The organism is Vibrio sp. B1REV9 (assembly GCF_905175395.2).
Taxonomy (GTDB): Bacteria; Pseudomonadota; Gammaproteobacteria; order Enterobacterales; family Vibrionaceae; genus Vibrio; species Vibrio alfacsensis.
In genome coordinates this window covers 1,268,774-1,499,459 of sequence record NZ_HG992746.1, presented here as the reverse complement: position 1 = coordinate 1,499,459, position 230,686 = coordinate 1,268,774, and the positions used below count along the sequence as shown (strand labels likewise).

At 43.6% G+C, this 230,686-nt stretch carries 187 protein-coding genes, 13 pseudogenes and 2 riboswitches (2 of these 202 cut by a window edge); of the genes and pseudogenes, 97 read left to right on the top strand and 103 right to left on the bottom strand.

Annotated features, from left to right (window positions below):
- The 4 genes from KHN78_RS20730 to tyrS form a co-directional block, all read left to right on the top strand.
- Positions 1 to 549, top strand: partial view of a molecular chaperone TorD family protein gene (locus KHN78_RS20730; RefSeq protein WP_211918790.1) — the 3' portion only. 36 nt of this gene lie to the left of the window's left edge; 549 of the gene's 585 nt are visible here — the last part of the coding sequence; the start codon falls outside the window, past its left edge; it ends in the stop codon at positions 547 to 549.
- Entirely contained in the window at positions 549 to 1,085 is a 537-nt protein-coding gene (locus KHN78_RS20725) for a 4Fe-4S binding protein (protein WP_211918774.1), read from the top strand. Before KHN78_RS20730 ends, KHN78_RS20725 begins: the two co-directional genes overlap by 1 nt.
- A 97-nt stretch (positions 1,086 to 1,182) precedes the next feature.
- A complete protein-coding gene (locus tag KHN78_RS20720; RefSeq protein ID WP_211918772.1) occupies positions 1,183 to 2,004 on the top strand; it encodes a response regulator transcription factor in 822 nt (273 codons plus the stop codon).
- Between the two features lie 82 nt (positions 2,005 to 2,086).
- Entirely contained in the window at positions 2,087 to 3,343 is a 1,257-nt protein-coding gene (gene tyrS / locus KHN78_RS20715) for a tyrosine--tRNA ligase (RefSeq protein WP_211918770.1), read from the top strand.
- A 51-nt stretch (positions 3,344 to 3,394) separates the two neighbouring features.
- Here the strand turns inward: tyrS and KHN78_RS20710 are convergent, their stop codons facing one another.
- The 7 genes from KHN78_RS20710 to KHN78_RS20680 all read right to left on the bottom strand — a co-directional run bounded on the left by KHN78_RS20710 (position 3,395) and on the right by KHN78_RS20680 (position 11,522).
- Positions 3,395 to 4,657 (bottom strand): hypothetical protein, encoded by a 1,263-nt coding sequence (locus tag KHN78_RS20710; protein WP_211918768.1) that lies wholly within the window; start codon positions 4,655 to 4,657, stop codon positions 3,395 to 3,397.
- 73 nt (positions 4,658 to 4,730) lie between these two features.
- A complete protein-coding gene (locus KHN78_RS20705) occupies positions 4,731 to 5,666 on the bottom strand; it encodes an alpha/beta hydrolase (protein WP_211918766.1) in 936 nt (311 codons plus the stop codon).
- A gap of 9 nt (positions 5,667 to 5,675) precedes the next feature.
- Positions 5,676 to 6,881 (bottom strand): MFS transporter, encoded by a 1,206-nt coding sequence (locus tag KHN78_RS20700; protein WP_211918763.1) that lies wholly within the window; start codon positions 6,879 to 6,881, stop codon positions 5,676 to 5,678.
- 197 nt (positions 6,882 to 7,078) lie between these two features.
- Complete coding sequence (fabV, locus tag KHN78_RS20695; RefSeq protein WP_211918755.1) at positions 7,079 to 8,281, bottom strand: enoyl-ACP reductase FabV; 1,203 nt, start codon at positions 8,279 to 8,281, stop codon at positions 7,079 to 7,081.
- Between the two features lie 12 nt (positions 8,282 to 8,293).
- On the bottom strand, positions 8,294 to 8,716 hold the full coding sequence (locus KHN78_RS20690; protein WP_211918753.1) for a MaoC family dehydratase: 423 nt from the start codon (positions 8,714 to 8,716) through the stop codon (positions 8,294 to 8,296).
- 116 nt (positions 8,717 to 8,832) lie between these two features.
- Positions 8,833 to 10,425, bottom strand: coding sequence for an acyl CoA:acetate/3-ketoacid CoA transferase (locus KHN78_RS20685; protein WP_211918751.1), 1,593 nt, complete (start codon positions 10,423 to 10,425; stop codon positions 8,833 to 8,835).
- 188 nt (positions 10,426 to 10,613) lie between these two features.
- Positions 10,614 to 11,522, bottom strand: coding sequence for a LysR family transcriptional regulator (locus tag KHN78_RS20680; protein WP_211918749.1), 909 nt, complete (start codon positions 11,520 to 11,522; stop codon positions 10,614 to 10,616).
- Positions 11,523 to 11,828: 306 nt separating this feature from the next.
- Here KHN78_RS20680 and KHN78_RS20675 point away from each other — a divergent pair, with 306 nt between their 5' ends.
- The 4 genes from KHN78_RS20675 to KHN78_RS20660 all read left to right on the top strand — a co-directional run bounded on the left by KHN78_RS20675 (position 11,829) and on the right by KHN78_RS20660 (position 16,068).
- Entirely contained in the window at positions 11,829 to 12,563 is a 735-nt protein-coding gene (locus KHN78_RS20675) for a beta-ketoacyl-ACP reductase (RefSeq protein WP_211918739.1), read from the top strand.
- A gap of 1 nt (position 12,564) precedes the next feature.
- Complete coding sequence (locus KHN78_RS20670; RefSeq protein WP_211918737.1) at positions 12,565 to 13,770, top strand: acetyl-CoA C-acetyltransferase; 1,206 nt, start codon at positions 12,565 to 12,567, stop codon at positions 13,768 to 13,770.
- A gap of 621 nt (positions 13,771 to 14,391) precedes the next feature.
- A complete protein-coding gene (gene gltS, locus KHN78_RS20665; RefSeq protein ID WP_211918728.1) occupies positions 14,392 to 15,618 on the top strand; it encodes a sodium/glutamate symporter in 1,227 nt (408 codons plus the stop codon).
- Between the two features lie 192 nt (positions 15,619 to 15,810).
- Complete coding sequence (locus tag KHN78_RS20660; RefSeq protein ID WP_211918726.1) at positions 15,811 to 16,068, top strand: hypothetical protein; 258 nt, start codon at positions 15,811 to 15,813, stop codon at positions 16,066 to 16,068.
- 141 nt (positions 16,069 to 16,209) lie between these two features.
- On the opposite strand, the gene KHN78_RS20655 is transcribed toward KHN78_RS20660, so the two are convergent.
- On the bottom strand, positions 16,210 to 18,621 hold the full coding sequence (locus tag KHN78_RS20655; RefSeq protein ID WP_211918724.1) for a beta-mannosidase: 2,412 nt from the start codon (positions 18,619 to 18,621) through the stop codon (positions 16,210 to 16,212).
- Between the two features lie 293 nt (positions 18,622 to 18,914).
- Here KHN78_RS20655 and KHN78_RS20650 point away from each other — a divergent pair, with 293 nt between their 5' ends.
- The 4 genes from KHN78_RS20650 (at position 18,915) to KHN78_RS20635 (ending at position 25,903) form a co-directional block, all read left to right on the top strand.
- A complete protein-coding gene (locus KHN78_RS20650) occupies positions 18,915 to 20,498 on the top strand; it encodes a BCCT family transporter (RefSeq protein ID WP_211918722.1) in 1,584 nt (527 codons plus the stop codon).
- A gap of 335 nt (positions 20,499 to 20,833) precedes the next feature.
- Positions 20,834 to 21,490: a TetR/AcrR family transcriptional regulator gene (locus tag KHN78_RS20645; RefSeq protein WP_211918720.1), complete on the top strand. Its 657-nt coding sequence runs from the start codon at positions 20,834 to 20,836 to the stop codon at positions 21,488 to 21,490.
- On the top strand, positions 21,477 to 22,805 hold the full coding sequence (locus KHN78_RS20640; protein WP_211918718.1) for an efflux RND transporter periplasmic adaptor subunit: 1,329 nt from the start codon (positions 21,477 to 21,479) through the stop codon (positions 22,803 to 22,805). The genes KHN78_RS20645 and KHN78_RS20640 overlap by 14 nt, the downstream gene beginning before the upstream one ends.
- Positions 22,802 to 25,903, top strand: a complete 3,102-nt coding sequence (locus KHN78_RS20635; protein ID WP_211918716.1) for an efflux RND transporter permease subunit — start codon at positions 22,802 to 22,804, stop codon at positions 25,901 to 25,903. The genes KHN78_RS20640 and KHN78_RS20635 overlap by 4 nt, the downstream gene beginning before the upstream one ends.
- 762 nt (positions 25,904 to 26,665) lie before the next feature.
- On the opposite strand, the gene KHN78_RS20630 is transcribed toward KHN78_RS20635, so the two are convergent.
- From KHN78_RS20630 to KHN78_RS20620, 3 genes and pseudogenes are all read right to left on the bottom strand, one after another.
- Complete coding sequence (locus KHN78_RS20630) at positions 26,666 to 26,932, bottom strand: hypothetical protein (RefSeq protein WP_211918714.1); 267 nt, start codon at positions 26,930 to 26,932, stop codon at positions 26,666 to 26,668.
- Positions 26,933 to 27,232: 300 nt separating this feature from the next.
- Positions 27,233 to 30,390: pseudogene (locus KHN78_RS20625) on the bottom strand (efflux RND transporter permease subunit).
- A 13-nt stretch (positions 30,391 to 30,403) separates the two neighbouring features.
- Positions 30,404 to 31,561: an efflux RND transporter periplasmic adaptor subunit gene (locus tag KHN78_RS20620; protein ID WP_211918712.1), complete on the bottom strand. Its 1,158-nt coding sequence runs from the start codon at positions 31,559 to 31,561 to the stop codon at positions 30,404 to 30,406.
- A gap of 598 nt (positions 31,562 to 32,159) precedes the next feature.
- Here KHN78_RS20620 and KHN78_RS20615 point away from each other — a divergent pair.
- Positions 32,160 to 33,671: a phospholipase D family protein gene (locus tag KHN78_RS20615; RefSeq protein ID WP_211918710.1), complete on the top strand. Its 1,512-nt coding sequence runs from the start codon at positions 32,160 to 32,162 to the stop codon at positions 33,669 to 33,671.
- Positions 33,672 to 33,753: 82 nt separating this feature from the next.
- Here KHN78_RS20615 and KHN78_RS20610 read toward each other — a convergent pair whose 3' ends face one another.
- The 5 genes from KHN78_RS20610 to KHN78_RS20590 form a co-directional block, all read right to left on the bottom strand.
- The gene (locus KHN78_RS20610; RefSeq protein WP_211918709.1) at positions 33,754 to 34,434 is read right to left on the bottom strand and encodes a hypothetical protein; all 681 of its coding nucleotides are present in this window, start codon (positions 34,432 to 34,434) and stop codon (positions 33,754 to 33,756) included.
- 9 nt (positions 34,435 to 34,443) lie between these two features.
- The gene (locus tag KHN78_RS20605; protein WP_211918707.1) at positions 34,444 to 35,670 is read right to left on the bottom strand and encodes an MFS transporter; all 1,227 of its coding nucleotides are present in this window, start codon (positions 35,668 to 35,670) and stop codon (positions 34,444 to 34,446) included.
- Between the two features lie 41 nt (positions 35,671 to 35,711).
- Positions 35,712 to 37,457, bottom strand: coding sequence for an amidohydrolase (locus tag KHN78_RS20600; protein ID WP_211918705.1), 1,746 nt, complete (start codon positions 37,455 to 37,457; stop codon positions 35,712 to 35,714).
- A gap of 98 nt (positions 37,458 to 37,555) precedes the next feature.
- The gene (locus tag KHN78_RS20595) at positions 37,556 to 39,166 is read right to left on the bottom strand and encodes an MFS transporter (RefSeq protein ID WP_211918703.1); all 1,611 of its coding nucleotides are present in this window, start codon (positions 39,164 to 39,166) and stop codon (positions 37,556 to 37,558) included.
- 20 nt (positions 39,167 to 39,186) lie between these two features.
- Positions 39,187 to 40,251, bottom strand: a complete 1,065-nt coding sequence (locus KHN78_RS20590) for a porin (protein WP_211918701.1) — start codon at positions 40,249 to 40,251, stop codon at positions 39,187 to 39,189.
- A 305-nt stretch (positions 40,252 to 40,556) separates the two neighbouring features.
- Between KHN78_RS20590 and KHN78_RS20585 the strand changes: the two genes are divergently transcribed.
- The 4 genes from KHN78_RS20585 to KHN78_RS20570 all read left to right on the top strand — a co-directional run bounded on the left by KHN78_RS20585 (position 40,557) and on the right by KHN78_RS20570 (position 44,237).
- Complete coding sequence (locus KHN78_RS20585; RefSeq protein WP_211918699.1) at positions 40,557 to 41,186, top strand: transcriptional regulator; 630 nt, start codon at positions 40,557 to 40,559, stop codon at positions 41,184 to 41,186.
- A complete protein-coding gene (locus KHN78_RS20580) occupies positions 41,168 to 41,647 on the top strand; it encodes a hypothetical protein (protein WP_211918697.1) in 480 nt (159 codons plus the stop codon). Before KHN78_RS20585 ends, KHN78_RS20580 begins: the two co-directional genes overlap by 19 nt.
- 66 nt (positions 41,648 to 41,713) lie before the next feature.
- Positions 41,714 to 43,078 (top strand): winged helix-turn-helix domain-containing protein, encoded by a 1,365-nt coding sequence (locus KHN78_RS20575; protein WP_223917834.1) that lies wholly within the window; start codon positions 41,714 to 41,716, stop codon positions 43,076 to 43,078.
- Positions 43,079 to 43,349: 271 nt separating this feature from the next.
- Entirely contained in the window at positions 43,350 to 44,237 is an 888-nt protein-coding gene (locus tag KHN78_RS20570; protein WP_211918681.1) for a tetratricopeptide repeat protein, read from the top strand.
- A 32-nt stretch (positions 44,238 to 44,269) separates the two neighbouring features.
- Here the strand turns inward: KHN78_RS20570 and soxR are convergent, their stop codons facing one another.
- Positions 44,270 to 44,707, bottom strand: coding sequence for a redox-sensitive transcriptional activator SoxR (gene soxR, locus KHN78_RS20565; protein ID WP_211918679.1), 438 nt, complete (start codon positions 44,705 to 44,707; stop codon positions 44,270 to 44,272).
- 383 nt (positions 44,708 to 45,090) lie between these two features.
- On the opposite strand from soxR, the gene fusA reads away from it, so the two are divergent.
- The gene (gene fusA, locus KHN78_RS20560) at positions 45,091 to 47,115 is read left to right on the top strand and encodes an elongation factor G (RefSeq protein WP_211918677.1); all 2,025 of its coding nucleotides are present in this window, start codon (positions 45,091 to 45,093) and stop codon (positions 47,113 to 47,115) included.
- 72 nt (positions 47,116 to 47,187) lie between these two features.
- On the opposite strand, the gene KHN78_RS20555 is transcribed toward fusA, so the two are convergent.
- The 4 genes from KHN78_RS20555 to KHN78_RS20540 all read right to left on the bottom strand — a co-directional run bounded on the left by KHN78_RS20555 (position 47,188) and on the right by KHN78_RS20540 (position 48,491).
- Positions 47,188 to 47,382 carry a hypothetical protein gene (locus KHN78_RS20555; RefSeq protein ID WP_128813323.1) on the bottom strand — a complete coding sequence of 65 codons (195 nt, stop codon included), beginning with the start codon at positions 47,380 to 47,382 and terminating at the stop codon, positions 47,188 to 47,190.
- A 114-nt stretch (positions 47,383 to 47,496) separates the two neighbouring features.
- A complete protein-coding gene (gene nqrM, locus KHN78_RS20550; RefSeq protein ID WP_211918675.1) occupies positions 47,497 to 47,712 on the bottom strand; it encodes a (Na+)-NQR maturation NqrM in 216 nt (71 codons plus the stop codon).
- Positions 47,713 to 47,721: 9 nt separating this feature from the next.
- Positions 47,722 to 48,204, bottom strand: coding sequence for a NifB/NifX family molybdenum-iron cluster-binding protein (locus KHN78_RS20545; RefSeq protein WP_211918673.1), 483 nt, complete (start codon positions 48,202 to 48,204; stop codon positions 47,722 to 47,724).
- Positions 48,201 to 48,491 (bottom strand): DUF134 domain-containing protein, encoded by a 291-nt coding sequence (locus KHN78_RS20540; protein WP_211918671.1) that lies wholly within the window; start codon positions 48,489 to 48,491, stop codon positions 48,201 to 48,203. Before KHN78_RS20540 ends, KHN78_RS20545 begins: the two co-directional genes overlap by 4 nt.
- Positions 48,492 to 48,950: 459 nt before the next feature.
- On the opposite strand from KHN78_RS20540, the gene KHN78_RS20535 reads away from it, so the two are divergent.
- The 4 genes from KHN78_RS20535 to KHN78_RS20520 all read left to right on the top strand — a co-directional run bounded on the left by KHN78_RS20535 (position 48,951) and on the right by KHN78_RS20520 (position 52,934).
- Positions 48,951 to 49,940: an ABC transporter substrate-binding protein gene (locus KHN78_RS20535; RefSeq protein WP_211918668.1), complete on the top strand. Its 990-nt coding sequence runs from the start codon at positions 48,951 to 48,953 to the stop codon at positions 49,938 to 49,940.
- An 86-nt stretch (positions 49,941 to 50,026) separates the two neighbouring features.
- Positions 50,027 to 50,926, top strand: coding sequence for an ABC transporter permease (locus tag KHN78_RS20530; RefSeq protein WP_128813327.1), 900 nt, complete (start codon positions 50,027 to 50,029; stop codon positions 50,924 to 50,926).
- Positions 50,919 to 52,160, top strand: a complete 1,242-nt coding sequence (locus tag KHN78_RS20525; RefSeq protein ID WP_211918666.1) for a glycine betaine/L-proline ABC transporter ATP-binding protein — start codon at positions 50,919 to 50,921, stop codon at positions 52,158 to 52,160. The genes KHN78_RS20530 and KHN78_RS20525 overlap by 8 nt, the downstream gene beginning before the upstream one ends.
- Before the next feature lie 264 nt (positions 52,161 to 52,424).
- The gene (locus tag KHN78_RS20520) at positions 52,425 to 52,934 is read left to right on the top strand and encodes a copper resistance protein NlpE (RefSeq protein WP_211918664.1); all 510 of its coding nucleotides are present in this window, start codon (positions 52,425 to 52,427) and stop codon (positions 52,932 to 52,934) included.
- Between the two features lie 181 nt (positions 52,935 to 53,115).
- Here KHN78_RS20520 and KHN78_RS20515 read toward each other — a convergent pair whose 3' ends face one another.
- On the bottom strand, positions 53,116 to 54,000 hold the full coding sequence (locus KHN78_RS20515) for a LysR family transcriptional regulator (RefSeq protein WP_211918662.1): 885 nt from the start codon (positions 53,998 to 54,000) through the stop codon (positions 53,116 to 53,118).
- Positions 54,001 to 54,093: 93 nt separating this feature from the next.
- Here KHN78_RS20515 and KHN78_RS20510 point away from each other — a divergent pair, with 93 nt between their 5' ends.
- Together KHN78_RS20510 and KHN78_RS20505 are read left to right on the top strand one after the other, a co-directional pair.
- Positions 54,094 to 54,993 (top strand): DMT family transporter, encoded by a 900-nt coding sequence (locus KHN78_RS20510; RefSeq protein WP_211918660.1) that lies wholly within the window; start codon positions 54,094 to 54,096, stop codon positions 54,991 to 54,993.
- Between the two features lie 222 nt (positions 54,994 to 55,215).
- Positions 55,216 to 56,307, top strand: coding sequence for a transporter substrate-binding domain-containing protein (locus KHN78_RS20505; RefSeq protein ID WP_211918658.1), 1,092 nt, complete (start codon positions 55,216 to 55,218; stop codon positions 56,305 to 56,307).
- A 102-nt stretch (positions 56,308 to 56,409) separates the two neighbouring features.
- On the opposite strand, the gene KHN78_RS20500 is transcribed toward KHN78_RS20505, so the two are convergent.
- From KHN78_RS20500 to pncB, 4 genes are all read right to left on the bottom strand, one after another.
- Complete coding sequence (locus KHN78_RS20500) at positions 56,410 to 56,928, bottom strand: glycine zipper 2TM domain-containing protein (RefSeq protein ID WP_128813332.1); 519 nt, start codon at positions 56,926 to 56,928, stop codon at positions 56,410 to 56,412.
- A 221-nt stretch (positions 56,929 to 57,149) separates the two neighbouring features.
- Entirely contained in the window at positions 57,150 to 57,497 is a 348-nt protein-coding gene (locus KHN78_RS20495; RefSeq protein ID WP_211918642.1) for a GlpM family protein, read from the bottom strand.
- 4 nt (positions 57,498 to 57,501) lie between these two features.
- Positions 57,502 to 57,861 carry an acyl-CoA synthetase gene (locus KHN78_RS20490; protein WP_211918974.1) on the bottom strand — a complete coding sequence of 120 codons (360 nt, stop codon included), beginning with the start codon at positions 57,859 to 57,861 and terminating at the stop codon, positions 57,502 to 57,504.
- Positions 57,862 to 58,028: 167 nt separating this feature from the next.
- Positions 58,029 to 59,339: a nicotinate phosphoribosyltransferase gene (gene pncB / locus KHN78_RS20485; protein ID WP_211918640.1), complete on the bottom strand. Its 1,311-nt coding sequence runs from the start codon at positions 59,337 to 59,339 to the stop codon at positions 58,029 to 58,031.
- A gap of 390 nt (positions 59,340 to 59,729) precedes the next feature.
- Here pncB and KHN78_RS20480 point away from each other — a divergent pair, with 390 nt between their 5' ends.
- Entirely contained in the window at positions 59,730 to 60,455 is a 726-nt protein-coding gene (locus tag KHN78_RS20480) for an NUDIX domain-containing protein (RefSeq protein WP_211918638.1), read from the top strand.
- 31 nt (positions 60,456 to 60,486) lie between these two features.
- Positions 60,487 to 61,140 (top strand): isochorismatase family protein, encoded by a 654-nt coding sequence (locus KHN78_RS20475; protein ID WP_211918635.1) that lies wholly within the window; start codon positions 60,487 to 60,489, stop codon positions 61,138 to 61,140.
- Between the two features lie 88 nt (positions 61,141 to 61,228).
- Here KHN78_RS20475 and sodC read toward each other — a convergent pair whose 3' ends face one another.
- Entirely contained in the window at positions 61,229 to 61,741 is a 513-nt protein-coding gene (gene sodC, locus KHN78_RS20470) for a superoxide dismutase family protein (RefSeq protein ID WP_211918632.1), read from the bottom strand.
- 402 nt (positions 61,742 to 62,143) lie between these two features.
- Here sodC and KHN78_RS20465 point away from each other — a divergent pair, with 402 nt between their 5' ends.
- From KHN78_RS20465 to KHN78_RS20440, 6 genes are all read left to right on the top strand, one after another.
- Positions 62,144 to 62,944 carry an alpha/beta hydrolase gene (locus tag KHN78_RS20465; protein WP_211918629.1) on the top strand — a complete coding sequence of 267 codons (801 nt, stop codon included), beginning with the start codon at positions 62,144 to 62,146 and terminating at the stop codon, positions 62,942 to 62,944.
- A 116-nt stretch (positions 62,945 to 63,060) separates the two neighbouring features.
- Positions 63,061 to 63,546, top strand: coding sequence for a peptide-methionine (S)-S-oxide reductase (locus KHN78_RS20460; RefSeq protein WP_211918965.1), 486 nt, complete (start codon positions 63,061 to 63,063; stop codon positions 63,544 to 63,546).
- 380 nt (positions 63,547 to 63,926) lie between these two features.
- Positions 63,927 to 64,367, top strand: coding sequence for a PTS sugar transporter subunit IIA (locus KHN78_RS20455; RefSeq protein ID WP_211918625.1), 441 nt, complete (start codon positions 63,927 to 63,929; stop codon positions 64,365 to 64,367).
- A gap of 11 nt (positions 64,368 to 64,378) precedes the next feature.
- Positions 64,379 to 65,779: a fructose-specific PTS transporter subunit EIIC gene (locus KHN78_RS20450; protein WP_211918621.1), complete on the top strand. Its 1,401-nt coding sequence runs from the start codon at positions 64,379 to 64,381 to the stop codon at positions 65,777 to 65,779.
- 122 nt (positions 65,780 to 65,901) lie between these two features.
- Positions 65,902 to 66,069: a hypothetical protein gene (locus KHN78_RS20445; RefSeq protein WP_211918620.1), complete on the top strand. Its 168-nt coding sequence runs from the start codon at positions 65,902 to 65,904 to the stop codon at positions 66,067 to 66,069.
- 94 nt (positions 66,070 to 66,163) lie between these two features.
- On the top strand, positions 66,164 to 66,487 hold the full coding sequence (locus KHN78_RS20440; RefSeq protein WP_223917833.1) for a rhodanese-like domain-containing protein: 324 nt from the start codon (positions 66,164 to 66,166) through the stop codon (positions 66,485 to 66,487).
- A gap of 65 nt (positions 66,488 to 66,552) precedes the next feature.
- Here KHN78_RS20440 and KHN78_RS20435 read toward each other — a convergent pair whose 3' ends face one another.
- Positions 66,553 to 67,422 carry an SDR family oxidoreductase gene (locus KHN78_RS20435; protein ID WP_211918618.1) on the bottom strand — a complete coding sequence of 290 codons (870 nt, stop codon included), beginning with the start codon at positions 67,420 to 67,422 and terminating at the stop codon, positions 66,553 to 66,555.
- A gap of 11 nt (positions 67,423 to 67,433) precedes the next feature.
- Positions 67,434 to 67,736, bottom strand: a pseudogene (locus KHN78_RS20430) (hypothetical protein); the annotation flags it as partial.
- A gap of 452 nt (positions 67,737 to 68,188) precedes the next feature.
- On the opposite strand from KHN78_RS20430, the gene KHN78_RS20425 reads away from it, so the two are divergent.
- Positions 68,189 to 68,404: a hypothetical protein gene (locus KHN78_RS20425; protein ID WP_223917802.1), complete on the top strand. Its 216-nt coding sequence runs from the start codon at positions 68,189 to 68,191 to the stop codon at positions 68,402 to 68,404.
- Positions 68,405 to 68,488: 84 nt separating this feature from the next.
- Here the strand turns inward: KHN78_RS20425 and KHN78_RS20420 are convergent.
- Positions 68,489 to 68,944, bottom strand: a pseudogene (locus tag KHN78_RS20420) (LysR substrate-binding domain-containing protein); the annotation flags it as partial.
- Between KHN78_RS20420 and KHN78_RS20415 the strand changes: the two are divergent.
- Positions 68,937 to 69,191: pseudogene (locus KHN78_RS20415) on the top strand (enoyl-CoA hydratase/isomerase family protein); the annotation flags it as partial. The pseudogenes KHN78_RS20420 and KHN78_RS20415 sit on opposite strands and share 8 nt — an antisense overlap.
- A gap of 383 nt (positions 69,192 to 69,574) precedes the next feature.
- On the opposite strand, the gene KHN78_RS20410 reads toward KHN78_RS20415, so the two are convergent.
- Together KHN78_RS20410 and KHN78_RS20405 are read right to left on the bottom strand one after the other, a co-directional pair.
- On the bottom strand, positions 69,575 to 70,006 hold the full coding sequence (locus tag KHN78_RS20410) for a VF530 family DNA-binding protein (RefSeq protein WP_128813532.1): 432 nt from the start codon (positions 70,004 to 70,006) through the stop codon (positions 69,575 to 69,577).
- Between the two features lie 199 nt (positions 70,007 to 70,205).
- Complete coding sequence (locus tag KHN78_RS20405) at positions 70,206 to 71,810, bottom strand: ABC-F family ATPase (RefSeq protein WP_211918613.1); 1,605 nt, start codon at positions 71,808 to 71,810, stop codon at positions 70,206 to 70,208.
- Between the two features lie 428 nt (positions 71,811 to 72,238).
- Between KHN78_RS20405 and KHN78_RS20400 the strand changes: the two genes are divergently transcribed.
- The 8 genes from KHN78_RS20400 to KHN78_RS20365 all read left to right on the top strand — a co-directional run bounded on the left by KHN78_RS20400 (position 72,239) and on the right by KHN78_RS20365 (position 83,083).
- Complete coding sequence (locus KHN78_RS20400; protein WP_211918612.1) at positions 72,239 to 74,797, top strand: YncE family protein; 2,559 nt, start codon at positions 72,239 to 72,241, stop codon at positions 74,795 to 74,797.
- A gap of 520 nt (positions 74,798 to 75,317) precedes the next feature.
- Positions 75,318 to 77,519 carry an FUSC family protein gene (locus KHN78_RS20395; RefSeq protein WP_211918610.1) on the top strand — a complete coding sequence of 734 codons (2,202 nt, stop codon included), beginning with the start codon at positions 75,318 to 75,320 and terminating at the stop codon, positions 77,517 to 77,519.
- Positions 77,520 to 77,529: 10 nt separating this feature from the next.
- The gene (locus KHN78_RS20390) at positions 77,530 to 79,215 is read left to right on the top strand and encodes a TolC family protein (RefSeq protein WP_211918609.1); all 1,686 of its coding nucleotides are present in this window, start codon (positions 77,530 to 77,532) and stop codon (positions 79,213 to 79,215) included.
- The gene (locus KHN78_RS20385) at positions 79,215 to 79,418 is read left to right on the top strand and encodes a DUF1656 domain-containing protein (protein ID WP_128813346.1); all 204 of its coding nucleotides are present in this window, start codon (positions 79,215 to 79,217) and stop codon (positions 79,416 to 79,418) included. Before KHN78_RS20390 ends, KHN78_RS20385 begins: the two co-directional genes overlap by 1 nt.
- A gap of 12 nt (positions 79,419 to 79,430) precedes the next feature.
- Complete coding sequence (locus KHN78_RS20380) at positions 79,431 to 80,318, top strand: HlyD family secretion protein (RefSeq protein WP_211918607.1); 888 nt, start codon at positions 79,431 to 79,433, stop codon at positions 80,316 to 80,318.
- 14 nt (positions 80,319 to 80,332) lie between these two features.
- The gene (locus KHN78_RS20375) at positions 80,333 to 81,019 is read left to right on the top strand and encodes a potassium channel family protein (protein ID WP_211918605.1); all 687 of its coding nucleotides are present in this window, start codon (positions 80,333 to 80,335) and stop codon (positions 81,017 to 81,019) included.
- Positions 81,012 to 82,157: an AI-2E family transporter gene (locus KHN78_RS20370; protein ID WP_211918603.1), complete on the top strand. Its 1,146-nt coding sequence runs from the start codon at positions 81,012 to 81,014 to the stop codon at positions 82,155 to 82,157. The genes KHN78_RS20375 and KHN78_RS20370 overlap by 8 nt, the downstream gene beginning before the upstream one ends.
- A gap of 254 nt (positions 82,158 to 82,411) precedes the next feature.
- Positions 82,412 to 83,083 (top strand): DUF2057 domain-containing protein, encoded by a 672-nt coding sequence (locus KHN78_RS20365; protein WP_211918601.1) that lies wholly within the window; start codon positions 82,412 to 82,414, stop codon positions 83,081 to 83,083.
- A 185-nt stretch (positions 83,084 to 83,268) separates the two neighbouring features.
- Here KHN78_RS20365 and KHN78_RS20360 read toward each other — a convergent pair whose 3' ends face one another.
- Positions 83,269 to 84,105 carry a DUF481 domain-containing protein gene (locus KHN78_RS20360; RefSeq protein ID WP_211918599.1) on the bottom strand — a complete coding sequence of 279 codons (837 nt, stop codon included), beginning with the start codon at positions 84,103 to 84,105 and terminating at the stop codon, positions 83,269 to 83,271.
- A gap of 267 nt (positions 84,106 to 84,372) precedes the next feature.
- On the bottom strand, positions 84,373 to 85,137 hold the full coding sequence (locus tag KHN78_RS20355) for a ferredoxin--NADP reductase (protein ID WP_211918596.1): 765 nt from the start codon (positions 85,135 to 85,137) through the stop codon (positions 84,373 to 84,375).
- Positions 85,138 to 85,328: 191 nt separating this feature from the next.
- On the opposite strand from KHN78_RS20355, the gene KHN78_RS20350 reads away from it, so the two are divergent.
- Positions 85,329 to 85,781 carry an acyl-CoA thioesterase gene (locus KHN78_RS20350; RefSeq protein ID WP_211918594.1) on the top strand — a complete coding sequence of 151 codons (453 nt, stop codon included), beginning with the start codon at positions 85,329 to 85,331 and terminating at the stop codon, positions 85,779 to 85,781.
- Between the two features lie 175 nt (positions 85,782 to 85,956).
- Here the strand turns inward: KHN78_RS20350 and KHN78_RS20345 are convergent.
- Positions 85,957 to 86,174, bottom strand: a pseudogene (locus tag KHN78_RS20345) (VF530 family DNA-binding protein).
- A 133-nt stretch (positions 86,175 to 86,307) separates the two neighbouring features.
- Here KHN78_RS20345 and KHN78_RS20340 point away from each other — a divergent pair.
- The gene (locus KHN78_RS20340; protein WP_211918592.1) at positions 86,308 to 87,237 is read left to right on the top strand and encodes a LysR family transcriptional regulator; all 930 of its coding nucleotides are present in this window, start codon (positions 86,308 to 86,310) and stop codon (positions 87,235 to 87,237) included.
- A 69-nt stretch (positions 87,238 to 87,306) separates the two neighbouring features.
- Here KHN78_RS20340 and KHN78_RS20335 read toward each other — a convergent pair whose 3' ends face one another.
- Together KHN78_RS20335 and KHN78_RS20330 are read right to left on the bottom strand one after the other, a co-directional pair.
- Positions 87,307 to 87,597 carry a putative quinol monooxygenase gene (locus KHN78_RS20335; RefSeq protein ID WP_211918590.1) on the bottom strand — a complete coding sequence of 97 codons (291 nt, stop codon included), beginning with the start codon at positions 87,595 to 87,597 and terminating at the stop codon, positions 87,307 to 87,309.
- A gap of 151 nt (positions 87,598 to 87,748) precedes the next feature.
- Positions 87,749 to 88,915: a D-alanyl-D-alanine carboxypeptidase family protein gene (locus tag KHN78_RS20330; RefSeq protein WP_211918577.1), complete on the bottom strand. Its 1,167-nt coding sequence runs from the start codon at positions 88,913 to 88,915 to the stop codon at positions 87,749 to 87,751.
- A 215-nt stretch (positions 88,916 to 89,130) separates the two neighbouring features.
- Between KHN78_RS20330 and KHN78_RS20325 the strand changes: the two genes are divergently transcribed.
- The gene (locus KHN78_RS20325) at positions 89,131 to 90,426 is read left to right on the top strand and encodes an alpha/beta fold hydrolase (protein WP_211918575.1); all 1,296 of its coding nucleotides are present in this window, start codon (positions 89,131 to 89,133) and stop codon (positions 90,424 to 90,426) included.
- A gap of 106 nt (positions 90,427 to 90,532) precedes the next feature.
- Here KHN78_RS20325 and KHN78_RS20320 read toward each other — a convergent pair whose 3' ends face one another.
- Positions 90,533 to 91,021 carry a GNAT family N-acetyltransferase gene (locus tag KHN78_RS20320; protein ID WP_128813363.1) on the bottom strand — a complete coding sequence of 163 codons (489 nt, stop codon included), beginning with the start codon at positions 91,019 to 91,021 and terminating at the stop codon, positions 90,533 to 90,535.
- A 289-nt stretch (positions 91,022 to 91,310) separates the two neighbouring features.
- Here KHN78_RS20320 and KHN78_RS20315 point away from each other — a divergent pair.
- Together KHN78_RS20315 and gbpA are read left to right on the top strand one after the other, a co-directional pair.
- Positions 91,311 to 91,514: pseudogene (locus KHN78_RS20315) on the top strand (fasciclin domain-containing protein); the annotation flags it as partial.
- A 325-nt stretch (positions 91,515 to 91,839) separates the two neighbouring features.
- Positions 91,840 to 91,945: riboswitch (cyclic di-GMP riboswitch) on the top strand.
- A gap of 112 nt (positions 91,946 to 92,057) precedes the next feature.
- Positions 92,058 to 93,518: an N-acetylglucosamine-binding protein GbpA gene (gbpA, locus tag KHN78_RS20310; protein WP_211918567.1), complete on the top strand. Its 1,461-nt coding sequence runs from the start codon at positions 92,058 to 92,060 to the stop codon at positions 93,516 to 93,518.
- Between the two features lie 91 nt (positions 93,519 to 93,609).
- On the opposite strand, the gene KHN78_RS20305 is transcribed toward gbpA, so the two are convergent.
- Positions 93,610 to 94,779, bottom strand: coding sequence for a DUF1501 domain-containing protein (locus KHN78_RS20305; RefSeq protein WP_211918565.1), 1,170 nt, complete (start codon positions 94,777 to 94,779; stop codon positions 93,610 to 93,612).
- Positions 94,780 to 94,787: 8 nt separating this feature from the next.
- A complete protein-coding gene (locus KHN78_RS20300) occupies positions 94,788 to 96,176 on the bottom strand; it encodes a DUF1800 family protein (protein ID WP_211918563.1) in 1,389 nt (462 codons plus the stop codon).
- A gap of 369 nt (positions 96,177 to 96,545) precedes the next feature.
- Between KHN78_RS20300 and KHN78_RS20295 the strand changes: the two genes are divergently transcribed.
- Positions 96,546 to 98,360 (top strand): methyl-accepting chemotaxis protein, encoded by a 1,815-nt coding sequence (locus KHN78_RS20295; protein WP_211918561.1) that lies wholly within the window; start codon positions 96,546 to 96,548, stop codon positions 98,358 to 98,360.
- Positions 98,361 to 98,406: 46 nt separating this feature from the next.
- Here KHN78_RS20295 and KHN78_RS20290 read toward each other — a convergent pair whose 3' ends face one another.
- The 10 genes from KHN78_RS20290 to rlmC all read right to left on the bottom strand — a co-directional run bounded on the left by KHN78_RS20290 (position 98,407) and on the right by rlmC (position 109,213).
- A complete protein-coding gene (locus KHN78_RS20290) occupies positions 98,407 to 99,279 on the bottom strand; it encodes a patatin family protein (protein ID WP_211918553.1) in 873 nt (290 codons plus the stop codon).
- A gap of 186 nt (positions 99,280 to 99,465) precedes the next feature.
- Positions 99,466 to 100,614, bottom strand: coding sequence for a lactaldehyde reductase (gene fucO, locus KHN78_RS20285; protein ID WP_211918551.1), 1,149 nt, complete (start codon positions 100,612 to 100,614; stop codon positions 99,466 to 99,468).
- A 14-nt stretch (positions 100,615 to 100,628) separates the two neighbouring features.
- Positions 100,629 to 101,276 carry an L-fuculose-phosphate aldolase gene (gene fucA, locus KHN78_RS20280; RefSeq protein ID WP_211918549.1) on the bottom strand — a complete coding sequence of 216 codons (648 nt, stop codon included), beginning with the start codon at positions 101,274 to 101,276 and terminating at the stop codon, positions 100,629 to 100,631.
- A gap of 27 nt (positions 101,277 to 101,303) precedes the next feature.
- Complete coding sequence (gene fucU / locus KHN78_RS20275) at positions 101,304 to 101,735, bottom strand: L-fucose mutarotase (protein WP_211918546.1); 432 nt, start codon at positions 101,733 to 101,735, stop codon at positions 101,304 to 101,306.
- On the bottom strand, positions 101,728 to 103,173 hold the full coding sequence (gene fucK, locus KHN78_RS20270; protein ID WP_211918543.1) for an L-fuculokinase: 1,446 nt from the start codon (positions 103,171 to 103,173) through the stop codon (positions 101,728 to 101,730). Before fucK ends, fucU begins: the two co-directional genes overlap by 8 nt.
- 41 nt (positions 103,174 to 103,214) lie before the next feature.
- Positions 103,215 to 104,963, bottom strand: a complete 1,749-nt coding sequence (fucI, locus tag KHN78_RS20265; RefSeq protein WP_211918540.1) for an L-fucose isomerase — start codon at positions 104,961 to 104,963, stop codon at positions 103,215 to 103,217.
- Positions 104,964 to 104,994: 31 nt separating this feature from the next.
- A complete protein-coding gene (fucP, locus tag KHN78_RS20260; RefSeq protein WP_211918537.1) occupies positions 104,995 to 106,305 on the bottom strand; it encodes an L-fucose:H+ symporter permease in 1,311 nt (436 codons plus the stop codon).
- An 85-nt stretch (positions 106,306 to 106,390) separates the two neighbouring features.
- Positions 106,391 to 107,101 (bottom strand): DeoR/GlpR family DNA-binding transcription regulator, encoded by a 711-nt coding sequence (locus KHN78_RS20255; RefSeq protein ID WP_211918518.1) that lies wholly within the window; start codon positions 107,099 to 107,101, stop codon positions 106,391 to 106,393.
- A gap of 225 nt (positions 107,102 to 107,326) precedes the next feature.
- Positions 107,327 to 107,968, bottom strand: a complete 642-nt coding sequence (locus KHN78_RS20250; RefSeq protein ID WP_211918516.1) for a MarC family protein — start codon at positions 107,966 to 107,968, stop codon at positions 107,327 to 107,329.
- A 114-nt stretch (positions 107,969 to 108,082) separates the two neighbouring features.
- Positions 108,083 to 109,213: a 23S rRNA (uracil(747)-C(5))-methyltransferase RlmC gene (gene rlmC / locus KHN78_RS20245; RefSeq protein ID WP_211918514.1), complete on the bottom strand. Its 1,131-nt coding sequence runs from the start codon at positions 109,211 to 109,213 to the stop codon at positions 108,083 to 108,085.
- A gap of 145 nt (positions 109,214 to 109,358) precedes the next feature.
- Between rlmC and nfsA the strand changes: the two genes are divergently transcribed.
- Positions 109,359 to 110,081 (top strand): oxygen-insensitive NADPH nitroreductase, encoded by a 723-nt coding sequence (nfsA, locus tag KHN78_RS20240; protein WP_211918512.1) that lies wholly within the window; start codon positions 109,359 to 109,361, stop codon positions 110,079 to 110,081.
- 37 nt (positions 110,082 to 110,118) lie between these two features.
- On the opposite strand, the gene KHN78_RS20235 is transcribed toward nfsA, so the two are convergent.
- Complete coding sequence (locus tag KHN78_RS20235; protein ID WP_211918510.1) at positions 110,119 to 110,490, bottom strand: hypothetical protein; 372 nt, start codon at positions 110,488 to 110,490, stop codon at positions 110,119 to 110,121.
- Between the two features lie 4 nt (positions 110,491 to 110,494).
- Positions 110,495 to 110,803 (bottom strand): monooxygenase, encoded by a 309-nt coding sequence (locus KHN78_RS20230; RefSeq protein ID WP_211918508.1) that lies wholly within the window; start codon positions 110,801 to 110,803, stop codon positions 110,495 to 110,497.
- A 108-nt stretch (positions 110,804 to 110,911) separates the two neighbouring features.
- Here KHN78_RS20230 and KHN78_RS20225 point away from each other — a divergent pair, with 108 nt between their 5' ends.
- A complete protein-coding gene (locus KHN78_RS20225; RefSeq protein ID WP_211918506.1) occupies positions 110,912 to 111,808 on the top strand; it encodes a LysR family transcriptional regulator in 897 nt (298 codons plus the stop codon).
- A gap of 73 nt (positions 111,809 to 111,881) precedes the next feature.
- On the opposite strand, the gene KHN78_RS20220 is transcribed toward KHN78_RS20225, so the two are convergent.
- Complete coding sequence (locus KHN78_RS20220; RefSeq protein WP_211918504.1) at positions 111,882 to 112,481, bottom strand: TetR/AcrR family transcriptional regulator; 600 nt, start codon at positions 112,479 to 112,481, stop codon at positions 111,882 to 111,884.
- A gap of 261 nt (positions 112,482 to 112,742) precedes the next feature.
- Here KHN78_RS20220 and KHN78_RS20215 point away from each other — a divergent pair, with 261 nt between their 5' ends.
- From KHN78_RS20215 to KHN78_RS20200, 4 genes and pseudogenes are all read left to right on the top strand, one after another.
- On the top strand, positions 112,743 to 113,558 hold the full coding sequence (locus KHN78_RS20215; protein WP_211918502.1) for a TonB-dependent receptor: 816 nt from the start codon (positions 112,743 to 112,745) through the stop codon (positions 113,556 to 113,558).
- Positions 113,559 to 113,570: 12 nt separating this feature from the next.
- Complete coding sequence (locus KHN78_RS20210) at positions 113,571 to 114,692, top strand: BamA/TamA family outer membrane protein (RefSeq protein ID WP_211918500.1); 1,122 nt, start codon at positions 113,571 to 113,573, stop codon at positions 114,690 to 114,692.
- Positions 114,693 to 114,701: 9 nt separating this feature from the next.
- Positions 114,702 to 115,767, top strand: a pseudogene (locus KHN78_RS20205) (DUF4056 domain-containing protein).
- A 317-nt stretch (positions 115,768 to 116,084) separates the two neighbouring features.
- Complete coding sequence (locus tag KHN78_RS20200) at positions 116,085 to 117,395, top strand: dicarboxylate/amino acid:cation symporter (protein WP_211918498.1); 1,311 nt, start codon at positions 116,085 to 116,087, stop codon at positions 117,393 to 117,395.
- A 192-nt stretch (positions 117,396 to 117,587) separates the two neighbouring features.
- Here KHN78_RS20200 and KHN78_RS20195 read toward each other — a convergent pair whose 3' ends face one another.
- The 9 genes from KHN78_RS20195 to KHN78_RS20155 form a co-directional block, all read right to left on the bottom strand.
- Entirely contained in the window at positions 117,588 to 117,962 is a 375-nt protein-coding gene (locus tag KHN78_RS20195; RefSeq protein WP_211918497.1) for a YkvA family protein, read from the bottom strand.
- A gap of 214 nt (positions 117,963 to 118,176) precedes the next feature.
- Positions 118,177 to 119,301: a M20 family metallopeptidase gene (locus KHN78_RS20190; RefSeq protein WP_211918495.1), complete on the bottom strand. Its 1,125-nt coding sequence runs from the start codon at positions 119,299 to 119,301 to the stop codon at positions 118,177 to 118,179.
- Positions 119,302 to 119,310: 9 nt separating this feature from the next.
- Positions 119,311 to 119,778: a YjiG family protein gene (locus KHN78_RS20185; protein ID WP_005374849.1), complete on the bottom strand. Its 468-nt coding sequence runs from the start codon at positions 119,776 to 119,778 to the stop codon at positions 119,311 to 119,313.
- Positions 119,778 to 120,518, bottom strand: coding sequence for a nucleoside recognition domain-containing protein (locus tag KHN78_RS20180; RefSeq protein ID WP_128813384.1), 741 nt, complete (start codon positions 120,516 to 120,518; stop codon positions 119,778 to 119,780). Before KHN78_RS20180 ends, KHN78_RS20185 begins: the two co-directional genes overlap by 1 nt.
- 491 nt (positions 120,519 to 121,009) lie before the next feature.
- Complete coding sequence (locus KHN78_RS20175) at positions 121,010 to 123,070, bottom strand: alpha-amylase (protein WP_211918493.1); 2,061 nt, start codon at positions 123,068 to 123,070, stop codon at positions 121,010 to 121,012.
- A 219-nt stretch (positions 123,071 to 123,289) separates the two neighbouring features.
- Positions 123,290 to 123,964 (bottom strand): monofunctional biosynthetic peptidoglycan transglycosylase, encoded by a 675-nt coding sequence (mtgA, locus tag KHN78_RS20170; protein ID WP_211918492.1) that lies wholly within the window; start codon positions 123,962 to 123,964, stop codon positions 123,290 to 123,292.
- Between the two features lie 143 nt (positions 123,965 to 124,107).
- Complete coding sequence (gene glgB / locus KHN78_RS20165) at positions 124,108 to 126,336, bottom strand: 1,4-alpha-glucan branching protein GlgB (protein WP_211918490.1); 2,229 nt, start codon at positions 126,334 to 126,336, stop codon at positions 124,108 to 124,110.
- A gap of 219 nt (positions 126,337 to 126,555) precedes the next feature.
- On the bottom strand, positions 126,556 to 128,736 hold the full coding sequence (malQ, locus tag KHN78_RS20160; protein WP_211918488.1) for a 4-alpha-glucanotransferase: 2,181 nt from the start codon (positions 128,734 to 128,736) through the stop codon (positions 126,556 to 126,558).
- A gap of 117 nt (positions 128,737 to 128,853) precedes the next feature.
- Entirely contained in the window at positions 128,854 to 131,307 is a 2,454-nt protein-coding gene (locus KHN78_RS20155; RefSeq protein ID WP_211918486.1) for a glycogen/starch/alpha-glucan phosphorylase, read from the bottom strand.
- Between the two features lie 568 nt (positions 131,308 to 131,875).
- On the opposite strand from KHN78_RS20155, the pseudogene malT reads away from it, so the two are divergent.
- The 8 genes and pseudogenes from malT to sstT all read left to right on the top strand — a co-directional run bounded on the left by malT (position 131,876) and on the right by sstT (position 141,333).
- A pseudogene (gene malT, locus KHN78_RS20150) lies at positions 131,876 to 134,583 on the top strand (HTH-type transcriptional regulator MalT).
- Positions 134,584 to 135,255: 672 nt separating this feature from the next.
- A complete protein-coding gene (locus tag KHN78_RS20145; RefSeq protein ID WP_211918484.1) occupies positions 135,256 to 136,173 on the top strand; it encodes a DUF368 domain-containing protein in 918 nt (305 codons plus the stop codon).
- A 164-nt stretch (positions 136,174 to 136,337) separates the two neighbouring features.
- Complete coding sequence (locus KHN78_RS20140) at positions 136,338 to 136,763, top strand: hypothetical protein (RefSeq protein ID WP_211918482.1); 426 nt, start codon at positions 136,338 to 136,340, stop codon at positions 136,761 to 136,763.
- A 9-nt stretch (positions 136,764 to 136,772) separates the two neighbouring features.
- Positions 136,773 to 137,387, top strand: a complete 615-nt coding sequence (locus KHN78_RS20135; protein ID WP_211918480.1) for an SCO family protein — start codon at positions 136,773 to 136,775, stop codon at positions 137,385 to 137,387.
- Entirely contained in the window at positions 137,374 to 137,841 is a 468-nt protein-coding gene (locus tag KHN78_RS20130) for a copper chaperone PCu(A)C (protein ID WP_211918478.1), read from the top strand. Before KHN78_RS20135 ends, KHN78_RS20130 begins: the two co-directional genes overlap by 14 nt.
- Positions 137,842 to 137,962: 121 nt before the next feature.
- On the top strand, positions 137,963 to 138,277 hold the full coding sequence (locus KHN78_RS20125; protein ID WP_211918476.1) for a glucose PTS transporter subunit EIIB: 315 nt from the start codon (positions 137,963 to 137,965) through the stop codon (positions 138,275 to 138,277).
- 243 nt (positions 138,278 to 138,520) lie between these two features.
- Positions 138,521 to 139,597, top strand: a pseudogene (gene rsgA / locus KHN78_RS20120) (ribosome small subunit-dependent GTPase A).
- Positions 139,598 to 140,112: 515 nt separating this feature from the next.
- The gene (gene sstT / locus KHN78_RS20115) at positions 140,113 to 141,333 is read left to right on the top strand and encodes a serine/threonine transporter SstT (RefSeq protein ID WP_211918474.1); all 1,221 of its coding nucleotides are present in this window, start codon (positions 140,113 to 140,115) and stop codon (positions 141,331 to 141,333) included.
- Between the two features lie 103 nt (positions 141,334 to 141,436).
- Here the strand turns inward: sstT and KHN78_RS20110 are convergent, their stop codons facing one another.
- Positions 141,437 to 142,288, bottom strand: a complete 852-nt coding sequence (locus KHN78_RS20110; protein WP_211918472.1) for a helix-turn-helix domain-containing protein — start codon at positions 142,286 to 142,288, stop codon at positions 141,437 to 141,439.
- 214 nt (positions 142,289 to 142,502) lie between these two features.
- On the opposite strand from KHN78_RS20110, the gene KHN78_RS20105 reads away from it, so the two are divergent.
- From KHN78_RS20105 to KHN78_RS22190, 3 genes and pseudogenes are all read left to right on the top strand, one after another.
- Complete coding sequence (locus KHN78_RS20105; protein ID WP_211918471.1) at positions 142,503 to 143,273, top strand: TfoX/Sxy family DNA transformation protein; 771 nt, start codon at positions 142,503 to 142,505, stop codon at positions 143,271 to 143,273.
- A 117-nt stretch (positions 143,274 to 143,390) separates the two neighbouring features.
- Entirely contained in the window at positions 143,391 to 144,239 is an 849-nt protein-coding gene (locus KHN78_RS20100) for a helix-turn-helix domain-containing protein (RefSeq protein WP_211918469.1), read from the top strand.
- A 600-nt stretch (positions 144,240 to 144,839) separates the two neighbouring features.
- Positions 144,840 to 145,017: pseudogene (locus tag KHN78_RS22190) on the top strand (transposase); the annotation flags it as partial.
- A gap of 222 nt (positions 145,018 to 145,239) precedes the next feature.
- On the opposite strand, the gene KHN78_RS22005 reads toward KHN78_RS22190, so the two are convergent.
- From KHN78_RS22005 to KHN78_RS20055, 8 genes are all read right to left on the bottom strand, one after another.
- On the bottom strand, positions 145,240 to 147,621 hold the full coding sequence (locus KHN78_RS22005; RefSeq protein WP_211918467.1) for a hypothetical protein: 2,382 nt from the start codon (positions 147,619 to 147,621) through the stop codon (positions 145,240 to 145,242).
- A 728-nt stretch (positions 147,622 to 148,349) separates the two neighbouring features.
- The gene (locus KHN78_RS20085; protein WP_211918464.1) at positions 148,350 to 148,682 is read right to left on the bottom strand and encodes a hypothetical protein; all 333 of its coding nucleotides are present in this window, start codon (positions 148,680 to 148,682) and stop codon (positions 148,350 to 148,352) included.
- A gap of 216 nt (positions 148,683 to 148,898) precedes the next feature.
- Positions 148,899 to 149,675 (bottom strand): hypothetical protein, encoded by a 777-nt coding sequence (locus KHN78_RS20080; RefSeq protein WP_211918462.1) that lies wholly within the window; start codon positions 149,673 to 149,675, stop codon positions 148,899 to 148,901.
- A gap of 48 nt (positions 149,676 to 149,723) precedes the next feature.
- On the bottom strand, positions 149,724 to 150,557 hold the full coding sequence (locus tag KHN78_RS20075; protein WP_211918460.1) for a hypothetical protein: 834 nt from the start codon (positions 150,555 to 150,557) through the stop codon (positions 149,724 to 149,726).
- 69 nt (positions 150,558 to 150,626) lie between these two features.
- Complete coding sequence (locus tag KHN78_RS20070) at positions 150,627 to 151,127, bottom strand: DUF5462 family protein (RefSeq protein WP_211918458.1); 501 nt, start codon at positions 151,125 to 151,127, stop codon at positions 150,627 to 150,629.
- A gap of 18 nt (positions 151,128 to 151,145) precedes the next feature.
- Positions 151,146 to 151,832 (bottom strand): fimbria/pilus periplasmic chaperone, encoded by a 687-nt coding sequence (locus KHN78_RS20065; protein WP_211918456.1) that lies wholly within the window; start codon positions 151,830 to 151,832, stop codon positions 151,146 to 151,148.
- The gene (locus tag KHN78_RS20060) at positions 151,825 to 154,191 is read right to left on the bottom strand and encodes a fimbria/pilus outer membrane usher protein (protein WP_211918454.1); all 2,367 of its coding nucleotides are present in this window, start codon (positions 154,189 to 154,191) and stop codon (positions 151,825 to 151,827) included. The genes KHN78_RS20065 and KHN78_RS20060 overlap by 8 nt, the downstream gene beginning before the upstream one ends.
- An 11-nt stretch (positions 154,192 to 154,202) precedes the next feature.
- Positions 154,203 to 154,772, bottom strand: a complete 570-nt coding sequence (locus tag KHN78_RS20055) for a type 1 fimbrial protein (protein WP_211918452.1) — start codon at positions 154,770 to 154,772, stop codon at positions 154,203 to 154,205.
- 327 nt (positions 154,773 to 155,099) lie between these two features.
- Between KHN78_RS20055 and KHN78_RS20050 the strand changes: the two genes are divergently transcribed.
- Complete coding sequence (locus KHN78_RS20050) at positions 155,100 to 157,769, top strand: Ig-like domain-containing protein (RefSeq protein WP_211918450.1); 2,670 nt, start codon at positions 155,100 to 155,102, stop codon at positions 157,767 to 157,769.
- Between the two features lie 53 nt (positions 157,770 to 157,822).
- Here the strand turns inward: KHN78_RS20050 and pdxY are convergent, their stop codons facing one another.
- The 6 genes from pdxY to KHN78_RS20020 form a co-directional block, all read right to left on the bottom strand.
- Positions 157,823 to 158,692: a pyridoxal kinase PdxY gene (gene pdxY / locus KHN78_RS20045; RefSeq protein WP_211918448.1), complete on the bottom strand. Its 870-nt coding sequence runs from the start codon at positions 158,690 to 158,692 to the stop codon at positions 157,823 to 157,825.
- A gap of 107 nt (positions 158,693 to 158,799) precedes the next feature.
- Positions 158,800 to 158,982, bottom strand: a complete 183-nt coding sequence (locus KHN78_RS20040) for an AbrB/MazE/SpoVT family DNA-binding domain-containing protein (RefSeq protein WP_128813396.1) — start codon at positions 158,980 to 158,982, stop codon at positions 158,800 to 158,802.
- Positions 158,983 to 159,106: 124 nt separating this feature from the next.
- Positions 159,107 to 160,417 carry a putrescine-ornithine antiporter gene (gene potE / locus KHN78_RS20035; RefSeq protein ID WP_128813397.1) on the bottom strand — a complete coding sequence of 437 codons (1,311 nt, stop codon included), beginning with the start codon at positions 160,415 to 160,417 and terminating at the stop codon, positions 159,107 to 159,109.
- Positions 160,418 to 160,480: 63 nt separating this feature from the next.
- Entirely contained in the window at positions 160,481 to 162,661 is a 2,181-nt protein-coding gene (gene speF / locus KHN78_RS20030; RefSeq protein WP_211918446.1) for an ornithine decarboxylase SpeF, read from the bottom strand.
- Positions 162,662 to 163,094: 433 nt separating this feature from the next.
- Positions 163,095 to 163,541, bottom strand: a complete 447-nt coding sequence (locus tag KHN78_RS20025; protein WP_128813399.1) for a helix-turn-helix domain-containing protein — start codon at positions 163,539 to 163,541, stop codon at positions 163,095 to 163,097.
- Between the two features lie 709 nt (positions 163,542 to 164,250).
- Entirely contained in the window at positions 164,251 to 165,372 is a 1,122-nt protein-coding gene (locus tag KHN78_RS20020; RefSeq protein ID WP_211918444.1) for a tetratricopeptide repeat protein, read from the bottom strand.
- A 520-nt stretch (positions 165,373 to 165,892) separates the two neighbouring features.
- On the opposite strand from KHN78_RS20020, the gene pulA reads away from it, so the two are divergent.
- Positions 165,893 to 169,882, top strand: a complete 3,990-nt coding sequence (pulA, locus tag KHN78_RS20015; RefSeq protein ID WP_211918442.1) for a pullulanase-type alpha-1,6-glucosidase — start codon at positions 165,893 to 165,895, stop codon at positions 169,880 to 169,882.
- A 198-nt stretch (positions 169,883 to 170,080) separates the two neighbouring features.
- Here pulA and KHN78_RS20010 read toward each other — a convergent pair whose 3' ends face one another.
- The 3 genes from KHN78_RS20010 to lamB all read right to left on the bottom strand — a co-directional run bounded on the left by KHN78_RS20010 (position 170,081) and on the right by lamB (position 174,140).
- Positions 170,081 to 171,703, bottom strand: a complete 1,623-nt coding sequence (locus KHN78_RS20010; protein ID WP_211918440.1) for an alpha-amylase family glycosyl hydrolase — start codon at positions 171,701 to 171,703, stop codon at positions 170,081 to 170,083.
- A gap of 225 nt (positions 171,704 to 171,928) precedes the next feature.
- Positions 171,929 to 172,762, bottom strand: a complete 834-nt coding sequence (locus KHN78_RS20005; protein WP_211918438.1) for a MalM family protein — start codon at positions 172,760 to 172,762, stop codon at positions 171,929 to 171,931.
- A gap of 157 nt (positions 172,763 to 172,919) precedes the next feature.
- Positions 172,920 to 174,140, bottom strand: coding sequence for a maltoporin LamB (lamB, locus tag KHN78_RS20000; protein WP_211918436.1), 1,221 nt, complete (start codon positions 174,138 to 174,140; stop codon positions 172,920 to 172,922).
- Positions 174,141 to 174,584: 444 nt separating this feature from the next.
- Here lamB and glgX point away from each other — a divergent pair, with 444 nt between their 5' ends.
- The 4 genes from glgX to KHN78_RS19980 all read left to right on the top strand — a co-directional run bounded on the left by glgX (position 174,585) and on the right by KHN78_RS19980 (position 180,617).
- Entirely contained in the window at positions 174,585 to 176,540 is a 1,956-nt protein-coding gene (glgX, locus tag KHN78_RS19995; RefSeq protein WP_211918434.1) for a glycogen debranching protein GlgX, read from the top strand.
- Between the two features lie 174 nt (positions 176,541 to 176,714).
- Positions 176,715 to 178,493 carry a diguanylate cyclase domain-containing protein gene (locus KHN78_RS19990; RefSeq protein ID WP_211918432.1) on the top strand — a complete coding sequence of 593 codons (1,779 nt, stop codon included), beginning with the start codon at positions 176,715 to 176,717 and terminating at the stop codon, positions 178,491 to 178,493.
- 313 nt (positions 178,494 to 178,806) lie between these two features.
- On the top strand, positions 178,807 to 179,436 hold the full coding sequence (locus KHN78_RS19985; protein ID WP_211918430.1) for a recombinase family protein: 630 nt from the start codon (positions 178,807 to 178,809) through the stop codon (positions 179,434 to 179,436).
- Positions 179,433 to 180,617 carry a multidrug effflux MFS transporter gene (locus tag KHN78_RS19980; RefSeq protein ID WP_211918428.1) on the top strand — a complete coding sequence of 395 codons (1,185 nt, stop codon included), beginning with the start codon at positions 179,433 to 179,435 and terminating at the stop codon, positions 180,615 to 180,617. The genes KHN78_RS19985 and KHN78_RS19980 overlap by 4 nt, the downstream gene beginning before the upstream one ends.
- A gap of 79 nt (positions 180,618 to 180,696) precedes the next feature.
- On the opposite strand, the gene KHN78_RS19975 is transcribed toward KHN78_RS19980, so the two are convergent.
- Both KHN78_RS19975 and KHN78_RS19970 read right to left on the bottom strand, forming a co-directional pair.
- Entirely contained in the window at positions 180,697 to 182,727 is a 2,031-nt protein-coding gene (locus KHN78_RS19975) for a TonB-dependent receptor domain-containing protein (protein ID WP_211918426.1), read from the bottom strand.
- 137 nt (positions 182,728 to 182,864) lie between these two features.
- The gene (locus tag KHN78_RS19970; RefSeq protein ID WP_211918424.1) at positions 182,865 to 183,803 is read right to left on the bottom strand and encodes a LysR family transcriptional regulator; all 939 of its coding nucleotides are present in this window, start codon (positions 183,801 to 183,803) and stop codon (positions 182,865 to 182,867) included.
- Positions 183,804 to 184,037: 234 nt separating this feature from the next.
- Here KHN78_RS19970 and KHN78_RS19965 point away from each other — a divergent pair, with 234 nt between their 5' ends.
- The 5 genes from KHN78_RS19965 (at position 184,038) to KHN78_RS19945 (ending at position 188,505) form a co-directional block, all read left to right on the top strand.
- On the top strand, positions 184,038 to 184,958 hold the full coding sequence (locus KHN78_RS19965; protein WP_211918422.1) for a siderophore ABC transporter substrate-binding protein: 921 nt from the start codon (positions 184,038 to 184,040) through the stop codon (positions 184,956 to 184,958).
- A 91-nt stretch (positions 184,959 to 185,049) separates the two neighbouring features.
- Entirely contained in the window at positions 185,050 to 186,006 is a 957-nt protein-coding gene (locus KHN78_RS19960) for an ABC transporter permease (protein ID WP_211918420.1), read from the top strand.
- On the top strand, positions 185,999 to 186,949 hold the full coding sequence (locus KHN78_RS19955) for an iron chelate uptake ABC transporter family permease subunit (RefSeq protein WP_211918418.1): 951 nt from the start codon (positions 185,999 to 186,001) through the stop codon (positions 186,947 to 186,949). The genes KHN78_RS19960 and KHN78_RS19955 overlap by 8 nt, the downstream gene beginning before the upstream one ends.
- An 11-nt stretch (positions 186,950 to 186,960) precedes the next feature.
- The gene (locus tag KHN78_RS19950) at positions 186,961 to 187,722 is read left to right on the top strand and encodes an ABC transporter ATP-binding protein (protein ID WP_211918415.1); all 762 of its coding nucleotides are present in this window, start codon (positions 186,961 to 186,963) and stop codon (positions 187,720 to 187,722) included.
- Between the two features lie 180 nt (positions 187,723 to 187,902).
- Positions 187,903 to 188,505: a TetR/AcrR family transcriptional regulator gene (locus tag KHN78_RS19945; RefSeq protein WP_211918413.1), complete on the top strand. Its 603-nt coding sequence runs from the start codon at positions 187,903 to 187,905 to the stop codon at positions 188,503 to 188,505.
- Positions 188,506 to 188,600: 95 nt separating this feature from the next.
- Here the strand turns inward: KHN78_RS19945 and KHN78_RS19940 are convergent, their stop codons facing one another.
- Together KHN78_RS19940 and KHN78_RS19935 are read right to left on the bottom strand one after the other, a co-directional pair.
- Positions 188,601 to 190,133 carry an MFS transporter gene (locus KHN78_RS19940; RefSeq protein WP_211918412.1) on the bottom strand — a complete coding sequence of 511 codons (1,533 nt, stop codon included), beginning with the start codon at positions 190,131 to 190,133 and terminating at the stop codon, positions 188,601 to 188,603.
- A gap of 5 nt (positions 190,134 to 190,138) precedes the next feature.
- The gene (locus KHN78_RS19935) at positions 190,139 to 191,152 is read right to left on the bottom strand and encodes an HlyD family secretion protein (protein WP_211918411.1); all 1,014 of its coding nucleotides are present in this window, start codon (positions 191,150 to 191,152) and stop codon (positions 190,139 to 190,141) included.
- A gap of 333 nt (positions 191,153 to 191,485) precedes the next feature.
- Between KHN78_RS19935 and KHN78_RS19930 the strand changes: the two genes are divergently transcribed.
- The gene (locus KHN78_RS19930; RefSeq protein WP_128813418.1) at positions 191,486 to 191,872 is read left to right on the top strand and encodes a DUF2541 family protein; all 387 of its coding nucleotides are present in this window, start codon (positions 191,486 to 191,488) and stop codon (positions 191,870 to 191,872) included.
- A gap of 129 nt (positions 191,873 to 192,001) precedes the next feature.
- Here the strand turns inward: KHN78_RS19930 and KHN78_RS19925 are convergent.
- Positions 192,002 to 192,149 (bottom strand): annotated as a pseudogene (locus tag KHN78_RS19925) (IS5/IS1182 family transposase); the annotation flags it as partial.
- A 245-nt stretch (positions 192,150 to 192,394) separates the two neighbouring features.
- On the opposite strand from KHN78_RS19925, the gene KHN78_RS19920 reads away from it, so the two are divergent.
- Positions 192,395 to 193,903, top strand: a complete 1,509-nt coding sequence (locus tag KHN78_RS19920) for a DUF3360 domain-containing protein (protein WP_211918410.1) — start codon at positions 192,395 to 192,397, stop codon at positions 193,901 to 193,903.
- A 251-nt stretch (positions 193,904 to 194,154) separates the two neighbouring features.
- On the opposite strand, the gene KHN78_RS19915 is transcribed toward KHN78_RS19920, so the two are convergent.
- From KHN78_RS19915 to KHN78_RS19905, 3 genes are all read right to left on the bottom strand, one after another.
- Positions 194,155 to 195,615, bottom strand: a complete 1,461-nt coding sequence (locus KHN78_RS19915) for a hypothetical protein (RefSeq protein WP_211918408.1) — start codon at positions 195,613 to 195,615, stop codon at positions 194,155 to 194,157.
- Positions 195,616 to 195,676: 61 nt separating this feature from the next.
- Positions 195,677 to 197,008 (bottom strand): hypothetical protein, encoded by a 1,332-nt coding sequence (locus KHN78_RS19910; protein ID WP_211918406.1) that lies wholly within the window; start codon positions 197,006 to 197,008, stop codon positions 195,677 to 195,679.
- A 1-nt stretch (position 197,009) separates the two neighbouring features.
- Positions 197,010 to 197,399 carry a TerB family tellurite resistance protein gene (locus KHN78_RS19905; RefSeq protein ID WP_211918404.1) on the bottom strand — a complete coding sequence of 130 codons (390 nt, stop codon included), beginning with the start codon at positions 197,397 to 197,399 and terminating at the stop codon, positions 197,010 to 197,012.
- A 637-nt stretch (positions 197,400 to 198,036) separates the two neighbouring features.
- On the opposite strand from KHN78_RS19905, the gene KHN78_RS19900 reads away from it, so the two are divergent.
- The 3 genes from KHN78_RS19900 (at position 198,037) to KHN78_RS19890 (ending at position 200,569) form a co-directional block, all read left to right on the top strand.
- The gene (locus tag KHN78_RS19900) at positions 198,037 to 198,216 is read left to right on the top strand and encodes a hypothetical protein (protein WP_211918401.1); all 180 of its coding nucleotides are present in this window, start codon (positions 198,037 to 198,039) and stop codon (positions 198,214 to 198,216) included.
- A 4-nt stretch (positions 198,217 to 198,220) separates the two neighbouring features.
- A complete protein-coding gene (locus KHN78_RS19895; protein ID WP_211918399.1) occupies positions 198,221 to 199,399 on the top strand; it encodes a radical SAM protein in 1,179 nt (392 codons plus the stop codon).
- 261 nt (positions 199,400 to 199,660) lie between these two features.
- A complete protein-coding gene (locus KHN78_RS19890) occupies positions 199,661 to 200,569 on the top strand; it encodes a radical SAM protein (protein WP_263422525.1) in 909 nt (302 codons plus the stop codon).
- A 197-nt stretch (positions 200,570 to 200,766) separates the two neighbouring features.
- On the opposite strand, the pseudogene KHN78_RS19885 reads toward KHN78_RS19890, so the two are convergent.
- Both KHN78_RS19885 and KHN78_RS19880 read right to left on the bottom strand, forming a co-directional pair.
- A pseudogene (locus KHN78_RS19885) lies at positions 200,767 to 200,940 on the bottom strand (integrase core domain-containing protein); the annotation flags it as partial.
- Positions 200,941 to 201,191: 251 nt separating this feature from the next.
- Complete coding sequence (locus KHN78_RS19880; RefSeq protein ID WP_211918395.1) at positions 201,192 to 201,638, bottom strand: DUF302 domain-containing protein; 447 nt, start codon at positions 201,636 to 201,638, stop codon at positions 201,192 to 201,194.
- Between the two features lie 156 nt (positions 201,639 to 201,794).
- Here KHN78_RS19880 and KHN78_RS19875 point away from each other — a divergent pair, with 156 nt between their 5' ends.
- From KHN78_RS19875 to ahpF, 9 genes are all read left to right on the top strand, one after another.
- On the top strand, positions 201,795 to 203,786 hold the full coding sequence (locus KHN78_RS19875) for a peptidase U32 family protein (protein ID WP_211918393.1): 1,992 nt from the start codon (positions 201,795 to 201,797) through the stop codon (positions 203,784 to 203,786).
- Positions 203,787 to 203,830: 44 nt separating this feature from the next.
- A complete protein-coding gene (locus KHN78_RS19870; RefSeq protein ID WP_211918391.1) occupies positions 203,831 to 204,217 on the top strand; it encodes a hypothetical protein in 387 nt (128 codons plus the stop codon).
- 121 nt (positions 204,218 to 204,338) lie between these two features.
- Positions 204,339 to 204,584 carry a DUF3297 family protein gene (locus KHN78_RS19865; protein WP_128813426.1) on the top strand — a complete coding sequence of 82 codons (246 nt, stop codon included), beginning with the start codon at positions 204,339 to 204,341 and terminating at the stop codon, positions 204,582 to 204,584.
- 316 nt (positions 204,585 to 204,900) lie between these two features.
- Positions 204,901 to 205,665 carry an ABC transporter ATP-binding protein gene (locus KHN78_RS19860; protein ID WP_211918390.1) on the top strand — a complete coding sequence of 255 codons (765 nt, stop codon included), beginning with the start codon at positions 204,901 to 204,903 and terminating at the stop codon, positions 205,663 to 205,665.
- Positions 205,652 to 208,183 carry an ABC transporter permease gene (locus tag KHN78_RS19855; protein ID WP_211918388.1) on the top strand — a complete coding sequence of 844 codons (2,532 nt, stop codon included), beginning with the start codon at positions 205,652 to 205,654 and terminating at the stop codon, positions 208,181 to 208,183. The genes KHN78_RS19860 and KHN78_RS19855 overlap by 14 nt, the downstream gene beginning before the upstream one ends.
- Complete coding sequence (locus tag KHN78_RS19850) at positions 208,183 to 209,322, top strand: lipocalin-like domain-containing protein (protein WP_211918386.1); 1,140 nt, start codon at positions 208,183 to 208,185, stop codon at positions 209,320 to 209,322. Before KHN78_RS19855 ends, KHN78_RS19850 begins: the two co-directional genes overlap by 1 nt.
- An 84-nt stretch (positions 209,323 to 209,406) precedes the next feature.
- Complete coding sequence (locus tag KHN78_RS19845) at positions 209,407 to 209,673, top strand: DUF2999 family protein (RefSeq protein WP_211918384.1); 267 nt, start codon at positions 209,407 to 209,409, stop codon at positions 209,671 to 209,673.
- Positions 209,674 to 209,949: 276 nt separating this feature from the next.
- The gene (ahpC, locus tag KHN78_RS19840; protein ID WP_211918382.1) at positions 209,950 to 210,507 is read left to right on the top strand and encodes an alkyl hydroperoxide reductase subunit C; all 558 of its coding nucleotides are present in this window, start codon (positions 209,950 to 209,952) and stop codon (positions 210,505 to 210,507) included.
- 171 nt (positions 210,508 to 210,678) lie between these two features.
- Entirely contained in the window at positions 210,679 to 212,247 is a 1,569-nt protein-coding gene (gene ahpF, locus KHN78_RS19835) for an alkyl hydroperoxide reductase subunit F (RefSeq protein WP_211918380.1), read from the top strand.
- 537 nt (positions 212,248 to 212,784) lie between these two features.
- Here ahpF and KHN78_RS19830 read toward each other — a convergent pair.
- The 6 genes from KHN78_RS19830 to KHN78_RS19805 all read right to left on the bottom strand — a co-directional run bounded on the left by KHN78_RS19830 (position 212,785) and on the right by KHN78_RS19805 (position 218,828).
- Positions 212,785 to 212,997: a cold-shock protein gene (locus KHN78_RS19830; protein WP_128813435.1), complete on the bottom strand. Its 213-nt coding sequence runs from the start codon at positions 212,995 to 212,997 to the stop codon at positions 212,785 to 212,787.
- Between the two features lie 451 nt (positions 212,998 to 213,448).
- Positions 213,449 to 214,855: an aspartate aminotransferase family protein gene (locus tag KHN78_RS19825; protein WP_211918378.1), complete on the bottom strand. Its 1,407-nt coding sequence runs from the start codon at positions 214,853 to 214,855 to the stop codon at positions 213,449 to 213,451.
- Positions 214,856 to 215,101: 246 nt separating this feature from the next.
- Positions 215,102 to 215,590: an Lrp/AsnC family transcriptional regulator gene (locus KHN78_RS19820; RefSeq protein ID WP_211918376.1), complete on the bottom strand. Its 489-nt coding sequence runs from the start codon at positions 215,588 to 215,590 to the stop codon at positions 215,102 to 215,104.
- A 61-nt stretch (positions 215,591 to 215,651) separates the two neighbouring features.
- Positions 215,652 to 216,839 (bottom strand): ectoine hydrolase DoeA, encoded by a 1,188-nt coding sequence (gene doeA, locus KHN78_RS19815; RefSeq protein WP_211918374.1) that lies wholly within the window; start codon positions 216,837 to 216,839, stop codon positions 215,652 to 215,654.
- Between the two features lie 403 nt (positions 216,840 to 217,242).
- Entirely contained in the window at positions 217,243 to 217,917 is a 675-nt protein-coding gene (locus KHN78_RS19810; RefSeq protein WP_211918372.1) for a tRNA (adenine(22)-N(1))-methyltransferase, read from the bottom strand.
- Between the two features lie 158 nt (positions 217,918 to 218,075).
- A complete protein-coding gene (locus KHN78_RS19805) occupies positions 218,076 to 218,828 on the bottom strand; it encodes a PEP-CTERM sorting domain-containing protein (protein ID WP_211918370.1) in 753 nt (250 codons plus the stop codon).
- 325 nt (positions 218,829 to 219,153) lie between these two features.
- Here KHN78_RS19805 and KHN78_RS19800 point away from each other — a divergent pair, with 325 nt between their 5' ends.
- The 3 genes from KHN78_RS19800 (at position 219,154) to KHN78_RS22180 (ending at position 220,167) form a co-directional block, all read left to right on the top strand.
- Positions 219,154 to 219,381 carry a hypothetical protein gene (locus tag KHN78_RS19800; protein ID WP_211918368.1) on the top strand — a complete coding sequence of 76 codons (228 nt, stop codon included), beginning with the start codon at positions 219,154 to 219,156 and terminating at the stop codon, positions 219,379 to 219,381.
- A gap of 413 nt (positions 219,382 to 219,794) precedes the next feature.
- Entirely contained in the window at positions 219,795 to 220,112 is a 318-nt protein-coding gene (locus KHN78_RS22185; RefSeq protein ID WP_211918366.1) for an IS3 family transposase, read from the top strand.
- On the top strand, positions 220,090 to 220,167 hold the full coding sequence (locus KHN78_RS22180; protein ID WP_211918963.1) for a hypothetical protein: 78 nt from the start codon (positions 220,090 to 220,092) through the stop codon (positions 220,165 to 220,167). Before KHN78_RS22185 ends, KHN78_RS22180 begins: the two co-directional genes overlap by 23 nt.
- A 136-nt stretch (positions 220,168 to 220,303) precedes the next feature.
- On the opposite strand, the gene KHN78_RS19785 is transcribed toward KHN78_RS22180, so the two are convergent.
- Complete coding sequence (locus KHN78_RS19785; protein ID WP_211918364.1) at positions 220,304 to 222,454, bottom strand: DUF5011 domain-containing protein; 2,151 nt, start codon at positions 222,452 to 222,454, stop codon at positions 220,304 to 220,306.
- A gap of 89 nt (positions 222,455 to 222,543) precedes the next feature.
- Positions 222,544 to 222,623: riboswitch (cyclic di-GMP riboswitch) on the bottom strand.
- A gap of 172 nt (positions 222,624 to 222,795) precedes the next feature.
- Here KHN78_RS19785 and KHN78_RS19780 point away from each other — a divergent pair.
- Both KHN78_RS19780 and KHN78_RS19775 read left to right on the top strand, forming a co-directional pair.
- Positions 222,796 to 223,017: pseudogene (locus KHN78_RS19780) on the top strand (GNAT family N-acetyltransferase); the annotation flags it as partial.
- On the top strand, positions 223,016 to 223,246 hold the full coding sequence (locus tag KHN78_RS19775) for a hypothetical protein (protein WP_211918361.1): 231 nt from the start codon (positions 223,016 to 223,018) through the stop codon (positions 223,244 to 223,246). The pseudogene KHN78_RS19780 and the gene KHN78_RS19775, both read left to right, overlap by 2 nt.
- Here KHN78_RS19775 and KHN78_RS19770 read toward each other — a convergent pair.
- From KHN78_RS19770 to KHN78_RS19760, 3 genes are all read right to left on the bottom strand, one after another.
- Positions 223,243 to 224,469 (bottom strand): DEAD/DEAH box helicase, encoded by a 1,227-nt coding sequence (locus KHN78_RS19770; RefSeq protein WP_211918359.1) that lies wholly within the window; start codon positions 224,467 to 224,469, stop codon positions 223,243 to 223,245. The two genes, KHN78_RS19775 and KHN78_RS19770, sit on opposite strands and share 4 nt — an antisense overlap.
- 155 nt (positions 224,470 to 224,624) lie before the next feature.
- Entirely contained in the window at positions 224,625 to 225,167 is a 543-nt protein-coding gene (locus KHN78_RS19765; RefSeq protein WP_128813447.1) for a peroxiredoxin-like family protein, read from the bottom strand.
- 103 nt (positions 225,168 to 225,270) lie between these two features.
- On the bottom strand, positions 225,271 to 225,804 hold the full coding sequence (locus KHN78_RS19760; RefSeq protein WP_211918357.1) for a nuclear transport factor 2 family protein: 534 nt from the start codon (positions 225,802 to 225,804) through the stop codon (positions 225,271 to 225,273).
- Positions 225,805 to 225,953: 149 nt separating this feature from the next.
- Between KHN78_RS19760 and KHN78_RS19755 the strand changes: the two genes are divergently transcribed.
- Positions 225,954 to 226,844 carry a LysR family transcriptional regulator gene (locus KHN78_RS19755; RefSeq protein ID WP_211918355.1) on the top strand — a complete coding sequence of 297 codons (891 nt, stop codon included), beginning with the start codon at positions 225,954 to 225,956 and terminating at the stop codon, positions 226,842 to 226,844.
- Between the two features lie 62 nt (positions 226,845 to 226,906).
- Here the strand turns inward: KHN78_RS19755 and uxuA are convergent, their stop codons facing one another.
- The 3 genes from uxuA to KHN78_RS19740 form a co-directional block, all read right to left on the bottom strand.
- Positions 226,907 to 228,094 carry a mannonate dehydratase gene (gene uxuA, locus KHN78_RS19750; RefSeq protein WP_211918353.1) on the bottom strand — a complete coding sequence of 396 codons (1,188 nt, stop codon included), beginning with the start codon at positions 228,092 to 228,094 and terminating at the stop codon, positions 226,907 to 226,909.
- Between the two features lie 129 nt (positions 228,095 to 228,223).
- Positions 228,224 to 229,015: an FCD domain-containing protein gene (locus KHN78_RS19745; protein ID WP_211918351.1), complete on the bottom strand. Its 792-nt coding sequence runs from the start codon at positions 229,013 to 229,015 to the stop codon at positions 228,224 to 228,226.
- 107 nt (positions 229,016 to 229,122) lie between these two features.
- Positions 229,123 to 230,106 carry a TRAP transporter substrate-binding protein gene (locus tag KHN78_RS19740; protein WP_211918348.1) on the bottom strand — a complete coding sequence of 328 codons (984 nt, stop codon included), beginning with the start codon at positions 230,104 to 230,106 and terminating at the stop codon, positions 229,123 to 229,125.
- A gap of 322 nt (positions 230,107 to 230,428) precedes the next feature.
- On the opposite strand from KHN78_RS19740, the gene KHN78_RS19735 reads away from it, so the two are divergent.
- Positions 230,429 to 230,686 carry the beginning of a TRAP transporter small permease gene (locus KHN78_RS19735; protein WP_173399869.1) on the top strand. The gene runs 258 nt beyond the window's last position, so 258 of the gene's 516 nt are visible here — the first part of the coding sequence; its start codon is at positions 230,429 to 230,431; the stop codon falls past the right edge of the window.

The following is a 230,686-nucleotide window of genomic DNA, read 5'->3' as shown; positions in this document are numbered from 1 at the left end:
GGCCTATGCTACTACTCTCCAAATTCTGAAAGTGGTCAACAGATCTTAAGTGCATTTGCGACACAAGATGACGAATTGTTAACAAACCTCTCGACTCTGGCGCAAAGCATCGAAAGTGATACTCTCGAAGCCGACTACTTCAATTTACTGCAAGGCAGCGGAGATATGCCATGCCCACCTTGGGGCTCGGTTTATTTAGACAGAGAAAATGCTCTATTCGGATCTTCTACGATTGAATATCGTGAATTTACGCGCCAACTTGGAATGGAATGCGATACCGGACTGCGTGAACCGGAAGATCATATTGGCTTAATGCTGATGCTGGTTTCATTACTGCTTGAGCAAGACAATGTCGAGCAAGCCAAGCAACTTATCAGCCAACATTTAATGCCATTCGCCCCAATCATGCTTGAAAGCATGCAGCAACACGCTGAAACCGAGTTCTATCGCCAACTTGCAGCTTTTGTCCTTGCTTGGCTTAACTTCTACTGTGAAGAGCATCAATTGCAAATCGTTGCGCGCCGTAACTACTGGCAAGAGACAGAATAATGAAACCAGACAGTATCGAATTAGCGATTGAGCTTAATGAAATGAACAGCAGTCGTCGTGGCTTCTTTCGTGCTGTCTCGAGAGGCGTTACCCAGTCTATTGAAGAACCAATGGCGGTCATTAACGCTTCTCGACCTCTCGGTGCTGTTGAGGAAGAGTTGTTTAATCGCTTATGTACTCAATGTGGTGACTGCGTCACTGCTTGCCCGCAAAGTGTATTAAGCATGCAAGCTAATGGACCTTGCATGGATCTCAGCCTCAACCACTGTAACTTTTGCCATCAGTGTATTACAGTTTGCCCAACGCAAGCTCTAAACATACTCAATACGACAGATACCGGCTGGCGACCAACATTCAGCCAGAGTTGCAACGCTCGTCTGTTTGGCAACTGCCAAGAGTGTGTTGATGATTGTCCTAAGCAAGCTCTAACGCTGCCCGATGACGCTACACCTGCCCTAAATGAGAACTGCAATGGTTGTGGTGAGTGCCTATCTAGCTGTTATATTGGCGCAATCACACTGATGGAAAAGAGTTAACCCCTCACGTTTAAGAGTCAGGGTGTAGCTGATAACTTTGGGATAACACCCTATTGCGTTATGCTTGTTCCCATTCATATCAAACTGTCTAATCAACATGCCAAACGACGCATTCAATACACAACTTGCAGAAGCGATTTCTGCACTAAACTCTCCAAGTTTCACGCCCAAACTGATGCGTCTAATTAGTTCATTATTGAGTTTTGATTGCGCGGTAATCCTTGGCTATCGCGAGGGCAAGCACCCCATCTATCTTTACGATTCGCTTGAGAATGAACGTGAACTGTTGTTCCAGCGTTATCTGACCACGTCATTCCAAAATGACCCGTTTTATCAAAAACTCAACGCAAATAAAGAACAAGGTATCTTCACGCTCAAAGACATGGTAGGTAAAAACGTTGCAAGCAAAGATCTCGACTACCAAGCCTACTGCGAACAGTTTTATAATCAAACGGGTTGGAAAGACGAACTGAGCATACTCATTGAAATAGAACCTACACGTTGGGTCATGCTCTATTTCGGCTTTATGCAAGACGACAAACGCTTCACCAAACCGCAAATTGCAAAGCTAACGTCTTACTTTTCCATCATTCAGTCCTTGTGCCAGCAACACTGGAAGCAAACCGAATTCACGCTTTCTGAGCCGGTCTTCAACCCAACCTTGCACTCCGGGCAAATGCGTGACGCCATTGAGAAGGCATTGGCCTCATTTGGTCAAACCATATTGACCAAACGAGAACAAGAAATTGCCTCTTTAATCACCCAAGGTTTTGATAGTAAAGAGATAGCAATAAAGCTCAAAGTCACGGAAGGCACCGTCAAAAACCACCGAAAACGGATCTACGCTCAATTAAAAGTCGCATCACTGAGTGAACTTTTCCAACTGTTTCTCAATCACCTCATCACACAATCAAGATAACAAACCATCCCTTTAGGGATATATCTAGATTGTGCATCGGCCCTTACTCTAAATGCATTGAAATGACATTGAAGATAAAACGATGACACTGATTGAAGATTTACAAGCTCGCGGTCTAATTGCTCAAGCGAGTGATTTAGAACAAGTTCAACAACTGCTATCCGAGCCACAAACGCTTTACTGTGGCTTCGATCCAACGGCTGGCAGCCTGCATATTGGTCACCTTGTACCACTTATTATGCTAAAACGCTTTCAAGATGCAGGGCACCAAGCCATCGCTTTGATTGGCGGCGCAACCGGAATGATTGGTGATCCAAGCTTTAAAGCGACCGAGCGCAGCTTAAACTCAGAAGACGTTGTCACCGGTTGGGTGCAAGACCTTTCCAATCAAATCCAACATCTGATGAATAACCAAGTCAGCAAGCCAATAATCATGGTGAACAACGCAGATTGGGTGAAACAGATTAACGTGATCGACTTCTTCCGTGACGTAGGTAAGCATTTCTCTGTGAATACCATGATCAGCCGTGAATCAGTAAAGCAACGCTTGCAACGCCCAGACCAAGGCATCTCGTTTACCGAGTTCAGTTACGCATTGCTTCAATCTTACGACTTTGCTGAACTGAACCGCCAATACGGCTGTCGCTTGCAAATCGGTGGTAACGACCAATGGGGCAACATCGTCAGTGGTATTGATCTCACTCGCCGCCAAAACGGTGAGCAAGTATTTGGTCTAACACTGCCTTTGATCACCAAATCCGACGGCACCAAATTTGGTAAAACGGAAGGCGGTGCAGTGTGGCTTGACCCAACAAAAACTTCGCCTTATGCGTTCTACCAATTCTGGTTATCAGCTGAAGATGCGGATGTATACCACTTCCTACGCTACTACACGCTCTTGAGCTGTGATGAGATCTCAACCATTGAGGCACAAGACAAAGAGAGCAAAGGAAAACCGCAAGCACAGCGTATTTTAGCAGAGCAAATGACGCGTTTTGTACACGGTGACGAGGGCTTAGCAAGTGCAGAGCGAATCACTCAAGCACTATTTAGTGGCAATGTGCAGCAACTCAGTTTGAGCGAACTAAAACAGTTGGAACTCGATGGCTTGCCAAGCATTCAAAGTGCGCAGCAAGATTTGGTTGAACTGCTGATTGAATCAAATTTGGCAAACTCAAAACGCATTGCTCGCGAACTGATTGGCAACAATGCCATTAGCGTAAACGGTGAGAAAGTTGATGCCGAAAACCCAAGTTTAAACTTCCCCCTGTTCGATCAATACTGGTTATTACAACGCGGTAAAAAGCACTTCTGCTTAGTCAAGCGTCTGGAAAAATAGCTTAAGCAAAAAAGCGAGGCCATCAAAGACCTCGCTTTTTGCTCTCTAACATTAATCGTACTTAATATTGATCAACGCCATCACAGCTAAATCATCAATATCTTCATCCGCCCAACTAACTTGCAATGAAAGATCAGTGTATTGACTCCATTGATACTGTGTTTTGAGATCCAAGAATTTCGCTTCAAGATCTTGCCCACCACCCAGCGCGTTATCAATCGTCATTTGGCCACCAGCGAATTTAACGTTCACATCATCCATCACTTGCCAATCAACTCTTGCCGCATAAAGTTGACCATCATTATTTTCGTGGCCTAAACCACCAAAGAACTGACGTGAAATCGGGCTTGGGTTGTTGCGATCACTGTTGTTAATTAACCCTGAGTAAGTATCAAAACCGCGTCCGACTAAACCACCATCAACATATCCCATGCCGTGAACTTGTAGTTTCACTTGAGGCGTAATGGCATAACTCGCTTCTAAAAATCCTGCAAAACCATCGTGCCCCCAAGTCGTGTGGTAGCCTCTTTCTTGCGTAGAATCCGACAGAATCACGTTAGCCGCACCTTTTAGGGCAAACTTATCTAGCTGAACCGTAAAATATGGCGAGATATTGTGGAAATAATCAATGCCATAACCTTGCTGAGGAATCCCCTCTTCGCTATTGCCTATGTTCTCATTCCCCCCCTCAAAATACGCCCAAAGCATACCCCAATCGAAGGGGCCGTGGCTGCCTACTGCTGCCAACGCATACATATGAACATCATCATACACATCAAACTCAGAAGAATGTTCACTTTCAGCAAAGCGTAGATCATAAATTCCGAGCACACTGACATTGTTTGAAGATGCATATTGATATGACTTCATTGCTAATACGCGGTCTCTACGGTCATTTTGAATGTTAAATCCATACGCCCAATCTGCTCGCTGACGTCCTGCTCTAAACAACAATCCCTTGTCTGCATATTGAACAAAACCTAAGTCGATCGAGAGCCCATCGGCATTGCTGCCATCAGTAAAGTTCGTCCCTGCACCCCCACTATGACGGCGATCACCCGCCCAGTCGTAGTAACCTTGCCAACGAGTGTTGATCGACCAACCATCATCTAACATCAAGTTCGCTTTCACTCTAAAGCGGCTTGAATATCCATTTTCCGTATCACCACCCGATGGTTCAATAACATGTGCACGAACATACGCATCCATGCCCCAATCCAATTTGATGTTTTCGTTCAACTCAACCACTGATGAGTGCGCGGCAAAAGACGAGCAAATCCCCGCTACCGCTAGACATAACGTATGCGCTTTCATTTTTTTATCCGTGTAATGCGGTGCCCGGATCTTTTGTTTTAAACGTCAGACCGAAGCACCGAGCAAGGGTGTGTTAGCGGTTCAAAAACTCGCTAATTTTTTGATATGTGGTTTCACACTCTTCTTTCACTAGGTCTTCCATGTTTAAGAATGTATGAATCATGTCATTAAAGTGATAATGCTCAACCGTTGCACCGACACTTTTGGCCATTTCACAGTAAGCAAGACCTTCGTCTCTTAGCGGACAGAACTCTGCGGTAAACAACAACGTCTCTGGCATTTTATCCGTCATTGGTTGGAATAATGGTGATGCTTGCTTACGGTCTTCACCTTGTGAGAAGTAATTATCGAAGTACCACTCGATCTTGCCTTTCTGCAGCAAGTAACCCGTTGCGTTCTCTTCCATAGACTGGCTATCCATGGTGTAGTCCAAACTTGGGTACACCATGACTTGCTTCGCGATGGCCACATTTACATCAAACTGAGCCTTTGCACTGACGCTTGCCACTAATGCGCCACCACCTGAGTCACCCGCAATAGATAAGGTTGGCAAGTAGTTAAGATGACGTCCATCCAGTGTCGCCCATAGATTTTGGACCACAGAGTACGCGTCGTTTAAGCCTGCAGGGTAAGGGCACTCTGGCGCAAGTCGGTAATCGACCGACACCACAATGTGCTTGGTTGCTAAGGCCAGTTTACGACAAATTGGGTCATAAACGGTCACGCTGCCCGCCATATGGCCACCACCATGGTAGTAGACAAGCACAGGTAGCGCTTCTTCCGGTGCAGGATGGTAGATACGCACTGGCACTGCATATTCGCCGCCCACCACCAAATCATCTTGAATCCATGCCACCGCTGGTACTTCGGTTAACAAGTTTTTGGTTAGGTTGGCTAGCCCTTCTCTTGCGTTTGTCGCTGTTGGTTTGAAGCCACCTTCAATCAACTGGTTTACTAATACGTTAAAATTGTCTAACCAAGCTTCTAATTTAGGACTTACTTTACGCATAATGGCTCCTTAAGCACTTTTGGCTGTGGTAGTAGTGGTAACAGTTTCTGGCTTCTTGCCCGTTTCTGGTAGGAAGAAGCTCGCCAAGAAGAACGTAGAAGAGCAGATCACTGCAAACGATGCTGCGTAACCGATATTGCCAGTGGTATCGGCTAACACGCCTGCAAAGTACATCAATACCGTTTCGATCATGTATGAGATTGACCAGAACATGCCGAAGATTACCGTGATACGACCAGGCGTCATGTTTGGTAGCTCTTGAGGTAGCGTAACGAGAGAAGTCATAGGCATAAACATGAAGAAACCAGCCATAAACGCGGCAATGTAGGCAACAGTCGCACTACCTGTGGTAATCATCAGTGCCGCGAACAACGTCATCGCTAGACCACAGTAACGAATCACTGGAACACGCAGTGGGTAACGTTTCGCGACAATGATACCTGCGATCGTGCCGACCATGCCCGCGCCAATCATGATAGAGGAGAGGTATTTCGCTTCTGCCGCAAAGGTTGGTACCAATGGGAATAATGCAAATACTGAGATGTAGCAGAAGAGTAGACCAGAGTAAGCAATTGGTAGCCACCAGTTCACAGACTCTTTCATCCCATCTTTTAAGGTATAAGCCGCTTGCTCTTTGTTATCGGCCGTACTTGATAGCGAGAAATCGTCGCTGACAAACCACCACACAATCAAAATGGCCAGGCTGACGGCCGAAATAGCTAAAATAACGTTCTGCCAATTTCCCAATGTCGCCAGTAGTGAGCCTGTAAAAAGAATCGCTAACAAGTTACCCATGTTAAACGCCGCAGCGTTAATACCATTAATCAATGGACGCTCTTCTGCGCTAAAGTACTTAATAACAATTGGGTTGAAGTAAACAATCGCAAATGCGCCACCAAAGCCCATCACTAAGCGCGAGAATACATACAGTGGGTAATTAGAAGCGAATGCGCCAATCGCACCAGCAACGATTAATAGGGACGCAGCAGCAAAGGCTTTCTTTGGTCCCATCTTCACAAGTAGCCAAGCCGCAGCTAAGTTACCAATAATTTTTGCAATCGTGATGGCGTTCGTCATCCAAGTCGCAGCAGCCATGCCATCAATATCGTAAAAAGACATGATATCTTTGGTCATCATTGAGCCAGCAACCCAGGACATTGCGAACAACGCGTAAGTGAGAAATATCGTTATCTCAATAAGATGTTTCTTGTTCATTTTATTTACCTGTAGGGTGATATTAGATTTATTCTTCGAGTTAATAATAACCCCATTTAAAGCAGGTGATTATCCTTAATTTGCAATAATGAATTGTGTGATGCCTGTGGCGAAAAACACTTAAATCACATTAAATCAGACACATAAAAAGAAGCCCTACTCAATAGCAGGGCTTTAATAAAACGTTAATATACTGTTTACGGTTGCAATAGGGTCAATTCTTCCATGTTGACTGGAGAGTCATAATTCACCTCGCTAAAACCAAATCCATTAAGTTGCATAAAGTCCGATTTGTAACCAGCGTAATCACCCACTTGACGGAAATTATCCACCGTCATTTGACTCATTAGTCGCTTCACCTCCTGTTGAGTTTCTGGTTCCAGCTCCCAGTCATCCATTCGAATCAGCCTTGCACCATCAACTGGCACCCATGGCTTATCACTGTATAGACGCTGGGCAAACAATCGTTGCATCTGCTCAATACAGCCTTCATGAGTCCCTTTCTCTTTCATCACTTTAAATAGAGAGAGAATGTAAGGTGAAAATGCAGGAATAAATACACTCGCCTTAGTCACCAGTGCTTTACAAACAGAAACATATGCTTCACCACCAAAAACTTGCATTTTCTGGTTTAATTCGTCAGCAGTATCATGAAGATGAGCTTTGGCTCTACCCAAGGTGCCGTGATGATAAATTGGGTAAGTCACTTCAGGCCCTACGTACGAGTAAGCAACCGTTTTGCAACCACATGCCAAGACTCCCGATTCATACAGGTAATCAATCCAGCCTTGCCAGTCTTCCCCGCCCATTACCTTGATCGTTGCTTCCATCTCGTCTGATGTCGCCGTACCTACTTCCATCGACTCTAAGCTATCATGTTCGATATTGATGGTTGGCCCGATAACAGGAGCACCCGATGTTTTTATAGAAGATCGCCATAGCTCACCCGTCTCTGGGTTTGGCCTAACACCCGTTGCTAAGCTATAAACGACTAAATCAACCGAGCCTCCAAATTCATGTTTGATATAGTCGACCACTTGCTCACGTGTCGTCGCTGAGAACGCATCACCAACAAAATTTTTCGCAACCAATCCCTCTTTCTCTGCCTCTTGACGGAAATAGATATTGTTATACCAACCCGCCGTACCTACGCCTTTTTCAGATGGCCCACGCTCAAATGAGACACCGATGGTATCGGCTTTTGCACCGCCAAACGCCAGACTAATTCGTGAAGCCAAACCAAAGCCAGAAGACGCCCCCAGGACTAATACTTTCTTCGGCCCATTCGCCACTTGCGGTGCACTTTTAACATAGTTGATTTGATTAAGAACGGCTTGATGACAACCAAGTGGATGAGCGGTACGAGCAACAACACCTTGAATATTAGGCAAAATGATCATGGAAAACCTCTTTTAAACGATAGATTTAGGAGGCATAACCGTTGCTATGCCTTGAATAACGATTTGGTTGTCTTGGTTAACACTACGAGTCGCTAGTTTGACGATATTTTTCTCTTTATTAATATCAATCACTTCAACTTCAGCCCGTATCGTATCCCCAATAAAAACCGGAGCGGTGAATTTCAGCTCTTGACCTAGATATATCGTACCTGGCCCAGGCAACTTCATACCGAGCACGGCGGACGTAAGACCAGACACCAAAATGCCATGCGCAACTCGGTTGCCAAAAATACTGCTTTGACCTGCAATCTTACTGACGTGAACAGGGTTAATATCACCACTAATACCGCAAAACATTTGAATATCAGACTCACTGATCGTCTTTTCAAAGTGTGCACTTTGCCCTACCACAAGCTGTTCGATGGTATAACTCATAATAATTTTCTCTCGGAAATGAATGTGGTGGTTTTACCAATAAGAAGTAAAACCCTCTCCCCTCAGAAAAAGGGGGAGAGTAAGCCCAAATAACTTCAAGATACTTGGGTATGGAATTAAGCTGCTTCGCTTTCGCCTTGTTTGGTTTCCACTTTTTCAGGGAAAGTCAGTCCCATTGGCTTCTCGTGGAAAATACGGGAATCCATCAATTTCAGCTCATGACTAATTATGGGTTTAAATGACATCTTGCTTAAAATGTCTTTCTCTAAGTCAACACCAGGAGCAATCTCTATCAACTCTAGCGTATCGGCGCCAAGCTTAAACACCGCGCGCTCTGTAATATAAAGCACCGGTTTACCATTGCGCCTTGCAACATCTGCTGAGAAAGTAATTTGCTGCACTTCACCAATCAGCTTTTGGATATGACCATCATTGACAATCGACAGCGTACCGTCGCCCGTCTCGATTTCGAGTTTGCCCGCCGTGAATGTGCCGCAAAAGAATACCTGCTTAGCGTTTTGGGTAATATTAATAAAGCCGCCACAACCTGCGATTTTGCTACCAAATTTGGACACATTTAAGTTTCCGTGTTGATCACACTCAGCCAGCCCTAAGAACGCCTGATCGATGCCGCCACCATCATAAAAATCAAACATTTGATCTTGGGTAATGACCGCTTCAGGGAACGCGGATGCTCCAAAGCTTAGGCCACCGGCGGGTGTACCACCAATCGCGCCAGGCTCGACGGTCGCGATCATCTGATCGGTAATGCCCTCTTCATCTGTCACCTGAGCGATCACCTCTGGAACACCGATGCCATAGTTAAGGATGGCGCCTTGTTTCAGTTCCAAGGCGGCACGACGTGCGATGATTTTCTTGGCGTCCAATGGGCGAACCAAAACCGATTTATCGGCTACCACTCCACGTCCGCAATAAGCCGGGTTCATCGCTTCCGCGAACGTCTGCATATGGTCCTCTTCGTTTGCAATCACTATCGCGTCAACGAAGATACCCGGAATTCGCACTTGTTGAGGATCCAACTCACCACACTTCACCATGTGCTTAACCTGAACAATCACGGTTCCACCCATATTCGTCACAAGTTGCGCTGCAGCTAAGTTCTCTAGGAACAAACATTCGTCTTCCATGGTGACGTTTCCATGTTCATCAGCAGTTGTACCACGCAGCAGAGCAACGTTTGGGTTAATTCGCTTGTAGAACAGGTACTCTTCACCATCAATGCTCATCACTGACACACGATCTTCGGTGGTGACTTGGTTAATTTTGCCACCGCCCAAACGCGGGTCAACAAATGTACCTAAACCAACGTGTGATAATGTTCCGGGCTTGCCCGCTGCAGAGTCTCTGAGTAGCTGAGCAATCACACCTTGAGGGAAGTTGTAACCTTGGATCTGATCACTGTTTGCCAACTGTTGCAGCTTAGGGATCAATCCCCAATGGCCACCACACGCTTTACTCACCATGCCTGGGTGAGATAAATGGTTGGTTGCTTTGTCCACGCCATTGCCCTGCCCTGCGGTAAAAAAAAGTTCAAGTTTATTTGGGTGCCCAGTTTCTAAATAGCGTTCACCAACCGCTTTTTCTATCGCTTCTGGCACAACCGCACCAATAAACCCACCGAGAACGACTCGGTCACCATCATTAATTAACTGAGCAGCTTGTAGGGCTGTTAACACTTTTTTCTTCATTATTGGTTTTCCTTCGGGAAAATTATTGTTGCCTAAGCCGTGGCTTTGAACTGATAGAAAAAGTGTATTGCTTTCTAATTAATGAAAAAATAGACAATAAAAGAAATGATAATTGCGAATACGGGATAATCCTTTATCCCGTGAGACTTGAATTTTGTGGGGGATAGACCGCTTCGTCTTGGCTCTGATTATTCTGCTTCAGAGATTTCACGCACTCGTCGGATCAAATAGTCCTTAAAATTGACGCATCGTGCAGGCATTTGACGTCGTGGACGGTAGTACAGACTAAACTCAAATTCACTATTGGTATAATTTCTTAGCACTTGCACTAAAGAACCACTGTCTAATTCTTCTTCAATTAAACGGACAGGTAAGTAACCAATACCACCACCATTAAGTGCAACCGTTTTAATAAATTGGCTGTCTTCAACTTCCACGGTTTGCGAAATACTCACTGTTGTCATCTCTTTATTACGCTCAAACACCCACTTACTTCCACCTACTAGCGTCGATGCATATAAACAATTGTGGCGGCGCAAATCATCAGGTACTTCAGGCTCACCAAACTTTTGAATGTATTCTGGAGAACAGCAGGCCATTAGAGGGTATTTCAGCAGAGAGCGTTTAACCAACAGGCTATCTTTTTCTTGAAAGCCCTGATAAATAGCACTCGCACGAATCGCAAAATCAATTTCATCCAAGTGGTCCACATCAAAAGCCGTCTCCATAATACGGAAAGTCACATGTGGATGGTCCTGCAAATATTCCCCCACAATTGTGCCAAGAAAATCTCGAGCAAAAAGCGGTGTAGACGCTATGCGGATGATGCCTCTATCATCGTTGCCAAGGTTCTGAATCTCAGTAAAAATGTCATCAATCTCGCTATTAACACGACTAAAGCGTTCATAAAGCTTTAACCCTGCTTGAGTCGGTACCACCTTTCGGGTTGAACGCTTCAATAAACTTACACCCATACTCTCTTCTAGCTCGATGATCCAACGACTACCTGCTGAAGCCGATATACCGTATTGCTTCGCAGCCACACTAAAAGATCCAGTACGAACCACATGTAAAAAATAGACGATTTTATCGAGCATTTTAAAAACCTTGATTATTGCAATAAATGGGTAATCAGCGTTATAGCTCAACTTCTCCCCGTCGCAAACGCCAATCTCTTTGTTTCGCTATGTCGGTCATATATTCTAGCTCCTACGATATTTCAAGCTTTTATCAATCAATAAAACTTCGTTTTTCAACTCTCAACTATCCCGTTTTTGCAATAGTGTTTTGATTCAGAATCCATCTACAAATTGGCTCTAAGTCCCTAGAATGATTTCACCTACTGCGAATAGTCACTATGCCAAGACATAGCATCGCACCCATCCTTTACAAGGTGAAACACTATGCTTACCAATAAAATCTGTATCGTAACTGGCGGCGCCCAAGGCATTGGCCGCTGTATTGTCGAAACATTCGCACAGCAAAACGCAACCATGGTTTATGCATGCGATATGAACGCCCAAGTCGCAGAAGAGCTTAAAGCGCAATACCCTAACGTTGAAGTTAAAACGCTAAACGTCTGTGATCGTGCAGCGATTCATCACTTTATTGAAGAGGTCAAAGCAAAACACGGCAAGATCGACGTTTTAGTCAATAATGCGGGCATCACAAGAGATAACCTGCTTGATCGTATGAGTGAAGATGATTGGGATCTTGTGATCAATGTGAACCTCAAGGGCGTGTTTAACATGACACAGGCCGTTGCTCCAATGATGATTGAACAGGGTGTGGGCTCAATAATTACGATGTCTTCTGTTGTGGGGACTGATGGCAACATCGGTCAAAGTAATTACGGTGCAACCAAAGGCGGTGTGATCACCATGACAAAAGGTTGGGCAAAAGAGTTTTCTCGTAAAGGTGCTCAAGTTCGCGCGAACTGCGTGGCCCCTGGCTTTATTGAGACTCCTATGACGATTGATCTGCCAGAAAAAGTGCTGGATCACATGAAGTCTAAAACACCACTAGGTCGCATGGGTAAACCTCAAGACATTGCCGATGGTGTTACATTCCTAGCCAGTGACAAAGCAAGCTTCATCACTGGTCAAACGCTTAAGATCGATGGCGGTTTGGTGATTTAAGATGAAAAAAGTTTACATTGTTGGTGCAAAACGCACCGCTCTCGGCAGTTTTGGCGGTACGCTATCACTGGTTCCTGCATTTGAACTGGGCGGACACGCTATTCGTGCAGCCTTACAGCAAGCTAATCTCTCACCAGAGCACCTGGATGAAGTTATCGTCGGTAACGTACTGAGCGCAGGCCAAGGTATGGGCCCAGGCCGTCAAGCCGCTCGATTTGCTGACGTGCCAGATTCCGTTCCTGCGTTCACGTTGAATATGATTTGCGGTAGTGGCATGAAAACCGTCATGGAAGCCGCAAGTAAAATCAAAGCAGGCGATGCAGACTTAATTGTCGCAGCGGGCATGGAAAACATGTCGAGCACGCCATACCTTGTGAGTGCTAAAAACCGTTTTGGCAGTAAAATGGGCAACCAGCAACTGGTTGATACTATGATCCATGACGGTTTAACCGATGCGTTTAACCAATACCACATGGGTATGACGGCTGAAAATGTGGCAGAGAAATACAATATCTCTCGTGAAGAGCAAGATGCCTTTGCCCTACGTAGCCAACAGCGCGCAGTGGAAGCAATTCAACAAGGTCGTTTTACTGATGAGATCGTACCGGTGGAAGTGCAACAACGTCGTACAACCATCAGCTTCTCGGAAGATGAATACCCTCGTGCCGATGCTTCTATTGAAAGCTTATCTAAGCTAAACCCTGCATTCAAAAAAGATGGTAGCGTTACAGCAGGTAATGCATCTGGCATTAACGACGGCGGTGTGGCATTTGTGGTCGCTTCTGAGGCTGCGGTAGAAAAACATGGCCTAACGCCTCTCGCTGAAATCGTAAGTTATGGTCAAGGTGGTCTTGACCCAGCTTACATGGGGCTTGGCCCCGTTCCTGCGATTGAGCAAGCATTGCAACGTGCAGAAATGACTCTGTCTGACATGCAACTTCTTGAGCTCAATGAGGCATTCGCTGCACAAGCACTCGGCGTAATGCACGGTTTGAGTGAGAAATACGGTTTACCACTTAGCTCGTTTGACAACAACACTAACGTTAATGGTGGTGCAATCGCACTAGGGCATCCTTTGGGTGCATCAGGTGGCCGAATTCTTACCACGCTCATCTATGAAATGGAAAAGCGTGAACTGCAATATGGCTTGGCCTCTCTATGTATTGGTGGCGGTATGGGTACTGCTATTGTGATCAAGAAGCTCTAGCCCCATTTAGGCTCGCATAAGGATGTGCGGGCCTTTACAACGACATATTCTTAAGTAAATCCATATCATCATCCATTCATCCGCCTTTCCAGCCACCAGAGCCCAATAGATTTAGTACATCTTGTGCGGTGTATTAGCAGGCTTGATCGACCACTTATCAGTCCTTGATGCACAACGTCAGCAACGCAAGACCGTCAGCTTGCAGCCAAATTACAAACGGCCCAAGTTACGGTGGCATTGTACAAATCACTTGGTGGAAATTGGGCTCTAGAACCAAACCCCAAAGTAGAAAACATGTGAGCTTGTTACCTATAGCTATACCGATATAACCATATAACCATATAACCTCAAGATATTGATCACGAAATGTCTTGGTATTCGAGCCGTTATATTCTTGGGTAAACGAATCTAGCGGCTCATTTTCAACTGCGCATAACCTTTGAACAACAACCGGACTTAGTTCAAATTCACCAATATGAAACTGGATGTTATTTAGACAAGTCAGTATGGTTACTCATTCAGCATACGGTTTATGCACATTACAAAGGACATTGCCTCACATTACTTCAACAGGACACAAACGAACACAATTAGGCAGAGCAAGACACAACAGGAGCAGTTATGGATTTCATTGATGGTGTATTGCACATCGAATCATTTTTGGCCGTCACCCTAGGCATCGTCGTGCTGTTTTTGGGAAAACGCCTTACCCAGGCCAGTCACTTTTTGAGAGAGTTCAGCATTCCCGAACCGGTTTCAGGTGGCATATTAGTGTCTATTCTTTTTGCTGTGATTCACTATGTGACCCACATTGATGTTCAGTTTAATCTCGCGACTCGCGATCTACTGTTGGTGTATTTTTTTACCACAATTGGTATCAATGCCAGCCTGCAAGATCTATTCAAAGGAGGGAAACCTCTCATCATTCTACTCTCGGTCACCATCGGCTACATGCTGATACAAAACCTAACCGGAATTGGCATTGCGACCATGCTTGGTCAACCTGAAGCGGTAGGCTTACTTAGTGGCACCGTCTCTTTAATTGGTGGTCATGGAACCGCAATTGCTTGGTCGCCAAGGATCGCTGAAATATTTGATCTCGATACCGCCATGGAAATCGGAATCGCCAGTGCGACGTTTGGTTTAATTCTCGCCAGTCTAATGGGGGGGCCAATCGCGAAATACCTGATCAACAAGCACAACCTCAAGCCTGCGACAGTGGAAGAAATGGACGTCGGTACAGCCCAAGATGAACCGCAACCCTCTATCAACGCTTATGATTTCTTGGATGCGATGTTGGCTATTCATGTTTGTATCATTCTTGGTGCAGTGCTAAACGAGGGAGTCAGTAGCCTTGGTCTAGAACTGCCTCTATTTGTGACATGTCTTTTTGCGGGTATTCTCATTTCAAACCTGATTCCTGCGTCTTATCCTCGTTTAACAGGGACACGCTGGCCTGCAAGAAAACCCGCTATCGCGCTGATTGCTGACATGGCATTAGGTGCTTTTCTCGCCATGTCTTTGATGAGTATGCAGTTATGGGCGTTAGTCGATTTAGCTGGCCCTATCTTCATCATCCTTGGGGCACAATTTTTGGTGGCAGTGTGTATCGCGGTCTTTGTTGTATTTCCACTCATGGGCAAAAACTATGACGCTGCGGTGGTGTGTTCTGGTTTTGGTGGTATCTCATTGGGCTCAACCCCAACCGCGATGGCAAACATGTCTGCCGTTGCACAAAAATACGGGAATTCACACCAAGCATTTATCATTGTGCCGTTAGTGTGCGCTTTCTTTATCGATTTAGCTAACGCGTTGATCATTCCATATTTTATTGGCTGGATCAGTTAGTCTTACTCAGAAAAACTCTGTTTGCCAAAAACGACGAATACCGTGACTTTACTGAGACTCATAGATAGAGAGGCCATATGTTAGCCTCTCTATAATTTATTAAAATAGTGCTAACACTTTGTACCACTCTCAGTAGTATAATGTGCTTCCTGAAATATTTTGTTACGTAGTTGGTAACCTTTGAGAAGAAGCATGAATAACAGCAGATGGGCAGGTATGTTCGTCGGCACAATCTTTTTAATTAGTACGTTAGTTCTATTTGGTTCTACCGTTCATTCTGCTTGGTACAAGATTCCACTTGAAGCCGTAAATGGTATTGCTTTTACGCTCGCTTTTGGTCTTGGTCTAAATCACATTCTTGCTTATGTCGCTGCGTTTATTACATTGATTGCGTTGTTCTACCTCGGTTATGTTTTGGGGTATCGAATCCATCATAAGCTTAGGCGCTAAAACAAGCTTAAATTATTGAAAAACAAAAAAGGAGCGAACCGTCGCTCCTTTTTTATGGATTTAAAACCATATACCCAAGTGACGTCAAGGTGCAGGATTCAGAGCGGGCTGAACCTAGCATCTCAAGGTTACTTAGGCATATTATGACTGCATCAAATGGTAGACTCGCAACGACCTTGCCATCGCGTTCAAATCACTGCCTAAAAACTCAATTGTTGCCGGTTTATTGGCCAACAACGTCAAACTAGAATCACTAAACTTGCCATCTTTATCGCACTCCAAGTGAACAAAGAACGCAGGCTTATCTGCAACGAGCGTGACTTTGTTGGCTTCAATTGTTACTTCAATATTCGCTCTTTCCATTGGTAACGTTTTTAGTTCATGAGTACTAAACCAAGTGTTGGTGATTTTATCTTGAGCCACTTGCGCTTCTACATAGAAGAACCCCGATTTCAATTCAGACGAATCAAAAGATTCATCCAACTGCCAGATGACGGTATTACTGTCACTAGAAACCGAGTGTTCTAGTGGCCAAGTCTGCTTCACTTCACCCTGCCAATTCACCCAATGCAATTGTGCACTTACATCAACTGAATCTCTGGCGTCATTAAGTAAATGCAGGCTCAACTGGCCAGTATGCTCTGAAAACACCAAGTACTGAGGCGCAAAGAAGCGCTTAGCATGATAATGCAATTGCTTCCAACGACCGCTGTATTCGAGACTCGACCAAGAACTTACTGGCCAGTTATCGTTAAGTTGCCAATACAGCATGCCTCTGCATACCGGAGAGATTGCACGCCAATGATCACAAGCCGTTTTTATGGCCACAGCCTGCTGCACTTGGCTGAGGTATAGCATCTGTTCAAAACCAGAAGGGAAACGGAAGTAACGAGTGAACATCTCGGTGATAATACTATTACCTCGAGGGTTCTTCTGATGCTGTTCAAACGTTGGAGAAGTAACGTTCCAATCTTGCTCTGGCACAAACTGTTTCGTCTCTGCAAACGAGGGCCAGGATTGAAAACCGAATTCGGAACAAAAACGCGGATTAATGTTTAAATAAGCATTAAACGATTTTCCTGAGTGCCACACATCCCAAAAATGCATGTCACCTTTGCTATCGTCATGCCATGCGTCGCCAAAGTCTAGCTCGCCATTACAAGGAGAACTCGGCCAAAAACGACGTGAATCATCTTGCTGTCCAATTACTTGTTCTACCATCCGATTCAAGCGATCGTAGTTCACTGTGTATTTCACTTTGTTGTGCTTTGATTCGTCATACCAACCAATCGCACCAATGACCTCATTATCACCACACCACAAGGCAATCGACGGATGCTCTTTCAAACGAGGGATCTGAAAACGCAGTTCTTGCTCCACATCTTTAAGAAACGCATCGTCAGATGGGTAAAGCGAACATGCGAACATCATGTCCTGCCACACAAGTAGGCCTAATTCGTCGCACAAGTTATAGAACGTTTCACTCTCATACTGGCCGCCGCCCCATACACGAATCATGTTCATATTGGCATCGACAGCACTTTGTAGCAGATTGCGATAACGGCCATCACACTCACGCCCTGGCATCGCATCCACGGGGATCCAGTTCGCCCCTTTGGCATTAATAGGAATGCCATTCACGACAAACTCCATTGCAGAGCCATGCTCATCGGCCTGATTATTCAAACTCAATTGACGCAAACCAAGCTTACGAGACAGTTTCTGTTCACCACATGAAACCGATATCTTGTACAGGTTAGCTTCACCATAGCCTACAGGCCACCAACGCAGAGGCTCGAGAATATGGCATTGAAAGTGATAGTGACCACTTCCCTCAGTATGAATCGATTGAGTCATACCATCTAGCTCAATGATGACCTTATGGCTCTGGTTATCGGTATCTATCTCCACCAGTACATCGACGATAACACTGCCATCGGCTTGCCAGTTTTGATCTGTTGAAAAGCCTTTTAGCCACAATTCGTTGACGACATCAATTTGGATTGGGTCATAAATACCCGACACCATCAAACAAATGCCCCAATCCCAACCAGAATGACATTGCGTTTTACGAATCAAGTTCATATGAGGAATTTGGTTGTTCCCCATCGCGGATGGTATTGGAAACGGTAGATTTTTCGCACGCTCCTCCCCCTCTAAATCAACCCGTGCGAATTCAACACGAATGGTATTCGTCCCTTGTGTTAAATACGGTTTAATGTCGACTCGTTGCTGAGCAAACATGTTGCTGCAAGTCAGTGCTTGCTCACCGTTAATGTAGAAAGTAGCAAGAGTGTCGACGCGCGTTAATGTCATCCACACTTGCTTGGAGGACAACACCGAGGCTTCCACTTCGAATTGACGAGAAATGTGCCAATCACATTGTTCAACCCAACGAACTTTCGCTTCATTATCCGCAAAGTATGGATCGGGAATGAGCTCTGCCTGCAATAACGCCGAAACGTTATCACCAGGCAGTGTCATCACAACATTGATGTCTGGCCGTTGCGGCGAGGTAAGTTGCCACAATCCATTGAGTTCAAAATGAGCCATAGGGTAAGACCTTTAGTTTTTATTAGAACAGGTTGGCTCAATGTAATCTTGAGGTGTCCCTACAAGAATAAGGGGAATGTGATTTACACAATAAATGCGGCGTACTTCACGCAATAGTTTTCACATTTAGAATCAACGCGTCATTTTAAGTCATCACAATTAATCCCGATCTGCGGTTATATTGCTCGGCCCAACGTGCTAGTATTAGCGGCTTTTTGATCATCCTCACACTTTTATACTCAATTGTGTTGAGGGAAATACACGGCTTCCGAGCCCTAAAAAGCGAAGTAATTATGTCGAATATGACGAATGCCGCCTCCCATGCACCCATTCAGGAGGCAGACTATTCCGCCATCCATCCCCCGTCCCTGATCAAGCGTCTTGAACTCACTAACCCAGTCTTTTGGTTAAGTGGAAGCTTCCTTTCTGTTTTCGTTCTACTTGCTCTGACAGATGCAAAATCACTGACTCACATGGTCAATGCAGGCTTTGGCCTTGCAACTCAATACTTCGGAGCCTTTTGGCAAGTATTGCTGCTCCTCAATTTTCTTATTGGCTTGGCCATTGCTCTTGGCCGTACTGGTTACGTACGCTTAGGTGGCATCGCGAGGCCTGAAATCGACACATTCAAATGGCTGTCGATTGTACTTTGTACCCTACTTGCTGGGGGCGGCGTTTTCTGGGCAGCCGCAGAACCTATCGCCCACTTTGTTTCTGCTCCGCCTCTGTATGGCGAAGCCTCTCCTAAAGCTTCTGCCATTAATGCGCTCTCTCAGTCTTTTATGCATTGGGGCTTCCTTGCTTGGGCGATTCTAGGTTGCCTTTCTTCTGTAGTTTTAATGCATCTGCATTACGATAAAGGGCTACCACTAAAACCGCGCACTCTGCTCTATCCTGTATTTGGTGACAGAGCCATTAATGGTTGGATTGGCGATATTGCCGATGCTTGTAGCATCATTGCGGTTGCAGCGGGCACAATTGGCCCTATTGGCTTCTTAGGTCTTCAAATCAGTTATGCGTTGAATTCACTGTTTGGTTTACCCGATACCTTTGTGACACAAACGTTGGTGATTGTGGCCGCTATTCTCATGTATACCTTATCTGCGCTAAGTGGCGTGAGCAAAGGGATTCAAATTATTAGTCGCTATAACATCGTGCTATCTGCGGCGCTTATTGGCTACATTTTGCTCTTTGGCCCAACGAGCTTTATTGTTGATGGTTACGTACAAGGCGTTGGACGAATGGTGGACAACTTTTTCCCAATGGCCTTATATCGTGGTGACACCGAATGGCTAAGTTGGTGGACCGTCTTCTTCTGGGGATGGTTTATCGGCTATGGTCCAATGATGGCGATTTTCATTGCACGTATCTCACGTGGTCGTACTATTCGTCAATTGATTCTCTCTATTAGCGTTGCAGCACCGCTCATCACCTGCTTCTGGTTTAGCATTGTTGGCGGCAGTGGCCTTGCGTTCGAGTTAGAGAATCCAGGCTTAATTTCTTCAGCTTTCGAGGGCTTCAACTTACCCGCCGTTCTGTTAGCGATAACATCAGAGTTGCCATTCCCTATGGTGATTTCAATTCTGTTCTTAATCCTTACCACAACATTTATTGTCACCACTGGTGATTCCATGACCTACACCATCAGCGTCGTGATGACGGGTTCAACCGAACCAAAAGCGATTATTCGTGCCTTTTGGGGCGTGATCATGGGGGCAGTCGCAATCACATTGATATCAATGGGGTCTGGCGGAATTTCAGCCTTGCAATCTTTCATTGTGATCACGGCGGTTCCTGTCTCATTTATTCTATTGCCAAGCATTTGGAAAGCGCCAAGCATCGCCAACCATATGGCAAAAGAGCAAGGGTTGATTTAAGCCCCCGTTTACAATATCCACAGAGCCCTTGATTGGGCTCTTTCTTACCCAGAACAAATCCTCAAATCCAACTATTTGAATATCTGACACCATTTATTAATCTTGTAAACACAACAATAGTGCCCCGTTTAAGGTCTCTACTTTCGCCAAGAAAAATGGGCGATAACACACAAATTCTTAATAAATGTAAATCCATAATAAGCCACATCACCTTAGTGAGTTTTTCTCTCGTCACAAATTAATCGTTTGATTAAATATTGATTAATTTTTCGCATGTCGCATAAGAAATCAGCGGCTTATAATTAATCAAATGTTTAATATTTAGTGAGGCAGTAGTGACGGAAGCTAATCGGCGAGCAGGTAGGCCTACCCAAAAAATCGATGCGCGAGAAAGCCTAATTTTCCAAGCTCGAGAACTTTTCACCATTCTGGCTTATGACAAGGTCTCGACACGTTTGATCGCACAAAAAGCCGGCATTAATGTCGCGATGATTCGCTACTACTTTGGCAATAAGGAAGGACTATTTGAAACCATGTTGAGAGAAACACTCTCTCCCATGCAAAAGCAGATGCAAGCATTGGTTGCAGACAGCTCAGAGAAAAATTTCCTCGATCTAATGCGAACCTACTATCGTGAGATGATCAAAGTCCCCCAATTCCCGCGCTTGATTTCTCAAGTCATGCATATGCCCCCATCCAAAACTCAACGCAAACTGCTAGAAAAAGTCTTTGCAGATATCAGTCAACCGATGCAAGGCATTATTTTCGATAAGTTGGTTGATAGCGGTGTATTGCGAAAAGGAGCAGATCCTAAACTTTGCCGAGTTTCATATATCAGCTTAATGGTGTTTCCATTTATGGCACCACCAGCTCTACTTTCGATGCATGGCATTGAACTTAATGAAGATTTTTTAAACCGCTTATTCGAACACAACATACAACTGATGAAACATGGATTTCTAGACTCGGGCAATCAATATGAAAATGAATAAAAAACTGCTGTTCTTCCCTGCTCTCGCGGTCGGGGTCGTCATTCTATTCTTAGCAATAGCGCTAAAGCCCGACTTGCCGACCAAACCAGCAGGCGATCGTGCGCGTTTAGTCGAAACCATTCCGTTAGAACTAAAAGCCATTGCACCTGAAGCGATCGGATTTGGAAAAATCACGCCAAAAGTAGAATGGAAAGCCATTGCCGAAGTGACAGGCAAAGTCGTCTTTCGTCACCCGCAACTAGAAAAAGGCCAAGTGCTTCAAGCAGGGAGTGAAATCTTACGAATTGATCCTCTCGATTACGAACTGAAACTGGTGCAAGCGCAAGCCGACTTAAAATCTGCTCAAACCTCTTTGGCTAAGCTAACTCAAGAAGAAACCAACTTAAAAAGCACTCTCAAGATTGAAGCTAACCGCTTGGTTATTGCCAATAAAGAGTTGGCGCGCAAACAGAATCTACGCAAAAAAGGCTTAACTTCCCAATCCGATGTGGATCAACAAGAACAAAGTGCCCTTTCTCAGCAAAAGTTGGTACTGGATATCGAAAACCAAATTGGTTTAATGCCCGATGAAAAACGCGTTGCGGAAGCTCTCGTCAAAGTCAACGCATCTAAAGTCGATGAAGCTAAGCGTTCACTCGCCAAAACCATCATCACATTGCCGTATGACTTGCGCATATCCGAGGTCGATATTGAGCAAAACCAAGTGGTCAATCTACAGCAAACCATGATCACCGCACATGGCATTGATGTCATGGAAGTTGAAGCACAATTGTCTATCCACGACATGCAAACTCTCGCGGCAAGCATTGGTGAGTTTGCTCGGGATGAATCAGGCATCCCACAGCCAGATATGAACACTATTCATGCTAGCATCGAGCTAAACAGTGGTAATTTATCTGCTCGCTGGCCTGCCAAACTAGCGCGCATCAGTGAAACAGTCGACCCTAGCCAAGCTACCGCAGGGGTCATTCTAGAAATAGAACAAGACTATCGAATGTTAAACCCAACCTCTAACCCCCCATTGGTTAATGGCATGTTTGTACGTGCACGTATTGAGGGCCAAGCGAATCCAAGTTGGGTTATCCCTGAGCGCGCGTTGCATGGTGACAAGATCTACTTAATGGGAGAAGATAATCGACTCAGCGTGATCAAGGTTGAAGTACTCTATCGACGTGATAACCAAGTGGTCGTTGATGGCGAACTCGAGCAAGGGCAAAAGCTGATCCTTAACGATTTACTGCCCGCAATCAATGGCATGTTATTAAAAGAAGCGTCTCCAGACATGGACAAATCTGACGAGGGGTCTGAATCATGATTCGATTCTTTGCAAAGCACCCTACTGCAGCCAATTTGCTCATGCTGACTTTGCTTATTTTGGGCATATCGTCGCTGTCGACGATTAAGCGTGAGACGTTTCCCGAATTTGATCCTCCTTATATTTTAGCGGGAGTCGTTTATCCGGGTGCCTCACCACAAGAAGTTGAAGAAAGCATTTGTGTGCGTATGGAGGATGCCGTCGATGGCCTAGCAAACATTGAGGAAACACAATGTGAGGCAATCGAGGGGTCAGCCCGACTAATACTAAAACTCAATGAAGACGCCGATATTGGCCGGATGTTGGTCGATGTTCAAACCCAAATTAATGCCATCAACGACTTTCCTCAAGAAATCGAATCACCAATGGTGCAAGAGCTTGATTGGAACGAACCCGTGGTTGATGTCGCCATTACCGCTGATACCACTTGGCCAGAGCTCAAAGCGTATGCAGAACAGCTTAAGCGAACGTTAAAGTTAGATTACGGCGTGTCATTGGTCGACGTTGCTGGTTTTTCTGATCATCAATACCGCATTGAGCTGGATATCCAAGCTATTCGGCAATTAGGGCTTAGCGTTGGTGATATTGCCGAGCAAATTGGACGCCAAAATGTAAAACTGCCGAGCGGTAACGTAGAAACACCGGATAAAAACTTCTTAATTCGATTTGATGAGCGTCGAATCACACCAGAAGAATTGGAGACCATTGTTGTCGGTTCTGGCCCGAATGGCTCGATTATTCGGTTGCGTGACATTGCAACTATTACCGACCGCTTTGAACTCGATGAGCAAAAAGTCTTATTCGACGGTCACCCATCCGCTTTATTGAAAGTGAGCAAAAACAAAGAAGATGATGCCCTACGTATAAAAGAACGTGTCAGCCAATTTGTTCAAGATCAGCAAGCCATCGCTCCAGATGGTGTGATGTTGCAAATGACAAATGACCTATCCTCCGTTCTCTGGGATCGCCTCACCATGATGGTAAAAAATGGTTGGCAAGGTATCGTTCTCGTCTTTGCAACCATGTGGCTATTCTTCAGTTTTCGGTATTCATTCTGGGTTGCAGCTGGCCTGCCTGTCGCATTTTTAGGCGGCTTATTTCTGATGGCTCAACTAGGGCTTTCGATCAACATTATGTCACTCGTCGGTTTGCTCATGGCTATCGGTATTATGATGGACGACGCGATCGTGATTGCAGAATCCATCGCGTCACATCTAGACCGCGGCGAAGAAATCGATGATGCAGTTGTTAAAGGCGTGAAGAAAGTGCTGCCGGGGGTTATTTCTTCCTTTCTTACCACCGTCTGTATTTTTGGTAGTTTACTATTTCTACAAGGTGAAATGGGCGCGGTGCTTAAAGCGGTACCCCAAGTGCTGATTTTGGTGCTTACCCTAAGTTTGGTCGAGGCGTTTTTGATCTTACCCAACCACCTCTCGCACTCTTTGCACAAGCAAAAACAAGATAAACCGACCGCTAAATTTAAACAAAAATTATTAGATTCATTCGAGAACTTTCGCAATACCACGTTGGTGAATGCGGTCGACAAAGTTGTAGAATATCGTTACGCGTTTATCGGCGGAGTGATCGCGCTACTGCTCATTTCAGCGGCAACGCTTGTTGGGGGAATGCTCAAATTCCAGCCTTTCCCTGAATTAGATGGCGACATTGCCGAGGCGCGGATCATTCTTCCACCCGGTTCTTCTTTGTCTCAAACAGAAGCCGTGGTCGACAAAATTGTTGCTTCAGCGCAAAAGCTTGATAAAGCATGGTCTGAGAATGAAGAAAATGGGCAGCCACTCATACACCACATCACCAGTCAGTTTAACGCGAATGCAGATGCGAATGAATCAGGCCCACACATTGCCACAGTTCGCCTAGATTTATTAGGCGCAGAAAGCCGTAATACGCTAATTGATGATTTTATTGCAGCATGGCGTGATGATGTTGGGGAATTAGCTGACCCTATATCCTTAGTCTTTAAACAACCAACCATGGGACCAGGAGGCCGAGCGATTGAGATCCGTGCTAAACATGACGATCTTGATGCACTGAAAGCCGCATCCATCGATATTCAACAATATCTTAATGAATTTGATGGCGTTCACGGCATATTAGATGACATGCGCATGGGTAAAGAAGAAGTGTTGGTCAAACTACGTCCCGGAGCAGAAGCCTATGGTATCAACGGCCAACTGATCGCTAACCAACTTCGCGCGGCGTTCTTTGGTCAAACAGCTGATGAAATTCAAGTCGGGGTAGAGAACATTTCAATTGAAGTGCGTCTCAACAAAGTGCAAGCCGGGGATTTACAACAATTGGCAAATTTCCCAATCATTTTGTCCGATGGGAGCCAAATTCCCCTTGCAACGGTTGCGACTCTCGACTTCCAACGTAACTACGTTCGTATTCAACGCATTGATGGACTCCGCACAATCAGTGTATTTGGGGATATCGATAATACCAAAGCGAACTCCACTGCCATCATTCGACAATTTCAAAAAGATGAAGCGCCAAAACTTATCCAGAAATATCCTGGGCTGCGTTTTGACTTTGAAGGTGAAGCCAAAGATACCGCGGAAACAGGGGCATCAATGGGTAAAGGATTCTTACTTGGATTGTTTGGCGTATTTGCCATTTTAAGTTATCAATTCCGCAGTTATCTGGAACCCTTTGTGGTCATGCTTGCTATTCCACTCGCTTTTATTGGTGTGGTTTGGGGACATATTTTGCTTGGGCACTCGCTAAGTATGCCAAGCATGATGGGCTTTGTTTCATTGGCGGGAATCGTCGTGAATGACTCCATTCTCTTAGTGCAATATATTCGTCATCACGTAGATGAAGGGGACAGCGTTCACGACTCGGTAGTTAAAGCTAGCCGCGAGCGCTTTCGGGCTGTATTCCTTACTTCCATGACGACCGCTGCTGGCTTGTTGCCTCTGCTGACGGAAACCAGCTTACAAGCTCAAGTTATTCAGCCACTGGTTATCTCCATTGTGTTCGGTATTTTTGCATCAACATTGCTCGTGTTATTTATGATCCCCGCAGCCTACGCCATTTTGGCCGATTTTGGCTTAGTTCATAAACATGAAACCATTTAATTTATCCGCAGAATTCTGCCTTAAATAATTGGATAATCGAAATGTAAAGAGAGTGGCAAACGTCGCTCTCTTTTTCGTTAGCCTCAGCTAGGGATAATCTAGACTTGCTTATCCCAAGTTGAGGTTATTTAATCTTTACTCACAAAACACACAAACCAGCAACATTTAACGCCAATTCGCGTCAATTTACACTTAAATATGAAAATTCATTAATGGAGTGGTGGGAAATTTTCATAACAAAACTGGATGCAAAGATAGAAATTATTCAACTTATCGAATTAAATGCCTGTTTTTGAGCAGTAAAAAACACACCTAACCAACACATTTTTAATCATACACAACAAAAATGAAATCATTAATTCGACAATTAACATTTCAACAATGATTTCAACAATGTTAACTTTAACCTCGTTGGTCGCACTGGTGGTATGCCCCTCACCAAGCCTATTATCAGTTTGATATGGACGTTCGACCATCTCCAAAATGAATAGACACCTAAGTTGGTGCCCTTTTTCGCCCGTGAAGGTTTTCTTTGCGGGCTTTTTTCTATCTATTGCATCCCTATACCTAAGTGACTTCAAGGCACTGAATCCACAGCTTTATCATTGACTCGAGGGGCTTGGGTATACACACAAAAAAGCCAAGCGATAAAGCTTGGCAAACAGAGCAACAAGTTCAATGTCGACTGCTAACTAACATTGAGCTCGTATGAGAGTCACTCTTGGTTATCACTCATTCTAGTGACAAACCGTCTGTCAGAAACTAAGACTTACTCGCTTCCGTTTTCTGGCATTTGATTTTAACCAATTGGGCTTGTTGTTCTTTGATATGTTTAACGATACGTTCGTCACGTTCATCAATGGCGTCCATATTCATTTGTTCTATGTCAGCGACGGCTTCATGCTTCATCGTTGTAAATTCTTGACGTAAATCTGCACTCCACTCTTCTTTATCTAAAGTGTTAGCAGCAGTGATTGGCGATGACATTACAGCAATAAGACCTAGAGTAGAAAGAAATACGCTATGCATAATAAGCTCCTTTAGGATTAGCAGTTCATTGGTTTACAATTTATACATTGCACATAGAATGCCAACTTTTTAAAGCCTTAATATCAACAACTTAGGTTTAATTAAATAATTCCCGCTTTTACTTAATGGCGAAATTCACACACTGAGGGTTAAATTAACCAACGCTATTTTTGAATAACTAACCATTCACTCTATTTATAGTATAACCTAGTCGAGTTAAGATGCGGTTACCCCCCAAAAAACGACGCACAAAAAAAAGCAGCTCAAGAGCTGCTTTAGTTAGCGTTTCAAAACGATGAATTAACTTTGCGTACTTTGATCGCCAAGTTGGGTTTGCTTATCTTTTCTGAGTCTACCAAATATGCGCCCAAAAAATCGCTTAACCGCTCGGAAGATATCTTTAATATCCTCTAACATGAGGTACAAACACGGCACCAAAATGAGCGTTAGGACGGTTGCAAATAGAACAGCAAAGCCAAGCGCGACCGCCATTGGAATGACAAAGCGTGCCTGTAGGCTCGTTTCAAACATAATTGGTAGTACGCCCGCAAAGGTCGTGATAGACGTCAGTGTAATGGCTCGAAAACGCGCGCACCCCGCCTCAACAACCGCTTGCTTAATGCTCATCCCTTTTTCACGCACTTGGTTGACGTAATCGGTCATCACTAATGAATCATTAATTACTACACCAGCCGCCGCGATCAATCCAAAGGTAGACATCATGCTTATGTCCATATCCAACCAAAAATGCCCCCAAATAGCCCCCGTTAAGCTAAACGGAATCACTGACATCACGATTAATGGTTGGGTATAACTCTTTAATGGCACAGCAAGCAGGATGTAAACGATGATCATACCGGCAATGAAGAACATGATCTGTTCATTACGTTGCGCGACTTGTTCTTCGATATCACCACCAAGCTCCGTTTTAACACTTGGGAACTCACTCTGTAAGTCTGGCAAAATAGTGTCGTCAATGATCTTCACCACTTCTTGTGGTTCCACCAGTTCTTCATCGATTGAGCCGTAGACATAAACCGTTTGGTATCCGCCCTCGCGTCGAATCGTACTCACCCCAGGCTGCTCACTGATATTAACCACATCGCCCAACATCACTTTTTTGCCTGCCGGTGTTGTGATCACGGCATAACGCAATGATGAGAACGCTTCACGAGTCAGTTGAGGGTAACGAACCATGACTTTAATTTCTTCGCCATCTCGAATGATGCGCTGTGCTTCACCACCGTAGAAGCTCCCACCAACTTGCTCAGCAACCATTGTCAGATCTAAGCCAAGGTCATAAGCCACTGGCGCTAAAGACAGCAGGACCTCTTTACTGCCTGAATCGATGGATGACGACACATCATACAGCCCCTCTTCTTGCTGTAGGCGACCAATCAGATAACGGCCCGCTTCGTTAAGCTCATTGATATCTGAACCAAACAGCAAATAGCCGAATTCATCACGATCACCACCACCAGCACTTTGCTCACGAATCTTAAAGCTCTTCATACCAGGAATTGTTGGCATAGCTTCTCGCCAACGTCGTGCTAATTCAAACGTGTTGAAAGGACGCAGTTCTTCATCAACAAGCGGCACTAAAATACGCCCTTCAGTGCGACTTCGATTGTAAGACAGGACATCTCTAATCATCCCTTGTCCGTGCTCATCAATGGTTTGATTCTCAATTTTCTGCATCACCCCTTCAATGGTTTTCAGCGCATTGATGGTTTGTTCACTCGAAACGGTATCATTCATTTCGATCGTCACCGCAGGGTAATCTGTCGGTACTTTAGGATTTGGAATCACTCGAACGTAATTTGAATTGACGAGTGCCGCACTGATAACAAGTAAACCACAAAAACCGCAAACACCGTCCAACGCCAATGCGTACAAGTGGAAACAAAGCGTCGATAAGGCCCGTTCACGAAACCGAAAAAGCGTTGGTTAAAGCGATCTCGCCAACTCCCTGGCTTAATCGGAGTGAAATTGGTATGTGCTAAGTGCGCTGGCAGGATGAGCTTTGATTCAATCAAACTAAAAATCAAACACAAGATCACGACACCGGCGATACCGTAGAAGAAAGCACTGTCTATTCCGCTTGATAATAAGAATGGAGCGAAGACGGCAATTGTCGTCAGAACCCCAAACGTCGCAGGCGTTGCCACACGTTTAACGCCACGAACAACATTATCTACGCCCCCACCTTTTTCTTCAATTTCACTATAGGCGCTTTCTCCAGTGACGATGGCATCATCAACGACAATCCCGAGTACCATAATAAAAGCAAACAATGAAATGACGTTTACCGTGATACCAAACATCGGCATCAGCATTACCGCCCCTAAGAAACAAACGGGTAAGCCAACCATAACCCACATCGCGAGTCGGAAACGTAAGAAAATCGACAACATGATGGCGACCAAAGCGGCGCCTTGAAGTAGGTTTTTCAACATCATGTCCAATCGGCCATTCAGATAGTACGTCATATCGACAAGCACTTTTAACTGAACATCATCAGGCAACGTTTTATTCTTAGCCTCTATGTACTTACGAACCGACTCCGCTACAGGAATGATGTTTTGGTCACGAGTCGCTTGTACCGCCATATAGACGGCATTTTGACCAGAATATTCGAAATAACGGTCTTCTTCGGTAAAGCCATCTTTAATGGTCGCAATATCTTGCAGCAACACTTTTGCACCATTTGCGCCTAATTTTACCGGAATATTGCGAAACTCATCGCCATGATAGTATTGGTTTTCAATACGTACCGCGATCATGCCTGCGTTTGTCTTTACTTCACCGGCCGAAAAGTTAGCGGAATAACGACGAATCGCGTTACTCACATCATTCAAGGTGAGGTCGTATTTGCGCAGAACCAGAGGGTCTACTTCAATAGCGATCTCTTCTTCTGGAGCACTGAGATCAACCAACATGATGTTTTTCAGTTGTAGAAGTTCATCTTCAACTTGCTTAGCAATAGGTTTAAGCTCTTCAAGAGGACGGTCCCCTACCAAGCCCATTTCTATCACCTCTTGGCGCCATTCAACCTGATAAACGTTGATGGGTTCCATGCCTGCCGGTAGATTAGATAAAGTATCCGTCCGCTGCTTTACATCGTCCAAAACGCGCTTAATATCTGCATTTACATCCACTTCAATCGAGACATGCGCACTGCCTCTAGACGCCCGTGCAACGGTTTTCTTGATGCCGGTAACGTCCTTGACCGACTCCTCTATTTTAACAAGGATACTCTCTTCAATTTCTTGTGGAGAGGCCCCAGGGTAAGCCGCACGAATATTGATGTAGTTCACTTCAACGTTCGGGAACATCTGGCGTTGGATAAATATGAAGCTCACGATCCCCATAATGATAATAAACATCATCATTAGATTCGCGGCGACAGAATTATTGGCAAAATAGGCGATTAAGCCTTTTTGTTGTTTCTCTTCCATGATGGACTCCTACTTACTGCACGACGGTTTCGGAGTCGTTATTCTTTTTTGCCACTTGGACTGTCATGCCTTTTTGCGGATATTCTGGTAGTGTTAACACCAGCTTATCTGATTGCTCTAAGCCCTCGCCCACAAGCAAAAATTCACCTTCGGCACGCAAAACATTCACCGTACGTGGCTGCAGTTCATTTTCTTCATTCACCACCCAAACTGTGCGGTTTTTTACCAATTCTTGAGGAAGACGATAAATATGCTTCAACTCTTTACCGGTGAAGCTCACTTCCACGTAAGAACCAAATTTGATTGGTGGCTTTTTATTATCTAAGCCATATGGGTCTCGGACCTGTATAACCATGTTGATCATGCGAGTTGCGCTATCAATCATACCAAGATCGCGAACCACTACCCCCTCTCGAGTCGTAGACAAAATACCTTGCTGCGTGACGGTTGCTCTTAACTCAGAAACCGACTCTGGGAGAAATGCACTGTCAAACCCAGCAATCGGGACATGAATTTCTGCAACTTCAATATTGTTTAACGTTGCCACTCGTGACCCTGATGATACAAACTGACCTACGCCAATTTCACGTTCAACCACTAGCGCATCGTAAGGAGCAACGACTTTGCAGTTTTCCAGATCTCGCTTAGCACGCTTCAACGCCGCTTGCGCTGATTTAACTTGAGCTTGGGCGCTTAATACATGAGGCTTACGCAAGTACAAATCCGTAACTTGCTTATCGCTGAGCTTTCTTGCTTGTCGCTTCGCCACTTCGGCTTTTGCTTCTTCTTCAATTAAGGTGGCGCGCGCACTTGCTAGCCCGGCTTCTGCTTGTAAAACTGCCGCTTCATAGTTATCGCTTTCTATCGTAAACAGCACTTCTCCGCGTTTTACTATGCCTCCTGTGACAAAATTAGGGTGCCAGCTGATCACCTCACCACTCACTTGAGCCGCTAAGTGGGTTTTCTCAAACGGCACCATTTCGCCGTGACTTGTGATCACCACTTTATGGTCTGTAGGGAACAAGGAAGAGGTATGGACGGTCGGATCACCGATCGCTGTTTTTGTTGGTTCTTTCTCTGGGGCCGTTGCGGCAATAGCGGCATAGCCCGCATAAGAGCCACCCACGACAACGAAAGGCAGTAGCCAACGGAAGATTGGTTTTGCTAACATCAAAAATCCTTTTTTATTGTAGTAATCACCGATTCACCCCTAAGACTCTCGTCTTTCCACTATGTTAAAATCATATTGATCAATAACTTAGATTTTCACTCCCCAAGGGTAAATGGTGAGATATTCGCATCTGAAATAGACAGCTTTGTAATGAGGTAGCGAGCACATAGGTTATGTTCTTCCGCCACAAAATCACTTTCCATAGAAAGTTAATAAAATTAACAAAAAGTTAACCACTTGTGCAAGTCATGCTCCATTACACCTAATCTTTATACGCAATCCATATGCCAAAAGTTTACTTATTAATATTCAACAACTTAGAGTATTTGGGAGATTTTCTTTAGCGCAGTATTGGCAATTACCACCAATTATTAGTGATATTAACCATTTGAGTACGAAACATAATGAAAAAACATAATATTGTCCGTCTGGAAAATAGAGAAGAAAAAGCAAAACTGCGACTCAATGACACTTCGACAGATTACCTGCTGTTATTCCTTGATATATAATCAAAGTAATCTCAATAAATGGAATTCACAGCGTTATCATTGATTCTAATTCAAAGAAAATAACGCAATGGCAAACAAGGAAGTGTGCATTGCCCCATTCTCTCTCTAAAGTACTTTTGAGCTCTATTTTAATTTTGCTTTCAGCTTGCTCATCGATACAGCCTCGAGACCCAAGTGAAAAATCGACGAGCTTTCACTTCGGCTACCAACAAGATTCTCCTTTGGCCGCTTTTTTCGAAGACTATGAACAAGATTCGACCACCGCTTTTGTTCCTTTACACCAAGGTGATGAGGCCCTGTTAGCAAGAATTGCCTTAATCGAATCTGCCGAAAAAAGCCTCGATTTACAGTACTACATCTATCGAAGTGATGAGACCAGTCAATTGATGACATGGCGTTTGTATGAAGCGGCACAACGGGGCGTTCGCGTTCGCCTTTTGCTCGATGATATGCAAAAACGCAATGATTTAGGTATGGCAGAGCTCAATGCGCACCCTAATATCGAAATACGTCTGTTCAACCCTCATCAATATCGTGATGCTCGCGTCTTAGCATTGGCGAGTGACTTCACCCGCCTAAATCGACGTATGCACAATAAATCCCTTATTGCTGACAGTGTTTCGGCGATCGTTGGCGGCAGAAACATCGGTAATGAGTATTTCTCTTTTGAATCCAGTGTCGAGTTTGGTGACTTCGATGTCATGCTATTTGGTGAAGCCGTCACTCAAACGGCGGATCAATTTGATCTCTATTGGAACAGCCTCTACTCCGTGCCAATGGAATGGATCATTCCTGAGTCAGACAAAGTCGCAGATGAAGTGATTCAAACACAGGTGAAAAAACTACGCTTGGAAGAAAAGTTCTCTTCCGGTAATTATAACTTTCGAAAACTCGATCTATATGAAGATCTGGAGCAAGGCACACTCAACCTCTATTGGGGCCCAGCCCAAGTTTGGTTTGACCTTCCGGATAAAATCGCCACGCAAGAGAGCCAATTGATCCACAACTTAAGTGAGCTGCTTGCAAGCGTAGAGTCTTCCTTTGTTTTGATTTCACCGTATTTTGTTCCGACGGAGTCCGGTACTCAAGCGTTAGTCGACGCAACCAAACGTGGTGTGGATATCACTATTGTTACCAACAGCCTAGCATCCAACGATGTATTTGCCGTGCACGGTTGGTATGCAAAATATCGTCAGGACTTAGTGGCAGCGGGAATCAAGCTTTGGGAAGTGAAAGCCAGCGCTGAAGTAAAAAGCAAATGGAGTTTAACAGGCAGCAGTCGCTCTAGTTTGCACGCCAAAGCAATGATGATTGATGGTACGACCTTATTTGTTGGTTCAATGAACTGGGATCCTCGCTCTGCCGAACTCAATACTGAAATGGCAGTAGTGATAGAGCAATCAGAATACGTACAAGAATCTTTGGCGAGATTACCAGCACAACTCAAACAAAACGCTTACCAAGTTGTGGTTCGCGATGGTGACATTGCATGGATTGATGCTACAACGGGCGAAACTTTCGATTCAGAGCCTGAAGCCAGCATTTGGCGAAGACTTGGCGCATGGTTTTCCGGAATCTTACCCATCGAAGATCAGCTATAACCTGTCATCATGATGACACTCGTCCATTTAGTGTTGCTAAATAGCCATTGATGATAAGGCCTCGTGAGTGAGGCCTTACTTTTTATGCCGGTTGTTCAGTCGGCGTTACTTTAGGTTTTCCACTTGCGAGCGCTAAAATAACCCCTAGCGCAACACCTAGGCTAGCCGCAAACACAACTTGAAATGCCGGCGGCAATAAGAAAGTAATCGTATGAGCCGGAATCCAAAATAGCGGAATGGTCTTTTTAAACACAAATCCATATTGCACATTCCAATCAATTTGGCTGAACTTTTGAGTCATATTGATGGGTTTAATCAGTGCCGAAATCGAACCGTTGTAATCGGCGATATGCAAGTCTGTGATTTTATGTAAAGTCATAAAAATTGGTGCAAAAATCAAATTAAGGCCAAGGCTGATAGACAGCGCGGTCAGCACAGGACCTGCCTCAGGTAAGAACTTGTTCAACACAACAGGATCGCCAACCGCAAACACAACAAACGCCGCTTTGATCACAACACCTAATACGTACCAGACGATCATCTTCGGGATTACGCCAAAGCCTTTTATTGACCATGAACCAGTGCGAATTCGCTGCCCTAGCACCTCGCCAAAGGTTGCTAAAATGGCAAATTTAACCCCCGACATCGCAAAACCATGCTGGTCGGTAATGGTAATAAAAGCCTGATAAACAGAGTCAAAAATAAAAAATGGGCTAAGAAAAGCCAGCACTCCTAAAAGGACTGCTTTATCCATAGTCTTCATAATGTTTCCTTAAGGGTAATGTTTCGGTTGGTCAATGTGTTGGTCATGCCTAAGCTCGCGGTACTTGTTGCCAAACAGTAAAACAACACCTACCGAAGCCGTCATCGCCGCCACTAAAGGGATATGATTCATGCCTAGAGACGCCGTTACTAACGAGTTAACCACGCCTGAGAGAAAGTTACCGATTCCAGCAATAGCCATAAAAATCGTCAGCGCCATTGATTTGGAGCACTCACCAGAAAGTTGCGCTGCTTGAATTTGAGAGCTGGCCATCATAAACGGCCAAGTACAGCGATTAACGAAAACCATGCAGAGCACAACAAACATCAACTCTGGTTGGTAATAAAACGCACAATATGCTAGTACAATGAACACCATCGCTTTGACTGCGCTCGAAGAAATGAGCACGTTGTCCGCACCAAATCGCTCAGTGAGCTTTCCTACTATAGGATAGAAGCTAAGCGCGATAATGCCGCTGATACTGACCACGGAACTTGAGTGCTCTGGGGCAATTTGAAATACTTCTCGCATCAACACAGGGAACGGCAAAAATAGAATTTGGGCAGCAAAACAGAGCAGCCCCCAGCCAAGTGCCATTATGCCAAAAGGAGATAACACCAGCTTTCTCACTTGTTGCGATTGCTGCTCCGGACTGCGTTTTCGAATAAAAGATTTGTTAAAGTCTGGTACCAATACTAAGGCAAGTAGACTGGTGACGATCATCACCATGCTTGCTCCCACAAAACCGACCGCAGGAGCATCGATTCTTCCGGCGATACCAAAACCGATCACTTCTCCAATTATAAAAGCAGCAATCAGCATGCCTGTTCGTCCATGCCATTCTTTTTCTTCATAGCGTCGAACAATCAGCAAATTGAGAATAGAGTACCCTATCGCATAGATAAGCCCCTGCACGAACATATTGATGAACAAGCTCATGACACTTTGTGAGTACTGAACAACAAACGCTAAGCAGGCATTAATAAGAAATAAACCCGACAGCCAAATTTTAGGCGTGCCCCATTTATCAATGTATTTTGAAAACCAAGGACCAATCAAAGGCCCAGCAGTCCAAGCGGACATGATCAAACCAATCTTAGCTAGCCCAGAGTCGAAAGAGGCCACAACAAATTGTGGAACCAACATAATGCAGAACCCGACGTTAAATGCGCCAAGAACCACCATAAAAAGATACCAAGGTTCAATCTGTCGCCATGATGCTCGTAATGTATCCATAACGTAAAACGGGAAAGCATTTCGCCTTCCCGCCCCCTACATTAGTTCAAGAAAATGTCATCACCACCAATAACGGTTCCGACAATACGAATATCTTTCAGGGTTTCACGTTTCTCTTCTGTTGCTTCTTCTGCCAAGATGGTGAAATCGGCCCACTTACCTACTTCGATTGAGCCACGAACGTCTTCTTGGTGTGCAAGCCACGCGTGGTTGTAAGTGATTACGCGCATTGCTTCCGCAACTGTCAAACATTGATCTTCGCCGTATACTTTGCCGCTAAGAGAGCGACGGTTGACCGCACACCAAGCCGAGAACAAAGGGCTCACTTCCGTCACCATGTCATCCGAATGCACACCATGCATTAAGCCATGATTTGTTGCAGAACGGCATGCATCCATACGTCTCACGCCATGTTCACCGACAGTGTATTTCGCGTGCACATCCCCCCAGTAATACAAGTGGTTAGTAAATAGGTTTGGCGTAATACCCACTTGCTTCATGCGGTAAAACTGGTTTTCTGTCGCTAACTGGCAGTGCTCTAATGAGTGACGGAATCCAAGATTTGGCTTGGTTTTACGAAGTTCTTCAATTGCTTGAATCGCGACTTCCGTGGCACCGTTACCGTTGGTATGAATAGAACAAGACATGCCGTGAGATTCACCGATAGAAATCTGTTCAATCAACTTATCTTTGGACATCAATAGATGACCATTTGGCTTACCCTCTGTGACGTAATTTTGTCCAGGAAGTAAGTGCGCGGTAAATCCTTGAATTGAGCCATCGGTTAACATTTTAAAGTTGCCAACGGATAGGTACGGGTTTTTCTCATCACGGATTGCATGCACCGCATCCCAGCCTTGTTTGTCACCGTAAACCCAGCGATCAATTGAAGCAAACCAAGGTTCCATATTGACGCGAGTATACAAACGACCTTGCTCTTGTGCTTTTAACCACCCCTCTGCTGCCACATTGCCCGGAGTCAACGGGAAGTTCGTGCCTTTATCTGTCACGCTTGTACAACCGTTGATGCGCGCCACTTTGGTTGCTAACTCACCCGCATGAATGATGCCCTCTTCAGAGAAGTCCATTCTTGCTGCGCCTTTAGCAAACGCGAACTGCATCATCGCAGGCTCCGCAACCGTGCCGTTCACTTGACCATTTTCATAACGGAATAGGTTTGGGTCTTCTTCCATATTCTCGTAACCACATAGCTCAATCGCGACAGAGTTAATATTGATGACATGACCAGACGCATGCCCTAAACAGATTGGAAACTCTTTGCTCACTTCATCCAACACATTGCGAGTCACGTCAGCGCCAGCGAGCAACAATGGGTCAAAGCCCCAACAGTTTAACCACTGTTCACTATCTGATTCCAAACGGGCACGGTCTTTTTCAATCAACGTTTTTAGGTGTTCTGTCAGTTGCTCAACCGATTGAATACCTTTCATGACTGAGCCATCTGCCGCTTTACGATCCACATAACCCACGTAGTGTGAATCTTTAAGGTAGGCGCCTAACACATGTGGATGCATATGGTGTTCTGCAAAGCCTGCATAAATGTAGTTTTGCTCGAACGTATCGTTGAATGTTGCTTCGATACGATGGGCAGCTAGCAATGAACGAATCGTTTCAATTTCACCGACACCGACAATCACACCATTTTGAACCGCAACCGCTTCTGCTTCTGGTTGGTCAGGGTTCATCGTAATCACTTTCTGTGCTGTAAATACGGTCACTGGTTGTTTTGCATCAATTAGGCGCATGCATAGAGCTTGATAGTTCATAAAAATGTCTCTTCTTATTAATTTGTAGGGTGCGTCCTGCGCTCACTTTGAGAAGTGGGATAGCAAGTAAGTGCAGGACATTTCATTTGAATTTCGTTTTATGGTTTTTGGGTCCAACCTTGGGTCGGGATACCCATAAAGCCTGGAATGTGAAGCAGAACGAATAATGTCAGTGCCCAGAACGCATACTGTGCCGAATCAATACGTCCTTCTTTGTAGATAGACAGCGCCGCTTCTGCTTGAGGCATATCCGCACCCGCTTGTGTTAGCTTATCGAGAAGCACTTGATTGGACATAAAGCCATGAACCGGAGTCTCTGCAACATAGGCTTTCACCACTGGTGCAACATCACTTTGTTCAATGTTGGATTTGTATAGTGATGTCGAGCTGAATAGCAGCACCGCACCAATAATCGCAACACCAGCGGCCTGCCAAACGTTACGAGTTGAACACTGAATACCACCCGACTGCGCAGCATCGCGAGGGTTAAGTGCTGAAGCCACAATCATTGCTGATTGAGAAGCGTAACCACCTTGACCACAGCCAAGCAGTAGCAAACCGGCATACATAAACATTGGGTTGAAACCATCGGCTTGAAGCGAGTACGCCATTGAAAGTGCGCCAAGGCAAACCGCTGCTGATGACGCCAGTACCACCATACGAGGAGACCAATGGCTGTATTTTTTAGGAATACCAAGAGAGAAAATAATCATTGGTGCAGCCATGGTTGCCATTGCGACACCCGTTGCGGCGCCACCAAGGCCTGCAACCACCATGATCCACGACAGCGTCACGAAAAATGCTGCGCCAAATACCGCAAAGATAAGGCCCGTTACATACAAACCATTACGAACTTGGCGAGTTTTGATAAACGATTCTGGAATAAGCGCTGCGCCATGTTTTTGCTCAATTTGTTTTTCTACCATCATAGTCACAATCATGATCGCGATACCCAAGATAGCAAGTGGTAGTGCTGGAGAAATACCCATCACAGTAAACGGTGCCGACATTGGTTCAATTAGGCCCCATTCAGACACTTTTGAACAACCAATGATGAATGCAAGCAAACCTAACGACGCCATTACCGTGCCCACATAATCCACTCGCATTTGTGCTGGTTTGATGTCTGGAATGATTTTCCACGCCGCTAAAAAAACAAGTACAAACCAACCTGACATGGTAGAAAACGCAGCTTGATAACCCGATACATCCATGATGATGCCAGCACCAATCGGCATCACAACCGCCGCAACACCCGTAGCTGCACCGACACCGCCAAACGCCACGGCTCGTTCTTTACCCTCATAGAGAGAGACAATGATGCCCAGTACCGATGGAATCATTAACGCAGCACCAAAGCCCGTTAGAGAGCGAGCACCCCAAATAAGTACATCCATATTTGGTGAAACAACCGCTAGCGCTTCACCAGCCGCACACAACGCTGCGCCGGCCATAAACACCTGTTTAAAACCCTTAGCGATACCTAACATACCGCCAAATACCATCAACGCACCCGCAAGTAGGCTGTACACGATATTGGCCAACTGAACTTGGTTCATCGTTGCATTCAGTTGCGAGATAAACTCATTGGTTGACATTGAAAGCACCGAGTTATCACCCGATGTTCCGACCTGTGCGACACAGACCACAAGCAAAGGGAACCACATGGCCATTCCCGATTTATTTTGGTTTTTAATTGCTACATCCATAATTTTTTCCTTCTAGCAATCTAGAAATATTGAGGGTATTCAGAGAAGAAGTAGATAATGCCGATTGACCAAGCATCGCCATGGAACAAGCTGTTCTTGGTTGAGTCATGATCAATTCGATATTCAGAATAGAGGGCGAGCTTTTTATCAAAGTTTTTTACTACGCCAACATTAGAGAATTCTGTCGTGTATGCGTCCGTTTCAGTCGTTAAACGGTTGTAGCCAACAAACGCTTTCCAGCTATCAGAAAAGCGATAGTGTCCAAAAAATTCGATTCCATCGGAATCAACGAGTTCTGAGGCAACGGGTGCGACGCCAAATTCTTTTTGATTGTTGTTGCCAAATGTATAGTTTCCACCCAGCATCCATTTTTCATTGTTGTAGAATGCTCCAACAATGGTCGCACTGATGGCATCTTCACCCTTTGCTAACCCATCCGCATTCGCGACTTGGTGAGCGACACCAAATTGAAAGCCACCTTGCGCATAACGTAGAGAACCACCATAAGTCGTACCAACGGTGACCGTATCAGTAATGGCTTGGTCACTTTGATCGCCCGCAATCAAACCTACGAGTATCTTGCCATCCCCAACCCCAAATTGGTGATAGTACTTAACCGAATTGTCAGCTCGACCAAAACCACCCACTTCTGATGCAGGCGCAAAGAATGCCCCGGTTGCGGTATCTTTATTGCTGAATACGGTGTCTGAATACATAGCGATGTCATAAAAAGGAGACCAGACTTTACCCGCTTCAATCGAACCATATTTTGTTCGCATGCCGATGTAACCAAGACGCGTATTAAACTCGTTATCGGTCACATCACTAAACGCTAAGGCATATTCCAATTTTCCAAATGCGGTGATGTCGTCATTGATTTTGTTCTCACCCGCAAAGAACAAGCGAGAGGCATTAGAGTTAAAGCCTAAATCATAGGGACTATCATCAAAATTGTGGCTGTACTCAGCAGCAATCCAGCCACCAAATTCCAGTGTTGCCGTATCATGTTTGGCTATCTCAATAGCTATCGCAGGAGAAGCTAACAAGAAAGCACTAGCAGTAAGCAAAAAGCGATTTGTTTTCATTTTCTATCTCCGAAAACAACAAGGTCGTTGGGTACATGCAGCAACTCAACGATGTAAATGGCATCAAGCCGATGGAGATAGAATGCGATTTCAGTGAATAATAGACCTCAAAAAAACCTCAATTTGATGTTTTTATTCTTTCAAATGCCATCATATTGGTGAATATATCTAGATGAGAAAGGTATAAATTCTGCTTTTTATCAAAAATACCTCAAGGCAAAAGTTATTGTGAAGTTTAACAACATAACTAAATCCGTTAGCTCTTAGAATGGCGGGATGCGTAAATTAGATAGGTTGGGCAACGAGTGAATTTAGTTCTGCACAGCGATCATTATCAATTTGACGGCTTTTGTTATTCTCCGACAGAGGGCGTGATAATAACCAAAGACAAAAGAATCATCTTAAAAGCTCGTGAAAACGAATTACTGCACATTTTAATTAAACAACACCCGTTACCAGCAACACGAGATGCCATTCAACAAGCGCTATGGAGCAACTCCTATGCAACCGACTCAACCATTAACCAAGCCATAAAAACATTAAGAGACGATCTCATCGACAGCGATCGCACGTTAATAAGAACCATCCCCAAAACAGGATACATATTGGGTGCTAGTCCTAAATTTGTTCGATACCAAATGGGGGCCATATCTAAACAAAAGGGGACTCATACCCAATATTTGCCCACTTTTATTTTTGGGCTGATCTTAGGTTTATTTTTTCTTGTTACTGGTTATCAATTTGGCACACCAGAAGTCATCGGCATTACAGCAAATAACAATCAAACTCATTACCTTTTTGAGCCCGACAACATCGAACTTGCTCGATTTAATTCACCCCATTCAGATAAAGAAGCATTTATTGAAAGAACCGAGCTGGGATATAGACTTTGTGAAATAAATCAGGGAGTAATGTTATGCAAAAACATCATGTAATTACGAGCATCACATTATTTATCATTGCCTTCGTATTTTTCTGGGCTGGGTATGAGCTACATAATAAAATGAACTCACCATTGCGAAGTATCGCTGGTGTTTGGACCGGACATTCAAAATTAGAAACAAAAACAGGTCCGATAAATTACGAAGTCAATGCTCTTATTCAGGCAGAATCTATCACCCTATCGCTCGTAGCGCAGGCACAGGATAACGCCAAATTTGCATTTCGACTGGATCTCAAATACGTGGAACACACAGGAAGTGAGTATCTGTTTAGCGTCAGAGATCGCACAACAACTTGGCTAGAGCAAATTCGTTCGCAAGAAAAATTGGATATCCCCGTCATTGGGCATTTTCTCTCTACAACGTTAGTAAAGAAAAATGAGCACCAAGTTTTCTTTGTATTTGATCTAGGAAAAGAATATGCATTCGGCACATTGTTTGAAAAAGGGATTTAGTTGGTTCTAGGGGGAAGCTAGACATTCAAGCAATACACGAGTTGCAGTAAGGAATAGCACGTGTACATGATTAATGGCATCTGTTTTAACAGTGCAGAACAGACCATAAGCTTTAATGAAAAAAGTATTCTACTGAATCCTAAAGCCAATCAGTTATTACTGTTTATGGCACAAAACCCAAACAAAACACTCTCAAGAGAAGAAATTTTAACCTCAGTTTGGAGCCGTGATTTTGTAAGCGATCACTCACTAACACAAGCGGTAAGCGACTTAAGAAAAGCCTTAGCGGAACTCAGCGCTGAACACAAAAGAGTCATTATCACTCGGCCGAAAGCAGGCTATGTATTAGAGGCCGATGTCAAATTATGTGACCTTACCTCATCACTAAGTAATGACTTACCAACGGCGAAAACTCACATCCTCAAACAGTCAAAAATCATGCTTGGCCTCTTAGTGATAACGTTAATCTCCGCTATTTCTATCGCGGTTTGGTCACTCCCCAAAGGCCTTTCAACGCCAAATGTCACAATCGACCCCTATAACATGGTTTTTGTCACTTTTGAGTCCGAACCTAAATATCAACACTTTGCGTTCAGTCTAAGTGATCTCATCAATTATCGAGTCAACCAACAAGGTCGCTACCGTTCATCCTTATTATATGAACAAAGTAGTGAGCTTTCTGAACGCGCCGCTCTCGTCATGTCAGGATTTATTGAAGAACAAGACAACCTACCCGTTTTGACTTTCTACATCTATGACAACTTGTCGAATAACAAAGTGTTCGAAAAACAATACTCGTTACACGATGATGTGATTTCAACCGTCCCTAAAATCATTCTTTCTGATATAGAATCTGCACTAGAAGCGCCTTTTGACCATGAAATTATCAGTAAGCTAGACCGACAATACCCGCAAGATGCCGCTACATTTAACTTAATACACAAAGCTCATTATGCGTCCAATATTATTACCGTGCGCTCACTCTATTCAGCGATCAAACTTTATGATCAAGTGCTAGCCATTGACCCAACATTAGAGATTGCGGCTGCCGAACGTTTTATTTCAGCGTCCATTCTCAACTCCATTCAGCCAAACGCCATTTCAACAACGGAAATGGAAGTCTTGTTCAATAGCTTAATGGATATTGATGATGAGCTTCACGCCCCAATTTATTATGAAGCGCTAGCGATTCACTCTTTTTCACTCGATGATCCAAAGCAAGCGAAAGAGCACCTATCTCAAGCGCTTTCAGTGAGAGAGTCATGGACCAGTAATATCCTCGCAGGGAAAATATCTCAAGCTGAGGGAAAGGATTATCAAGCGGCAACGTCATACAAGCGTGCCTATTCAATGAAGCCAGATGAATCAACGCTACGGGTAGTCAATACCTTATTATTCACCACCAATTTAACAGAGTTTGGTGTGCCATAGGTTCACCCATTTGAGTGCTCGCTAAGCCCTTTATCCTATCCCCATATATGGCAAGGGCTTAGTTGTATTAACGCCTAGTCATTAAAATCAATCATTAAAACCAATAGCCAAAAATAATACCAAAACCAATCCATGTAAAAGCCAACAAAGCTCTCTCACCACTTCCATTCATCATAAAAATATTGGTAAGACTTTTGTCGTTAAACACTTTATAAAACAACCATTTTTCGTGCTATTTTTGCTAAACCACGTCTCAATTTGCTATGGTTTCATGGATCCATCCCAAAAATCGACGCAAAAGGACGTTTTATGCGCACAGCTATCGCCATTTTTTTTCGCCGCCCTCCTCTCTTTCCAAACTTTCGCGTCAGAAGAGAAATACTCCGAATCTGAATTATTAGACCGCCCACTCATGGAGCGTTACATACTCGATGAGTTAAAATCACTGCGACAAGAGCAGCAAGATTTAGAACGCAGAATGATTGTCGAAATCACTGACCGCGAGTTAACCGTCGCCGATAAATCCTTGAACTATGCGAACGTCACCGTGACGTATTTCTTTTACATCATCGCCGGTGTTGCTTCTTTGATTGCGTTCGTTGGCTGGCAGTCATTGAGAGAATTCAAAAACAACACGACAGAGATGGCCGACAAACGCCTGGAAAAAATCGCGCAAGAATACGAGAAAAAATTCGTGGCTCTTGAGCGTGATTTAAAACGTAAGACACGCATCATTAGTGAAAACAACAAAGAAATCGAAAAGATCAACGAAATCCATAACTTGTGGTTGCGCGCGCAAAGCTCTCAAACGCCCGAGCAGCGCATTGATATTTACGATGAGATTTTGCTGGTTCGTCCGGGTGATTTAGAAGCGCTCACCTACAAAGCCGATGCCGCGATGGAGATAAAAGAGTACCACTGGGCACTCAGTCTATGTAATCGCGTCCTGGAAGTGGACGATACAAATGGCCCAGCACTGTATCAGCGAGCCTGTGCTTATTCTCGATTGGGTATCGAAGAGCAAGCTATCGAAGATTTAGAACGTGCAATCGACACCAGTCCGTCCATTCGAGATTTGTTGGCTGATGAACAAGATCTTGAGCTTCTACACGGTCATGAGCGATTTGAGCGCTTACTTTATTCCGCCGCCGATCAATAAAAACACAAGATACACAGTACGAAAAGGGCAATCTAGCCCTTTTCATCCTGTGACAAGTTGGACCCTGAGTGCTCTTTACCTAGTACATCATCAGGATTTCTCAATGCGCAACTTTCAAGAGAAAGACACCCACAGCCTATGCAACCGCCCAAGTCGTTTTGTAATGCTTTAAGCTTTTGGATTTTCAGATCGAGTTGCTGATGCCAATGGCTCGCCATGCTTTCCCACTGTACTTTATTGGGAGCCCCATGTTGTGGCAGTTCATCCAACGCTTGCTTGATTTCCTCCAAAGATAGCCCGACTTGCTGAGCAGCTTTTATCACCGCCACACGACGCAATACACTGCGGTGATAACGACGTTGATTACCTGCATTGCGCCAACTCGATATCAATCCTTTCTGCTCATAAAAGTGCAGCGCTGACACTTTTACTCCAGAGCGTCTTGCGACCTCCCCAACGCTGATTTCCATTACTTACTCCTTGTTTCTTGTTTCCTACTTAACCTCAAGAATACTTGAGGTTTAACACGATAATGAACATAGAGTAAAGATACGGTGTTACGCACTTAGGTATGTTCTGCATTGGATCACTCATGTTCATTGATGATGAATTCATGACCTAGATTAAAATTCAATCGCTTTCATCATGAAATAAATCACATATTTTTTGTGGATATTGGGCCATGCTTATGACTATGACCTCTATGCAAGGTGATTATATGTTTCGAGTCATCCGAAAAATGACGTGGAAGACGAGGTGGCGGTAAACCCGCCGACTCTAACGCAGTTCATAACCTAACTTCAGGTTAGTCCAAGAACTTCACGGTTCTTCACGTCATTTGCAAGGAGGCTCTATGCCTATCAACAAGATCCGCAACATCGCCTTTGTCGGCCAAACGGGGACTGGCAAAACTACGTTGATTGAAAAACTGCTTTATACCTGCCAAGCCACCAGCCATCTCGGGTGTGTAGAAAAAGGCGATACCGTTACCGATTTCGATTCCCAGTCCATCCAATATCAACACAGTATTGAGGCGACACCAGTCAGTTTGAGTTGGAATAACCATCGACTGAATATCATTGACACCCCTGGGCAAAGTGAGTTGCTTGGGCGAACCATCAGCATCTTTCCTGCTGTCGAAACATCCGCGCTAGTCATTGATCCTCAGGCCCCAATCAACCAAACCTCAGACCGACTCTTTGCTTTTGCTAAAGAGCAGAAAAAGTGCCAAATGATCATCATCAATAAGTTGGATGATCACGGCAATCAACTCGAAACCGTTCTTGATAATATTTTTGAGCATTTTGGCGACAACTGCTTGCCAATCAACTTACCGTCTTCCGATGGAAAATCTGTCGTCGATTGTTATTTTGAGCCGAATACGTCTATCGAAACCCTCATATCCAATGTTGAAGATACGCACGAAACCTTGATAGACCAAGTCATCGAAGTCGATGAAGAACTTATGGAGCTCTACTTAGAACAAGGCTCAGAACTCACGGCAGAACAACTTCATGATCCCTTTGAAGAAGCATTACGGACGGGCCATGTTATCCCGATCTGTTTCGTATCATCAGAAACCGGTGCAGGTATAGATCTGCTATTAAGAACCTTAGCGGAAATCATGCCAATGCCGAATGAGGGCAACCCTCCAATGCTCGAAAAGAACGGTAAGAGAGTTAAAGTCAACTGTGAAACGTTAGAGCATACCGTGGCACACGTATATAAAGTGAGCGTCGATCCCTACATGGGAAAACTCGCCTATTTACGTGTCTATCAAGGTGAAATTACTGCCGGTAGCCAACTCTTTGTCGGAGAAAATAATAAAGCATTTAAAGTGGGTCATTTGTATCAACTACAAGGTAAAGATCGAACAGAAATACCACGAGCACTGGCGGGAGATTTCTGTGTATTAGCAAAAGTAGATGATCTCGAGTTCGACTCGATCGTGCATGATTCGCATCAAGAGGATGGTGTGCAACTTAAAACACTCAATTTCCCTGACTCTATGTATTCTTTATGCTTGAAGCCGGTAAAACGAGGCGATGAACAAAAGCTTGGTGACGTCCTCAATAAGATTTCAAGCGAAGATCCATCACTCAGAGTAGAACATCGTGCCAGAACCAATGAGACCATTATCAGTGGCCAGGGAGAATTTCATCTAAAAGTTGCACTTGAGAAAATGCTGAGTGTTTACAAGCTCGATGTTGAAACCTGTCAGCCAAGCGTCGAATACTTCGAAACCATTACTAAGCCAGCTGAGGGGCACTATCGTCATAAGAAACAAAGTGGTGGCGCAGGTCAATTTGGTGAAGTTCAACTAAGAGTTCGGCCTCTTGAGCGTGGCGCAGGCTTTCAGTTCATCAACAAAGTTGTTGGTGGATCCATTCCTACTGCGCTGATTCCTGCGGTAGAAAAAGGGATTGTTCAAGCCTTAGAAGAGGGCGCGATTTCTGGGAACCCAATTAAAGATGTCGAAGTCACCGTATACGATGGTAAATATCACTCGGTAGACTCGAAAGAAATTGCGTTCGTCATTGCGGGGAAAAAAGCATTCTTAGATGCCATTAACAATGCCGATCCAATCGTGCTAGAACCGATTGTACAGATGGAGTTGCACATCCCCACCGCCAACGTCGGTGACGTATCAGGAGATCTTTCGGGCAATCGAGGATTAATCGAGGGCACAGAACCCATTGACAGTCACTTCACCATATTAAGAGCAAAATCCCCAGTGAATGAACTTCAAGATTACTCGCGGCGTCTGCGCTCAATCACTGGTGGTGAGGGCAGTTTTAATATGACTCTAAGCCATTACGAGCCCGCTCCTCCAGCGGTACAAAAGCAAGTTTGCCAAAGCGACGCCCAACAAAATTAGCACTAACTTTCTGATAAATATCAACCAAAACGCCCTTAAGCAAGAGGGCGTTTTTATTGGCATACAAATTATTTATTTGTCTAACGAAAGTCCAATCTGATCGAGTTTGTCTTCAAAGGCAGCAATACTCTCGGCTTTATACGTTGGTGAGCCATTAAAGTAACGCGGTTTCTCTGGAAGCATCGCGTTTTTTAGCTCAACTTCTTGCTCAGCATTATCATGATAAACCGTTACTCGATTTGGAATATCCTGTTTCATCAAAGCCATCTTGATTCTCCTATGTAAAGACGAATCATAAGCGTAGAACTCAACCAGCAATATGCAAAAGTACTTATAAAGAAATCAGACGGAATCGACAGTTTGACAAACTATCTACAACACTTAAGAAGACGATAAATTGCCTGAGTTAGGCTCCTGAATTTGATAAAGTCGACGTTCACTTTCCGCGCACGTTGTTTCACAATTGCAGACCTTATCAACACCTACATTGTTCAATCCACCACAACTGCCCTGAATCCGTTTTTTATGGAAGATGACACCAAGCGACATCAACAATATCACCGCTAAAAAGCCTAAGAACGTAAATAACCAAACCATCGTCATTCCTTACTTAGAGATGTGTTGTATCAGTATAGTTGGCCGAATGGAACCAGAAACCTTTTCCTTATTCGCTCTTGGATTAAGCAGTAATGATGGTGCCGAGGATTTACTACCACAGCCACCACAACCACCTTTCTTCATGTGATGAGTAGAGGGCCGACCTTGACTCGCTTCAACAAGAGCAATACGGGGAACAGCAAGCACGTCATCCAATGAACTGCGCGTCGATAGTTTGAATACCTGTTTACCGCTTTTCAACAGTTTATTTAAAGCTCGCTCGCCAATGTTTCTCACTAAAACTGCATCCACTTGATACTCTTTTAACGACTGAATAAGCTGTGATTTCGCGTTACAGCCAGCTTGAGGCATCGCCGCAATGTTCGCTAAGTTCTTGAGCATACCTTTGGTATCGGAAAAAATAGCAATGTATGGCGCTTTAACAAAATGGTTAGCGACTCGCTCACCATCATTTGGAATAGCATAAATCATGAGTTTGACTCCTCGTCTGGAAAAACCAATGCACAACCCTCAACTAGACTCTTTGCGACTTTGTAACGCGCCCTCTTCACCGTATTACCAAAAGTTTGGCGAGAAATCCCCATTTGTTCGGCAGCTTCTTGTTGACTCAATCGTTCTAAATCAGCCAAACGCAACGCTTCTAGCTCTTCAGGTAATATGTCTATTTTATCGAGCTGGCTGTATGGAACCCCGTTGGGCTTAAAACAATGATGTGCCGCTCTTCCACAAATACGCCGTTCTATTTTTGGTCTCGCCACAGATCCTCCTTTGGTTAACTTGTTCAGATTACGCCCATAACTGGCATATGCCAATAACGGTTTTTGTCATATGCCAATAACTTAGTTTGCAAAAATAACGTAGTTTGCAAAAATAGCGTGGCTTGCACAAATAACTTAGCTTGCACAAATAACTTAGCTTGCAGAAATAACCTAGCTAGCAAAATGGCCCCCAATCGAACGCTATTTTTTTGACCAATGACAGAATGCCAATGTTGATTAGACATCTAACAAAAGCATTGACTGATAAACCAAATTCCATACCAATACAAAACTATCACCAAATAAAAAACTTTGTTTATTAGGCGATTAACGTAGAGCTTTTCAACTAGCAATAATAAAAATTAACAAATAATTTCACCGTATGGTCACCTTATTAGTTTGAACACTAATGATTATTTAGTTAACATTATTGAGACAATTAGAGAAAGGAAACTCAACATGAATTATAAAACACCGTTACTATTCGCGATTGGTGCGCTAACGGCCAATGCAAATGCAAGCGAGTGTGGATCGGTCACAATTGCAGATATGAACTGGAATTCAGCCACGCTGATTGCTAACGTGGACCGCTTTATTCTTGAGCACGGCTATGGATGTGACGCCGAGCTTATACCGGGTGATACTATGCCTACAGGTACATCCATGATCGAAAAAGGCCAACCGGATGTTGCACCAGAGCTTTGGAGCAATAGCCTGAAAGATGCGTTAGACAAAGGGGTTGAGGAAAAACGCCTACGCTACGCAGGCAAAGCGTTAGTAGACGGTGGTGAAGAGGGCTTTTGGGTTCCGGCTTATCTAGTAAAGCAATACCCAGAAATAAAAACCATTGAGGGCATTAAAAAGCACGCGAAGCTGTTTTCTCACCCTGAAGATGACAGCAAATCGGCATTCTATAGCTGCCCTGCCGGTTGGAACTGTCAAATCAGTGCTGGTAACCTTTTTAGAGCAATGAACCTTGAAGCAGCAGGCTTTGACATCATCGACCCAGGCTCTAGCGCAGGTTTATCGGGCTCTATCGCCAAAGCGTATGAGCGTGAACAAGCTTGGTTTGGTTACTACTGGGCTCCAACGGCGGTACTTGGTAAATACGACATGGCAAAAGTCGATTTTGGTAGTGGCGTTAATGTCGATGAATTCGTCAATTGTACCACTCAAACCGAGTGTGATGCCCCTAAAGTCACTATGTACCCACCATCACCGGTACACACCATCACTACTGAAGAATTTGCGTCACGCTCTCCAGCGGCGTACGACTATTTCACCAAACGTGGTTTCACAAACGCGGATATGAACCGATTATTAGCGTGGATGGAAGACAACCAAGCGGATGGTGAAGAAACCATGTTCCACTTCTTAGAAAACTACCCACAAATCTGGACGACATGGGTTCCACAAGATGTCGCCAAAAAAGTGCAAGGTGCACTGTAATAGCAACGACACATCAATGGCATAGGAATGCCTTATTTGCAGTATGCCGAGGCTGGTTTCAGCCTCGGTAAAAAAAGGAAGTAAACATGTCTGACTCGACTTGGCTCAGCGAATTCCCAGAAATGGATCGCTCAGACCTCAGAACAATTCGTAAAACTCTTGATGGTGCCTACCGCGATTTCTCTCGTGAGTATGGCGACTTAATTGAATCATTCTTCGACCCTCTCCTCACCTTTCTTGTTTGGTTTGAAAAGCTCCTCATTTCCACTCCTTGGGTCATTATTCTCGGCGTTTGTACCGCTTTAGTCTACGCGGCAAGTCGTTCTTGGAAGCTTGCTGTCGCCTGTTTCGGATCGTTGATATTAATAGGTTACTTTGGCATGTGGGAAGACACGATGCGGACTCTCAGTATTATTACTGTTTGTACTATGCTCGCCATCGTACTCGGTATCCCGATTGGTATCGCTATGGCTCGCTCTAATCGTATTCAGTCTATTGTTACGCCGCTGCTCGACGTGATGCAAACCATGCCTGCGTTTGTTTACCTTATCCCTGTGGTGATGTTGCTTGGCATTGGTAAAATTCCGGGCTTGATCGCCGTTGTAATCTACGCCATTCCTCCCGTCATTCGTCTCACCAACCTTGGTATTCGCCTAGTTGATAAAGAAGTACTGGAAGCGGCAACCGCTTTTGGTGCGAGCAAAAAACAACGTCTACTAGGAGTACAATTACCTTTGGCGATGCCAACCATTATGGCCGGTATTAACCAAACCATTATGATGGCTCTTTCTATGGTCGTCATCGCATCAATGATTGGCGTAAAAGGCTTAGGTCAACCTGTTCTGAAATCCATCACCAATCAATACTTCACTCTTGGCCTATTAAACGGTTTGGCTATTGTTGCCCTTGCGATTTTGTTCGATCGAGCATCGCAAGCCTACGCAAAACGCACTCAAGCTCACTTAGGAGATCTAAAACATGACTAAGCCTCTTATTGAAATCAGTGGCCTATACAAGATCTTCGGTCCTAAGCCAGGCTCAGTGATAGACAAAGTAAAATCAGGTCAGAGCAAAGATCAAATCTTGGCTGAAACAGGGCACACCGTCGGTTTAAAAGACATCAACCTTAAGATAAACAAAGGGGAGATTTTCGTCATCATGGGATTATCCGGCTCCGGAAAATCCACCATGATCCGACACTTCAATCGTCTCATCGACCCGACAATGGGCCAGATTTTGGTCGAGGGCATTGATGTCATGAAACTATCAACGAGTGAACTTGAACAATTTCGTCGACATAAAATGTCAATGGTGTTTCAGCGCTTTGGTTTATTGCCTCATCGTACGGTGATTGACAACGTGGCTTATGGTTTAGAAATTCAGGGTATCAAGAAAGAGGACCGCTTAATCAAAGCGAATGAATGGCTAGATACTGTTGGTCTAACCGGTTATGGAAATCAATATCCGGCGCAGCTTTCTGGTGGACAACAACAGCGTGTCGGCCTTGCTCGAGCACTCGCGACCGATGCGGAAATTCTGCTCATGGACGAAGCGTTTTCGGCTCTTGACCCACTGATCCGCAGTGAAATGCAAGATCAACTGATTGACCTGCAAGAAAAGCTGCATAAAACCATTATCTTCATTACTCACGATTTAGATGAAGCGCTGCGCCTAGGCGATCAAATTGCAATTTTGAAAGATGGGGAGTTAGTGCAACAAGGGACACCAGATGAAATCTTGCTTCACCCTGCTGATGACTACGTGGAAGCCTTTGTTAAAGACGTCAATCGTGCGCGAGCATTAACCGTTGAAACTGTGATGAAGCCACCGGCATACCGAATAACGGCCACCACGATTGAAGAAGCGTTGGTAGAAATGAAGCGAGTGAAACAGGACTACGCTTATCATGTCACCGATGATGGCTTCCAAGGCGTACTAACACGAGAAAGCCTCCTTGACGCAGCCAAAGACAGTGCAACGCAAACTTTCGACAAAGAGATCTATGAAGAGGTGCCGGTGATTTCGCCTGATTCAGTGATTGAGCATGTACTTCCTGACACCATGTCTTGTGATTACTCACTACCAGTCGTAGACGATGAGGGCAACTTGCAAGGAGAACTCGAGCGAAGTGCTGTCGCAGAAATCTTCTCTGATGAATCAGCAGATAGCACCGCAGAGAAAGCTTCAAAAAAGCCTCCGATAATGGATAAGGCGTCATAACCTCTCCGATGTACAGCAAAGGCTCATAGGGATGAGCCTTTCTTATGCCTGCCCCTCCCAGCGATTTAAGCCCGAACATCAAATAAGCATCCATGACTTTGCCGCTTACTGACGGTTCACTCAAATCTCTGACAAAAAAGCGATAATGACTTACGTAATATTGACTCAGTTTCGTAATAGCGGACTATTATTTTAATATTATTTGCTAAACCAAGCATCCCTAGGTGGCAGAACATGTACACCGTTTATTCAAAGAGGACTGAAATGAAAAAGACATTGTTAGCATTGACCAGTGCTGTATTTATTTTGGCTGGCTGTCAGGACGAAAAACCAACTGACACCACTATAATTGATGCTCCTCAAGCTACTGAAACACAAGAAAGTGTGGATGTCACTCCGATAGAAGATGAGCAAGTGATCACAACAGAAACGTTTGTGGATACGGCACATAATTCAAAGAATGCTCTCGATTGGAATGGTACTTATCAAGGCCTGTTACCTTGTGCTGATTGTGAGGGAATTGAAACGACCCTGACATTAAACACTGATGGCAGTTACACGCTTAAACAAGTTTATAAAGGCAAAGAAGATGGCGAATTTTCATCAAACGGCCAATTTACATGGAACGCTGCAGGAAGCACCATCACGCTTGTTGATGAGTCGGCCCCCAACCAATACTTTGTTGGTGAAAACATTCTGATGAAACTTGATATGAATGGAGAAAAGGCCACGGGTGATTTGGCTTCATTCTATAACTTGAGCAAACAGCAATAGCTAACAGCTAATAGCTAATAACTAATAACTAACAGTTAACTGTTAATAAGTAATAGCTAATAAGCCCCGTCTCCTGGTAACGAAAAATCCGAGCATCCCCTAGCTCGGATTTTATTTGCAACCCTGCTTGTCTTATAAAAATCCTTGTTTATTGCTATAAATGAGATTCTAAGCCTTTTGCTTACAAGCACTGCTGTTTCAACCAGTTAGTCAACTTGATGATCTCGGGTTGCCTTACTCGATTCTTTTTATGGACAAAGTAAAAGCTATCCCCTGTTTCTAAGCCATGGGATGGAATGTAAACCAAGTCCTGGGCTTTATCGCGCTCATTCAACATAAAGTCATTGGCAAAGGTAATACCCTGATCGTATCTCGCAGCCTCGATCGCCAATAACATATGACTAAAGTGTTGCATGTCTACATCCTTTGGTAATTCATACCCCCCCACTTCACACCATTGTGACCAGTCTTTTCCTCGTTCTCTATAAATTGAGTCGGTAGACAAAATTGGATATCGCCAAAAAACATCCGGTATGGGTTGCTCTTGTATCTCTTTCCAAAGGTTAAGGCTGCAAACAGGATAAAGCGTTTCATCGTACAGGCGCACTGCCATATAATTGCGCTTTGGCTTTTGCACGGTAATAAAACAATCCCCAACACTGTCTGTTTGGTCAGGGTCACCGGCGACCATGTTCAGCGTGAGGTCAATGTCAGGATGCAAACGCTTGAAGTCCGCCAACCTCGGAATCAACCACTTTACGGCCAACGAGCTATAAATAGCGAGTCGTAAACTGCCTTTCTCACCCTCTCGTACTTTCTGGCTCGCGATCGCGATTGCGCTAATGGCCGGGCTAATATCCTCAAGGTAACGAATACCAACGTCAGACAAAGACAGCTTCCGCCCCTGACGAATAAACAAAGCCTCACCAAGGTAATCTTCCAACAAACGGATCTGATGACTGACCGCACTTTGAGTCACATTGAGCTCTTGTGCCGCGAGAGAAAAGCTCAAATTACGAGCAACCGATTCAAAACAATGCACGGATCTTAATGGCGGCAACTTCATTATCTAAAAATCTCATACTATAACTAATAAATATCACTTCACTTCATCCTATGTCATCACCTACTCTTTGGCAAAGTTACAGGAGAAGAAAAAGTGAAAGTCACATCTGTCGGTGCAGCCATGCTGCTATTAATTGTTGGTAATCTTATCGCGGTGCTCTCAGACGCTTTAATCAAAAGTGTGGGTAACGAAGTACCTATTTTTCAGTTTGTCTTTTACCGACAGCTTTCTGCCGTCATGATACTACTGCCCGTATACCTGTTAACAAAACAGAGTCCTTTAATGGAGGGCTTTAAATGGCATGCTGTCCGCGCACACGTATGGTTAACTGGTGCGACTTTCATGGTGATCGCCATTTCATCTTTGCCGCTTGCGACTGCCAACGCAATTTTCTATGCCGCCCCTTTGATTATGTTGCCACTGGCTGCAATCTTCTTTGGGGAAAAACTCTCCGCACAATCAATTATCGCTGCTGTTATGGGCTTCGCTGGCGTGCTGGTAATTATTCGTCCTAATCAGATTGATTGGGCTGCGTTGTCTGCATTAGTGGTTGCCATCACACTGGCTATCAACAACTTGCTGATCCGCAAACTTCCAAAGAATCAATCCGTAACACACACACTGTTGATGACTAACCTAGCCGGTATTCCTGTCTCACTCTTGCTGGTTTTTATTGAGGGTGAAACATGGGACTGGAGCTCATTCCCTGTTGCCGCAGGATCGAGCTTATTCATCATGATTTACGCCGCCACGTGTGTACTCGCTTATCGTTCAATCGAAAGCAATAAAATTGCAAGTGCTGAATACAGCGGACTAATCGGCGCGGTGATCGTTGGGTTTATTTGGTTTGGTGAAGTACCCGATGTGTTTATGGCAATTGGGACGGTCATGATTGTACTACCGCTTATTTGGCTATCAAAACGGGAACGAAAAAAGCAGAAACGAGAACAAGCAACAAAAGAGCACAAACACAATCATGCTCCTGTGGCATAAGCAGCAAGACCAAAACACCGGGAATAGAGATAGAAAAGCGAGGGGGCGATGACTGCCCCTATCAAATCCCTATCAACTGCTATAGTTAAGAAAGTAAATAACAACACTAAGGCAGTATTGAATTCGTTATCATTTCTTAACAACTGAACGTCTTTGAACTTTGGGGAGACTCGTTTCCCTCAACACGATTCTTCGCTGCCTCTTATCAGAGAGGTACTGTGCATGCCAAACGTATTACAGTCGATGCGCCAAGTCTGGATTTGCCTATTACTCTTTCTCTTTAGCTTTGTGAGTACCACCACTTTTGCCTCTTCGATAAAAGTTGGCACCTACCCTTGTCCACCTTTTGTGATTAGTTCACTCGACAACAAGTTAAGTGGCTTAAGCATTGAACTTTGGGAACACATCGCTGACGAAATGAATGTTGAGTTTTCAGTTCAGCATTACCCGCTCAATGAACTGCTCGACGCTATCGAAAAAGAGCAAATTGACATCGGCGTATCTTGTATTTCGATCACCCCTGATAGAGAACTTTTCGCAGACTTTTCACACTCGTTTTACGAGACACACCTTGCTATTGCCATTAAAAATCAAGGCTATCTCCATACATTTCGTTCGATCTTTTCTAACGGGGGATTATGGTTGCTTGTCGGCGGAATATTACTAATTGCTGGATTACTTGGCGCTTTCTTTTACAACTTAGAGCAAGGGAATAATGACAAGCTCTACTCAATGCAAAGTCGATTAGGACGCTGGGTTGAGAGCTTTATCTTAGGGCTACTGTTCATCACTCGCGGTCCCTTTAATTATTTCGAGTTCAAAACACTAACTGGCCGAGTCATTACGGTTTTCATTGCCGTTTTTAGTACATTGTTTATTGCCAGTATCACTGCAGTTCTAGCAAGTAAGCTCACGCTCAGTCAAGGACATTCCCAGATAAAAAGCATTAACGATCTTGCCAATGTAAAGGTCGGAACCAAAACCGCAACGACTTCTTCAATACTGCTCACCAGTTTTGGTATTCGTCATGAAAACTATACCGATATGTCATCTTTACTTGAGGCATTGGATCGAGGCGAAGTGCAAGCCATTGTGGCAGATGATGTGGTGCTAAAGTATATGATCGGTAATGGTAGAACTTCTGGCCAATACCTTGATTTAGAGGTGCTACCCTACCAACTTGAGAAACAAAACTACGGGTTTATTCTCACTGAAAACAATACTTATGAAGAAGAGATAAATCGAGCACTTCTCCAGATCAGAGAATCGAGAAAATGGCGAAAAACACTGGTCGATTATTTTGCTGATAAATAACAAATCAGAGCGTTGTCACCCTAATTAGACACCCTTTAGTTCGAAAAACGGGCTAAAGGGTGCTTTGCTCTGTGTATTAAGCCATTGAAAAATAGCGGCAGATTATTGTGGCAATATGACTTTTCCATCTTGAATTGGGAATGTAGAACCTACAGGTTTACTTTCCAAACGAACGGTTGATGGCACGCCCGCTACATTATAAGTTACATTGTAACCTACTACTTTTTCTGATGTGGTGTATTCTGTGTGACACTGCTTTTCCGTCGTTGTCACTACGTCGCCTTTTTGCACATTATCTTGGATCTCTCGACCCGCTAATGCACCTGCAATAGTCCCCGCCGCGGTAGCAATCACTTTACCTGACCCGCCACCGATTTGGTTTCCTAGTGCCGCTCCTGCTGCTGCACCACCAACCGTACCAAGCAGTTTGTTCTCGTCTTTTGGTTGCACACGGTGAGTCACGACAACGTCTTTACAGACTTGGTGAGGATTTTTCACCGTTTCTGTTACCGCCTCGACCAAAGTGATGTTTGCTTCTGTTGGTGGTGGTGGCGTCTTATCTTTACAACCCGCTAATACTGCTACCACTGCCGTTGCTATTGCAATCGATTTTATATTCATAATTTAGTTCCAGTAAATTTTACTTTGCTTGGACCAATGGTAAATCGAGAGAAAAAACAAACATCAGCGAATCATAAAGCTTATGTCATTCTGAGGTTAAAAAACAATGTTTTATAAGAAACAAGTCAATTCTCGATAGGAGCAACGTCAATTGACACAACGCCGACTGAGAAAGCCAAATTGACGTTAGGCTTAAGAAGAAAGCTAGGCTGAAAAGAAAACTAAGCAGGAACCATCCAACGCGTCCAAAAGACAAGCAGGATTGAAGCACAGACAACCCAAACGAGTGTTGCGGCAGTTAAGGTGCCCACTAGACTTAAGCGATAGCTAAAATAGAAAACGGAAATCAGATAAGCACTATAGGGAATCAAGGAATAAATACCAAACAATGCGGTATCACGCAGGGCTTGCATATCTCGTTCTGTTCCGACGATAAAGTGGGCGATCAATGAAAACGTCGGAAACAAAGGTATTAAGCCGGCGATGTAAAAGCTCTTCGACTTTGAAAGCAGTGCAATGATCATCACTGCAGCGGCGCCAAGCAATGATTTAAGAAACAGACTGGTCATCGAATTATGCCAAACTCAAAAACAGTTCATCATCGGTCAAGTATTTATGACGATGCGTTAAATTTCGCAGATGCATAAACATAAAATCAGGAAATCCCGGTGCGATGATGTTATTTGGCTCCCAGAAAACTCCCCCGACAAAGACATATCGTCCCTGCTTTTCATCATCGTGCAATGGATTATTGAGTGGTGAGGAAAGTTCAGCACGGCACCCCTCCACCGTACAGACGATCTGGCCTTTATAAATACCAATAACACGCTTAACAAGATTCGCTTTTATGCCACATTTCCACGCTTGACGCGTTGCGAGCTCGTATCCGTGCTTTCTTATCGTTTTTTTCTGCAAGTGGACAACCAAATTCATCATTCATTCCTGATTTATCTTTGGTTGTACTATAACCAAATCACCCTCTAAGATTGCCGATATAAATTTATCGAAACCATAGAGGGTGATGATTAAGTTCGTGCTGAGATAGATGCTTTTTGTCTATCCATTAATCCAGCTCAGTCTGTTCATTAATTCGGCTTAATCTATGCATCAATCAGGTAATTATCACCCTCATTTTCAAGGCGATCTATCAACTGTCGACACTCTTCTAGATCTAAAGGTTGCTCAAAACGACGTTTTAGATTCATCAAGAAAAAGATATCTTCACACATGGCTTTTTCAGGTTCATCACTGATTTTTGCCACTGGAGAGCCATTGCACGTCACCATTTTAATCACGATAGATAAAGGCTTATATTTCGTGCCATTCGCATTCGTGTACTCACCCATGTCGTTCGCCAGAGACGTGCCAATACCAAAACTAACTTGAACACGACCTTGGAAATATTCACAAATATCCAATGCTTGCTCAAAGTTCAAACCATCGGTAAAGACTAAAGTCTTCGTCATCGGGTCAATGCCAAGCGAGTGATAATGCTCAATCATCTTCTCGCCCCATGCATAAGGGCATCCACTGTCGTGACGCACGCCTGCATACGCATGGCTCAACTCTTCATCAAAGTCTCGAAGAAACGCATCAATGCCAATGGTGTCAGTTAATGCAATACCTAACGCTCCATTAAACATTTTCTGCCAACGTTGCAATGCGACTTTCTGTGAATCACGCACATTGACGAGCGCCTGATGCCCCATGAACCATTCATGAGCCACCGTACCAATTGGTGTAAGTCCGAGTTCACGGGCTAAGTGGTAGTTACTCGTGCCAGTTAGGTTATTTGGTAAGGCTTGGCTTAAGAATTCAAGCATTGAACGCTGTGCTTGGAAAGAAAAGCGACGACGAGTCGACATATCTGCAAACTTAAAGTTAGTAATATTACGGCGCTTCAATTCCGCTTTTAAATGACGAACTTTGTCTTCTAGTACCGATTGAAACTGCTCTACAGGAACATCTGACCAACGAGAGCGGCTACGGACTTCCGATACAATGCTCATGATGATGGTTTCGTAAAGAATGGTTTCTTTCCACAGACCATTGATAGTGATGCGCAACTGGCTAGAACTATCCGCCATCGTTTTAATATTGAAAGAAACATCACGTTGAGGGTTAAACCGAAATGCGCGCAGACCATCAACAAATGCCGAGTTTAAGTAAGGCGCGACGCCTTTCATGTACTCAATTTCGTCAGCAGAAAACCGAATATCTTGCAGTTTCAGAACTTCCGCTTTTACCTCTGGTAGCAATTCAGAAAGATCCTCTTCACTACGTACAATAAATTTGTATGACACCATCGCATCAGGATACAACGCCGCAACAGCGCTCATCATGTTCACTTTGTATACGTCGAAATCTAACGCACTTTGAATGATGCGAGACGAAAATAAATTGGTGGTCATTCGGAGCCCTTCTACACGCCCGTTCTTGTTTATACCTCAATTTCCTCTGTACGAGGCAAACCGTATCTTATTGTTTTTCCACTCCGGATTAAGAGTGGTTTTTCACATGGCTAATTTTGGTATATAACTTTTTGTTACTAACTTAATTGCGTAAACAATAAACACGCGCAGGCAGTTTGTCAACTTTTGTTACTAACCACTCATTTTTATAAGGTTTTTTCGTTCACTTTTTCCTCAAACATTGTGGATAAGATAAACAACTCCTAGCGGTCAATCCATCGACAGATTTGTTTTTGATGACGACGACGTTCATAACTATTAGTTACTTACCCATTGAACCCTCCGTTGTTATGCGCTAGATTACTTACAAATTATTCTCAGGACCTCATCATGATCGTAACTGTCGACATTATTCCATTCAGACTATCAGGCAACGCCGATAAAGGTTTGGAAGTGTTGCTGATCAAACGTACCAACCCTGAACGCCCTTATCACGGAGTATGGGCATTACCGGGTGGATTCGTATTTGATAAAGACATGACCCAAGAGGGTGGACGCCCCGCCGATGAAAACTTTGAGGCAGCGAGACGTCGTATTTGCCGCGAAAAAATCCATACCTATCCTCGACATTTTAGTGAAGCCTTTATCGACGGCGATCCAAAACGAGACCCGGAAGACTGGAGCTTAAATATCACCCATTATGCTTTAGTTGATCGTAATAACGCCGAACAAATCAACAACGCAGGCGTTCCAGAGTCTCAACTTAAGTGGTTTACGTTGCAAGACGTTCTCAAGGGTAAAGAAACCCTCGCGTTTGACCACCAAAACACCATTGAAAAGGCTTGGCAAAAACTGCGAGCCTCCATTGAATACACTTCGGTTTTGCTGTTTGCTTTAGATAAAGAATTCTTAGTCGCGGACATCATCTCTGCATATCAAGAGTTTGGTATCGACATTAGCCGTATGACGATCAAGCGTCGTCTTGTTGATTCAGGCGTGCTCAAAGCCACCAACAAAGTCGCGTCCACCAACAAAGGTAAGGGCGGCAAGCCTGCTATGGTGTACACATTGACGAATAATGAAGTGACCTTTTTCCAAAACTGTTTGCGTGGTTAACGCAAGCTAAACGACAGATAAGGAACCTGCCATGACAGTTCAAGTTAACTACCAAACCACCGCCGTTATTGATGTAGACCCTGAAAAAGGCTTTACCGAACTGTGCCCAAATGAGTTGCCTGTTGCCGGCGCACTAGACATCGTGCCAGAGCTGCTAAATAACCATACGAAAGGTCGTTTAAAACTTGTGAGTCGCGACTTGCACCCGCCAAAAGCCGCTTGGGATGCTGAATCGCCAGCAAACATGCTAGAACCGGTTGGGTTACCAAATGTTGATATCAAATGGAATCGACACTGCGTACTCGGCACAACCGGTTCTGAATTACTCGATGGTTTACCGCCAGCTCTGGAATACGACTTTCAAGTAAATAAAGGAATGGATCCAGACGCACACCCTTACGGAATTTTCTTTCACGATGTGGCGGATACCAAAACCACTGGTGCCAATGAGTTCCTTAAGTTCAACCAGATAGACACCCTTGTTATTGGCGGCCTAGCCCTAGATTTCTGCGTAAAAAAATCAGTTGAACAAGCTCTTGCTCTTGGTTTTAACGTCATCGTAAACCTTGCTTCAAGTCGCGCTGTTATGCCAAATAATGTCGATGCAGTCATTGCTGAACTTAAAGAAAAAGGGGCAATATTGGTCAATAGTTCTGACGAGATCATCATAGAAAAACTCGCATAGTTTGGCTTATTGTCATTTGCTTTATTGCTGACAAAAACGGTCCAACATATGTGGACCGTTTTTTAATCTATAAAAATTTGAGGCTGATTTATTTAATCACACCACACACAATGCGTGCACCGCCACCACCGAGTTTTGCGGGATGGTCAGAGTGATTGTCACCACCAGCATGAATCATCAAAGCTCGTCCTTTGACATCGTCCAATGCCACTCTTGGTGCTAACACGGGTTGCTGGGCCATTCCTTCGGCATTGACATACAGCGCTGGTAGATCGCCTAAGTGGTTGTCATTTGTCCAAGGAAAACCATGTTTACCTGTATTTTCCGGATCGTAATGACCACCAGCTGCGCCACCTAACACCGTTTTTCCTTCTTTCTCACTGCTTTCACAAGACCCATTGGCGTGTATATGAAAACCATGAGCACCCGCAGGTAAGCCTTTGAGATTTGGTGTAAATACCGTGCCATACTCACTGGACGCAATCGTGACGGTACCCGTTGATTGGTCTGTTCCCAAATCCATCATTTCGACACTAATGACGCCCGCAAAAATTGAAGAAGAGAGAAATGTGAGTGCTGCAACTATGATTGTTCTTTTCATGCCATTATTTCCTTATATAGATTCATGTTGTACGTTCCACCACCTCTGCGCGGCCAAGCTTATAAATAGATTCAGAGGGTGACTTGATTTGTTGACAAGACAACAATTTGGATTCACTTGAGTATAATTTCCATTCAAGTCTAGACTCTCTCGATTAAGCATGCCGATGAACAAGCTAGTTAATTGCAAAAAATAACCGAAAGCAGAAAAATTCGATGGGAAAATGTCACATATACAAGTACCCAATCAAACAACGACATTCATAATATTCGATAATCAGCTCAAATAATCACCAATTAATATACAATGCCTTTTCATTTCTTAAAGTCGCAACGATCTTTTAACGGTTAGATTTCATATACTTACTATATTCGTTTTGTTTCACAAAAATACAGGTAAAACATGGCAGTTTTGAAGCATTGGCTAGTAACCCTTTTGTTAGGGGTAATGCTACTTGGATGTGGTGGTGAAAGCTCAGTTTCAGATCCAATCAACGATTTCACTTCACCAGAAAAAATACAATACAATATCTTTTCCAATATCACTGGTGTCAGTTATCCCTACGACATTTACCTACCCAAAAACTATAGTGAACGCTGGGGATCGCTGCCTATTATCTACGTTTCAGATGGCAACGTGACAGGCCAAAGTTTCGCCAATCTCATAGCACACTACGAAGCAGATGCTATTTTAGTCTCAATTCATGAAGGACCTCCTGGCCGTAGAAACATTGATTACTTACCGCCCGGTGTAAACGACTTCTACCTTTTTCTGACTCAAGAACTCATTCCAATCGTGGAATCAGAATACGATGCTGATCCTCGTCAACGCACATTAGCTGGTCACTCATTTGGTGGAGCAAAAGCGGCACACATTATGCTATCAGAAGACATAGGCGTTGAATTTTTCAGCAATTTCATCATCTCTGATGGTTCATTCTGGCGCACACAAGACACTATTTATCAAATAGCAGAGCAACGTTATAACGCCTCTCCTTGGTTAGAAACTACCGCAATAATCAGTGCCACAACCGCTGGCAATTACACTTGGGTTGATGTGTTCTACAAACATATTCAAGAGAAAGGTTATCTCGGCTTAAACTTACCTCCAATGATAAAATACAACGGGTTAGATCATGGTGACATGTGGTATGACACATATCGAGATAGCCTGCCGATCTTATTTCCAAAAGAGGCCCCTTAGCCATGAACATATAAGCGGTCGAATCGAATCCTATATAACGATAATTCTATTTAGTCGTAGAGTTTGAATTTGAGCGGGCGTTGGTCATAATGACACAAACTTTATAGGAAAAAATGATGGAAGATATTTACTTTGCGGGCGGTTGCCTTTGGGGTGTTCAAGAATTTATGCGTCACATCTCTGGCGTTATTGCAACCCAAGCAGGACGCGCCAACGGCACAACAAGTTCAACTTCCACAGCATACGACGGCTACGCAGAGTGCGTACGAACGCAGTTCGATCCTGAGCAAGTTTCAGTAGAAACCTTAATGGGGTATCTGTTTGAGATCATCGATCCTTACAGCATTAACAAGCAAGGTGAAGACGTAGGTGAGAAGTACCGTACTGGTGTTTATAGCCAAAGCGAACAACACCTAGCCATCGCGAAAGCGTTTATAGCGGCAAGACCTGATGCCGATAAGATCGCCGTAGAGGTACTGCCACTCACGAACTACGTGCCAAGTGATGATGAGCACCAAGACAGACTGACGCGCTTTCCCAATGACTACTGTCATATCCCACTCGATTTATTGCACAAATACAAAAACCAAAGTAAACCTTAACGGTCTCATTCACCTCTGCTCTCTCCTTTTCTGACCACAGATTCTGTTTGACGCTGCCTTTTCAGCTAAGACGAGGCACAGGGGTCTGTATCCAAACAGACCATTATCACTTTGCTGCCATAACTGTCTGTCCCAGTATTCTTGCTCTCTGACTTCTGGTTTTCTAAGCCAATTAAATTTGTACCATTTCTCCTTAATATTTAACTATCCGAGATATTCATCACATAACATCTCTCTTAGCTCGTTAGGGATATTGATGACGTCTATCACACTTAATATCGAGTGATACAAAAATATAGTTATTGGATTTTTTTTACTATTTCCGAAGTTCACCATATTCACTAAATTTAACTCATTACTTCAGTACCAACGAGTTAAAAATGATTACAGAACTAACAAACGTCAGCCTAATTAATAACAACCTTCAAGCAACAAATAAAAAAGACGTGTTTGAAGAACTAGCACAAATGCTACTAGAGAATAATCGAATCAATAGCAAAGAAGCATTTTTAAACGACATTGAAATCCGTGAAGCACTAAGCGTCACGTCAATGGATGGCATTGCATACCCTCACTCAAAAAGTAAAGCCGTTACTGAACCTGCCATCGCTGTTGGTGTAAAGCGTGATGGGATCGAATACAACGACGAGGACGGTATCAAACCAACCGTATTTTTCATGATTGCGTCTCCAGACAATGGCGCGGATCACCATATTTATGTTCTTCAAGAATTATTCGGAAAATTTAGCGAAGAGTTTATTGAAGATATCCATAACGCAAAAGACGAACATCAAATATTAAATATTTTAATTAATTCATAAGGCGTAGAATTATGAGTACCCTAACAGCTCAAGCTACTAATAATAGCGATTTTAAAAAACTATTAAGCACCATGAAAGGTCACCTTTTATTTGGTACTTCTCACATGTTGCCGTTTATCGTTGCCGGTGGTGTTCTATTGGCTTTAGCGGTAATGGCATCTGGTAAAGGTGCGGTACCTGCCGATGGTTTATTGGCTGATATTTCTAATATCGGTATTAAAGGTCTAGTACTGTTTCCAATTATTCTGGGTGGCTTTATCGGTTACTCAATTGCAGACAAACCAGCACTTGCTCCAGCAATGATCTCTTCTGGCATCATGGCAGACATGGGCGGCGGCTTCCTTGGCTGTATCGTTGCAGGTTTCATCGCCGGTGGTGTGGTATTCCAACTTAAAAAGATCCCTCTTTCTACCAACATGACGGCTCTTGGCGCGTACTTCATTTACCCACTTATTGGTACTCTCATTTCTGCAGGTATCGTACTTTGGGGTATCGGTGAGCCAATCAAGATCTTCATGGCTTCTATGAACGAATTCCTAGCTTCTATGGCAGGCGCTTCTAAAGTGGTTCTAGGTACGATTCTTGGTGGTATGACGGCATTCGATATGGGCGGTCCAATCAACAAAGTAGCAACGCTGTTCGCTCAAACTCAAGTTGACACTCAACCATGGCTAATGGGTGGTGTTGGTATTGCGATCTGTACGCCTCCTCTAGGCATGGCACTAGCCACATTCCTATTCAAGAAGAAGTTCACTAAGCAAGAGCAAGAAGCGGGTAAAGCAGCAGCAATCATGGGTTCTATCGGTATCTCTGAAGGTGCTATCCCATTCGCAGCGAACGACCCTGTACGCGTTCTTCCATCAATCGTTGCTGGTGGTATTGTTGGCTGTGTGTTTGGTTTCCTAACGGACATCCTGCTACACGCACCATGGGGTGGCCTGATCACGGCACCAGTATCAAGCAACATTCCGATGTACGTAGTTGGTATCGCGCTAGGCTCACTAACCACAGCAGTTATCGTTGGCTTCTGGAAACCAGTAGCTGAAGAAGAAGCAGAAGACGAAATAGCAGAAGCAGCACCTGCACAAGCTCAAGCAGCTCCAGCAGCAGGCGAAGGCGAGTACGACATCGTTGCAGTAACATGTTGCCCATCTGGCGTAGCACACACATTCATGGCGGCAAAAGCACTTGAAAAAGCAGGCGCAGCGGCTGGTATCAAGATCAAAGTGGAAACGCAAGGTCAAAACGGGATCCAGAATCGCATCACGGACCTAGATGTAGCAAACGCGAAATTGGTGATTCTTGCTCACGATATTCAAGTGAAAGACGCACACCGATTTGCAAATGCGAATGTTGTGGAATGCTCAACGAAAGAAGCAATGAAAAACGCAACCAATCTAATTCAAGCTTAAACCTGATTAAGCTCCTCCCCTGAGCCCTCTCCCCCTAGAGGGCTCTTTTTATTTGATTCAGCCTGCCTTAAAAAAACTCAGTGTCTATACTTAAAGTGGTATACCAAGTAGGAGACCTACTCATGGATTTTACTGAAAAACTCCGTCTTCGAGGTAAGGCAGAAGAAGACAGATTCTTTGCTGAACTGGATCGCCAATTGATTGAGGCTATGCACGAGAAACAAAAACGTGACGACGAACACGACGGCGAAAATGAATCGGTGATATCTCAGCACGCTCAAGAAAAGTAGTTCGTCTTAATACTCAACATTATGCTATATAAAACAGCTATATAACTATGTCGTTCGAGGGCAATTTTTAATGCGACCATTTACTCTTGCTTTAATGCTAATGTGTACCGGATTACTTCACTCAGCCGCACAGGCTTCGGAGCGAGCGGAGCAGGGTTGGCAACTTATTGAACAAGGCGCAATGATAGTTGATGTTCGTACGCCGCATGAGTTTGCTGATGGTCATTTGGACAATGCCATCAATTACCCACTGTCAGAGTTAGACACATATTTAGCCAATGTTGATAAAGACGTACATATCGTCCTTTATTGCCGTAGCGGTAATCGCTCGGGGCAAGCTTATCAATACTTACAGTCACAAGGCTTCACAAACATCCATAACGCGGGTGGTTTAGTTGAGATGCAGCAAGCTAAGTAATGCCAGTTACCGAGCCAATCGAATAAGAAAGCACACCTCACGTGTGCTTCGTGTTTTTTCACAATCTATTCGTTATCGGTTAAAGACAGTTCGCCAAAGTAGTCTTTCAGTCGATGACGACCATAAGTCGGCGAGATGTTGTTTCCGCCTAACATGGTCAAGAAGAACTCAGCAGGTCCACCCCATTTCTCCGGCAAGTGGCGTACTATCGATAACCCGGCTCTGCGCAGGAAGTCCGGTAGGTGCGTAATTTTCTCCACTTTGTTTTGAGATTTGAACGCAAGCCGAGCAATATCATTGACTGATAAAACATCTGGGCCACCGACATCTAATTCTATGTCATTTCGTTCAATCGCTTTAAAACAAAATCTAGCCAAGTCTTTTCCGTGAATGGGATTAAGCAAGTTTTCACCATCGCCAAAAGTAAACACTCGACCCGATTTCGCCATGTTGTACACCTCGGTAATATCGGAGAAAAAGCCGTTCGGGCGAATCACACAAGGGGTTAGTTTTATTGATTGTAAAAGCCGATTAGCAAAACATTCTTTCGCCTCTAGCAGACGAACTTGAGGATATTTCTGAGCATTGAACGCAGAGATGTAAATGAATTTACCGACACCTGCTCGCTCTGCTTCTTCGAGTAAGTTCAAATTTGCTTGGTAGTCGACATCCAAATAACCTAATCCATCTCGTTGGCGAGTAATGCCCAAGCATGAGATAACAACATCGACACCCTCGCACACACCTTTAAGCTCATCGGGATGAGTCACTTGAGCCTCAATCATTTGTGACTCTTCCACGCCCATTGCGAGCAACTTGGTTTTGTTTCTCGCAATGGCTTTAAATTCAATGTGCTCAGAGAGGAGTAACTCAACAATGTTCGAGCCTAAGTCCCCCGTTGAGCCCGCCAGTAAAATTCGAGGGTGCATTTTCATAACATGGTTTCCTATTCGTGTTCTGGTCTGTACGGTTCTTCACGCAATACGTAGCTCACCAATAGCTTTAGATAGAACAATGGTAAAAACCATTCCAAACCTTGTGGTGCTTGCGTCCAGTAAATCGAAATAATCACACTCAAAGAATACAGCATGAGCGCAACAGGACGTTGCAAATACAATGGTGTTTTCATGACTAAGCGACATTCCAGCACCATGTAACCACCGATCACAACAATCCACATGATGTCGAAGTTTAAGAACGCCCACCTGTAGAGAGAAAGCTGCACGAAATGAGTCAGAATAAAGCTCATGGGCAGCTGAACCATCAATTGATGTTGGGTAAAGCGCTAGAGGATGCGTATGTTATTAAGCAGATCGAGCGAATATTAAGATAAGTGAACTCATCACAACTTGCTCTTCTCTGTCTGGACTCTGTTTGGGTCTTACATTAGGTTTTAATAAGGCACTTTTGTAGGACTAAATCTTCCGTTTGTTGTTTGTGCCACCAGCGAATTTATTAAGCAACATCAGATTGTTGACCTCACTTCTCTAAAGCGAGCAAGGCAACTGTTGATGGCGGATTTTCACCATACTGGCATTGCACAAACGCTGACGATATCAAACCTCGCCCAACAAATCGAAAGTGTGAATGTACTCAACAACCTACTAGTCGCAGGTGATGGCCGGGCAATTGTTCCAACCCATTGCGTGGAGGATCTTTTGGAAAACCAGCAATTGCAGGCCATCGAGATAGACGAACTCCATGCCGTACTTCAGTTCCCCATCAACCTTTGGCAACGGCAATGGGATGTCAGGTTACGCGACAGAATGGACCATGACCCAAAGCTTGGATACTGGTGACAGCGTGTTCAAATACAACTTTGAAGAAAACTGGAACACGGTGAAATTCAACGTTTACGAAATGATGGGCAAAGATTTCCGCCTGCCACTGACTAAGTCATTGATGGCGAAATTCTAATCGCTGAAAAAGACTACGTGCCATTTCGCACTCAAAACAAAGGCACCGCAAATGTCGGTGCTTTTTTCGTCCGCACCTCAAACACTACTTCCCTCGCCCATACATCTTGTCGAAGTTTGGAATGTTCTTTTCCCAAATGGGCTTCTCCTCTCCAACAATGGATTTGAGTGTGTCTATAAATAACTTCGTTTTAATCGGTGCATCTCGGTGTGGATACACGGCGTAAAAGGTGCCGAAATCATCAATGTTCAAGTCCGTCATAATTGGAACTAATTTGCCTTGTTTGATTTCGTCTTGGACCATCTGTGCGGTTACCACCGCAAGCGTATTTCCACCAGCGGCGCTTCTTGCCAACATTTCCACATCATTCACTTTATAAGCAACATTAAGCTGAAAGTGCTGTTGTTTACCCTGCTCATCTTGATAACCGAATTTATCGAACAGCAACCCTGGCGCGGCATAAATAGTTGCAGGTAAAGATTCCAATTTCTCTAAGGTAGTCACCTCACCATATTTTTCTAAAAATCTAGGGGCGGCAACATTGGGCGTGATTAGCCAACTAGAAGTGCGTGACATCGTGATGTACAAAGAGATCATCGCAACCTCTATCAAAGATGAAGACGCAGGTGCGGAGCTAGAGCTGCGTTACTTCTTAGAGCGCGCAAAAGAGCAAAAAACTGCAGCGATCATCGACGCATTCCTAAAACACGGCGGTCAAACAGAGCGTGAAGCGAAAGATATCCAAGGCATCTTTGTTGATACTGCGGCAGAGCTAAACAAACAATAGAACTTGGTTCATCATCCGCATGCTTTTGCTTATCCCACAGCAAAGGGAAGGCAACGCGTCCGGTGCCGTCGCTTTTTGCTTTCACATACAACGCCGCTAGATTATCCGCGCTGTATATCATGTACCCTTACCACAAAGAGCAATCACAAAAGCTTCGCGAGTTTATTGATTATGTCGGGGAAAGTTTCCAAACTCGGTTAACCCCTTAATCAAATTCATAGCTGACATATTCTTCGATTATCAAGCTTGGGTCTGGATGGGACAATGATTTAGTCAAAGAAAAGACAATAAAAAAGCCAAACTGGATAGCTTGGCTTTTCATCATCTTTCTTGTTTCCGAAACATCAAAGCACATGAGAACAAGTGTGAGTAACTGATAGATATTATCGACGGCGATTATTAAAACGAGCGCGATCAGCACGCTGCTTAGACGAACGCTCTTTGTGCGCAGACGCTGCTTTCGCTTGTGAAGCCAGAATCGATTCTACGGTTAATTCCATTGGTTCACGTGGCTCCAATCCATGACGGAAAGTACGTGCACGTGGTGGTAAGTTGTACTCGTATTCAGACGCCTTTGGCATGCGCTTGTAGCGGTATAGGTAAAAGTTCTCTACTCGCTCGCGAGCCCATTCCGTTTTCTTCAGGTATTTCACGCTGCTTGCAATGCTTGGTTTAGTATTGAAACAGTTCATACGCATTGCAGTATCAAGAATCTCCCAGCCATAAAAATCTACAAGCTGCTGCAACATGTCTTCAATTTTAAGACCATGCAATGGGTTGTTCTTCTGCAGTTCAATGCGTTCTTCTTCGGTCATAAATTCATGGCTCATGAACGACTCCTTACTGATGAGTGGCGCTTATTGGCTTACCACAGTGCCCTTTTAATAAGGGTAAAATAAAATCATAGCGGCGAATAACCTGCGCCTATTTTCGTTTATTCAAGGTTTAAGGCTATTCGCTATCTACAGGCTAATAACTATCTACAGACTAATAACTACTGACTAAATAGTTTCGTTACGCAGCGCTTAGTACTTTTTCTTGATGCGCCATGTACTCTTCAAACGTACCTTGGAAACTCACCAATTTTTTGTCTCTTACATCAATAATCGACGTCGCAAGCGATGATACAAACTCTCGGTCGTGACTCACAAAGATCAACGTGCCTGTATACACTTTTAGTGCGCTGTTGAGTGCTTCAATCGCTTCCATATCCATGTGGTTGGTTGGCTCATCCATCACCAGCACGTTGATGTCTTGCATCATCAACTTACCAAATAGTAGGCGGTTCTTCTCACCACCCGAGCAATTTTTCGCTTTTTTATTCGCGTCGTCTGCCGTAAATAGCAGACGTCCCAAAATGCCACGCACCATCAAATCATTGTGTTTAACGGTGCGCCACTGAGAGATCCACTCAAAAATAGTCAAATCGTTATCAAAATCTGCACTGCTGTCCTGCGGGCAGTAACCGATTGAGGCATTCTCAGACCACTTAACGATGCCTTGAGTTTGCTCTAGCTCTCTCACCAAGCAGCGCAGCAAGGTCGTTTTACCCACACCGTTTTCACCGATGATCGCAAGGCGAGTTCCGGCTTCTAACAACAGATTACCTTTTTCAAACAGCAATTCGTCGCCAAATGAATGACCAAGATCTTGCAACTCTAACGCTAAACGATGTAGCTTTTTGCCCTCACCAAAATCAATCGATGGGCTCACACGACTACTTGCTTTTACTTCATCGAGTTGGATTTTATCCATTCTCTTTGCACGAGAACTGGCTTGCTTCGCTTTCGACGCATTCGCACCAAAACGGTTTACGAACTCTTGAAGTTCATTGATTTCAGCGGTTTTCTTCGCATTGGAAGCCAATAGCTGCTCACGACGAAGACCTGATGCTTCAAGGAAGTACTCATAGTTACCTGGATAAATGCGTAGCTCACCGTAGTCAATATCTGCCATGTGCGTACAGACAGAGTTTAGGAAGTGGCGGTCGTGCGAGATAATGATCATCGTACACTTACGTTGGTTCAACTCTTCCGCCAACCAGTTGATGGTGTGGATGTCCAAGTTGTTGGTCGGTTCATCAAGTAGCAGAATATCTGGGTTAGCGAACAGAGCTTGAGCCAACAACACACGCAGTTTCCAGCCCGGAGCAACTTGTTGCATCAAACCAAAGTGCAACTCTTCCTCGATACCCGCTTGAAGCAAAATATCACCAGCACGGCTTTCTGCGGTGTAACCATCCATTTCAGCAAATTCGCTTTCAAGTTCGGCCACTTTCATGCCGTCTTCTTCGCTCATCTCTGGCAGAGAGTAAATACGATCACGTTCTTGCTTCACTTCCCACAATTTACGGTCACCCATAATAACGGCATCAATCACGGTGTATTGCTCAAACGCAAACTGATCTTGGCTCAATACGCCCAGTTTTAATCCGGGAGTAATCGATACGTTACCTGAGCTAGGCATTAACGCACCACTCAGAATTTTCATGAACGTTGACTTACCACAACCGTTAGCACCTATAAGGCCGTAGCGGTTGCCATTACCGAACTTAGCTGAAATATTTTCAAACAGTGGTTCTGCACCAAATTGCATGGTGATGTTATTTGTACTTATCATAGTGGCGCCCTCGAAGTAAATTTCTTTTAATAACAAGATCTTAATTTACATTCGAGATGCTGTTAAAAAAGGTCATACTGAATTTGGTCGCCATTCTATATGATTCACTCATTAGGTGATATAGGTCACATTAATATTGCATGAGATTTTCATAAGCAAAATATTATCAGAACCACTTTACAAATTTGGCGCAACTTGAAATTTAGCAACGATTTCACTCCTCCCCAGCTAATCCCCCCCTTTTTAATACGGAAATATCATCAAAGAAAAAATAAATGCAATTGAATCATGCATTTATAAAATCCGTTTTTTTACAAACAAGTTAAAATAGTTTTGTGATCTTCTGCCAGAATTGTTGTTATTTTCGTCTCAAACTTAAGAAAATAAAAATAAAATACATAAATCAAAAACAAACATTCAAAATTCAAATGAATAGAAAACTCTTGCCGCTGCTTATCGGCTCAATCTTATTGTCTAGCACAAGTTATGCAACAACGTCTGATGCTTTCACTACAGAACTTCGTGACACTCATAGCCAAATTCAACAACGTATCAATGAACTGCGTCAGTACGCCGAGGATGAACGGAATGTCACCATCAAAGATGGCAAGCGTTATATCGCGGTTAATGGCATTGAATATAAAATCAACCAAGATAACTATATTGAATTTGATTTCCCTATACCGTACACGGATGAAACACTTTTCCGTAATGTATTCGATTTTCTAAGTGATGACTGGGAACTTACTTGGTACGACTTAGGTATGATTGCCGTAAACAAGATCTATGGCAACTATGACTACGACAATGGCTGTTTAATCGAGTATTTCCCTGATGGCAATCCTTACGCCGCTGGTGGTTTTACTCATCTTGTATTAGAAGACTATACCTGTGCCTTAGAAGAAGGTGAGAACCTGACGAAGATTAAATACTTAGGCACTGGTAAAACCCTAACTTACGCTGATTTTGGCTATGAATCTGAAAGTGATTTTGCGCCAGAATCGGTGGCATTAAGCAATGGCAAAGTTTATGTTGGTAATACCAATGGCGGTTTTTCGCATATCGTCCGATATGACGTAAATGCTGAGCAGGCGTTAGCTCCAATCACTGGTTTTTCGCTCAACGGCGTGAATGAGACTTACCGCGTGGTGAGTGATATTACTGAACACGATGGGCGCTTATATGTTGCCTCTCTATCGTCTAACCGCGTCGATATCTACGATACCAACAACAACGATCAGATCGTTATGTCTCTGGGTACGGGTTCTTGGTCTGGTAACACTTTCGACAAGACCCTGACGCACCCGCATAGTGTTGCTGCAAATAATGAGTACATTTTTGTTGCGGATATTACGGGGAAAATCTCTATCTACCGTCAAGCGGATGTCAAGCTAGCTAACCATAAGAAATTATCTAAGTATGGTTTCTTCAACTTACCAGAAAGTAACTCTATCTGGACGAATGTGAAGATGGAAGTGGTTAACAATGAACTGATTGTAAACTTCGATAACACATTGACGTACGTGTTTGATCTGGCGTCAGTGCAAGCCGGTGATGAGCTAGTTGAAGCGAAACACCGTTTTGCCAATACTCGTTATCGTAACACTTACCAAGCAAATAATGGCGAGGTATATGTTGGCAACAATGCAGGTGTTGTAGAGCAGTTTAGCAAAGATAAGTTTAGCTTTGTTGACGGTGGCATTGAAGGTGAGGCGATACACACCTTTAAGGGTTATGTAGACGCTGATACCGAACAAGATCAATCGCTAAAAGCGAGTTATGACTTAGCCGTTGAAGATAAAGCATTAGCTATGCTTCAAGATCGTACCGTCGTCATTGCTAATATGGATGAACTACGTATCCACCAAGAAAATACGCCGACAAACAACGATCATATGTTTGATTTGCAAGCGCCAGACGTAACCCATACACCTCTACTATTCGATGGTGAAAGCTGGGAAAGTTTGACTTCTAATCATGAAGTGCGTGTAGACCGCCTATTATCAGGCACACAGCGTCTTGATGAGCTAGAGATTACTAGCTATGCAGCTCAAACCACTTACGATCTCACCGTAGAAGCGCGCTTTGGTGATGAGGGTCAGTGGATCAAATTAGGTACAATTGCTCAGCTAGAACCATTTGCTAGTTACACAACCTCACACGCGTTTAAAGATGGTGTGAAATACGCAAGTGTTGATGGCACTCAGTCGTTTACGATTGAAGGTCTTGCCGAGGCGACGCATCTACCGCGTGACTTGGTGGATATTCGTTTGACCTCTGAAACGGATGAGTTTGTGCAGAAGCTAACAGATTGGCAATCGAAATGGCGTTTGAGCTTTGGTACTTACTCACAAGCAAACGGTCATTGGGAGAAAATTACCCCAGCCTATGCGCGTGAATGGATGATCATCATGGCGAACTACGCTTACGTGATGAACAGCCCTGAATTCGAGCATTTATGGTTCAACTACAAACAGAGTATTGGTCAAGGTCAAAACGAGTTCTTTGGTGATGCAGGCCCAGTTAATGGTCCAGGTGGTAACTTTACCACGGAAGATTACCAAAATATCTATCAAGCCTTTATGGATCGTGATCGTATTCGCTTAGGTATCTCAACTATTGGTGGAGGCCTTGGTGGCGGAGATGTTTTAGGTATCGATACCTGGAACTACTACTCACACTACTACAATTCAGGTATTGGTATTGTAGGACATGAGTTTGGCCATCACTGGGGCTCTCACGATAGTAGCTTTGCCAATGAGTCAAGAGGTTTACAGCGTATGACACATGATATTCATCAAATGATGATTCGTCAGCAAGTGCTGCCTTACCTAGATGATGAAATTAACGCGTTCTACAAAACGCCACGAGAAGAGATGTACAACGGTGTTGATCACAACTTCCGTCGTCCACGCCCAGAAAGTAACATCAACATTGTTGAGCGTTACTTTGCTGAAAACCCAATGTGGCAATCTTACTCTCGTTAATCTTCCTTAAACTAATCTTCCTTAAATAATGGGGCATTGAATTATCGATGCCCCATTACACTTCTCCGTTAGGCTCCACACCGCTCCCAAAATTTCATGTAAACACCGGCAACCCAATAAAAAGTAATCACTTTTCTATCAAATCTCTTACCATCATCTATGCTTTATACAGGCGCTTGTTTCTCGACGTTTCAGCTCTGTTTTAATTCTGAACAAGATGCTCAAGATCATCACTTTACTAAATTAGCATTTCATACCTACTCGTAGGCCAATGAGTGTTCCAAAGATGAGACCAATGCAGAGAAAATTTTAGCCGTAATTTAGCATCAACCCCAGTAACGACAAGGCATGGAGGAAATTTTGAGCATTGAGCTCCCCACATGGTTTTGACAAAGGATTCACAAACCATTGTTTTTTGGCCGCTATATTCCGCCTCCGAATTTTGCTGAGAATAAATCTAAAACATTGATTGCGTAAATTCATTTACTCATCACCATAAACCAGAGCAAGCATTAATACTATGAACGACAAAATCAAATTCGCCACAAAAGTAGCGCTTAGCCTAACTCTGGCTTATTTGATCCCTTTTGCGCTGGGTTGGCCTCAAGCATCTACCGCAGCAACCACGGTCATGTTGATTGCATCCACTGGCAGTCGCCGAGAATCACTCGCCAAAGGGACACTGCGTGTGCTTGGTACTGTCGTAGGCGCGGTCATAGGTTTGTTGTTAGTCGGAATGTTTGCGCAAGATCGCTTGTTGTACATGCTGAGCGTTTCGATTGTCGTCTCTTTTATCTTTTATTTTCGTAATGCTTACCAAAAAGACCCTACGTTACTCGCATTAACAGGCGTCATGGTTTTAATGATGTCCAACGGCGGCGATGCAGAGGGCGCATTTCTTTACGGTGTCGATCGAGCATATATGACCATCTTTGGGGTGGTACTTTATACCTTGGTGGGTACGTTTCTGTGGCCAACAAAAACAGAGCAAAACCTTCGTCAAATGGTTGAACAACTTAACCAAGCGCAACACGCATTATTCAATGCCATATTGCTCAGCTTTGACCAAAGAACGAATCCTGTAGCTATCTCCCCCCATTCGGGGACAAAAGAAAGCACAAATGATGGCGAGGCAAGCATCGACCAAGAAGACAAGGCATCACCATCCATCGATACCTTACTCGCGAACGTATTTGCTGCACAAAATGCACTTGAACAACGCTTTGCCATGGTCAGTGCCGAATGTAGCGATGTCTCTGCTTACATCAAAGAGTGGCAGTTAACGGTCCACTTTAATAAACAAATCACTCAAGAGCTCAGTGTTGCTGCACACAGTCACTTTAGCCACCAGCAAGACCGAAGCTGCATCAACAACTTCGATCAAGCCATCGAAGAAGTTCAAACTCTCTTCAAAACCTGTCAAGAGATGTGGGACAACAACGGGCCTGCTTACCGTGCTCAAGAATTTAAAGTCGATTACAACCAACAAGCTCTATCGGATGCAACGCACCTAGTAAAAGGTTCAGCGCTGACACTTGGTCACCTACTAAAGTTGATGCATCAAAGCTTATCTCGACTAGCAGAGAGTATCAGCTGCATCGATTCTGTGACGAACAACGTGTCATTCGAGCAAGCACTCCCTCAGCAAAAGAGTAAGTTTCTATGGTGGGATGCAGAAAACTTCAAGACGGCCATAAAAACGTTCACCACCTATTGGATTGCAGGGCTTATTTGGATCTACTTTAACCCTCCTGGCGGTTACTCATTCGTCACTTTCTCAACCATATTCATGTCATTACTGTCATTTGTGCCCGTTCATCCCTTTGTTCTGCTCATTCTGTTTACGTTTGGCTTTCTGTTTGCGGTGCCATCTTACGTCTTCATATTACCGGGGCTAGAGTTAGGTGCAGAACTCGGGTTATTCATTTTTATCTATACTTTTGTGGGCTTTTATCTGTTCAAAGGCCCTGTGACCATTTTCTATATGATTGGCTTATTCGTTCTTGGGCTCAATAACGACATGACCTATCACTTTGGCATTCTCATGACCATCATGACTCTGTTTTATATGGTGGTATTCATGATCATTTTTGCTCATTACTTCCCATTTAGTTCTCGCCCAGAACACTTATTCTTAACTTTAAAAGAGCGCTATTTCCGGCATGTTGGGGCGTTGTTTACCAGCTACCAAGAACAATCGGAATCAAGTTTTCGAAAAGTGAAGCGCTCATTGCACCTTGCGACGCTCAATGTCTCGTCCAAAAAAATCATGGTTTGGGGATCAAAGATCAATCATAAGCTGTTTGACAAGACGCCTCCGGAAGCCATTGGGGCATTCACAAAATCATGTGATGCACTTAGCAACCACATTAATATTTTAATGGCCACCGAACAAAAGTTGCTCAGCAATCCCCTGATTAAACAGCTACGAGCAAAACACACTGATTCCATATTACCTCTGATGGCAGGAGCGCTTGCCAACCATCAGGGTACTCATGAACTCGATTCGGTATTCGAACAGTACAGCCTTGATTACCAGTCCTTTGAAAATAAATTGGAAGATTTCTTTCGCGAGTTGGAGTTATCTGACTACGCTTATTCAGAGATAGCGGGTTTCTATATCTTACTGAATTTAAAACGGAACGTGTTCGAAGCTATCAAACAATGCAAGCAAACCTATGAGGATATCGATTGGGTGAACTTACGTCAGAAGCGGTTTTAAAGGTGAGGGAATGATGCTTCTAAAACTAACTAAACCAAGCCTCGCCATACTCTCTGTACTCGGATTGAGTGCGTGTACGACTTTGGGTCCGGATTACGTCCATCCAGAGCAAACCGCCTTACCAAGTGATTGGTCGGTAGAAAAAGCGGCGCAAGACACGCAACAATCCGATCAAAAACTGCAGCAGTGGTGGCAGCAGTTCAACGACCCCACACTGAACCAACTGGTAGAGATGGCGAGCCAACAAAACCTCGATCTTGAAGCGGCAGGTTTGCGCATCCTACAAGCACGTTCGCTATTGGGAATTTCAACTGGATTGCAATATCCACAAGTGCAAACCGTATCGGGCAATGTGGCTCGAGCTTATGTGAACGACCAAGGTGTCAATAACGCTGCGCTGTCGTTTGATGCGGGTTGGGAAATGGACATCTGGGGCAAATATGCACGCGGCATTGAATCAGCCGAAGCGGGCTACTACGCATCCATCGCGTCTTATCACGATATCATGGTCACCATTACGGCTGAAGTCGCTCGTAATTACATCAACTACCGTACGTTCCAAGAACGCATCTTGTTGTCTCGACGAAATATCGAAATTCAAGAGCGCGTAGTCCGTATTACTCAGGTACAGTTTGATTCCGGCAATGTGACCGAGCTTGATGTTCAACAAGCCAAGAATCAGCTATTCAACACCAAGGCCGCACAGCCCGCCTTAGAAATTGCGATGAAGCAGTCCCGAACGGCGTTAGCGCTATTGCTGGGTGTATTGCCACAAGAAGTTGAAGCCTTATTAAAATCGGATGGTTTTAATCAACAGCTCATCGCTTATGAACAGCAATTTAAATCGACGGGAAGAAAACCCGCATTATCTGGCCAGGACGAACGCTCCATCGTACCTCGCCCGCCGTTCGTAGATAACAAGGTCGATGCAAACTTAGTGATGCGACGCCCTGATCTACAAGTATCAGAAATGCAAGCGCGAGCGCAAAGTGCTCAAATTGGTGTTGCAGAGACCGCGCTTTACCCTAGTTTTTCTCTCTTTGGCTCCATTGGCATAAACAGCACTGTGCCAGATGGCAGCAGCTTTAGCTTCAGTGATTCACTAACCATGGTTATTGGGCCAAGCTTTAGCTGGAACATTTTTCAATACGGTCGAGTGAAGAACAACATTCGCTTCGAAGATGCCCGCTTTCAAGAAACGCTCACCAACTACAACAAGAAAGTGCTACAAGCCGTTAACGAAGTAACCAATGCACTCGAGGCTTATGACCTTTACTTGGAACAAAAAACGCTGCGTCTTCAATCCGTAAACTCGTCAATTCGCGCATTCAATATCTCCATGACCCAGTACGAAAACGGTCAAATATCCTTTGAGCGACTGTTGAACTCCGTCGAAAAGATGACTCGCGCTGAAGACAGCTACGCCACCATCAAAGGTAACGTCGCGAACCAAGTGGTCGCCCTCTACAAAGCACTTGGTGGCGGTTGGGAAACCCAAACGGGTAAACCTTTCTTATCAGAAACCGTGGCTAAACAGATGCAAGACCGCAGTGATTGGAATGGTTTGTTAGACGAAGAAGAACGATTTCTGCCACCACTTCTTCTTGAGCAACCATCAGACAAAGCACAAGGGGACACTACCGAGCAAATAAGTTCCGAGCAAAACAGTGCCGGACAAGATGGGGAGGTGCAGTAATGCCACACGAACTCTCTTGGGGCGATGTTTACTTTTCACCGCTGCTCTTGGTGCTGATTCTAGCGGTCACCGCTACATGGATAACGGTGATCATTATGAACAAGACGCGTTTGTCTCGTTTTATCGCGTTTCCGTCTCTGACATTCATTGCCATCATGGTTTTCTACGTGGTGGCCATCGATAATTTTTATATTCCGTTTTAGGTGCCCAACAAGATGAAAAAACTACTCGTTATTGCACTCAATCTTGTCATTCTTGGTGGCGCGGCGTGGTTCGGCTATCAGAAGTTTGAAGAGTATTTTAATAACCCATGGACCCGCGATGGTCAGGTACGTGCGAACGTTATCAAGGTCGCTCCTCGTGTTTCCGGCCCAATTGTTCACGTTGCGATTCAAGACAACCAAGAAGTAAAAAAAGGCGATCTGCTGTTCGAAATCGACCCAACCACTTATCAAGTCGCTCTTTCGCAGGCCGAGGTGGCATTAGAAAAAGCCGTAGTCAGCTCTCGCGGTAAAAAGATTGAATACGATCGATTAAAAGATATTCGAGCAAAAGACAAAGGAGCTGTCTCGCACAAAGATCTTATCCGCCGTGAAATCACTTATCAAGAATCACTTCTTCAAATTAAGTCCGCGGAAGAGCAACTCAAGTCTGCCCAATTGAACCTTGGTTTTACCAAAGTCTATGCTTCTGTTGACGGTTTTGTTTCCAACCTAGATATCCGAGACGGTACTCAAGCTGTTGCCAACCAACCATTAGTGGCATTGATCGACAAACACAGCTTTTGGGTCTTTGGTTTCTTCCGTGAAAACCAATTGGCACAAATTGCTCCGGGTAGCGATGCGCGCGTGACCTTAATGTCACACCCAGATACGCCAATCGATGCAACAGTGGACTCTATTGGTTGGGGTATCGCCCCCAAAGACGGCACCGTAGGTTACAACCTCCTACCGAACGTAAACCCAGTATTCCAATGGATACGCTTGGCACAGCGTATTCCTGTTCGCGTGTCATTAGAGGAACTACCAGAGGGGGTGCACCTTAGATTCGGCCTTTCGGCATCGATCATGGTGATGCAAGACAACTCATCCGAGAACGAATAGATACGGAATTAATCATGGTAATAGGAAAAAAACTCAAAAAAATCAATGAAGAAAATAATTTCTTCTATTTGACACTCGCACTCATCGGGTTGCTAATTGGTGGCGCTTTTGTCCAAGTAGTTGGCGAGGGGGCCATGGAGCACCTTTTGCAAGGCTTTACGATTCTTACTTTCATCGTTTGTATGGCAAGCCTGCGTTTTGACAAAAACTGGTCACGATTTCTTTATAGCTTACTTGGGACTTGGATCGCCGTCATTGTGATCAAGACCATTCTCAATATCAAAGAGATGGACGTGGTAATGCTGGCCCTCACGTTTGCCTTTTTCTTCGGCACGTTTAAATCTATTGCAAGACAAATTCTCTTCACTGGCCACATCAACACCAACAAGGTAATTGGTTCCGTTGCGCTTTTCTTGTTGCTTGGACTTATGTGGGCCATTGCCTATCTCATTCTACTGGAGTTTTCTCCAAACTCTTTTACTGGAATGGAGGCTATTTCTTGGGGACAGAACTTCTCCAATGCCGCGTATTTTAGTTTCGTCACCCTAACCACACTTGGTTATGGCGACATCAGCCCAGTGACGCCTTTAGCGCAGGTCATCGTGTATCTAGAGGCCATTGTAGGTGTGTTTTATATGGCGATTGTTGTTTCAAGTCTCGTCAGTTCCAACATTGAACATCAGGAAAATAAAAATGGATAAACAATCGGTAAAAATCGAAAGTAAGATTTTCATCAGTAACATGGTGGAATCCGCCATACGTATCGGCTTGATATTAATCTTGCTGATGTTTACGTATGACATCATCAAACCATTCATTCTTCCCGTTATTTGGGGGGCCATTATTGCCGTCGCATTGATGCCACTGTGTAAAAAACTCGAGAAAGTATACGGTGGCAAACGTGGTCTTGCTGCAACAACCATTGCCATTTTAGGTATCGCGCTTCTAGTGACACCATTGGTGATGGTATCGGGTTCCATTGTTGATGGTGCGACGCATGCTCTAGAGGTTTTACAAAACGGCGAAATCAAAATCCCTGGGCCAAGTCCATCGGTCGCAGATTGGCCACTTGTCGGTGACAAACTGTATGAAGTGTGGACGCTCTTTGCTACTAACTTAGAAAAAGCCATTCAAACCTTTATGCCACAAATCAAAGCAGGCCTCACCTCTTTGCTTGGCATGGTTGGGGGAGCTTTAGGTAGCTTACTCTTGTCTATTCTTTCTCTTGCGATCGCAGCAGGCTTTATGACGTATTCAGAGTCTATCGCCTCGGGTTTAAAAACCGTCGCAGTACGCACTGCGGGTGACAATGCAAAAAGTTGGACAACGCTCATCGCCGCAACAATTAAGAGCGTTCTCCTAGGTGTGGTAGGTGTAGCTGCAATTCAAGCCTTACTGATTGGTGCAGGCTTTTTCATCTTTGGTGTACCAGCAGCAGGGCTACTCACTCTGATTTTATTGATTCTTTGTATTGCGCAGCTTCCTGCATTACTTGCTGTGTTACCCGTCATTGGCTACATGTATATGACCAATGACACCACGACAGCAACTATGTTTACTGTTTGGGTGGTGGTTGCAGCGCTGTCCGAGAACTTATTTAAACCAATGTTAATGGGCCGTGGCGTCGACGTGCCGATGCCTATTATTTTGCTTGGTGCCATTGGTGGTATGTTGTTCTATGGTATTGTCGGTTTATTCTTGGGTGCGGTGATTCTAGCGATTTGGTATGAACTGTTCGTTTGGTGGATCAGCATCGAGAAAGCACAACAGCAAGAAAAAGCGCAGGTAGAGCACGCGGAGGAGTCACAAACAGATTCTGGTCACGGCGCAGGAATCTAAGCCTATTTTTTGTCGACCTTAAACTCTATTTGTCTTATACAAGCGTTATTTTAAGCAAACCGCTGCATTCGTAGCGGTTTCAACTTATTAGGTCCTCTAAGAGTACTTGGGATTAGTTCACACTTTTTCTGATAGTAACCATCTAAATATGACGTTCTTGTTAATTTTTCATACTTCTTACATTCGAGAGTTGCAATCAAGCACTTAACGATGCACTCTCTTTGACCACTACTACAGTGCTTAGGATAAAAACAATGAAATTGATCAAGCCTTTAACTTGTGCACTCGCTCTTGCAATGAGTGGCATGGCGTTTGCCGATGTAACGGTGACGGTTCCTGACGACGTTTCGATTTTGGCTGCAAATGGTGAGAAAGTGAAACTCTCTGGTAGCTTCTTCGCTTCGGAAAAATCACTAACTCTACCTGATGGCGTCAATCAGGTGGTCTTCCGCTATTCTCCATTTTTCAGTCAAGGTAACGACCGTATTAACGTTGAAAGTGACGTAATCGTGACTCGATTCAATGCAGAAGATGCCGCGCTTACTTTTGAATTGCCTAAATACCGTGATCTTCGCGAAGCAGAAGCAAAAATCAAAGATATGAACTGGAAACTGATTGATGAATCTGGCAACGCTATTGCCGTTGAACAAGACAAATTGATCAAGCCAGGTATGCAGATCGGCCGAGACTACATTCGTGAAGTAGAAGATTACAACCGCGCGGGTGGTGCGGCTGCAATTGGTATCGCAAGTGCTGTTGCCGTTCAACCTGTCACGCTTCCAGCTAAAATTCCTACGGACATGAAGCAAACTAAACCTGCAACCATGAAAGCAGACTCAACCGCAGAAGAGATGCTACACTTTTGGTATCAAAAAGCTGACGCTGAAACGAAAGCTCGCTTTAAAGAATACATTAGCCAGCAGTAAGCTTAAGCTCGTGACAAGCTTATGTTCGTGACAGACTTTCGTTTGAGGTTAACCTCTGTTCACAAGGAATGTCATCGCGCTTTCAACGTTAGCCTGTTTACCTCGTTCTGTTTTCTTAGGCTTATATAAAACTTCGGTTAATGTAAAGACTCGTTCATAAAGCCACCATCTGTGTGGCTTTTTGATTAGAACTGATACGCTAACGTCAGCATTGGGCCATAAAATCGATAGGTCACATCCAATGAAGAACGATCGCTTTCGTAATCCACGCCCACTTCATAGTAATTGAACGAGCCAGCCATACTGAATTGCTCTGTGAACAGATACTTTGCGCCAATATCCATCTCTAATAAATAGCCATCGATATCATCAATGGAAAGATAAAAAACTTGAGCGTGACTTTTAATAATCCAATCTGGCGTCAGTGCGTATTCAGCTCGAATGCCGATATCTGGCAATGGAGCCGTCACATCATTAATAACCGCGTCATCCACAAACATTACGGGAAACTCATCGACACCGCTCGCTTTCGCTCCTAGCTTGCCCTCTAACCCTAAAGATAGCCACATCACATGTAGCCCTGCCAATACATCAACCGCCCATTTCTCGCTCGTATAAAACTGGTAGCCGTACCCTACACGCGCGATGTCGATATCTAAATCCGTAGTGAGCTTAGAACCCGCTTGGACCGCATACGTCACACCATCATTCGTAATTTCAAATGGCTTTGTGACCGTTGTTCTCGTCGCTTCTCGATGCAGACTACGCCAATCCGCATAGAGGCTATGCTTTTGGTTAAAGTAATACTCTAACTCGATATACGGCAACACGGTAAACTCTTTTAAATCCAAATCAGATTCAAAATCAATGGTACGGATCTTATCAAGGTAGGGATCATAAGCGTTCAATTTGGTGTCTGTACGAGAAAAAAATCCGCCTACTTCAATTTCCCATTCGCCGGCAAAAGTAGAACATGAAAATACAACTGCAAGACACGTCATCCAATGAGATTTATTCATCATCCTTAATCCTAAACTATTGAATTTATGACTTAAGAAAGTGTATCTATTGTAATGACATAAGGAAATGGAAACGGATCGCAACTCTTGCAGAAACCGCATGAATATCGACATCAAAGCCGAAGCAAGCCTAATTACGACTTGTGTAAATTGCTACTTATGTGAAGTGTTGCTTGTATGAATAAAACACGGTGTGAATGGAAGAAAAGCCTAACGCATAACGTCAAAGCTTTCCTCCCCCACTTCAGAAACACAACTGGCTGATACCGATTACCAATATCGCTCATAAATGATGTTCCCACCGGTTCGTGCTCGGTACTTTTCCAACCCAAGTTGCTGAAGAACTGGTGAGGTGTCTTTGATCATGTCTGGATTCCCACACATCATGACAAAGCTGCTGTCTTTGGAAAAGGGCAAACCAGCGCGATCCACTAACTCTCCTGAAGAAATTAACGCTGGAATGCGTCCATTCAATTTCCCGGTTAAGGTTTCACGACTCACAATAGGCAAATAACGTAAACGCCCCTCATAACGGTTTTGAAGCTGTTCAATCAAATATTGATACACTAGGTCTTTTTCATATCGAACCCCGTGCGCCAACACAATATGGTCACTATGTGGAAGTAAATTGATGTCGTCTAATAGAGAAAGGAATGGACCGATACCCGTACCAGTTGAGAGCAACCACAGATCATTGGCTTGTTTGGGAATGGTATCGTGAGTCAAGTCGCCGTGTGCACTTTGGCCTACATAAACCGTATCACCGGTATTGAGTTTTTGTAGTTTTGGCGTCAGTTGACCTTGTGGATTTGCCACAATCAAAAACTCTAGCCAGCCAAATTGTTCACTTGGCGCATTAACAACAGAGTAAGCACGACTAATGGTTGTACCATCATCATCTAGCAAGGCAAGCTTGGTAAATTGTCCGGCTTTAAACGAGAGTGGCGCGCCTGAAAGCCGCAAACTAAATAACTCCCCCGTCCAATCCACTCGCTTTTCAACTCTAGCAAGATTGAAACCTTTCAGTTCTGTCATCGACATCTCCTTTTGGTTGCGATGACTTAAACCTACGCCTCACTAACCATTATGTAAAGTTTTATGCTTACAAAATCACACCTGCACACATTTCACAAATAAATCACAACCTCATTACATTTAAAATATTTCGGACTAGAATAAATACTCGACATGAGAAGTGGATTCCGAAATAAAAGAGGGACTAAACAGTGGATACATTATTAAGAGACTTCCCGGTCATTACCGAGATTAACGTTGCTTGGGGAGAAATGGATGCGCTGCAACACGTGAACAACGCGGTGTACTTTCGTTATTTCGAAACCGCAAGATTAGAGTACTTCAAAAAAATTAATCTATTAGTTGATATACAAACCTCACACATAGGCCCCGTTCTCAGTGAAACACAATGCCGCTATAAACTACCGGTTACATTCCCAGATGCACTTTTGATCGGCTCCCGTGTAATCGATATGCAGGAAGATCGTATTACGATGGAGTATCAGTTGCTCAGTAAAAAATGGGGTAAAATTGTAACGATTGCGACAGCAACTGGCGTAATGTTTGATTTTAAGAACAATGTGAAAGCCGCAATTCCTGACCACGTTCGCCAGTCGATTTTAGACTTGGAAAACACCGTGGGCAGTACGCATCATTTGGAATAGAAAAGAGACGGGAAGCGAGAGATTAGAATCGAGATTCCCGACTGTGCTCTTTCGTCGCTATCGGGAATGACGCAGAGGAATTCTTCCAACCTACACAATGAGAAAAGTTGTATCATTCCGGACGAGCCTAAGCCAGCCATCCGGAATCTCTCTTTTAGACGTGCACAAAATTCAATTAGCAGAACGTCTCGATGTAGAGCGCTTCAACTTTGTCTCGTGCCCATTGAGTTTTGCGCAAAACTTTAATGATGATTTGATAGATGGATCTTTTTGAAAACAGTTAACACGAACGCGTTCATGCATTCCGTTCCACCCAAAGTGTTCTACTAAACGGGTAAGGATTTTCTCTAAACTCAACCCATGCAGTGGATTGTTCGGTTGGTCGTTGCTCATGATTTTGATCCGGTAGTTAAATTAATGGCGGCTAATCTAACTCAAACTGCTGGTGTAACCTAATGTTTTAGCCTTGAACTTCCTCTCTTATCTCCCCTATAGTAGCTCAAATTTCCTAAAAACCCTTTTCATCATGAAAGCGCTCAATGATCTGAATATATTTGTCGAAACCGCACGCCAAGGCAGTTTTTCTAAAGCCGCAAACAGTATGGATATGACGCCCGCAGCCATCAGTGCGTCAATTAAACGCCTTGAAAGTCAAATTGGGTTTCCGCTGTTTGTTCGCTCCACACGCAGTCTCCGATTAACATCGGAGGGCGAGCTCTTTTTAGACAAAACCACTCAAGCGCTTGCTATGCTCCAAGAAGGGTTAGACCAAATCTCAAGTGCGCGAGGCGAGCTCTCTGGTCAGTTGCACATCACAGCCCCATCAGACTTTGGGCGTAATATGTTGCTTGATTGGGTCGATGAATTCATCAATATCTACCCTAACGTGACGATCAAACTTGAGCTTTCTGACAGCCTCACCGATATGTATACCCAGCCAGTCGATATTGCGATTCGCTACGGAGAGCCGGCCGACTCTAACCTTGTCATCTTAGCTCTATGTGGCGCAAATGAGCGTATCTTATGCGCCTCACCCGATTACGTCGCGGAACGTCCACCACTATCTAGACCTGACGATCTCAACCAACACAACTGCTTGTGTTACATGGTGGCGGATTCGGCATACAACAAATGGACGCTAACTCGTGACGGGGAAACTGAGCAAGTCGTCGTAAGTGGTAACCTGTTAAGTAATGACAGTGACTTGTCACACCGCTTAGCAATCAAAGGAAAAGGAATTGCCAACAAGTCATTGATGGACATCAGCCAGGACTTAATTGACGGTAGGCTTGTGCGAGTTTTGCCTGAATGGGATTGCGGCCCTGTACCTCTTTATATGGTATGTGCCGACCGCCGCCTGTTAACACCCACTATTCGCACTTTTCGAGAATTCATTCATGACAAGTGTTGCCAGCAGAGAGAAAAAGTACTGAAAACATTCCACTCAAAAGGCTAACCATTTGAAATGGCTAGCCCTTAAAAAACGATTTAACTATAGTTTTTCAAAACTACGTCATTAACAGCGCTAACCGACAAACGTCATTGGGCGAATATGAGAATATTCGACCCAATCATTTTCTTCTAATGCCGAGATAAAATGAACGATATGTGGGCTTTGTAAGTGTTTCTCCAGTGCCTCTTGAGATGCCCAAATTTCTTGAAACATGAACAAGCCTTCGATTTGTTCATCCAAGAACAACTCATACTGGCAGCACCCCTCTTCTTCACGTGTTGGCTCTAATAAAGCTGTCAATAAAGCCGTCACTTGCTCAATGTTATTTGGGTACGCTTTAATTTCTGCAACTAAATGGATCATCGCTCACTCTCTATCTACAAGGTTTTGGTATCACAACAATTTAAACCCTCAGGAGATAGAGAAAAATCGCCCTTAGTTAAAAACATCTTCAAAATAAATTTGAAAATAGAGATTAAAACTTTTTGCGTTGATGCTCGTCTTGTAAATTAGCCTAAAGCAAAGACTTCACCCAAAGCACTAAACTGTCCCATAGTTTTCCAATCCACGAACCCTCTGCTACCGCTTGATTACTCACCAAAGGGTAACTTGCTACGGTTTTGTCATCGTGCTTCCATACGACTTTACCGACCACTTGCCCTTTCTCGATAGGAGCAATTATCGGCTCATTAACCACTATGGTTTTATCTAGCCCAGCACTGAGTGAACGTGGTAACGTTAAATACGCATCTTCTGCAAACCCCAACTCAATCTCACTCACATCGCCTTTCCAGACTTTAACGGTTGATTCCACCTCCCCCTGTGTCGCAACTTGTTTAGTATCATAAAAACGGAAGCCATAACTCAGTAGATTCTTAGATTGGCTGATACGAGAGCGCTTACTTGGCGTGCCCATCACCACCGAAATCAGCCGCATTTGGCCCTCTTTAGCAGAACTGACTAAGCTATAACCTGCGTTGCTGGTGTACCCCGTTTTCCCACCATCGACATCAATTGAATTGTCCCACAAAAGTTTATTGCGGTTGTACTGGGTGATCTTATTCCATTTAAACACTTTCTCACTGTATATGGCGTAGACATCTGGTACATCATTGATGATCGATTGCATCAGTACCGCCATGTCCGTTGGGGACGTTTGAATGCCATCACTGTCTAGCCCATGTGAGTTCACAAAATAGGTATCTTGCAAATTCAGCTTTTCTGCCCAACCATTCATCAAGGCAACAAAGGCACTTTCACTCCCAGCGACATGTTCAGCGAGCGCAACACACGCATCATTGCCTGACTGTACAATGACACCACGCATTAAGTTCGAAATGGTAATTTCATCTTTTGGTTGGATAAACATTTTTGAAGAGTCTGGAAACTTCGCTGACCATGCATTCTCGCTAATTGTGACGGTATCTTCCCAACCCAATCGCCCCGATTTAATCTCTTGTCCCACCACATAAGCGGTCATTAACTTGGTCAAGCTTGCTGGGGCTAAACCCATCCGTGCATTTTGTTCGGCAATAATGGCTCCGGACTGAAAATCCATCAACACGTAACCTTTGGCTTGTAACTGCGGCGGGTTGGGAGTGACAACAGCGAACACCACCGGTGCGCTAATCGCCTGAAGCAACAAACAAGCGAGCGTGATTCGAATTAGAGATGGTTTCATTAAGCATCCTCCATGGTCAACGACCGCCAAATGTTTTGTTTCCGTCGGGATAAACTAAATCGTACTTTGGTAGCAATATCCAAGCTTTGCTTATCAGATCATAGTTCACTCAGTGCATATACCCAAGTAACCTGTTGCCGTCCAATCACTTGGGTATATTTCTAAAGCATAATCCGATATCGTTACGCGACAAATCACAAGGAAAGACAATAACAATGAACGCTCAATCATTTATCGACGCTGGATTGCATTACACTCCCCATACTTTCACGGTTCCGCTTGACTACCAAGATGCCAGTAAAGGCACACTTGAGGTTTTCGCTCGCTCGGTTTGTCTGGTGGGAGAGCTAGAATCGAACAAGCCTTGGCTTGTGTATTTTCAAGGTGGGCCAGGATTTCCGTCACCTCGCCCAAATGGCAATAATGGTTGGATCAAACGTGCACTCAATGAATACCGCGTGTTGCTGCTCGACCAACGCGGTACTGGCAACAGCAACGTAGTGAATCATCAAACGTTAGCGAATCTAACGCCAGAGCAACAGGCCGACTACTTAAGCTATTTCCGCGCAGACAACATTGTGCGTGATGCCGAGTTTATTCGTACACAATTTGGCGTTGAGAAATGGGCAATTTTGGGTCAAAGCTTTGGTGGGTTCTGCTCATTAACGTATTTATCACTGTTTCCAAATAGTCTACTGCAAAGTTATATCACCGGCGGTGTTCCATCGATCTCTCGTCATGCTGATGATGTTTACCAAGCCACATTCAAACGCACGATGGAAAAAAACCAAGCCTTCTTCCAACAGTTTCCACAAGCTCAACAGTTATGCCAAAACATTGCGAATCACTTGTTAGAAAATGAAGAATATTTGCCTAATGGACAACGTTTCACCGTTGAGCAGTTCCAACAGATTGGGATTAATTTTGGCGTCAGTGATACGTTCTTACCAACCTACTACTGGTTAGAAAGCGCCTTAATTGAAGTGAGCGGCAAGCCTCAACTTCGTCATGAGTTTTTAAATGACATGCTGGCGCAACAAAACTTCCAGACCAACCCGATCTACGCCATCTTGCATGAATCGATTTACTGTCAGGGTTTTGCTTCTAACTGGAGCGCACATCGAGTCCGTCAGACGCACACGGCATTTAATTATGAACAAGGTAAGCCATTCTACTTTACTGGTGAAATGGTCTTCCCGTGGATGTTCGACCAATATGTAAATCTTAAACCGCTCAAAGCAGCGGCAGAGCTATTAGCAGAAAAATCCGATTGGATGCCACTTTATGATGCTAAGCAACTAGCAAATAACAAAGTACCTGTGAGTTGCGCTGTCTATGCAGATGACATGTTTGTAGAAATGGACATCAGCCGCGAAACACTCGCCGCAATGCCCAACGCGAAAGCATGGATCACCAATGAATACGAGCACAATGGTCTTCGTGCTGATGGTGAACGTATTCTCGATAAACTGATTGAAATGGGTAAACAAACCGCCGTCACGTTGCAATAAATGCTCAACTGTCCGCAAGTAGAAACATAAAATGCCTTTTCAATGGTTGCGTCTCAAATAAGAAAGCGACTGGCTGATAAGGCATTTTTTTGTTTTTAGTGAAACATCAATCTTTCACTTGCTTTATCATCGCCTTAGTGACGACTCGATAACCCATTTTATGATAGAAATCTTCACCCTCATGATTAAATGAAGCGACGGTCAATCCAATCTCTTCAATATCTTGGCTACACAACTCGCTTTCTATTTTATCCATCAACGACAAGCCAATGCCTAAGTTGCGATGACTTTCAGAAACCACAAGCTCATTGATAAAGCCGATTCGCTTTTCAGGTGAAATGATCGAGCCAACATCACGAACAATACCAGAGATAAAGCCAACGACTTGGCGATTAGAGCACGCAATATAGGCGATCATTGTGCCATCGAAATATTTATCAAACACACTGCGTTCTTCGCGGATTTTTACCATGTCCTGCGGAGAACGGTAATGGTTTGGCTCCGCTTCATAATGAGAGGTATCAAGCTCGACTAACAGTTTTTCTAATAGAGGAACATCCTCTTCTCGTAGTCGTCTAATGTGAAATTGCTGCATGATGGTCTATTCCTTTACCAACGCTCCTCAGCGAAATAACGCTGCAATGTAACATCGGGGCATTACTGCACTGTGTTAAAAACGAATGTTAAACGCGCAACAAAGTACGAATTTCAAACAGTTATGTCGAGGCAATTCCCCTTATTCCTTAAAGTTTTTGTTGATAATTTGAACGCCAACAACGTTTAAGCCTCTACCAGCAAACCTATTTCTAACGACTTATTACTAACAACTCATTGCTAATTACCAACCCACTACCAACTAACAACGCGCTACTAGCTACAACTAACTACCACAGCATGTTGTTCCAGGAAAAGTGATGGCACAGGATGTCGTAAAATTAGACAAAGCAACGACGGTCAACGGTCAAGATGTGTTAATAACAACAAAAGATGACAAAGTCTTGGTTAACAATGCGACTGTCACTGCTGTCGATGTAAAAGCCAAAAATGGCGTCATTCATGTGATTGATACTGTTTTAATGCCGAAATAATCATTTGAAGTTGAAATATCAATTTAAAGCTGAAATATCAATTTAAAGTCGAAACATCGTTCAATTTCGACAAACAATGGACTAAAGGAGGGGGGAGTCATTCCGCCCGCTTTGACTATGGATAACCTTAAATTTTCAAATCACTCATCCTCCCACACTTGTTGCACTCACCGACTTTCATTTCGTTAACGAGTTCCCCAGAGACGTAAAAGTGACATTTCCAGAGTGCACGTTGTCTTGGGCATACACAAATTGAGCAAAAAATTCCCTCTACGAATTAACTTCTTTCCATAAACAAATTCTTAGGGTAAATTCCGCTTGCTCAATCACATTTCGGCAAACCATTTGAAAAAATGGGACGCAAAGCTTCCGGTCTGTCGGTACGTCCATAACTCAATAATAAACGTACCTATGATAGCGGGGTTGCCACTTAGTCATCAGCGCATGCTGAGGGTTTGCATCGCCGCAAACTTGTCCAACGACGAAGTGATACACGTGCGCCGAGGTGTGGCTTTTATTGTTAGCCCGTATAAAGGACATGTGATGAAATCATTCCCAAATAAATCTCTAGTAGCTTTGGCTCTAGCAAGCATCAGTTCAGGCGTTATGGCGCATGGTTACGTATCGGCATACAACGATGGCGTGGCTGCTAGTCGTGTAGCGTTGTGTAAATTCCCTACGTCAGACACAAACGAGAAAAACACCAACTGTGGTGCCATCCAATACGAACCACAAAGTGTTGAAGGTCCAGATGGCTTCCCAGAAACCGGCCCACGAGATGGTAAAATTGCGAGCGCGCAATCAGCGTTAGCAACCGCACTAGACGAACAAACTGCGGATCGTTGGGTAAAACGCCCAATCCAAGCAGGCGCTCAAACGTTTGAGTGGACATTCACGGCAAACCACGTCACGCACGATTGGAAATACTACATCACTAAGCCAAATTGGAACGCAAATGCATCACTGTCTCGTGATTCATTCGATCTGACGCCTTTCTGTGTGGTTGAGGGCAACATGGTTCAACCACCTAAACAAGTCAGCCATGAGTGTAACGTCCCTGCACGTGAGGGTTACCACGTTATTCTTGCCGTTTGGGATGTGGGTGATACCGCTGCGTCATTCTACAACGTTATCGACGTGAAATTTAACGGTGAAGGTCCTGTTGTTCCTGACTGGGCTCAAGGTGGCCAAATCATTCCAACAATGGATTTAAATGTTGGTGATTCGGTTTACACTCGCGTGTTTGACAAATCAGGTGAAAACGAATCATACCAAACTGAACTTGTGATCACTGATGCGACAATGGGCCAGGCAAAAAACTGGTCTTACGCTTTAGCAAATAAAATCAACCAAGAACAAAGCAAGCTAAAGGCTGGCCAGTTTGCTCAGGATAAGTTCACACCAGTATATGGTACAAACCCAGTGTACCTAAAGGCAGGTAGCGGCCTAGAGCGTGTGGAGGTTGGTTACAATATCGAAACGACTGAGCCTGAGTACTCACTAACCGTTGATGGTTTAGAAACAGAATATACCATTACCAACGAGCCTACGACGTTAGATCTTACTCTTACTGCACAAGGTGATGTATCCGCTGAGCTGACGGTTTACAACCACCACCGTGAACCTCTAGCAAGCTGGACTGGTAACATGGTAGATGGTGAAAATGAAGCTGTTTCACTCACACTAAATAAAGCAGAAGCTGGTCACCACATGTTAGTGACTCGCGTTAAAGATACAGACGGCAACCTAGTTGATCAGCAAACGCTCGATTTCCACCTGGCTGAAGAAACCGTAACACCACCAGCAGGTGATTACGATTTCGTATTCCCTGAAGGTCTATCCAACTACACTGCAGGTACCAAAGTACTCGCAAGCGATGGTCAAGTTTACCAATGTAAACCTTTCCCATACTCAGGTTACTGTGCGCAATGGAAAGAAACTGCGACACAGTACCAGCCTGCGACGGGTTCTCACTGGGAAATGGCTTGGGATAAGCTAAACTAATCATCTAGTTAATAAACAAAACCCCGCATGATGCGGGGTTTTCTATATCAATCATGGCGATGATGCTTTCTCAAACCAAGTAGAAGAACAGTTACACTCGCTTTATCAAGTCCGTAAAGTCTTGTTCCATTCCACTGCTAGGAAAAATCGTTTCAAGAGCGCTTGTTTGCATTCCCATATGCTGTGTCAAAACCGATTTAATAACTGCGCGCATATCATTAACTGGCGCCAAGTCTCGCCCTTGGTATAACTGCGCTTTTGACAAGCCAGGGAACTCCCCAAGCACTTTGCCACCATTGACCGCACCTCCTGCGATAAACATGACGTTCGCCGTTCCATGGTCCGTACCTTTCGTGCCATTCTCCGCCGCTGTCCGGCCAAACTCACTGGCTGCAATAACGACCGTTCTTGACCATTCATTGCGCAGTGATTGTTTCAGGCTCGCTAATCCTAAATCAAGTTTACGCAATTGTGCGGCAAGTCTCCCCGTTTCTGCCCCTTGTCCGGCATGAGTATCCCAACCTCCCAACTCTAATGCGGCAATGTTAGGACCACCTCTGGAAGAAAGAAACATCCCTGCTTGAGACGCCAGAACAGAGAATTGTTTACCTGATTGATTTCGGTCAGACATCATTTCGATATTAAGGGCCTCTTCAAAGTTGCTCGCAAGCCTATCATCACATTGAAACAACTCTTCTAGTAGCTCAATTTGACGATCTCGAGTATGCAATTTATTGGGATACCAACTACTCACCGCCTTATCGCCTTGAACAATCAGAGGCAATCCAAAATCGATCGCTAACCCTTTTGACTTCATATCTAATTGGAGTAGTCGATTCAACCAACCATCACGATGGTGCGGGTTATTTGTGCCATTTTCCAATATTTTTTGACCATCGAAATGTGACCTATCACGATATGGTGTCGCACAAGCATGCACCATGGCAAACTCTTGCTGCCGATACCACTCAAAGCAGGTTTTCATCGCTGGGTGCAAACCGTAAAACTGATCGAGCTTATTCAGTTTTTCTGCTTTAAGTCCAATATTAGGACGTAAACTCAAATACTGTGGATCACCATACGGAACAACGGCATTTAACCCATCCATTGCTCCTCGTAGTGTTATCCACACCAAGATATTCGGCGACGATGTATGTGCAAAAGCGGCACTCGGCAATAAACTACTTGCTCCTATCGCAAAAGCGGATTTTAAGAACTGACGACGATTAAAAACCATGCTGTTTTCTTGCGTAGACTTCATCACTGACCTCAACGATATTGAAACTGGGGGCTAAGCCAAAGCAGTGATAGTTTCATCTCTGCACTCGGTGCTTTTTGCATGACTAAATTTGTATGTTCATTTAGCGCATCGCCATACAAATGTTCACCGATTTTTTCTACTAGCTCATCAGCGCTAACACCTAGAGCTTTCACATTTTTCATTACTCGTTGAGCTATTTGATTCGATAGTTGCCACCGCTGCGTAAGAGCAGATGGACTGTTGTAATCCGCATCGTTATCAGGCCACCCAGCAGGAGACCCTGATAAAAAAGGGGGTTGTCCTAAGTTTCTTAAAGCGCCTAATATCCAATTTTCAACGTTATCAGCACGCTTTTCGTTTGATCCTAAATACGCCATATCTATACTGCGTAAAACCGCAAATAACCACTCTTGAGAAGTACGAAAACGAAGCGGTTGTGCCGAGTGACTTTGCGCACTTTTAATCAGTTGACGATAAACCGGAAGTAAATCGCCTTTCGACTTTAAGTAAGTCTGGCTCAAAGGCTCAATAAGTGATTCACCAGACGGACCACAGAAATGTCGAGCTAATTTTCTAGCCAAATGGTTTGCGGTATCTGGGTGCAGCGCTAAATCGTGTAGACACGCCCTACCCTGATCGATCCCCTTTTGTGGATAACGCTTACCAAGCAAAGTAATCGTACCCGGTTCATGAGCTGCGGCGTTAAACTGAAACCCAGTTCTTGGCGCTCTAAACCCGACACTCCACCCTGTGATCGCTTTAGAAAGTTCAATCACATCTTGTTGTGTATATTGGCTATCAACACCAAGCGTGTGCAACTCCATGATCTCTCGGGCAAGGTTCTCGTTTAAGCCTTTACCCCGCAAAGTACCTTGCTTTGAGTTAGGTCCTACCGACAAATTATTATCAAGGAACATCAACATTGCTGGATGCTGATTGACGGCTAAAAGCATATCAACGAAATTGCCATTCCAATGCTTACGAACAACTTCATTCTCTACACTTGCCACTATTGGCTGAACTTTTCTCGTATCAGCGGAGATGGCGAAGTGATTACTCCAAAACTGAATCAGTCGCTCTTGAAAGCCATGTGGTGTATTCAGCGTTTGTAAATTTCGTGCCTCAACCTGCCGCAAATACTGTTGTTTAAAAAACGAACCAAGTCGTTGCTGTACTTCCCGTTTCTTCTTAGGAGACTGCTTAAGCTTTCGCTTAGTTTCATTAAACGCGCTGAGTTCCAATAGTACATCATGAGAACTTAACAACTTAGTCACGGATTCATGCCAATATGTTTCACTGCTAAGTTGCTTCTCTAACGGCAACGTCTGTTGGCCATAAATCGGCCCAAAACCAAACCGCTGTTCAGATATAATGTTTTGAGTTGGGTAATACTGCATAACCATTTCCATGTAATGCGTTCAATTCGGGTTAATTGATTTTCATGGTTAACCTCTAGAAGTTTCTTGACCAATTCTAGTGGCTAGCGTTGCTTTCCATATCAATGAAATGCATTACATTTACCGCACCAATACTTGTTTCAGCATTAACTATTCCAAGTAACATTTGAGCAGCATCGCATTTCAGTAAAGCGACATAAATTCCAATATACACTTTCGATAGCTTTCAAACCGTGTGTTCACTCACAGCAATTTTATCAATCAACACTAAAATAAAACAAAACGAAAGAAAGCCAGCTGTATTTTATAAATTCATTTTCTAGATTGGCTACTTTCTCCATGGACTTTTGTGATTGATTAGGAGACAAGATGTTTCACTTGGACCAGTTTAGTTTTGGTAAACGGCTCGGGGCTGGGTTTGCGTTTATTATTTTGATGTTACTCATTGTTTTCGGCGAGGGGCTTCGTGCCCGTTGGGTAACAGAAAATCAAATAGACCAGCTCAACGCTGCCAACGTTGGTGTACGTGAAGTATTTGGCCTACAAGTTCTTGAGAACAGTTACCTAAATACTCGTGATCCTATTTATGCTGAGCGATTCAAAAAATGGCACGGTATTAACCTAAACAATTTTATTGCCAACCGTGAGTTATTTACCAACCAATCCGATCGCCTCCTTGTAGATACCTTTGCAAACGCGGGAACCTTATATGGGCAAGAGTTCGAACGCTTTCATCAACAAATGCTCTCTATTCAAACATTGGCCTCGTCATTAGAAAACCTTGAACAAAAATGGAGCTCTCAGTTTTCTTCCGATGCTGCTCAACTCATGCTGGTGAAACTCCGTCAAGCTCGTACTGAAATCGAGCTCACACTAGATCCAACGCTGACAAAACAATGGCAACACCAACTTGAACAACTGGCTGTCCAACCTAGCATCGAGAAAAGCGATGTAACGAATTACCAACGAGGGTTAAATGAGCTAACGGGATTGGTAGAAAAGTCCATAGCGACACGTGAAGCTATGATAAAAGACGCTACAGAAGTTCGAGACAGCGCAAAAGCTCTAGCTGCAAATATTGAAGCGGCAATGCTCAAAGAAAAGCGCTTTAGTGCGATTGTAAGCATCGTCGTGTGTTTATTGGCTCTTGTGATCAGTTTCTTTATCGGGTTAGTGCTTACGCGCTCGGTTGTAAACCCAATTAAAGCCACGATCGAAATCGTCAAGCGACTCGCAGATGGTGAGCTGCATCATCGTCTACCAGAGCAAGGCAAAGACGAAATGGCAAGCCTAGCGATTGCTATCAATCACATGACAAATTCACTTCATCACATGGTTAGCGATATCAGCCACAATCTTGCGCTTCTTAACAATATGACGACCGAAGTCGCATCTATGGCTAAAGACAACAATGAAGGTTCGAAAAAACAACTCATGGAGTCCGAGTCGGTCGCAACAGCAATGACTCAATTGACCACGACCACGACCATGGGAGAAATCACGAATAGTGTCTCTGATGTTGCTGACAGTGCCAAGCAAAGCCAACAGCTGATCGCGCATTGTAACGAAATTACGGATAAAGCGATTGACGATTTTTCTAAGCTTGATTCGGAGATCATGGGCGCATCAACTGTCGTTGAAAAGCTGGCACAAGGGACAGAGAACATCAGCTCGATGCTCGAAGTGATCAACAGCATTTCAGATCAGACCAACCTTCTTGCGCTTAATGCTGCGATTGAAGCAGCACGAGCAGGAGAACAAGGTAGAGGATTCGCAGTGGTAGCAGATGAGGTTCGTATGTTAGCGCACAGAACGCAAGACTCGACGAAAGAAATCAATACCATTATCGATTCTCTGCGTAATGATGCATCACAAGCCGTCAGCGTCATGGGGCAAAGTAGAAAAGCAATGTTAACTTCACAACAGCAAGTTAATGATATTGGCATCAATCTAAACGATGTCCAACATCTCGTTCAAAACGTTGCCGATCAAGCGATTAACTTGTCCTCAGCATCCATTGAGCAGAATGTCACCGCAGAATCATTCAACGATAGCATGCATGTTATTGTTGATATCACGAGAACCTCTTCAAATACTGCTAACGTACTTGAAAAAACAGCACGTCAGCTTTCCCAGTGTAGAGATGACATCAATACGCACATGACAAAGTTTCAGTTATCTTAAACCCGCGATACTACATGGCTGTATCAGACCGATACAGCCAATTTCATTACACGCAAAAGTGGCAGTTTTCTCGATCTAAACCATGAACACCAGACAAATTGATTAGGTGATCACGGCCCGCTGCCAGTCCCATTTCATACCCCTCTAATAAAACGGATTGACGCATAGAAAGACGCTGGACATGAAACTCATCTGGTGGCGCAATAACTCGAACTCGAGTCCCCTCTGGTGGGTTGCGAATAAACGCCAAAGATTCGTTATAGTTCTCTGAACGATGTAGCATGGCTTCTGCCATTTGTGGGTGATCTGCAAAGAGTTTTTTCATCAACCACGGCGTTTTTACTGGTTTTTTCTCATAATTAAGTGGGTGTGACAACACCACGGTAATGTCTCTTGCCCCCCTGCGGAAAGCTTCACGAACCGGAATCGAGTCAGCCACACCACCATCGGTATAGCAGCCCCCTGAAAAGCATGGCGTATGCTTATAAGCTATCGGTAATGCCGTTGTCGCCTCAATCGCAAGACTAAAGTTATGTTGATTAACACGGTAATAATCAGCTTTGCCCGTATCAACATTAGTCGTTGCCGCTAAGAAAGGAATGCCATTAAAAAGCTTCGCTTCATCGACCGGATACAAACGATTTGATTCTTCAAATAACCATTTAACATCAATTAAGTCGCCGCCTTTTAAAAATCGACGAGGATCAAAAAAACGCTTACTGGTAGCTAATTTGGTGATCACGTTGATACTGCGGTGCGGATAATCGGTCAAATATCCAATGAGATTTGATGCGCCTGCTGATACGCCAATCGCAAAATCAAACGGTTTGTAATTTTGCTCTAAAAAGGCATCTAAAACGCCGCTAGCAAAAACGCCACGCATTGCGCCACCCTCGACGACGATTGCTTTTGTTGCCATGTTTCCCCCCAATAAATATGCTTCAAAGATTACTGAAATTCGTGCTACAGCAACAATCGGTTATTCTTATTATTGAGATAGATGAAGTCTATTTATATCTGACGTTTAAAATGAAAACTAAATGTGCAAAAGCCTCGAACATAGTTTGCACGAGGCTTGATAGTGGACGCTGTTTATCTGAAAGAATTACAAACAAGCAAGATACAAATCTTCAATTTCTTTCGGAGTAGGCTGTCTTGGGTTCCCTCCTAAACAAGGATCAGCAAGCACTTTATCTATCCAATTGTGGCAGTCATCTTTGCTAATACCCAATGCCTTGAATCCTGTTGGTATATCGACTCGCTTCGATAAATTACGAATCAACGTAATCGCTAACTCGGCACCTTGCTCATTCGTTAAGCCTGTAATGTCTCCTCCCATCACTTGAGCGATATCACGGAATCGCTCAGGACAACGCTCAGCATTAAATGCACAAACTTGTGGCAGCAAAATCGCGTTGCATACACCATGAGGCAGGTTATGCGTTGCTCCAGGTTGGTGAGCCATTGCATGAACTAAACCTAACCCCGCACTATTAAATGCCATTCCGGCTAAGAACTGCGCGTTAGCTAACTGCTCACGAGCTTCAATGTTCTTGCCATCTTCAACTGCAACAGGAAGCCACTGTGCGATGAGTTTGATCGCCTCTAGCGCTGTTGGTTTGGTTAACGTATGCGCGCCCGGTGTTACATAAGCTTCAACTGCATGCGTCAGAGCATCCATTCCCGTTGCCGCCGTAACATGAGCAGGCAGATTGATCATCAACATTGGATCGTTGACCGCAATATCCGGGATCTGCTTGGCATCAATAATCACCATTTTAACTTGGCGAGCTTCATCAGTAATCACCGAATTCGATGTCATTTCTGCCGCCGTACCCGCTGTCGTATTGATCGCGATGAAAAAATCCCCAGCGTTTGACACCTTGCCAACACCATCGTAATCCACAATATCCCCAGGGTTAGCCGCAACAATTCGAATCGCTTTGGCACAATCCACAGGACTGCCACCGCCTACAGCAATAAAACAATCACATTCATTCTCAACGTACACCGAACGACCTTCTCGTACCAACGTCGCGGTTGGGTTCGGGGTGACTTTATCAAACAATTCATAATCAATTGAGGCTTGATCAAGTAACTCAAGCAGATGATCGAGAATACCCAACTCGACTAAGTTTTTATCCGTAACGACCATTGCGCGCTTCACTGGTTGCTGACTCAATGTCGCAATAGCATCATCAACAGCGCCAACGCCTGAATAACTTAACTTAGGAAGATTTAATGCAAATGCCATGACTGAATGCTCCTTTATTTCTCAATACGTAAACCGTAAGACTTGAACTTCTCAAGCACCACTTGCATCGAAACATCATCTAAAACTGGAACATCTGGCGTCACCGCAAGTGTTTTCAAATACAGATCGGCCAAGACTTCTACTTCATGTGCTAACCACAACGCTTTTTCTAAATTCGCTTCACCCGCAATTAAGCCATGATGTTGAAGCAAAATCGCCTTGCTCTTCGAAATCCCCTCTTCAACATATTGCGCCAATTTTGCGCTACCAAATGTGGCATACGGAACACAAGGAATTTCTGTTGTGCCTGATGCAGCCACCATGTAATGAATCGCTGGGATAGGCTTATTCAAAATAGAGACAGCGGCACAGTTAATCGCATGGTTGTGCACAACCGCATTCACATCATCACGCTGTTGATAGCAAGTCAGGTGGAATAACCACTCAGAAGATGGCAATTTCCCCTCTTCAAAGCTACCATCCTCGGCAACATACACAATATGGTCTGGCGTCAACTTGTCATAAGGAATGCCAGTTGGGGTAATCAACATACCATTATCAAAGCGCACACTCACATTGCCTGCTGTGCCTTGGTTTAATCCTAGACGCGTCATTTCTAAGCAGGTATCAATAATTTGTTGGGACAGTTCTACTCGGTTCATTTCTATATTCCTTAATCTTTTTTATTCTTAAAAAGTTGTCACGCCTTTTTTGAGGATGATGTTGCCATATTTGGCCGTCTCCCCAGTCAGCACCACTGCGTAGCACTGTTTAACTCGCTCATAAAAAGCAAAGCGCTCTACTCTCTCAATTTGTTCTTGTTTCACGTCGGCAACCGTCATTGCCTCTAGGTATTTTTTTTCCACATTAGGATCGAGCTCATCCCCAGGTACGGCTTGCATCATCACAACGGGTTGATCCACATACTGATCGAGCTCAAATAACGCCACGACCCCGGTTAACAAGGTATCCACGCCAACACCGTCACAACGGATCACATGTTGGCCGAAGGTATGAGCAGGAAAGTGCGCGTCAGCGAAAAGGATTTCATCGCCATGCCCCATTTCAGATAGGGTCGCTAAAAGCTTTGGTGAAATCGCTGGATGAATACCTTTAAGCATGGCTATACTCCTTGTCTGTGTCCGTTATAAAAATCGGATTCACTACTCGTAAACTCGGTTTCATTTTGCATTGGGCTGTTTGAATATTTGGGTAATAACCTGCGCCAGAAAACGCAAACATCGCCGCACCAATTACCGTTGCTTCAGCTTGCTCAACAATATGTAGTGGCCTTTGCAATGCATTAGCTCTCAATTGGTTCCACAGTGCGTTCTTGGTTCCACCACCGACAACAACCACGGGACCATCATTCAGATTGCAAAGCTGATTGAGATAATCAAAACGCTGCTTAAGCTGATGACTTAATCCCTCAAAAACGGCTCGAACGATCTGGCCTCGCGAAGTATGAATAGAGAGTCCCTCAATAGAACCTTGCCCTACGCCATCAACGCTGGTTGTAAAGTTCGGAGTAAAGATCACGCCTCCAGCCCCGGCTCCCGCCTCATTCGCCTCTTGGATCATGGTGGTGTATAGCTCGCCCGTACTTTGTTCCGCAGTAAAAAACTGATTGGCAACCCACTCAACAACCGCACTGGATAACCATTGTGTTGCTGGGTTGTAGAAACCTTGAACGGAATCAAGTTCGACGGTCACGCCATTTTTTAATGCCATGGAATCAAGTTGAGGTCGTTGGCTACGAGCCATCAATATTTCCCATGTACCGGAACTTAAAAATGCCTGATTCTCTTCGGCGCCAGAACCAATTAATGCAAATTGAGTATCGTGACCGGCAGAGATAACCGGAATGTCACTCTTAATACCAAAGCTCTCTGCAACACTCTGATTAACCTTACCAACCACATCTCCCGCCATCACTAAAGGAGGGAAGTTCGCCTCTGATAAACCTAAGTAATTCAGAACTGAGCTACTCCACCCACAACGGTCTAGATCCGTCATCATCGATGTGCCAGCCATGGTGTAATCGGTTGTCATAACACCTGTCAATCGGTGCGTAATCATCGACGAAATGAACACAAATTTATCCATATCACTGAAAACTTGTGGCTCATGCTCTTTTAGCCAGCGCAGCTTGTACAAGGTGTTAAAACTGTAGTCTCCGATACCATTGTTCTGATAGAGTTCAAGGCGGTCCAATTCAGATTCAACCTGCTTCATGGCCGTTAAAGTACGTGGACATTTCCAAGAAATAATCGGGTAAATCTGTTTTCCTTGGCTATCGAATGGCGCACCATCAACACCAAATGTGGTCACCGTGAAAGCCAGAACATTGTCAGCGCCAACTTGAGAGACAACATGGCGGCCGCACTCAACTAATTTCTGCCAAATGTCTTCAAAATCCCAAACATGAAAGTCTGAGTTATTCGCATCGTTTTTCGTCGAATTTTTAATGAAGTGTGAAGCAACAATATTGCCTTTTGGATCAATGGCGATTGCACGTAAGTTCGTTGCACCACAGTCCAAAACAACCACTACTGACATAGAAACTCCTATTGGGGCGGAGTTTCCCCCGCCCACCGTAGTTACTTGTAAAGAGGACCGAAGTTGGCACAAGCACGGTAGTCTTGACCTTCTTTATCCTGGCCAAATGCACTCCATGTATGTGGTCGGAATACATCTTTGTCTTCGACGTTGTGCATCGCAACCGGAATACGCAACATGGATGCCAACGTAATTAAGTCTGCACCAACATGTCCATACGTGATCACACAGTGGTTTGCGCCCCAGTTTGCCATGACCGAGTAAACATCTTTAAATGCGCCCTCACCATTGATGCGTGGTACAAACCAAGTTGTTGGCCAAGTTGGGTTCGTGCGTTCATTCAATGTTTCATGCACTTCTTTCGGTAATGTGATGGAGTGACCTTCTGCGATTTGCAACACAGGACCAATACCTTTAATGAGGTTAATTCGGTGCATCGTAAATGGCATACCACCATGAGTTAGGAAGTTTGACGAGAAACCGCCTCCACGGAAGTATTCAACATCTGCTGGTGGCCAACGAGTTGCACTCAAACATGCCTCTGCGTCTTCTGCGCTCATATCCCAATGAGGCTTAATGACCGCTTCACCGTGTTGATCTTTTGCTTCACCAGAACCATCTAGCGCAGCAGAGCCTGAGTTAACTAAGTGAATAAAACCTGCTTCAGGTCGATAGCCACTCACACGTTCAACAGAATCCTGAGACCAGTATGTACGCACATCACAGAACACTTGTGCTTGACCAGTTAGCATTTTGCCAAACAGCATGTTGACACCATTTAGACTGTCATTCTCTGTGGCGATAACAAACGGCTCACGGATGCCATTCCAATCAAAGGATGAGTTGAGGATAGCTTCACTAAAGTCACCATTCGGCAAATGATCCGTCCAATGACGCTGACCTTGGAAACCACCAACCACGGCATTGTGACCAAGCGCTTCTTCGCCAAAGCCCATTTCGGCCAATCTTGGATTGCCTTCCATTAAGTCACGCATAATCATGGTCATCTTAACCACAGTTTCCCAGTCTTCTTTCTTACGCTCTTCATCCATTGCAATGCGGTTGTAATCTTTGCCCTCTTGGCAGTGCTCTTTGGTCCACGCCAATGCAAGTTCAAACTCTTCTTTATCAAAGATTTCACGGTCTAGGCGGCGTTTAATTTCTGTCATGTCAACATACTCATTACGCATACCCAAGTAGTGCTGGAAGAATGGCTGGTCGACAATTGAACCTGCAATACCCATTGAAACAGAACCCATTGACAGGTAAGACTTACCGCGAATACTTGCCACCGTTAAACCCGCGCGACAGAAGCGTAAGATTTTGTCTTGTACATCCGATGGAATAGAGGTGTCGTCTTTATCTTGTACTTCTTCACCATAGATTGAGAACGCTGGCAAACCAACTTGAGAATGTCCTGCCATTGCTGCTGCAAGATACACTGCCCCAGGACGCTCTGTACCATTAAAGCCCCAAATCGCTTTAGGCATATGCGGATCCATATCGATGGTTTCCGTGCCATAACACCAGCAAGGCGTCACAGTAATACTTAAGCCAACATTTTCGCGTTTAAATTTATCTGCACAAGCTGCGGCTTCCGCTACACCACCAATCGTAGAATCTGCAATAACACACTCAACGACTTCACCACTTACATGACGAACATTTTCCGCAATGAAGTTGGCAAGGTTCTTTGCCATATTCATCGTTTGCTCTTCTAGCGACTCGCGTACACCAAGACGACGACCATCAATTGTAGGGCGGATACCGATTTTGACTAAGTTGTTCATTTTTAAATTCTCTTATTTCACATTAATCTAATTATTTTTCGATTTGGTAGCCTTTAAGGCCAAAGTAAACGAGGTAAGCAAAGCCAATAAGTGGGATAACGAAAGCGGCTTGAATACCCATTGAATCTGAAAGTTGTCCCATGATTGCTGTTAGTACAGCACCACCAAGGATTGCCATGATTAAGCAGCTACCTCCGAATTTAGAGTCACCACCTAGGTCTTGTAGAGACAGGCCAAAAATTGTTGGGAACATCAAAGACATACACGCAGAGATACCAACTAACGCATAGGCGCCTGTAACACCACCGACGGTCATCAACACAAGCACAAGTAGAGAAGCAACCAAAGCAAGTGCCGCAAGTAATTTTTCAGGCGCGATGTACTTCATCAGGCCCACGCAGATAAAGCGGAATGCGCTAAACACAACGATAGAAGCAAGTAAGAAGTTTGATGCGTCGGCCTCTGTTCCACCCACTTGTGTCATTACATAACGAATGGTCCAAGACCAACAACCTATCTGACAACCCACGTAGAAAAACTGCCCAATGACACCGCGTACAAAATGTTTCTTTTGTGCTAAACGGGCAAATGTCGCTCTCATTGAGTGATCGGCACCATCACTCACCATGACTTCTTTCGCTTTTGGCATTTTCGTGAACGCAATGGCTAACCAAACGACAACGATGACAGCAGCAACTGCAAGATATGGCATCATTACTGCGTCAAGTTCTGCCGTTTGAATCGTGCTTAACTGCTCTGGAGACATTGCGGCACGTTCTGCATCAGAAGCGGGATGAAGTTGAGAAAGAATGTAGAACTTACCAATCAAGACACCGGTAATTGAACCCACAGGATTAAATGCTTGCGCAATATTTAGTCGGCGCGTGGCGGTTTCTTGCGGTCCCATTGCAATAATGTAAGGGTTAGCACTGGTCTCGAGAATAGAGAGACCACCAGCCAAAACAAACAAAGCCATTAGAAACGGTAAGTATTCCATCGCTTGAGCCGCTGGATAGAACAGCAATGCACCAGATGCGAAGAGGCCTAAACCAAGTAACACGCCCGCTTTATAGCTGTAGCGCTGAATAAACAGAGCAGCTGGTAATGCTAGAACAAAATAAGCTCCGTAGAATGCCGTCTGTACTAAGCCAGATTGCATGTCGGTTAACGTAAATACCTTTCTAAACTGTGCAATCAATACATCAGTCATATTATTTGCCAACCCCCATAAAGCAAAGCAAGAGGTAAGTAAAATAAATGGTATTAGTACAGCCTTTGGAATAACTTCGTCATTCCCTTTCTTTATTTCTGGTTGTGGTGCGGATGATAAAATGTCAGTCATTTTAAATTCCTTTAGGTACAGTCATTCCCCTCATTATTTTTATAGGAATGAGTTTCACGTTATTGGATTATATTTTTATTTACTTTTATTTACTTATTGAGGCATTAGATATCACTAAATTTATTTCATCTAAGCCACAAATTCTTAGTAAGCCTTTCTTTTTATATTTGCTTTTATCGGCTAACAAAATTACTTTATCAGAAACGTCTATAAACGTTTTCTTTATCTCATAGTTGTATTCGTTCGAGTCCCATACTCCTGAGTGCTCATCGAAGCCAACACAAGAGATTACACATAGGTCTAATGCCATTTCAGACAAGGTATTTCTAGCAATCATTCCATAGAATGCTTTATATTTTTCAGAAAAATATCCGCCTAAACTAATAATGCTAATATTTTGTTTTCCACATAATACATTTATGTTATTAATCGAATTCGTTACCACGGTGCATCTTATATTTGGCATTGATTGAGCAACTAACCAACTTGATGAGCTTGCGTCTAAGCCAATAACAGAGCCCTCGTATATATTCGATATCACTTGATCGACTAAATATTTTTTATCATCAATGTTACTGCAAGCACGGTTATTAAATGAGGTTCCCTCATCTTGATACTGTTTTCCAACCGCTCCACCATGAACTCGAACAAGCTCTCCTTTTTTATCAAGTAATTTTAGATCTCTTCTTATTGTCTCAACGGATACTTTTAACTCTTCCGATAAGTCAACAACAGATACTTGTCCCACTTTAGCGATAACTTTAAGTATATAACTGGCTCTTGTGGCTGCTTGCATTAATAACGAACTCGACAACTTTCAATGACTGCGATATTAATTTAAATGGTGATAAATACTGCGATGCTCATCACAAGCAATTTCTACCTGCCCACTTTTGACCGAAAAGGTGAATACCCACACAAAAAAACGGGCATTTGATGTGAGAAACGGGCATTGGAGGAGAATTAAAGCAAAAAAAAAGCCCAAACGGTCAAGTTCGGGCATCATTTAAAAAACTGTCAATTATGAAAATACAGTCTTGTACGCTTCTGCTGCTCCGTCGATAAACATCTGAGTGCCAATCACCGCAAGGATCAAGCCCATCATCTTAGTAATCACGTTTAGAGCACTTGGGCCGACCGCTTTGACCAAACGGTCACCAAATAAAAACAATACATAGGTGATCAAACATAAGACCGCAAACGACACAATGGTAATGATCGTCTGATCAAACCCGCCCGCAGTGGCAAAGTTCATGGCGGTCGCTATCGTTCCTGGCCCAGCTAAAATAGGCATTGCTAGAGGCGAAACCGCAATACTTAAGGCGGCTTGTTGTTGAGCTGGAGAATAGGCCTTTTCTTTGGTTTTTTGATGTGTCGATTCACCTTGTAACATGCGGAAACCGATCATAAAAACTAAGATGCCTCCGGTAATACGCAAGGCATATAAGGTGATACCAAACAGATCAAAAATAAGTTTTCCGGCGACCGAAAATACCGCCACAATCAAAAAAGCAAAAAACACCGAGCGAAACGCGATCGAACGGACCGTATCTTTCTCTTCATCCGCCGTCAAACTCAAAAAAATGGGAATATTGGCTATCGGATTCATAATGGCAAAAAAGCCCATGAATACCGTAACGGTATGTAGGATCAGTTCTTTCATGCTGTTCACTTCTATAAGCTATTGATTCTGATAATCAGTATACCCAAATTCTCTACTCACTCACGGACTAAATTTTAATCTAATCGCACGCATCACAAGCAAAAATACTATCGACTAGCTTCTTTCCAACAACATCATAGCTTCTGTGTGATCCGTATGGGGAAACATGTCAAACCACTGACAACGTAATATCTTGTAGCTCGACATCACCAACAAATCTTTCGCCATCGTCTCTGGATTGCAGCTTGAGTAAATAACGTATTTTGGCCCGGACAGTTCCAATTGTTCAGCCAATGATGTCCCTAACCCTCTACGAGGGGGATTCACTAATATCAATTCTGGCATTTTCTCTTGTGACTGGGAGAAACTTCCCGAATCCAATGCGGCAAAGTCGAGATTTTCAATACCCATCATCGCAGCTGAACGCTTTGCACTTGCGATCGCCTCGGCTTCAATTTCAATTCCCGTGACTGAGGTATGCTCTGATGCACAATGCAAACCAAAACCGCCAACACCACAGAAAAGATCCCACATGGCCTTAGGTTTAATCTCTGCCACCCATTGCTGTGCGGTGGCATAGAGTTTTTCAGCCACCTGTGGATTGGTTTGAAAAAAGCTCTTAGGTCTTATCACCAAAGGAACATGATTAAAGCGCTCAAGCAAACTCTGCTGCTGAGTGAGAAATATTTCTTCTTCCCCTTCAAGACGCGCCATATGGACAGGCTGAATATTCACCGTCACAACCGTTACATTAGGAAAGGCTTGCTGCAAGCGAGGTAAATTCACTCGTACCCGTTCCAAAGCCGAGTCACTGCGCATCACAAATCGCAGCATGAATTCACCACTATTTTGCGCTCGCGTCAGCAACACGAATTTCAATTCACCTTTCTTTTTAACTTTGTTGTAAGGCGGTATACCAGCCACGCGAATCCAGTCTTGCAAATAGCTTAAGAACTGCTGCGTCTCATCAGGATAAAGAGGGCAATTAACTAACGATAATGGCGAACCATCTTGCACGTTTTCAATGCCTAGCGTGGGTTGATGCGCCGCCCCAAGTGCGACCATTTTAGCCTTATTGCGAAACTGTGTTTTCTCACTCAGCACTGGCGCTAACCACTGTTGTGGAGAAAATGGGGCAAACATCGCCCTCAGTCGAGCGTCTTTCTGCTCGACTTGAAGTGAGTATGGGATGTCGCTGTTTTTACAAGAAGCACAACGCTGCTGAGCAAAGAATTCACATCGCATGATGAATCGCCGTTTCAAAGAAAAAGCGCAAGTCTAGCTCTCTACTCTCGCTTTACTATTCTGATTATTTACCATGACGATAAAAATGTTTATGTTGTACAAACAAAGGTAAAGAAACGCATTAGAAGAGCAAGGACGTGATCCCGTGAACAGTACCATTCAAACCATCTTAAACCACCGTTCAATTCGAAAGTTCCGCTCTGAAGCAATTTCGAGTGAACAACTACAAACCATTATCCAAGCGGGATTAGCAGCATCGTCATCAAGTATGTTGCAAGTCGTGTCTATTATTCGAGTCACCGATCTTGAAAAGCGTCAACGGCTCGCACAATACGCAGGCAATCAGGCTTATGTCGAAAGTGCCGCGGAGTTTTTGGTGTTTTGTATCGACTACCAACGTCACGTCAGCATCAATCCAAATGTCCAAACAGACTTTACTGAGTTGACGCTCATTGGTGCGGTTGATTCAGGCATTATGGCGCAAAACTGTTTGCTTGCTGCTGAGTCTATGGGATTGGGGGGCGTCTACATCGGAGGTTTAAGAAATAACGCAGAAAAAGTGGATGCGCTGCTTGAATTGCCTCAAGGCTCCGCCGTGCTATTTGGCATGTGCTTAGGCCATCCTGATCAAAGCCCTGAAATCAAACCCCGCTTACCAGCTCATATCATCGTACATGAAAATCAATATGAGCCGCTTAACTTAGGTGATATTCAGCAATACGACCAAACGATGCAGAGTTATTACGCCAATCGTTCTAGTAACCAAAAACAAAGCACTTGGTCTCAAGATGTGTGTAGCAAACTATCTGGTGAGTCACGCCCTCATATTCTACCTTACTTAAACAGCAAGGGCTTAACTAAGCGTTAACGCAAATTGCCCTGTGCTTAAATCACAGGGCGTTTGACTAATTCAACCTAAACTGCTTATAAGTCATAAAGCTCAGTAGAATGAAAAAAGCAGGATCGCTCCAACCGAAACCAATAAACACACCAGTCACACCCGCATAAATGGTGATCACTGCACCTAATAGATTGGTAATAAGCAATGCCTTAAATAATTGCTTTGCCATTCGTCCCGGCTCAACATCTTTTAGCATGAAGCTGATAGCCGCAATACCACCTAAAAAGATTGAAGTATGCTGAGACAAAAACAAAGCATATTGATCGTTGATCTGTACTCCATACATCGGCCACATCATAGTTGGTATGAAAAACAAAGCAAAAGCGAACAAAGCATAGATCGCGCCATGTACAGTAAGAAAAGTGCGATTAGTCATGATGTTACTCTTCAATTGGCGCACAATTAATGTGGCTCAATGGGCCATTAATATCAAAAATTTGGCCTCGCACTTCAGTGATGCCCATAGTTTTTAATCGTGCAGTATGCATGTCCAAATACGCTAAAGCAGAAGCTTCATCTTCAAATAAGTAGATACCACCCCCTAAATTATCTTTCTGGCTTTCCGTCCAAATCTTCCAAAGGAAACCTGGCTCTTGATTGATGGACTGCGCCAACTCAACCATAGCGTTAGACATTTCTTCCCCAAAAGGACCGTGATATTCAAAATCAACTTGAAGTAATTTAACCATGAGTGCCACCTAAATTTATTGACTCAGTTTCGATACGAGAATTATCACCTGTATAAAACTGACAAAAAAGTTCATAATGTCGCCAGTAATTGTTGAAAAAACTGACCAATGAAACTCAAAACAACCTTAGAGCAATGGCAAACATTGCAAGCTATTGAGCAAGCAGGCAGCATCCAGTCTGCCGCAATACGCCTGAATAAAAGCCATACGACATTAATCTATTCAATAAAAAAGCTGGAATCACAGCTCGGTCTTAAGCTCATTGAAGTAAAAGGACGTAAGGCAGGATTAACGGAACATGGCAAAACCATGCTACGCCGAGCGCAATCGATGCTGGAGCAAGCAAGAGAGTTGGAGGTGATTAGTAAGCAATTAGATAGCGGTGTCGAGCCCGAAATAACCGTCGCCATCGACCATTTATGCGATCAGCGTTGGCTGTATGAACCGTTAAGTCAGTTTTTTCTACACAACAATACAACGTCAGTTCAAGTAGTAGAAACATCATTGAGTAAAACAACTGAGATGGTGACTAATGAACTGGCTGACATTGCCATCATCAACTTACCGATCACTAATTACCCAGCCGAAGCCTTTGGTGTGACCTCAATGGTACCCGTCATTGCAACTCATCACCCCCTAGCTTCACAGAGTTTAGTTTCACTGGCCGATTTTTCTACTACTAGCCAGATTGTTGTTCGTGATCTGGGAGAATCAAAAAAAGAAAAACGAGATGTAGGCTGGTTACGCGCTCGACAAAGAATCACCGTCGACAGCTTTGATCATGCATTTCGCGCGGTAGAGCAAGGAGTTGGATTTTGTCGTGTTCCTGAGCATCTTGTCGAATATCGCCAAAGTGACAAAATCAAAGTTCTGGAATTGGAACACTCAAATCAGTATCAAGTTGCATTGCACCTCACCTTACCGAAAGGCGCAAAGAGTGGAGCGGCAACACTGGACTTATATCGAATCCTATTAAAGAGTGCTTCGAATCGCATGGCACGTTAACCGCGTACTGTTAGTCTTGCTGCTACATCAATCAATAAGTAGATGGCGAATCGAATCAAACTCAATCCCAACGTCAGGAGTTACGATAGCCATCCAAAAATAGCATCAGAATATCATCAACCGTTTTCTTGCGTTGTTCTAACGTCGGTTCATCTAGATTGGCAACCAACTGTGGCCATAAGAAATTTCCTTTCAACAGACACATCAGCATGTTACTCATCATGACCGGATCGTGGGGCTTTATCCTCTTATCATCAATCGCTTGGGCAAACCATAAATCTAGCTGCTGATCTTGACGTTGGAGTTGATGTAAATAGCTGCTAGCAAACTCAGGGGTGCGAATAAACTCGCTGATGACCATTCTTGCTAATGGCAGCCCAAAATCTTCATACATCGAGTCGAGCTTAGCGTGTAAATACCCCCTAAGCTGAGTGTTCAGATCTGCCATTGGACAATACTGAAATTGTAACTTCGCTGTCTGTTTCTCTAGGGCAGCTTGTATCGATTCAATAAACAGTTGATCTTTACTTTCAAAATGGCGATATAACGTCCTTTTCGATGTGGCCGCCCGCTCACATACTCTGTCCATGTTCGCGCAAGTAAAGCCATGCTCAATAAACTCTTGTTGAGCCGCTTCTATAAGCGCTAAGCGTTTCTTCTCTGAAAGTTTCATTATTCTCGATTAACTACCACTTATTAATGAATTCGGAGTATAGCTTACAAAAACAAAATGTACACTTTGAAGTTTACTTTTGTGTTTTTTCGAGTAAGATGCGGTCTCCGATGTTAAGCACCTTATAAAATTCAAAAATGCTTAACTCACGCTTTGGTGCTTTGTCTTCCTGACTAAGTGATATTTTTCTGTGATTCCAATACCGCAGGTAGCTTTTTACCGACGGCGTTTTTTTGCTTGTCACGCTCAATGAAGTTCACTATGAAATTGCGTTCCTTATTCTTAGCTTGCTCTTGTCTATTCACCGGAGTAGTCAATGCCGACTCCATCTCTCTGCCTATCTGGAAAGAAGAAGCAGAAGCACTCGGCTACAACCTACCAAAGCCCTTTGGTTTAAACCTCAGCTACATGAGCATGGAGCAAGGCATTAATGTCAACTCCATCGCGTTGAAAAACGTCAAGTTGGGGCCTTTAAACTTAGATGGGCTTCCTTTAGAAGCAGGAGCCGGTAAGCAAGCAACAGATGTTATGACCCTGCGTGCCGATGTTTGGCTGTTTCCATTTTTAAACCTATACGGATTAGTCGGACAGTTAGACGGTTACTCTGAAACCACCGTTAAGTTAAAGGCTTTTGGTCATACATTACTTGAAACGCCATTCCGACTAGATCTGGACGGCTATACCTATGGCGGAGGCTTTGTTCTTGCGGGCGGTTACAAACAGCTTTTTGCACTTGTCGATGCGAGCTATACCCAAACCAACCTGAATGTCATCGATGGTGCGATTGATGCTATTGTGGTGTCCCCACGTGTTGGATACGACTTCCATAGCCATGGTGTACCCCTTCGCTTTTGGGTTGGTGCAATGTACCAAAATGTCGAGCAAGAACTCTCAGGAACGCTCAAGCAAGCGGGTATTGACCTATCCGGTCGATTTGAAGTTAAACAACAATTAACTTCTGAATGGAACACTATCGCTGGTATGCAATACCAATTCAATGAAGATTGGTATCTCTTGGGTGAAGCGGGATTTGGCGATCGTAAAAGTATTTTCTTCTCTATTGATCGTCGATTCTAAGGCAAAGACAAGATGAAAGCATCGCACCACATCGCGATTACAGCGCTACTCTGTGCACCGTATGCACTTGCAGAGCAAGCTGAACCAGGCTTAATGGACAATATCTTGACTAAGCTAGGCTCTAGCGAAAGCGTAGACGAATCTAAATTGATCGACTGGGGCGTGTTACCAGGACCATTCGTGAACCCAGAGCAAGGCTTTGGCATCGGTGTGGCAGCCGTGGGTTTATACACCCCTTATGATTGGCAAAAAGGCGATCCTTACTCCACTGTCACCGCAACCTCTTACGGTTCAACCTCGGGCTCTTATGGCTTGGGGCTGAACAATCGTACTTACTTAAAAGGTGACAAGATCCGTCTTCTCGGTGAGGCGTGGATCAGCCATACACCGGGTTATTACTGGGGCATCGGTACACAAGCGGCAGAAAACGAGCAAAACAAAGTACAGTATGAGGGCCAACGTTTGCAGCTGAGCCCAAAGATCGCGGTAGAAATCGCACCCGATACCTATGCAAAACTGGGCTGGCAATGGCAATCCTTTAGCAAAGTAGAAGGGGTTGATAGCGATATTCTTCCATCCGAGGTGACCGATGCCACCAGCAGCGGTGTGTTACTTGGAATGGAATACGACACGCGCGATTTTGAACCAAACCCAATGCGCGGCCAATTCCTTGATATTGAATGGATAGCCAACCGCGATTCACTTGGCAGTGATGAAAACTACGACAACCTTGTCGCCAACTACCGTCTATACCAACAGTGGTCTGACACTACCATCATCGCAATGGAGGTATATTCGCAGTCTATTTTTGGTGAAGCGCCTTGGTTTGATTATGCCCAACTGGGCGATGACCAACGTATGCGCGGCTACTACCAAGGACAATACCGCGATAAACATCAATTTTCTACTCAAGTCGAGCTGCGCCATACCCTGTCTGGGAGGCACGGCATTGTCACTTGGGTTGGTGCTGGCAATATTGCCCCAACCTATCGCGATTTATTCGAAAGTAGCTGGCTGCCAACCATCGGTGTGGGTTATCGCTTTGCCTTTAAAGCGCGCATTAACGTACGTGTCGATTTAGGTGTCGGTAAAGACAGCACTGGATTTTATTTTCAAATTAATGAAGCATTCTAGGAGTAGGGTTTGAAAAAAACAGCACTATTACTACTAAGCCTTTGTAGTGGATTCATCCAAGCACAAGAATTGAAAGCACCTGTTGGTGTTCGGCCATGCTGTGCTTTCGGTGTTGATCTCAAAGCCCAACTAGGAAGCGTGCCTGTCCCATTTTTCTCACTTGAGAATGTATTATCAAGCAATGAAGTGGGCACTCACCACTACAACGATGGTAGTGCATCCGTATCTGGTAGCCTTCTAGGCTTCAACGAAGAAGCTAATGGCATTATCTTTACCGATCTCGGTGGTTTTATTGATACTGCACATGTGCGTGATACCGCCGACTACACCTATTACCTATTTCAGTTGAATCGACATTATCTAGGTCGAGCTGCGCACTTAGATTTACCCGCAGAATTGCGCGTGCGCAGAATTCATTGGTATCACCAAAACGTCAAGTTGTCAGAGCAAGAACAAATTAAGCGCAGCGCTCAAGCAGCGGCGCTAACTGCGTTTCGTTTTGCACAATGGCATGAGATTGCCCAATGGTTTGGTATGGTTTCCGTCAGTGGCTTTAAAGAATTGGCATCGGCGTTTTCTTCGGAAGATCTCTATTCCAATATGCTGGGGGCGACACTCGCAAAGCAAGTTTTGATAAAAAATCCAGACCTTAATCAAAAAGCATTTTCTAAAGCGATGGATACGGCATTTCAGCGTGCGCTTAACGATCTGAAAGCACAACCGAGAAGCATTACCAAAAAAAAGAATTCAGCAGCTGGATGGAACATGGTGGGACAGCTCAAGGCGTTTACCTGATAAATGGGTGGTACGATTCCGCGATTATCATTTAGCGCTCGACTTAACTCCGAATTACCCAGGAGCCAATCATGCGTTGTCATTATCAGCATACTTTGATGATCAGCAACCCATTGAACAGTGGATGAACGTAGAGTTTATTGCCAATCGACAAGAAAAAGCGTTTTCTTCATTACCTAAACCGATGAGATCTCAAACCATTTGGACCCCAGATGATTTTCAAACATTGGCTGATTTCGCCCGTTCAATGGATGATAAAGCACGCCCAACGCTAAAATAATCAGCATCAATATTGAATAAACGACGCTTATTTATGCACTAGGCATCGTCATTTATTTTGGTATGCAATACGTTGGTTACTCATCACAAATGTAATAAAACATTTCTACTGGTTGTATATTCCACCAAATTGTTATCATTTGGATGTTAATCCCGCCAACGCAGTTGCAAAAACGTTAAAATACCAAAATAAAAAGTGACCGCTCTCACATCTAAAGATCATTCAGAGGATTATTCTTTCGCATTTTTTCACTCCGCTGCTAACCTGCTCGCCGCCTTGAAGTGAACTTAAGGTGCATAACTATAAGGAGTGTTCTCATGAATACCAAGAAACCGATGTCGCTCACCAGCCGCGTAATTTTGGGTATGGTCGCGGGTATCTTGACAGGATTTGCAATACGCACACTTTTCGCCGACAACGGATTTGTCGACGCATACATTGTTAATGGATTATTCGAAGTTGGTGGACAGATCTTCGTTGCCAGCTTAAAAATGCTTGTGGTACCGCTGGTGTTTGTTTCACTAGTGTGTGGTACCAGCTCTCTAAAAGACCTGTCTACACTGGGTCGCATGGGTGGTAAAACCCTTGCTTTCTACGTAGCAACAACCGCTATCGCAATCACACTTGCTCTAACTATGGGTACGCTATTCCAGCCTGGCGCTGGTGCAGACCTCACCGCAGCAAGTTCATTCAAATCAGCAGAAGCACCATCTTTGGGTCAAGTGATCATTGATATGTTCCCGACGAACCCAATCAGCGCAATGGCAGAAGGTAAAACTCTGCAAGTGATCGTGTTCGCCGTCCTATTCGGTATCGCGATCAGTGCCGCTGGTAAGCCAGGCGAACGTATCGCTGCATTCTTCTCTGATCTGAATGAAGTGATCATGAAATTGGTTGCGATTCTGATGAACCTAGCACCTTACGGTGTGTTCTTCCTAATGGCGAAGCTGTTTACAGGCCTTGGCCTAAGCGCAATCTTAAACCTTGCTGAATACTTCGTTGTACTAGCAGGTACGCTGTTGCTGCATGGTCTTGTGACTTACAGCTTGATGCTAAAAGGCTTCACTGGTCTAAACCCAATTACGTTCCTACGTAAGATGGAAGACGCAATCATGTTTGCTTTCTCTACGGCATCATCGAACGCGACCATTCCAGTGACAATGGAAACAGCTAAGCACCGCATGGGTGTTGAGAACCGCGTATCATCGTTCACAGTGCCTCTAGGCGCAACCGTGAACATGGACGGTACGGCGATCATGCAAGGTGTGGCGACAGCGTTCATCGCACAGGCATTCAACATCGACCTAACTATGGGTGACTACCTAATGGTTATCATGACGGCAACATTGGCGTCTATCGGTACCGCAGGTGTTCCTGGTGTAGGTCTAGTAATGCTAGCAATGGTATTGAACCAAGTTGGTCTACCACTTGAGGGCATTGCCCTTATCATGGGTGTTGACCGTCTTCTTGATATGATTCGTACTGCGGTGAACATCACCGGTGATAGCGCGGTGACCATCATTGTTGCTAAATCGGAGGGCGCATTGGATGAAGCGCGCTTCAACGACCCTGCGGCGGGTGTCGCAGAAGAAGAGGTGCACTGGAAACGGGCTCAAGCTCAAAGTTAAGCGACTCAAATATCCTGTCTAAATGAAAGCCCCAATGGAAACATCGGGGCTTTTGTTGTTTTTGTGTCTCGGTACACTTTGATTTTTTGACACCTTGGTTTTCTGAGACCGTGTTTTTTGAGACCGTGTTTTTTGAGACATTGGTTCTTTGAAACATTGGGGGTTGGGGACGCTTTAAAATAGATAACAACCCTACTCCGTCATCGAAGTCAGCTTTTCTCTCGCTTGTTCTTCATGCTCTTCAGTGATCGCATTTCCAACCGAATTCGCCGCTAAAGTCAGAGCGGCCATATCATCGGTAAAGCCAACGCCCGCTAGCATATCTGGCACCATATCGGTCGGTAACACAAAGTAAGCCAAAGCGCCACCGAGAATGGCTTTGTGTCGCGTCGCCGTTTTAGAGTCCGTCATTGCAAGCCAAGACTTAATACCCATCACGGCAATTTCTTCACCGGCTTTCTTAACGGAATTTTTCATTTTACGCCAGAACGTCTTCTCATCTGGCGCTTTCATCGTTTGGTCAATGGCGTCATTAGGCGTCGACGGTAAAGACACATTGGTTGTCATTGTTGTCTCCGAAATTTATGACTGTGGCAAACATATTATATAAGTAAATCTGAACGTAAGATTAATAATGAACGCTGATAACGAAAAAAGAAATTTAATAGGCTAAAAAGAAAAATCCCCAAACCGAAGTTTGGGGATTACCTTTTAGAGAGCCAAGCTTTGAGCTAAACCACTTATCTAGTTTTAACTAATAATCTAGTTTTAACTAATAAACTTATTGAGCCATCTTCTCTAGCACACGCATCAGCATTTTGATGCGCGGTTCAATGGATTCAAGCAACAAGTACTCTTGGTCACTGTGGAAACCTGCGCCAATTGGACCTAAACCATCTAGCGTTGGTACGCCTAGAATCGCCGTGTTGTTTGCATCTGAACCACCGCCAACTTCATGCCATTTGATGTCAATCGAAAGCTCTTGAGCGGTTTCTTCTACCAAAGCCATCAAACTGTCTGTTTTTGAGCTAGGGATCATAGATGGCTTATACGCTTCACGAGTCAAACTGATACTGACACCATCAACAAACGGCGTAGTAACCAAACCATTTAGCTTACTGTCGACATCATCGTACTCTTCATTGCTCCAAAAGCGCACATCAACAATCGCTTCCGCCTGTTCAGGAACAATATTTGCGCCATTGCCGCCAGAAACGACACCAACATTGAGTGTTGTACCAGATTCAAAATTGGTCATCGCATTGATTGCCAAAATCCAGTTCGCCATCTCTGTGATTGCACTGCGACCATTCTCTGGTTCGTTACCTGCGTGTGCAGCAACACCATTAAAAGTGATTTTGTAACACGCCATGCCTTTGCGTGCTTTCACTAGACCGCCGTCCGCGCGCGCCGCTTCACAAACCAACACGTTCTTCGCGTCTTTTGCTACCGATTGAATCCAGTCAACAGAATCCAAAGATCCTGTCTCTTCATCTGGGTTCATACAGACAGCAATAGACAACTTATCCAACACCGATTGGTTTAGATTGCGCATCGCATACACGATGTTAAGCAAGCCAGACTTCATATCCGACACACCCGGACCGTACGCTTTCTCAGCATCTTGAGACATTGGGCGCAGCTCTGCCGTACCGACAGGGAAGACCGTATCCATGTGACCGATCAGCATTACGTCGATGTGCTCAGCTTCCGGCTTGTTACGAACTTCAAGACCGACACCCGCTTTGCCACAGTCGATGCGCTTTACGCTCCAACCAGACATCGCTTCATACTTCTCTTCAAATTGAGAAGCAATAAACTCAATACCGTCCGTTGTGTAAGTACCACAATCAACGTTAATGAGTGGGCGTAGCTCTTCTAGATATTCATTTAGAGAGAATTGCATAACTCACTCCTAGACAAAAAGATTCATCACCAGCATTGCGCCAAACGCGTTCAATACTGAGATTGCAATCATAACTGGGATGTAACGACCTTCAGTACCGATAGGACCCATGATACGACCCATGTACTGAACTTGAGAGCCCATTAAGTAGATAGCAGGCGCAAGAATCGCAATATGCGTGCCGTTCAGGATGCCTTGGTCAAACAGCGTGATCACTACGCCAACCGCACCGCCCATCGACATCCACGCACCGATCAGTACCGCTGCCGCTTCACCCGGAAGACCAAACACCGCCATAATTGGAGAGAACACAGTACCCATCAGATCCAGCGCGCCAGTGATTTGCAGTGCTTTGATGATAACGAACGCCATCAATACGTTAGGAACCGTAGAGGTAGTCGCAATTACCCAGCCTTTCTTAGCACCTTCGACGAAGATATCCGTCACCATTGGTTTTTTCGCTTTAACGTCACCCATTATGCCGTCTCCTCTTTTAGGTTCTCAGATTTGTTTTGGTCTTGTTTATCTTCTTTACCTTCTGTGATGTTTAGGTAAATACGGAATAGGTTTGCACCGATGATCTTGAATGCGAACATCACCACAACCGCCAAACCAATGGAAGACGTGACCGCTAGAGAGCCGTCTGCCATCGTTAGCGTAAACAGTACTGCACCTGATGAGAAGAAGTTAACGATGGTTGCGCCCGCCGTAAACTGGAACATCGTGAATACGTCAGTTTCGCGTTTCGTTAGGTGACCTTCATCTTTTAACTGACGCGTCATCGCCGCACCTGCATCGGTACTTTGTAAAGAAGCAATCAAAGCGAGACCAGAGTTACCAGGGATACCCATTAGAGGACGTAGCAGAGGCGTTAGAAGTTTACGAGCCGCTTCAAGCGCACCGTAGTGCTCAAGAACGTTGATCATACCTAGCGCGAACATAACGGTTGGGATCAAAGTAAGCGCAAAAATGAAACCGTCACGAGCACCGCTACCACCAGTACCACGGAATGACGTCGTCGCCGCTTGTACTGCACCATCCGCACCTTCCGTTACGCCGTACGCAACTTTACCAAAAGAGCCATTAAGAGTCGTAAAGTCAAATACACCGTACCATTCGTTCGATTGCATAAGACCAGAGAAGAACACAACAGCAAACGCAAGTGCAATGTAGCACCCGATCGTCACCTTGCGTTCAGATTGAACAGGGTTTGTCATAAATTCACCTATATATGTGGAACAGAACACATAGATGATCCCTTGAAGTACGTGCTAGAGAGATGATCGAAATCAATCCGTTTGCCGAACAACTCCCTCACTCAGTTATGAAGTTTTATTTTATGATTTGAATCACATTTAAAAGATAATAAATATTTATTACGACAACAAAGCGCATTTATCTAAAACGAATGCACCATTCAATACGTTAAATTACACCATTAATTGTTGGTAAAATATGACTGAAGCACATTATTCACACCGTAATAGAAACAAAACGTATACGCATATCTTATTGTTTAAACGCGATTTTAATGGATGGATAAAAAACCTGAAACGATGATATTTTGTTCAAAATCTCACCTCCATCGTTTATTTCGTGAACATCGTTTATTTCGTGAAATAGCCTAAAAATAAAAGAGCCTTTCCTGGGAGGACCAAAGAAAGGCTCATGAGCGGTGTTTAAACAAAATATAAACGCTTACGCAACGCTATTTGTCCCGCCCTACAAACGCGACTACGACTTTATCATTCCCTAACGAACGCGAAAACACATACGCATTCTCTTGTTCAATGACTTGATGTATACCCGCACCTATCGCTGGGTGCGATTGGCGGAATTGACCTAATGTCTGCCAATGCTTGAGCAATGCTTGTTTCTCATCCGATAGTTTCCAAACCATGTCAGAACGCGTGCCTTGGTGGAAATCGTCCGCGTAAGGACCAATGTTGCGTCCCACCTCATCACCGTAGTAAACCTGAACAGCCCCTGGGCTTAGAAGCAGTGCGTTAGCTGCGTTACGCTGCATGCCGTAATCTTTGAAACGAGAGAAGAACAGCTCGGTGTCGTGGGAAGACATGTAACTCACAGGGTTAAAGTCTTTCTCGTTAGCAATTGTGTTTGCGTAGCTTTCATAGGTGTCTGCCATTTGGCTGAAACACGCCGCGCCTTTGTCTAACTTTTTCTGCATGTCGAAGTTAATCAAGGCATCAAAGCCATCGTCAAAGTAAGGGCTGCGATAAGCGGTATGTCCCCACACTTCGCCCATCATCCAGAATGGCTGACCCGATTTGCCGTTCTCTTTACGCCAATGCTCAAGACTGTTTGATGCCTTTTCTTTTAAACGCTTCCAGACATCACTTTCAACGTGCTTCACTGTATCAACACGATAGCCATCAATACCAAAGCGTTTCACCCAGTCAGTTTGCCACTCAATTAAGTAATCGGAAACGGTGTAATTGTCACGCGCCTCTACGCGAGTGCCCGGGTTATCCAATAGCCATTGCGCTGGTTTTACGGCTTTGTCTGATTCAGTGATAAAGTCAGGCAAACCCGCCAATGACGTGGTGATATCGCTGCTGCCTGGTGCAGGGTAGCCCGGTAAACCGGTTCTTACCCAATCACCGCCCCACCATTTTGCCCAGTTTGGACTCTGGTAATCGATATTCTGGTGGTAACTATGCCAGTTCTCACCTGTTTTGGGTTGCCAGTCGCGCCATTGCTTAGGCAAGTCAGCGCTTGGCTTTAACACTTCAATGCCGTCAAACTGTAAATCCGCCAAGGTTGCGTAACCAGTATGGTTAACAACCGCATCCATCAGGACTTTAAGACCACGTTTGTGCGCCTCTTCCACCAGCATTTTTAGATCGTTTTCGTTGCCGAAGTTTTCATCAATCTTGGTGAAATCACGCGTCCAGTAACCGTGGTAAGCGTAAAATGGGAATGAACCGCTGTCGCCGCCACCCACAAAACCATGCACTTGCTCAACAATGGGTGATAACCAAATGGCGTCTGTACCTAGGCTCTTGATGTAATCTAGCTTTTCGATTACACCTTTTAGATCACCACCGTGGAAGGTACCGATCTCTTCTTTGCCATCTTTCTTACGCCCATAGCTATTGTCATTGCTCGTATCGGCATTGTTGAAACGGTCGACCATCACAAAGTAAATATTGGCATTGCGGTAGTCGAACGGTACCGCTTCTTTGGTTTTCTTCACCGGCTCTAGCAGCACTAAGCCGCCGGATTCTTTACTTGGCGTCAGTGATACTTGCTGATCTTTTACTTCCACCATCTGACCAGAGTAAGCATCACGTAACTTGGTGCCATCAGGGAAGCTATTACCTAGAGCGATAGTGACTTCCCCACCTTGGTACACTTCACATTGTACTTGTGGAATAGGACGCTTGAATTCAGTCTTGGCGGCTTTCTTCGGTTCACGCTTGAAGCGCAGTGTTTTCGCTTCCGCATCAAAAGCAAAAGAGTAATCACCAGTAAAACGGATTTTTAACGGCAGTTCTGTTGGCTTTCCACAGTGCAGCGCGATAGGTTTGTTGAATTTCACTTTCTGACCATCGGGCGCGACACAGTCGCCTTCAACACCCGTGATTTTGAGCGTGTATCCGTCTTTGGTTAATGGCACAACCAAAGGCTGCTCTGCACTTAAAGGAAAGTCACGGCTGTTGGTTGTGGTAGAAATGGTAATATTTGGCTCGGCGATGGCACTTGCCGATGCAAGCAATAAGGTCGTCGTTATCAGATTCAGTTTCATCGTTCAGTCCATTGGTTGCGCATAGGCGCAGTATTCGTGTTGTAGTTTTATTCACACTAATAGTAAATGGATGAAAAACTGAGCACATCATTCTAAAAGGCTACGCCCCAAAGCTTGTGACGGTTCACAATTTACTTTTATTGGGGCGTAGTTCTATTTACAAGAATCTGATTTTTAAAGTTTAAAGCTCAAAACTTAGAAGCTTAGAAACTTAGAAACTTAAAGTTGGACCGTGCCAAGGTTACGCATTTGTCTCATCGCCCAATTGACACGGTTTATCGTATAAGAGGTTTGTGGGTACACCTTGATTCGATAGGGGTTTGGCAACACCACCGCTAAACGCGCCGCTTGACGAGCAGATAATCGCTTAGCCGAAATACCGAAGTAATTTTGGGCCGCTGCTTCTGCCCCATAAATTCCTGGTCCAAACTCCACTACGTTTAAATACACTTCTAAAATACGTTCTTTCCCCCACATCGCTTCCATTAGCAACGCAAAGTAGAGTTCATAGGCTTTACGAATATAGGAATGAGATGGAAATAGGAACACATTCTTCGCCGTCTGCTGTGTGATGGTACTTGCACCTCTTGATGGACCATTATCTCCAGCTTCAGCGATCACCTTAAATAAGGAGTCAAAATCAACACCATAATGTGTCGGAAACTTTTGATCTTCTGTCGCAATGACGGCAAGTTGCATGTTTTTAGAAATATCGCTCAACGGTACCCATTCGTGCTGACTGCTTTCAGGGTAACCTGCAGGTGGTGAAATCCATCGACTGATCTTCCAACCCCAAATTGGCGGATCAATAAATTTGGCTACTCCAACGAGCGCAACAGGCAGGAGTAGTAGCACTAATAAAATATTGAATAACAGGGATTTTATCTTTCTCAAAGTCCGAGCTAACCTGATGTCATAAAATAATATGTGCAGTATAGAGTATGCCGCTTGCTAATGATTAACAACCGTTGGTCAAAAAAAGCCCGATTTACAATGTAAAGCGGGCTTGATATTAACTAAAACCACACTAAATATTTTTATTTCAGTAACTTATAAAAAGTTGTAGAAAGTGGCGGTAGGCGTAATTCAATAGATTGAGGCAGAGATTCACTCTCCACTTCTTCCGTTACTACATTGGTCAGTACTTCAAAACCACTTCCGTCGTATTTTGCATCATCGGTGTTCAGAAGAAGTTCATACTCGCCTTCCTTTGGAACACCCAAACGGAAATGCTCATGCGGCACTGGCGTGAAGTTACTGATCACCAGTACACGTTCACCATCTTGACTGATACGCTCATGCGCTAGAATGCTCGCATCCGCTTCATCTTGTAAGCGCCACTCAAAGCCAGCTGGTAAGCAATCTTGATCATGCATCGCCGCTTCATTGCGGTATAAATGGTTCAAGTCACGGATCAATGTCTGCACACCTTTATGACGACCAAACTCCAACAAGAACCATTGCAACTGATCATCATGGTTCCATTCTGCGGTCTGACCAAGCTCTGCACCCATGAAGTTCAGCTTCTTACCCGGTTGGCCGTACATGTAACCGAAGTAAGCACGTAGGTTCGCTGTTTGTTGCCACTCATCACCCGGCATCTTGTTATGGATAGAGCCTTTGCCGTACACCACTTCATCATGAGATAGCGACAGTACATAGTTCTCGCTGTGTGCGTAAACAAGCGGGAATGTGATGGTATTGTGGTGGTATTTGCGATGAATAGGATCTTCTTGGATGTAAGAAAGACTGTCGTGCATCCACCCCATATTCCACTTAAAACCGAAGCCTAAGCCACCCATAAAGGTTGGCGCAGATACACCCGGGAATGCCGTCGATTCTTCCGCAATGGTCATTGCATTCGGGAAGTGCTTGTACACTTCTTCGTTCATCCACTTCAGCGTTGCGATCGCATCGTAGTTCTCGTTACCGCCGTCCGCATTTGGAATCCACTGATCGTGGCTGCGTGAGTAGTCTAGGTAGAGCATCGACGCAACAGCATCCACACGGATACCATCAATATGGAATTGCTCAAACCAGTAAAGCGCGTTAGACACAAGGAAACGGCGCACATGCTCACGACCTAGATCGTAGATGTAAGAGTTCCAGTCTTGGTGCCAACCACGGCGAGGGTCTGGATCGTGGAACAGTGGCGTACCATCAAAATTCGCTAAGCCATGATCATCCGATGGGAAGTGCGCAGGTACCCAATCCAGTACCACACCCAAGCCAGCTTGGTGACACGCATCAACGAAGAATTTGAAATCATCCGGAGAGCCGTAACGACTCGTCGGCGCAAACAAACCTACTGGTTGGTAACCCCAAGATCCAAAGAACGGATGTTCTGAAACGGGCATAAGCTCAACGTGGGTGTAGCCCATGTCTACAAGGTAAGGGACTAACTCAGCGGCCAATTCTCGGTAGTTTAGGAAATCGCCATCTTGATTGCGCTTCCAAGAGCCGGCGTGCAGTTCGTAGAAAGACAAAGCTTCATCACGTTTCTGCGTCACTGGACGGTTTTGCCATTTCGCATCTTGCCATTGGTAACGGTTGTGATCGTATGTGATCGACGCAAATGACGGGTATTGCTCTGAGTAGAAGCCCCAAGGGTCTTGTTTATGAGGAAGCCCTTCCCCATTTGGCCCTTTGAGCTCAAATTTGTATTGTACGCCCTCTTCCAAACCAGGAATGAACAAGCCCCAGATACCGTAGTCTAGGCGCTGCATTGGATGGCGACGACCATCCCACTGGTTAAAGCTACCCACTAGGCTGATTGCAGAAGCATGAGGTGCGTAAACAAGGAAACGAACACCAGAGATGTTTTTACCACCACGTTCAAGTGTCACAAATTGTGAACCCATGTAGCGGTACATATCTTTTGGCGTATGCAGGTGCTCGTATTCTTGATAAATATTGTGGTATTGATACGGGTCATCAACAAGCTGTTCTACGCCATCCCAATCCACCGCTAATTGGTAATGTGTGAGGTGTAAATCTCGCTTTTCTTTTAAAACAAAACTACTGTCACCATCGCGATTTAATTCGACGCGAGGCTCTCCGTCAATAACCAACTCAACCTTATCCGCACCCGGCATCCAAACTCTCAATGAGCCAGTGTCGTCGTTTGCAAAAGGACCTAATGTTGCGAACGGATCTGAGTAAGCCGCCTCAGCGAGTAGTTCATAGGCGCGTTTGTGGTTCTTCTTTACCTTAGTTTTCAAATCTTTCTCCCTAGCACCGATATTCTCCTTATGGATTTTGAACATCGGATTTCCACAGCCAAACGTTGTGAACTCACATAAAAGACTGAGTTTTATTTTTTCTATGAATAAAACCGCGTCAAAAAACAAAAATGCCCGCTATTGTTGCGGGCATAATAACGGTACTCCATCCTAACGGATTGTGCCGATTTTTTGAGTGACCTAGGCTGTACTTTGCCACCTCAGTATCATTATTTTTACCAATACTCAGTCACTCAATCCATCTTATTTGCTCGCTTGCGCTCGCACTTCCGTTAAACGTTTTGAAATACGATTGACGTCTTCACGGCTGAAGATTTCATCTAGGTTCATCGACAGTTTACGACGCCAGTTTGGATACTCATCAACAGTACCTGGTATGTTGACTGGTTGCTCCATTTCTAGCCAGTCTTCTAACTGAACGCTGAGCAGAGCAGAATCGCCAGCAGCAACGTGCAGTTGAAGCGCTTCACTCAAGAAAGAGTCCATCGGAACATATTGAGCGTCATGACCAATATTCTCAGGCAAGTAACCGTGCCAACGAACGCTGTCTAGGATGCCTTGCTTACACTTAAGACGGTCATTAAACAGACCTTCCAGTTGCTGCTCATCTGGGTATAGACCGATCTCACGGCCCATCTTCAAGTCATCGCAGTGCCAGAAGCCACGTAGGGTCGGCATGTCATGCGTACACAATGCAGACATCGACTGCTCGGCGTAATGCTTAGGAGAAATAAAGCCGCCATCGTCTTTTGATGTTTCGAAGAAAAATACCTTGTAAGAATGCACGCCAGCATCACGTAAGATATCTACGATCTCATCTGGCACCGTCCCCAAATCTTCACCGATAACAGAACACTGATGACGGTGTGACTCAAGTGCTAGAATCGCTAGCATGTCTTCTACTGGGTAGTACAGGTATGCACCTTCTGTCGCTTTCTCACCTTTTGGAATCCACCATAGGCGTAAAAGGCCAAGCACATGGTCAATACGCAGCGCACCGCAATGCTTCATGTTAGCGCGAAGTAGCTTAACGTATGCATCGTAACCCGTTGCTTGCAGCACTTGTGGGTTAAGCGGTGGTAGACCCCAGTTTTGACCAAGAGGGCCAAGAATATCTGGTGGCGCACCGATGCTTGCATCCATCACAAGGTTACCCTCATCGGCCCACGTCTCACTGCCCGAATCTGCAACACCAACGGCAAGGTCACGGTATAAACCTACTGACATGCCTTTTTCTTCCGCTAGTGCTTGCGCTTCTTTGATTTGATCGTCTGCGATCCACTGTAGGTACATGTAAAGGTGAACGCGGTCTGCATTGTCTTTGATGTATTTCTGAGTGGCTGCAGAGTCGAACGTGCGGAATTTCTCTGGGAATACTGGCCAACCCCAAACGCTTGAATCTTCAGCGTGCAATTCACCATGTAGCGCATCAAATGCGGCTTGATGAAGTAGGCTTTCGCCGCCAAGCTCAACGAACTCTAGGAACGCACGAGCACGATCCGTATTCTTGTCTAGATGACGCTCCTTGAACTCACTAAATAACAGCGGAAGAATGCTCATTTTGAGCTCAGACACTTCGGTGTAGTTCACCCAGTGTGATTCACGTGCTTTTTGCAGACGCTGTTGGAACTCAGCGCTGCCAACACGTTGCTGAGCTTCTGCACTTAGTGCGAATTCAGGCACAGAACTAACATCGATATACATGATGTTCAACCAACGACGAGAAGACGGGCTGTATGGGCTTGCACCTTCTGGATTCGCAGGGAACAACGAGTGAATAGGGTTCAAACCGATGAAGTCACCGCCACGAGATGCGATATCGCTTACCAACTGCTTAAGGTCGCCAAAGTCACCGATACCCCAGTTATGTTGAGTACGCAGTGTGTAAAGCTGAATGCTTGGGCCCCATAGCTTTTTGTGTTGGTTTAGGTCTTCTTGTTTGAAACACGCTTTAGGTGTGATGATCAGCGACATTTCGTAAGGGGTCTTGCGACGCTTACGGCTGATGATCAGTTTGTGGTAACCCCATGCCAAGTTCTTTGGCAATGCAAACACTAGAGGGCCACCCTCAGCACGTTCATCACGAACAATTTGCGACTGAAGATAGCCTTCAAGTACCTCTCCTTGTTCTGTTTCTAAACGCCAGCTAAATTCGCTCTCGCGAGCACTCGTACCTAGGTTTAGTTCCACTTCGACTGGTTCGCCGTCGCGTAAAACAAGAACAGGGGCTAGTACGTCTTTCTTATGTTTTTTCTCAGCAGAAGCCAATAGCTTCTCATCGCTGCTAGTATCGTAGCCAAGTGAAGTGAGCAAGCGGCGCAGTGTTTCTTCAGAAACTTTTGCCTCGTCTCCCCACGCGCTGACGTAGCTATCAGCTAATCGCGCCATGTCTGCGACTTTCTTTAGTGCTGTTTGTTCTTTCATCGCTTTCTCCGAAGGTAATACCAACACCTTCCATGTAGGGTTTTATTGTTATCAATAACTAATCTTTGAAAATGACCAAAGGTAGCGCTCGGCTACCTTGGTCTTAACTGGGTTCTATTAGCGTTTCACCGCTTCAAGTTTCCAGATGTTGTTCACGTAGTCGCGGATAGAGCGGTCTGATGTGAACTTACCAACTAGGGCAGTGTTAAGAATCGCTTTCTTAGCCCAGCCTGCTTGGTCTTTGTATTGTTTGCCCATTTCTTCATGCGCTTTCACATAAGATGCGAAGTCAGCAAGACATAGGTATGGGTCACCGCCATCTAGTAGGCTATCGAATGTAGCACGTAGTAGGCCTGGTTGACCTGGCGTAAACTCTTCACCTGTTAGTAGGTCTAGAGACGCTTTCAGTAGGTGATCTGCGTTGTAGTAGTCGTAAGGGTTGTAGCCAGCTGCTTTAACCGCTTTCACGCCTTCAACATCAAGACCGAAGATGTAGATGTTCTCGTCGCCCACTTCTTCACGAATCTCAACGTTCGCGCCATCCATCGTACCGATAGTAAGAGCACCGTTAAGAGCCATCTTCATGTTACCTGTACCAGATGCTTCTTTACCCGCTAGCGAGATTTGTTGTGAAACGTCTGCTGCAGGGATGATGATCTCAGCCATGCTCACGCGGTAGTCAGGGATGAATACCACTTTCAGTTTGTTACCGATGCGAGGATCGTTGTTGATCTTCTCTGCAACCTTGTTCACTGCGAACATGATTTCTTTCGCTAGGTGGTAACCCGGCGCTGCTTTCGCTGCGAAGAAACATACGCGTGGCTCACACTCGAAACCCGGTTCGTTCAGGATGCGGTGGTATAGAGACAGAATGTGTAGCAGATCTAGGTGCTGACGCTTGTACTCGTGCAGACGCTTGATTTGAACGTCGAAGATAGCGTTAGTATCTAGCTCAATACCCATGTTATCTAGAACCCAATCAGCAAGACGCTGTTTGTTTTCTTTCTTAACAGCCATGAATTCTTTTTGGAATTTTGCGTCTGTTGCGTATTTAGCAATGCCTTCTAACTGCTCAAGTTTTGCTGGCCACTCAGAACCGATCTTATCTGTGATTAGCTTAGAAAGACCTGGGTTACAGAACTTCAACCAACGACGTGGCGTGATACCGTTCGTTACGTTGTGTAGACGAGTTGGGTACATTTCGTGGAACTCTGGGAATAGGTCTTTCTTAACCAATTCAGAGTGAAGTGCTGCTACGCCGTTAACTGCGTAAGAGCCGATAACACATAGGTTAGCCATGCGAACCATGCGGTTGAAACCTTCTTGAATGATAGAAAGCTTCGCTTGCTTCTCACCGTCCCCAGGCCACATCGCTCGAACATCTTGTAAAAAGCGGTGGTTGATTTCAAAGATGATTTCCATGTGACGTGGAAGTAGACGCTGGATTAGCGACTCTGGCCATGTCTCTAGTGCTTCTGGAAGTAGCGTGTGGTTGGTGTACGCAAATGTCTGAGAGCTGATTTCCCATGCTGCTTCCCAAGTCAGACCTTTTTCATCCATTAGGATGCGCATTAGCTCAGGGATAGCAATTGTTGGGTGCGTATCGTTAAGCTGGATAGTCTCTTGCTTCGGTAGATCCGCTAACGAGTAGCCTGCCGCTTCGTGACGACGTAGGATATCGCGTACCGATGCTGCTGAGTGGAAGTACTGCTGCATTAGACGCAGTGTTTTACCTTTTTCGTGGTTATCGTTCGGGTAAAGCACTTTCGTGATGTTACCTGCATCGATCAACGCGTGTTGCGCTTCGAAGTAATCACCATTGTTAAAGCTCGCTAGTGAGAATGGTGCAATTGCCTGACATTCCCAAAGACGCAGAGGGTAAACCGTATCTGATTCGTAACCCACGATAGGCAAATCCCAAGGCATTGCTTTTACAGACATGCCTGGTACCCATTTACGAACTTCTTTACCGTTCTCGTTGACCACTTCAACGTGACCGTAGAAACCGATTTCTTGTGCTAGTTCTGGACGTGCAATCTCCCAAGGGTAACCCTCAACACCGCGCCACGCGTCTGGTGCTTCTTGTTGGCGACCGTCTTTGAACGACTGCTTAAATAGACCGTATTCGTAATGCAAACCGTAGCCGACGGTGGGGAATTCTTGCGCTGCACATGAATCCATGAAACATGCCGCTAGACGACCTAGACCACCATTACCTAATGATGGATCGCGTTCTTCTTCTAGGAGGTCTGTTAGGTTGTAACCAAGTTCAGCCATTGCTTCAGTGATCTCTTCGTAAAGACCCATGCTGATTAGGTTGTTACCAGTCAAACGACCAATAAGGAATTCTAGAGAAAGGTAGTTAACACTTTTCGCATTCTTGATGCGCGGATCTTCTTCTGTAGCAAGCAAGTCACAAGTCGTGAATTCTGCCAGTGCGCGACCCATTGCTAAGTACCATGCGCGGCTGTCTGCATTTTCAATCGTGTGTGCATAAGTTACAGATAGATGTTTCTTCACACTCTCTTGGAACGACTTCTTGTCAAATTGTTTTTGTTGAGTAGGTTTCATTAAGAAATTCTCACGTCATTTAGTAATTCATCTGCCATACATCCTGCATTTCCCACTGTGAATAAACATCCTCCTATTTCTCATCCTTTGTGGGAGGAGGACGGAGGGCGTAGAGGGGGAAAGCGTGTAAAGTTAGTGATCCAAATCTCAACAAGGCTACTTTGAGCACTTTTCTTAGTGATTCGGATCACAGTGAACTCTGGGATTGACTAAATTTTGTTCATGACGTTTTTTATTTTCCTTTTTTAATCTTGTGTAAAAAGTGTCTCATTGATCACATTTCAATTTCTAACATCGATAAATTCTCCGTAATAGATGTGCAACTCGATCTACATCAGATTAATACTTGCGACGTTAAAGTGACCAACATCACAAATAAAGGGCGTAGTTGGTGGCATTTTCAGCAACTCTTGAGAATTAGGAAGTGGATCAAAGTAAGAGGCAATTCTGATGTCGTAACATCCAAAGTGACTCATGTGGCTGTACATTTTTTACACAAAATAAATTTAATCTTGTGAGTCTCTTTTTAAGTTTCGCTAGCTCAAAAAAATTAAGGACAGAATAAATAATGTGGATTCCATCTAAACTGACTCGCCCAGGTCGCCTACATAATGCAATCGTACGACCGCGAGTATTGGACTTACTACAACAAGCGCCTTACTACAAATTAGTGCTATTCCGCTCGCCTGCTGGTTACGGGAAAACCACCATGGCAGCTCAATGGTTATCAGATAAGCCCAATGTGGGCTGGTATAGTATTGACGACAGTGATAACGATGGTTTTCGCTTCGTAAACTACCTACTTCAAGCATTGAATAAAGCCACAAACAACAGCTGCTCAAATGCACAAAAGCTTGCCGAAAAGCGTCAGTTCTCTTCATTACGTTCATTATTTAGCGAAGTTTTCGCTGAAATGTCCGACTTTCAACACGAATGTTATGTTGTTTTGGACGATTACCATTGGTCACCAATGATGAAATTCATGAGTCCATGCGATTTTTCTTAAAGCACATGCCTGACAACCTAACGGTGGTAGTAACAAGTCGTGCAGCACCACCACTTGGTACTGCAAACTTGCGTGTCCGTGATTTAATGATCGAAATCGGCAATGAAATGCTGGCATTCGATACAGAAGAAACCACTCGCTTCTTTAATCAGCGCATCGCCGATGGTATCGATGAAGACATGGCAAACAATCTACGCACCTATGTCGAGGGTTGGCCATCCGCACTCCAACTGATTGCGCTTCAAGCACAACATCAAAATCGCACGCTGGCGCAAACGGTCGAATCTGTATCTCAATTCAATCACGCGCATCTATGGGATTACTTGGTCGAAGAAGTCTTTGATTTACTCGACAACGAAACTCGCCACTTTTTAATGCAAGTGTCTGTTCTCGATCACTTTAATGACGAATTAGTCTTCGCTTTAACTCAACGTGAAGATGCGCTAGGAATGATTGAGTCGCTAAACCGTTATGGTTTATTTATCTATCCTCTAGAGGGAGAGCAGAACTGGTTCCGCTTCCACAATTTGTTTGGTGAGTTCTTATCGCACGAACGTTTAGCCCGCATTCCGCAACAAGAAAAAGATTTACACCGCAATGCAGCGGTCGCTTGGCTAAAACAAAAATCTCCCCACCAAGCTATTCACCATGCGCAGAAGTCGAGCGATACCGACTTGATCGTGGAAATTCTAAACGAATTTGGTTGGAAGATGTTTAATCAAGGTGAGCTGACAACCCTCGAAGAAGCGGTCAACCAACTGGATAGAGAACTGTTATTCACCCACCCTAAGTTATCCATGTTACGGGCATGGTTGGCACAAAGCCAGCACCGCTATAATCAAGTTGGAGAGTTACTGGCAGAGGCAGAAGAAGAGCATCAAAAACGCAATATTGAGCTCGATTCAGGTTATCAAGGTCAAGCGAATGCGCTACTCGCTCAGGTTGCTATCAACAGTAACCAACCAGAGCGTGCATTGGAATTGGCCGAACTGGCACTCAGCCAATTGGATCCCACCGTATATCGTAGCCGCATTGTCGCGACCTCTGTTGTAGGTGAAGTAAACCACGTACTCGGAAAACTCGACCGCGCCCTGCCAATGATGCAGCAAACAGAAAAACTTGCTCGCCAATACCAAGTTTACCATCAAGCTCTGTGGGCAATTCTGCAACAAAGCGAAATCATGATTGCGCAAGGTTACGTTCAAGCAGCATACGAACTGCAAGATTCCGCATTCCGCCTTATCGAAGATCAGCAATTACAACATGTTCCTCTTCACGAGTTCTTACTGCGTATTCGTGCACAAGTGCTCTGGTGCTGGAACCGTTTGGATGAAGCGGAAGAATGTGCATACAAGGGACTACAAATTCTTGAAAACCACTCTCCTAGTAAACATTTACACAGTTACTCAATGCTAGCACGCATTGCAATTGGTCGAGGAGAGTTGGACAAAGCAGGTAAGTTTATCGAACATATCCAACATTTGATGAAGCAATCCGTTTACCACGTGGATTGGACAGCAAACGCATCCCTTTCATTGATATTATTCTGGCAAGCACGCGGTAATACCGAAGCCATTCAAGAATGGTTAGACACTGCCGTTCGCCCTGAATCCGCTAGCAACCACTTTCAACAGCTGCAATGGCGCAATATTGTGCGCGCTCACATCAACTTGGGTCAGTACGATGAAGCTCGTCAAGCACTTACATTTTTGAAAAGTGAAGCTCGCCGAACCAGTTTGATTACCGATACCAACCGAAACCTTGTCGTAGAAGCGGTATTTGCGGCTCGTCAAAAAGATGAAGAGCAAGCCAAAGCGCTGCTAAAAGAAGCATTAGTGATGACGAACCAAACTGGAATGGTCGGCAACTTCTTAATTGATGGAGCAACGATTGGTAGCTTATTAGAGAAACTTAGTCTGCGTCATGATCTTGGCGATCTTGAACGTCACCGTGCACAGCAATTGATGAAAGACATCTCATCGAATCAACGCAGCCGCTCTATTCACTTTGATGAAGACTTCATTGAGAAGCTGGTTAACCATCCAAATGTACCAGAGCTAGTACGCACGAGCCCACTGACTCAACGTGAATGGCAAGTTCTTGGATTAATTTATTCTGGGTTTAGTAACGAGCAGATTGCCCAAGAGCTTGATGTCGCGGGAACCACGATCAAAACGCATATTCGCAACCTGTATCAAAAACTGAATATTGCAAATCGTAAAGAAGCGATCGTTACAGCGGAGAATTTGTTGCAGTTAATGGGTTATTAAACGCGATAAAACCACCATTTACTGAAGCAGATAACCTTACTTTAAATATGGCTTTTAACTAAGGGTTGGCGTTATGCGTCAGCCTTTTTTATAAAAGAGTGCAAATTGCAAAACAGGTAAGAAACATCTTACATATATGTAACTTTTATTTTCGACAGATCATTATTCAAATCATAACCGCGTGCCAAGAGCAAAAAATACGCTTTGAAAGCAACGTCTCAACATAGCATGAATATACAAAAGGCAAAAAAATAGCCAATCGCAATAATCGCGATTGGCTTATGTATGATGTGAACAATGTATATTCACTAACAACGTCAGTTGGCTAGGTGACCCTCGGCTTAAGAAGGGTCGAAAAGAATTATGCATTAACCATGCCAATATTGAAAGTGTTATTTTTGGGCACTAGATCTCATATCAATGACGTTGCACCAGTCAGAATTTGCAATATGCGAAAACAAAATGCAAATCGCAATTGCAATACGAAAATTAGATTGATAAATGATAAATTACTCATAATGAAAAAGTTTCATTATTCGTTCTGTTTATGACCCACGAGAATGACTTTAGTCGCAAAGGTCTTGCCCATTGACTAAGAAATAACGATTTCATACTTTTTTGACAGCAATGTTTGTATACTCACTCCCATCGATATGACTTAGTAATTGAGAAATGAACTATCTAACCACTTTTTTAAAAGGGATAGCCATGGGAGCAGCCGATGTTGTCCCTGGTGTATCTGGCGGCACCATCGCATTCATCACCGGTATTTACGATACACTGCTAGAGAGTATTCGACGCATTAACCCCTCTCTTTTCGGAATCTGGAGAAAAGACGGCTTTAAAGCAGCGTTTAACCACATTAATGGTTTCTTTCTAATCTCGCTGTTTGCTGGCATTTTTACCAGTATCGCCACATTAGCCAAGTTAATTACCTGGCTTCTAGACACCCACCCAATTCCGATTTGGTCATTCTTCTTTGGTCTGATTTTGGTCTCTGTGTACCACATCATTCGCCAAGTTGAAAAGCGCGATGCGGTTCGTTTTATCGCATTATTAATCGGTATTGGTTTTGCCTATAGCATCACGGTACTAAAACCACTTCACATGGAACCAACGGCGATTAACACCATTCTTGCTGGTGCTATCGCGATTTGTGCAATGATCCTACCGGGTATCTCAGGCAGCTTTATTTTGCTACTTATTGGCATGTATGCGCCGGTGCTAGGCGCAGTAAAAGGCTTTGAAATTGATATCCTTGCGCTGTTTTTGATTGGCTGTGTCGGTGGCTTGTTGTCATTCTCTCATCTGTTATCTTGGTTACTCCGCAAGTTCCGTGATCTCACGTTAATGTTCCTAACGGGATTGATGATTGGCACGCTGCCTAAGATCTGGCCTTGGAAAGAAACACTAACATGGCGTACAAACTCGAAAGGTGAACAAGTCCCGTTGCTGCAGCAAAACCTGTCACCGTTTGAGTTTGAACACATCACCTCTCAACCATCGCAATTAGTGATCGCCGTTATTATGATGCTTGCTGCCATTGCTTTAGTGCTTGGCCTAGAAAAGTTTGCAGATTCAAACAAATAAATACGATGAGATTCAATCTGAAGCGGAGCTAAGTGCTCCGCTTTTTTATATCCAAATAATCTCACTAGGCAGGATTCAGCGCACAATTTATCAATATGGAAAGTTTTCACCCATTGTATCTGTGCTAGGATACAGCAATGTTAAGTGTTACGTACTGAATCTTAATGAAAGTGTTAAAAATTGCAGGGATCGCAGCTGCACTCGTAGCGGGTTTTTATGCGCCTACCCTTATCAAACATTTTTCTTCACCACCTGAATTGACTTCACTAGATGGATATTGCCTCCTTTCAACACAAGCATGCGTGCAAGATGATGTCTCAATGACGCTGAGCGTGAATACCGCTCAACCACTCATTCCAGCCCAAATCGAAGTCAACTGGAAAGACAATGGTGCAGACCAACTGGTTCTCAGTTTAGTAGGCCGTGAAATGGACATGGGAAAACCCACATTCATACTAGAAAGAGTATCTTCGGGTAAATTCGTTGGCGACATCACGCTTCCAGTTTGTACACACGGCTCAATGACGTGGTTAGGTGAGCTTTCTGATGGCACCAACACCCTTCACCCAGCCATAAAGATGCAAAGATAAGGAGTCAATATGAGCCGCAATTGGTCTCTGTTTTTGGTCGTCGCATTTGTACTCGGCTTCGGAACCAAAACTTACCTCGATAGCCGAAAGGAAGTAGAAAACCGACAAGAAACCGCTGCTACGCAAAGTGTGTTGTTCGGTGAGGGCAATAAACCTGTCGATATTTTCGATACCAACGATGACCGCATTCGCATTGTCTATTTTGGCTTTACGCGTTGCCCTGATGTCTGTCCAACATCATTAGCCATGCTTGCAGGCGCTCTCAACCAAATTGACGACACGCAAAAAGCGCAGCTTCGACCAATGTTTGTTTCTCTTGACCCAGAGCGTGACGAAGCCGATTCCTCAGCCAAATACGCCCACTACTTTCACCCTATGATTGAGGGTCTCTCTGCCCCACTCGACGTGACGACACCTCTCGCCCATAAGTACGGCGTTATTTTTCGTAAAACAGAACTTGAGGGTTCAGAACTTAAGTACACACTGGACCACAGTTCTTATTTCTACTTTTTGAAGCCTGATGGCACGCTCATAACAAAAGTGCCACATACATTAACGCCTGCGCCGATCGTAAATACGATCTCGCAATTGACTGCCGAAGGAACGAATAATGAAAGCAAATAATGCACTCAAAACTCTGGCTCTTAGTGCCATTCTTCTAAGCCCATTTGCTCAAGCGAACTTAAAAGTCATGCCTCATGAACCTTATGCTCGTGCAATGGCGCCTGGTGCAACCACCAGCGCCGTATTTGTCACATTTGCCAATCGTAGCCAAGAAGACATCAATATTATCGCAGCAGAAACACCGGCGGCAGGTAAAGTGGAATTGCATGATGTCATCACCGATGGTGACGTGATGAAGATGCGCCAAATTGAACGCATCACACTAACCGCAAAAGAAACCACAGAGCTAAAACCAGGTAGCCTCCACATTATGCTATTCGACCTTAAAAAGCCGCTTAATGATGGGGATGAAATCGATGTTACAGTCACTTACGATAACGGCCAAAAGCAAAGCTTTACCGCGCCCGTGAAGAAAGTTATGGCTGGAATGAAAAAGCACGAGCATCACCATTAAGGCTTGCTCGACAAATCAATACAAAGCTCCTCCAACGTGAGGAGTTTTTTGTTCTAAATCAGAGCTAAAACACTGTGCCTACGATATAAACAAAGCCCTGTTGCCAAACGAGCTTCTCACCATGTTAAAAGCCCTTTCTCGTCTTTTTAAAATGCTGACCCAAGTAAATCCTAATCTTGAGCAAGATGTCGACACCATCATACAAGCCATTGGTGGTTTGGAAAATTTGGTCGAAACAGGGGCTTGCGCCACAAGGTTGCGCCTAACACTAAAAGATACTGCCATCGTGGATAGAAGCGCGTTGAAACAGCATGGAGCATATGGAGTGGTGATCATCGATGATCGCCATATCCAAATAATTTACGGCGTAAAAGCCAATACCTATTCACAAGAGATGGAAGAACGTCGAATAAAACACGTATCAAAACGCAAATGAGTTGTATCAATCGAATAACCGCCGCTATACTCCGCTCGTTAATCACCCAACTAAGAGGAAATATGATGATTGTATTAAATAACACTAACTGGGCAGTGAAAGGGTAAACGTCCAACTTTTTCTCGTGGTTAAGCCACGCCCCCTCCTTTCTTTGCCCGGTTTTCACCGGGGTCAGCTCTATGCGAATTAGACCCTTATGCGATTTGTATTAAGGCGCTTTGTTGCGTCTGGGATAATTCAATAATGAATAAAACACATTCTTTTTGTGAAACACTACTTACTCAACCTAACCCATTAAAGCTATTAGGTTGGAAACCCTTTTTTCAACTACAACTGACGTTAGACGATTACGAAGACACGCTTTTCGCGCGAGTGATTGCTCACCATCGCAGTGGCTATGTTGTGGTAAGTGAACAAGGTGAAACCCATTTGCCCATTCATGCTTCGTTGCCTAACATGACGGTTGGCGACTGGGTGATACTAAACCACCAACAACAGTTTTCTCGTTTACTCGAGCGCCGCAGCTTATTCAGTCGTAAAGCAGCAGGCAGTAAAGTCGCCGAGCAACTTATCGCCGCCAACGTGGATACTGTCTTCATCGTTTGTTCACTAAATCACGACTTTAACCTCAGCCGCATTGAGCGTTACTTAACACTCGTTAATGACGCCGACGTCGAGCCCGTTATTGTGCTAACAAAAGCTGACTTATGTGATGATGCTGACGAACTCAAAGCTCAGGTACAAAAGCTCGACCCACTGCTTATGGTAGAAAGCGTTAATGGTCTCAATGAGTCAGACGTCGCCAAGTTAATGAGTTGGTGTGGTGAAGGTCAAACCGTCGCGTTTATCGGCTCTTCTGGGGTTGGGAAATCCACTTTAGTGAACACTCTACTTGGCGAGCAAGAGCAAGCTACTGGTGGTATTCGTGAAGATGACAGCAAGGGTCGGCACACAACCACTTCACGCTCAATCCATCTTCTAGCTTCTGGTGGGATCTTGATGGATACCCCTGGAATGTGAGAGATCCAATTGGCAGATTGCGAAGCAGGCGTGAGTGAGACCTTTGCGGATATTGAAGCACTAGCGGAAAACTGTCGATTCAGTGATTGTCAGCATCAAACGGAGCCGGGTTGCGCAGTTCAAACTGCAATTGAAGATGGCTCATTAGAAATGCGCCGCTTTACTAACTATCAAAAGTTATTGCGTGAACAAGCCCACAATGGAGCCAGTCTCGCAGAGCAGAGAGCGCAGAACAAACAGTTTGGTAAGATGGTGCGCAGTACGATTGATGGAAAACGTAAGCGCCAGCAAGGTTTCTAGCCTGTTATCTTTCAATTATCGATAAAACGAAGGAGGCGAAAGTCTCCTTTTTTCACTCTAAATTGCTGCTCATTAATACCTAGTTACACATAACAACACCACCCTTACCCAAAACAACATTCTGTAAACAATCGTCCTTAGAACAAACAAAAACTAGACACAAAATATTACCAAGCTAAGATGTGTGATATTCAACAGGTGAATCTGCTGGATAAATATACCCAAGTTGTCGTGAAATGCTTAGCTCAGCGAAAATAATTTGGTTTAAGAGACAACAACCACTTCGTTAACCAGTGGCACTCACTCGGTTATCATTGATAGGGTCCATAAACCAAAACCTAATGTTATAAAGTTGAGCCTCATTGTCGAGTCACTTAGGTATAAATAGGAAATTGATAGTCCGTTCTCTTAGTAACGCAGACCCCATATTCAGCTCCTTTTCGTTCAAGGAACATTACCTCCCGGTAATAACTGACGATGTGCCGTTGCTTAGACATAAATTGCAGGAATGAAGTATGCAACACAACAGTCTCGTTGCCCGATATGCTCGTGGCAACCTCGTTATCCAAATCCTCGTCGGTATCGCTTTAGGTATCTTGCTTGCAACCGTCTCACCAAGCCATGCAGAAAGCGTTGGTATGCTTGGTAGCCTATTTGTTGGCGCACTGAAAGCGATCGCTCCTATCCTAGTTTTTATCTTGGTCGCAGCGTCTATCGCGAATCAAAAGAAAAACCAACACACCTACATGCGCCCAATTGTGGTGCTATATCTAGCGGGTACTTTCTTCGCGGCGCTAACCGCAGTAGTACTAAGTTTCCTTTTCCCGACCCATTTAACGCTAGTCACCGGTGCTGAGAGCGCAACGCCACCACAAGGTATCGCTGAAGTCATTCATACCCTGTTATTCCAACTGGTTGATAACCCAGTTAATGCTCTAGTACAAGCTAATTACATCGGTATCCTTGCTTGGGGTGTTGGTCTAGGCTTAGCACTACACCACGCGTCAGCGACAACGAAAGCGGTATTTGAAGATTTGAGCCATAGTGTGTCGCACATTGTTCGCTTTATCATTCGCTTGGCACCATTTGGTATTTTTGGTCTCGTTGCTTCTACGTTTGCAACAACAGGCTTTGGGGCGCTAGCAAGTTACGCTCACCTATTAGCAGTACTGCTAGGTGCAATGGCGATTATTGCGCTAGTAGTCAACCCAGCGATTGTCTTCTACAAAACGAAACAAAACCCGTACCCACTGGTTTTCCAATGCCTACGTGAAAGTGGTGTAACGGCATTTTTCACACGTTCAAGTGCAGCAAATATCCCAGTAAACATGACGCTATGTGAAAAGCTAAAACTTGATGAAGATACGTACTCTGTATCAATTCCACTTGGTGCAACGATCAACATGGCTGGTGCAGCAATCACAATTACTACTCTAACACTTGCGGCTGTGCATACGATGGGTATCGAAGTTGACCTAATGACTGCACTATTACTCAGCATTGTAGCCGCGGTATCGGCATGTGGTGCATCAGGCGTGGCAGGTGGCTCTTTGCTGCTTATTCCTCTTGCATGTGGTCTATTTGGTATTTCAAATGACGTAGCAATGCAAGTCGTAGCGGTTGGCTTTATTATCGGTGTAATTCAAGATTCTGCAGAAACGGCTCTGAACAGTTCCACTGACGTTATCTTTACTGCAGCGGTATGCCAAGCAGAACAGCAAAAAACACAGGCATAAACTAATAATTATAGAATTTAGTCACTAACAGCATTAGACGCTACCAGCGATTAAACAAAAAGGGGGAGCCAATCATCGGCTCCCCCTTTTTTATCTCATTGAATCAATTAGCAATAGAAACTTTCTTACAGCAGTTACGACAGTGCATTATATAATCTTTAATCGTCATACCCGTTTTTTCGCGAAATATTACATTCGCTCTAGTACGACTATGAAATCCTGATTTATAGACATAACTTTCAATCGTCTCTGCACCATTTGACTTATGAATTTCTTCTTTCAACCTATGAACTCTTATATCTTTAACCAAATCAACAAAGGTTGTGGATTGAGAATTAAAAATATACTGCGCTTTCCGTCTAGAGATGTAATTCTGCCTACATACTAAATCCAAACAAAAATTTGAATCTGTTTGATAATTTTCAATAGTTTTTTTAAGCTGATCAAATGTTGATGAGCTATCTAGTTTCGACTTAATCGGGATCACTGCCAAGTTTGCGATTGCTAAAAGTTCATTTAAGCGCTCCTCGCCTTTATCGATAGTATCAAACAAAGAACTAATGGCAAGGTGATGCGGATTTAAATGCATACCCTCAGGGAAATACTTTCCTTCGTAACGAGAAAATAACTCTTTATTTATAATAAGAACCTTATCCCGCTCTAACAATTCTATGTCAACATGCGAATTATAAACCATAATATCTAGCGGGATAATCTGATTGTTGCCCTCTACTAAATCTCTTTCATTGTTTACCATCCGAATCCATTCTTGAGTCTCCTTACAAGATTTAATCACTATAAGGTACGATGGAAAAACCTCTTTCACATCCTTAGCATTTAATCTCAACTTCACGCCAGTAAAATATAAAAACCCCCAACTATTCACTACATCTACATCGCCAAATTTGTGACCTTTTTCATAGCTCTTAGCAAGATTTTCTAACAATTCAATCATTCGAAATAGCTCTCAACACCATCTATATAACTTAAGAACAACATAACCATACGTAGTAATAGCACGCAGGTGATTTTAACTATACTGAGGGGATAATATAAGGGTTGAATCATGCATCAAACGCACCACTTTGCGCAACTGGCAACTTTAATCTTATTAACAAATAACGATTATAAATAATTACCCACCCGCTTTGCGCAAGGATGCAGGTGAAATGCGCAAACAATCAGACTCAACATTTACTCGTCAAGAATCCACTTATATGATTCACCTCACAAAAAACAAACACGAAAATTCCAACATGTACAACAAAGACTACAAAAGCGATCGAGAAAAATCATTGAGCTTTATAGAAAGCTTAGAGTATTCATTACATATAAATAAATCTCACATAAAGTATAAACATATGTTTGGGTGCTATGTTGTGAGATATAGAAAACGCGCATTTGCTATTTTCTTCCAGGGCTCATTGTTTATTAAACCGATAAATGAGAGCGTACTGTCGAAATTAAAAAAAATGAGACTAAAAACCTGGGATAACGTTGTGGAACAACAATTCAATACAAATGTTAACTTTTCTAGTTACTATTGTTTATGCGATAATTTTACTTTTCTCAATTGTCAGCATCTAAAAATTATACGTGAAATTTTACTCTCGTTTGATAATACCTTAGAAGCACGTGAGATTAATGGATTTGTAAATATTGATACGCGTCTCTACCAAAAGTTAAAAGCCGAGGGTATTAGCTCTATTGCTATATTAAAAAAGACAGGGGCTATTGAAACTTATCTAAAGTTATATTTACGAAATAGAAACATATCAAAAAAAGTTTTGTGGAAATTAGAGGGAGCTATCAGAGGCTGTCATTATGAATTAATAACCTTAAAAGACAGAGAAAACCTTATTATTAAGTTTGAAACGCTGTTATTAGCCCATTACCATAGAAAGATTAATTTTGACTCAAATATTCGAGATGAATTTTGAACAGATTAACTCATATTTTATTTGTTTTTTCTTTTATATTATCAATACTAATTATCATATATTTAAACAATTTTTTTTGACAACAAAACATGCATAGAGCATAGAGAAATATATCATATGTCAAACTTTAACAATCCTGTGCCATATCCTAACGCACTCACAATTGATGTTAGTGTGACAAAATTAAATAAAAAAATAACAATGGTACATATATGCTCTGAACCACAAAAAGTAAAATTCAATCCGTCTCTTGGAGAAAAAAATCATTTCATTCTCATTAACACATGCTCAGGAATGATATTTAATAATGAAAGAGAAAGAACTATAATATCTCAGTCCGATAGCATCATTATTCCAGCATGGCACTCTTTCACAGAGGAAAGTCTAATAATGAGAGATACTATATCATTCATTATTGAGATAGATCTTGTAGGTGCATCACCACATCAAATTGAAGACATATCTTGGAAACCCGTATCTCAATTAAATTATGGACATGAGATAAATAAATTAATAAGCAATTTCTATTTCAATAATGTATCCGGGCTGAAAAGTAAAAGTATCGATGCACTGACGCAAATGATATCATTAGAAATAGAATCAAAAAATCACAAATCACAAATCACAAATCACAGAGTCCATTTAATGTCGAACATAATATCTCACCAATTAACAAACTGCCATTTTAACGTGCGAGAACTTGCGCTCCAAATTGGCGTCAGCGAGCGAATGATTCAATATGAGTTCTGTAAAATTGGTACCACTTTCAAAAACTACCTATCAAAAAAAAGAGCATTTTTACTTGCTGAAAAAATAAAAAACCAACCAAACAAAAATATAACACCATTAATTTTTGATTGTGGATTTGACTCTCTAAGCACTGCAAATAGACAGTTCAAAAAATTTTTTATTGTACACCAAAACAATATTCAAAGCACTTCAACATATAAGCTTAATGGATTATGATTTATCCATTAAACCAGATAATCTCGAATAGAAACGGGCATTAAATTTACTTAATCAAAGGACATGATAACTATCATCGGTGGTCAAATAAAATTGGCCACAATTTTATTCCAATACAACCGCTCTGAGTCATTAATACATTGTTAGCAAACCAAAAATTAGCACCAAATTTAAGACAAAACTAAAAGAACAATCTTGATTTTAACCATCGATGCTACAGGAGTTATGACCAATGATAAGAAAAATTTAACGTTAAAAAACTTAATACTGTATCAAGTCCGGGAAATTAGCTACTCAGATCTATCCAATCCCTTTTACACATTTTGAAATGCGGTCTCTCTGCAATCACGAAAAACAACCCTTGCGCAACAGTTGACGGGTTAAATATTTTTTCTCGATATGTAGTTTTTCTATCAATACCGCATTCCCACAGACTCCAATACACCTCCACATCGTGCATATAGTGTGAAACTCGGTGAAATACCCCCCTTAGAAAGATACAACAAGGTGCCGGTACTCTTACTATTCTATCGGTCAGAGAACTGTTTTTAAAGCCAACATCGCCTCATCCTCGGTGACAGATTAAGACGCACAGAGACAAACCTCAATACCCTGTCTAACTACTCAGATAATATTCGGCGAGCGATTTACACGACTAACTCCATTGAGCTACTCAACAGCATTATTAGAAATAACGATTAAGAAACGCAGACTGTTCCCAACAGATGAGTTAGCTCGTAAGGTGATTTACTTAGCATTCCTAGAGGCCTCCAAGAAGTAGATGATACAGATTAGAAACTAGCGACAAGCTGTGAACCGCTTTATCAATATGTTCGAAAACGACTTGCTGAATATATGTACACAAAATTATTTACAGGGCCATCACTGCTTCCAAACTCAGTAAATATCGGTTCAGGCATCAAAGAGTGCACTGTACTGATAGTATAGCGCACTCTTTGTAATAAGAACCCTCATCAAAAATGAAGACAATTAAAATTCACTATTTATTATTAACAGCTCGCATCGACCATGGTTTATCAAAGTCTAAGTATTGACCGTTCCAAGCAAGTACATGTTTGAGATCATTTGTTTCAACTTTTCCCGAAAATACGCCAATGCGGTTGTAAGACAAATTACTCCAATCAGACAACCAAATCGTAACATCTTCATCCGTGTCAACATATACAGACTTACCCAATATGAAAAATGGCAACTTATATGCAGAACGTTCACCACCAGGTAAACAAAATCTTTCACCATCATCATTTGATACAACGCATCCCATTCCTCTGTTAGAACGAGTTACTTTCATACCAACTGGAAAATCAAAATCTTGAGGTTCTGTGGAAGTAGCTAGCGAATTTGAGGAAGGTGCGGGTGTCCATAAACTAATCTCTGGATGTTTTAACCGCTCACTATCCACAGTTCCCCAAAATACATGATGCTCACCCGATTTATTTTCTAATGTAACTTTTACTCCACGAGGTGATTGCAAATAAACTTGTTGACCTAAAAGCCTTTCTGGAATTCTCTCCTGATCAGCGTTAGAAGATAAACAAAATTGACTTCCATCCTTAACAGATACCACACACGCGAAAGGTTCCTCATCAAGATCTTCTTTCACTCTCATTGCATAAGGATTTGCAAAATCAATAATCAAACCATTATCCGCTTGGATCCCCTTAAGATCTTCAGATTCAACCGTACCACGAAAACTAGCTGTACGACCATCTGCAAAATCTGAAACATCTGACAGTTCGACTTTTACTCCTTGTGTGGCTTGGACGTAAATCTGTTTACCTTTGATCCAATCTGGCAAGCGTCCTGTACTTTCGCCCTTAGGCAAACAATATTTCTCGCCACTCACTAGCGAAACAATACAACCAAGTGGTTCGCTTGTAGGTACCACTTTTATAAAAGATGGCATACTAAGATCAATTAGCTCGCCACTGTCCGTTGAGACATTTTTTAGCTTATTTGTATCTACTGTCCCCGTAAAGCTGACAAAGTCGTCAGGTTTGGGTTGTTCCATATTAGATAACTGAACTTGAACCTTTGAATCCGCTTGTATATAAACTTCCTTACCCTTTAACCATTCAGGAACTTTACTTAATTTTTTATCTGCAGTTAAACAATATTTTAGGTCTCCACTTATAATACAACCGAAAGGTACATTAGGAGTGCTAGCAACTTTCATAGAACGAGGTTTATCAAAGTTTAACAACTTTCCATTCCATGCTTGTACATTTCTAAGATTCTCAGTATTCACTGTTCCTTGAAATCCTGCAATATGATTGTAAGACAAATTATCCCAATCAGATAATAACACCATAGTCCCTTGATCGGCGTGGACATAAACTTCGTGTCCAGCAAACTGTTTTGGTAAAGAATAACCGGACCATTCATTAACCCCCAAACAATATTTATCACCAGTGTCAACCCTGACAATACATCCTTGCGGTGGCTCCTTTTGTTCCACTTCGCTATTCAATTTAACTTCCGGGAAGACCGATTGAATCCAATTAATATAACTATGAATCCTGACGTTACTAATTTGTTCGCCAAATTGTTCACTGATAGGACTACGACCATCAGCGACTCCGACCACTACCCATCCATGGAGATCTTGCTTCCACAAAGCCGCTCCGGCATCTGTAATTTCTCTATCATGATAGTTACTTGGCGAGCTTAAACGAGCCCATTGATTTTCGTAAAACAACCCTGATGCATCATAACCCACCAACAGGTTTCGCCTTTCATTTACAGTTAATGCCGTTATCTCACTTTCACCATAGAAACGTTGCATTTTGTCTATAGCATGTAAGCTATCAAAGTCAGACATTCCTAAACCAATTCCACCATAACCGACAAATGCGACCTTTATCTGTTCCTCCGAACTACCGTCATATAAGTAAGGCGCCTCAACCACGTCACCGGAAATAGAAACAATTTCACCTGTTTTTGGTAATTTCAATATCGCTACATCTGTTTGAGGCGTTTCTGTTTCTAATCGCTCTTTAGGTATGTAAGCAACCCCATCTCCACTCGCGATAAGTTTTCCTGACCAATCAAAAATAGATTCATTTATTGGAAGCCCCTCTTCACTACCGTCAAAGCAATGAGCCGCTGAAAGAAAAAAAGAATAACCATCGCCAGAATCTCCAAGCCATGTTGCAGTGCAATGTTCAGTGTGAACAACTGATAGAAAACCATGATCCAAACTCTTGTCATATAAAGGTTTGACCACTCTAGGTAAAGTAGATTCAACATCATCGAGACTTCCTCCGTGATCAATAAAATACTGAGTACTAATGGTGATAGCCTCTGCATTAATAGATGGAATTAAAAACGGAATACAAAACAAAAATTTAGTCAATTTCATATATAAAATCACCTTAAAAAATTAAAGACCATAAAATATGTGACAAATTAAAATATAATCTTATTTTATTGATGGGCACATCTATAAAACATAAAAGTAAAATCTTGACATGGTGTTTCGCAAGAAAAATAACTATCAAAACTAATTAAAAAAATAACAACTCTCACACTTTAAAAGGTGCTTTACTTTGCAATAAATAAACCAAAAATCCTGCAATTAATATAACTAACCAGCCAATTCACATCTATTCCAAAACGACACCGCATTCGATTTTTATAGAAATATAAAGATGGAAAAACAAGAACCATTATAATAACAGAACAAATGAACTCAACTTTCAGAACATATATCAAACAAACATATGTAAAACAAAATGTCCCCAAAGGTAAATAGAGCATACAAAACAAACCAGACATACAACATGGGATCAAACTTAATCCTATACATCGAAAAACAACAATACTACTAACAAGATTAAGAATGTAGTATGATGCACACCCTAACTCAAAAATAAATCATGAAAAGAAAACTGACTAAATAACCCCTCTCCTTTATCATGATAAAATGTCAACTTAGATAATAACGACATAGATACACCACAAATTATCAATCAAATACTAAAAAATAGAACGCCCAATAATAATTGGCCCAATAACTCCCCATTTAAAATATTATAATTAAGTAGAGCTGGAATAATCTTTACCGTCATTGGAAGCCAAAGCATCCACTCAAATATCACCCTCCGCAATAAAATCGCGATCATACACGGAAACTGCAACATTCCCTGCCTTACTCATTATATCAATCCGTGGTGTCATACCCGTATAACCACCTTGTTTATAAATCCCTTTTTTGGCGTACCAGCCACCTAAAAAAATAAGCATCAAATGGTGCTGCCCTACCAAAAATTTATCACCTGTCACCTTATTAAGGTCGAATTTAATACTGTTACTTTCTGCGGTACAGTTATCTAACTCATCACCCCATGGTGCGACACTCGCGTAACACTTACCTAGTATTGAAATAATAAATAAACCACCTATCAATAAACCATTATTCATAAATAAAACATAAGATTAGCCAAGCTATTAATAGTATAACGAAATATGGCGTTAGTAATTATTCCGCCCCCCTACACACCTAAAAAGGTTAACAACAACATTGCAAAAACGTTAAAAGTATCGGAAACTAAAAAAATTGACCACACTAAATAAGCCCTCTTTAATCATAGTTAAATACAGGGCTTTATTATTAATAATTTATCTAGCAAAAAAGAATCAAGCCTGTGTTATAGTCATCGGGATTCGAACTTTCCAATGCTCAGCCCCAACAGGCAAGGTTAAATCTGTTTTAGTCATTAACCCGACAAAAGATGCCATCGATTCTTTATAATTATTTTCCTTTGTAATATTTTCTGATACTGTTCCCCCCGGAACATCGGTGCGATTAACAACTCGTCCTTTATAAGCCTCTTCATACGCAGGGCGAGTATTCAAATAAGCCTCAGCAACCCCTATATCATGAGAAGAGTCAGCTTTATGTGCAGCGTCAACTAAATTACTTGCCATCACTATATAATAATTTCCATTTGTCCATTTACCAACCGTGCTAAATGCGCCTTTCAACTCAGATTTAAAGCTCGCATTCGGTATAATCGCTCCATTTTCATCTCGAACTTCAAACTCAGCATCACGCGATACCCAATAACTATTATCGCTAATAATTACAGGACCATTCTTTGATTCTATCTCAACTTTCAAAAAATCCGACACCCCTGATTTAATAGTACTCCCTTGAACAAATACCAAGTTGTCAAACAAATTATTTAAGTCAAAGTCCAAAAACTCATCATCCCCAATTTTTATTACCTTGGCGTCATTATTAAATATTTTTACTCCTTTCGCTTTAGCTGAACTTTCCGCAGGTATATTAAACTCCCATGATGATGGTTTAAAAATACCATCTACATCTATAGAAATCCCATCAAATGCAAAGCTATTAGTTATATTAGTACAACACATAATCGATAGAAAAAAAGCCGTTTTCTTTTTCATAAAATCCTACCATAAATACTTGGAAAATTAAGTTTACTGATAAATAAATCAAACCATAGTAATAGTAATTGGAATCGAAGCTTTCCAAAAACGCATGCTGCTTTGTAGTGGAAATTTAAGCGTTGGTGCATGAATATACGTAACACTATCAACAAGCGCTCCAACCGAAGCTATAGGAGTATTCAGTGAGGTAATATCTTGAAAACTAAACCCTACACCGATACCAGCCGTTGTCGCAGGAAATAACTTATTAAATGCTGGAAACTCTAAAATTTTATGACTAACAAGATCTGTCATAGCCTTCTCATAAACGGAGTTTTCTTCTCCTGCAAAAAAACCAACAATATGACTTTTACCTTGCGACTCATACACAGCACCAACAAACGTTTCAAACTTGAAAGCTAAATCACCATGCATTGAATAGTCTTTACCATCACTCGAAGCTAACGCGTCAACTACAATATCGCCACTAGACATATAGGCATTGTCATGGACAGAAACCACAATATTTCCCGTCTTACTCATTATTTCAATCCGTGGAGTCATCCCCGTATAACCACCTTCCTTGTAGACCCCTTTTTGTGCATGCCAACCACCAGCCAAAATAGGCATCAAATGATGGTCGCCAGTAGAAAATTTATCACCTATAACATCGTTAAGATCAAATTTGATGTTATGCCCCTCTATAACCCCCTTGTCTAATTCAAGGCGAATCTGCTTTAATGCAGCAACATCTGGTGTGACTGAAAATTCCCATTCGGGTTGAGTTTGTTCCACCGTCCCAGAAAACTCAAAGTCAACCCCCCAAGGTGTTACGTTCGCATAACAACGACCTATCGCTAGAGAGGATAATAGCGCTAGAGCAAGTAAATTTTTATTCATATACAACCTTAAATAATACATTAAAAATTAGCAATAAAAACACTTTGATATTAACTACTTAATTGCCACTCAACTCCAAACTTCAAATCTTATTGTGGCATTAATTTCACCCACAACTCTTTCAGGCATTACTATTTTCATTCTTCCTGAACTCACAACTTGTATACCTCCTATATTTTTACTATCGGGAAGGTTCATAACTACATCACCTCCACTCTGAAAAACACTACTAGAAACAGGCTTACCATTTACAAGCAGTTTTACAGGAATAAAATACGTAATTACTTTCCCATTAAATTTGATACTTTTTTTTATCTCATATGTATCCATGTCGATGACACGAAAAAACTCCGAACTTTTAATTACAATGAATTGGTGAGAAATTTCATTACCAGGTTTATCATTGATTTCAAATAATACACTTTCTATGTTTTTTTCTACTATTACTTGTTCTTTCTCCTTATTTACACTCAATAAACCAAAATCAATATTATTTTCAATCAATTCACTTGAGTTAACAATAAAACTAAACATCAACAACGTAAAACAGCTTAAAAATCTCTTTCTCATTTGCTTTACCTTATAATGTTAATCATTATTTAAAATATAACTCTCAATATTACCATCATCGTTAATTGTAAATATTTTTCTTGATTTAGAACTAACCTTCACCCTCGCTCCTGGGCGAAAGACTGATAATTCATCCTGCTTACTTTGATTAAATGATATTGATTCCCCATCTTGATTTTCAATCGTGGAAATTGCAAATATATATGGCGTTGGATTTACCAAATATGTTTCCCCACCCTCTTTAACTAATTTTATTTCCCTCTCCGCCTTATAGCGATTTTCCGTTAAAGCTTCTGGTCTATATATTAATTTAACGCGATTTCTGATCGCAAAGGCCAAGCCATTACCATTCATCTTTGGTGGAATTTCTTGAATATTTAACCAATAAAGTTGTTCGTTATTTACTTTATGGGTAATTGCATCATTAACAGCCATTAACCGAAAAACTTGTTTCCCTTTACGTTTTATCTGAAAAAATGAAGGTGTCGCTATAAATTTAGGAGCATTTGTGTCATTTTCTATATCTGATTCTACCCAAACCTGAGCCCCGTAATCCTGACTAGCGTTGTTACTTATTATTCCGGATATTGATTCTTGATCACTATTATATATATATCTTGAACTATCTAAACCTAACGCGGCATATGTATTTGATGAAACGATCACTAAACACATTTGTAGTAATATTATTTTTAACTTATTCACACTCAACCTCACTTATTTGGGCAAGACCATCCAATGAAACCTTATTTAGATCAACTTTACAATCATCAAAATATATATAATTCAAATCCTTTACAGTTGAAAATGAAACAATTCCATCATCTACCACAAAACCAAGAGGGGTGCCAAATCCATCTTTAGCCCATTTACCTGCCATCATTACTTCTCTATTTTTATCTTTTACTCTTAAAAAATATCTTTTAACTTTCAAAACTTCAAACTCCTTATAAATAACAGCCCCGTCAACTGGGAAAACACTATTTTCAGATTCAACAATCTCATAGTCCATTGGTAAAGAGTCACCTTTTAATATAACGTTATTCATTGAGTACGATGATAATGGGACAACAACATTTCCGTCCCGATTTGTTTTACTTTCCACACCATAAAATGAAGCATTTTCTACATCAGAAACATGTGCAATCATGACTGTCCCAGTGCTATTTTTATCAAATAACCAAGTACCATCAGGCAATAATAGAAAGCCACCACTTAAACCGCCAGAAATAGACGTTGAATATTTTGAACTCCACAATCCAATATTACTTCTAAATTTTTCACCACTATAGTAAAGGCCTGATGCTATACTATCTAAATCCCCTTCGGAAGAAATCCCAAAAGATGAAGACACATCAAGTGAACGTGAAACCGAAGAAGACAAATTTAAGTTAGTCGTACTAAAACGACCATTATTCAATGATGTACTAATATTGGAACTCGTACTTTTCCCAAACAATTCAAAAGGGACGCTAACAGAAAAATATAATGATAAAGATGATGAATTATTATCATACAATTTATTATTATAGGCATACTCGCCACCTAAACTTAAATTTCCTCCTAAAATAGAACGACCATAAGAAAAATTAATCCCTTTTGATTCTCTATTCGAAAAATATTTTTTACTCCATATAGAAATCCCGAAACTACCTAACTCATCATAACTAAACCCTACATTTGAACTAATTTGGCGATGTAGACCGGATTTAAAACTTCTATGCTCTGTATTTAAATAGTCATAAGATGAAAAATCATTAAAAGTATCAGAAATATATTGTGTACCTAAAACACCAAAACTAAAATTGTCATTAATATTTTTATAGTAAGAGCTTTCTAATTTAAAACCGCTTTCCACATCGCCTTTTTTATATTTAGCAACACTGTAATTTGATTTAATATTTAATGCACCGACAATTCCAAAACCCATATCATAAGACACCCCAATATTGGTATATTTATCGTTTAATAACATCCCAGACCCAACTGTTACAAATGGAAATCCGTACCTATAATCACCAGACAAAAACAGATCGCCGTTCTCAATTGATTTATGGACTGTGTTCTGGCTCTTAAAACCTGCATTCAAGCCAAATTCTTGCTCTCCCGGGGAAAGCATCCCGCTCAGTAGGGTAAATGGGTATGTTCTGATATATTTCCGTCCATCAGACTCTTCTATTTTTAATATTATATCTCCACTATCATATATATTTACGTTATCTATTTTAAATGGACCAGGAGGCACAACCTCTGAATACAAGATTCGCTCATTTTGAACTAAACTTATTGTTGCGAAAGTTCTTGAAACTCCCCTAAAATCTGGGTGGTATCCTCTAGCACCAGGTTTCATAGAACTGTTGGATTGAATACTCACTCCAAACATACCCGTTCCACCAGCTATACGACTTGTTCCACGAACTAGACCTAACGACAAATCAGCTTCCCAAGCCTTTATTGGACGAGAAATAGATGAAAATCCAATGTTACATCCATCTTTTTGACACGATACCCCACCCTCGCCTTGCCATTCCATAACATTAAAACTATATGAACTAGTTAAAGATATACTATTGACATTTTCAGAAAATAGACCATCCAAGTTATAATTGGCTTTCAAAGCACTCGTTCCATAGTTCCAGTCATGAACGACTGAAAAATTTCGTTTTAATGCTTCTTGTGGAACTTGAATAAATAGCTGTTGACTCATCAAATTAGTTGAAATTCTTGTATTTTCGTCTTCTGCTAATACATAACACGACCCATCTAAACTTTGTTCATAGTATTCATAATCTATTTTTGTATTTAACTTATCCAACCACCACTTATCAAAGCATAACCTATTTCCTCGGCCAATCTTTGCCACATAAGATCTCAAACCTTGAGGCTTATCATTCACTGAAACATCAAAAAAGTATTCCACACCATTAATAAGCTTGTTCTCCATCAGAGAGCTCAACTCTTCAGAGGAGGCAGCATTCCCTCGAAAGAAATCAGTATCTAAAGGGAGCTCACTCTCTGCATGTACAAAAAAACATATCAATAGTAAAAATAATGTATAGCGCAACTACCACCTCATTATTTATGTTCTAAAACTATTGTTGCTTTCGCTTTATAGTTACCAGGTTCTGCCAACTCTAAATTCCTAACTTCAGCATAAAAACCAAGTATTCCCTTTGAAATAAAATCTTGTTCATAGTGAAGTGTGTTATTATCACTATTTATAAAACTTTTATAATCCACACTTTCTTCATCCATTGACTTGACTGCAATTCTTAGTTTTCCCCCAGCCCCTTTTGCCACAAACCCCTGACGATCTAACTGGCCATTATTGTCACCAAATTTTAATGAGATTAAATTTTCGCTCAATATTGAACTACAACCGGGGTTATACATAGACTCTTCGTAGAGAATGATACTGAACTTTGTATAAATTTTTTCATTAGAAGAACTTCCTACCTTGAAAGTGGGAAACTGGACTCCTCCATCCTGTGAATCAACACCCAAATAACACACTGGTGGCGCTATTTTCGCAGACATATTTACAACACTTTCAGCTACAAGTTCACTAGAGAAAGCTATACTTGCCTTAGATATCATTACCAACATGGAACTTATAACTAATTTTTTTATCGTTATATTTTTCACAATTAATCCCAAACATTCCCTATCATCTTCTTGCTGATATAATATTTACATTACAAACCACAACCAATCAAATAACGAAAAAAAATCAACAAAAACCGAAATACAGAGCCAGACATATATAAAAATATACAGACATATATAAAAATATATTTAGATTTAAATATATTCAGATTTCTCAGATATGTAATTTATTGGTTCGATCCAAGTCAATAGTCTACACGCAACATTTGCACAAAATTACCTGCAAGCTGCGCATGTTGCCACAGACAAAGTGTTTTATTGGGTTTACTTTATTTTAGCTAAAATCGGAAACTCATAGGTTTAATTATGAAAATATGTTTATCAGTACTCCCATTGACAATGGGATTTGTGTTCTTTACTCATGCAGGTTCAATAGAGAACAATCATGACATTGAGACAAAGCAAAATACGGTAACTAAAGACACACCAGCGATTATTTATGTCAAGGATAGGCCAGACTATTCCTTTACTGTCTATGACAAAAATCAGGGCCCTACTGATATAATGACAGCTCGGTGGCCCTCGCGTCCTCAATGGCAGCACTACACGATGTTGACTGTTTCACTTCAGGATTCTAATGGAGAAACGAAAGAAATTGCATTACGGGCTACTAAGGAAATGGCATGTAGTAAAGGAGAATTTCTTCCAATGAATCAAGACTTCTCCTGTTCTAGTTACGCTTTACCGTCTATTTTTAAAGTCTATTATGCCCAAGAAGATAATAAAGGATTAGCGGTTGGCAATTACACAGGAGACCTTTTAGTACAAGCCAATAGTGATTATTCTGCATTCGAACTTCCAAAAATTCATATAGATATTTCTATAGGCAAGCCTAAGCCTCCAAAACCTACGTTAACCAGACTTGAGGTTGCGGGGAAAGATACTCTTTTCCCTATGCAAACAACTCAAATGAAAGCATATGCAATCTATTCTGACGGAAGCAAAAAGGATGTAACTAATCGAACCCATTGGTATCAAAAAGATCTGGATAAAGAATGGGTTCACGACTGGCTAAGTTATCTTTCATTGACTAGCGATGGTCGCATCACAGTTGGAACTATGACCCATCCAACTGGTTGGGCCAACGAAGTTCTCACAGTCAATCAGTGTGTAAATTTCGATACTAAGGAAAGTTGTAAGTTGATCACTATCCGTGAACCGAAGTTGGTTGATGCAAAGATTAATATAGAGGGGAATAGCACTACTTTTGCTCCAGGCAATTGGGCTCAGATGCATGCTCGAGGTTATTTTGAAGATGGTTCTAATTCAGAAATTAATATTTCAAATTATCTCAATTTAACATCTTCTAATCCAACGGTTGCTACTGTCAATGATAAAAAACAACTGAATGTATTCCATCAAGGTGTAACTACAATAATCGGTCATTTCTCTTATAAAGACGAAAATGGCAATATAACCAATAAGGAAACTAATTCACTCTTTATCAACGTGACAGAACCAACATTTAATGGTGTATTAATAACAGGTGATAAACAGCATATGATGTCATCTAGCACAACACAACTTACTGCTTATGCAGTATATTCTGATAGAAAAGAACAAGTTACTAATAATGTGCAATGGGTAGTTCAAGACCCATCCATTATTAGCATATCGGATGATGGTGTATTGTCTGCATTATCACCGGGTATGGCTAGTTTTTATGCCAGCTATAACGGTCAAACCACTTGCCCAGCCTATTTACTTCATCATATTCAAGTTTTGGGCCAGCCAAGCGAATTACTGTTCAGTAATAAAACCAACCACAATATGCAAACGATCAACAAAGGCGATAACTATCAAATTTCAGATTTATGGATCAAATCAACTCAATCAACCTATGCGAAGCTGTCTGACTACGAGCACAGTATTACTTTCACATCTTTAAATCCTGATATAGTAACTGTGTCTTCAGATGGTAAAGTCACAGCACATGGTTTTGGGCAAACAAAAGTCAACATTGTTTCTCAAATCAATGGCAAGGAATATAACTTATCATTAGATATTATGTCTGAACCTAAACTAGAAAAAATTGATATCTCAGCTACCAATGATGAGATACCTCTGAAACACCAAGTAAAACTTCTTGCATTAGGTTTATACGAAAATGGTTCTCAACAAGATTTAACCAACTATGTCGACTGGACAGTGGAAAATAAAGATATTATCTCCATTATTCAGGACGACAGGCTTGGTAATGAAGGCCTCTATGTTAGGGGGGATGAGTTAGGGAATAGCAAATTGTCTGCCTGTATAAATAACATTTGTAATACACATAATATTGACATTATTGAGAATGCAACCGACGCTACAGGATTCAAGTTAATCCCGTCATCAGTACTATTGAACACAGATACAAATAGTCATAGCTTTGATGGATTCAGTGTGTACTCGGATGGTTCAATCAGAAAAGAGGACGAGCCCACTATACACTGGGACATGACTGGAAATGATCTAATCTATCTAGAAGATGGTACTGCTATTAGACAGAATCATGACTCAGGAATCACATCTGTAATCGCAGAATGGGGAAATGATGGTCAAAAACTGTTAGGTCAATCCAAAGTCTTTACTGGTGATATTAGCTTAGCATCAACGAATGACATGACATTTACTCCTCCTGCATCCAGTAACCTCATTCAAGGCTGGGGATTTGAAAATTTATCATCCGTAGAAGACGATTTTGGCTTCGCAGTAATGCCATTTGATACCGCCGTTGCTTGGTGTGAATATTTAACGAACCAAAACTTTAACAACGCAGAGTGGCATTTACCAACTAAAGCCGAATTCGAACAATTAGCACGAACATTACCACTATGGCCTCATGCGAATGCATATTGGTCTAGGGACACAATTGAAAATAGCAAGGATAAACATTCCGCATATATGCTAGGAACATCGGGAGAAATACTGCCTATAGCAACACCAAACGATATTCCATCATTTGCATCTTGTGTATCCAATAAGCACCCATAATAAGTCAGTATCTCATTTTAAAGGTCGAGCAACATGCCCGACCTTTACTTTAATTATTTACACAATAGATTCACTTCTTCCAACGGGAAATGCTCACTTGGTTCAACAAACTCTTGCTGAGCCTTAATGGTTTGCAGCTCCCACTCGCCAGCTTGATAAGTCGTGTTTAACACACCGTAACAAGCATCATGACAGTGCTGGAATGCTTCTTTTGCTGACCAGCCTTTCAATAGACCGGCGGTAAAGATCGCCGAGATCAAATCACCAACGCCCACTGGCGCTTTGGCAAATTCAAAATGTGGGCGCTTGGCTAGATATGTGCCTTCTTGCGTTGCCAATAACATGTTAAAACTGGTATCAGATAGGCAGTAAAGGTGTTTAACAAGCACCACTTTCGGACCTTTTGCTAATGCACGCTGACATGCTGTAATTGCATCGTCTAACGTATGAATTTCCATCTCAGCAAATTGGCTCAACTCAAACTGGTTCGGCACAATAACATCGGCCATTGGCATCAAACGCGTTAGCAAATTTTCTGCAATGCCCGGAGCCACGATACAACCTTTATCTGGCGCACCCATCACAGGATCACATACGTAAAGCGCTTCTGGATTCGCTTGTTTTACCTTGGTGACCGTATCAACAACAGCAAGGCATTGCTCTGCGCTGCCTTGATAACCCGTTAACACAGCTTGGCACTTTTCTAACGCACCAATATTATTTAGACCACAAACGAGATCGCTGATGTCATCAGCAGAAAACGCACGTCCGGTCCATCCCTCTTGGTACTGAGTGTGGTTAGAAAATTGAACGGTGTGAATTGGCCACACTTCGAAACCCATGCGTTGCATTGGGAAAACGGCACTGCTGTTACCAGCGTGACCAAAAGAAACATGCGATTGTATAGAGAGGATACCTTGCATAGTACCAGACCTCTTCTTGTTGTTATCAATAGTTCAAAGACAGCGGCGAGCGCTAGATTTGCGAAACCAGTAGTGTATCTGACAAACCAAGATTCTCTAACTCAATTCTAGCTTTCTTTGCTCGAATCGTCCGGTTCACTGGTTTTCAGCACCATTTTTTTAACTTCCATTTTGTCTTTATTAAGCGCGATTTCTAAGGAGTCTCCATCTTTTATCCCGAGTTCATTAAGAATCACGCTTGGAATGACTACGACGGTATCTTCACCGATCTTAACAGGTTGGCTTATCATCTTTCGTCCTCCAATTATCGAAAATGAGTTTTCACGTTGTGAGCTACGTGTTTTTCTCCTTTTGGCATCAAAGGTTAAACAAAAAGCCTTCCGCACTGCGTATGGGAAGGCTTATTTAATATCACTAGTTTGCTAAAGGCTCATGCTTTGAAGCAATAAGACCATAAGCACTCCAGCCTAAGAAAGTCACAATTGACCCCCACATCATAGCTTCATAACCAGAACCATACAGTGCATAGAAGCTGTACAGAGAACCGACAAGAGCAATGATGTTCGTCGTTTTCATTTCGCGCTCAGGCACATGCGCTACTTGCTGCATGATGAAGATAGCGCCCATGCATAAAATGTAAGGAATAACATTCGTCACAACCGCTAGGTTAACCAGTGATTCAAATTGCTCGTTCAATGTTGGTGAGATGGTCATCAAAGACAGCACCGACTGGATAACCGTAATGGCCACCATACCTTTGATTGGAGTGCCGCGTTTATCAACTTGTGAGAACAATTTAGGGAAGAAGCCTGCATCTGAAGATGATTTGAATACGGATGCGATAGTGAACTGCCAACCCAGTAGTGAGCCTGCACAAGCAAGAACTGCCATGCCCGCAACCACTTTACCAGCCGTAGAACCTAGCATCACTGTCCATACTGTTGAGAATGGCGCTGTCGATGCAGCAAGTTCAGAGTTCGCTACGATACCAGAACAGATGTTGGTTGAAACAATGTAAACCACTGCCGCAATCAGCGTACCACCCAAAACGGCGATTGGTACGTTTTTCTCTGGGTTTTCTACGGCTTCTGAGTTCGCACATGCCGACTCTAAACCTAGGAATGCCCATAGCGTCATTGCGATAGATGCACTCACCGCTTCACCAAATGGTAAGTGGTGTGGGTTCCAAGCTTCGATGTACATCGTTGGGCTAAAATAGAACCAACCCACAATACCTAAAGAACACACAGGCAGGATGACGCCCCAAACCGTGAACGATCCGATTTGACCTGTGATCTTCGCACCACCAAAGTTAGCGAATGTACAAATCCAAAGGATAGCGATGGTGTACAAACAGGTTTCTACCGGCGTTAAGGTCACTTCAAAGAAAGCCGAGCCATAGCCAACACAAGTAATTGCAATCGCAATGTTGGCTATCAACAATGACAAACCATACGTCCAACCCGCCATAAATGCACCCGAGTTACCAAACGCGTACGACGCATAACCATTCATACCACCGTCACGTTTACTAAAGCGACCACACTTTGCGAATACATAGGCAAGAGCCAACGACCCCATCGCGGTAATCAGCCAAGACAAAATCGAAATCGTGCCTACTTGCGCTAACTTACTTGGCAGCATGATGATGCCCGAGCCAGCCATGTTAATGAATGTCAAAATGGTTAGCTGCACCACCGACATTTTTTTGGTTTCAGTACTCATAAATTATTCTCCACGAATAAACGGTTCGCACTGCAACAACCAGTCACAGTGCGAACGGGTAGATTAATCTTTTAGGGCATAACAATGGGCAGTGGTGCGGCCATTGACGTCTTCTAGGTACACACCTTGGATCTCTGGTGCAAAGCCTGGGAATCGGTTGATACCCTCTTCTAACGATAAGAAGTAATCGACAACATGTTGTGTCCACACTTCACCAGTGATCACACAGATGATGCCTGGAGGGTAAGGAAGTGCGCCTTCTGCAGCGACACGACCTACCGCTTCTTTAAGTGGTAAGTAATCACACTCACCGCGGAAGTATTTGCGTGTCGCAACGTCTGGTTTGTGAACCATGGTTGGGAAGTATTCGCTTCGGAACATCGCTTTTTGTAGCTGTTTCACGTTCAGCTCTTTGTACATGTCATGCATTTCCTGACATAGCTGACGAATAGTGTAGCCGCGGTAGCGTTCTTTATTCGCTTCGTAAACGCGAGGTAGCACGATGTTTAGCGGCGCATCATCACGAATGAACTTCTCGAAGCGGTTAATTTGCGCGACAAGGTGACGGATCTTACCCATGTCCTCGGCTGGCGTGAGCAAGAACAAGATAGAGTTCAAGTCACACTTCTCTGGGATGATGCCGTTTTCACGTAGGAAGTTAGCCAACAACGTTGCAGGAATACCGAAGTCTGCATAGCTGCCATCTTCAGCAATACCTGCTGTGGTAAGTAGCAATTTACAAGGGTCAACAAAGTACTGGCCTTCCCCGTAACCTTCGAATTTGTGCCAGCTCGCGTTTGGCTCAAACATGAAGAACTTCTTGTTACTTGCGATAAGATCAGTGTCGTAGCTGCCCCATGGTTGACCATCGACTTGATCTGGAATGAACGGACGGATCAGCTCACAACTTTTCAGGATTTCTTTACGTGCTTCGATACCCGTCTTAACCGCATCACGCCATAAGCGTAGACCCGCTTCGCCATCGTGGATCTTCGCGTTCACATCCAATGCTGAGAACAGCGCGTAGAATGGCGAGGTGGATGCGTGCATCATAAACGCGTTATTAAAGCGTTTGTGGTTACAGTAACGAGCCTGACCTTTGATATGGTGGTCTTTTTTGTGGATTTGCGAAGTTTGAGAGAAGCCAGCTTGTTGCTTGTGAACAGACTGCGTTACGATCACACCTGCATCTTCTGGTTTCAAATCCAGCAAGAGTGGAGAGCAATCTTTCATCATAGGAATGAACTGTTCGTAGCCCACCCATGCAGAGTCAAATAAGATGTAGTCACAAAGATGGCCAATCTTATCCATCACATAACGTGCGTTGTAGATCGTACCGTCGTAAGTACCTAATTGGATGATCGCAAGACGGAATGGACGTTCATCACGTGCACGCTCTGGTGACACTTTCGCGATTTGAGCACGGATGTATTCTTCATCAAAACAGTGCTCATCCATACCACCGATAAAGCCCCAAGGGTTACGTGCCGTTTCTAGGTAAACGGGCATACCGCCGGCTTGGATTAATGCGCCGTGGTGGTTTGATTTGTGGTTGTTACGGTCAAACATCACCAAGTCACCCTCGGTCACTAACGCGTTACAAACCACTTTGTTTGAAGCAGAAGTGCCGTTGAGCACGAAATAGGTTTTGTCTGAGTTGAACACTTTTGCTGCGTGCGCTTGAGCTTGGTGTGCAGAACCTTCGTGGATCAGTAAGTCACCTAAATCAACGTCTGCGTTACACAAGTCACTACGGAATAGGTTTTCACCGAAGAAATCGTAGAACTGTTTACCTGCAGGGTGTTTTTTGAAGAATTGACCACCTTGGTGTCCTGGACAGTCAAACGCAGAGTTACCCATCTCCACATAGTGCGTCAATTGTTTGAAGAAAGGAGGAAGTAAGCGGCACTCGTATTTGGTTGCAGCTTCATTGATTTGGCGACCGTAATACTCAATCGACTGTCTTTCCAAATCAATAACGCCGGTTAACCAGACATAGTCTTCTGCTGATACCGGGTTTTCGTCGGTCACGAGAAAAACTGGAATGCCGTAACCCGTTTCTGAAATCATTTTATGCAGACCAACTTTGATATCTGCAGAGGTAATAATTGCAGCACCAACGTCAGTTAATTCTACGTGTTCTAGTGGTTTTAGAGTGCGGTTAAATTGTTCATCTAAAGATTCAGATAATAAACTGAAATCTTCTGGCATATAATTACTAACACCAATAATTAAACGTTTCATTTGAATATCTCTTATTTGTTCCATAAAAACGACATGGACAGATATTACAAACTGGATTTTTAATTTAAATTCAGAAAACAAATTTCGTGACTATACGTTCACAATTTAAAACTGAATTTTCTCGAAATAAAATTTCGCGATCTTCATCACTTTCCTTTCAACAATCCGATGATACCGGACTAGATAAACATTTAAAACGCAAAGAAATTATGTGACGACACTATTGGTTATTTATATTTAAATTATTGTGAAATAAGATTTTGTGATTTCAATCACTCAATATTTATCCACCTTGTTTTATAGAAACTGAAGTTAACAATATATAAACCCGACTTAACAATATATAAACCTCAGTTAATAACTTATCAACTACAAACAAAAAGCCATCAACATTTCTGCTGATGGCTTTTACGTAAATATAAAGTAATACTCACTAGTCAAATTGGTGACTGTCGAGCTTAACGCCATTGTTCGACCATTGCTGATACCGTTTTACCGCAATGCCTGATGAATACATGGTGTGTTTACAATCCATACATTCCACAAAGTAGAGACCACTCATTCCTGCCATGACATGTAAGTGCCTACTATCACAGCGCTTACAGGACAAGCGCTGAACTTTACTATTAACATCAACACGGCGAGCAAAATTCAGCGTCTCGTGAGAGCTCAAAGCCTCTACTGCACTGTCTTTAAAGGGATGTTCACTGAGCAAATGGTTAATGGCGTAATCGTACACCGGGGGAATCGATGTTTTTCCATTCTCTATATTGGTTATCTTAGCAACGGAAACACCCAACAACGATGCAAATTCCACTTTGCTGTATTCCAAGATAAACCTTGAAGAGATGAACTTATCTGCACTAATGATTCTCAACATACACAAATCTCTAATAGACATAAATTCGCACTAATGCGAAAATTTATGTTCAAAAAGATAAACCGGCTTTTAGACCATATTTAAAAATTCATCTAACTTTAATTTTTGGCAATACTGCAATTAAATAGAATATAAATCAACTGAGATTTTTCGTTTCAAAAATAGAAAATAAGATTTAACAATATTATAGTTAATCCAATTCATTAGATATTGTATTGCTAGAAGATACAATTAACACACAAACCATAACATTTGATTTAATAATCACAATAGTGAAATAAATATTTCATCTTGAACATATTTTTCATTCAACGCCAAGGGGTGATTCCCCTCCTTTTTCATCATTCAATCATATAAAATTCATTTCGTTCTTACTTATTTTTAAAATCGAGTCAAGATCACTTTTTTATAAAATTCATCCATTATATTGTCATTTCCAGCCATACTTCCCGGCAACATGGACGCACCCTTCTAGCAGGTAAATGATACTCAATCAGCCTTAAAGTGCTTGGTTCAGTGAGAATGAACGTGGATACCTTAACAAGGGGAAGTTCAAAGGAATTTCAGATAAGGCACGCTATAGTGAGCGCAATTCGATAGCAAAAAGCCCCACTCTTTACTGTATGTAAACGAATGAGGCTTTACGTTATTTAGGAGTGTGTTGGGGCGATAAAAAGTTCTGAGTAAAATCGAGCGCTTCTTTTGATGGCTATCTCGACGGCTCTGTTTGCTCGAATGAGTCCATCATATTTGATTCCGGCTCAAACTCTAAGGTAGTGTCACCTTGAGGGTGGACATCCATCGAAAACTCACTCAACTCTTCTGTACTAGGAAAGTAAGAGTCACGCTTGTAAACCTTATTGAGCGCTCGGATGATAGAGTGTTTCTTTACCATTCCGGAAGCGAGCTTCCTTTGCAATGGTTTCGCAATAGATTGCAAACCAACAACCACATCAACACCAATGTTTCCAGCCACTTCATCTCGTAACGCTCGGGCTGGCTCGTAACCTAGATTTGCAGACAAAAACAGCCAAATATAGGCGATGGCATTTCCTGTTTTGCTGGTATCTTTCCACGCCTCTCCGGCATGGCACATCGCTTCTGCGTTTCCACTTTCTGCAGCTCGCTCTAACCAGTAACAGCCTTTCACCATGCTCATCTCAGTCCCTACACCATTTAAATGACATAGACCAACTTGGATTTTACCATCAGCACTGTCTTGCTCTGCCGCTTTCATAAACCAATACAAAGCATCAGCACTATGACCTGACAGGTTTTCTGGTGACAATTGCCATTCACCCATATACAACATGGCAGCAATGCACCCCTCGTTCGCGGCTGCTTCAATAAGTTGCACACCTTTCGTCAAGTTTTGCTCTGTACCTCGACCAAACACAAGCGCTTTTCCGGTGGCGAATTTGGCTTCAACATCCCCCTCCATGCCAGAAATCGCTGTCCGCCAAAAGTTTGCCTGCTCTTTTAACACGACGTCTTCTCGCATTCGCTCACTCATTCGGACAACACCATACATACCAGTCACATTGTCCAGTTTCGCCGCTTTGTCATACCAGTACAGCGCTTGTTTAGCATTCTCTCGCTCCGCCTCTTTCGCCAAAAACAAAATGGTCGGGATATGTCCTGTTTCTGCTTTAAACAGACGATCCTGTCTCTCCTGCTCTCGCGCTTTTTGCATCGCTCTGCGATACGCCTGTTCTCGAGCTTTCCTCTCAGACTCAATACGTTGCTTACGCATCGATAACGAGATCATCCAAACAAATATCAGGACGAGTGAAAGGCCAGTTGCCGCAATGGCAATGCCCATACTACTCATAAATTGCCTCTTTTTAGGTCAGGGCCCATAAAAACTTCCCTTGTGAAGAAGCCTTGAAATTCTAATCTGTGCCTTGCTTTGTTAATTGTTCGATAACACCCAAAGCTAACGTTCTATTATATAACGACCGATACTATAAAATCTGAAGTTTCGAACCAAAGGTTGACGTTTCGAATCAAGGATTGTTGTGTTTATGGACAACTTAATTTTTCATGATAATTATGCGTGAAAATTTTATAGATACGTATCACAGTTTATAGGATGAGCTTTCCACCCCGAGCATCCTCCCCTCTCTCTACTCCTAATAAAATCTCACACCATTTACTGGGCTGAATATCTCACTATGTACACATTTATCCGATTTATTTGTGAACAAAATCAATTCAAATAGAAAATTATCGTTTGCAAAAAACTAAACCATCCTGCCTCACACTTTGCTGATGACGCTGTGTATTAGCATCTAGTTGAACATCTTCTTTTGGTATCTACCTCTATATTCAATAACAATGGATGTGAAAACGTGGACAATAAAACATTTAAATTATCGACAATCGCCAAAACCATATTGCCAATTCTTTCTATTGCAGCAATCAATGGTTGTGGTAGTGACAGCTCAAATGATGATGGCATCGCGCCGAGCTCAGGCCTCCACCCAGCGGGTGAGAACGAAGTTGTCATCTATTACAAACGTGATGTTGCTTCGGCTTCAACAACCAGTGATTACGACGGTTGGGGCCTGCACCTTTGGAATGGTGAAGGCTGTACCAGTACTGACCTAGAAGCAATGGGGATCGCTGACGGCGGTACGGATTGGGCAGCACCACTCCCGTTCGAAGGCATCAGCGAAACTTACGGCGCTTACTACGTGCTTAAAGTGAATCCAGATGCATCCGACCCACATGAGTGTATGAACTTCATCCTACACAAAGGCGATGAAAAAGCCTTTGGTAGTGCGAACTCTAAAGTGGAGCTAACAAAACTGGGGGAGTCTCAAGGTCTATTCGGCTTCCATGGCAGCAGCGAGCTTTACTACGAGCCAATTGCAGATCGCCCTGTCGACATTGATGGTCAAAAAGCGCATTGGTTAGACGCTGAAACCATCGCTTGGGAAGCTGCGGCAAGTGCCGATTCTATGAAGCTTTTCTACAGCTTAACCAACGACATCAAGATGGATGACGACAAGCAAATCACTGGCGGTACAGCGGTTGAGCTGACAAAAGCTGGCGACTTGTCTAATGAACTAAAAGAGCGTTTCCGTCACCTTGCTAGCCTACAAACTGCTGGGATTGATGTGGATGCCAACACATTACGTTCGATCCTGAAATCACAAATCGTGATGGTGGCTTACAACGCAAATGGCGACGTTATCTCTGCGACTGAGGTTCAAAAACCAGGTGTGCTTGATGCAGTATTTGCAGATGCGGATGCTGGTAACGCAATCGGTCAAGAACTTGGGGCGATTGTTGAGGGTAATGCAGCAACATTTAAACTTTGGGCGCCAACTGCACAAAACGTCGATCTGATCATCTACGATGAGAATTTAAAAGAAGTCTCTACGATTAAGATGACTGAAAATCCCGAAACCGGTATTTGGGCATCAGAGACACAAAGCAATGTCCTGAACCAATACTACCACTACAAAGTCACCGTTTATCATCCAACCACTGGTGTTGTAGAAACGCGTCTTGTGACGGACCCATATTCATTAAGCCTTTCTGAAAACTCGCTTTACTCACAAGTTGTGGATCTAGACAGCGCAAGTCTGCAACCACAAGGTTGGAATGATTACGATCGTCCAACGGTAAAAAAAGACGAAGACCATGTCCTTTATGAATCACACCTACGTGATTTCAGCTTTAGTGACACCAAAGGTACAGAATCATTAAACGGCAAATACCTCGCATTGACAGAAGTGGAGCGTGAGTCTGTCTCTCACCTTCAAGCATTGAAAGACGCAGGTCTAACAACGCTTCACATTCTGCCAGCTTTCGATATCGCGACTGTGGATGAAAATACAGACAAACGCGTCGATATCACAGACACCGTCGGTAAGCTATGTGGCATCAAACCTGAAGCATCCGTTTGTGAAACCGAAAGCGATACAAAAGTGATCGAAGATGTTCTAAACAGCTACGATCCAGCCACTGGTGCTGCTCAAGCACTGATGAACGATCTTCGCATGCTAGACAGTTTCAACTGGGGTTACGACCCATTCCACTACACCGTACCTGAGGGCAGTTACGCGACCGATCCAAACGGCTCTAAGCGAATTCTTGAATTCCGAGAAATGGTTCAAGCAACGCACAAAATGGATCTGAAACTTGTCATGGACGTGGTGTACAACCACACCAACGCATCTGGCGTAAATGACAAGTCGGTTCTGGATAAGATCGTCCCAGGGTACTACCATCGTCTGAACGTCAATACGGGTGGCGTAGAAAACTCAACCTGCTGTGACAACACCGCAACTGAGAACTTGATGATGGGTAAACTGATGGTTGACTCATTACTTGTGTGGGCAGATGACTACAAAGTCGATGGTTTCCGCTTCGACTTGATGGGCCACCAGCCAAAAGACGTGATGGTGTACGCGCTAGAACAAGTGCGTAAAGTTGATCCTAATACGCTGTTCTACGGCGAGGGTTGGGACTTCGGTGAAGTCGCAAACAACGCACGCTTCGACCAAGCAACGCAGATAAACATGGCAGGCACAGAAATCGGCACTTTCTCTGACCGTCTACGTGATGCGGTTCGTGGTGGCAGCCCATTCGATGGCGGTATGGATACAGAAGGTAAGCATCCACTTCGTTTCAACCAAGGCTTCGGTAATGCAGCGTATGCCAATGAAGAAACAAAAACAGATGCAGACGCAGTAAACGGCCGTTTACACAACCAAGACATCGTTCGTTTGGGTATGGCCGGTAACCTAGCAGAATTCGTTCTACTCGATTACAAAGGCGAGACTAAACTTGGTAAGAACGTAGACTACAATGGTGCTCCTGCAGGCTACACTAAGATGCCGTCTGAGAACATCTCTTACGTTTCTAAACACGATAACCAAACGCTTTGGGACAACAACGCTTACAAAATCGCAACGGGCATTTCTTCTGCTGAACGCGCACGTATGCAAACCGTATCGTTATCAACTGTCATGTTAGGCCAAGGTATTCCGTTCATCCACATGGGTTCTGAGCTACTGCGCTCTAAATCTATGCAGCGCGACTCTTACGATTCAGGTGACTGGTACAACCGCGTTTACTTCGACGGTAGTGATAATAACTGGAACGTTGGTCTACCTCGTGAAGACAAAGATGGCGCAAACTGGGAACTGATCAAAACCATCGTAGCGGATGACACAGCAAAACCAGATTCTACTGACATAGAACTAACCAAGAAACAATTCCTAGAACTACTGACTATTCGTAGCTCAAGCGAACTGTTCCGTTTAGACACCGCTCAAGAGGTCATGAACCGCGTTGATTTCCGCAACGTCGGTAAAGACCAAGTGGAAGGCTTGATTGTCATGTCTATTGATGACGGCACGTCAGCAGGTGCGGATCTAGACAAAAACTACGACGCCATCGTCGCAGTAGTGAACTCAACATCAGAAACGAAATCGTTCGACGTTGAAGGTGCAACTGGCTTCGAACTGCATGACATTCAAAAGAACTCAGCTGACATGACTGTTAAGAGTGCAAGCTTCTCAGGCGAAACCTTTACGGTTCCAGCACTAACAACAGCAGTATTTGTTCAACCTCAAAACGGTGCCCAAGGTGCAGGTCTACCAGTAAATACAGACAACAAAGACGTATCGAACATTCCTCCTTATGGTGAAGACAAGGTGTATGTTCGAGGCAGTATGAATGGTTGGAATCCAGTATCCGATTGGGCAATGCCTTTCATCGGCAATGGCATCTACTCGATGACTGGAGTGCTAGAAGCGGGTGAGCATGCGTTTAAATTTGGCGGTGAAACTTGGTCAACGGTAGATATTAGCTGTAGCTACGCAGAACAAGCTCCTGGTTCACTAGACCTAGGTAAAGAAGGTGACTGTAAGCTCTCGGTTGCAGAAGCGGGGAAATACACATTCACCTTGAATGCAGCTCATGTTCAAGATGACAACGTTGAGAAACCAGTTATCTCCGTAACGAAGGCCGCTGATGCACCAACGTTTGGCGAAACTTCACTGTTCCTACGTGGCACGATCACCACTTGGGATACGCCAGCTGAAGATTCAAGCGCGAAGTTCAACTACGTAGCCGCCGATGTTTACTCGTTAGATATCGACCTAGCAGCAGGCAGCTATGAAATGAAAATCGCAAGTGCGGATTGGGCGGGTGACACCAACTTCGGTGGAGCAGGCAATGTAGAGCTTGGCGCAGCAGTCACCATGGATGTTGGTGGCGACAGTGCAAACCTTAAGATCACGATTGCAGAAGCAGGAAACTACAACTTCCACTTCAATGCAGCCGATAAGGCCGCACCAATCGTAACGGTAACAAAAAATTAGGCACTGCTAGTACGATACACAAACTAGTACGATCACAGAAAGTACGATACATAAAAAGTGTGATACGTAAAAAGGGAAGCATGATGCTTCCCTTTTTATATCCATCTTAATCAGGACATGAAAAAGCCGAGTGTGTATCTAGTAGGGAGGTAGATCACATCACTCGGCTTAGGTTATCTCAATTTGAGGGTAAATGGTTTACTGACCGTTTGACGTCACCTTGAGAAATCGCCCTTGCAGTGGAGACATCTGGATTTGATATTGCCCATTGTTTAACGTAATTTTCTCATTCGTCAGTAAGTCCACCAACACTTGATTACTGCCAACTTGTTCTTCAGTCAAAATAACATTGTTAGCACTTTCTTTAGTATTTAGAGCAAATAAGATTTGGTCAGTGCCAGACTTTTTCAAATCGACATAGCGACCCTTACTCGCTACTAAGTTAACGCGAGAACCTTGATACAAAGCGGGGTGGGCAGCACGCATAGTCATTAAAGACTTAACGTAGTTTTTCAGGTCAACTTGGTTTGCATCCAATGTAGCTGTCACACCTTCAATCTTTGCAGTACTGCGAGCTACGTGGTCATCACACACACCTCGAATGGCACAGGTGTTGTTGTCTTCTTTCGCAGCGAAACCGTCAACTTGATCACCAATTTCATCACCGTAATAAAGCGTAATAGGTCCAGAGTATGCGGCTTGAAACGCAAACGCCGCTTTGTGACGTTGCCAATATTCTGCGTCATTCACATCAGCCAACCCACCACGTTGAAGTAAATCGCCAAAACGAACTAAATCGTGATTACCGATCATTAAGTTCGGCTGTGCATGGGATGGATATAAACGGTGCGTTTGGTAGCCATTGTCTAACCAATCGACACCTCGCCCCCCCAAGCCACTTTCATTAACCGCTAATGTTTCTACGATCCGATAACGCATCGGGAAATCAAATGCAGAGCACAATGCGGGATCGTCAGCAGCACCATACGCCTCACTTGCAATATCCGACTCACCTTTCCAAACTTCCGCGACCATATAACCCAAAGGGTGAACATTTTTACCATCAGTATTAATGTAAGTCACACTTTGTGATGCCTCATCGACCGCCTTACGAATCTGTGTCCAAGCATCCGTAGGTACTTGATATGCCTGATCCAAGCGCCAGCCATCAATTTTCAATTCTTTCACCCAATAGGTCGCAACTTCTTTGTAAAAATCTAAGCTCGCAGGGTAGTCGACAGGGTTATTTGCGCCGGCAGGAAGCAAACCAGATGGAGAGGGTTTGATCAATCCATCTTTGTGGTGACCAAATACGCCATCAAAAAACACATATAGACCGCGCTTATGTGCCTCATTGACTAATGTTCTCGCGGTTTCCAAATCGCCAAAACGTGGATCAATTTTAAAATAGTCCGTGGCAAAGTATCCCGTTGCATCCAAACGATCTGCCCAGTGATCTTGCCCATCAATCGCTTCGGACTCAAATATCGGAGTGAGCCAAATTGCATTCATGCCCAAACCTTGGATGTAATCAAGCGAGTCGATAATCCCTTGAAGGTCACCGTTGTGATGACTTGTGCCATAACCAGTACCGTGACCGATAGACGAATCACCATTCACAAAGCTTTCAACCATGATTTGATAAGTACGAAGTTGATTGCTTTGCTCTATCACATTCGTTTGGCAAGCATAGCTTGTATCCGGAAGTGGCGTACTACCACTATCACTTCCACCTGAGGAGTTGCACGCTGATAATACACTTACAACACTCAACGCGATAAGTGATTTACTCAGCAATTTATTATATCGAGCATGATGCATTAAGTTCTCCTAAATAAAATTAACCCCAACATATTTTTTATGAAGGGGTTAATAATTAAAAACAAACTTCAAATAACAAAATGGAATATTATTTACATTTAGAAAGCACTATTGAGTACGACGAACCATCATCTTTAAACTCTAAACATGAATGAGATAATATGTAAAAAAGACAACTAAATGCACAATAAAAAGCCGACTTTCTTAGTCGGCTTTTTTAATTAACTATTTGCTATTTACTGCTTTCACAAAGACTTCTTGCGCACCCTTAATACCCAGAGCTTTCGCTTCATCAAGTAAGCTCAATGCTTTAGGGATATCATCCGCTTTTACTGCTGCTTTGATTGCATTGTGGTAGTAAGTTTGTGTCTCTGGCTGTACTGATTCCACAGTTTTAGCTGCGGCAGGCACTGCTGCTGGCTCACTGTTTGAAGATCCAATTGAGAAGAAACCTACACGGTCAATCGAAACTTCGATTTTTCCAGTCATACCGTTTGGAATTGGAATGTCTTTTACTTCAGGTAGGTAGTTACCTCTTCCCTCAGCGTCAAGACGCGCTGGGTGGATCACATCGGTATAACCGCCCAATTCTGATTTATCGGTATAAACAATCAAATAAACCGAGTCTAAACCGACGGGTGGGAAGAAATCATTTTCCGCAACTAAGCGGTTGCCTAAATTTAAACGAGGCTTGGTGTATTCGAAGTTTTCTTTACCGTAATTTTCTATTTCTTTGCCATTTTTATCAACAATGATCGCTCGTGGAACAAAAGCCGTATCATCAATCATGCTTGTGATAGTAAGGGCAAACTCACCACGATCGGCAGGCAGTTCAAATACCGCAACAGGGCTATCAATATTGCCAAAATTAAGAACTTGGCTTTGAGAGGTAATATCCACAATCGCAGAGCTCGGTAGCTTCATTTTTACTGCTTGTAGCTCTGAAATCACGCTAACTTGTTGTGCATGCTGAGCTACGGGAACTTGTTCAATTATTTCTGTAGATTGGCAGCCAGCTAATGCAACACATCCACTTAACATAAGGGCACGAAAATACATTCTTTTTCCTTCTAATTATTTTTCTAAAGGTTTTGAGGCATTGAAGCATATTAGTTTGAGTTTTACTAAACGTCTAACTTTTCTAAAACTCTTAGAAAAATAGCCGACAGATGTCGGCTATTAATACAGGACAGCTAATGATTATGAACTTAATCTATTACCACCAAGCTTCTGCTTGAATACCGAATACAAATTCAGTGTCGTCACCATTAAACACTTTGTCGTTTTCAGTGTCTAAGTGGTATGTACCGTACACACGTAGTTCAGGACGAGCCCAGAAGCTATCACCCATCGCCCAAGCTTGAGCAACTGTAAATTTAGCGTTACCGAAATCTTCTTTCGCTAAACCACCTTCAGCAATGCGCTCACCTGCGTTGTAACCCGCTTCAAATACTGTACGCATTGTGTCGTTCCACTTGTACATTGGACGTACAACTACAGAGTATTGGTCGATATCAAAGTTCTTAGTTGTGTAAGTACCTGCATCTTCACCACCAATGTCACTACCTGATAGGTAAGCCAATTGGTGACCCATTTCCCAGCTTTCAGCTAGGTTAACAACACCCCAGTTTAGCAAACGGAACCCTGATGCATCGTTAAACGCTTCTGTTCCACGTGCGTAGTATGCGCCTGCGCCCCAGAAGTTCGCCGCTTGCACACCGTAACCATTTGTACCGTATTGAAGTACCGTTTGGTTAAAGCCATTGCTTAGGCCTTGATGAACGATCGCTGTAGCTAACACACCGTCATCAGCTTTTTCTTTCGCATCATTTGAATCTGTTGCAAAGTTATATGCCATTGCTAGTTCAAGAGAAGCATTCTCCCAAAGACCGATGTTTGCTAAACGAGCATCAAAGATATAGCCAGTAGAATCACTATGGTCACCATCTTGGATAAGTGCTAGAGACAGTTTTTGGTCACCAATCGATAGGTTTTCGATACCACCACCAGTACCAGAAGTGTTTAGGTAGTAAAAGTCTGTAATGTGAATATCTTTACGTTGGTAGTATGTCTTACCTGCCCACATTGTTGCTTCTTTATCAGCAGCAATCAGGCCTTTCGCTTTAACCGCAAATTGTGCAACGTTGAAGTCGCCATCTTCCCAGCCACCCGCGCCGTCAGCACCAGATGCAATCATTGATTCCAAACGCCACGTTTGGTCGCCCGTTTTTAGATCTTCTGCAAAGCCAAACTCGTAGTAGTTGTCGCTCTCATTACCTAGACGACCAACACCATTTTTATTAACCGACATATCGCCATTGCCGTTACCACTAATACCAGTACCAGCACGGAAGTAACCATTAAAGTCTACTGCGAAAGCAGAACCAGCAGCCAAAGTTGCAGCAACAGCAGCAGCAATTACACTTACTTTTTTCATTCTTAACTCCATTAAGGGTATTTATAATTCTGTCTTCCCTGCTCGCTGCTTTAGGCGAATATAGGCAGTAAAAACGCGCCTAAAGAAAGAGAGGTAAGATGGGAACAAGTCCCCGTTTGTTTCAACGGTTTTGAGATTACCCGAGGCGTATAAGTATGACTTCCTCCGCCCTAAACTAATTTAAGGGGGATGAGAAGGGATGAGAAAAATTACAGTATGGCGTTTTTTCGAGTCAGATCACTAATAAGGGGAGGAATTAGTAAGTTTATTCAAGTTTCAATCGCTACAAAGTGATATATATTTCATATTTCTGACTCAAAATGGTCACTTAAAGAAATTAAATTACATTCACATTTTTTGAATTAAGGTGGTTGACCTTAGTAAGACAAAGTTTTTTACTTATAGTTTCTTAATTCGAACAATAAATATTAAAAAAGTACTCTGATGACTCGACACGGCTCTCGCCCATATCCTCTCGGCGCCACATTAACTAAGGATGGCTGCAATTTCGCTATCCACGCTCCGAGCACGAAAGATATTCAGCTTGCACTGTTTTCTGACAATGGCAGCTATTCGCTGCACGACTTACCAGGAGACGATGCGGGCATCCGTCACACGTTTATCCCAGACATTCAACCGGGACAAGAATATGGCTATGTGGTCAGCCATCACGACGAACAACTACTTATCTCTGACCCTTACGCCAAATCCATCAACAAAGCTCTCCATTATCATCCTCCGTTCTCTCCTGCCAAAAGCTTCAATATGCCAAAATGTGTTGTGATAGACGACAGCTTCGATTGGCAAGAAACGGAACATCCTCGCATCCCACGCGAAGAAATGGTGCTTTTTGAAACTCATGTTAAAGGTTTGACTCAGCAGAATGCTGAAGTCGAAGATGCCATTAAAGGTCGCTACCTTGGCCTTGTGTCCCCTCAAATGCTGGCCTTTTACAAGCAGCAGAACATTAACACACTTCAGTTATTGCCTGTTGCCGCGTGTATGCACGAGCCTCATCTCCTAAAAATGGATAAGGTCAATTACTGGGGCTATAACCCATACTTGTTTATGGTGCCAGACCCTCGTTATGCAGAAAATGACGCAGTTACTGAGCTGAAAACGACGATTCGAGAACTGCACAGAAATGGTATCGAAGTTATTCTCGATGTGGTGTACAACCACACTGCGGAGGGGGGAGATGGCCCAACAACATTCAACTTAAAAGCGCTCGATCCCCGCTTCTACATCAAACACGGTCAACATTTTGCGAACTTTACCGGCTGTGGCAATACGGTGGACCTCACCTATCAACCAGCGCTCAATCTCGTGATGGACACGCTTCGCTATTGGGTGAGTGAGTTTAAGGTCGATGGTTTCCGTTTTGATTTAGCCGCAACACTTGGCCGCCAAGGTGATGATTACAACCCAGAAGCGGCGTTTTTCAAAGCTGTCGCACAAGATCCTGTTTTAAAAGAAACCAAGCTGATTGCTGAACCTTGGGACATTGGACCGAATGGCTATCAAGTCGGAAATTTCCCTTTTGGTTGGAATGAATGCAATGACAAATTACGCGATATTTCACGCAGCTTCTGGCGAGGAGACCAAGGGTATCTAAAAGAGTTCGCGACCCGCCTCATGGGCTCTCGTGACATCTACAGCGCCGCAAACTGGCCTTACAAGCTGACCGTCAATTACATTACCTATCATGACGGTTTCACACTGCAAGACTTAGTGTCTTACAAAAACAAACACAATGAAGCCAATGGCGAACAAAATCGCGATGGCCACGGTGACAATCGCTCAGAGAACTATGGTGTTGAAGGTGACACTGAGAATTTGATGATCATCGCGACGCGAGAAAAGCAGAAACGCAACTTCATGGCGAGTCTGCTGTTTGCCTTTGGTATTCCGCACATCCTTACTGCTGATATTCTTTCTCATAGCCAAGAAGGGAATAACAACGCTTACTGCCAAGATAACGAAACCAGCTGGTTAAACTGGTCTGATACCGAGCGTAAGCAGCACTTTAGAACGTGGATGGCGCAGATGGTTGCCAATCGTAATCAATATATGGTGCCATTCATTCGTGCATTCAGTGGGGAATATCGGAACAATAACCGCATATTTTGGCATCGCATTGATGGCACACTCATGGAACATGATGATTGGAACCGACTAAGCTCAGTGGCACTGCATCTCGGCATTGGTAAAGACGGGCAAGAACTAGTTTACTTGATTAACCAAACAAATGCACCTGCACGATTCAAACTACCGAATGATCGCAACCAACAATGGGTCACAATTTGTGATACCAACGTACGCAACTTAAACCCAGGCCATGCCAAAGGAGAAGTGTTGCTGTCACCAACTTCAATGGCGATTCTGCATTTTCAACCCTAGCGTGTCTCGAACTTCCTACCTCAAATGACCAATTCACAAGCCCTAAATTCCATAGGGCTTGTGAAACAAAGCGAAAAAACTCAATTATGTGGCACACCATTCGCATTGATGTAACCATGAAACTCATCTACTATTGCTCGCTAAAATTATAATATCTTACAAACGAATTGGTACATGGCTTTCCCTAGATTCTTGATCCGCTATACGCGACCTTACCTATTACTTCTCGGTGGCTTCATTCTCTATTCTTCTTACGAACAGTTAAGCGATTCAGAAGCGGTGGTTTACCGACAATCACAAACCAATATAATTACCGCCAAAAGGCTGGTTAAATCACAAATTGAAGCCGCATACGCCAAGCTTTTTTTATTAGAAGCGGCACTAAAATCCAGTAACGAAAACCCGAACAAAAAAGCCTTTACCGACGTCAGTAATAGTATCGTCGAGTTCTCCCCTCAATATTCTGCGGTGCTCTACTCTACGGATAACCAAGAGAAAGCATTCTTTCCTGATGGCGACATTGCGCTTCAAGATACGTCGAAGTTGCATTGGCACAAACTAAATACCATTAGCGAACGTTTTTACCTTTCTTCTTTGTATCAAAATACCGATAAACGCTGGGTATTTGCCTTAAAGTACGTTGACCCATCTGTCTCAACACACCTATGGTTGGAGTTTGATCTTCTTCATACCACACAGCAACTTCGTGATTTGAAAACACTTAATGATGGCTACATATTTGTTGTCGACAGAGATACCGGACGCTTAGTTTTCCATCCAGATCCTAACCGAGTGGGCGATACCTCAGTCAGCTATCATGGAGGAATTAGCGACAAAGTGCACAACGGTCAACTAGTTGGCAAACACGAATACTATTATCAAGGTGATTATAAAGTTTCGGTATTCGACGCTGAAAATAGAATGGATTGGGTCTATGTATCGGGAACAGACCGAGCGGACATTATTAATAATAATTATCCTCTTGGGCTAATTGCCGCTTTAATTATGTCACTGCTCGCACTCTCTTCTGGCGTGCATTACCTAACTAACCAGCTACATCGTTCACTATCGAGGCTGAATAATGTCAACAACGTGGGTGAATTTAGAGATCAAATTAAGCGAGTCCTCAACCGATTTTGTTACCACAATGGCATCCAACTGTGCTTGTACGATGGCATGAATCACGGGATTTACACGCTCGACTATCATGGCAATCGAAGACTAGCATTGGTTGATAAATCCTATGCGTCGCGTTTTGATTCAACAAATCCCACTCATAGCCAAGTATTGAATCAAGATGATCTCATTCAAAAGCTAAAAATTAGTCGAAAAAACTACAGTATGCCATTGTTTGATGGTAGCGAGCTGATGGCGGTGCTTTACATCAGCTATCAAACACCACCAAACAAATATGTATTAAACCTGATCCAGAATTATGCTCAAACAACCTTAGTAAATCTTCGTCTCCGTGAGCGCTTACGTCATCAAGATCCTGTTACCCAACTGGAAAATAAAACCGGTTTGGCAACGCATATCGCTCGTGAACTCGGAGAGAATGAACGCTTTGTTGCAACCGTCGATATCGACAACTTTAGCCGTATTAACGAAATTTATGGCTATCCTGTGGGTGATCTCATCATTAAGCAAACTGCGAATGTACTGCGAGATAGCTTCCCTAAACCAATGGGAATTTGCGTTGCCCGAACCGGAGGTGATGAATTTACCTTACTCTTTAAGGCAGGCAGCCTTAGTGAAGCTCAAAAGCAACTCGAACACTTTAAAGATGAGCTAAAAAATGACTGGATTTCAATGGGAGATGGCAACATCAAATTCACCGTCAGCATCGGTGTGACGGGCTTAGAAAACAATTATCATCATACTCTTGCTCAAATAGATAAAGCCATGATGCAAGCAAAACGACTCGGAAAGAATCGCGTTTGTTGTGTTGAGTAACCTCAACGTTCCACTCCAGTTTCAAAACTCAAATCTCGGGCCAGAATGAACAGCAATCTGGCCCTATCTTTTTCGATGACACGCCACTCTCCATCTCACCCACTCTCCATCTCACCCACACTCCCATCCTCCCGACCATCCACCCTCAGGCTCGCTAACCAACTGTCGGAATCACTAATCCGCGCTCGCACAACACATTGATTAAGTGCCCTTACTCCGTTTATTTATTCATCACCATTGTGGTTGTTCGTTAATCACTGTATATTTATGACCCATAACCTCAAATGAACCTACAACAAAGAAATCTCCAAAAATGACCACTTACCTCTACACCCGATATTCTCCCAAGAACAGGGCTTATCAAGAGCACCTCGAAGCACTAAAAACGCTCGCGCCAACAGCTCAACATTTTGAGGATCAATTACGTGCTTGCGTTCCACCTGAAGAACGTGAAGCTTTTCAAAAATTACTCCACATCGTTTGTCCTGGAGACACCGTTATCATTTGGTGGCTGACGGTTTTTGGTCGTGATTTCAGTCAGGCATTCAATACAATTACAGCCTTACTAGATAAGGGAATAACGCTAAAAACCGTTTGTGAGCCACTCACTTTTGAGCCCGATTCAGAACAAACTCAAACCTTATTAGCGCTACTCTCTGGATACGGTAAAGTGCAAACCCAACATCGATTATTCGCGGCGGAGCAAGGCCGAAAAGCCATAAAAGAACAGCCAAATATGTGGCAGAAAAAGTTCAGAGGCCGACCTGCAGATAAAGAGAAACATCAACAGATCGCCACACTGCTTCTTGAGGGGCACACTTTAAAAAGCGTGGCAGAACAATGCGACGTCAGTCTATCAACCGTTAAGCGAGTCAAAACGAAATTGAATGAATACGATGATGAGGGAAGCCTACGCCGTCGTGGTGATGGTGAAAAATCATGAGCCGCCCTATCGACTTTAAGACCATTTTGCTGGCTTGCTTGATTATCAGCGTTGGACAACTGAGTATGGGATTGGTGTTTCCATCACTGCCTTGGATAGCCAAAGATTTCCATATTTCACTGGACCAAGCACAATTATTAGTAAGTATTTACTTACTTGGATTCGGCCCGTCTCAGTTTATTTACGGCCCCATCTCTGATGCGCTAGGGCGTAAAAAAGTATTGCTTGCAGGGCTGTTAATTGCCATGTCGGGTCTGTTGGTGATCATATTTTTCAGCCATACCTTTACTGGCATGGTGATTGGACGACTCCTGCAAGGCTTAGGAACGGGCTGTTGCGCGGTACTGGCTAGGGCCTCAACTCGAGATCGCTTTAGCGGCCCAGAGCTACCCATCGCTATGTCTTATATTGCGATGGCAGCATCGATTACTCCGCTCGTTGCTCCCGTTTTAGGTGGTTTTATCAACTTCCATTTTGGCTGGAGTATGGTGTTTATTTCACTGTTAGGCTACGTCTCATTGGCATGGGTAATCATTGCCCTACGTTTTCAAGAAACGGTTGCTCAATCTAGCTCAATCCCTTCGCCTAAAAAAATGCTTCTGCATTATCGTGACTTGCTAACATCACGCTACTTTATGAGCTTTGCCAGTATCAGTTGGCTTAACTTCAGTTTGATGATCACCACGGTTTCCGTCATGCCCTTTATCATGCAAAACCAAATCGGCATGACATCCGATGAATACGCAATGTGGGCGATCATTCCTGCTCTTGGAATGTTAGCGGGTACTAGCCTTTGCAATCGCGTACGTCCGATCATCGGTAGTAAGAAGATGTTGTTAGTCACGCCAGTTTTACACTTGATTGCAGCAATTTGGTTGTTTTTATGCCCTATTGAACCATTGTATTTAATGTTAGGGCAATTACTGATGATATTGGGTAACGGCATCGCCCTACCGTGTGCGCAAGCAATGGTTATGCAGCCTTATAAAAAACAAGCGGGCGCAGCTGCAGCGATGTCAGGTGGTGGACAAATGGTGGTTTCATCCATGGTCAGTATGGCGCTGGTTCAATTGGGGCTTAGTGAAGCGTGGCATCTATCTATTGTTATCGTGCTCTTTGCCGCGGTCACTCTAGCTAATATTCTGCGTGGCTTCTCTTCGGAGCAACCCGTAGAGCAATAAACAATTGTTTTCAAAAACAAAAAAAGGCGTTGCAGAGTACACTGCAACGCCAGCTTTCAAATTAATCTCTCAACAGAATTTAGAAGTCTGCGGTCATACCTACATAGTACGTACGCGGCGCTTCAACATAACCAATGTTCTCAAGCTCTTTTGAAACACGTTCATCCGTTAAGTTCGTGATACCAGCACGAATACGTAGCGCATCGTTCACATGGTAAACCGTACCAAGATCCATCGTCGTGTAAGCATCTTGTGTCAGTTCAGAATCGATCTTACGATCGCCACGGTATCGAGCACTCGCAAATAGATTTAAATCTTGCGTCGCATACCAGTTTACTCGTGCAAACGCAGAGTGCTTGTAACGCTCGTTAAGCTCTTCACCTGTAGACTTATCTTCGGTATCTAAGAATGTGTAGTTACCCGATAGTTCCCATGCTTCAGCAAGCTGAACATTACCCGATAACTCCACACCTTGAATCACAGCTTTAGACACGTTTTGGTATGATTTGTAAGGGTCTGAGATTTCACGATCAACGAGGCTACCATCTTCGTTCACACAGCTCATCTTACTGCTCGACCAAGTACCCACTTTACAGCTGATGTCCGTCTGTTCAATCAAGTTTTCAATTTCGTTACGGAATACCGCACTTTCAACATTCCAGTTACGGCCACTGTAGAGCGCAGATAACTCATAGTTAATGCTGGTTTCCGCTTCTAGGTCAGCGTTACCAACAATATTACAGTTACCTTTACAGCTGCTCAGCAAGAAATCTGGGTGGTTTTGAGTCATGGTTGGCGCTTTAAATGCCTTACCCACACCACCTTTCAGCACTAGTGCATCTGTTGTTTGATGAACTAGATATACACGCGGGCTGAACTCTTCGCCATAGCGTTCATGCTTATCTAAACGACCACCGATGGTTGCCGTTAGTGTATCGGTCATTTCCCACTGGTCTTGAACAAACACTGCGCCTTGATATGCATCAGCTTTACCACCCTTGATGTTTTCTGGGTTAGTTAACTCACTTGTTTGGTAATCCACACCGAATGTGACGGTATGGCTATCACCAAGATAAGTCGTTGCAGACGCTTCAAAAATTTGAGTCACTTCTTCGATAGAATCTGCGCCGTCGTTTGCGGCTTCTTTGTTCTCTACGTTTTCACGTGAGTAACGAACTTGCGTATCACCCCAAGCCCACATGCCTGTATGAGAAAGCGCCTGACTGTTACGTTTTACACGCGATTCTGAATAAAGCACCGTAGTGGCACTCTCTGCTGCGGTATCACGTTCATCATCGCTGTAACCTAAATCCAAGTCGATGAACTGATTGTCAGCAAGATGCCATGAAAGACTACCAAACAAAGCCAAACTATCACGACCTTCTAACGCCGTCACATCTGAGCGATCAAATTCCTTACCTTTCACACTCTTAATGCCTGAGTATGGTTGCCACGCGTTGCGGCTAGTTTGAGATGCAGAGAATCGCGCGAATAACGTATCTTCAATCAACGCACCAGAGGTGGTTAGGCCAACCGTATACTCTTGACCACCGTTCCCATCGTTTGGTGTGGTATTGTCTAAGCTCAGTTGTGAGCTCCAATCATTGCTTGGTGACTTAGTGATGATGTTGATCGTGCCGCCCATACCATCTGAACCGTAAAGTGCCGACATAGGACCACGGATGATCTCAACGCGCTCAATAGAATCCATTGGGATTGCAGATAGGTCAAAGTCGTTACCACGTACGATGGCACTTGCTGAACTCATACGACGACCATTCACCATGATCAGCGTATATTTTGAATCCATACCACGGATCGAGATTTGTTGACGGCCCGCACGAGTGCTATCGAAATCCGACTCCACGCTGGTTGCGTTCGATACGATATCGGCCAACGTGATACCCGGGTCATTTTCAATATCTTCTGCCGTGATAACCGAAATCGAAGCTGGAGCGTCTTTCAACTCCATTTGAGTACGAGTTGCTGTTACCACCAGCTGCTCATCGGTTTCGATAGGCGCTGTATCAGCAAAGACAGAAAAAGAAGTACATAGCGCACCGATAACCACTGCTAATGGTTTGCGTGCAAATGGAGTTGTCTTCGACATGGTGATCCTACAAAGCTTTAATGTGATTTATAATGATAATGGTTCGCATTAAATATTCTTTGTTTGGTAAAGACAAGCAGCCAAACATTCACTTACGTTATTACCACTATACGCAAAGTGAATACTTGATTTATTGGTCATTCAGGTTCAACTGAACCATAAATTTCCTTAAAAAGTGACTTAACCCAGTTGCACATTGGATCGTTGTGATAACGTTTATGCCAATATAAGTACACCGCCTCCTCATTCATACGAATTGCTTTAGGCACGGTTTTCGTGATCAGTTTGCGTCCCTGACACGCATCCTCAGCAAACGGTGTAGGTAAATGGAAAATAACATCCGTTTGTTCAGCAATCGCCGGCGCCGCATTGAAGTTTGAAAGCTGAACAGGAATGGATAATTGACGTTTTTTATCTACGACACCAAGCTCAACAAAGCGATGATAAATCGACAGCGTTTTTCCGCCTTGCAGAGAGATTTGACCAAAGTTGCAATCCAGCAGCATTTCCACCGTTAGCTCATCCACATGCGCAAGTGGGTGCGCCTCACTCATCAAGAATCGATAGTCGCGATTGGCAATTTTCATACGGTACAAATTTTGTTCAGAGCTAGGTGGCTCGGCCGTTGAGAGCACAAAATGCACATCCCCTGCAATCAGTGCATCAAAGTGCCTTTTAGGAACGGAATCAATGTCGACGATCATGCTTGGTGCCTCTTCACGTATCCGCGACACAATGCTTGGCAATAAGAAAATCACTTGAGGAACCAAGCCGTAAAAACGAATGGTGCCGTTGCTCTTTTCAGGCACAAAAGATTGCCCGTACATCAATTTTTCAAGCCCTGTCAGAACCGTATTTAGATCTTGTTTGATCACCTCTGCTTTTGGGGTCAATTCATACCCATGAGCCGTTCTCACTAACAGCTCATCATTGAATAAATTTCTCAGCTTCTGCAAAGATCGGCTGACGGATGGCTGACTCATATCGAGAGACACCGCAGTGTTGGAAACGTGTTTTTCTTCCAATAGATGTTTAAGAATAAACAACAAGTTCAAATCGACTTGAGCTAAATTCATTTTTTGAATACTCACTATTCTGTAAATTCTGTTGCTGCATATAGCGTATCTGTTAATGTGTCTGCAATCAATAATCATTCTTATTTTGATTTAAATTAAAATAAGTTAGACTGCAACACACTATTCTCGCGCTCTATCATTTTTGAAGACATTTTGGCGAGTTAACAATACGCAGCTATCGAGACGATTCTCTCGAATGGGTAATACTTCCCGAAAGACCTTTTGGAAATCTCTATGTTTGGTAAAACTTTTCTTCGAGCAGCAACAGGAACCTTGCTATTGACTCTCGCTCCAATGGGAGCCATGGCTAAAACCTATCAACACAGCCTAGGTACAGTAGACATCGACGGCGTACCACAACGTGTTGTTGTACTGGGTTACGGCAGCTTAGATTATGTGGATGCATTAGGCATTACACCCGTTGGTATGCCTAAATCACTGCTTCCAAAGTCACTAGAAAAATTCAACGTCGACGCCTTTGTAAATACGGGCAGCGTAAAAGAAGTGAATTTCGAAACGCTATTCACATTAAAGCCGGATTTGATCATCGCTGAAGGCCGCATGGCAGACATCTATAAAGATCTCAGTGACATCGCGCCAACTTACATGTTCCGTATCGACACCACAGATTACTGGAAAACCACACAAGAACACTGGCGTACTCTGGGTGATATCTTTGATAAAGAAGAGCAAGCAGAGCAGCTAATTGAAGATGTTCAAGACCAAATTGATCACCTGCACGCCAAGGTGAAAGTGCAACCACCACGCGCACTGACCGTATCAAACAGCGGCAATAGCCTAGCAATGTTTGGAACGAACAGCCGATTTTCATTCATCTACGAAGAAGCAGGCTTTAAGACATCAACATCAGAAAACGTAGAATCTGTCGCACGCACTCATGGCAACTTGATCTCATTCGAATACATTGCTGATGCACAGCCAGAAGTATTGCTGATCCTAGACCGCGAACAGGCAATTGGCCAAAGCAACGGCAAAGCAAAAGCGTTATTCGATAATGACCTTGTTAAATCGACGCCAGCGGCGAAAAACGACCGCGTGTTGTTTATGGACCCGGCAGCTTGGTACTTGACCTCTGGTGGGTACCAGTCCACACAAACCATGATTAAAGATCTGAACCAAGTCATTGAAAACTAATAGACACGGTTCAATCTCATACTAAAAGATGACCTTTCCCGCTTCACGGCGCGAAAGGTCATTGTTGTTTTTATCTAGCTATAACCACACCATGAAATTACATCATATCTTGGCTTTTTTATTGCTCGTCGTCCTCGCTAGCGCCTCTTTGCTGGTTGGAGTCGCGAACGTTTCCCTCTCGCAAATTTTGGCTGGTGACAGTCATAGTTTGAACATCCTATTAGTCAGCCGCTTACCACGTTTACTTGCCATCATTTTGGCCGGTGCAGGGCTGAGTATTGCTGGTCTTATCATGCAGCAAATCGTACAAAACCGCTTCGCCGCCCCCTCCACTACCGGTACGGTCGACTGGGCGATGTTTGGCTATATCATGGCGCTGATTTTGTTTTCTGACATGAGCAGTTGGGTACACTTGCTGACCATTTTCGGCTTCTCTGTTTTGGGTACCATCATCTTCGTTCGCTTTCTACAACGCTTAAAGTTTAAGAACACGGTATTAGTCCCGCTGATAGGCATTATGTACGGCAACGTAGTGTCTTCCATGACAACATTTGTCGCCTACAAATACGACCTCGTACAAACCCTTGGCTCTTGGACAGTTGCGAACTTTGCGTCTGTTTTGCGTGGTAACTACGAGTTCTTGTACCTTGCTCTACCAGTTTCTGTACTGGCTTACGCTTACGCTAACCGCTTTAGTGCCGCGAGTGTGGGTGAGAGCTTCGCGAAAAACATCGGTCTTAACTACCAACGTATCGTTTTGATTGGCGTCATTCTTGTGGCCGTGCTGTCATCATCAGTCGTGATGATCGTCGGTATGATTCCATTCCTAGGTCTGATTGTACCTAACCTAGTCTCTCTCTTTATCGGGGATAACATGCGACGCAACCTACCTTGGACAGCGTACGCCGGTATTATTTTGGTCCTCGCTTGTGACATCTTAGGTCGTCTCATCATCTTCCCTTACGAGATTCCAATTTCGATGATCATCAGCATCTTGGGCGGTTCTATTTTCATTTACCTAGTACTGAGAGACAAATCGAATGCGTGATTCTATGAAAGTTATTCTGCTCGCAATCGCAGCAGTTTTGATTTGTGCAGTGTTTATTGGCAAGGGCTTAACACCAGATAATTACCAGTTTTTCTTGTCGCGACGCATTCCGAAAGTACTGGCGATTGTGTTGGCAGCCATGGCGATAGCTTCGTCATCGTTGATTTTCCAAACCATCACCAACAACCGAATTTTAACCCCATCGATTCTGGGTTTTGACTCGATGTACGTAATGATTCAAGTGCTGCTTGTCGTAACCTTTGGTGGCTTAAGTGCACTTGTCATCAATAGCAAGCTCAATTTTGTATTGTCGACAGGCATCATGATTGTGTGTGCGATGACGCTGTTCAGCTTCTACTTCCGAGGCCGTCAGCGCAACATCTTCACCCTGCTATTGATTGGTATTGTACTGAGCAGTTTGTTCAACAGTGTGACCGGTTTTTTCACCATGATCACTGACCCAGATGAGTTCACTTTCATCCAAAGCTCAATGTTTGCGAGCTTCAATAACATCAACAGTGAATTAGTGTACTGGTGCGTGGTGCCAATGGTCTTGTGTGGTGCGTACCTCATGTCTATCGCTCACAAATTAGACGTCATGTGGCTTGGTGTCGACAACGCAAAAAGCCTCGGCGTCGATACCCATAAACTGACTATGCAAGTCATGTTCATCATCACTTTGATGGTGTCTATCTCGACCGCTTTGATTGGCCCAATCTTATTTTTTGGTTTGATCGTTGTCGCACTGACACGTCAAATTTTCACTGGCTTCCAGCACCGCTTATTGATCGTTGCAAGCTCTGTGTTATCGGTTGTACTGCTGTCCGGCGGTCAATGGGTGGTAGAAAACCTGTTCGATTTCGATACCACCATCAGCGTTATTATCAACTTTATCGGCGGCGGCTACTTCTTGCTTCTGCTTATGAAAAACAAATTCGATTAAGGGTTTATCACATGATCCGTATTCAAGGTCTTAGCAAAAAATACAACGAAAAATACGTGGTAAAAAACGCAGATGCCCTTTTCCCACTTGGTAAAGTAACCAGCATTATCGGTCCTAACGGCGCAGGTAAAAGTACCCTACTGTCTATGGCAAGCCGACTCACCGAAAGTGATGCTGGTACCGTGGTGATTGGTGACAAGCCTCTTGACCAATGGAACACAGAAGATTTGGCAAAACGCCTCTCGGTGCTGCGTCAATCGAACAACATCAACATGCGCTTTACTGTGCGTGACTTAGTGGCATTTGGTCGCTTCCCATACTCACAAGGTCGTCTGACAGAAGATGACCATCGCATCATTGAAGAATCGATGCAACATCTGGAAATCGACCATTTGAAAGATCGCTTTATCGACCAACTGTCGGGCGGGCAACGTCAAATGGCATTTATTGCAATGGTAGTGGCACAAGATACTGACTACATATTCTTAGATGAGCCACTGAACAACCTCGACATCAAACACTCAGTCGACATCATGAGCACGCTGCGCAAACTCGCCGAGATGAAGAACAAAGCCATCGTGATTGTGATTCATGACATCAACTTTGCTTCTTGTTATTCCGACCACATCGTTGCAATGAAGCTCGGTGAAGTCATCAAAGCAGGCACCGTTGAAGAAGTGATTGATGCCGATGTACTGAGCGACATCTACGAAATCCCATTCATCGTGCAAGAAATTGATGGCAATCGTATTTCGTTGTACTACCGACGTTAGATCACCCAATCTGATTTCAAAGGCGGCCTTGTGTCGCCTTTTTTGTTTTTATTTCGCTATTTCACAATAATTTCGCTATTTCACAATATAAGTCAGAAAATCAAACTTTCGAATCTTTTATAATGATACTGTACAGGACAGTGTTATTTAGTTGGACAGTATCATTTAGTGGATAACGTTATGCGCGCATCGACAGAAAAGAAAAGAACTCGGATCATTGAAGTCGCTACCGAACTGTTTATTGAGCAGGGGTACAAGGACACGTCTCTCGATCAAATCGTCGCAATTTGTGGTGGTTCAAAGCAAACCTTATACCGTTACTTTTCCAATAAAGAAGGATTGTTTGTTGAGGTGCTTGCACATAATACTAAGACCAGCTTGGAGTCGGTTTTTCAACTAGCCGGTAAACAAAATGAGCCGTTAAAAGAAACCTTAGAAGACTTCGCTAAAAAGTATCTACGCGGCATTTGTTCCAATCCTCTCTTATCGCTTTATCGCATCGTATCAGCTGACTTCAACAAGCACGATTTGATACCTAATCAATTTTGGCAAACCGGACCACAGCGCATTCACCAATACTTAATAGAGTTTCTAAAAACCGACAGGGTCAGCCAGCAACTTATCATCGACGATGCCGATTTAGCGTGTGATCAGCTACTCGCGTTGATCAAATTGGATTACCAGAACATGGCGTTAATGGGCTTTGAATTCTTAAGCGACGAGAGATTAGAAGCGCATACCCAAAAAGCGGTGGCGGCATTCCTTAAACTGTATCAGCAATAAACGCATAATACACAGAAACAAGAAATACACCCATACAAGTAAGGGAGCCCATCGGCTCCCTTCTCTATTTTACTGTTTAGTTATCTTACTTAGCTTCAGTGGGCTTCTTGCTTTGCTGCTAGCTTCTTACCAATCAATAGGATTGACGCTAGAGCAAAAATAGAGACAATGAACATCAATAGCGAATTATTCAGTGCTAATGTCGTCGCCTGTTCTTTAACGACCGCACTAATTTGGCTCATGCCCAACGCAGGGTTAGGCAAACGCCCGTGAGTGAGAATGGCGTTACTTAATGCCTGTTCGTAAGCCGCAAACACATGGTTAGAACCATCCAGTGTTCGCCCGATTTCGCCCGATGCTTGCGCGCTGTGGTTTTGGATCACACGAGAGAAAAATGCACCACCAATCACCCCGCCCATGGTTCGGAACAGATAGAAATTGGCAATGCCCTCTAAACGCTGCCCCACTTGGAAATACATCAACACAGCAATCGTGACCGACACATTCAACAAGCCCACACCAAAACCGCGCAGTAGCATTGGAATGGGTAATGATTCTGTACCAACAAAGCTCGGCAGTTGGCTGAACTCGTAGACCGACAGCAGAATCATCAATACGCCAAAAGGCACCACCGCATCCGCTAGAGGACGACGAAAGTAATACACCAGCACACTCACCAGCATGCCGGCCAACATGGCGCAAAACGATGGCAATTGCGCATAACCCACATTGAGACTGTCATAGTGCATTGCCATTTTTAGGAAGTTAGCAAACAGCACCGTACTGGCCATCACTGCAAAACCCGCAAGAAAGGCGTTGTACATAAACACATTGGTTTTCAGTTTGCCGTGCAATTGCATTGATGCTGTATTCAAGTGACGTGTTTTTACCAACTGGTACACCGCGAACAAAACGAGGGCCGCCGCAACCGAAGAAGCCTGTACAAACCAGTTTGAGTCCAACCAGTTGTAGTAGCTGCCACGCATCAAGAGGAACACCACTAAACTCATTGTTAAGGCGAGCACGAGGTACACCGAACCCGCCGATTTTGCCTTTGCTTCTATCTTAACCGGTTGCGGTTTATATAAACTGACCATCACCAAGGCCGAGAAATACAACCAAGCTGACGCTGCGCAGAGCAATGTCCAGTCAAATACTTCGACGATCTCAGCCACCAGCCAAGGGTAAGCACCCATTGGTAGCAGCGTCGAAAAAATGAGTGTCAGCGCAATAATGGCTGGCAACCATCGTTGTGCAAATGTGTTGAGTAGATAGAGATTCACCACCACCAATAACATGCTCATGAAAAATCCACTAACAAGCCAGGTTAACGTGAACACTAGCGCATGTTGACCTGCCCAATAGAGCGTGAGGTTCGTCCCCAAGCCTACCAATAACGCCGCGTTCAATGGCAATGAGGTGCCAAGTTTACGCACCAAAAATGGGGTAAGCATAAACCCCAAGACTTGAGTGATCATAAAACCGATTTTAACCAATTCGACTTCATCTCCGGACAAGCCAGATGCTGCCGCCATCTCATGAGACAATTCAGTAAACATCACGGAATTAATCCCAAAAGCCGCAATGGCGAACAAAGCGATAATCAGCAAGGGTGAACGATTATTCATGACAATTAACCTTGCTTAGTCGTCTCTATTGAAACTTCAGCCGACAAGCCAGGGTAAACGCGCTGTTTGAGTTCGTTAGGAATATCTAACTCAATACGCACTGGTACACGCTGCACCACTTTAACGAAGTTACCGGTCGCATTTTGCGGAGGCAGTAAGCTAAATTGCGCCCCTGTAGCCGGAGTAATGGAAGACACCCGACCGTGCAGCGGATGATCCGGGAACATGTCTAGCACTACTCCCACTTCTTGCCCTTGGCGGACGTTCTCCAATTGAGTCTCTTTGAAGTTGGCTTCAATCCAAACGTAATCTGGTACCATTACAATCAAGCCCATGCCCGGTTGAACAAACTTACCCACTTGCACTTGTCTGTCTGCCACATAACCATCAAATGGCGCACGAACGATGGTTCTTTCCAGTGCGATATTGACCAACCTCAGATTCGCTTCCGCTTGCTTACGTTGCGCAGTCAATTGCATCTTTTCTGTGACTAACGCATCAAGTTGCTTCTGTTCTGCCGTCAGTGCAAGCTTGGCCGTTTCTAGGTTGCTACTCGCTTCAATAGAACGCGTTCTTTGCGCTTCAAATTGGGTTTTACTCACCGACTGCTTTTGCACCAAGCGTGAAAGACGTTTGAATTCCGCTGCTTGGTGCTCCGCGTTTGCGCTCGCACCGTGAATACCTTGCTTCGCCTGCTCGATCTTCACTAACTGCATTTCCGTCTTGGTTTGGTTTGCGGCCAGTCCAGCTTTCGCTACATCTAACGCTGCTTTTGCGATCTCTTGATTGGCAATAAAGTCTTCATCATCAATCGAAAACAGTGGCGTGCCTTTGGCTACCCACTGGTTATCTTCAACAAAAAGCTGGCTTACCTGCCCACCGACTTCTGGAGAAATCGCTGTCACATCCGAGTGAACATAAGCGTTATCCGTTGTGACTGTATTGGGTTGGTACAACGCACAACCCGCAGCAAACAGCGAACCTACAATAAGCGCCAATGCGATGACTTTCTTCTTCATTTTTAAAACCTGATTGGATGACTTTCACAAACTGTACTGTACCGTACAGTTTTAGTAAAGAGCAATTGATCCTCTGAGCATAAAAAGATCATTAGGGATGGCTAAAGTACTTGTTTCTATTTGCTATTCTTTATTGGCGATTTGCTCGATGTAGCAATAGGAACTCAAAGTGATCAACGTCGCATGAAGAAAATGGACTTGCGCTCACAGGTATTCCTTTTTCAGGGTAATGTCAGAATGATGTAAAACTTATTTCTCAACAAAAAATAATACTAGCGCGAACTCATTTTCCTCGATTATGATTCGCGCCCCTTAATCTAGTTTTAAACGTAAATGAAATTACTAACGACTCTTCTAAGCGCAGCCGTTGCTGCAACACTACTTGCAACGCCTGCACACGCAGATGACAAATTCACTTTAGGTCGTACCATTTTGCTTGAGCACGGCAACTTAGCGGCAAAAATCCCAATGGTGGTGTGCCGCAACACGAATGCGATCAAAGTAAAAGCAGAGAAAGACTTAGAATTGAGAAAAGTCGTGGTGAGATTCCAAAACGGTGAAGAAAAAACGATCCGTTTTCACCGCGATCTTAAGAAAGATAAAACCACTGACTGGCGTTACTTTGGTTACCGCCGTTGTGTGAAAAACATCGAAGTTTACGGTAACTCAGAAGGCTCTAAAGCTGGCGTTCGTGTTTACGGTAAAGAGAAAAACGACTAATTCGCGAAACTATCGTTTTCGTTTTGGTAGCGTTTGAAACTCGAAACGAATCTAGCTAAAACAAATCTAAGCTAAATGGGCGACGAACATGTCGCCTATTTTTTTAACGGGTTCCGTCTGGAATTAACCGGTCAGACTCAACTCTACTACATCTATTACGTGAGTATTGGTATCCACCACCCAATGCAACTTTCTCCCAGACTCTACGCTTTCCGTCAGTTCCGCGCTTCTTAACTTCCCATTCGCTTTAGCCAAAGCCCTTGAGGCTAGTTCTATCAAATTCCACAACAACGCCCATGCTGGTAGCCCATACCCTACGACTAATGTCTAACCGTCTGAGACTATTTGTGCTTTTTGGTTTGGTATAAGGTACTAGCAACTGAATTTCCAGGGTTCATAAATTCAGTCATCGAGTTCTTGTAGCAGAGAAGATATAGACAACGACTCGCTTAGTCTTCGTTTAGTGAGCACATAACGTTGGTTGGAAAAACACACCTTAGAGTGTGAACGAAAGGAATCACAATGAGCAGCACTTTAGAGTCCGTACATATACAAACAGATAAGCCTCAAGCCAATGAGGATGAACTCACTTATGAACAACAGCATAAACCAAGATCGGAATTTGATTCCCGAGAACAATATTTAGAGCACGAGTTGAAAATTATGGCGCCTAAACGCTGGCGTCCTAATTTGCCATTTAAAGATTATCGATTTGAGATAGAAGATACCATTCCAGCGATGGCCGCGACCATTGGTAAAGTGGTAATGGTAGGCGCCATTGCAGCAACCTTTGCCGGGGCGCTAGGACTAAATGAAGGCTTTATTTTAGAAAATGTCCGTTATGAATTACTCATCGCCTCTGTTTTCATTATCCTTTTCTCAGGCTTTCTATTGCCGACCGCAAACCTCGCAGGTACACACGGCCCACTCATCCCATTAATTCCTATTGTCGTTGCAGCAGGCGGCCACCCTATGGCCTTTGGTTTGCTGATCGGCGCTTTTGGCATACTGTTGGCCATCAGTAAAGGGGGCAGCATGCTGGCAAATCTCACCAGTAAAGGCGTGTGTGGCGGTCTATTACTCTACCTTGGCTTTGTTGGAACCGTCTCGCAAGTGAAAAAGCTGTTCGCTTGGGCTGAGGGAATTGGAATGAGTCACATCGCTTTTGTTGTGATCTTTTGCACCATTATTTTATATGCCTTATTGGAACATTTTCGTAAGCGTTGGCTAGCCGTCCCTCTTAGTTGCTTGCTGGGCGGCACGTTAGCTTTTGCCATGGGCGCCCCGTTTTCTTTTCAAACCGAGCCCGGTTTGCCCAATATGAACCCTATGTATTGGTGGGGGGAAGATACGGGCTGGATGCTGGGTTTACCGACGATTGAACACTTCATGGTCGTGCTGCCTTTTGCTATTTTGGCAGTCGCTATGTGGTCACCAGATTTTTTAGGGCATCAAGTGTTCCAAAAAATCAGCTATCCCAAACGTACAGAAAAAGTCCATATGAACATTGACGATACCATGACCACCGCTTCAATTCGTCAAACGTTCGGTTCTCTACTCGGTGGCACTAACTTTACGTCTTCGTGGGGAACTTACATCGTTCCGGCGGCTATCGCTAAACGTCCTATTCCTGCAGGCGCTTTGCTAACGGCACTGTTCTGTATCATCGCCGCGGTTTGGGGCTACCCAATGGACTTAGCGATCTGGCAACCTGTACTTTGTGTTGCGCTTATTGTTGGGGTATTTGTGCCTTTGCTAGAAGCAGGAATGGAAATGACGCGTGAGGGGAAAACCACCCAATCGGCAGCGATTGTTGTTTTTTCTTCAGCGCTGGTTAACCCTGCGTTTGGCTGGTCGCTCACCATGCTGCTGGATAACTTAGGTTTAGTTGGCTGTAAAGAACGCAGTGGGGAACTCAGTAAAATGAGCCGTTGGGTGTTGCCTGGCATTATGTTTGTTGTGCTAACAAGCGTAATGGCGTTGGTGGGTCTACTACCGGGGATACCAGCGATTATCTCAAGTTTTCGTTAGCCTTTAAGTCAGCACTTAAGACGATCTCGCACTTACGTTCATAGGCTCGTAATACGAGTTTAGGGTTTGAAGATATTTTTTGTTACCTGTTAGAAACGGTTTAGTTCAGTGGAGCTAAACCGTTTTTGCCCCATACCTTGTTTCGACCGCTACAACACATAAATCAGCAAAGCTTTATTTGACTTATTTTTTCTAATCCAACAGCGTGACCAATTATGCCACTACAATTTGCTAATCATCTGAAGTGAAGCTTAAAATTTTAAAGGTTCGGGACTTCTCATCATGGCATCAAATTCTTGAAAATTCGAAAACGGGAGAGAATGGCCAAGTTGAGCGTTAATTCTGTTTAGACCGACTATGAATTTATCGGCATTCCAATCTGTCATAGCAAGATCCATTTCATCGAATGCTAGTGAAAATTCAACAGCCTGTTTTTGAAAGTGCTCGTCGATGATCTTTTCCATAGCGGCTCGTTCTTTCTGCATTTGTGGTATGGCTTGCGCACAGATCGCTTCGATGGCTGCTCGACGTTCTTTCGCTGCTTTAACAACAGAAGCGTCACCTAAGGCGATCATACCTGATTGTTGAAGCATATTACTGATCATAAAGCCCACACCAGCACCGATTAAACCACCAACAACAGGAATAGGTATTACTGCTTGCCCCCAGGCACCATAGTAAAATACGGATGCACCAGAAATCACTGTATAACTCACTTCCTCAAGTAGTTCATCGGAGGTGATGTCACCATTCATATAACTTAACATTGATTTGCTAGCTGAAACGACAGTGGTGGCTATGGCCATCGGCGCATTGGAACGAGAGAGCATTTTGCCCGTTGATTCTCCAAGGAGTTTCGTCCCACCGTGTATGATTCCTTTCGACATCGCGGTAGAGACATACCCAGTAGCAAACCCCTTTCCTGCTTGCGTGGTGGTGTTGAGAAGCACTTCGCCTATCTCTGCTTCATTTTTATACAAATCATATAAGCCTGTCGCTAAGGAAACAGAACCTGCAATGCCAGCTCCAATTCGACCACCTTTGAGCCCTGAATAGTGAATGTCTGTCCAGACCGCTTCATTCTTTAGTTTGTTGGCATATTCTTGGGCATACTTGGGGTCGGTGAGTTTTTTTGCGTCATCGTACGTTGTATTGTCAGCGACAACATCCTCACATCGAATACTTTTATCGTACGTTTTTCTGGTGTCAGCATAAAGGTCCTTACTTTTTATGGATGGCGATGCCAATCGTTGATCCATTAAGTCACAGGCTTTATCGTAATGTTCAGATCCGCCAACTCTTCCCATTCCATCGTATTTTTTGTCCTTAAGCATACGAATAGTACTGGCCGCTGAATGGCTAGATTTCGCTTGATATTTTTTAAGCGTTTCTTTGCCATTACTTATCAGGATGTCAGCTGGATCATGGGGCATACCTAAACTTTCGGTGGTGCGAGCGAATAGGGTGCTGTTCTTTTTAATTGCATCTTTACAGAACTTGGCTGCCTGATCGATTTCGAACAAGTGTCCTTGAGATATCTCGGGCGCGACATTTTTCAACCGCTGAGCTGCAAGAGGAAGAAGATCGGCATTGGTAATTGTATCAAAAACCCTTTGGGTAGCATGTGTTGTATAGTCATTGCTGATGGTGTTAGCGATTGTATCTTGCACTAACGACTTTTTTTTAGAAAACAATCTATCGAATATACGCATTGAGTTTGGGTTCCTAAATGAACAGGAAGCAAAAATGCTTTACTTCCTGTCATTCTATTATTTAGGCCGCTTGCAGTTCCTTGGGTTTACACTCGTTCAATAGTGCAATTGATTCTGGTACTAAATCACCGTCTTCTGACAACATTTGTTGGTGGATTACACGGCTAATAGTACAAATTAATGATACTAACAGGGCACATCCGGTCTTATTTTGTTCAGAGAGTAAGGTATAAGAAACACTATCACTTGGGCTGTCTAACTCACTGTCTATAGTACGTAATATATTTAAAAGTCTCTCAATTTCTTTCGCATAAGCGCTAGGTTTTAGTGATGCGTTTATGCTTAGACTCTCTGAATTAAGTTCTGAGACTTGAGGGTGCGATACATGCTCCACAAATGACTGGAATGCATCAATACAGGGCTGACGGTTTGGATTTTCAGTGAAAAGATACTTAATTTTGCACCATAGACCTTGTTGGCTTTGTTCTAGTTGATTCGCTTTGTTTAACGCGTCAGTGCATGAAGCCATCAATTCTTGGACAAGCGACTTTTTCCACTCGAACTGTACGACCCGCTCGGTTTTGATCAAGTCTTCTAGACTTGGCAGCAATGCGAGGGCTTTGGCGTTTAACTGATCCAATAAGTGGTTCGTTGAATCAAAATGTTGGCCAATTGCGCGCACTTTTACTTCAGCTGTATACATCTGTTCTGATGCTAGCTCGGCTGCCGCGAGATTCTCATAGGCGTTTTCTTTTGCAGCTTCGGCTTTTGATGCCCATAAAGCGCCGCCAACTGCCAGCACTGGCCCGGCGACAATACCACCTAATACAGCGGTTCCGCCCGCCATTCCTAAACCACCGGTAGATAAAGCGCCACCACCAAACCATGCTAACGTTGCGTTCGTGGCTGCAGCGCCGCTTAGCGCAGAAATTGCGGTTCCGGTCGATGCTGTCGCTAGGGCACTCGCGCCACCGTAAGCTGCTAGCCCTGCTAAGCCCCCGGCGCCTAGCGCGGTGACGCCACCACTCAACACACTCTGAATATTCAGTGTTGCTTGATGTACATTGACCAGCTCTGATTCAGTCACAGTAAGATCATGTGAACGATTGTCGAGCTCTGAAAAATCAATGTTTTTGAGATTGCTATATAGTTCAAAAAATGGCGTCATCGTATTTTGGTAGACGTCAAATTTAGTATGACCAAAAGTGATCATCGATTGGTTGGCTTGATTTTTTGCGTTCTCAAGCAATTCTTCTGCATCATCAAAAGTTCTTCTGGCCCGAGCGTTAACGTCCTTTGCTTCCTTGGTGTCGTCGTATGCGTCTTTACTTTTGCTAGCGCCATAGAGACCGGCGACTGCCGCCGCACCAACTAATAAAAATGGTAATGGCATATCATTCCTCCATGAGTAAAGCGACTTCTTGCACAAGATTTAGCTGGCGGGTAACCCAGTCAGTTAGCTTTTGTAGCTCATCATCATTAATACTCAAATTGCTAGCAAGGCGAGTTAAAAAGTCTTGTTCTTGTTTGCAGTACTCTGTATCTGAGTACGCTACGCCAAGAATTTCAACGAGCAGGGAGACCTTTGAACGGCGATCTGGGAAGAGTGTTATCATCGACTCTTCGGTGTAAGAAAGCGCTTCTACATCTGTATCACATTGAAGTTTAATTTGCTCTAGAATTGCAACTTCTTCGACTGAAACTTGCCCATCAACGTTAATCAATTTCTGTGCAATAGCTAGTAAAACGCCTTGTTGGTCTTTATTTAAGTTTCCAATAAACATTTATTTTCCTTTAGTACAATGCCAATGACGGATATTCAGATGTCAAATTAGTCGCATTTTACAGTGAGATCTGCTGTAAGAAACTTGAACAAGTTCAGAGTATTATGAAAAGAAATGGCAATACTTTTAGCTTTGATCACATTGCAAAGAAAACAACTAGGGCGTACCTAAATAATTTATAGGTCTGCGTGTAGTGGATTAGGTAATTTTGCAAAACTGCTTACTCGGAAGTGTCCAAGGACGTGCTGGCGCCGACCTCGGTAAACACGTCTTTGCCCCATTCCTTGCCAGCGTCGCTCAACCTCTCAAATCATAGTGGGCGATTTGACCTACTTTTTCTTATCTATGTAATGTCTAGCATTAGGGGCGTACCAATGTGAGTTGTAGACATGGAACACCTTCCTTTTAGCACTAAACCCAGTTTAAGTTTAGCTGTGAAGAGGGACATACCATCTCATTAAACGTGTTTCAAATTGCCAAGCGAGTATGAAGGCGCGCAAACGGATCAACCTCGCAGCACCTCTCATTAGTTCCCAGTTTTCAAACGTCCTGCTGGATAAAATCAAAATTAATACTAATGTTGATTAGTAATCGCTGTTAGAACTCAAAATCATTTTTAAATCAAAAGGAATATTGCATGGCTGATAACAACTCTAAAGAAGATATTGTGATTATCATCGAAGATCCTGTTACGGGAGACAAAGTAAAATACAAAGTCAGTCCTGATATAGCTAAGGGGATGAAGCAATTGCTTGATGCATTAGAGCGTTCTAGCCGTGGACCAACTCCAAGTTGGGACTCAGCATGTAGGGTTTAGCTCTATGGAATATCGTAGTAGTGTATTCAACGTAGAGGTACAAGTCGGAGGAGACTACTACCTCTACAACACTCTAACATCAAAACTTGGTCAGTTAAGTGATAGTATTTCATCTCTTGATAATATTTCTGACACTTCTATCAAAAGACTGTTTCGAGACGGTTTTCTTGTATCAGATGAAAAAACCGTATTGGATGAATACGACGATTTTTTTAAAGTAAGATCAGCCCCGTCAAAAACATTAGGTATTTTATTTACAACAACTACTGAGTGCGACCTTAGATGTGGATATTGTTTTGAAAATAGGGTTAAAAGGGCTTCTATGAATGAAGTCGTATTTAAAAATTCTATTGACTGGATTGTAAATAAAGTTCAAAACGAAAATATTGAAGTACTCAGACTAATCTTGTTTGGCGGAGAGCCAATGCTCAAACCAGACATCGCTGTCAGTTTATTTAGTGAGCTAAATAAACTAAGTGAATCTCTAGGTATTCGTTTGCATCCATATGAAATGATTACTAATGGGACTTTCAATGATGAAGAAACCCTCCGAAGAATGGCTAATCTCGGGCTTCGTGATGTCCAGATTACATTTGATGGAAGTGAGGTCGTTAATGATAAAAGAAGAAAAAGCCTAGATAGGGCAGGAAAATACAGACAGATAGTAGACAATTTGGCTGTTTATACCAAGTATTTCAAAGTCACGATAAAAATTAACTTTGATAAATCTACCATAGAAACAATTGAAGAGCTCCTTAACGATATACTAACTGTATGTCCCGGCATCGAAAATAAAGCTTTAGTCAAGCTTGAGCCTATTGCGGTATACAGAAAAAATGGGAATTACATCTACAGTGATGGGAGCCTATATGATCCATCTAGTATTGATATGGCGAAATCTTTTGCTTATGCCATGACTATATGTAAAAAGAGAGGTTTCAATCTTGATCTGTCGGCAGTATTTCCGACGCCTTGTATGGTCACGCAAGAAAATAGCTACTTGCTTGAACCGAATGGTTTATTACGTTCTTGTATTAGTGCGTTTGGAATGAAAGAGTTTTACGTGGGTGATGTGAGCACGGAAGTTGATCATATTTCGCGAGAAAAGTACCAGAATAATTTGGCTGACACAATTTCAAACGGTTGCGAAAAAAAAAACGTGTGCATATCTTCCAGTTTGTGATGGTGGGTGTAAGTATGAACTTTCTTTGAACGAAGTACCTATCAATCACATGCAGTGTAAATACGACTATTTTGATAGTATTATTTATTTCTACATTAAATATCTTATTTCAAAAATAAAGTCGATATCCATCTATTAAATAAACTTACTCAAATGTCAAACTATAAACATAAAAATCTCGTAATTAAACCTGTTGATGAAACTTGCAATTTGAAATGTAGTTATTGCAATGCTGAAAAATATGACTCAAAAACAAGGAGAATGAGTTTAGAGGTTCTGGATAAAATTATTTACTCAGCCTCAAAAGACGAGTTCTCTTCTTTTCGATTTACTTGGCACGGTGGAGAACCTTTAGCTGCCGGAGTTGAATTTTTTCAAGAGGTTATACGTCTACAAAAAAAATATTTTGGTAGGTTTAGATATCATCGGTATGAAAACATAGTTCAAACAAATGGTCTCTTGCTCAGTAATAAATACTTTGATTTGTTTTCAGAAAATAACTTCCATCTTGGATTCAGTATCGATGGACCAGATTTGGAGTGTAATGAATATCGTTTCGGTATGGAGAAAGATCCTCAGAAAAAACTAGATCATACAATATCAAAATTTAGAGAGGTAAAAAAAAGAGGGCTAAATCTTTTTGTTATATTTGTGATTCACGATAAAAACATTAAAAGAGCTTCAGATATATATAAGTTCATTTGCGAGATAAAAGCAGACTCTGTTTCATTTAATCCTAAGTTTAATAGTCATCTTACTTCCGAAAATGTAGATGTAAATGATTATTCTGGTTTTTTGAAAGAAATTTTTTTTCTACACAAAGAAAGAGGAAGTGAAAAACCTTTCTTATCAAATATAGAAAAATATTACAGCCATGCAATTGGGAAGAAAACGAATATGTGTTACCTCAGTAATAAGTGCGATCAGTTTCTATGCATTAACTCAGATGGAGAGATTTTTCTCACTTGTACGGATGAACTAGGCTTTAAGGTATCTTCCGATATTGGTGAGCTGGGACAGTTTCTATCTCAAAGGAAACCGCGCGGGAACATAATATCGACACCTATTAATCCGTATTTAGACCTTGGTTGCCCAAAATATTCACATAGAGATAAAAAGGAGGATATCTACATAAATAGGATCATAGAAATGTTCAGAATGGAGGTGTAATTTGACACTTACTATACCTAATCAGGACGCTCTTGAACTGCCAAAATATCTCTAATTTAGGCCCATTGAAAAATACAAACAACCTCTCCATCGATAGCTATTTCATTAATTTGGAGTAAGGATAGCAAAGTAGGATATAGACCTGTTCTATCAGCTACCCACATTTCGACTCGGTGCTTGTCAAGATTATATCTGGGCTAGATTGATTTCCCATCCTCTAATGTTTCTATAGGCGTTCTACCACCGCACATTTTTCCTTGATGAGTACGATGATTGTTGTAGCAGTCCATCCATTCATCCAGATCTTTCTGCAACTCATCCATTGAGCTATACAGTTTCTCTCTCAACGTAACTTGGCAGAACTCATTCAATGGTGCGGACCACTAGTATTGAGCACTGAGTTAGAGTTAAGTAAATTTCCATACTTGAAGTTATCCGTACCCTACTAATTTAGAAAACTCACTGAGACGTTTTTGTCCAAAAATGAGTTTGGTGGTGTGTTTATGATTTATGTGTTTATGATTAACAAACCACCAACTTAGTCAGGCTGAGTACGAGCCAGCAAAGGTTAACCACTGGTCATCATGTCGATCCCTATTTCATTTCCATACCCTAGCCATTATTACTGCGCTGCTGCGTTGACCAAGGTTCCCAACACGCCGCTGACTTTATTCAAGACCTCATCACATCCCTTTATGTCGTGACGCTCTTTTAAGTAGGATGGGTCGTTGTAAGCTAACCAAGTTTTGCCCTCGGCATCTTCATAGATCAAGACTTTTTGTGGAAGATCAATCGCCACTTCTTGCGCGCAAACCATTAACGGGGTCCCTACCTTAGGGTTGCCAAAAACAATGACCTCGGTTGGTCTAAGCGCCATATCGACTTTCGCCGCATTGGCTTGATGGTTGACCCTAGCGAACACATTCAGCCCTTTCTCTTGAGCAATCTCAACAAACTTATCGGCAGTATCTTGCACAGAATGCTGGCTACCAACACGAACAACACTCTCTTCAGCCTGCGTGGTATACGAAGCCAATAACACAGCTAATCCAACGATCATCCATCTCATACTGTCTTTCCTTTTTCGTTATCAGTTAGTCACTCAAATATAGACCGGATGTTCAGATTAATTGATTCAGATTAATAAACTGTTAACTAGCGCTAGATCACATTTTTGAAACCCATAGAATACGTGCTTATTTTATTGCTGAGTAAGAGTGAACGAGTGACACGCGATCAATTTGAGTTATTAGCGCCAGGTGGCGATCTAGATTCTATAAAAGCGGCGATTGCTGCAGGTGCCGACGCCATCTATTGTGGGCTTGACCGCTTTAATGCGCGCAACCGTGCAACCAACCTATCATTAGATAACTTAAATGGTGTTTTAACACTGGCGCATCAGCATAACTGTAAGATCTTCTTGACGCTTAACGTACTGATTTTAGAAAGCGAAATTCCCGCGATTGTGCGTCTGCTTAGCCAACTGAACACCACCGCGATAGATGGTGTGATCGTACAAGATCTTGGCCTTGCTTATATTCTCAAGAACCATTTTCCTGATTTGGACGTGCATGCCTCTACCCAGTTGAATACGCATAATGAGGGACAAATTCTGTTCCTTAACCAACTCACGGCAAGTCGCGTCAACCTTTCTCGTGAACTGAACATCAACGAGATAAAACACCTCGCTCAATTTGGTCGTGAGCATAACGTCATGATGGAAGTCTTCGTTCATGGCTCTTACTGTATTGGGTTTTCTGGGATTTGTTATATCAGCTCTGCACGTAATGGCGCTTCAGGTAACCGTGGCCGTTGTAGCCAACCCTGTCGTGAACAATACGAAACGACAAAAACAGGCAACAATTACCCACTCAACATGAAAGACAACTCCGCGTTTGGCGATTTAGCCGCCCTTGCAGACGCAGGCGTTTACTCACTCAAAGTCGAAGGACGCATCAAAAAATCACATTACGTGTATACAGTTGTCGATAACTGGCGTAAGCAGATTGACCGTTTATGTGATGGGGTTGAACTATCAAACGACACCACTGAACTTTACACCGTATTTAACCGAGATTTTTCTAACGCATTTTTGCAAGGTGATTTCGGTAAGGCAATGTACATTGATAACCCTCGCGACCATGCGGTAAAACACTTTTCAAAGATCTATCAGTGTCAGTCGGTTGATGATGTTCAAGCCGTGAAGAAGAAACTGTACGACGATAAAACAGCGATCATCGAAACCGTTGCAGAAAAAACACAGTCCTTTGATGTGAATTCAACCAATGTGTCCAGCAGCAGCTTAAAAGGGGCGATTGACGTACCGAGCCTACCCGCGTTACCTGCGTCAGAACCACGTTTAGGCGCACCAAAACTGTCGGTACTGATCTCAGCAATGCAAGACGCGTCACTGTGCGAAGACAATAATGCAGATGTCTACTATCAACTGCCAATGGGTTTAGCGGGCGAACTGCCGGCCATGATAGAACTATTCCAAGCAAATCCGACACTGAAACCTTGGTTCCCTGCGATATTAATTGGTGACGATTACCAAGCGGCACGCACATTCTTAGAAGCCGTGAAGCCGGAATTGTCGATCACCAATAACTCAGGCGTTGGCATCATCGCTCAACAACTGGGTTTGGGTTGGGTAGCGGGCCCACAAATGAACACCGTCAACTCATACTCATTCAAATGTTTGCAAGAAGAGTTTGCGGCAAGCGGCGCGTTTATCTCTAACGAGTTAAATATGAAGCAGATGCGCCACATTAAGCGTCCGAAAAACATGCGCAGTTACTACAGCGTCTACCACCCAAATACCCTGCTCACTAGCCGTCAATGTCTGTTCCAACAAACTGAGGGCTGCCGTAAAATCAAGGTCAATAAAGGGTGTTTGAAGCGCTGTGATAAACGTACTTCAATCATTAATTTGAAAGACAACCCATACGTGGTGCAAAAGCAAAAAGGCAGTCACAACTCGATATACAGCGAACACAACGTATTGAACTTGCAAGTACTGCAAGATCTACCACAGCTGTTTACCGATGTGCTGATTGACCTACGCGATATTCAAACAGAGACTAAGGTATCAGCCACTAAATCAGAGTTGATTGATGCATTTTTGCTACTGTTAGAAACACCATGTGAACAGGGTGAGCAAGCGCTCAATACGATGATTCAACCTACGGCAAACGCTCAATACTTGAAAGGCTTATAAGCGGATTTTCACGTAAGCCACACAGCACAATTTACGGATAAACTATGCACCCAATGAAGCAAGAAACGTTGAGCTATTTCGATGATTTGAATTACAGTATTCTCTCGCAAACTGATGACGTTTATGCGCTAAAACAGAACCGAACAGGCTTAACCGTCGAACTCGACTTCTCTGTACTTGGTAGCGGAAAGCTCCCTAAACCACGGGCACAAAAAACGGATAAGAAACTGTACTTTCTTGATATCAGCGATATTGAGAGAATCGGTTTTGAGGTATTAGAGCCTTTTGCTATTGCACTTGAGGAACATTGCTCTATGGTCGTATATGAGCCTGAGTTCTTTGAGCAAAGCATGAAAGAGATGTGGATGTTTCTATCAAACGATCCACGCGATCGTGATGTGTTCAACGACAGTAAGTTTTATCGTTCTTAACGAGCCTTTTTGTCGTTAATGAGGTATTTAAACCTCAAACTACGACGGACTCTTCTTGAACACTTGCCTTGCACTGACTACAATGACGCACTTTTTTTAACGGACTTCAAGGTCACACAAAATGACAGATACAGCTAAACCAGCTCTACCAGATCGCCTAGCGGGTAACCCACGTAGCCCATTCTTCATCAAAGAATGTTTCGATCACCAAATCGGTATCCGTTTTAACGGCAAAGAGCGCACTGACGTAGAAGAATACTGCATCAGCGAAGGTTGGGTAAAAATTGCTTCACCTAAAGCAAAAGACCGTTTCGGTAACCCAATGCTTATCAAACTAAAAGGCGAAGTAGAAGCTTACTACGCGTAAGTCAGTTACTCGCTAGTTAGCTAGGTAATTAGAAAGTAGTTAATTAGTAGTTAGTTAATTAGTTTCCAGCAAATTAACTGAGCCTAAGCCCAAATTCAAAGCCCGAGTTTTTCTCGGGTTTTTTCTTATCCTTAGAATACCGTCTCTCCGCAATACCAATCCAATCAGTCCGCTTTCGAGTACAATTCATTACACAAACCGGTTTTAACACCCACTTTTCAACTTGTTGTCTAGAATTTAAGAGAGCAATTTGTATACATAGGTGACATAACAAACAACACTATGCCCACGTTACTTCAAGATGAAGGAAGAGGAAATGGACAGTCCACTTGTCACGTTACAAAGTGCCAGTAAAAGTTTTGTCGATGGCAAAGAAACTCATCGTGTCTTAGATAATATCGATTTCACCCTATCATCAGGAGCAAGCGTCGCACTGACGGGCGCCAGTGGCAGCGGCAAGAGCACCTTACTCAACATTATTGCAGGATTCGAACCCCTCACCAGCGGGGAACTCTGGCTCGATGGTGACTGCGCGAAACGCTGGAAAGACCCACAGTGGAGCCGGTTTCGACACCAAAAACTGGGCGTAATCTTCCAGCAGTTCAATCTCCTCACTCCACTTAACGTCAAACAAAACATCGCGTTCCCACTGCATCTAAACCAACAACGTTGGAATGATTGGTGTGATTACTTGGTGGAAAAGATGGACATCCACACTCTACTTGATAGGCACGTTTCGTCGCTCTCTGGTGGACAGCAGCAGCGTGTCGCGATTGCTAGAGCTTTAGCCCATAAGCCTAAACTTCTGCTTGCTGATGAACCCACAGGTAACCTCGACCAAAAAGCGGGCTTGGAAGTGATGAAACTGCTCAGTGAAATCACCACACAAGGCAATACCGCCGTGCTCTTGGTGACCCATAGCCCTGAATGCGCCCAGTTTATGCAAACCCACTTACGCTTAAAAGATGGACGTTTAAAGGATGGGCGTTTAAAAGAAGGGCGCTTGAAAGATGGTCGTTTGCAAAACGGACTGACGCAAAAGCAGCGCGGTGTAAATGAGCAACATCATGAAGCAAGCTAAGCTCTCAAACACCAGATTCACGCATGCTCGACTCACCCTGAATCTGTTTGCGGCGCACTATCGCCAAGCGCCACTGCAAGCCGCCGCAATTCTGATAGGTATCGTATTGGCAGTGACCTTGTTTGTGGCTGTCCAAGCGATTAACCTCAATGCCAAGCGCAGCTATGCCGAATCTACAGAGCAGCTCAGCGCACAAGCTCAGAACTTAATTATTCCACCGGCAGGGCAAAACTATCTGCCCGAGTCGCTCTATTTCATCCTTAGACAAAACGGACTCAGTGCATCGCTACCTGTAATCGAAGGGCGAGTGAGAGACGAACAAGGCCGTCGCTGGTCTGTACAAGGTAGCGAGTTGATTGCCGCCATCTCTTCACGTTCGCGCTATTCAACGGACAACAAGCAAAAGTCATCAGATAACCAACAGAACGTGTCTTTGTTCGACAGTGCTTTGCCTTTAACTGAGCTTTTAGCTGGCAAGCCCATCGTGATGATGAGCCAATCGCAACACCAAAACTTAGGGGAGGTAAAAACCCTAACTTTAGACGACATCCCAACCCAAGTGGTGGTATTACCCGATGATTGGCAGTTAGGTAGCAGAATGTTGATGGACATTGGTTTTGCCCAGCAACTGCTCAACAAACAAGGACAGCTCAGTTACATTGCGGTTTTCCATTCGGGTGATAAAGGGAATAAAGACACGCAAGCAAAATGGCAAAGCATCATTGGCGAGCAAGGACAATGGATTACCAATAATCAAAGTACAGACCTTGGCTCGCTGACCGACAGCTTTCACCTCAACCTCACGGCAATGAGCTTACTCGCGTTTTTAGTTGGGCTGTTCATTGCTTACAACGGCGTTAAGTACAGCTTGCTTAAGCGCAATCGGCTGTTAGTGCAGATTCAACAGGCGGGTGTCGCGCCGAGCATTGTGTTCTCTGCGCTGTTAGTTGAACTCACTATTCTCGTTACCATCGGCGCTTCCCTCGGTTTTGTATTGGGCATGCAGCTTAGCCACTGGTTACATCCGACCGTGGCACTGACTCTAGAACAACTTTATGGCGCGACACTGCTGCCCGGCACTTGGCAGTGGCAATGGTGGGCGCAAGCGCTACTGCTCACGTTAGCTGCAACCCTATTGGCATGTTGGCAGCACTTTAAACAGCGAGTGCGCCAACCGCTTTCCTCTCATGGCGGATTTTATCAGGTGCCTGAAGCCTCTAACGAAAACCAATTATTCGTGATAGGCGCTGCGTTGACGGCTCTCGCACTTGCTGGATTATGGCTGAGTGAGCACCACCGATTTACCATGGCGTGGCTCGGTGTGCTTGTTGTGTCGATTCCGTTGTACTTACCCAAAACACTCAGCGTGTTAGCCAATTGGTGTGAAAAGCGCACCACTTCCGGTTTGATGCAGTATCTGTTTGCTGAGCTGCGCGAGCTGATTTCGCCGCTCTCTCTCGCCATGATGGCACTGCTACTCGCCGTTACAGCCAATATGGGCATGAACACGCTAGTTGGTAGCTTCGAGTCCACCCTAAAACAGTGGTTAGAACAAAGGTTGCACGCCGATATTTACGTCAGCCCTGCCCAAGGGGAAATCGCAGATGTGGAGCGCGAGTTAGGGCAATTCGACAAGGTTGAGACCGTCTACAAGCAATACTACGTCGACGATAACCTGCAAGGTTTACCGATTTTGCTTGGTACCAAAGACAAAGACACCTTAGAGCAAACCATGGTGTTCAAATCGCATTTGGAGAACTTCTGGCAGCGTTTTTACCAAGGTGAGTTAGTCGCCATCAGTGAACCAACCGCGGTCAAACTGGGTTTATCACTGGGTAGCGAGCTCACGCTTGATGCAGTTCCAAATAAGAACCTGCTTGTGGGTGCGATATTTCACGATTACGGCTCGCCCAATGGTGAAGTGTTATTGGCACCCAAATTATGGCAAGAGAGTGGCTTTACCGACCTACCAACAAGCCTTGGTATTAAAGTCTCGGGGGACCCACAAATTGTCTATAACCAAATGCGCGAACAACTGAATCTGCATCCAAGTCAGCTCTACGATCAGGCGCAAATCAAATCCATCGCGTTGGATATTTTCTCGCAGACTTTCGCCATTACGCGAGCGCTCAACGGCGTGACTTTGATGGTCGCGGTGATTGGTTTGTTCAGTGCTTGTTTCATGTTGCTCGACGCGCGCAAAGCCGCCATTGCTAGGCTGTATGCACTTGGCGTCAGCCGTCGCAAATTAATGACCATGGTGGTCGGACAGATCGTCGCTTTGGTCAGTTTTACTCTGGTTATCGCCCTGCCCCTCGGTGCCATGGTGGGTTATGTACTGACGGACATCGTCACCTTACGCGCTTTTGGTTGGAGCTTAAATTATCTGTGGCATTGGAATAACGCGCTGAACATTGCGGCGATCACCATCTTAGTGGCGGTGATTGCAACCTTAATTCCGCTATGGCGATTGGTCAGCAAGCCTGTCGTGTCCAGTTTGCAAAGCGAGGTGTTGTGATGGTTCAATTGGCAAGCAAACTTACTCTATTCATAAGCAGTTTGTTCCTATTCGGCTGTGAAGATCCCCAACAAAAAAATATGGGCACGCAAAATATGGGTACGTTGCTGGGCAGTGGAGATACGCAAAGCGAGAGCAACCTATTCACACCCGTGGAAAAAGGGGTTGAACTCACCTTTCCTACCGATCATCAAGCGCACCCGAATTTTCGTCATGAATGGTGGTATTTAACCGCCAACTTAATCGATGAAGACGGCAACCCACTTGGCGTTCAATGGACACAATTTCGCTTTGCTGCTGCGCCGTCGTCACCACCACCGCCAAGGGGCGAAGATGACGTGAAGAAAACCGAGTGGCAAACTCAGCAGATCTACATGGCGCACAGCGCAGTCACTACAACCGATAAACATTACGCCGATGAAAAATGGTCACGTGACCATGCCTCTCTAGCCGGCGTCGACACTTCACCATTTCGAGTTTATCTCGATGATTGGCAGTGGACTTCTTCAACCAACGATCTCTTCCCTGCCACATTGAAGGTGAACTCCGAGCAGTTTGGCTATTCTCTGACGTTTACCAGCAACGCACCTTATCAAAAGCAAGGCAAGCAAGGTTACAGCACCAAAAGCGCCGATGGTCAGGTGGCCTCGTATTACTACAGCCAACCGTTTATTGATGTAACTGGTGAAGTCACTATCGACGGCGAAATCCATCAAGTATCCGGCAAAGGTTGGATAGACCGAGAGTGGAGCTCGCAATTCTTACTCGACTCACAACAAGGCTGGGACTGGTTTGCTCTAAGGTTGAGTGACGAGACCAGCCTGGTGGTGTTCCAATTGCGTGATTCCAAAACCGGATCAGCCAGTTACTCCAATGCAAGGCTGATGCAACAAGACGGCTCTGGCATTGCCATTTCGCAAAAAGACATCCGCTTAAAGGCGACCAAGCAAACGGAAATTCAAGGACGCAGTTATCCAACGGAATGGCAAATATCCATTCCAACTCAACAAATTGAAGTGACGGTTTCAGCACTGAACCCCAATGCAAAGATGCCGCTTTCTGTGCCTTATTGGGAAGGTCCGGTACGGATTAAAGGCACGCATTCAGGAACGGGATATATGGAACTTACTGGTTATTAAGGTCTGACAAAAAACTAAATATCGTTTGCTTGAATAGCTAGTGATAAACTTGGCCTATTACCCAGAGACAAAAAAGGAAATGTAATGAACCCAATTCTAGCGATGCTGAAAGAGAACAATATCAGCGATGAGAAGATCCACGAGATTTTTCAAACTCTGACACAGAACCCTTTTGCCGCAATGGCAACGATCAGCCAACTGGGATTGCCTCAAGACAAGCTACAAATGCTGATGGCGCAAGTGATGCAAAACCCTGCACTCATCAAAGAAGCAGTGGAAGAGTTGGGATTGGATTTCTCAAAAGTTGAAGAAGCAAAAGAAAAGCTTCAGAGCCAAAACCAAGGCAACTAAGTTAACTCTCCTCAAGTAAAGTAAAGGCCGCTATCACCGTCGTCTAAGGTGATCGCGGCCTTTGTCATTCTACGCCGAAACATCTTGAACCTGGGTGTTAGAACATGACAAACCGTTCAAAAGGCTCTCCATACATCGAAATTACCTATCAAGTGAAATAGGAAGTAACTATCAATAGGATAGTTACAAGCGATTTTCCTTAAACACACTCCGATGAGAATATACTTTCCGAAAGCAACAACAGCTCAGCTTAAAACATTCAAAGGAAAGTAAATTATGATTAATACTCAAATCAAACCATTTGCAGCTACAGCGTACAAAAACGGCGAATTCGTAGAAGTTACAGAGCAAGACGTTCTAGGTAAATGGGCAGTATTCTTCTTCTACCCAGCAGACTTTACGTTTGTATGTCCAACTGAACTGGGCGACCTAGCAGACCACTACGAAGAACTACAAAAACGTGGCGTAGAAGTTTACTCAGTATCGACTGACACACACTTCACTCACAAAGCATGGCACGACAGCTCAGACACAATCGGTAAGATTCAGTACTACATGCTTGGCGACCAAGCTGGCAACATCACAAACAACTTCGGTGTAATGCGTGAAGGCGAAGGTCTTGCAGACCGTGCAACGTTCCTAATCGACCCACAAGGTACTATCCAAGCGATGGAAATCACTGCTGAAGGTATCGGTCGTGACGCAGAAGACCTACTACGCAAAGTGAAAGCAGCTCAGTACGTAGCAGCGCACCCAGGCGAAGTTTGCCCAGCTAAATGGAAAGAAGGTGAAGAGACACTAGCTCCATCACTAGACCTAGTTGGCAAAATCTAAGCCACTGACATTTAAGTTCTAATCAGTTCCGATTTCCTTTTTCTGATTAGAACTGAATTAGAGAGCACTTCAGGTTAGATACCTTGACGACCTTCTGCCTGATTTGCTCTCTCCCCCTCAGGTTTTATCTACAGTAACCACTTTTTAGTTTTAATTAAGGTAGTAACAACTATGTTAGACCAAGCAATCCAACAACAACTCAAGCAATATCTGGCTAATGTAAAAGAAGAAGTTCGTTTAGTGGTTAGTCTAGATGAAAGCAAAGCATCGAATGACATTTTGTCTCTAGCGAACCAAATCGCAGAGATGAGCGACCTAATCACCGTTGAACGTGACGACAACGCAAGCGCACGTAAACCCGTGATGGCGGTAACTAACCCAGCAAAAGGCACAGCACTACGCTTTGCAGGCTTGCCAATGGGTCACGAATTTACCTCTCTAGTATTGGCGCTGCTTCACTCTGGCGGTCACCCAATCAAACTAGAACCAGAAGTGATTGAGCAAATCGCAGCGCTAGACAAAGATCTAGACGTAGAAATCTTCATTTCACTGTCGTGCCAAAACTGTCCAGACGTGGTTCAAGCGTTCAACATGATGGCAGCGATCAACCCGAAAGTGAAAGCAACCATGATCGACGGTGGTTTGTTCCAAGATGAAGTGAAGCAACGCGACATCATGGCCGTACCAAGCGTGTTCGTGAACGGTGAGCTATTCGGTCAAGGCCGTATGTCACTGACTGAAATCCTAAACAAAGTGGATGATGGCGCAAGCGAGAAAGCAGCCAAAGCACTGAGTGAAAAAAAACCATACGACGTACTTGTAGTCGGCGGTGGTCCTGGTGGTAGCGCAGCTGCTCTATACGCCGCTCGTAAAGGTATTCGTACTGGTGTTGTCGCTAAACGCTTTGGCGGTCAGGTTATGGACACCATGGCAATTGAGAACTTCATTTCGGTAAAACGTACTGAAGGTCCAAAACTGGCAACTGACCTAGCAGAACATCTAAAAGAATACGACGTTGACGTAGTAACTGAGCAACAAGCTGAGAAGCTAATGGGCGCAGCACACACAGAAGATGGTTTGATTCACATTCAACTTGAAAGCGGCGCAACGCTGAAGAGTAAGAGTGTCATCCTAAGCCCTGGTGCACGCTGGCGTGAAATGAACGTCCCTGGCGAGCAAGAGTACCGCAACAAAGGTGTCGCGTACTGCCCACACTGTGACGGTCCACTGTTCAAAGGCAAGAAAACTGCGGTTATCGGTGGTGGTAACTCAGGCATCGAAGCCGCTATCGACCTCGCAGGTATCGTAGAACACGTAACCGTTCTTGAATTCGCAGACGTACTTCGCGCAGACCAAGTGCTTATCGACAAAGCGAACTCACTACCAAATATCGACATCATCACGATGGCGCAAACTACTGAGGTTGTGGGTGACGGTACTCGCGTAACAAGCTTGAAGTACAAAGACCGCAACACAGATGAAATCAAAGAGATTGAACTGTCAGGTATCTTTGTTCAAATCGGTCTAGTACCAAACACAGAATGGCTAAAAGATTCAGAAGTAGTACTCTCTGAGCGCGGCGAAATTGAAGTCGGTAGCCGTGGCGAAACCAGTCTAGAAGGTGTGTTCGCAGCGGGTGACGCGACCACCGTTCCTTACAAACAGATCATCATTGCGATGGGTGAAGGTGCAAAAGCAAGCTTAGGCGCATTTGACTACCTAATCCGTAAGCAAGGTTAATCTCCAACTTCTTATCCACCAGCACACAGTGCCCTGATGATGCTAGGTGGCTAAAAATGATAACAATGATTGGAAGCCCAAAGACTTTGCCAGCAGGTGCCCCCTGCTGGCTTTTTTGTTTTTGGGCGAAAGAGGATGAAAGAAACTCGTTCTGAGAGCGCGACTAATTAAATTCACACCACCAGCATCACAACACGCTTCAAATAGATTCTGAATACTCGCCTAGGCTCCTTCAGAAGGACGGTATGCGAGTTTTACTCTCCCCCGAGTCATTCCCGCGAACCTAGGTGAGACTGGGAATCTACTTTCTCAAGATCGAACGAAAAAAGCCCACACGACATACATGTTGATAGCGAATGGTGACTTACTTAACCTGAGTTGAGGTTGCGTGATAAAAAGTATGTTGGAGGTAAAAGGCTAAGCGAAAAAGCAAAGAGGCAAAAAGGCGAAGAGAGGGAGGTGTGAATGACAAGCACAAAAAAGGCCGCTCTTAGAGCGGCCTTTCATATAATCTTTAGCTTACGCTGTTACTTCTAATTAAAGAGTTGTAACGTTGCTAGCTTGTGGGCCTTTTTGACCTTGTTCAACTTCGAAAGACACTTTTTGGCCTTCTTTCAGTGTTTTGAAACCTTCAGAAACGATTGAACGGAAGTGTACGAATACGTCCGCGCCGCCGTTATCTTGAGTGATGAAACCGAAGCCTTTCTCTTCGTTGAACCATTTTACGATACCAGTATTTTTGTTAGACATGTTATGCCCCTTATGTGTTTATTTTTTGAGTAAAAGTTCATCATTAACAACAGTGTTAATGTATTGAATTATGTCATGATACGCGAAAATAAAAGGGAAACGTCTAGCTACAAAAAACTAATTTTCGTAGTGGAAGCTTAACTTGTACTTGGTGCTGCATTTAATAACTCTTTGAACAACTGGGCCGCATACTACCAGAAGCCGTTTTTTTGTACAGGACTTTCTTACTTTTTTTTAAGTTTTTTTTTACTTGTTTAAATACCGTTCAAATTCGGCACGTTTGATTTCGTTTATAAATCAATAATAAAGAATTATGTACACTATTTACTCAAAATGTCCGTCTTAAAAACATTTTTTGCGAAGTCTCACAATTGAGACTCCTAACAATGCATTAACGTAACACCACTTTGTGTCGAGATTGACTTGGGTTGCCATTCACTTTGACTGCCATTTACTTGGATTGCCATTGATGAGAAGTCACTAACTTATCCATGACGTTATTGATCGCTTGATGGGCTTTATCCACCATCAAATCAATATCACTGCGCTTAGCAATAAGTGGCGGTGCAAAACCAAGAATATCCCCATGTGGCATCGCTCGTGCAATTAAGCCTTGCTCTAAACATGCAGCGGCGATCTGTGGCCCCACTTTCAAATTGGGATCAAAATGAGTTCGTCGTTCTTTATCTGATGAAAACTCCAACGCATGCAGCATACCTATACCGCGCGTATCACCAACCAAAGGATGGTCAGAAAAAGTTTCTGCCATACGCTGTTGTAAATACCCACCAACCTCAGCGGCATTCTGAACCAACCCCTCACGCTCAATGATGTCTAGATTACAGTTTGCCGCCGCTGCACCTAAAGGGTGACCAGAGTAGGTATATCCATGCCCAAATGCTCCCCAATCATCCGTACCGTCTTCAAGCACATTCCATACTCTCTCTCCGACGATCACGCCAGAAAGGGGTTGGTACGCAGATGTCATCCCTTTTGCTATTGTAATTAAATCGGGTTTCATGTCATAAAGTATCGAGCCAAACGCAGTACCAAGGCGACCAAACCCACACACCACTTCATCGGCAATCAATAACACATCGTATTTATCCAACACTTTGCGAATGGCTGACCAATAGCCTTGAGGGGGCGGGACGATCCCTCCGGTCCCCAACACAGGTTCGGCGATCATGGCTGCAACTGTATCTGGTCCCTCAGCTAGAATCATGGCTTCAAGTTGTTCGGCGCAATATTGGGTAAATGCCTGCTCAGATAAGCTGCTGTCCTCACGACGATAGTAGTAAGGCGCGATAGTGTGTTTAATACGTTCGAGTGGAAGATCAAAGTGAGCATGAAACAGCGGCAAGCCCGTTAACGATCCGGAAGCAATACTTGAGCCATGGTAGCCACGCTCGCGCGAGATGATTTTCTTTTTGTCTGGTAAACCGCGGACATTGTTGTAATACCAAACAAGTTTTAACTGAGTTTCATTGGCATCACTGCCTGACATCCCGTAATACACTTTGCTCATTCCCTCTGGCGCCATTCTTATAATGCGATCAGAGAGCGTCACCAGCGCTTCATTCGTATGCCCAACGTAAGTGTGATAATAAGCGAGTTGTTTTGCCTGCTCATAAATTGCATCCGCCATTTCTGTGCGCCCATAGCCAATATTGACGCAATACAGCCCCGCAAATCCGTCAATCAATTCAATGCCCTTTGAATCCATGATACGGATGCCATGACCACCAGTTATGACTCTGCCTGGCAGTTCACCATGAGCATACTGTTTGAGATGCGTAGAGGCGTGAAATACGCGTTGACGATCGATACCTAATAAGCGTTGTGTTTTATCATTCATGATTTTCCCCTTAAGTATTCACGCGGATGTGAGAGCGTTCGATCTTTTTAAATACTCAGACGTGTCAATCATTATGTGTATCTATACCCATATGAACGACGACTCAACGTCATAAAAATCCGACACATAGATACACTGTAGAGGAGGAGAGTTTTCAAATATTTCTGATGATGCTGAAAAGGAGGGCAAAACTTTCTGTTTGGAAGAGTTAAACATGTATTTTTTTCTGCACACCCTTACGCGAAGCTAACCATTAAAAATGATCGAGTTTTGATTGATGTCTAAAGAGGTAGCATGGCTTTTGATGGTTTTCGTCACGATGTAAGTAAAGTAACGTTCAATGCCAAGATCAGAATCTAACCAAGCCTCCATTAATCGTTGGTATTGGTCAATATCTTCAGTCTGAACTTTTAAGATGTAATCGATGCCACCACCAGTCGCATAACAGTCCGTTACTTCTGAGGTGTGGTGGATCATTTTCTCAAAGCGGCGAAATGACTGAGCACTGTGTTCTTTGAGTGTCATCTCCACCAAAACAGATGTGCGCTTGAAGAGGATGTCTGTATTTACTTTTGCTCCATATCCCTCAATGATTCCCGCTTCTTCCAGCTTTTTAACGCGCTCCCAACAAGGGCTTACCGATAGGTTTATCGCCTGAGCAAGGTGGGATTTAGTAATACGACCATTCTTATGTAAGATCTGTAATATTTTCACGTCATAGCGATCCAGACGCATGGCTTCCCTCCCTCAGTTATTCTTTCTTTTTCTATCTTTAAAAAACGTCCGACGCTCTAATTCAATGTTTTACAAATAGGTGACGTGGAAAATCACACAAGGTTTTTGCGCCATTACTCGTAATGACGATACTTTCAGTGGTTTCTAATCCCCAATCCTCAAACCAGAGTCCGGGCATAAAGTGGAAAGTCATGCCCTCTTCAAGACGTGTTTTATCACTTTCCCTTAGACTCATGGTTCGCTCTCCCCAATCCGGGGGATAACTCAAGCCAATGGGATAACCACAGCGAGCCCCCTCACGAGAAAACCCTGCGTGGTCTAATACTTGATTCAACGCATTGGCAATATCCGCACAAGTATTACCTGGTCGAGCCATGTCTAAACCTGCTTCAATACCACGAGTGAGCGCTTCATCTGCGCGTTTAAACTTGTCGTCAGGTTCACCAAGAAAAATCGTTCGTGACAGCGGGCAGTGATAACGACGATGCGCTCCTGCGATCTCAAAAAATGTGCCCTCGCCTTTTTGAAACGGTCTATCGTCCCATGTTAGATGAGGCGCTGAGGCATCTGATCCAGAGGGTAAAAGTGGAACAATCGCGGTGTAGTCGCCAAAATGCTCCTCATGCCCAAGTACCGCCTGACGGTTTATCTCTGCAACGAGATGATGCTTAGGCAAGCCCGGTTCAATCATATCAAACGCGACTCGGTGCATGTTTTCTACAATTCGTGCAGCGCGATACATATAAGCAAGTTCTTGTTCCGATTTAACCGCACGACACCAATTGACCAAACCCGTTGCATCCAATAGTTGCGCTTTCGGTAAGTGCGTCATCAATGATTCATAGGCGGTCGCACTAAAGTAATAGTTGTCTTTCTCTACGCCAATTCGCCCACGGTCCCATAACCTTGGTTCTAATACTCTTTCAACGAGAAAATCCATCGGATGCAATGGTGGGTTCATTACATAGTGATCGGGGTAATAAGTAATGTTATCTGCTGACATGTAGGCCGTTCGATAAGCGCCATTCGCATCTTGGCATCGCCCAAACCAAACGGGTTCCCCCTCTGTACCTACCACGACACATTGAGGAACATAAAATGACCAACCATCATACCCTGTTAGCCATGCCATATTGGACGGATCATGAATGATCAGGACGTCCAACTCTCGCTCTTCCATTGATAATCGAACTTTTGTTAATCGCTCCTGGAACTCTTCCAGTGAAAAATGCAAAGCAACGCCTCTCATGCTTTCTCCTTACTAAAGGTCCGACGCCTTGAGGCTCCCGGAGACATTGAGGTATTCCTACTTTCAGGCTAGGCCGTTTAACCCGCCGATCCTACTCATGTCACTTACCACTGCTCTATCGTGAAGCTAAGTTAAAGGAAAGTGTCCTAACAAAAGACACTGTTCATTCCAATTATGGTGCATTTTTTCAGATTGCACTGAAACAGACAGAAAAATCATTCCACACTTGGAAGACAACGAGTGCGTAAATATTAAAAACAACAAAAAAGCAGAGCGACAAATAAACGAGATGAAGAGGCTAAAGAGCTAAAAAGCTAAAGAGCTAAAGAGCTAAAGAGCTAAAGAGCTAAAGAGAAGAATAATGCAGTATTTGCCCACTCACCAAACACGAGTGGGCTAACATTCACAATGCGACGGATTGATAGCACTCGACAATCTGAGTGACATCTTTTTTATTGCCTTGCTGGATTCGCTTGTAATGATTAAGCGTTTTATCTAGGTAATCTTTAATGACAAACGCCTGCTCAGGGGAGTCCGCTTGCCATAATTTCTCCCCAACTAAACTGACTTTTGCATTGAGGTTAGGTTGAGAGGAAACGAAAATCACCTCATAAAAGCGATGGTTCTCTTTCACCAATATTTCGTCTTTCAAACCAAAATTACGCTGATTCAAGACCTGACGCAGCTTAAATTGATGGTGAACCGGACACAGTATGAAGTCGATATCTAATTGCGGGAACTGATCGTGAATGGATTGCACAAACTCAGCGATCAAATCACCACCGACTCCGGCAATGATCACTAAGTGTTTCCCTGCATGTTTATCAAGCGGTAGTTGAGCGACATCCAGACAGTGGACATGCCAGGCCGATAGGGATTCCGAATAAAACTGCTGCAGTTTGCTCTCAACCGCGACAACCAATGGTTCCACAATATCGACAAAGTGAATATTGGGCGCGACTTGTCCCTCAAGTAATGCGGTACCGAGCAGCCCATGATCGCAGCAGCAATCCCAAATGTGGGTATAGTGCGATTCTACCAATTGTACAATTTGCTGTAGTCGTTTACTGAGTTTCAAGTGTGCATACGCCGGAAAATAAAAACCGGCGTATTGTAATCACTTTACGCAAATTGTGAATGCTAAACGGCAAATAACCTCTAACTTGACGACTGGAATACGTTGTCCAACTTAATTGTTCAGCTTAACGAAGAAATAGAGTTAACCATTACGTTTTTCTACTGACGCTTACGTCGCCATGCACCAAGACCTAACACACCCAGTCCGAGTAAAGCTAACGACGATGGCTCGGGAATATCAACACCACCAGCCCCATCGGCACCAAAGGCTCTAATTTGATTGTTTGATACAAATGTACCGACCCCAGTGTTCGTATCGATAGAGATTGTTTCTGCCCCTTCTGTGAAGCCATAAAGCGTGCCATCGGTATAATTGAGACCATAAACATCATCAAAACCAATATCGCCGATCTCAGTCCCACTCCCTGTCATTTCATCAATTAACCACAAGCTGTTGTTTGGCCCCGTCGTTGATGACAAGAACAAATTCCCCATATCATCAAATGCAATATCCCCAGATGAAGAATAACTCCCCGAACCAATCACACTCGTCGCGGCATTCGAGGTATTTATACTAAATAAGTTGCCGCCACCACTCCCGTACAACGTGCCATCACTACCAAACGTCAGACCATTAATGAAACGATTAGTGTCTCCAACTAATGTTGTCGAAGCATCCGTCTGATTAATTTCGTAGAGATTACCGTTACCCGAAACGCCATATAAAGCACTAGATATTGGATCAAGAGCAATATCAAACATTGTTTCGCTGTTACCAATAAAGGTGCTTGAGTTTGTGCCCGTATCGTAATCCCAAAGTCCGCCAGAGGAATCTCCGATAAACGTAGCGTTCGCACTAAATGAAGTGAATATCCCTATTGTCGCAAGCATCAAAAATTTATTGCTTCTCATTTTTTTCTCCTTTTTATATGTCTACAGGCATGGTCAACCGTAGCGCTTGCAACACATAAGCAAAATACGTTCCATCTTATAAAATCAATAAGTTAAACTAATAAGTTTCGAAATATGTAAAATATCCTGACATTAAAAAAGCCAACGATATGCATCGCTGGCTTTAATCATGTCAAATTCAGCACTCTACTGACTGCAATATCAACACCCCATTTATCTGCCTATACGACCATCCATAACGCGATAAGACACTTTATCTCAAAGTCCGGATAACACCCTCTGTTGTCGATAATCTTTAAAGCAATCAATACATAGGAGAAAGGCAATGAACGGACAATTAATGAGACAAATTTTAAGATGGGTACATATTCTTTGTGCATTATTAGTAGGGGCGGCACTTTACTCACCTTTGAAGACCAACGAAGCATTCATGACATTAGTGCTCTTTGTTCTTGTTCCACTTGTTGCCATTACTGGTGTGATGATGTGGAAACAAGGCAAAGTGATGAAGTTTATCAATCGTAATCACAGACTAGAGCAATCGTCTCGATAGAACTATATTGAAAAGCCACCTCTATTTTCTAAAGTGCACTGACCCCCAATAGTTGGACACCAAATTATTGGGGGGCTTTTTATGTCCAAATATAACCGCGAGCTAAAATGTGTCATTACTAAACAATGTTTAAATGGCACGTCATCTAGCTATTTAGAAAAGTAATACTCAGTTTCTTCGAGACAGATTCAGTATTTTGAGTCCAAGTTTTTACTATCCATGGTACAGCTTCATTTTTACCGACTAAACATGCTGTTTCTGCTCAAGAAAAACTAAAAGCGGGTATAGCTCTAACTCTTAAAGGTAAGTCCCCACTGAAGCACCTGCTGCAAACTCTGCAACTGGCGAAAAGTGTCTTTTATTGTCAGGCTCAAGCGAGCAAGCGTACTGATAGTTACGAAATTGAACTGCGGTTGATAAAGTCCATATATCATGAGCATAAGGGGCGATACGGCTACCGCCGTATTCACTTGGAACTAAAGAAGCGAGGCTTCATGCTGAATCACAAGACGCTTCAAAGGCTTATGGGTCAGATAAACCTTAAATCAATGGTCAGGATTAAAGAATATCGTTCCTATCGAGGTGAGTCTGGAAGAACGACTCCCAACATACTTGAAAGAGATTTTAGTGCGTCCCACTCAGATGAAAAGTGGGTAACTGCTTGGATAATGCTGTTGCAGATAATTTTTTGCTTTACTCAAAACAGAGATGTATCACAACCAGAGCTTTGAAGACGCAGATGCTCTGATAGAGCAAATTAAAGAATGCATCGAGTACTACGTATAAAAGTGAAACTAAAAGGCCTGACTCCAATAGAGTATCGAACTCAGGCCTTGAAAGCCGCTTAACAGAAATGTCCAACTTTACGGGGTCACTTCATATGCGTCGCTGACTTTAAAATTATGCTGGAATATTAAACGGCTTAGTCATCACCCCAATAAATCGAACCAACCTGATCTGTTCCATCGAAACCGATACCATCATCGCCACCAACAAGGTAGATTCGACCTTTGTACATAAACGAATCTAGATTTCTATGGCTTTTGATGCCGAATGAACGCGACGCCCAAGTCATCGTCTCAACATTGTAGCGCATCACCATCTGATAACTATCACGACGAGATTCGGAAATATAGACGTGATTACCTGACGCTACAGCCGTATTTTCCTCAATCCCTAAATCATAATTTGTACCATGCATTAGCCAAGAATCATGAAGCGTACTGTAGCCAGAGTATTCATCGCCACTGTAGTTCCCACCGAACACGTAGATATTATTCCCAACTACAGCTGTCGCCGAACCATAACGTACAGTCAATGACGGTGCTTGTGTCGCCCAAAGACCTGACTCAAAATCGTAACTGTAGTTGGAATTAACAGGTTTTCCATTATTGTATCCTCCAATCACATACAGTTTATTACCGACAACCTGCAATTCAGAAGTCCACTCAACAAATGACGGAGAAGAGGAAATTGCATTCAAAGATAAAGATTCTTTATCGAGTTGAAACAATAAACCCTCAGAAAAAAAGTACACCTCGCCATTGTAAACAACACCGTCACCAAAGCTAACATACGTACCATCTTGGTTTGATGCATACCCCACACTTTGTTCTATGGCTAGATCATACTTTAAAACTCTTCGGCCATCGGTAACGTACATAGTGTCATCAATAACGGCGGTGCTAGGGAAGCGGAATCCAGCAGCAAGAGCTGCATGTTCAATAGGCTGAGTCGTCGTATCATCTAATATAATGTCTAGCTGTTTTACCACTTCGAAATCCTCATTGAGGACTTCAATTATAATCTGCTCTTGCCCTTCATACTGCGCATCATCAAAGATCGACAGTTCGATATAACCGCTCTGCGCATTCGGTTCATTACGCGTATTATTTAGCTCAAAATCAAATCGGTTTTCTGCCGTAGATTGATCCGACACTCGAAACATCAGCTGTCGAGAAGTATTCTGCTCTGTATCAAAATCAAACCAGAAACGATGCGTGTACTCATTTTCGTATAGCGTTAAATCACGGTCTCTTAAAGAAAGGGCATAAGATTTTTCGGCAACAATGACTTCTCGAGAAGCTTCAGCGTAATTTCCTGCCGCATCATAAACATAATATTTCACGGTGTAAGTACCAACAGTAGCGGTATCAACAAGAATTGAAGCCTCTAATTCGCTAGTTAAATCACCATCCACATTATCTACCGCTGAAGCCCCTTGGTCGACGTAAAGATCATCTTTATAGATAGTGATACTGCTACCGCCAACAATAGTAATCACGGGGGCATCCCCGTCTCTAACGATGACATCACGGGTTGTCGTTGACTCATTTCCGGAAGTATCAATGGCTTTGTATGTTAGGGTGTAAGTCCCCATTTTTTGAGTAACAACATCACCAGTAACCGTTACACTCACTAGCTCATCGACGTTATCTGTTGCGATAACGCCTGGCTCAGCATAATCAGCACCTAAAGCAACATACAAAGGATTGTCACCTTGCAAAGCAATAACAGGTGCCACACGATCTACAATATTGACCGTTCGGGTTACTGTTGTGCTATTACCAGAGCTATCTTCTGCATAATAGGTAATTTGATAACTGCCTAGCTTGTTGGTATCGACCGAGCCTGAAATCGAAACCACCACGTCATCTCCCATATCATCCAACGCGCTAGCGCCAGGTTCCATGTAAGCATTGCCAAACTCGATATACATGATGGCATCACCGAGCAAAGTAATCGTCGGTGCAACGTTATCAACTACTTCGACAGTACGGGTTACCGTTGTGCCATTGGCGCTCTTATCTTCTGCGTAATAAGTGACTTGGTAACGGCCTAATTGACTAGTATCAACAGTACCTGAAATCAATACATCTAACTGTCCGTCAATGTCATCAACGGCGGTTGCACCGAGTTCACTATAATCATCGCCAAGCCCGACATAAATAACGGTATCGCCGAGTAAAGTGATAGTAGGAGGGGTAGTATCTTCAGTGGGTTCAGGAGGAGTAATTGGGGGAGATTTATCATCCGATCCTCCACCTCCACAAGCCGACAGAAAGAATGACATGGTTATAACTGCTAATAGCCTATTTAGCATGGTTCACACTCCAAGTGATAAAGCTCACGTCGGTATTGTTTCGACGTATCCATTGAAATTATTGCAACCCGGCTATCTCTAACCATCAAGACCCGTGGTTTTCCGTCCTTATTTCACAATAAGTTTGGCAAATATAATCACGCATAAAATTCAAATAAATCATAACCTTGCACTGGTTAATTTTCACCCGACAATAGGTGTGTTTTTTGTTAATAGCATCGCAATTCATAAGATCTATCATTCGCTATAAATTCCATCTTTCTCATAAATACAAAAATGGACATTATGCTGCCTGATAAAAAGGAAAGCGCTATTCCATCGTGTATCAAGGTGTCGCACATGCCTGCTATACGCCAATCACCATTGACAAAGCCCCTCACCTAAAGTGCTTTGTTCTAGCGCCATTAGCTGTCTTACCAGAGAACCAAGGTAAAGGTTATGCCACTCAACTGATGGAGCAAGCGGAAAGTGAACTGAACGCTGATGTTATTCTCGTTCTAGGTGTTCCAAAACACTACGCTCGACGATTCGATGCAAATTTTTGCTCAAAATAAAGATGAAGCGGCGCAAATTCGCCAGGCAGGTTTCTATAAGGTTGAGATGCTGGGTAGCGAAACGCCATTCAACGGCATCAAGATTAGCAAAACACCTGGTCAACATGGTAGTAATATGGCGATGGCGAGACTTGTCAGCTATAACGTGGCTGTGGCTAGAACCAACGTATGGTTCCAGCCGCAGTTGCATCAGTATGAAAAGTTTTAAACTTTGCGTTTTGGCTTACTTTTAAACTGTTTAATGCTATTTTTGCCTTGCGTGCGACGGTTGGCTTTCTTGTCACGTGGCGCGCGTTTGCTCTCGCCAGTTGATGGCTTATCCGTTACTGGGAAACCTTCAAGGTCTTGCGTTGGCAATTCACGTTGCGTCAGGTTACGGATCGCCTGAAGAGCTTCGGCTTCGCCATGGCAGACCAGTGACATTGCGATACCTTGTTCGCCTGCACGGGCTGTACGACCGACACGGTGAACGTAAGTCTCTGAGTGCATTGGCAACTCAAAATTGACCACGACTGGCAATTGCTCAATGTGAATACCGCGCGCCAATAGATCGGTGGCAATTAACACCTGTGTTTGCCCGGACTTAAACTGCGCCAGCGCTTCTTCTCGCTCTGCTTGGCTCTTATTACCGTGCAGCGCATTGGTTGCTATACCCGCTTTATTCAGTTTCTTCGCCAAACCATCTGCGTTCTCTTTCGCGCCAATAAATACCAACGCTTGGGACCATTCATGCTTCTGAATCAATTCAATCAACGCTTTCGTTTTGCTGCCTTTGTTGACTAAATACAGTGTTTCAGCAATGTCTTGGTTGGTGCTGTTTTCTTGATGCGCTGCGACTTGCTTTGGTGCGTGCATAAGCAACTGGGCTTTACTCTTCAACTCATCTGAAAACGTTGCTGAGAACATCGCGGTTTGACGCTGACTTGAAGTTTGCGCCGCAATGTTTTGTACGTCTGGCCAAAAGCCCATATCCAACAATCGATCCGCTTCATCCAACACAAGGTAATGGATATTGCTCAGCTCCAAACCATTGTTCGCTAAATCAACCAAGCGACCAGTTGTCGCAACAAGTATATGAGGATTTTCCACAAGTGCTTGTAGTTGCTGCTCTTTATCAACACCACCACACAAACACACCGCGTTAAGACCAAGAGATTGACCAACTTGATTAATCGCCTCGCTCACTTGTGTCGCCAGCTCGCGCGTTGGTACTAGAATTAGCGCTTTTTGCTCTGGGTTTACACTTAGTTTTTCTAACAAAGGCAAACCATAAGCAAGGGTTTTGCCGCTGCCTGTGTTCGCTAATGCCAATACATCATTGCCACTGAGTAACTCAGGAATGGCCAAAGCTTGAATATCCGTTGGTTTCTTGAAGTCTTTTGGCAGTGCGTGAATCAGCTCTGAACTCAGTGAAAGAGTAGAAAATGGCATTAGCATGGCCCTTTATGTGGTGGCAGTGAAAGCAAAAATCCCCAAGCTATAGCAAGAAGCTGAGGATAAGACGCGGTAAAATCGCAGGCGCGGACTTTACCACAATCTTTTTTATGAACCATCCAATTTTATGCCAGACCATTCGACATGAAACACTACTTCGATGGTTGATAAGTGCCTCGGATTGGGTAGTTGTTCTCAGGGTTTCGAATGAATGCAATACCGGAAAGCAGCACATTTAATTCTGGACGAACAAATGGACCGTTCGAGATATCAATAATTTGAACTCGACCTTGATCATTAACCACAAACAAACCCGGCTCAGCAAACAAATGGTCCGTTTCTTTTTCTGAACGCGGCTCTGAGATATACAGGCCAAGGGTTTGCATCTGTTCAACACTCAATCCGTAAGCAATAGGAAAGCTCACCGAGATCTGCTCCATATGTTTCGCAACCTGCTCTTTGCTGTCCGCTGATACCGCCACAATATCAACACCAATTTCTAAGAACTTCGCTTTAAGCCCTTCTAACTCGTTCAAGTAGCGTGTGCATAGTGGGCAATGTTTGCCTCGATACACCACCACTAATCGCCAAGTAGCTGGCTCAGATGGCTGACCCACCTCAATAGTATTGCCATCAAAGGTTGGCAAAGAAATAGACGGAAATAAATCACCTGCGTTGAATTTGTTCATTGTCATTTTAGAATCCTTAATGATGTAAATAACCAGAGCCATGATGCATGAAACATAAGGCATGAATTGAGTGGTAACATCGCATGCCTTTTTCATCAGACCGGAGTGATTACGAAAGGTATTCGTAACTTTCATCAGATTTATTGCGTTTGCCTACATATTTATCTTCAAAATCAGGAGACCAAACTGCGCTCGCATCTTGGTTTTGGTTCCAATCGAAAGCGGTAAAGCGATGAATCATTTTCCAAACGCCGTCTCGACGCTCAAAACGGTACAGGTGACGACCACCTAAAATACCCTCTTTGTCTACGCCATCTTCTTCATGGACATGATATGCCCACACATAACTCTCTGCGGTTGCTGTATCACCATCGACTTTGATGAGAACGTTGCTGATACGATGCTGCGTAATTTTGATGGCTTCGAACCCTTTCATTGCGGGTTCAACAAATGCGTGTGCGTTATCATTATAGAAGAACAAATCTGGAAAGATCGGATCTTGGTGATCTTCAATAGCATCTTCCCAGTAAGTAGATTTCATCAACTCTGCGTCCATACGATCTAAAGAACGAGCATGACGAAAAATCACTTCTGTAATGTCTTGTTTATCGATCAGTAGTTGTAGTTTTTGTTGCATATCCATGAGTGCCTCCAGTGGCTATCTAATCTTAGTAATTCTTTGGTATTGCGTTGTCTTACGGCTTGATAGGGATAATAGAACCAAACAAAAACGACTGAAACTAAGCTACAATGACTAGTATCTATTCGTATTTGGAATAATTGAGAACACTAATGGACCAACTAAGCGCAATGCGTGCATTTGTTCGAGTGGTACAGACAGGCAGCTTTTCTGCCACGGGTCGTGAGATGAATACCTCACAAACGACAATCAGCAAAAAAGTCGCAGCGTTAGAGAAAAAAATCGGCGTCAAACTTCTTGCTCGAAGCAGTCGCGATCATGCTTTAACGCCAGCGGGCGCGAAGTATTATCAAACTTGTGTAGATATTTTAGGTGAACTGGATGAAGCCGAAACTGAGGCAAGATCGGAGGTGGCTTCTCCCCAAGGAACAGTTCGTATCTCTGCACCCGTTGCGTTTGGTCGCATTCTGCTTGCACCCATTATGGCCGAGTTTTTCCAGCGCTATCCTGATATCAAAGTGGATTTACGGCTCAGTGACCGACACACCGACTTGATCAGCGATGGCATTGATGTGGCGATTCGAGCAAGACAACTAGAAGATTCGACATTAATTGCACGACATTTATTTGATAACCCGATGTTAGCCTTAGCGGCTCCGAGTTATTTAGATAGAAATGGAACCCCGAAAAAGCCAGATGATCTGACACAACACAACTGTTTGATCTATTCTGGCATGCAAGAGGTCAATATTTGGCGTTTTACAAAAGAAGATAAAGAACACTCCGTAGCGGTTAGTGGTAACTTTCAAAGTGACAACGGCGATGTACTGTTAGAAGTCGCACTCACGGGAATGGGTATAGTAATACTACCAATTTGGATGGTGGAATCGCACATTAAAGCGGGCCGACTCAAGCAAGTCATGAGTGACTACTTAGGACAAAACTTACCTTTCAATGCCGTGTACTTACAAAGCCGATATACGCCTCTTAAGGTTCGCTGCTTGATTGATTATCTCAAAGAAAAGCTTCCCAACGGCGAGTAGAAACAAAAAAAGCGCAGAGCCAAAACTCTGCGCTTTTAAAAGTGGTTTTACATTGTAAATCGTTACTTGGTGTAGAAAGCGCGTTTTAGTGCCATCTCTAGACCACGAACTTCAGCAAGGCCTTTCAAGCGGCCAATGGCTGAGTAGCCTGGGTTGGTCTTCTTCTTCAAGTCATCCAACATTTGGTGACCATGGTCAGGGCGCATTGGAATTAAACGATTATCGCCTAATTCTGCGCGGCGTTGTTCTTCATCCAGAATCGCCATCACCACATTGTACATATCCACATCGCCATCAAGGTGCGCCGCTTCGTGGAATGTCATCGGGTTGCTTTCTTCACGCTTGGTCGAACGCAAGTGAGTGAAGTAAACACGGTCACCGTGCTTTTTAATCATCTTCACTAGGTCGTTGTCACCACGCACACCGTAAGAACCGGTACACATGGTTAAACCGTTCATCTTGCTTGGCACTTTTTCTGTCAACCAGTCGATGTCTTCGATGGTTGAAACAATGCGCGGCAAACCAAGAATTGGGCGCGGTGGATCGTCTGGGTGTACTGCCAACTTCAAGCCATGCGCTTCACAAACTGGCATCAATTCTGCTAAGAAATGCGCCATATGTTCACGCAGCTTATCTTTACTGATACCTGCGTAGCGATCCAATTGTGCTTGGAACTCTTCTAACGTGTAGCCTTCTTCTGCACCCGGCAGACCAGCGATGATGTTGCTTGTCAGTTGCTGGATTTGCTCCGCCGTCATGTTGTTAAAGTATTCCAGCGCCTGCGCTTGTTCTGCTTCGGTGTAATCCGCTGCAGCGCCCGGACGTTTAAGAATGTGCAGCTCAAATGCCGCAAATGCGATTTGGTCAAAGCGCAATGCTTTAGAACCATCTGGCATTTCAAATTCTAGGTCAGTACGTGTCCAGTCGAGTACTGGCATAAAGTTGTAGCAGACCGTATCTACGCCGCACTCTGCTAGATTACGCAGCGTTTGTTTATAGTTATCGATCCATTGTTGGAAGTTGCCCGTCTGAGTTTTGATTTCTTCGTGAACAGGAACACTTTCAACCACCGACCACGTTAAGCCTTTCTCTTCGATGATGGCTTTACGTTTTAAAATCTCTTCTTTCGACCACACTTCACCATTTGGAATGTGGTGCAAGGCATTCACGATGCCTGTTGCGCCTGCTTGACGAATATCGTCTAGCGACACTGGGTCATTCGGACCGTACCAACGCCAAGTTTGTTCCATGACACTCACCTTTTTTAAGACGCACTCAGCCCGCTCGAATAATTCAAGCTAAGTGCACAACGACTTCTTAATATGCAGCCACGACAATGCAGCTGCGCTGACTAGAGCCGACCGAGGCCGGCAATGTGGTTAACCGTTTTCAGCACCCTGCAGAACAACAGGGTTGGAACTGAATAAGTAACCATCAAAATTCGGGTCATCGATGTCAGACAGCTCCAACAGGCGCTGTTTAACGTTTTCAAGGTGTTGCCACATGGCATTTTTTGCAGCAATTGGATCTTTACGCTGCAATGCGGCGAGGATTTTGGCGTGATCGTCTAACCACTCTTCACGGTAGTCTTGACCAGCAATGCGGGAATGAAGTTTATTCCACATTGGGCTGCTCTCGCGTCGCTCCCAAGATTGCTTCAGCATGTCCACCAGCACAGAGTTTTGAGTTGCCTCTGCAATGCACATGTGAAACTTTTCATCACCGTTGCAATCCGTGGTGCCACTGGCGAGTTCATCTCGTTCTAACTCTAGGGCTGCACGCATTTTTACGATGTCGCCAGGCGTTACTTGCATCGCTGCAAATTCCGCAATGTTACTTTCAAGTAACTGACGAGCTTGGAGCATTTCAAACGGACCTGCATCATCGCTGATCACGTTCTCACGGGAGTTTGGTTGAGATGGAATATTGATAACATACACCCCAGAACCTTTTTTCACTTCGACAAGATTTTCCAGCTCCAGCATGATGATCGCTTCACGCACTACTGTGCGGCTAACGTCAAGACGTTCTGCGATATCGCGCTCAGGCGGCAACCTATCTCCGACCTTGTAGTGGCCGTTGATGAGTTCTTGTCTAAGGACTAAACCGATCTCTTGATACGGTCTTTTCGGTTCAAAAGGCATCATGATGATATTATCACTATATTCCATTTAACTTCTCACGCCATCATAACGACCAATAAAAATTGGTCAACCTCTATGTACCAGAATGTGGTAACACCTTGTTTTCGATTGTTTATTACTAATTAATTTGTGAATTACTTAACCGCTTTGATCTTCTCAACCAGTTCATTTAATTCAGGATTTGTCTTTTCTAGGTCCGCATACATTGGTTGAACCGCTTCAGCAAATGCCGCTTTGTTTGGCTCAACAAAAGTCACGCCCATCTTCTCTGCTTTCTTGCGCTCTTTTGCTTCTGACTCTGCCCATAGCTTCTTCATGTATTCTGAAGAGTCTGCCGCTGCTTTCATCAGTGCTTGTTGCTGCTCCGGCGTTAGCTTGTCATACGTCTTAGTAGAGATAACCAAGATGTCTGGCACCATGGTGTGCTCATCCAAACTGAAGTATTTCGATACTTCACTGTGACGGCTCAAGCTAAACGATGGGATGTTGTTTTCCGCAGCGTCCACAACACCTTGTTGCAATGCCGTGTATAACTCACCATATGCCAGTGGCGTTGGGTTACCGCCAAGCGCTTTCACCATCGCAATCGCTGATGGACTCGGCTGTACGCGCACTTTCAGACCTTTTAGATCTTCTGGTGTGTTGATTGGTTTGTTGGTGTAGAAGCTACGCGCACCCGCATCGTAGTAAGTCACACCAATAAAACCGCTGTCTGCCGAAGAGTTAAGGATTTCACGACCTACTTCACCGTCTGTCACTTTGTAGTAGTGGTCTTTATCGCGGAACAAATAAGGCATGTTAAATGCTGCGTAAGCTGGGGAGAAAGCTTCCAATTCTGCCGCGTTACTCTTCACCATATCCAGAGCGCCGTTTTGCATTAGCTCCATCGATTCACGCTGTGTACCTAGTTGTGCATCAGGGTAAATACGAATACGAACTTCACCGTCTGTCATTTCACGCACTTCTTTTGCCATAAAGTCCATTGCTTTATGTACCGCATGGTCACGTGGGTGGTTGTGACTCAGTTTCAAAGTGGTCGCAGCATAAGCAGAAGCAGTGGCGCCGAAGGTCATTGCAGCACCTACTACAGCGCAAAGAAGAGTCTTACGCGTCATCATTGTTCTATTCTCCTTGGATTGGTTGTCCAATATGTAGGGTAGTTTTAATTTTTTAACGGTATTTCTTGTTTCGAGGCCATTATTGGCGATCAAAAAAGCCATCGTCAAAACAAAAATGTAAATTGATTGACCAAAATCACAATAGCAACCGTTAAATTGGTCAACCAATCCATTTGTGAACCCGCTCACGTGACAACCAAATCGCCTAACTTATAATCCAGCCAGAAAGATCAGCGTATGTTACTGCCCTACACAGAAACAATTCCTTACATTGGTAAACCAATTGTTATGAGATGCGCATATTTACTGAAAGGAAATGAAAATGAATAAATTGGTCACATATATAAACAGGGGGCTGGCTGCCTTTACGGTCTCTCTCTCGACCTTCCTCGTCATTTGCGTAGTCTGGCAAGTGTTATCACGCTATGTCATTGGCAGACCAAGCACCGTTACCGACGAGCTCGCCCGTTATCTCTTTATGTGGGTAGCCCTTATTGGTGCTGCTTACACCACAGGCCTTAAACGTCACCTTGCTATCGACTTATTGACGATGAAACTGCAAGGCAAACGCAAACTCATC

What these genes read in the sequence shown, in the direction of transcription:
- KHN78_RS20475 (WP_211918635.1), top strand. Translation starts at nt 60,487, where the DNA reads ATGACAGTTCAAGTTAACTACCAAACCACCGCCGTTATTGATGTAGAC.
- KHN78_RS20100 (WP_211918469.1), top strand. Translation starts at nt 143,391, where the DNA reads ATGTCAAACTTTAACAATCCTGTGCCATATCCTAACGCACTCACAATT.
- KHN78_RS19915 (WP_211918408.1), bottom strand. Translation starts at nt 195,615, where the DNA reads ATGCGTATATTCGATAGATTGTTTTCTAAAAAAAAGTCGTTAGTGCAA.
- KHN78_RS20225 (WP_211918506.1), top strand. Translation starts at nt 110,912, where the DNA reads ATGAAACTCAAAACAACCTTAGAGCAATGGCAAACATTGCAAGCTATT.
- KHN78_RS19870 (WP_211918391.1), top strand. Translation starts at nt 203,831, where the DNA reads ATGCACCCAATGAAGCAAGAAACGTTGAGCTATTTCGATGATTTGAAT.
- KHN78_RS20005 (WP_211918438.1), bottom strand. Translation starts at nt 172,762, where the DNA reads ATGTATTTTCGTGCCCTTATGTTAAGTGGATGTGTTGCATTAGCTGGC.
- uxuA (WP_211918353.1), bottom strand. Translation starts at nt 228,094, where the DNA reads ATGGAACAAACTTGGCGTTGGTACGGTCCGAATGACCCAGTGTCGCTA.
- KHN78_RS19910 (WP_211918406.1), bottom strand. Translation starts at nt 197,008, where the DNA reads ATGCCATTACCATTTTTATTAGTTGGTGCGGCGGCAGTCGCCGGTCTC.
- KHN78_RS19850 (WP_211918386.1), top strand. Translation starts at nt 208,183, where the DNA reads ATGGTTCAATTGGCAAGCAAACTTACTCTATTCATAAGCAGTTTGTTC.
- KHN78_RS20385 (WP_128813346.1), top strand. Translation starts at nt 79,215, where the DNA reads ATGCCACACGAACTCTCTTGGGGCGATGTTTACTTTTCACCGCTGCTC.
- nqrM (WP_211918675.1), bottom strand. Translation starts at nt 47,712, where the DNA reads ATGGTTTGGTTATTTACGTTCTTAGGCTTTTTAGCGGTGATATTGTTG.
- KHN78_RS20125 (WP_211918476.1), top strand. Translation starts at nt 137,963, where the DNA reads ATGTTAAAAGCCCTTTCTCGTCTTTTTAAAATGCTGACCCAAGTAAAT.
- KHN78_RS20190 (WP_211918495.1), bottom strand. Translation starts at nt 119,301, where the DNA reads ATGCAATTCTCTCTAAATGAATATCTAGAAGAGCTACGCCCACTCATT.
- KHN78_RS20700 (WP_211918763.1), bottom strand. Translation starts at nt 6,881, where the DNA reads ATGAACAAGAAACATCTTATTGAGATAACGATATTTCTCACTTACGCG.
- KHN78_RS20135 (WP_211918480.1), top strand. Translation starts at nt 136,773, where the DNA reads ATGAGCCGCAATTGGTCTCTGTTTTTGGTCGTCGCATTTGTACTCGGC.
- KHN78_RS19845 (WP_211918384.1), top strand. Translation starts at nt 209,407, where the DNA reads ATGAACCCAATTCTAGCGATGCTGAAAGAGAACAATATCAGCGATGAG.
- KHN78_RS20590 (WP_211918701.1), bottom strand. Translation starts at nt 40,251, where the DNA reads ATGAAAACAAATCGCTTTTTGCTTACTGCTAGTGCTTTCTTGTTAGCT.
- glgX (WP_211918434.1), top strand. Translation starts at nt 174,585, where the DNA reads ATGACTCGACACGGCTCTCGCCCATATCCTCTCGGCGCCACATTAACT.
- gltS (WP_211918728.1), top strand. Translation starts at nt 14,392, where the DNA reads ATGGATTTCATTGATGGTGTATTGCACATCGAATCATTTTTGGCCGTC.
- sodC (WP_211918632.1), bottom strand. Translation starts at nt 61,741, where the DNA reads ATGAAAAGAACAATCATAGTTGCAGCACTCACATTTCTCTCTTCTTCA.
- ahpC (WP_211918382.1), top strand. Translation starts at nt 209,950, where the DNA reads ATGATTAATACTCAAATCAAACCATTTGCAGCTACAGCGTACAAAAAC.
- KHN78_RS20670 (WP_211918737.1), top strand. Translation starts at nt 12,565, where the DNA reads ATGAAAAAAGTTTACATTGTTGGTGCAAAACGCACCGCTCTCGGCAGT.
- KHN78_RS22180 (WP_211918963.1), top strand. Translation starts at nt 220,090, where the DNA reads ATGTATCACAACCAGAGCTTTGAAGACGCAGATGCTCTGATAGAGCAA.
- KHN78_RS20020 (WP_211918444.1), bottom strand. Translation starts at nt 165,372, where the DNA reads ATGAGTAGTATGGGCATTGCCATTGCGGCAACTGGCCTTTCACTCGTC.
- KHN78_RS20395 (WP_211918610.1), top strand. Translation starts at nt 75,318, where the DNA reads ATGAACGACAAAATCAAATTCGCCACAAAAGTAGCGCTTAGCCTAACT.
- KHN78_RS20680 (WP_211918749.1), bottom strand. Translation starts at nt 11,522, where the DNA reads ATGCTCGATAAAATCGTCTATTTTTTACATGTGGTTCGTACTGGATCT.
- fabV (WP_211918755.1), bottom strand. Translation starts at nt 8,281, where the DNA reads ATGATCATTTTGCCTAATATTCAAGGTGTTGTTGCTCGTACCGCTCAT.
- KHN78_RS20340 (WP_211918592.1), top strand. Translation starts at nt 86,308, where the DNA reads ATGAAAGCGCTCAATGATCTGAATATATTTGTCGAAACCGCACGCCAA.
- KHN78_RS20330 (WP_211918577.1), bottom strand. Translation starts at nt 88,915, where the DNA reads ATGAAACCATCTCTAATTCGAATCACGCTCGCTTGTTTGTTGCTTCAG.
- KHN78_RS20440 (WP_223917833.1), top strand. Translation starts at nt 66,164, where the DNA reads ATGCTAATGTGTACCGGATTACTTCACTCAGCCGCACAGGCTTCGGAG.
- KHN78_RS20465 (WP_211918629.1), top strand. Translation starts at nt 62,144, where the DNA reads ATGGCAGTTTTGAAGCATTGGCTAGTAACCCTTTTGTTAGGGGTAATG.
- KHN78_RS20630 (WP_211918714.1), bottom strand. Translation starts at nt 26,932, where the DNA reads ATGCATAGCGTATTTCTTTCTACTCTAGGTCTTATTGCTGTAATGTCA.
- KHN78_RS20660 (WP_211918726.1), top strand. Translation starts at nt 15,811, where the DNA reads ATGAATAACAGCAGATGGGCAGGTATGTTCGTCGGCACAATCTTTTTA.
- KHN78_RS20535 (WP_211918668.1), top strand. Translation starts at nt 48,951, where the DNA reads ATGAATTATAAAACACCGTTACTATTCGCGATTGGTGCGCTAACGGCC.
- KHN78_RS20380 (WP_211918607.1), top strand. Translation starts at nt 79,431, where the DNA reads ATGAAAAAACTACTCGTTATTGCACTCAATCTTGTCATTCTTGGTGGC.
- KHN78_RS20545 (WP_211918673.1), bottom strand. Translation starts at nt 48,204, where the DNA reads ATGATTTATGCTATTCCAAATGATGGTGAGCGAGTCGCTAACCATTTT.
- KHN78_RS20355 (WP_211918596.1), bottom strand. Translation starts at nt 85,137, where the DNA reads ATGACAGAACTGAAAGGTTTCAATCTTGCTAGAGTTGAAAAGCGAGTG.
- KHN78_RS20255 (WP_211918518.1), bottom strand. Translation starts at nt 107,101, where the DNA reads ATGCAAGCAGCCACAAGAGCCAGTTATATACTTAAAGTTATCGCTAAA.
- KHN78_RS20555 (WP_128813323.1), bottom strand. Translation starts at nt 47,382, where the DNA reads ATGGCTTTGATGAAACAGGATATTCCAAATCGAGTAACGGTTTATCAT.
- KHN78_RS19905 (WP_211918404.1), bottom strand. Translation starts at nt 197,399, where the DNA reads ATGTTTATTGGAAACTTAAATAAAGACCAACAAGGCGTTTTACTAGCT.
- KHN78_RS20195 (WP_211918497.1), bottom strand. Translation starts at nt 117,962, where the DNA reads ATGACAACCAATGTGTCTTTACCGTCGACGCCTAATGACGCCATTGAC.
- KHN78_RS20300 (WP_211918563.1), bottom strand. Translation starts at nt 96,176, where the DNA reads ATGCAGTATTACCCAACTCAAAACATTATATCTGAACAGCGGTTTGGT.
- KHN78_RS20490 (WP_211918974.1), bottom strand. Translation starts at nt 57,861, where the DNA reads ATGAATTTGGTTGTCCACTTGCAGAAAAAAACGATAAGAAAGCACGGA.
- KHN78_RS20220 (WP_211918504.1), bottom strand. Translation starts at nt 112,481, where the DNA reads ATGAAACTTTCAGAGAAGAAACGCTTAGCGCTTATAGAAGCGGCTCAA.
- KHN78_RS20655 (WP_211918724.1), bottom strand. Translation starts at nt 18,621, where the DNA reads ATGGCTCATTTTGAACTCAATGGATTGTGGCAACTTACCTCGCCGCAA.
- KHN78_RS20620 (WP_211918712.1), bottom strand. Translation starts at nt 31,561, where the DNA reads ATGTTAGCAAAACCAATCTTCCGTTGGCTACTGCCTTTCGTTGTCGTG.
- KHN78_RS20250 (WP_211918516.1), bottom strand. Translation starts at nt 107,968, where the DNA reads ATGAAAGAACTGATCCTACATACCGTTACGGTATTCATGGGCTTTTTT.
- KHN78_RS20105 (WP_211918471.1), top strand. Translation starts at nt 142,503, where the DNA reads ATGCGCAAACAATCAGACTCAACATTTACTCGTCAAGAATCCACTTAT.
- pdxY (WP_211918448.1), bottom strand. Translation starts at nt 158,692, where the DNA reads ATGCAAGGTATCCTCTCTATACAATCGCATGTTTCTTTTGGTCACGCT.
- KHN78_RS20610 (WP_211918709.1), bottom strand. Translation starts at nt 34,434, where the DNA reads ATGAAGACTATGGATAAAGCAGTCCTTTTAGGAGTGCTGGCTTTTCTT.
- KHN78_RS19965 (WP_211918422.1), top strand. Translation starts at nt 184,038, where the DNA reads ATGTTTGGTAAAACTTTTCTTCGAGCAGCAACAGGAACCTTGCTATTG.
- rlmC (WP_211918514.1), bottom strand. Translation starts at nt 109,213, where the DNA reads ATGCGATGTGAATTCTTTGCTCAGCAGCGTTGTGCTTCTTGTAAAAAC.
- KHN78_RS20595 (WP_211918703.1), bottom strand. Translation starts at nt 39,166, where the DNA reads ATGGATGTAGCAATTAAAAACCAAAATAAATCGGGAATGGCCATGTGG.
- KHN78_RS19940 (WP_211918412.1), bottom strand. Translation starts at nt 190,133, where the DNA reads ATGAATAATCGTTCACCCTTGCTGATTATCGCTTTGTTCGCCATTGCG.
- fucO (WP_211918551.1), bottom strand. Translation starts at nt 100,614, where the DNA reads ATGGCATTTGCATTAAATCTTCCTAAGTTAAGTTATTCAGGCGTTGGC.
- KHN78_RS20525 (WP_211918666.1), top strand. Translation starts at nt 50,919, where the DNA reads ATGACTAAGCCTCTTATTGAAATCAGTGGCCTATACAAGATCTTCGGT.
- soxR (WP_211918679.1), bottom strand. Translation starts at nt 44,707, where the DNA reads ATGGAAATCAGCGTTGGGGAGGTCGCAAGACGCTCTGGAGTAAAAGTG.
- KHN78_RS20445 (WP_211918620.1), top strand. Translation starts at nt 65,902, where the DNA reads ATGGATTTTACTGAAAAACTCCGTCTTCGAGGTAAGGCAGAAGAAGAC.
- KHN78_RS19855 (WP_211918388.1), top strand. Translation starts at nt 205,652, where the DNA reads ATGAAGCAAGCTAAGCTCTCAAACACCAGATTCACGCATGCTCGACTC.
- KHN78_RS20010 (WP_211918440.1), bottom strand. Translation starts at nt 171,703, where the DNA reads ATGCATCATGCTCGATATAATAAATTGCTGAGTAAATCACTTATCGCG.
- KHN78_RS19935 (WP_211918411.1), bottom strand. Translation starts at nt 191,152, where the DNA reads ATGAAGAAGAAAGTCATCGCATTGGCGCTTATTGTAGGTTCGCTGTTT.
- KHN78_RS20480 (WP_211918638.1), top strand. Translation starts at nt 59,730, where the DNA reads ATGATCGTAACTGTCGACATTATTCCATTCAGACTATCAGGCAACGCC.
- KHN78_RS19755 (WP_211918355.1), top strand. Translation starts at nt 225,954, where the DNA reads ATGGACCAACTAAGCGCAATGCGTGCATTTGTTCGAGTGGTACAGACA.
- KHN78_RS20720 (WP_211918772.1), top strand. Translation starts at nt 1,183, where the DNA reads ATGCCAAACGACGCATTCAATACACAACTTGCAGAAGCGATTTCTGCA.
- sstT (WP_211918474.1), top strand. Translation starts at nt 140,113, where the DNA reads ATGCAACACAACAGTCTCGTTGCCCGATATGCTCGTGGCAACCTCGTT.
- KHN78_RS20675 (WP_211918739.1), top strand. Translation starts at nt 11,829, where the DNA reads ATGCTTACCAATAAAATCTGTATCGTAACTGGCGGCGCCCAAGGCATT.
- KHN78_RS20305 (WP_211918565.1), bottom strand. Translation starts at nt 94,779, where the DNA reads ATGAAGTCTACGCAAGAAAACAGCATGGTTTTTAATCGTCGTCAGTTC.
- KHN78_RS20130 (WP_211918478.1), top strand. Translation starts at nt 137,374, where the DNA reads ATGAAAGCAAATAATGCACTCAAAACTCTGGCTCTTAGTGCCATTCTT.
- KHN78_RS20230 (WP_211918508.1), bottom strand. Translation starts at nt 110,803, where the DNA reads ATGGTTAAATTACTTCAAGTTGATTTTGAATATCACGGTCCTTTTGGG.
- KHN78_RS19945 (WP_211918413.1), top strand. Translation starts at nt 187,903, where the DNA reads ATGCGCGCATCGACAGAAAAGAAAAGAACTCGGATCATTGAAGTCGCT.
- malQ (WP_211918488.1), bottom strand. Translation starts at nt 128,736, where the DNA reads ATGAAAGAACAAACAGCACTAAAGAAAGTCGCAGACATGGCGCGATTA.
- KHN78_RS20295 (WP_211918561.1), top strand. Translation starts at nt 96,546, where the DNA reads ATGTTTCACTTGGACCAGTTTAGTTTTGGTAAACGGCTCGGGGCTGGG.
- KHN78_RS19770 (WP_211918359.1), bottom strand. Translation starts at nt 224,469, where the DNA reads ATGCCATTTTCTACTCTTTCACTGAGTTCAGAGCTGATTCACGCACTG.
- KHN78_RS20365 (WP_211918601.1), top strand. Translation starts at nt 82,412, where the DNA reads ATGAAATTGATCAAGCCTTTAACTTGTGCACTCGCTCTTGCAATGAGT.
- KHN78_RS19920 (WP_211918410.1), top strand. Translation starts at nt 192,395, where the DNA reads ATGAGCAGCACTTTAGAGTCCGTACATATACAAACAGATAAGCCTCAA.
- doeA (WP_211918374.1), bottom strand. Translation starts at nt 216,839, where the DNA reads ATGAGAGGCGTTGCTTTGCATTTTTCACTGGAAGAGTTCCAGGAGCGA.
- KHN78_RS19975 (WP_211918426.1), bottom strand. Translation starts at nt 182,727, where the DNA reads ATGTCGAAGACAACTCCATTTGCACGCAAACCATTAGCAGTGGTTATC.
- KHN78_RS20110 (WP_211918472.1), bottom strand. Translation starts at nt 142,288, where the DNA reads ATGATTGAATTGTTAGAAAATCTTGCTAAGAGCTATGAAAAAGGTCAC.
- fusA (WP_211918677.1), top strand. Translation starts at nt 45,091, where the DNA reads ATGCCTATCAACAAGATCCGCAACATCGCCTTTGTCGGCCAAACGGGG.
- KHN78_RS20180 (WP_128813384.1), bottom strand. Translation starts at nt 120,518, where the DNA reads ATGACAAACCCTGTTCAATCTGAACGCAAGGTGACGATCGGGTGCTAC.
- KHN78_RS20325 (WP_211918575.1), top strand. Translation starts at nt 89,131, where the DNA reads ATGAACGCTCAATCATTTATCGACGCTGGATTGCATTACACTCCCCAT.
- KHN78_RS19775 (WP_211918361.1), top strand. Translation starts at nt 223,016, where the DNA reads ATGCAAATTTTTGCTCAAAATAAAGATGAAGCGGCGCAAATTCGCCAG.
- KHN78_RS20075 (WP_211918460.1), bottom strand. Translation starts at nt 150,557, where the DNA reads ATGAATAAAAATTTACTTGCTCTAGCGCTATTATCCTCTCTAGCGATA.
- KHN78_RS20685 (WP_211918751.1), bottom strand. Translation starts at nt 10,425, where the DNA reads ATGAAGAAAAAAGTGTTAACAGCCCTACAAGCTGCTCAGTTAATTAAT.
- KHN78_RS20405 (WP_211918613.1), bottom strand. Translation starts at nt 71,810, where the DNA reads ATGATAAGTACAAATAACATCACCATGCAATTTGGTGCAGAACCACTG.
- fucA (WP_211918549.1), bottom strand. Translation starts at nt 101,276, where the DNA reads ATGAACCGAGTAGAACTGTCCCAACAAATTATTGATACCTGCTTAGAA.
- tyrS (WP_211918770.1), top strand. Translation starts at nt 2,087, where the DNA reads ATGACACTGATTGAAGATTTACAAGCTCGCGGTCTAATTGCTCAAGCG.
- KHN78_RS19785 (WP_211918364.1), bottom strand. Translation starts at nt 222,454, where the DNA reads ATGTCATTCTTTCTGTCGGCTTGTGGAGGTGGAGGATCGGATGATAAA.
- pncB (WP_211918640.1), bottom strand. Translation starts at nt 59,339, where the DNA reads ATGACCACCAATTTATTTTCGTCTCGCATCATTCAAAGTGCGTTAGAT.
- KHN78_RS19990 (WP_211918432.1), top strand. Translation starts at nt 176,715, where the DNA reads ATGGCTTTCCCTAGATTCTTGATCCGCTATACGCGACCTTACCTATTA.
- KHN78_RS20435 (WP_211918618.1), bottom strand. Translation starts at nt 67,422, where the DNA reads ATGAAAATGCACCCTCGAATTTTACTGGCGGGCTCAACGGGGGACTTA.
- KHN78_RS20370 (WP_211918603.1), top strand. Translation starts at nt 81,012, where the DNA reads ATGGATAAACAATCGGTAAAAATCGAAAGTAAGATTTTCATCAGTAAC.
- KHN78_RS20080 (WP_211918462.1), bottom strand. Translation starts at nt 149,675, where the DNA reads ATGAAAAAGAAAACGGCTTTTTTTCTATCGATTATGTGTTGTACTAAT.
- KHN78_RS19740 (WP_211918348.1), bottom strand. Translation starts at nt 230,106, where the DNA reads ATGATGACGCGTAAGACTCTTCTTTGCGCTGTAGTAGGTGCTGCAATG.
- lamB (WP_211918436.1), bottom strand. Translation starts at nt 174,140, where the DNA reads ATGAAAAAAGTAAGTGTAATTGCTGCTGCTGTTGCTGCAACTTTGGCT.
- KHN78_RS20425 (WP_223917802.1), top strand. Translation starts at nt 68,189, where the DNA reads ATGCCGTACTTCAGTTCCCCATCAACCTTTGGCAACGGCAATGGGATG.
- KHN78_RS19865 (WP_128813426.1), top strand. Translation starts at nt 204,339, where the DNA reads ATGACAGATACAGCTAAACCAGCTCTACCAGATCGCCTAGCGGGTAAC.
- KHN78_RS19950 (WP_211918415.1), top strand. Translation starts at nt 186,961, where the DNA reads ATGATCCGTATTCAAGGTCTTAGCAAAAAATACAACGAAAAATACGTG.
- fucP (WP_211918537.1), bottom strand. Translation starts at nt 106,305, where the DNA reads ATGACTGACATTTTATCATCCGCACCACAACCAGAAATAAAGAAAGGG.
- KHN78_RS19890 (WP_263422525.1), top strand. Translation starts at nt 199,661, where the DNA reads ATGAGTTTAGAGGTTCTGGATAAAATTATTTACTCAGCCTCAAAAGAC.
- KHN78_RS19800 (WP_211918368.1), top strand. Translation starts at nt 219,154, where the DNA reads ATGAACGGACAATTAATGAGACAAATTTTAAGATGGGTACATATTCTT.
- KHN78_RS20640 (WP_211918718.1), top strand. Translation starts at nt 21,477, where the DNA reads ATGAAAATGAATAAAAAACTGCTGTTCTTCCCTGCTCTCGCGGTCGGG.
- KHN78_RS20605 (WP_211918707.1), bottom strand. Translation starts at nt 35,670, where the DNA reads ATGGATACATTACGAGCATCATGGCGACAGATTGAACCTTGGTATCTT.
- KHN78_RS20575 (WP_223917834.1), top strand. Translation starts at nt 41,714, where the DNA reads ATGATTAATGGCATCTGTTTTAACAGTGCAGAACAGACCATAAGCTTT.
- KHN78_RS19860 (WP_211918390.1), top strand. Translation starts at nt 204,901, where the DNA reads ATGGACAGTCCACTTGTCACGTTACAAAGTGCCAGTAAAAGTTTTGTC.
- KHN78_RS20390 (WP_211918609.1), top strand. Translation starts at nt 77,530, where the DNA reads ATGATGCTTCTAAAACTAACTAAACCAAGCCTCGCCATACTCTCTGTA.
- KHN78_RS19985 (WP_211918430.1), top strand. Translation starts at nt 178,807, where the DNA reads ATGACCACTTACCTCTACACCCGATATTCTCCCAAGAACAGGGCTTAT.
- KHN78_RS20410 (WP_128813532.1), bottom strand. Translation starts at nt 70,006, where the DNA reads ATGACCGAAGAAGAACGCATTGAACTGCAGAAGAACAACCCATTGCAT.
- KHN78_RS20690 (WP_211918753.1), bottom strand. Translation starts at nt 8,716, where the DNA reads ATGAGTTATACCATCGAACAGCTTGTGGTAGGGCAAAGTGCACACTTT.
- KHN78_RS20200 (WP_211918498.1), top strand. Translation starts at nt 116,085, where the DNA reads ATGAATACCAAGAAACCGATGTCGCTCACCAGCCGCGTAATTTTGGGT.
- KHN78_RS19955 (WP_211918418.1), top strand. Translation starts at nt 185,999, where the DNA reads ATGCGTGATTCTATGAAAGTTATTCTGCTCGCAATCGCAGCAGTTTTG.
- KHN78_RS20505 (WP_211918658.1), top strand. Translation starts at nt 55,216, where the DNA reads ATGCCAAACGTATTACAGTCGATGCGCCAAGTCTGGATTTGCCTATTA.
- KHN78_RS19825 (WP_211918378.1), bottom strand. Translation starts at nt 214,855, where the DNA reads ATGAATGATAAAACACAACGCTTATTAGGTATCGATCGTCAACGCGTA.
- KHN78_RS20290 (WP_211918553.1), bottom strand. Translation starts at nt 99,279, where the DNA reads ATGGCAACAAAAGCAATCGTCGTCGAGGGTGGCGCAATGCGTGGCGTT.
- KHN78_RS19960 (WP_211918420.1), top strand. Translation starts at nt 185,050, where the DNA reads ATGAAATTACATCATATCTTGGCTTTTTTATTGCTCGTCGTCCTCGCT.
- KHN78_RS20500 (WP_128813332.1), bottom strand. Translation starts at nt 56,928, where the DNA reads ATGAATATAAAATCGATTGCAATAGCAACGGCAGTGGTAGCAGTATTA.
- KHN78_RS20520 (WP_211918664.1), top strand. Translation starts at nt 52,425, where the DNA reads ATGAAAAAGACATTGTTAGCATTGACCAGTGCTGTATTTATTTTGGCT.
- KHN78_RS20515 (WP_211918662.1), bottom strand. Translation starts at nt 54,000, where the DNA reads ATGAAGTTGCCGCCATTAAGATCCGTGCATTGTTTTGAATCGGTTGCT.
- KHN78_RS20460 (WP_211918965.1), top strand. Translation starts at nt 63,061, where the DNA reads ATGGAAGATATTTACTTTGCGGGCGGTTGCCTTTGGGGTGTTCAAGAA.
- KHN78_RS19970 (WP_211918424.1), bottom strand. Translation starts at nt 183,803, where the DNA reads ATGAATTTAGCTCAAGTCGATTTGAACTTGTTGTTTATTCTTAAACAT.
- KHN78_RS19980 (WP_211918428.1), top strand. Translation starts at nt 179,433, where the DNA reads ATGAGCCGCCCTATCGACTTTAAGACCATTTTGCTGGCTTGCTTGATT.
- KHN78_RS20025 (WP_128813399.1), bottom strand. Translation starts at nt 163,541, where the DNA reads ATGTTGAGAATCATTAGTGCAGATAAGTTCATCTCTTCAAGGTTTATC.
- KHN78_RS20375 (WP_211918605.1), top strand. Translation starts at nt 80,333, where the DNA reads ATGGTAATAGGAAAAAAACTCAAAAAAATCAATGAAGAAAATAATTTC.
- KHN78_RS20455 (WP_211918625.1), top strand. Translation starts at nt 63,927, where the DNA reads ATGATTACAGAACTAACAAACGTCAGCCTAATTAATAACAACCTTCAA.
- potE (WP_128813397.1), bottom strand. Translation starts at nt 160,417, where the DNA reads ATGAGTACTGAAACCAAAAAAATGTCGGTGGTGCAGCTAACCATTTTG.
- glgB (WP_211918490.1), bottom strand. Translation starts at nt 126,336, where the DNA reads ATGTTCAAAATCCATAAGGAGAATATCGGTGCTAGGGAGAAAGATTTG.
- KHN78_RS20185 (WP_005374849.1), bottom strand. Translation starts at nt 119,778, where the DNA reads ATGGGTGACGTTAAAGCGAAAAAACCAATGGTGACGGATATCTTCGTC.
- KHN78_RS20580 (WP_211918697.1), top strand. Translation starts at nt 41,168, where the DNA reads ATGCAAAAACATCATGTAATTACGAGCATCACATTATTTATCATTGCC.
- KHN78_RS20360 (WP_211918599.1), bottom strand. Translation starts at nt 84,105, where the DNA reads ATGATGAATAAATCTCATTGGATGACGTGTCTTGCAGTTGTATTTTCA.
- speF (WP_211918446.1), bottom strand. Translation starts at nt 162,661, where the DNA reads ATGAAACGTTTAATTATTGGTGTTAGTAATTATATGCCAGAAGATTTC.
- KHN78_RS19895 (WP_211918399.1), top strand. Translation starts at nt 198,221, where the DNA reads ATGGAATATCGTAGTAGTGTATTCAACGTAGAGGTACAAGTCGGAGGA.
- KHN78_RS20450 (WP_211918621.1), top strand. Translation starts at nt 64,379, where the DNA reads ATGAGTACCCTAACAGCTCAAGCTACTAATAATAGCGATTTTAAAAAA.
- KHN78_RS20175 (WP_211918493.1), bottom strand. Translation starts at nt 123,070, where the DNA reads ATGAAACTGAATCTGATAACGACGACCTTATTGCTTGCATCGGCAAGT.
- KHN78_RS20050 (WP_211918450.1), top strand. Translation starts at nt 155,100, where the DNA reads ATGAAAATATGTTTATCAGTACTCCCATTGACAATGGGATTTGTGTTC.
- KHN78_RS20725 (WP_211918774.1), top strand. Translation starts at nt 549, where the DNA reads ATGAAACCAGACAGTATCGAATTAGCGATTGAGCTTAATGAAATGAAC.
- KHN78_RS20650 (WP_211918722.1), top strand. Translation starts at nt 18,915, where the DNA reads ATGTCGAATATGACGAATGCCGCCTCCCATGCACCCATTCAGGAGGCA.
- fucI (WP_211918540.1), bottom strand. Translation starts at nt 104,963, where the DNA reads ATGAACAACTTAGTCAAAATCGGTATCCGCCCTACAATTGATGGTCGT.
- fucK (WP_211918543.1), bottom strand. Translation starts at nt 103,173, where the DNA reads ATGTCAGTAGTGGTTGTTTTGGACTGTGGTGCAACGAACTTACGTGCA.
- KHN78_RS20070 (WP_211918458.1), bottom strand. Translation starts at nt 151,127, where the DNA reads ATGAGAAAGAGATTTTTAAGCTGTTTTACGTTGTTGATGTTTAGTTTT.
- fucU (WP_211918546.1), bottom strand. Translation starts at nt 101,735, where the DNA reads ATGCTTAAAGGTATTCATCCAGCGATTTCACCAAAGCTTTTAGCGACC.
- KHN78_RS19900 (WP_211918401.1), top strand. Translation starts at nt 198,037, where the DNA reads ATGGCTGATAACAACTCTAAAGAAGATATTGTGATTATCATCGAAGAT.
- KHN78_RS20140 (WP_211918482.1), top strand. Translation starts at nt 136,338, where the DNA reads ATGAAAGTGTTAAAAATTGCAGGGATCGCAGCTGCACTCGTAGCGGGT.
- KHN78_RS19745 (WP_211918351.1), bottom strand. Translation starts at nt 229,015, where the DNA reads ATGGAATATAGTGATAATATCATCATGATGCCTTTTGAACCGAAAAGA.
- KHN78_RS19830 (WP_128813435.1), bottom strand. Translation starts at nt 212,997, where the DNA reads ATGTCTAACAAAAATACTGGTATCGTAAAATGGTTCAACGAAGAGAAA.
- KHN78_RS20495 (WP_211918642.1), bottom strand. Translation starts at nt 57,497, where the DNA reads ATGACCAGTCTGTTTCTTAAATCATTGCTTGGCGCCGCTGCAGTGATG.
- KHN78_RS20635 (WP_211918716.1), top strand. Translation starts at nt 22,802, where the DNA reads ATGATTCGATTCTTTGCAAAGCACCCTACTGCAGCCAATTTGCTCATG.
- KHN78_RS20530 (WP_128813327.1), top strand. Translation starts at nt 50,027, where the DNA reads ATGTCTGACTCGACTTGGCTCAGCGAATTCCCAGAAATGGATCGCTCA.
- KHN78_RS20600 (WP_211918705.1), bottom strand. Translation starts at nt 37,457, where the DNA reads ATGAACTATCAAGCTCTATGCATGCGCCTAATTGATGCAAAACAACCA.
- KHN78_RS20145 (WP_211918484.1), top strand. Translation starts at nt 135,256, where the DNA reads ATGAACTATCTAACCACTTTTTTAAAAGGGATAGCCATGGGAGCAGCC.
- KHN78_RS20710 (WP_211918768.1), bottom strand. Translation starts at nt 4,657, where the DNA reads ATGAAAGCGCATACGTTATGTCTAGCGGTAGCGGGGATTTGCTCGTCT.
- KHN78_RS20085 (WP_211918464.1), bottom strand. Translation starts at nt 148,682, where the DNA reads ATGAATAATGGTTTATTGATAGGTGGTTTATTTATTATTTCAATACTA.
- gbpA (WP_211918567.1), top strand. Translation starts at nt 92,058, where the DNA reads ATGAAATCATTCCCAAATAAATCTCTAGTAGCTTTGGCTCTAGCAAGC.
- KHN78_RS22005 (WP_211918467.1), bottom strand. Translation starts at nt 147,621, where the DNA reads ATGAAATTGACTAAATTTTTGTTTTGTATTCCGTTTTTAATTCCATCT.
- ahpF (WP_211918380.1), top strand. Translation starts at nt 210,679, where the DNA reads ATGTTAGACCAAGCAATCCAACAACAACTCAAGCAATATCTGGCTAAT.
- KHN78_RS19930 (WP_128813418.1), top strand. Translation starts at nt 191,486, where the DNA reads ATGAAATTACTAACGACTCTTCTAAGCGCAGCCGTTGCTGCAACACTA.
- KHN78_RS20215 (WP_211918502.1), top strand. Translation starts at nt 112,743, where the DNA reads ATGAAATTGCGTTCCTTATTCTTAGCTTGCTCTTGTCTATTCACCGGA.
- KHN78_RS20335 (WP_211918590.1), bottom strand. Translation starts at nt 87,597, where the DNA reads ATGATCCATTTAGTTGCAGAAATTAAAGCGTACCCAAATAACATTGAG.
- KHN78_RS20040 (WP_128813396.1), bottom strand. Translation starts at nt 158,982, where the DNA reads ATGATAAGCCAACCTGTTAAGATCGGTGAAGATACCGTCGTAGTCATT.
- KHN78_RS20210 (WP_211918500.1), top strand. Translation starts at nt 113,571, where the DNA reads ATGAAAGCATCGCACCACATCGCGATTACAGCGCTACTCTGTGCACCG.
- KHN78_RS20320 (WP_128813363.1), bottom strand. Translation starts at nt 91,021, where the DNA reads ATGCAGCAATTTCACATTAGACGACTACGAGAAGAGGATGTTCCTCTA.
- KHN78_RS19820 (WP_211918376.1), bottom strand. Translation starts at nt 215,590, where the DNA reads ATGCGTCTGGATCGCTATGACGTGAAAATATTACAGATCTTACATAAG.
- KHN78_RS19765 (WP_128813447.1), bottom strand. Translation starts at nt 225,167, where the DNA reads ATGACAATGAACAAATTCAACGCAGGTGATTTATTTCCGTCTATTTCT.
- KHN78_RS20570 (WP_211918681.1), top strand. Translation starts at nt 43,350, where the DNA reads ATGGATCCATCCCAAAAATCGACGCAAAAGGACGTTTTATGCGCACAG.
- KHN78_RS20705 (WP_211918766.1), bottom strand. Translation starts at nt 5,666, where the DNA reads ATGCGTAAAGTAAGTCCTAAATTAGAAGCTTGGTTAGACAATTTTAAC.
- KHN78_RS19805 (WP_211918370.1), bottom strand. Translation starts at nt 218,828, where the DNA reads ATGAGAAGCAATAAATTTTTGATGCTTGCGACAATAGGGATATTCACT.
- KHN78_RS20400 (WP_211918612.1), top strand. Translation starts at nt 72,239, where the DNA reads ATGAATAGAAAACTCTTGCCGCTGCTTATCGGCTCAATCTTATTGTCT.
- KHN78_RS20235 (WP_211918510.1), bottom strand. Translation starts at nt 110,490, where the DNA reads ATGACTAATCGCACTTTTCTTACTGTACATGGCGCGATCTATGCTTTG.
- KHN78_RS19880 (WP_211918395.1), bottom strand. Translation starts at nt 201,638, where the DNA reads ATGAGATGGATGATCGTTGGATTAGCTGTGTTATTGGCTTCGTATACC.
- KHN78_RS19760 (WP_211918357.1), bottom strand. Translation starts at nt 225,804, where the DNA reads ATGGATATGCAACAAAAACTACAACTACTGATCGATAAACAAGACATT.
- KHN78_RS20155 (WP_211918486.1), bottom strand. Translation starts at nt 131,307, where the DNA reads ATGAAACCTACTCAACAAAAACAATTTGACAAGAAGTCGTTCCAAGAG.